Origin of the sequence: Egicoccus sp. AB-alg6-2 (genome assembly GCF_041821025.1) — a bacterium.
Taxonomy (GTDB): domain Bacteria; phylum Actinomycetota; class Nitriliruptoria; order Nitriliruptorales; family Nitriliruptoraceae; genus Egicoccus.
In genome coordinates, this window is the sequence record NZ_JBGUAY010000002.1 from 111,290 (window position 1) to 341,975 (window position 230,686).

The following is a 230,686-nucleotide window of genomic DNA, read 5'->3' on the forward strand; positions in this document are numbered from 1 at the left end:
CTGCTCACCGTGGTCATGCTCGTGCTGTGGCTCGCCGTGGGCGACACGCCGTGGACGGCGCTGGCGAACCTGGCCACGTTCTGGTGGACCGTGCCGGCCCTCGGGCTGATGCTCGTGGCGCTGCTGCGGCGCGACGGCCGAGCGTTGGCGCTGTTCGCGGTACCGGGCCTGTTGTGGCTGTGGGCCTACGGCAGCGCGTTCACCGGTGGACCGGTCGAGGCGGCGGCGGACCTGCGCGTGGCCAACTTCAACACGTTCGTCCACGCCGAGGGCGAACAGCACGTCCTGGACCTCGTCGAGGAGACCGATCCGGACGTGCTCGTGCTGCAGGAGGTGTTCCCGCCCCGTCAGCAGGCACTCGAGCTGGCACTGGCCGGGGACCTGCCCTACCACCACGTCGAGCAGAGCCCCGGCGTCGGTGGTGTCGGCGTGTGGTCGCGTCATCCCATCACCGACGTCCGTCTCGTCGACGAGGCGTCGCAGGTGTCGCGCACGACGTTCGTGGTCACGATCGACGTGGACGGCCGCCCGCTGCAGGTCGTGCCGGCCCATCTGATCTCGCCCTGCCCGACCTGTGGCGCGTCGATCCTCGAGCGGCTCGAGCTCGAGGGCGACGTGCGCCGGGCCGAGATCGGCAACGCGCTCGCGGCGTTGTCGCCCGGCACCCCGGTGGTGGTCGCGGGCGACCTCAACTCCAACGAGCGCTCGGTCGCCTACCGGCGCCTGACCGCGGCCGGCTTCCGCGACCCCCAGCGCGAAGTCGGCGAAGGGATGGGGTTCACCTGGCCGGCCGACCGTCGGGTCCCTGCGCTCGTGCGGATCGACTGGATACTGGTGCGCGACCTCGACCCGGTCGCAGCCTGGGTCGACGAGGCGCGCGGCTCGGACCATCGGCCGGTCGTCGTCGACCTCGCCTTCCCGACACAGGAGGGATGACACGGTGGACGTGCCGGCAGAGCTGCTCGACGAGCACTACTGCCTGCTGTCGACGCAGGGGCGGGTCACCGCCAGGCGGCACACGGCCGAGTTGTGGTTCGTGCCCGCCGAGGGCGGTGTGTACCTGATGTCGGGCTCGGGTGGGCTGACGCAGTGGTGCCTCAACCTGCAGCACGAGGAACAGGGTGTCCTGCGCATCGACGGGCAGGGCTGGCTCGGTCGCGCCTCGTTCCTGCCGCCCGACGACCCACGCCGCGAAGAGGCGCTGCGCGCCTTCCACGACAAGTACGACCCGCCCGGCAAGGACCGCGTCGAACCGTGGATGCGCAACGCCACGGTCGCGACGCTGGTGCTGACCCGGAAGCTGGAACCGTGATCGTCCCCACCTTCCTCGCGACGGCCGGGGTGGCCGGGCACCTCCTCGGCGACGACGCCGTCGCCCGCCGATGGCACGAGGACAGCGCCCTGACGGGCTACACGGTCGGTGGCCTGGCCGCCCACCTGTCGCGGGCGCTGCTGACGGTCGCGGTCTACCTCGACACCGCCACGACGGACGTACCGGCCTCCACCGATGCCGTCGGCTACTTCCTGGCCGTGCTCGGCGACCACGACCCGGTGGCGAGCGCGTTCCACCGCGCGGTCCGCGAGCGCGCCACCGCGTCGGCCGACGCCGGACCGCAGGCGGTGCACGCCGCGTTCACCGAGGCGCACCGGAGCCTGGCCGAGCGCCTGTCGCCGGAGACGGTGGCGGCCACGGTCACGGTGCTCGACGGCGTGACGCTGCAGGTCGGCGACTACCTGCGGACCCGCCTCGTCGAACTGGTCGTGCACCTCGACGACCTGGCGGTGAGCGTCGACCTCGAGCCGCCGGCCGTTGCCGAGGATGCCTACGAGGTCGTCGCCGCGACGCTGGCGCGCCTCGCGGCCCGTCGGCTCGGCGGGCTCGACGTCGTCCGCTCGTTGGCGCGTCGCGAACGACACCCCGACGCCGTCCGCGCCCTGTGACACCGCCCGACCGGCACGCCGCGGACGCGCCCCCGCTGCCGCCGGGCGGGCACCCCGACCCGCCGGACCGGCTCACCCCGTTCCAGCAGGCCGTCGTGGCCCTCGTGCGCGACCTGGCACCGGGCGAGGTCGTGACCTATGCCGACGTCGCCGCGGAGATCGGCCGACCCGGGAGCGCGCAGGCCGTCGCCAACGTCCTGCGACGGGTTCCCGGCCTGCCGTGGTGGCGCGTGATCCCCTCGACCGGGCGGGTCTACCGCACGCATGCCGACGTGCAGATACCACTGCTGCGCGCCGAGGGGGTCGAGGTCGACGACGGCCGCCACGTCGCGCCGACCCTCCGGTAGGCCAAGCACGCCCCGGTGCGGTTTCCGTCAGTGGCCGACGTCGACGGGCTCGGGTGGCAGGCCCTCGGCGCGCAGGGCGACCAGGTGCTCGGGCAGCGCCGACGGGGCGAGCAGTTCGCGGGTCGTCGACAGCTCCTCGAGGGTCCACCAGCGGGCCTCGACGGCGCCGAGGTCGTCCAGCGGCGCGGCGGCCACGTCCACCTCGGCCCGGGCCAGGAACCACCGTTCGTCCTGGTCGAGCCACACGCCCCGGAACGGGAACTGCACCCGTCGGCGCCAGATCCAGGGTCCGAGTTCGGGCATGAGTCCGAGTTCTTCGCGTAGTTCGCGCACGGCCGCCTCCTCGTGGGTCTCACCGGGCGTCAGCCCGCCCCCGGGAGCGGTCCACACGCGGCGGGTCGAGGACGGCGCGTGCGCGACCAGCAGCACACGCTCGAGCGGGTCGAGCAGCACGACCCGAGCCGCCCGGCGGACCAGGGGCCGCTCCTGCGTCCCGACCCCCTCCGGTTCGGGCGGCAGTCGCGGATGCGGCGGCACGACGCGCGAGGCCACCACCGCCGTCGCGTCGACGACCACGAGCTGACCATCGCGGTCGACGAGCAGCAGGACGTCGTCGTCCATCACCAGCAGCCGTCCCACGACGTCGGTCGGCGTCGGGCCCCGGTCGGGATCGGGCACCAGGTGACGGACGGAGACACGCGAGCCCACGTCGTCGGGGGTCACGCGCCGGACGTAGTGGGCGCGCAGGCCGGATCGGGGGCGGGGTGGATCGGTCATGCCCCGACCGTAACGCAGGGCTCACACGAGTTCGTCGCCGGTCTCGGCGTCGACGAGCCGGATGTCGCGGTCGTACACCCGCCGGAACCACCCCGCGCGGCGCTCCACGTCGGACGCGGCCAGGTGGGGGTCGCCGGCCACGGCGACGGTCACGCGTCGCCCGTCGTCGTCGGCGTGCACGTCGTGGACCGCCTGGTCGCGCGCCGCGTCGAGCACGTCGGCGAGCTGCAGCAACGTCAACAGCCGCTCGACGCGTCCACGGCGCGCCGGGTCCAGGCCGGCGGCCGGCGGGAACTTGCCGTCGAGGCCGCGCGCGCCGTGGAAGCGCACCATCGTGGTGAGGGCCGCCACCTCGGCCGGCGCGAAGCCCCGCAGCTCGGCGTGCTCCAGCAGGTAGGCCCCGTGACGGTGCGAGCGGCGGAGCGCCAGCGCCTCGCCGATGGTGTGCAGGCGTGCGGCGTGCTGCAGCAGCTCGCGGTCGTCGTCGCCCAGCGCGTGCAGGTCGACGAGTTCGTCGAAGAGCAGCCCCGCCAGGGTGGCGACGTGTTCGGGGTGGGCGTCGTCGGCGGCGAGGAAGGTGGTCGCGACCCGCTCGATCTCGCGCTCGCGCAACCGGGAGGCAGAGACGACCTCGGCCGCGGCGGCGTCGAGGAGGATGCCCTCGCGCAGCCCCGCGTCGGCGACCGTCGCCTGCGTGATCCCGAGCCGATCGAACACCTCGACCAGGACCACCGCGGCGACGTGGATGTGGTCGGCGCGGCTGTCCTTCATCGCGGGCACGTCCAGTCGTCCGGCATCGTCGAGTTCGAGCAGCCGGTCACGCATGCGGCGCAGGGCGTCGACCGCCATGGTGAACTGGTTGGTCACCGTGTCGGCGGGCAGCCAGCGACCGTCGTCCGCGGCGAGCACCCGTGCCAACGCCCGGACGGTGCCGCCCACCGCGACCACCCCGGCTGGTGCGTGTGCGGCGACCTCGGCGACGAGGGGGTCCAGCGCGTCGGCGACGGCCGCCCGCAGGTGCCGCAGGTCGGCGTCACGGGGTGGGTCGTGCTCGAGCAGCGCGCTCAGGCGGCTCGCGCCGAGGGGCGTCGACGCCGACCAGCCGACCTCGGCGCCCCGGCCGACCGCCAGCTCCAGCGAACCGCCGCCGAGGTCGAGGACCAGCAGCGGCTCGGCGTCGACGGCGACCGCCGAACGCACCCCGAGGTAGGACAGCCTCGCCTCCTCGAGGCCGGGCAGGACCTGCACCGCCACCCCGGTGGCCGCCTCCATCGCGCGCAGGACCTCGGCCCCGTTGCCGGCATCGCGGATCGCCGCCGTCGCCACCGCGGTCAGCTGCTCGGCACCGCTGCGGTGCGCGAGGTCGGCGAGGTGGCCGGCGGTGGCGGCCGCCGTGGCCAGGGCGTCGGCGGGGACGTCGCCGTGCCTCGCCACCACCGCGCCGAGGTGGAGCATCTCGCGCTGTCGCATGACGGGGACGACCCGGCCGTCGGCGACGTCGGCGACCAGCACGTGGAAGGAGTTGCTGCCGAGGTCGAGGACGGCGGCGCGCATCGCTACGCCGGGGGTGGCAGGTAGCGGACGGCGGGGGTTCGGAGGTCGCCCTCGAGCACCCACGTGCTGCCCTTCTGCCACCGCGGGCCGCCCGCGCCGTCGACGTCGACCCCGCGCACCTGCAGGTCCTGTACCAGCGCGCCGATCACGTCCCCGTGCGAGCACAGCACGACGTCGCGACCCTCGAGGCGCCGCAGCAGACCGTGCACGACGTCGAGCGGCGTGCCCTCCGCCAGAGCCTCCTCCTCCTCGACGTCGAGTCCGCGTGCCGCCGCGAGCGGCGAGACGCTGTCGACACAGCGGGTGTAGGGACTCGACAGGACCCGTTCGACGGGCAGCCCGGCATAGGCGTCGATCAGCGCGGCGGCCTGGCGGCTCCCGCGCTCGGAGACGGGACGTCGCCGGTCGTCGCCGGTGTAGTCGCCGCGCTCGCCCGCGTCGACGTGGCGGAGCAGGAGCAGGGGCACGCACAGGCCTTTCGGTTCCGGGACGTTTCTACCGCAGCCGGCTGCGGGCGCGCTGCTGGAGCACCTCGTGGGTGTCCACCCCGGCGGCCGGCGCCACCCGTTCCCAGGCGCTGTCGGGCCGCAGCCGCCAGGCGAGCCGGTCGTCGTCCAGGCAGGTCTGCAGGATCTCCTCGAGGCGCTCCTGCAGCGCCGGGTCCTCGATCGGCACCAGCGCTTCGACGCGGCGATCGAGGTTGCGGGGCATCCAGTCGCCGGAACCGATCACGTAGTCGAGGCCCCGGTCGGCGCTGCCGAACCGGAAGATGCGCGAATGCTCGAGGAACCGTCCGACGATCGAGCGGACGCGGACGTTGTCCGACATGCCCGGGACCTCCGGGCGCAGACAGCACACGCCGCGAACGATCAGGTCGATCCGTGTGCCGGCCTGTGAGGCGGCATACAGCGCCTCGATGATCCGGGAGTCCACCAGGCTGTTCATCTTGGCCACGACGTGGCCGTCCTCCGCCTGCGCCTCGCGTTCGATCAGTTCGAGCATCCGCTGCCGGTAGGTGGCGGGCGCCACGATCAGCTTGCGGTACTCGGCCTGGCGCGAATAGCCGGTCAGGACGTTGAACAGGTCGCTGAGGTCGGCGCCGATGTCGGGGTCCGCGGTCAGCAGGCCCAGATCCTCGTAGATCCGGGCCGTGCGGTCGTTGTAGTTGCCGGTGCCGATGTGGGCGTAGCGACGGACGCGGTCCCCCTCCTGGCGCACGACCAGGCAGATCTTGGTGTGCGTCTTGAGCCCGACCACGCCGTAGGCGACGTGCACGCCGGCTTCCTCCAGCGCGCGCGCCCACGCGATGTTGGCCTCCTCGTCGAAGCGTGCCTTGAGCTCGACGAGGGCGACGACCTGCTTGCCCGCCTCGGCGGCGTCGAGCAGGGCCCGCGAGATCGGGCTGTCGCGTCCGGAGGTGCGGTACAGCGTGATCTTGATCGCCAGCACCTGCGGATCGGTGGCTGCCGCCTCGAGGAAGGCCCGCACCGAGGTCGTGAACGAGTCGTAGGGATGCTGTACCAGCACGTCGCCCTCACGCAGGGCGGCGAACAGGTCCGGGTGCTCGCCGCCCGTCGCCGCCGCCAGGCGCGGCTGGGTGACCGACGCCAGCGTCGGATGCTTGAGGTCGGGGCGGTCGAGTGCGTACAAGGTGTCGAGGCCGGACAGGTCGAGCGGCCCCGGCAGGGCGATCATCTCGGCGGGGGTGATCTCGAGTTCGCGCAGCAGCAGGCGCTGGACGGCCTCGGACATGCCCGGTTCGACCTCGAGCCGCACCAGGCTGCCGAACCGGCGACGGGTCAGCTCGCTCTCGATCGCCAGCAGCAGGTCGTCGGCCTCGTCCTCCTCGATCTCGAAGTCGGCGTTGCGGGTGACGCGGAACACGTGGTGCTCGACGACCTCGAGTCCCGCGAAGAGCCGCCCGAGCTGCGACGCGATCAACTGCTCGAGCGGGACGAACCGTTCGCCGTCGGGGAGGGCGACGAAGCGGGGGAGCAGCGGCGGGACCTTGATGCGCGCGAACCGCTGCTCCCCGTGCTCGTGGTCCTGCACGATCACGGCGAGGTTGAGCGAAAGGTTGGACAGGTAGGGGAAGGGATGGGCCGGATCGACCGCCAGGGGCGTCAGCACGGGGAAGATCTGGTCATCGAAGACCTGCGCCAGGTGGCGTCGGTCGGCCGCGTCGAGGTCGTCGACGTCCAGGAACCGGATGCCCGCCTGGCGCAGCGCCGGCACCAGTTCGTCGCCGAACAGCGCGGCCGCGCGACGGGAGAGCGCCGTCGCCATCTCGGCGATCACCCGCAACTGCTCCGACGGGGGCATGCCGTCGGCGCCCGAGCCGGTCACGCCGGCCGCCACCTGCTCCTTCAGGCCCGCCACGCGCACCTGGTAGAACTCGTCGAGGTTCGCGGCGAAGATGGCAAGGAACTTGGCGCGCTCGAGCAGCGGCAGCGTCGGATCCTCCGCCAGCGCCAGGACGCGCTCGTCGAACTGCAGCCACGACAGCTCGCGGTTGAGGTGGCGCACCTCGTCGTCGGCCGGCGGGTGCGATGCCAGGATCGACATCGTCGGCGTACCGGGACGTGGGTCGGTCATGACACCTGCCGCCTCCGGTCGGTCCTGCGCCTGGTGGGTTCGGGGAACCTACGTCACCGAGGTGACGGGAAGGTGACCGTTCGCCTACCGAGGTGTCCGCTGGCCGTGTCGTGGTCGGCGGGTGCGGCGCACTAGGTTGTCGCCACTCGGTCGACCGGCCCCGCTGCGGCAGGGCGCGACCGGGAACCAGCGCCTACCGTGCGCCCCCGAGCACCCCAGGAGGTCCGCGTTGACGTACACCATCGCCGAGCCCTGCATCGACGTGAAGGACAAGGCCTGCGTCGAGGAGTGCCCCGTCGACTGCATCTACGAGGGTGAGCGGATGCTCTACATCCACCCCGAGGAGTGCATCGACTGCGGCGCCTGCGAGCCGGTCTGCCCCGTCGAGGCCATCTTCTACGAGGACGACGTCCCGGACGAGTGGCAGCTGTTCACCCCCGTGAACGCGGAGTTCTTCGCCGACAGCGTGACCGGACTGGGGTCACCCGGCGGTGCGGCGACCGTCGGCGCCGTCGACAAGGACCACCCGACGGTGGCCGGCTGGGACGCCTGAGCGCGCTCCATTGGCTCGATCCCGGGCGTGATCGTTAGACTCGTTCGGTGGCCCGACGAGGGGCCCGGGGTCGACCTCGCGAGGAGAGCCGCGTGACGTACGTCATCGCCGAACCGTGCATGGATGTCAAGGACACCGCCTGCGTGCAGGAGTGCCCGGTGGACTGCATCTACGAGGGTGACCGGATGCTCTACATCCACCCCACGGAGTGCATCGACTGCGGCGCGTGCGAGCCGGCATGTCCGGTCGAGGCCATCTTCTACGCCGACGACGTGCCCTCGGAGTGGCAGCAGTTCACGCCGATCAACGCCGAGTACTTCGAGCCCAGCGTCACCGGGCTCGGCTCGCCCGGCGGCGCCAGCAACGTCGGCGTCAGCAACGTCGACCACCCGAAGGTCTCGGCCTACGAGATCCCAGACGCGACCTGAGTCGCCGGTCGCGGTCCGTGCCCCGCTTTCTGCGCCGGCAGCCCCCGCCCGCCGATCCACGGGTTCTCGTCGAGGAGCACCTCGAGGCCGGGCGGCCGACCGGGTGGTTCGAGCCCCTCTACGCCCGCGCGCGGGGGGATGCCGGCGCGGTGCCCTGGGCCGAGCTGACCGCCCACCCCTACGTCGTCGACTGGCTCGACGACCCGGTCGTCGCGCCGCCCGGCCGCCGGGCGGTCGTGGTCGGCTGCGGTCTCGGTGACGACGCCGCCGAACTGGCTCGGCACGACTTCGAGGTGGTGGCGTTCGACGTCGCGCCCACCGCGGTCGCCTGGGCGCAGAAACGCTTCCGCCGGACGCCGGTCGAGTGGCGCGTCGCCGACCTGCTCGACCTGCCCGACGACCTCGTCGGCGGCTTCGACCTCGTCGTGGAGGTCCGTACGGTCCAGTCCCTGCCCGGGGTGGTGCGTGACGCGGCCATGCACGCGGTCGGCACGCTGTGCGCCCCGGGAGGCGTGGTCGTCGCCGTGACGCTGGTGGCCGGCTCGGACGCCGTGTCGCGGACGTGGCAGGGGCCACCCTGGGTCCAGTCGCCCAGCGAGCTGGCGGCCTACCGTGCCGCCGGGCTCGAGCGGGTCGCCCTCGAGCATCCCGACCCCGACGAGCGCGGGGTGATGGAGGTCCGCCTGACGATGCGGCGCCCCGGGCCCGCCTGAGGGTGGACAGCCCGTGGCTGCCGGTGGGGGCTCAGTGCGGGAGGTGGGCGGTCAGCGCGACGATGTCGGCGTCCAGGCCTGCCAGCACCGCGTCCGCGTCGGCCTGACGGAGCCGACGCTTGGTGCCCGCGTACGCGCGCGGTGGGAGTTGGGCCAGCTCCGCCGCACGTGAGCGCGCCACGGTCACCACGTCGTCGGCGGGTGCCAGTTCGTCGGCGAACCCGGCCTCCACCGCGGCGGCGGCGTCGATCCGCCGTCCGGGCAGCACCAGGTCCTCGAGTCGGTCGCCGCGCAGGTTGTGGCGCGCCAGGGCGATGCCGAACTCGGGGAGTTCGAAGTCGATCTGGGTCTCGGTCAACCCCCACCAGCCGCCCCCGGCCGCCACGGCGTGGTCGCAGGCCATCGCGAACATCGTCCCCGCCGCGATGGCGTGACCCGTCGCCGCGCACACCGTCGGACGTGGCTCGGTCCACAGGCGCATCAGGCAACGCCCGAACAGCACGAGCAACCGCTCGACGCCGGCGCCGCCGTTGGCCGCCATCCACTTCACGTCGAGGCCGGCGGTCAGGATCCCCTCGCGGCCCGCGAGCACGATCGCGCGCGCGTCGGCCGCCTCGTCGAGCGCCTCGATCAGGCCCTCGAACACCTCGGGGACGAGCGCGTTCTTGTTGCCGTCGTCGAGGGTGAGGGTCAGGACGCCCGCGTCGTCGAGGTCGGTGCCGATGTCCATACGTCTCCCGGTCGCCGGTGCGCGCTGATCCTAGGCCGCTCGCGACTCACACCAGCAGACGGGCCGGTGCACGCGAGGCGAGCGGCTCGTAGGCCTGCCACGCCGTCGCAAGCCGTCGCACGCCTTCGCGCAGGAGGGGTTCGGGACGGGCGAACACCAGCCGCAGGCAGCGCCGGTTGCCCTCGTCGACCGACAGGGCCGGACCGGGAACGACCGAGACCCCGTGCCGCAAGGCCAGTTCGGCGAACTCCTCGGCGTTGCCGGACGGCAGGGTCACCCACAGCGACAGACCGCCCGGAGGCCGGGTCCACTGCCACGACGGCAGGTGCTCGGCGAGCAGCGCGCACAGCAGGTCACGTGCCGGGACCAGCTCGGCCCGTCGCTCGGCCAGGATGTCGTCGGCGTGTTCGAGCAGCCGGACCGCGAGCAGTTGGCTCAGCAGCGGGGTGCCGAGGTCGGCGACCGTCTTGGTCGCCAGCATCCGCACCGCCCAGCTCGTCGGGGAACGGACCCAGCCGACGCGAACGCCGGCCCAGAACAGCTTCGCCGTCGAACCGAGCGTGTGGATGGCCCCCGCGCCGTTGGAGAAACCGGCGATCGGCGGCGGCAGGGTCGCGTCGTCGAGCGCGACGTCGCCCATCGCCAGGTCCTCGACGATGACGATCCCGGACGTGTCGGCGAGCTCGGCCAGGACCCGACGCCGGTCCTCGGGCAGCACCGCACCGGTCGGGTTGTGGAAGTTGGGGGAGAGGTAGACCAGCTTCGGTTCGGTCCGGGCCACCAGGTCGGCGATCACGTCGGTGCGCACGCCATGCTCGTCGACCGGCAACGGCACCATCCGCGCACCGAACCGGCGGAAGACGTCCAGCGCGCCGGGGAAGGTCGGGCTCTCCACGAGCACCGCGTCCCCGCGCTGCAGCGTCTGGCGGGCGACCAGCGAGATCGCCTGGTGTGCGCCGGTCGTGATCACGATCTGGTCGTCGGTCGAGGGCAGACCGGCGGCGGTGAACCGCGCCGCGACGATGTCGCGCAGGGCGCGCAGGCCGTGGGGCACGTAGCCGTGGTGGGCGACCAGCGAGCCGACGTCCTCGGGCGAAAGGGAGCTGAGGACGGCCACGACCCCGGGGGATCCGGTCACGGCGGCGACCGACAGCTCCACCACGTCCTCGTCCGACCGGGCCGGTTCCTCGCCCGGTCCGCTGCGCTGGTCGGCGCGGTCGTCCGAGAGGAACAACCGGGCCGTGGCCACCGCATCGACGCCCCCCCGCTCCTCGCCGGCCGGACGGCGGACCCAGGTCCCCGACCCCTGCCGGCTCTCGAGCCAACCCTCCGCCTTCAACCGGTCGTAGGCGGCCACCACCGTCGCGCGGCTGACCGTCAGCGACCGCGCCAGGATCCGCTCGGGAGGGAGCACGGTGCCGAGGGGGATCTCGCCCCGGTCGACCGCGCGCTTGAGCCCGTCCGCCAGCTGTCGGTACAGCGGTCCCTCGCCGCCCAGCGTGTCGGCGAGGATGCCAGCGAGATGCGGACCACTTTCGCGGATTGGCTCATCCAATAGCAGTCCAATACTGAGGGTCGTCCGGGTTGGACTGGAAGAACGGTCGTGGTACCGTACCTCGTACCAGGCCAAAGGGCACGGTTCGGCCTCCCACCGAATCGAGTACCGGGCCAACCGGAGACACACTTCGCGGCCCTCGGGCTCGGTCTTCGCCGAACCCACCGCGCGGCTCCGGACAACTTCATACGTACGCGAGGCGGCACGCTCCCTCTCCCAGCCACCTCGCGTCCCGCTCGAGCAACGACGGGTTCGCCACCTCTCCCCCCGGCGGCTCTCCCACCGCCCGGATGCTCTCCTCTCCCAAGTTCAGCGCATCCCGCGAACCCCGAGCTCGAGCCCACGACGTCCCCCCGGTTCTCCCACCGGGGGGACGCTTCGTTTCGCCGGTCCTTTTCAGGAGCGCTACCGCTCCGCTCGGGTCGCCGGCCCGCTCCCGCTCCGCGGCCCGGGGATCGCCTGCGCAGGGGGCGTTCCGCCCCGACCCACGCTCCACTCGTGAGCGTCGCTTCGCTCGCTCACAGCCCCTGCTCCGGCGATCCCCGGGCCGCTCCGCTCCGCTTGCCGTCGCTCTCCCGTCGCTCCGCCGCTCTCCGCGGACCGGGCTCTGCTTCTGCGGCGGGGGTCAGGTGAAGGGGAGGCTGGGGGTGCCTTCGTGGCCGTCGAGGAGGCGGACGCGGACGCTGCAGGCGCGGAGGAAGTCGCGGACGTCGTCCCAGCCGTCGTAGCGGCCGCCGGCGGCGACGACCTCGCCCAGGCCGGAGTTGGCGATCAGCTTGGCGCAACCGAAGCAGGGTGCGCCGGTGCAGTACAGCGTCGCGCCGCTGCGTTCGGCGGGGGAGGAGTACAGCAGCGCGTTCGCCTCGGCGTGGATGGCGATGCAGCGCTCGTAGTCGTGCCCCTGCGGCGCGTTGGAGGCGGCCCGCGGACATGCGCCCTCGTCGCAGTGTCCGAACCCGGACGGCCCGCCGTTGTAGCCCGTGGCCACGATCCGCCGGTCCTGGACGATCACCGCCCCGTGCTTGCGTCGCGCGCAGGTGGCCCGACTCGCCGTCGTCCGCGCCAACTCGAGGAAGTACTCATCCCAAGACGCCCGCTGCCCCACGACAACCTCCCACGACGCGCGGAGCCTACCCCGACGCGCCGTCCACCCGACGTGCGGTAGGAGAGCGGAGGCGGGGTGGTCGCCGGAGCATGGGCGGTGAGCGAGCGAAGCGACGCTCGCTCCTCGTCACTGCCGGGCTCGCCACGCACGTGCGGCCCGCAAGGTGATGGAGCCGACCTCACCGTCGTCGTCGACCCCGAGCGCACGCTGGAACGCCTTCGTCTCACCGACGGTGAGTTCCAGGAAGTTGCCCTTGGGGACGATGACCTGTGGGCCGCCGGCCTGCTTGCGCCACGGGACCAGGAAGTCGCGCTGCCACTCGAGCACGTCCTCGCCGTGCAGATGCGGCGTGCGCAGCTTGAGGAGGCGGTCCCCCAGCTTGCGTGGGGCCTCGACCTGATAGGCCGGTCGGGCGAAGCCGGCGATCTTCGTACGTCGATTCTTGCGCATCACGCGGCCACCGCTTCCGGAGCCGGCCGCGTTGGTGTTGCCCTCGATCGTCGTGACGACCCCGCCCTCCCCGACCTTCTCGACGAGGCCGACGTGGGCGATCCCGAGTGGCCGCTTCGGGCTGGGCTTCTCGAAGCTGAAGAGGACCAGGTCGCCGCTGCGGGGACTGGTGTGCCAGCGGCCCGCCGTGTTCGCCGCTGCGTAGATGCCCGGCGTCCACGCGGTGAAGGTCATGCCGTTGCGCGGGGCGCCGACCTGCGCGAAGCACCAGGACGTGAACATCGCGCACCACAGCTGACCGTTCAGGCCGTACCACTTGCCGTACTTGGTTCTGCGGCCGGGGGCCTCGACGACGCCGATCTCGGCTCGGGCGACCTCGAGGACGCTCGCCGCCGTGAAGCCGTTCACTTAGCCGTCACCGTCCGGATCCTGCGTGGGCTGCGGGCCGTCCTCGGGCCGTTCGGTGTTGTCCGTCGGCTCGAGCAGTTCGTTCTCGAGTTCGCGGACCCGGTCCCAGTCCTCGAGCTCGACCGCCCTGCGGTGTGCCGCGGCCGCCGGGTCGATGTCGCTCATCGCCGACCTCCTCTCCGCCCCGCCCCACACATCAATGTCCGCTCGGGTTCGGCGGTCGTCAAGGAACGCCGCCGGGAGCCCGACGAGTCGGTCGGAGCGGGTCAGAGGTTGCCGCGGCGGGCCTGGGCGCGTTCGATCGCTTCGAACAGCGCCTTGAAGTTGCCGGCGCCGAAGCCGCGCGAGCCGTGCCGCTGGATGATCTCGTAGAAGACCGTCGGCCGGTCCTGGACCGGCTCGGTGAAGATCTGCAGCAGGTAGCCCTCCTCGTCGCGGTCGACGAGGATGCCGAGGGCGGCGAGGTCGTCCCAGGACTCGCCGACGTCGCCGACGCGTTGCCTGGCGTCGAGGTAGTACTCGTCGGGCACGGGCAGGAACCCCACGCCCCGGCGCTGCATCGCCCGCACGGTGCCCACGATGTCGTCGGTGGTCAGCGCCAGGTGTTGGACGCCGGGGCCGTCGTAGGCGTCGAGGTACTCCTCGATCTGGGACCGCTTGCGTCCTTCGGCGGGCTCGTTGATCGGCATCTTGATGCGGCCGTCGCCGTCCCACAGCACCTTGGACATCAGGGCGGAGTACTCGGTCGAGATGTCGTCCTCGCCGAAGTGGCGCAGCTGCGAGAAGCCCAGGATGCGCTGGTAGAACTCGGCCCAGGTGTCCATCTCGCCGTAGGCGACGTTGCCGACCACGTGGTCGATGGTGGCGAGCCCGAGTTCTGCGGCGACGGGGTCGTGCGCGACCTCGCGGTAGCCGGGCAGGTGCACGCCCGAGTAGTCGTCACGTTGCACGAAGGTGTGGATGGTGTCGCCGTAGGTGCGGATGGCGGCGCGCTGCACCTTGCCGTGGTCGTCCTCGTCGACGCGTGGACGGGCGTGCGGGCGGGCTCCCCGCTCGACCGCGAGTTCGAACGCGTCGGCGGCGTCGGCCACGCGGAAGGCGACATCGCGGATGCCGTCGCCGTGGCGCGTGACGTGGCGGGCGATCTCGTGGTCGGCGCGCAGCGCCGAGGTGAACACGAACCGGATCGCGCCCTGCTGCAGCACATACGAAGCGCGGTCACGGACGCCGGTCTCGGGGCCGGCGTAGCCGACGAGGCGGAAACCGAAGGCCGAGCGGTAGAAGTGGGCCGCCTGCTTGGCGTTGCCGACCCAGTACTCGATGGCGTCGTAGCCGAGCAGCGGCAGGTCACGGTGGGTCACGTCGAGGCTCCCTCCTCTCGCGGACGACGGGTGACGTCGTGCGCGACTGTGGGACGGCACTGCACCGTGGCGCGGGTCACGCACCGGGGACGCTGCGATCAACGATCCGGACGAACCGGGCGTTTCGCCCGACCGGCGACGTTGACGTGCCGGAAGGCAGGGTACGGATTCCTCCCCCGGCGCCCGGCGTTCCGCGGTCGTACCGGCGGCCGGGGCGCGCTGATCGCAATACGGCGAGCGGTCGGCGGGCGGACGTGACCGCCGCGTTCAGGCGGGCGGGATCATGCCTGGCGGCAGGTCCGTGCGGCCCTGCAGGGGGGAGAGTTCGAACTCCTCCCGGCCGATGCGCAGGAACTCGACCGGCCGGTCGCCGGCGAGGTGTTCCTCGACGATCCGGGGGACGTCCTCGACGGTGACGCCGCCGTACCAGACGTCGTCGGGTGCCACGTAGACGGTGGGTCCGACCATGCACGGCTCGAGGCAGCCGGACGCCACCACCTTGATGTCGACCAGTCCCTGGCGCCCGGTCTCCTCGCGCATGGCCTCGAACAGCCCGGCGGCCCCGCGGCGGATGCACGACGGTCGGGGATGTTCCTCGGGACGCTCGTTGATGCACACGAAGACCCATTTCCTGGGCATGCCGACACGTGCCATCCGGGCATCCTCCCGTCGCGCTGGACCGTCGCGGTCACCGTAGCCTGTGGCGGCCGTCGAGCGAGGAGCCCCACCGCATGGCCCAGGACGCCGCCATCGAGACCCTGTTGCGCCGGACCCGCCGGATCGCCGTGGTGGGCGCTTCGGACCGCCCGGACCGGCCGAGTCATGGCGTCATCCGTCGACTTCTGCAGGCGGGCTACGAGGTGGTGCCGGTCAACCCGCGGGCCGACGAGGTGCTCGGGATCCCCACCGTGGACGCGCTGTCGGACATCGAGGGCCCGGTCGACCTCGTCGACGTCTTCCGCCGGTCCGAGCACCTGCCGCAGGTGGCCGAGGAGGCCGTGGACATCGGTGCGCCGGCGATCTGGTTGCAGAGCGGCCTGATATCCGACGCGGCGCGACAGGCGGCCCACGACGCCGGGATGACCTACGTCGAGGACCGTTGCCTGGCGGTCGAGGTGGCCGTGCGGGGCATCACCGCGCCCGCCGACGGCTCGAGCTAACCGGCGGCATCGACGTCGGGCCCCCGCCCGTCGGAGCGGTACAGGGCCGGGTCGAGGAACGCGTCGCGGTCGAGCACCGCATGCCCCCGGAGCACGTCGAGCACGTCGAGGAACTGCTTCGCCGCGGCCACGTCGTGCACGCGCGCGACGGTGTCGCGCACCTCGGTGAGCGGGACGAGTGCCGCGAGGGTCCCGGGGCCGCGATCGTGTGGCACGGCGCGGGCGATGGTGCCGATGAAGTCCTTGCGCGAGATCGCCACCAGCAACGTGTTGGCGAACCGCTCGCGCAACTGCGCGAGCCCGGCGAGCACCGCGACCGTCTGCGCCGGGGTCTTGGACAGGTCGATGCCTGGGTCGAGCACGACGCGGTCGGGATCGATCCCGCGTGCGGCGAACCGTTCCAGCCGACGCGCGAACCAGTCGCCGACCTCGACGACGACGTCGTCGTACAGGTCGGGGTCGGTGAGACGCTGCTTGACGGGCCCGATGTTGTGGGTGAGCACGAACCTGGCGTCGGTGCCGGCGACCGCATCCAGGATGGTGTCGTCGTCGGTGCCCGAGTAGTCGTTCACGATCGTCGCACCGGCCGCGACGACGCCGGCGGCGACCGCCGGCTTGTAGGTGTCGACGCTCACCGTGACCCCGGCGGCCACCAGGGCCGCCACGACCGGCTCGAGGGCGGCCAGTTCCTGCTCGGCGGGAACCACGGGCGTGCTCGGTGACGCGCTTTGGGCCCCGAGGTCGATCACCTCGGCGCCGTCGGCGACCAGGCGCAGGCCGTGCGCGATCGCCTCCTCCGGGCCGTCGCTCCCGGCGCCCGGTGTGCTCGAGAACGAGTCGGGGTTGAGGTTGACGATGCCCATCAGGCGGGGGTTCACGGCTGCTCCGGTGGCGAGGGCGCGGTCGGCCAGGGTGCCCGACCGCCGCCGGCGGCGTGCAGCGCGACGGCCAGGACGTCCCGGGCGACGACGGCGAGCTCGTCGACGTCCTTGTGCCGGTGCGCGATCGGGTCGAGGTCGACCTCGACGACGCTGCTCGCACCGTGGCGGGCCTCGAGCCCGAGCAGCATCGACAGCTCGAGCCCGTACCCGGGGTGCAGGACCAGCTCGCGCACGGCGTCCGTGCGGACCGCGACCTGGCCCGACAACGGGTCCCGGAGTCCGGCGAGCCCGCTGCCGAGCAGCTCCAGTGCCGGTCGCGCGACGAGTTCGCTCACCCGACCCGAACGCACGGTGCCGGTGGCCGGATCCAGGCGGCGGCACACGCCCTTCACGAGGGCGACTCCGTCCTGCAGGGCGTCGAGGAGGCGGCGCACGCTGGCGACGCCCAACCCTTCGACGTCGGCGTCGAGCAGCACGATCTGCTCGGCCTCGGTCGTCCGCAGCAGCTTGCCGACCGCGTCGCCCTTGCCGGTCACGGGGCGTCCGGCGAGTGCCGGCGCCGACACCACGTCGAGGTCGTGCTCGGCCGCGCGCTCGGCGGTGCCGTCGCCGGAACCCCCGTCGAGGAGGACGGCGCGGTCGACGACGCCGAGGTCGAGGAGCTGCGCCGTGAAGGCGGCGAGGCGCGGTACGTGTTCGGCCTCGTCGAGGGCGGGGAACGCCAACAGCCTCAACGCCTGGTCCTCTCGTGCCGGCCGACGGCGGGCCATACTGCCGGTCCGGGTCCGGCAGAGGAGCGACGGTGCTCACGTGGGTGGTGGTGGCGGTCACCGCGATCGTCGCCGTGGCGGTGCTGGCGTTGCTGGTGATCCGCGAACCGGTCGTGCCGCGGCGATCGGTGGCCGCGGTGACCGGCCCCGAGCAGGTGCGGCGCACGTTCCGCTACGTGTGGCCCGGCTACGACCCCGCCGAGGTCGACGCCCACCTCGCGGCGGCGGCGCAGGCCTGGGACGACGATCGGGGTGGTGGGCGGGATCGGCTGGGTGGGGCAACGAGCGAGCGGAGCGAGCGAGACGATCGGGGTGGCGGGCGGGAACAGTTACGTGAGGAACTCGAGGATGGCGGCGGCGACGGCGCCGGGGGACTCGACCGGTGACCAGTGCCCGACGTCGGGCAGCACCTTGACGCGGCTGACGGGGATCGACGACTTGAGCTCCTCGGCCATCGCCAGCGGCGTGGAGCGGTCGTGAGCGCCGGTGACGATCAGGGTCGGTTGCCCGATCTCGTCGCGGCGGATCTTGGGGGCGTCGGCGAGGGCGCGACACGACTTGGCGTAGCTCTGCGGCTCGTTGCGCAGGAACTGTTCCCGCAGGAGGCCCACCATGCCGCTGTGTGTGGCGTGGCTCTGCGGCGAGACGGCCCCGTCGAGCCAGGCGTCCACGAGCGGGTCGAGCCCGTCCTTCTCCACGAGGTCGGCGCGCTGGCGGTAGGCGTCGGCCGTCGGCGGTTGGAAGTAGGAGATCCCGCCGACGAGGACGAGTTGGTCGCAGGACTCGGGGCTGGTCTGGGCCAGGTGCTGGGCGACGAGCGTGCCGAGCGAGTGCCCGACCAGCGTGACCGCCGGCAGTTCGAGGTGGCGGATCAGCTTCTGGACGTCCTTGGCCCAGCCCTCGATCGAGAACTTCCCACGACCCTGGCTACGGCCGTGGCCGCGCAGGTCCAGTGCCACGCAGTGGTGGTGCTGCTTCATGGCCTGCATGACCCCGTGCCAGCTGTTCGCGCTGCCTCCCAGGGCATGGACGAAGACGACGGGCGGACCCTCGCCGTAGCTGACGTAGTGGAGGGTGTTGCCGTCGATGTCGGCGAACATGCGAAGTCCTTCGTCGTCACCCTGGTCGCCGCGACGTTGGCGCGCGCCCGAACGGGTGCTTGGCTGGCGCCCGGACCGTGCCGGGCGTGGCGCCTGGTCGGGCGCCGGTGGCGCGCCGAGCCTAGCTGCGGTGGGAGGGAACCGACGTGCGGCTCGAGGTGACCCAGCTGGTGGCGGCGACGCCGGAGCAGGTGTGGGCGGTGCTGACCACTTGGGAGCGGCAGCCGCAGTGGATGCTCGACGCCCGGGCGGTCGAGGTGCTCACGCCACAGCGCGAGGGCCTCGGCGTGACGGTGCGGTGTCCGACCAACCTGCTCGGCGCGACCGTGCAGGACGTGATGCGCGTCACCGGCTGGGATGTGCCTCGCCGTCTCGAGGTGACCCACCTCGGGTCGATCATCACGGGATCGGGAGCGTTCGAGCTCGAATCCGACGATGCCGGCACGCACGTGACGTGGTGGGAGGAGATCACCCCGCCGTTCGGGCGGCTGGGGGAGTTCGGCGCGTCACGCCTCGCCCTGCCCGTGCTGCGCCGGATCTTCGGTCGCAGCCTCGCCAACCTGGCCGCCCTGGTCGAACGCGACGTCGCGTCCGGGCGCGTCTGAGGCGTCCGGACGCCACGCGGGTCGAAAGCGTCAGCTCCGCGTCGGCGACGACTCGTGGGGGAGGTGGGTGAGGTCGACGACCTCGCGCACGCCCTCGACGTCGGCGACGTCACGCAGCAGGGCCTGCCGGCGCGTCTCCGTGTCGATCTGGCCGCGGATCTCGACGACACCTCCGTCCCGCACCGTCGTGACGACCTTGCTGGTGTCGACCTCGCTGCGGCCGATCGCCTGCGACCGCACCCGCTCGAGCAGGACGGCATCCGAGGGATCGGTGACCTCGGGCACGGCGTCGATGGCCGCACCGACCGACCGTTGTGCGACGTCGCGTCCGCTGTCGACGGCCTGCTCCTGCAGGTCGCGGCCACGGGCGGCGGCCCGCTGGGCCAGCTCGGCGCGACGGGCGTTGCCGCGGTCGGGATCGGCGAAGTAGGCCGCGACCGCACCGAGGAGGGTGCCGATGCCGAGCCACAGCAGGCGGCCCGCCCATCCGGCGCCACCGTCACGGTCGGTGTCGATCCCGAGGTCCTCGTCGGGGATGATCAGGGCGTGTTCGCGGTGGTGCATCGTCGGCGCTGTCCTCGTGTCGGAAGCAAGGGCGTGTGGGAACGAACCCACAGCGAAGCGGTCGCCCCCACCGGACGCCACCGACGAACGATCACACCGCCCGCGTTGGCGTCAGACGGCCGCCTGGGGCCGCGAGCGTCGGGCCGCGACGTCGGCGCGGAACGCGTCGAGTTCGACGACGCGCTGCTCCACGGACCCGCGCGCGACGATCGCGGCGCCGTGTCGCACCAGCACCTCGCAGACGAGCTTGGTCGGGCCGACGGTCGCGACCGTCGCGGTGAGCACGACGGTCTCGCCGATCGGCACGGGTGCGCGGTGGACGACGTCGAGTCCGGCGCCGACGCCCTCCTCGCCGGGTTCGAGGTGGGGCACGAGCATCGAGCGCGCCACCTGCTCCATGTGGCCGACGAGGGCCGCGGTGCCGTAGACCGGGTGGACCTGTTCCCCGTCGAAACTCGCGGCCATGTCCGGGGTCACGGTCACCTCGAGGGTGGCCGTGGCGCCGCGCGGGGGTCCGACTCGCATGTGGTCGTGGTCCTGTACTCGTGGGGCGGCTAGGTGTCGCCGAACAACCGGTGCAGCGTACGTCGCAGCGGACCCGTCCCGTCGCCGTCGTGGCGGACGGCCCGTGCATCGCGCGCCACGGGGGTCGCGGGCGGCTCGTCGCCGGGCGGTGCGCCGACGGCGACGACGATCAGCGGGTCCGGGGCGCGGTTGTCGATGCCGTGCACGACGCCGGCGGGCACGAGCATGGCGCCCATCGGATCGAGTCCGACCTCGCCCTCGTCGGTGACGAACCAGGACCGGCCGCCGACCACGGTGTAGGTGAGGTCGCGGTCGGGCTCGTGCAGCACCCCCGTGGCCTGGTGGGGCTCGATGCACCACAGGTCGAGGGCCAGCTGCGGCGACGCCAGCACCCGGACACGGGTGGCGGCACCCGCGGAGAAGTCGACGTAGTCGCGCAGGTCGACCGGGACGACGCCGGGGGCGCTGCTCGGCGGGGTGGGGGCGCCGTCACCGGAGCCGGGGGCACCCTGGTCGGATCGGGGCGGGGGGTCGTGGTCCATACCGCCATCGTAGGGCCGGCGTGCGGTCACTAGGCTCGGCGCTCACGATCCGCCTGCGCGGGTCGAACCATCCGTTGCTGCCAAGGAGTCCCCGTGCCCGTCGACGTCACCGCCGACCCCCTCGCCCGCAGCGAGGCCGCCATGCTCGCCGTCGCCGCCTACGCCGGCAACGGGGACGGCGACGCCGTCGCGCCCGTGCCGGCCGGTGGCGCCGCGGCACTCGGCGAGGCGCTGGGCATCGACCTGGCCGCCGAACTGCGGACGGTCGGCTTCTCCGGCAACGCCGGCGAGGTGGTTCGCATCCCGACGCGTGGAGCGGTTGCCGCATCCACCGTGGTCGTCGTCGGCCTGGGAGCCGCCGACCGGCTGACCACGGACGGGCTGCGGCGGGCCGCCGCTGCCGTCGCGGGCGCCGCGGAGCGGGTTCCGTCGCTGGCCACCGACCTGCCGGCCGCGCTCCCCGACGCGGACCCGGCCGATGCGGTTGCGGCCGTGGTCGAGGGCATCTCGCTCGGCAGCTACCGGTTCGGCACCTACCGCTCCGAGGCGCCGGTGCACGACCTCGAGACCACGACGCTTCACCTGGCCGAGGTCGACGGCGCCCGCGACGCGGTGGCCGTCGCCGAGGTGGCTGCCCGGGCCGCGCGGTACGCACGCGACCTGGTGAACACCCCGCCGCAGGACAAGCGCCCGCCGGCGTTGGCCCAACAGGTCGCCGAGGCCTTCGCCGGCACCGACGTGGCCGTGCGCATCCTCGACGAGGAGGCGTTGGAGGCCGGTGGCTACGGCGGCATCCTCGGGGTCGGTCGCGGCTCGTCCGAGCCGCCGCGCCTGGTCGAGCTCACCTACGCGCCGGAGGGTGCCGGCCGCCACGTCGCGCTGGTCGGCAAGGGCATCACCTTCGACACGGGCGGCATCTCGCTGAAGCCGTCCGAGTCGATGGAGACCATGAAGATGGACATGGCCGGCGCGGCGACCGTGGCCGCGGTCGTGCGGGCCGCGTCCGAGCTGGCCCTGCCGGTCAAGGTCACCGGTCTGCTCGCCCTGGCCGAGAACATGCCGTCGGGGACGGCGACCCGGGTCAGCGACGTGCTCACCATGAAGGGCGGGAAGACCGTCGAGGTGATCAACACCGACGCGGAAGGTCGCCTCGTGCTCGGCGACGCCCTCGTCCACGTCTGCGAACTGCAGCCGGACGCGATCGTCGACATCGCGACGCTGACGGGCGCCGCGGTCGTCGCACTGGGCGAGAAGATCGGGGTCCTGATGGCCTCCGACGACGATCTCGCGTCCCGGCTGCTCGACGCCGCGAAGCACACCGGCGAGCCGTTCTGGCAGTTGCCGCTGGCCACCGAACAGTACGGCGACCGTCTCGAGGGCTCCATCGCCGACCTGCGCAACTCGGGCAGTCGCGCGGCCGGCACGATCTTCGCGGGGCTGTTCCTCCACGAGTTCGTCGCGGACGGCATCCCGTGGGCGCACCTGGACATCGCCGGGGTCGCCTGGGCCAACGAGGCCGCCGGCTACCAGGGCAAGGGCGCCACGGGCGTGCCCGTCCGCACGCTCGTCCGCTGGCTGCAGGCCGGGTGAACGCCGCGCCGAACGCCGGTCACGTCCTCCTCGTCAACCATGCCGCGGGCAGCTCCGAGGACGCGGCGATCGCCGAGGCCGCCGCGGTGCTCGAGGAAGCCGGCAGCGCGGTCGAGCTGCGCACCTGTCACGACCCCGCCGACGTGGACGGCATCATCGAGGCGCTCGACGGGCGGACCCTGGTGGTCTGCGGCGGCGACGGCTCGCTGCACGTGGCGGTGAGCCGGCTGCATGCTGCCGACCGGTTGTCGTGCCCGGTCGGTCTGCTGCCGCTCGGCACCGGCAACGACTTCGCGCGCGCCGTCGGTCTGCCGCTGGACGACCCGGCCGCTGCCGCCCGTCACCTGGCTGCCGCGTCCCCCCGACCGATGGATCTGCTCGCCGAGGACGGTGGACGGATCTGCGTGAACGCGCTGCACCTCGGCCTCGGCGCGACGGCCGCCGCGAGGGCCGAGTCGATGAAGGCGTCGCTGTCCGACCTCGCCTACCCGGTCGGTGCGCTGCTGGCCGGCGTCACCGAGACGGGCACCGACGTGCGGGTCGAGGTCGACGGCGAGACGGTCAGCGACGGCCCGGCGCTGATGGTCGCGATCTGCAACGGGACCGGGTTCGGGGGCGGGGCGCGGATGGCGCCCGACGCCGACCCGGCGGACGGCCGCGTCGACGTCGTGGTCGTGTCCGCGACGGGCCCGTTGGAGCGGACCGCCTTCGGCCTGGCCCTACAGCGGGGCACCCACCTCGAGCGGGACGACGTACTGCTCCTCCGTGGGCGTCGGGTCCGTGTGCAGGGCGACGCGCTGCGCGACGACGTCGACGGCGAACTCGGTGAGCCGAGCGACGCGCCGAGGACCTGGCAGGTCGAGCCGGGCGCCTGGCGGTTCGTGGGCTGAGGATCGAACGTCCTACGCGGTAACGGGCGCTGCCTTCTGCAGGAAGCGTTCGCGGTCGACCAGCACCCGCCGGTGGCGGATCTTCGCGACCGTCTCGCCCTCGTCCTCGACGATGACGTTGAACTCGAGCCGCCGGCCGTGGTGGCCGATCAGCGTCGCGTGCGCGCACACGGTGCGTCCGACCGGCGTCGCCTTGAGGTGTTCGATCTCGGCCCATGCGCCGACCGAGGTCTGCCCCTCGGGCAGGTCCTCGCAGATGGCCTGGACACAGGCGCCCTCGGCCAGGGCCAGCAGGGCGGGCGTTCCCAGCAGGGGTACGTCGCCCGAGCCCACCTGTTCGGCGGTGTGTTCGGGACCGACGGTGAGGTGGCGGTTGACGCGCAACCCGGGGTCGCAGCGACCCATGGTCTTCGTCCTTCACATCGGAGATCCGGGCGGACGCCCGGACCTTTCGAGGGTAGCGAGCCGACCGCCGAGCGCGACCGGACCGGGTGGGCGGCGGCCACCGGCGTGGCCCCGCCGTCCGATCACCACCATCCGACGGGGGGCCGGGTGGTCGAGCGGACGGAGGAAACCGACTCCGGCGCTTCCGGCCGGGGCCGGTGCCCTTCCGACCCGTCGACCCGACCGGCACGATGTCAACGACCGCGGTCGGGGGGCGCGCGGTACCGCGCCGCGAACGCGGGCGGGAGAACGCTCGAGCCCTCTCTACGGAGGACACCATGACCACCCCACCAAACGACCCGAACCGCCCGCCGGAGCGCGAGCGTGAAGTCATCGTCACCAACGGTGATGGCGGTGGCGGTGCCGGCACCGCCATCGCGGTCATCGTGGGCATCATCGCGATCATCGTCCTGCTGTTCGTCCTGTTCGGCTCCAACCTGTTCGGCGGCGGCGGCGATGGTGGGGGCGGCGGCCTCGACGTCCCCGACGAGGTCGACGTCAACGTCGACGCCGACACCGGCGGCGGTGGTGGCGACGCCGGCGGTGGCGAGGAGGGCGGCGAAGGCTGACCCAAAGACGCACCCGTACGACGGCGCCCGCGTCGAGGTCCCCGACCTCCGGCGCGGGCGCCGTCGCGTGCGCCCGCGCAGCAGGCCGCCCGGAGCGGGTTGGGCTTTTCGGGGTCGCGACTGGCAGGCTTCGCGCCGCGGCCGGATCCGGCCGTTCTCGGCGGCGCCCGCTGGCACGACCGGCCGGGTGACCCGACCACTCGTCGTTCTGAGGAGACATCGCCCGTGGAGGCCCCTGCCGCCGTCCTCGCGCTCGTCCTGGCCATGACCGCCGTCGGTGGTGCCGCCCTGGTCTGGTTCTTCCCCACGTGGGGCGCGGTCCGCCACGGCTACGAGGTGCTCAGCGCGACGCTCGTCGCGCTGCTGGCCTGGGGTGCCTGGGGATCGCTGCGGGCGCCGGTGCGCACCCTTGAGGCTTCGGCGTCCGCCGCCGACGGCCGACTCGCCCTGCAGCTGCTGCTCGCGTTCACCGTGCTCAGCGCCCTGGCGGCGCTCGTCCTGGCCCTGCCGCTGCCCGCCGTCCTCGGCCGCGTGCTGGGCGTTCTCGGCACGCTGGCGGGACTGGGCGCCTTCGTGCCGCTCGCGGCCATCCGGGCGACACGGGGCGGGGCCGGGGGGTTGGCGCAGGGCATCGCCGAGCTGCTGCTCGGCTCGTTGCTGCTCGGCGGCATCTGGGCCGGCATGGTCCTCGGCCACTGGTACCTGGTCGAGCGACGGCTCTCGAACCGCTACATGGTCACGATGGCGTGGGCCAACGTCGCGGCCGTGGCGGCCGGTGTCGCGTCGGTGCTGCTCTCGGGCCGCAACCCCGCACCCTGCGAGGATCTCGCCGGCGCCGCCTTCGAGACCTGTGCCCGCACGTTCTCGCCGATCCTGCGCATCGGGTCGATGACGCTGGTGCTGGGGCTCGGGGTGCTGGCCCTGATCGCGCTGATCGCCGGGTTCAACGTCAAGCTCGCGCGCGAGGGCGGTCGCAGCATCCAGGCCTCGACGGGCATGTTCTACCTCGCGGTCATCCTGGCGCCGGCGGCAGAGTTCGCGGCGAAGGTCCGGTTCTACTGATTCGCACGCGCGGACGTTCGGCGTGCGGCGAGCGCGCCTGCGCTGGGGCCGTGCGCCGACGCGGTCGACAGGGCTGGTGGTGCCCGGCCGGTGCCGCCCGGCGCGTTATCCTCCGCGCGGCGTCCAGCCACCCCGCCCGACACCCCCGCCCGACCCGGAGCATCGTGCCCCAACGCTCGCTCGCACCCCACGTCCTGCTGCGGGACACCCCCACGGACACCCGTGGGGCGACGTCGACCCGCGAGGTCGACCTGTCGTACGTGCACGACGCCGCCGAGGCGCCGAGCTGGGACGAGATCGCCGAGCAGTACGGGGACATGGTCTACACCATGGCGTTCCGGCTGACGGGCGACCGTGACGAGGCCCGCGACCTGGCGCAGGACGTCTTCGTCCGCGTCTACCGCAACCTCGACCGCTACCGCCCCGGGACGTTCGAGGGCTGGCTGTACCGCATCACCAAGAACCTGTTCCTCGACCGGGTCCGGCGTCGCACCCGTGTGCGGCTCGAGCCGCTGCCCGACGAGGAGTGGAAGCAGCCGAGCGAGTCCGATCCGGGACCGGCCGAGACCATCGAGGCCGGCGTCCTGCGCAGCGACCTCGAGACCGCCCTCGACGACCTTCCGCCCTCCTTCCGCACCGCCGTCGTGCTGTGCGACGTGCAGGGGCTGAGCTACGAGGAGATCTCCGACGCACTCGGCTGGCCCATCGGCACCGTGCGCTCCCGCATCCACCGCGGCCGCAAGGCCCTGCGCTCCGCGCTCGAGAGCGGTGCGCACCATGGTTGAGCGCCACGTCACCGGCGACCGCATCTCGGCCTTCCTCGACGACGAGCTCGCCGAACCCGCCGCCATGGCCGTCACCCGGCACCTCGCCGACTGTCCCGCCTGCCTCGGCGAGCTCGAGGCGCTGCGCCGCACCCGCGACGCGCTCCGCAGCTGGGCCGCGACGCCCGCCCCGGTGGTCCCGGTCGGGGCGATCGCCCGGCCGGGCGTGGTGCACCAGGTGTCCCGGGGCCTGCGGCTGGCCTCGGCCGGCCTGCTTGCGACGTTCGCGCTGACCGGCCTGGCCTACCTCGTCGGCGAGGACCGCGGCGAGGTGGTGCCGCCCGCCGACCTGTTCCTGATCGACCACCTCGCACGTACCGGTGACGGTCCGCTGCCGGCACCCTACGGATTCAACGAGCAGTGATGCTCCGGGTGCTCACGGCGCTCCTCGCCGCCGCGCTGTTGCTCCCGACCATGCCAGCCCGGGGCGCCGAGGCCGAGACGGTCGACCCGCCCGCGGCCGACCGCGGTGACGGGATCGCGTGGCTCGAGCGAGCGCTGGCCGCCTCCCGTGACGTGCCGCACACGGGACGGCTGCTGGTCGTCTCGTTCAGCCGCGAGGGGCCGCAGCTGACCGAGGTCGAAGTCACCCGCGGCGTCGACGGCGGCCTGACCGTGGTCAAGGAAGGCGGGTGGGAGGTCGGGCGCGTCGGCGAGGAGGCCTTCCTGCGCTCGTCCGGGACGCTGTTGCGCCTGGGCGGGATCGAACGCGGCAGCTCCGTCGACCTCGACCGGCTGGCCGACAAGTACGCCGTCACCTCGGACGCCGAACCGGCCCGGCTCGACACCGGGCCCGCCCGGGTCCTGCGGCTGCGCGAGCACGGCGGCGAACACGACCGCGAGGTGCTCTACCTCGACGTCGACACCGACCTGATCGTGCGCCGCGAGACGTTCGGAATGGACGGCGAACCCATGCGTGTCGTGGCCTACACGGCCCTGGAGGTCGTCGACGCCCGGGTGGTCGCGCCCGATCCCGAGGGCCTGGAGGTCGAGGCCTTCTCGCTGACGGCGGGCGACCTGGCCGGCTTCCAGGCCCGCGGGTTCGTCGCCCCCGACGCCCTGCCGGCCGGGTACCGACTGCTCGGCGGGTTCGAGCGCCCCGAGGCCAGCGTCCCGACGATGCACCTGGTCTACGGCGACGGGCTCTACACCCTGTCGGTCTTCGAGCAGCAGGGACGCCTGTCGCCGGCGGCGCTGGAGGGCGCGTCCCTGCTGCCCTCGCCGACGGGCGGGGCCGTCTGGCGCCTGCCCGGCTCCGAACCCCGTCGGGTGATCTGGCGCGGCGATGGCCGGACGTTCACCGCGATCACCGATGCGCCGGTCGATGAGCTTCTGACCGTCGTCGCGGGTTTGCCCAACGACCCGGCGCCCAGCATGCTGGGTCGCCTCACCCGCGGCATCGGCCGTGTGGGCCGATGGCTGTGGCCGCTGGACCGGAGCGATACGTGAGCTACGACCGCGAGGAATGGCGGCGCCCCTGGCGCGGCGAGGACACCCCGCTGCCCCCGCAGGACGCGGCGCCCACGGCCTCGCCCGCGGCGCCGACGGCCTCACCGGCGGCCGGGTCGTCCGCCTTCGAGGGTCGTACCGTCACCCGACCCATCGCCCGCTACCCGCAGCCGCCCCCCTCGCAGTGGGACGAGGCCTCCTCGGGCCCCGGTTCGCCGGCCGGTTCGGTTCGCCCACCGGACACCACCGGGACGGTGGACGCCCCCGAGCGGCGTGGCCGGCGTGGCGGCACGCTGCTGGCGCTGCTGGCGGCCGTGCTCGGCGGCGTCATCGGCACGCTGGCGACGCTCGCCGTGATGCTGCCGGAAGCCGCGACCGGTGAGGGCCCGGTGTCCGCGCCCCCGATCGAGATCAACGGCGAGGCCGGGACGGTCGTGCCCGCGGTCGCCCAGGCCGTCACCCCCTCGGTGGTCAGCGTCGAGGTCCCCGGCGGCGCGGCGGCCATGGACCCCACCGGCGCCGGTGGGCTGGGCTCAGGGGTCATCTACCGCTCGGACGGCTACATCCTGACCAACCACCACGTCATCGATGGCGCCGGGACCGTCCGTGTCCGCCTCTCCAACGGTGACCTGCTCGAGGCCGAGGTCGTCGGCAGCGACGAACTCAACGACATCGCCGTCATCCGGGTCGAACGCACCGACCTGCCCCAGGTGAACCTGCGTCCCGACGACGAGCCGCTGCAGGTCGGCGAGACCGTCGTCGCCATCGGCTCGCCCTTCGGTCTCGCCGGATCGGTCACCGCCGGCATCGTCTCGGCGCTCAACCGCGAGCTGCGCGTCGACGGCGACGACGGCCCGCTGCTGATCCCGGCCGTCCTGCAGACCGACGCCGCGATCAACCCGGGCAACTCCGGCGGTGCGCTCGTCGACGCGCGCGGCCGGCTGATCGGCATCAACACCGCCATCCTCACCCGCACCGGCGCGAGCCAGGGGGTCGGGTTCGCCGTCTCCGCCGAGCAGGCGATCATGTCCGCGGACCAGCTCATCGAGCAGGGCTTCGTCGAGCACCCGCTGCTCGGCGTCTCCGGCCTCGACGTCTCACCCGAGGTCGCCGAGGAGTTCGGCCTGGACTCCTCGCGCGGCGCGATGGTCGACTCGGTCCAGGACGGCACCGGGGCGGCGGACGCCGGACTGCGTCCGGGCGACATCATCGTCGCCGTCGACGGCGAGGACCTCGCCACCATGTCCGAGCTCGTCGCCGAGGTGCGACGCCGCCAGCCGGGCGAGACGCTCACGCTGACGATCGTGCGGGACGGCGAGACCATCGAGGCCGAGGTCACCCTCGGCGTGCGTGAGTAGACGTGCTCCCCGGACCGCAGGAACTGCTCGTCATCGCCGTCGTCGCGTTGCTCGTCTTCGGCCCCGACAAGTTGCCCGAGCTCGCGCGCAACGGCGCCCGACTGCTGGCGCGTTTCCGGACCGAGACCCAGCGCGGGCTCGAGGAGTTCAAGCGCGCCGCCGACATCGAGGACCTCGACCGCGAGCTGCGCGGCATCAGCCGCGAGCTCGACGAGACCCGGCGTGCCGTCACACGCCCCTTCGAGGACGCCGTCGGCACGGCCCGCCGGCCCGCAGCACGTGCGGGCGCGGCGGGGCCGACGCCGCGCGCCGACGACGACCCGCCCCCGTTCGACCCCGAGGCGACCTGATGCCGCCGACCGCCCCCCTTCCGACCCCGCCGGTGGGACGCCGGACGCAGACGGCCGCGCTGGTCGTCATCGGGCTGTCCTACGCCGCCGTGACGTCCGGCCGGTCCGCCGTCCTGGACCGTCGCGCCGCGAAGGCGCTGGCCTACCCGCTCGGCCACCGCGTCGACCGGCTCGTCGCGGCCGGGACCGACCTCGGTTCGGTCTACGGCCTGGCAGGGGTCGCCGGCGTGCTCGCCGCGACCGGACGGCGCCGGGCCGCGACCGACGTCGCGCTGGCGGGCCTGGCCGCCTGGGGCGCCGCGCAGGGGACGAAGCCGCTGGTCGGACGGGAACGGCCGTACGTGGTCGAGGGCGCGGACCGGCTCGTCGCGGTTCCGGCGGGGTCGTCGTGGCCCAGCGGCCACATCGCGGTCGCCGCGGCGATGGCCAGCGCGCTGGTGCCCCACGTCGGGCGGGGACGGCGGCGCTGGCTCCACCTCGGTGCGGCCGCCGTCGCCGTGTCGCGCTGCTACGTCGGCGTGCACCACTTCACCGACGTGGTCGCCGGCTGGGGGGTCGGGGTGCTCGCCGAGGCCGCCACCCGTGGCACCAGGCGCGGCTGGGCGAGCCTGCGCCGTCGGGCTACGAGACGCTGAGCGGCAGGGATCGTCCGACGATCGAGTGCTTGCGGGCCGCGATCTGGCGCGCGACCTGCTGGATCGCAATGGACGCCGGCACGTCGGGGTTCGACAACACCAGCGGCAGGCCGGCGTCGCCACCCTCGCGCAGGCGCGGATCGATCGGGATGCGGCCGAGCAGCTCGGTGTCGAGCGCCTCGGCGAGCTCCTCGCCGCCACCGGCGCCGAACACGTCATGGCTCGAGCCGCAGTCGGGGCAGGTGAAGCTGGCCATGTTCTCGATCACGCCGGCCACCTTCATGCCGGTCTGCTCGGTCGCCTTGCCGGCTCGCAGCGCCACCTTCTGGGCCGCCTGCTGCGGCGTGGTCACCACCACCATGTCGGCGTTGGGCAGCATCTGCGCCAGCGAGATGGCGATGTCACCGGTCCCCGGCGGCAGGTCGCACAGCAGGAAGTCGAGCTCGCCCCAGTGCACGTCGCCGAGGAACTGCTGCAGCGCGCGGTGCAGCATCGGGCCGCGCCAGATCACCGAACGGTCGGGATCGGTGAAGAACCCGATCGAGATCACCTTGCAGCCGTGGGCCTGCAAGGGCATCACCATGCCCTCGAACGCGACCGGCTTGCCCGAGACGCCGAGCATCCGCGGGATCGAGTAGCCCCAGATGTCGGCGTCGAGCACGCCGACGTTGTGCCCCTGCTGGGCCAGCGCGACCGCGAGGTTGACCGTCACCGACGACTTGCCGACGCCGCCCTTGCCCGACGCGACCGCGATGACCTTGGTCGGCGAGTCGGCGGAGGCGAAGGCGATGTCCATCTGCGGGTTCGCGGCGCCGCGCTCCGCACGCAGGTTGGCCGACAGCTGCTGGCGCTCGTCGTCGGTCATGGACCCGAACGAGACCTGGACGTCGTCGACGTCGCGCAGTTGGCGCACGGCGTTGGTCACGTCGCGGGTGATGCGGTCCTTGAGCGGACATCCCGGCACCGTCAGCTTGATGCGCACGCCGACGTTGCGGCCCTCGATCACCACCTCCTCGACCATGCCGAGTTCGGTGATGGGCTTGTCGATCTCGGGGTCGTCGACGGTCGCGAGGACCTCGAGGACCTGCTCCTTGGTGGGCACGCCGGACCTTTGTCGTCGCTGGTGTCGTGGCTGGGATCGTCGGAGACGGGCCGCGCCGTGACGTGGTACCCGTCGCCGATCAGGGTACCGGCGCTCCCGCCCTCGCCGATCGAGCGCCCTGTGGCGCGCCGGTCGGCTCCGGGGTCACCCGCAGCACCTCGGCGAAGGTGATCTCGCCGCGCCACGCCCGTTGCAGGCCGTCCTCGCGCAGCGACCGCAGCCCCTCGCTGCGGGCGAGCCGGGCGATCTCGGACTCGTCGGCCGCGTGGCCGAGCAGCTGGCGCATCGCCGGGGTCATCGACAGCAGCTCGGTCACCGAGACGCGGCCGAGTTCGCCGCTGTACTCGCAGACCACGCAGCCGGCCCCCCGCAGCGGGGTCGAGCCACGCAGCGCCTCGCGGCTGACGCTGAGTCGCCGCAGGACCTCGTCGGTCGGCTCGTCGGGGACGGCGCACCCGGTGCAGACCTTGCGGGCGAGACGCTGACTCAACACCATCAGCAACGACGAGCACACCAGGAACCGGTCCGCCCCCAGGTCGATCAGGCGCGCGACGGAGCTGGCGGCGTCGTTGGTGTGCAACGTGGCGAGGACGAGGTGGCCGGTGGTCGCCGCCTCCACCGCGAGCTGGGCCGTCTCGTGGTCGCGGATCTCGCCGACGAGGACCACGTCGGGGTCCTGGCGCAGGATGTGGCGCAGCCCCTTCGCGAACGTGAAGCCGATGCGCGGCTCGACCTGCGTCTGGTTGACGCCGGGCAGCTCGTACTCGATCGGATCCTCGAGCGTGACCACGTTGCGGGTCTCGTCGGCGATGGCCGCCAGGCCGGCGTACAGCGTCGTCGTCTTGCCCGACCCCGTCGGGCCGGTGACCAGCACCAGCCCCTGGGGGCGCCACAACGCGTCGACGAAGTCCGCCCGCACGTCGGGCTGCATCCCGAGCTCGCCGATGGTCACCCGGTCGCTGCCGCGCGCGAGCAGGCGCAGCACGACCTTCTCGCCGTACATGGTCGGCATCGTGGCGATACGGACGTCCACGCCGCCGGCCGCCGAGTGCAGCATCGCGCGTCCGTCCTGGGGCAGGCGCCGCTCGGCGATGTCGAGCTGGGCCATGATCTTGATGCGCGAGACCACCTGCGCACGAAGCTGCTGGGGCACGCGGGTCACGTCGCGCAGCAGGCCGTCCACGCGCATCCGGACCCGCAGCCCGTCGGCGTCTGGCTCGAGGTGGAGGTCGCTGGCGCGGCTGATCACGGCGTCGGAGACGAGCGCCTCCACGAACTGCACGACCGGGCTGTCGTCGGCCGGCACGTCGTTTGCCAGGGCCGCCTCGCCCGGGCCGTCCGCCTGGTCGCGCAGCGAGGTCTCACCCCGGTAGGCGCGTCGCCGTGCGAGGCGTAGCGCCGTGGTCGGCGCGATGACGGCGCGGACGTGCCGTGCCCGGGTCAGGATGCGAAGGTCGTCGAGGCGGTCGAGGGCGGGGTCCGACGTCGCGACCGTCAGCAGGCCGTCCTCGATGGTCAGCGGCAGCAGCTCGAGCCGGTCGGCGAGCTCCACCGGCACCAGGTCCAGCGCCGCCTGGTCGGGGCGCGTCACGGCGATGTCGACCCGGGGCAGCCGCAGCCGGCGGGCCACGGCGTCGGCGACGTCCATCTCGCTGCAGAACCCGAGCCGGACCACGGTCTCGCCGAGCCGCTCGTTCGGTGCCTTGCGCTGCAGCGCCTCGTCGACCTCGCCGGGCGTCAGCGCGCCCGCCTCGACGAGCGCCTCACCGATGCGCAACGGGCGCGCCTGCGCGCCGTCGGTGCCCTCCACGGCGTCGGCCGTGTCGGCGCGCGGTGCGAGCGGCTGGTCGGCGAACATGCGACTCCCATCGAGGTCGATCTGCGCAGGGACCCGTCGGCCGTCCGCGGCGCCGATGAAGGGCCGGGCGCCCACGAGGACGCGACTACAGTGCGCCCGCTCACCTCCCGCCGAGCTCTGGTCGCTGCTTCCGTGTTCCCCGTCTCGTTCCTGGCGCGGCTGCGCCGGTCCTCCCTCCTCCCGGCCCTCGTCCCGGCGTTGCTCGCCCTCGTCCTGGGCGGCTGCCGCCTCGGGGTCACCGGCGAGATGGCCGTCGAACGCGACGGGTCCGGGACGGCCGCCCTGGAACTGTCGCTCGACGCCGACGCGGTCGCCCGCCTCGACGAACTGGCCCTCGACCCGTTCGCCGAGCTGTCCGCGGCGGCCGTCGGCGTGCCGGCGTGGACCGTGACGCGGGCCGCGGACGAGGACGAGGACGGCGGGATGCGCGTGCGGCTGGCCACGGAGGTCGCCGACCCCGACGCACTCACCGACGCCTTCCGTGACCTGGTCGCCGACCTCGCACCCGAGGACCCGGCGCTGCTGGTCGACCTCGATCTCGAGGTGGCGTCCGACGGTGGCGTCCGCCTCGACGGCACCGTCGGCCTACGGCCACCCGCGACCTCGGGAGCCGTGCAGGACGGCGAACCGATCGGCCCGGCGGGTGGCGAGCTCGCCGCACTGGTCGAGGAGGCGGTCCGAGCGCGGTTCGTCGTCACGCTCCCCGGCCCGCTCGCGAACCACGACGCCGACCGCGTCGAGGCCGGCGGTCTGCTCGGCGAGGTTCTCGCCGCCGGGCCGTCGACGCTCGAGTGGGAGGTCCCCGTCGGCGCCGAGCGCACCGTCACCGCGCGCTCGGACGCGCCGCCCCTGCTCGACCCGCTGCTGGTGGCGGGCCTGGCCGCGGCACTCGTCGTGGTCCTGCTCGCGACGGTGTGGTGGTGGCGTCGCCGACGCTGAATCCGCGCCCCGGGGAGGTGACGCGTCAGCCGCGTGGCGAGAGCTCCACGACCGTGCATTGCGCCCGCCAGCGTTCGAGGGCGGCCTCGCCGTCGGGCAGGTTCAACCGGGTGCCGAGCCCGAGGGCGGCGATCTTGTCGAACTCGTCCGCGTCGGTGACGACCCGCACGTCACAGGTCAGCTCGCCGATGGCGGCCTTGATGTCCTTCGACTTGACCACGACCGTGACCACGTCGTTGTCCTCGAGGTGGGGGAGCGCCTGCTCGGTCTCGCCCTTGACGACGAACAGCTTGCTGCCCTGCTGCACGTACCACGCCGGCCGCGACAGCGTGGTGCCGTCGGGCTGGGGGATACGGATCCAGCAGATCGAGCCCTTCTTGAGCGCCGTCTCGGCCGCCTCGAGCAGCACGCCGGCGCTGGTCACCGACTCGGGCGCGTCGATGAAGACGGGGACGCGGCCCGCGATCTGCCCGTCGAGGTAGAACACGAGCGTGTGCTCACCGTTGGAGGTGATCGGGATCCGCTCGTCCACCTGGCGCCGGAAGAGGTCCTCGAACATCGCGCCGCGCAGTTCGACGTAGCGCGGGTGCGACTCCCAGATGACGGTGCCGTCCGGGTCGACGAGGACCAGCACCTCCTCGTAGGTGCCCTGCGAGCCCTTGTACACCCGGTGGATGCCGAAGGGCTGCGAGGTGCCGGGCAGTTCGCCGAGCACCCGGATCACCGGATCGGCGAGGCCGGTGGACTCGTGCTTCTCGATGTCGTACGCCATGGCGGACATCAGCTGGACCCGAGCCATCTGCCCCTCTTCAGCGAATCTGCGGCACGTCGACGGTTTCGCCCGCAGGACGCGTTCGGTGCGCGCGTGCGAGGCGTGCGGATCATAGCCGTGCGCGACCCCGGTCCCCGAAGCGTGGGGTCGCCGAGGGCGTTCGCTCAGCTCTGGAAGGCCGCGAAGGCAACGCTGGCGAGCAGCAGCACCGTCGTGATGCCGATGACGAGACGGTCGGTGGCGCGGTGGCGCACGGTCGGTTCCTCTCGGGGGCGGTGGCGGGGGACGGCTCGGGTCAGGCCAGCTCGAAGCGCTCGACCTGGATCTGGGTCATCGGCACGCCCAGCGACTCGAGCGCCGCCTCGACCGCGTCGAGCATCGGCGGCGGCCCACACACGAAGTACTGGTAGCGGACCCGTTGCCGTTCGGGTGCCACCCGGTCGAGCAGGTCGGCGTCGGGCAGACCGGCCTCGCCGTCCCAGCCCTCGGGCGGATCCTCGAGCACCACGACCAGGTCGAGCTCGAGCTGCCGCTGGAGCGATTCGAGGCGTTCGAGCCCCGTGAGCTCGTCCAGGTTCGGTCCGGCGTAGACCAGCGTCACCGGGCGCCGGTCGCCACGCGCGGCGAGGGTCTCGAGGATGCCGATGAACGGCGTGATGCCCACGCCGCCCGCGACGAAGACGAAGCCGGGCGCCTCGTTGCGATCGGGGGAGAAGACCCCGTACGGGCCGTCGACGTACGCCCGTGTGCCGGGCTGGATGGACCCCGCCCGGCCACTCCAGTCGCCGAGCGCCTTGACGGTGAAACGGACGTGCCCGTCGTCGCGCTCGGTCGAGCTCGACAGCGAGAACGGATGTTCCTCGGCGGAGAACGGGCTGCCGTCGACGATCAGCCACGCGTACTGGCCCGGGAGCGCGGTGAGTCCGTCGTGGCCGACCGGACGCAACTCGATGGTCCACGCCTCGCCGCGTTCGGGTTCCACGCGCACGACCTCCCAGGGCCGCCGCAGCTGGCGGATGGGCTTGACGATGCGCACCCAGCCGAGCACCCCGACCAGTGCCGCCGACATCGCCACCCACAGCAGCTGTTTCCACACGGTGGAGACGTAGTAGCCCACCAGCTGCACGTGCACCAGCGCGGTGGCCACGATGACCACGGCGAGCACGCCGTGCGCGATCTTCCAGACCTCGTAGCTCAGTCGCAGCCGGGTGCGGTGGATGCTGGTGACCACCAGCGCGATCAGTGCGACCAGCGACGCGAGCCCGAACCGCGCCCGCCACGGAGCGTCCCAGAAGCGCAGCAGGGCGATCGTTGCCGGGTCGGTGACGAACAGCAGCAGCGGATGGGCCAGGACGAAGATGAACGCCACGAGCGAGATCAGGCGGTGGAACCGGATCACCACGTCCATGCCGTAGGGGGCCGCCACCGTCCCGAACCGGGCCGTGATGGCGAACTGCAGGCCCAGCATCGACAGGCCGACGAAGCCGAGGGCGACCGACAGCTCGGTGACGAAGTCCCGGCCCGGCGGCGTCTCGCCGAGCAGTGCGAACGCGAGCGGTGCGACCGACACCAGCACGTACAGCTGGATCCACAGGAACCCGCGCAGGAACTGCGGCACGACGGACCTTCCTTCGCCGGCCACGAGCCAACCCGTCCCCGTCGGCGGGTGCGCGGCCCGACGGCCGACCTTCGTCCCTGGCTTCGCTAGCGTCGCCCGCCGCTGGCCCGCCCGGAGGACCCCACGTGAGCACCGAACTCGACGCGCTGCGTCAGACCGTCCGCGACTTCTGCGACCGCGAGATCCGGCCGCAGGCCCGTGACCGCGACCGCAGCGAGGCCTATCCCGAGGAGCTGCTCCCGGGCCTCGCCGAGCTCGGCATCCTCGGCGCCGCCGTCCCCGAGGAGTTCGGCGGCGCGGGCCTCGACGCCGCCGGCTACCGGGTGGTCATCGAGGAACTCGGTGCGGCCGACTCCTCCATCCGCTCGCTGGTCAGCGTCAACGTCGGGCTGGTGGGCAAGTCGATCGTGCGCTGGGGCACCGACGAGCAGAAGCAGCGGTGGCTGCCCGGCCTGTGCGCCGGCGAGCTCGGCGCGTTCGGGCTCACCGAGCCAGGGGCGGGCTCCAACCCGTCGCAGATGACGACCCGCGCGGTCCGCAACGGCGACGACTGGGTCATCGACGGCAACAAGATCTTCATCACCAACGGCAGCCGCGGCGCCGTCACCAAGGTCTTCGCCCGCGCGATCGTCGAAGGCGAGGACCGCGGCATCACCTGCTTCCTGGTCCCGCAGGACGCCCCCGGCTACCAGGGTCGCGCGATCCACGGCAAGCTCGGGCTGCGGGCCGGCGACACGGCCGAGATCGTCCTCGAGGGCGTGCGTGTCGGCGACGATGCCGTGCTCGGCGAGGTCGGTGGGGGCATGAAGGTCGCCCTGTCCGCGCTCGACGACGGGCGGTTCTCGCTGGCGTCCGGCGCCGCCGGTCTGGCACGTGAAGCCCTCGAGGTGAGCCTGCGCTACGCCGAGGAACGGGAGCAGTTCGGCAGCCCCATCGCGTCCAAGCAGCTGGTGCAGGAACTGCTGGCCGCCATGCACGTCGACGTCCAGGCCGCCCGCGGGCTGCTGGACCAGGTCGTCGCCAAGCTGCTGGCCGGCGAGCGGGCCACCCTCGAGATCTCCACCGCGAAGCTGTTCTGCACCGAGGCGTCGGTCCGCTGCGCCGACCGGGCCGTGCAGGTCCACGGCGGCTACGGCTACATCGACGAGTACCCGGTGCAGCGGATGCTGCGCGACGCCCGGGTGACGACCCTGTACGAGGGCACCAGCCAGGTCCAGCACCTGATCATCGGACGGATGCTCACCGGCCACAACGCGTTCTGATCGCCGCGGCGACGCCTCGGTATCTTCGCGGCCCCCTCCGACGAGGACGCCTTCCGTGGCCGGGTTCGACCTGCACACGCACACGATCTTCTCCGACGGCACCACCACGCCGGCGGACAACGTCCGCGACGCGGTGGCGCTCGGACTCGAGGGACTCGGCGTCACCGACCACGACACGACCGCGCCGTTCGAGGCCGCCCGGGCCGCGTGCGAGGGCACCGGCCTGGAACTGGTCCTGGGAACCGAGTTCTCGGCCGAACTCGACGGCTACTCGGTCCACGTCCTCGGGTACTGGATCGATCCGTCGTACCCGCCGCTGGTCGAGGAGCTCGACCGGCTCCGCAACGAGCGTGAGCACCGGGCCCGCGCGATCGTCGACAAGTTCGTCGGGCTGGGCGTCGAGGTGACGTTCTCGCGGGTGCAGGAGCTGGCCGGCGCGGCACCGATCGGACGGCCCCACATCGCCCAGGCCGTGGTGGAGGCCGGCGCCGCGCCCGACACCCGCACCGTCTTCGACACCTGGCTCGCCGACGGCGGTCCCGCCTACGTCGAGAAGCACGCCGTCGCGCCCCGGCGGGCGGTCGAGTTGCTGGTCGCCGCCGGTGGCGTGGCGGTCCTCGCGCACCCCGGCCTCTACGGCACCGCGGGGGAGCCGGGTCGTGGTGGCGACGGTGACGGACGCGCGCTCGGGCCCGGGCTGCCCGCCGAGGCGATCGAGGAGATGGTCGCCGCCGGCCTGGCCGGTATCGAGGCCGACCACCCCGACCACCCCGACGAGCACCGCCGCCGCTACCGCGACCTCGCCGCCGCGCACGGGCTCGAGGTCACCGCCGGATCCGACTACCACGGCGCCGGCAAGGTCAACCCGCTCGGCAGTGCCACCACCCCACGCGAGGTGGTCGAACGCCTCCGCGGCTGGCGACACGCCTGACCGTTCCCCGCGTTCGGAGGCCTCGGCTTTCCTCTGCGCGCTCACCCTGTCAGACTGGTCGCACGGTGGGGGTCGTTCGTCCACTCCTTCGGGACGGGGCGGCCGGTGCCGTCCCCCCGTACGGCCGGCCAGACTGTCCATCGGCCCCCGGCCGAGCATCCGAGAACTGCGGAGGAACCCACGTGGAGCCCCAGGTCCAGAAGGCCCAGAAGATCGTTCCCGTCCCGACGTTGCACTTCGGTGAGGGTGCGTTGGCCGGGCGGGTGGTCCGACTCGACCGCGACGTCGCCACCATCGGTCGCCGCGAGGACAACGCCTACGTGATCCCCGACCCGCGGGTGTCGCGGCTGCACGCCGAGATCCGCAAGGAAGCCAGCGCCGTCATCGTGACCGACCTCGGCTCCAGTGCCGGGACCAAGGTCAACGGCGAGGAGATCCACGGCCCCGCCGTGATCCGCCACGGCGACCGTGTCAGCTTCGGCCCGGTCACCGCCATGTTCGAGGATCCCGCCGCCGCCTCCCAGGCCGAGGACGCCACCATGGTGTTCGAGGTCCCCAAGGTCGAGACCGGCCCGCACCTGTCGCCGCGACAGCAGCAGGTCCTCGAGCTCATGGCCGAGGGCATGACCAACGCCGAGATCGGCGAGCAGCTCGGCGTCACCGAGCGCACCGTCAAGGCCTACGCGCAGGAGCTGTACGACAAGCTCGGTGTCCGCAATCGCGCCGGTGCGGTTGCGGAGGCGGCCAAACTCGGGCTGCTGTAGGTCCGCCGACCGTCCTACATGTCGCCGTGCGACGACGGCGCCGGTCGGCGGGGCGTTGGTGCTCGGCCCCTTCGGGGCCTGCGCTCCGCCAGCCCCGCCGCCCGTCGCCACCGCCGCACGCTCCCCTGAGGGGTCTCGATGGAGCTGTCGCTCGATCTCGGGTTGGCGGTGCAGGGGTTCGTGACGCTGTTGGTGATCATGGATCCGTTGGGGAACGTGCCGGTGTTCCTGGCGCTGACGGCGACGGACACGGCGGCGCGGCGGCGGCGGACGGCGCGACACGCCATGACGGCGGCTGCGGTCATCGTGTACGTGTTCGCCTTCTTCGGGACGCAGATCCTCGGCAGCCTGTCGATCGGTCTGCCGGCGTTGCAGGCCGGTGGCGGGGTGGTGCTGTTCCTGACCGCCCTGGAGATGCTGAAGGGCGACATCCTGGTGCCGAACAAGGCCGAGGGGGTCAACGTGGCGGTGGTCCCGCTGGGCGTGCCGCTGCTGGCAGGACCGGGCGCCATCTCGGCCGCGATGGTGTTCATGTCCGGCCCGTCGACCGGCACGCTCGACGTCGGACGCCAGTTGACGGTCGCGCTCGCGATCGCGGCGGTGCTGGGCGTCGTCTACCTGACCATGCGCTACGCCGAGCTGCTGGAACGGCTGCTCAAGGACAACGGCATCCACCTGGTGACGCGCGTCATGGGCATGCTGCTGATCGCGATCTCGATCGAGCTGGTGGCCACGGCCGTGCAGGCCTATGTCGCCGGCGCCTCCGCGCTGCCCTGACCGGCCCACTGCCGAGCGCAGGGGCTCGTCGGCCGCGTCGGTAGCATCGCGCCGACGACCATCGAAAGCCGTGCCGTGCCTGCGACCGTGTACGCGTTCGCCAACCAGAAGGGGGGCGTGGGCAAGACCACGTCCTGTCTCAACGTCGCCGCCGCCATGGCGGAGCTCGGCCGTGCCGTGCTGGTCGTCGACCTCGACCCCCAGGCGTGCCTGACCTTCTCCCTCGGCTACGACCCCGACACCACCGAGCCGTCCCTCAACGACACCGTGGTCGGTCGGGTCCACCTCGCCGACACCATCGTGCAGCACGGCGAGGTGGACGTCGCACCCGCCAACATCGACCTCGCCGGCGCCGAGGTGACCCTGCTGTCGCGCACCGGCCGCGAATACCTGCTGCGCGGCGAGCTGACCGACCTCCTCGACAGCTACGACGCCGTGTTCATCGACTGCGCCCCCTCGCTCGGGGTCCTGACGATCAACGGTCTCACCGCCGCGGACGAGGTCGTCATCCCGGTCCAGTGCGAGACGCTGTCGCACCGCGGGGTGTCGCAGTTGCTCGACACCATCGGCGACGTCCGCCGCCTGACCAACCGCGGCCTGACCGTGCGTGGGCTGGTCGCCACCATGTTCGACCCGCGGACCCGCCACAGCCGCGAGGTGCTGCGGGACCTGCTGACCCGCTACGAACTGCCGCTGATCGGCCCGCCCGTGCGCAAGTCGGTCCGCTTCGCGGAGTCACCCAGCGAGGGGACCACCATGGTCGGGGCCGGCATGGACGTCCCGGGGGTCGCCGCCTACCGGGCCATCGCACGTGAACTGCTCGGGATCGAGGTCGACGACGACCTGCTCGAAGCCGCCGGCTGGACGCCCGAGCGGCGCGCCGACGTCCTCGGGCTCGACCTGGAGGACCAGGGTGCCTGAGTCGTCGTCGCCGTCGCCGTTCGATCGCGTCCGCAAGCCGGACCCGACCGCACCGCGGGCACGCGACGGCCTCGGCAAGGAGGCGCTGTACAGCACCGCGCCGACGGCCGCGCCGCCGCCACAGATCGAGGTCACCTGCGCCCGGTGCGGCGTGCTGCGTGGGCTCAGCGTCCTGGAGGCGATGCGCCTGCTCAAGCCCCCGGTGCTGTGGGTCCCGCTCCGCAGCCGCCTGTGGAGCCGCTGCCCGACGTGCGGACGCCGGGCCTGGCTGCACTTCGAGCTCGGGCAGGCGCTGCGGGTCCTGCGGCAACAGATCCCCGGCAGCAGCTGAACGCCGCCGGGGGCCTGCCGCGTCAGGGAAGGTGCTCGACCTTCACGCGCCGGGCGAGTTGCGGCTCGCCCTCACCGCGCGCGTCGGCGCCACGCCGGGCGTGCTGCACCCCGGGCACCTCGTCCGACGACGGGCGTTCGCTGCGATCGTCGCGTGACGACCGCTGTCCGCCGGACCGGCCGCCACCCGACTTCCCGCGCGACGAACCACCGGAACGGCCGCCGCCGGAACGCCCACCCCGGCCGCTCTCGGAGCGACCGCCCTCCGAGCGGTTGCTCTCGGAACGACCGCCCTCCGAGCGGCTGCCCTCCGAGCGGCTGCGGTCGGAGCGGCTGCCCTCGGCCCGGTCGCCCTTGGCGCGGTCGCCGTTCGTGCGGTCGCGTTGCGAGCTCCGGTCGCGGGTCGCGCCGCGGTCGGCGCCCTTCGGGTCCTGCTGCGCGCTGCGGGCACGGGCACCCGAGCGGGCCCGCGTCCGGCCGGTGGACGGCGAGGGAGCCGAGTCGTCCGAGGAAGTGGGTTCCGACGCGGTCGACGACGACGTGTCGGAGGTGTCTGCCTCGCTCCGCCCGCGGTCGCGGCTGCTGCCGCCGGCGCTGCCGCGATCGCGGGTGCGCGTGCGGGTGCGTTCCCGGCGGGCCGGGGAGGACGCCGGTGACGAGGTGTCCGCGTCCCGCTCGTCGGCCCGTGGACGGTCATCGCGTGACGCGTCGCGGCGTGCCTCGTCACGCCGTTGTGCGTCGCGGGGTGCCTCGTCGCGGGGTGCCTCGTCGCGGGGTGCCTCGTCGCGGGGTGCCTCGTCGCGGGGTGCCTCGTCGCGGCGTGGTTCGTCGCGGCGGCTGCGGCCACGGGATGCATCGCGGTCCCGTCCGGTGCCTTCGCTGCCGCGCTTGCTCTTCGGACGTCCGTCGGAGTTGCCCTTGCGTGGCGCGGGCCGTCGGTCGTCGCCCCGGCCGCCACCGCTGGACTTCTTCGACAGGTGGTCCCACGGCTTCTCGTCGGGCAGGTCGAACAACTCGGCCAGCAACGGCGAGGTCGAGAAGACCTGGTGGACCTCGGTGTCGGTCGCGCCGACCGCCTTGCGGATCACGTTGAGGCGGTCGGCCTCGTTGAACTCCGCGAAGGTGACGGCCACGCCCTCGTTGCCGGCGCGTGCCGTACGGCCGATGCGGTGCAGGTACATCTTCTGGTCGTCGGGGCAGTCGTAGTTGACGACGTGGGTCACGCCGGTGACGTCGATGCCGCGGGCGGCGACCTCGGTCGCGACCAGCACGTTGGCCTGGCCGGACCGGAACCGGTCGAGGTTCTTCTCACGGGTCTGCTGCCGCAGGTCACCGTGGATGGCGATCGCGGGGATCTGCAGTTCCTCGAGGTCGTTCACGAGCCGGTCGGCCATGTGCTTGGTCCGGACGAACACGTAGCAGCCGCCGCGTCCGGGCGACTGCAGGATCCGGGCCAGCACGCGCGGCTTGTCCATGCGGTGGACGCTGAAGAAGTGCTGCGCCACGTTCGGCGCGGTCTCGTGTTCCTCGGTGTCGGCACGGGTGAACGTCGGGTGGTGCAGGTAGCGGCGCGCCATCTTGACGATGACGGTCGGCATCGTGGCCGAGAACAGCATGGTGTGCCGGCCCTCGGCGGGGCAGGCCTCGATCAGCCGCTCGACGTCGGGCAGGAAGCCCATGTCGAGCATCTCGTCGGCCTCGTCGAGGACGAGCACCTTGACGTTGGACAGGTCGAGGTTGCCGCGCTTCAGGTGGTCGAGCAGGCGACCCGGCGTGCCGACGACGACGTGGACGCCGGACTGCAGGGCCGCGATCTGCTCGTCGAACCCGACGCCGCCGTACACGCTGATCGTGGTCAGCCCGCGCTTCTCGCCGATGGTGAGGTCGGAGTGCACCTGCACGCACAACTCGCGCGTGGGCACGATCACCAGTGCCTGCGTCGCGGCGAGGTCGGGGTCGATCTGCTGCAGCAGCGGCAGCCCGAACCCGAGCGTCTTGCCGGTGCCGGTGCGCGCCTGGGCGATCAGGTCGTTGCGACCGAGCGCCAGGGGGAGCGTGAGTTCCTGGATGGGGAACGGATGGATGATGCCTTGCGCCTCGAGCGCGTCGCACAGGGCGGCGTCGACACCGAGGTCGCGGAACGTCTTCGTCACGTGGGTCTCTCGTCCGGGCGATCCCGGCGCGTGGGCCTCACGTTCACCTGCGGATCGCATCTCGATCCGGCGGGACGTCGGCGTCCGCGACCGGGGGTGGCCCGCGCCGGGATCAGTCCCGGACCGCACGGTCGACACCGCCCCACCCTGGATCGGCAGCGATCGTCGCGATCGGCGTGACCGCGTCGGCGACGACCAGGGGGCACAGGCGGCCGTTGCAGGGCCTCCCGGAGGCTAGCGCACGACAGCCCGGTCGGACGGGCACGCGGCTGCGGCGCCGGGTCGCACTAGCGTCGAGGTGAACCGAGTCCCGAGGACGGCAGACGTGAGCGAGCACCTGGCGCGGGCCGGCGACCTGGTCGGCCGCTACCTCGACCACGTGCGCGACCACGCGCCGGTCGAGGCGACCCGGCTGGGCATCCGCGACCGCGACAGCGAACTGCCCGACCTCGGGGTCGCGGCGCTCGCGCAACGCAGCCGGGACCTCGCCGTCCTGGCCGCCGAGGTGCGCGTCGCCGTCGCCGATGTGCCGGTCGACGCCGGAGGCGACGTGCGCGAGGCACGCGGCGACCTGCGCCTGCTCGCCGACGAACTGGAGTACCGCCAGTTCCTGCACGACGTGCGGCCGCGCTACGTGCTCGACCCGCTGGCGGCGCTCGAGACCGTCTCCGCGGGCATCCACGAGCACCTGCGCCGGGTCGACCTGCCGGTGACCGAGCAACGTCGCCGACTCGGCGCGGCCGTCTCCCGGGCTCGCCGCGTCCCGGTGCTGATCGAGCAGGCCGGCACCCTGCTGCGGTCGTCACCGGCACCGCACCTCGACGTGGCGCTGCAGCGCCTGCCCGGCCTGATCAAGCTGGTGCGCGACGAACTGCCGCGCCGGGCCGAACAGGTCGGCGGGGACGTCACCCATGCCCGGGACGCCGGCGAGGTCGCGGCCGAGGGGCTCGAGGCCTACGCCGCCCTCCTGGACGAGATGCACGACGAGCCGCCGGCGCCGTGGCGGCTGGGCCCCGAGCAGCACGAGGTCACGCTCCGCGCGGCGCTCGGCACCGCGATGCCGCCGCAGGAGATCGAACGCCGGGCACGGCAGTGGCTCGAGGAGATCTGCGCCGAGCTGTCCGAGCTGGCCTCGGCCTCGTGGGAGCGTCGGTTCCCCGGCGAGCGGCGCCCGGCCGACGTCGACGAGCGCATCCGACGGGTGCTGGGTCAGGTCGCCGACCGCTCCGTGCACCGCCGCGACCTGGTGCCCGAGGCACGCCGCGCCGTCGACGAGGCCCGCGCGTTCGCGCTGGCGTCGGGGCTGACCGACGTCCCGCCGGCCGACCGCCTCACGGTCGCCGAGGTCCCCGAGTACCTGCGCGGGATCGCGGTCGCGTTCATCACCCAGGCACCGCCGCTGGAACCGGACACGGGCTGCACCTACTACCTCTCGCCGGTGCCCGAGACCTGGGACGACGACCTGGCCGAGTCGTTCCTGCGCGAGTACAACCCCGCCCAACTGCGGTCCCTCGCGATCCACGAGGGCTATCCCGGCCACTTCGTGCAGCTCGAGCACGCGTCGCAGCATCCGCGCGTCGCCCGCCGCCTGCTCGGCCGGCCCGCGTTCGCCGAGGGGTGGGCGGTCTACATCGAGCGCGAAGCGGTCGCGGCCGGCTTCGGGGACGGCGACACCTCGGCCGTCGACGGCGAGGACTACCGGCTGACGCAGCGCAAGCTCGAGCTGCGGATCGCCTCGAACGCGCTGCTCGACGTCGGGTTGCACGCGGGTGACCTCACCGACGCGGCGGCACTGGAGTTGCTGACCGACACCGCGTTCCAGGAGCGTGCCGAGGCCGAGGGCAAGCTCGTGCGCGCCAAGGTCACCTCCGGGCAGCTGTGCTCGTACTTCGTCGGCGGGGAGGAGCTCGGCGACCTGCGGCGCGAGTTCGAGGCGGCGGCGACCGGCACCTTCGACGTCCGCGCCTTCCACCAGGGTGTGCTCTCGCACGGCACGCCGACCGTGGACGTCGTGCGGGAGGCCCTGCGCGACGGGGCGCCGCCGCGCCGCCCGTTCGGAACCGACGCTTGACCACGAGCCTCTCCGACCGCGGGGCGCCGTCACCGGTCGACTACGGTCCGGGCGATTTCGACGTGCGTCCCAGGAGCGACCGTGGCCTTCGATCTCGCGTTGACCGAGGAACAGCAGCAGGCCCGTGCCTGGGCCCACGACTTCGCCCGCAAGGAGATGCGCGAGCGCGAGGTCGACGGCGTCCCCGTCCACCGCCACTACGACGAGGTCGAGGAGTTCCCCTGGCCGGTGGTGCAGAAAGCGGCCCAGATCGGGCTGTACGGGCTCGACTACTACTCGATGGTGGGGCAGGATCCGACCGGTCTGACCTCGGCACTCGTCCTCGAGGAGACGTTCTGGGGCTGCGCGGGCATCGGGCTGGCGATCTTCGGCTCCGGGCTCGCGCTGGCCGGTCTCGTCACCACCGGCACCGGCGAGCAGATCGGGACCTGGGCGCCGCGCATCTTCGGCACCCCCGACGACGTCAAGGTAGGCGCCTACGCGGTGTCGGAACCCGGTGCCGGCTCCGACGTGTCGAAGATCCGCACCCGTGCCACCCGGGTCCAGGGCGGCTGGCTGCTCGACGGCGAGAAGATCTGGATCACCAACGGCGGCATCGCCGACGTCCACGTCGTGGTGGCCACCGTCGACCCCGAGCTCGGTCACCGCGGCCAGGCGTCGTTCATCGTCACCGGCGACGCGGACGGTTTCACGCAGACCAAGAAGACCAAGAAGCTCGGGATCCGCGCCTCGCACACCGCGGAGCTGGCGCTGACGGACTGCTTCGTGCCCGACGACCAGCTCCTCGGCGGTCAGGACAAGCTCGACGCCAAGCTCGAACGCGCCCGCAACCCCGACCGGCAGAGCCGCTCCGGCGCCCTGTCGACCTTCGAGGCGACGCGACCGATCGTGGGGATCCAGGCCGTCGGCGTCGCCCGCGCCGCCTATGACGCGTCGGTGACCTACGCGCAACAGCGCGAGACCTTCGGCGTGCCGATCATCCGCCACCAGGCGATCGCCTTCAAGCTCGCCGACATGGCCACCGACATCGACGCCGCCCGCCTGCTGTGCTGGCGCGGGATCAACATGGGCACGACCCAGACGCCGTTCCGCAACGGCGAGGGGTCCATGGCCAAGCTGCATGCCGGCCGGGTCGCCGTGCGTGTCACCGACGAGGCGATCCAGATCCACGGCGGGTTCGGCTACAGCCGCGAGTTCGACGTCGAGAAGTTCCACCGCGACGCGAAGATCTACGAGATCTTCGAGGGCACCAAGGAGATCCAGCAGCTGGTGATCTCGCGCGCGATCACCCGCAACGCGTGACGGTCAGCTGGCCCGGGGCCGGGGGCGGGTCAGCACCTCGCGGCCGTCCGAGGCCAGCCGCACCGCCTGCGACGGGGTCAGCTCGACCGGCGGGCTCGGCGCCACCAGGTGTTCGGCGTGCACCCGGGTCGGCAGGGCCGGCGGTGCCACCGGCGGGACGAATGCGGCCGGCGTTTCGAGCTGCGGTGACTCGACCTGCGGTGTCGCCACGGCGGGCTGCTCGAAGGCCGGCTGCGCGACGACGGACTGCGCGACGACGGACTGCTGCCGTGTCGGCGGTTCGAGGGCCGGCTGGTCGGCGGCCGGTGGGGCGCCGGGTGGTGGCACCGTCGGCGCTGGGCTCGCCGTGCCGGTGACCTCGGGTCGTGGCAACTCGACGGTCGGCGAGGCGTCGTCGGGCGCCTGCGCTTGGGCCGGGAACAGCGGCTCCGGTGCGACGAGCGCCTCGTCGGCGGGCGCGGGCGCTTCGGGCGAAGGCGTGGGTTCGCCCAGAAACGCGGAATCCGGCGCGAAATGGGCCGTGAACAACAGCCGGGAGCTAGACTCGTGCGGCGTGGGGGGCGTTGCTGGGCCGGCCAGGCGGGATCGCCGCTTCCGGCCCACACGACGCTGGTGTGACGGGCGAGGCCGTGGTGTTCGGATCGCTCGGGGCACGGGAACTCCAGTGGGGCACAGCAGGGACCGCGAGTCACCATCCCTCATCGGATGGTCTCGGCAGCAGTGGCGGAAACGTGGAGCAGATGAGCGAGACGCGCACACCCGCGGACACGGGGGCGATCACGCGGGCGATCGCGTCGGTGCCGGGCGTGCTCAAGGCCCGGGTCGTGATCTCCGAGACGACCGGTCGCGCCCGTCTCGTCATCCGTGTCGCCCCCGGCGAGGACCACGAGGCGGTGTCCTGGGCGGTCGCGGCGACGCTGCGTGAACGCTTCGGGATCGCGCTCGACCCCGCCGAGATCCGTGCCCGTGACCTCGACGACACCGCTGAGGGTGGCGGGATCGACCTGTCGGGTGGGGCCGAGACGACGGAGGTCGACGAGCCGACCGCGGCCCGCGACGAAGCGGGCGCACCGGCTCCGGAGCCCGGGCCCGATCCCGCGCCGGAGCCCGATCCCGCGCCGGAGCCCGAGCCCGATCCCATCCAGGTGCTCGAGGACGTCATCGCGGCGCGCGCAGCCGCAGCGGCCGACGCACCCGAGGCGGCGACGCTCGCGCCCGTGACGACGCTGCACCGTGAGCGCTTCCGGGCCGCGATCGGCGACCTCGCCACCCGGCAGGGCAACGCCGCGCTGTCGGTGACGGCGACGCTGGAGCACAACGGCCGCCGCGCCCAGGCCGCCGTCGAGACGCTCGCGACGGGCCGGGGCAAGTGGCGGGCCGTCGCGGAGGCGACGGTCGGCGCACTGCACGATCTGACCGGCGGGCGCCTGCGGGCCGAGGTCGAGCGGGTGACGGTCACGTCGGGTGATCCGGCCGCGGCGGCCAGCGTCGTCCTGATCGTGCTGTCCGACCGGGGCGAGGAGACGCTGCTCGGCGCCTCGCTCGTGCGCGACGACCCCGAGCGTGCGGTGATGCGTGCGACGCTCGACGCCCTCAACCGGCGCGTCGAGCCCTGGCTGCGCGCCGCCGAGGCCGGCTGACGTCTGCGCTCAACCCGCCCCGGGCACGGGCAGGGGCTCGTCGCGTGCCAGGGCGGCGTCCTGCGCGCGGCGCTCGCCGGGTGCCTCGAGCAGGTCGAGTCCCTCGGCGGCGAACCGCTGGGCGACCGCGACCGCGCGTCCGTCGCCGTGGACGTCGAGGTCGTGCTGCGCCTGCGCCGCCAGCAGGGCCGCCTGCAGGGAGCGTCCGAGCGTCATCGCGAGGCGCCGGGCTCCGTGCTGGAGGGCGGCCTGCCCGGCGTCGGCGGCCTGGGTGACCCACATCGTGGCGTGGTCGGCGGCGTCGAGGGCCAGCTCGGCGACCGTCGCCGTCGCGGGGGAGGTGGCCGCCGCGGCCGCGCGACGCACCTCCTCGACGTAGGCGGCCAGGAGGTCGCCGTCGGCCAGTGCGCGCAGCACGTCCAGGGCGAGGACATTGGTCGTCCCCTCCCAGATCGGCAGCACCTGCGCGTCGCGCAGGAGCTGGGGCAGGTGGGTGTCCTCGATGTAGCCGGCGCCGCCGAACGCCTCCAGGGCCTCGGACGCGCCCGCCACCGCCTGCTTTCCGGTCGTCAGCTTGGTGATCGGCAGCAGCAGGCGCAGCACCTGCTGCTCGCGCTCGGTCGCGACGCCGGCCTCGTCACGTCCCAGCAGTTCCACGGCCCGGAACGCGAGCTGCAACGACGCCTCGTGCTGCACCCGCAGCCAGGCCAGCGTCGCCTGGTGCAGCGGCTGGTCGACGAGCGCGCCCTGGAACGCCTCGCGGCGGCGGGCGTAGTCGCGCGCCAGCGCGAGGCCACGCCGCAGACCGGAGGCCGCGGTGACGGCGTTCCACAGCCGGGTGACCGTCAGCATCGGCGTGATGTTGCGGGTGCCGTCCGCGGGCGGACCGACCAGGTGCGCCAGCGTCCCGTCCAGGGCGAGTTCGGCCGTGGGCATCTGCCGGGTGCCGAGCTTCGACTTCAGCCGCAGGACCCGCAGGTCGTTGAGGCGTCCGCCGTCGTCGCGCACCTCGACGTAGAACATGGCCAGGCCGCGACCGCCCGGGCCGTTGCCCTCGGGGCGGGCCAGCGTCAGCGCCATGTCGGCGGTGACGGCCGAGGTGAACCACTTCGTGCCCGTCAGCCGCCACAGCGGCCCCTCGGCGCGGGCGACGGTCTCCGAGCGGCCGACGTCGGAGCCGCCCGCGCGCTCGGTCATCCACTGCCCGGAGGTCCAGGCGGTGGCGGGGTCACGGCTGGTGAGCCGCGGGACGGCGCGCTCGACGAGGTCGCGCTCCCCGTGGACGAGCAGGGTCTTGGCGGCGCCGTCGGTCATCGCCAGCGGGCAGCTGTAGAGCGCGCTCGAGGGCGCGAACAGGTACGCGAGCGCGAACTGGTGCACCCGCGAGTACGCGCCGTTGGCACGCTCGTAGCCGGTGGCCACGACGCCGTGCTCGTGCGCGACGGCGGCGATGCGGCGCCAGTAGGGCGAGGTCTCGACCTCGTCGACGCGGTTGCCCCACGCGTCGAAGCCCCTCAGGCGCGGCTCCTCCGACGGCTGGTCCATCGCGTCCGACCAGGTCTTGAGGTCGGTGGCGGCGAGGTGCCCCATCTCGGCCAGCGACGGCACGACCGCCTCGTGGACGTCGGCGGGGAGGACGCGCTCGAGATAGCGCTGCAGGGCGAGGTCCTCGGCCCACTCGTCGTGCAGCCGCGGGGGGTCCTGGAAGAACCCGGTCTCCTCGACGGTGCCCATGCCCGCTCCTCGCCTCCGGGAACGATCGGCCTCGGAACGTTCCCCCGTCGGGACCGTACCCGCCCCGTCAGGCGTAGAGGACCACCGCGGCGGCCGTGGCGAGGTTGAGGCTCGACACGCCGGTGCGCATCGGAATGCGGACGACGAGGTCGGCCCGCTCCCGCAGCCGGGCGCCGAGCCCACCGCGTTCGGTCCCGAGCAGCACCGCCGCATCGGGCGGCAGGGCGCCGGGCCGCAGGTCCTCGCCGTCGGGGTCGAGGGCCACCAGCGGCCGACCGAGGTCGGGCAGCACCTCGACGCGGCCGCAGGCGCCCAGGGCGAACTGCAGGCCGGCACCGGCGCGCACCGCCGTCGGATGCCAGGGATCGGCGTCGCCGACCACCACCACGCCGGCCGCATCGGCGGCCGCCGCGACGCGCACCACGGCCCCGAGATTGCCGAGGTGGCGCGGGTGTTCGAGCACGACCACGCGGCCGGGCGCGTCGGTGCCGGGCACCGCCGGCACCGTCGGTCGGCGCGCGACGGCCAGCGACGGCGACGGCAGCTCGCGGCCGACCACGCTCCGCCAGGTGTCGTCGTCGACGGCGACCACGGGCACCGGCAGCTCGACGTCGGGGGCCAGCTCCTGCAGCAGCCGCCGCAGGGTCGCGACGTCGGGGCTCAGGACCACCTCGACGTCGGCGCCGAACCGCACCGCGTGCTTGAGCGCGTGCACCCCCTCCAACCTCACCCGGGTGGCATCACGTCGCGAGGAGCGTGCCAGCTCCACGGCGTACGCTGGATCCATGCCGCTGCTCCTCGTGCTCGCCTTCGTCGTCGTCCCGCTCGTCGAGCTGACCGTCATCCTCCAGGTCGGTCAGCTCATCGGGACCGCACCGACCGTGGTGCTGCTGGTGCTCGACAGCCTCCTCGGGGCCTGGCTGCTGAAGCGGGAGGGCCGCCGCGCGTGGCAGCAGTTCCGCGCCGCCCTCGACCAGTTGCGCTGGCCCGGCGACGAGGTCGCGCAGGGCGCGCTGATCCTCGTCGGGGGGACGTTGCTGCTGGCTCCCGGGTTCGTCACCGACGTCGTCGGCTTCCTGCTGCTGCTCCCGCCGAGCCGCCGCATCCTGGCACGCCAGCTCCGTCGCCGCCTCAACCCGCTGGGCACGGACGCCGGCCGCAGCGACCGCGCCGGCCGCAGCGACCGCGCCGGTCGCGGCGGCCGCGGCGGTCGTCGGCGCGATCCCGACGCGAAGCAGGTCCTCGACGTCGAGGTGGTCGAGATCCAACGCGACGAGCCCGGCCCCGACCGGCGCGACCTTCCGCCCTCGCCGCCCGCCGGCTGACGACGAGGCCGGGTGGGACCTCGGCGACCGGCGCCTCTTCGGTTGCCGGATCGACCGGCGGCCTCGCTAGCGTCTTGCCACCGGTGGTCGCGGAGGGCGGCCGGGAGCCCGGTGAGCGCGACGCACGAAAGAGGTGTCATGGAGGCGATCCGCCAGGCGATTGTGGACCACGCTCCGGGCGAGGAGCTCGCACGCATCCCGCTGCCCGAGACGATGCGGGCCGCGGTGGTACGCAAGTCGGAGATCGAGCTGTTCGCCGGTCTGCCGACGCAGGACAAGGACCCGCGCAAGTCACTGCACATCGACGAGGTCCCGATCCCGCCGCTCGGCCCGAACGAGGTCCTGATCGCGCCGATGGCCTCGGCGCTCAACTACAACACGGTCTGGACCTCGATCTTCGAGCCGGTGTCGACCTTCGGCTTCCTCGCCAAGCTCGGTCGGGAAGGCGAACTCGGCGCCCGGCACGACCTCGACTACCACGTCGTCGGCTCCGACGCGGCCGGCGTCGTGCTGCGCACCGGGCCCGGCGTCACCCAGTGGCGGCCCGGCGACCGCGTCACCGTGCACTGCAACTCGGTCGACCTCGAGGGTCCCGAGGGGCACGAGGACTCGATGCTGGACGCCAGCCAGCGCATCTGGGGCTTCGAGACCAACTTCGGGTCCCTGGCCGACGTCTCGCTGGTGAAGGCCAACCAGCTCATGCCGATGCCGACCCACCTCAGCTGGGAGGAGGCGGCATCGCTGGGGCTGGTCCTGGCCACCAGCTACCGGATGCTCGTCGGGGAGAACGCCGCCCGGATGAAGCAGGGCGACGTCGTGCTCATCTGGGGCGCGACCGGCGGGATCGGCGGATTCGCGACCCAGCTGGTGCTCAACGGCGGCGGCATCCCGGTGTGCGTGGTCTCGAGCGAGGAGAAGGCGCAGGTCCTGCGCGCCATCGGGGCCGAGCACGTCATCGACCGCAAGGCCGAGGGCTACCGGTTCACCGACGACGACGGCCGACCCGACTACGCCGAGATGCGGCGCTTCGGCAAGAAGATCCGCGAGCTGGTCGGCCGCGATCCCGACATCGTGTTCGAGCACCCCGGTCGCACGACGTTCGGCGCGTCGGTGTTCGTGGCCCGGCGCGGCGGGACCATCGTGACCTGCGCGTCCACCTCCGGCTACCTGCACGAGTACGACAACCGCTACCTGTGGATGCATCTCAAGCGGATCCTGGGGTCCCACTTCGCCAACTACCACGAGGCGTGGCAGGCGAACCGACTGGTCGACCTCGGCATGATCCACCCGATCCTGTCGAAGACCTACCCCCTCGAGCAGGCGGCCCAGGGCGCCTACGAGATGCACCACAACCTGCACGCCGGCAAGATCGGGGTGTTGGTCGGCGCCCCGGAGGAGGGGCTCGGCGTGCTCGACCACGCCAAGCGCGAGCGCCACGCCGAGCGGATCGCGGCGTTCCGCGCGTTCGAGTAGCGCCCGGCCCCCGGTGGTGCTGGCCAGGTGGTGCTGGCACCACCGGGGAGTCGGCTGAACGGCGGGGCGACAGGGTCGGCCCCCTCGTTTAGGGTTCGGAGAGCATCGAAGCGGTGGAACGCTTCCGTGGGGCTCGGGGGACGGGGTGATGTCCGAACACAGGTCGCATCGTGTGATGAGGCGGCGGGGCCGGGTCGGCCAGCCCCGGGTGTTCGCGACCCTCACGGCGATCGTCGGGAACCGGCGACGCGGCCGCTGGCCGTCGACGGGCGAGGACCGCGCCGTCGCCACCAGCACCGCAGCCGCCATCGACGCGCTGGATCGCCTGCAGCACCTGCGCGTGGAGCTCGGGGCGCCGTGGCCACAGCTGGTGGTCGGGCCGGCGGGGGTCAGCATCGTCGACGTCCACGCCCACCGCGGCCCGGTGCGCCTGACCAACAGCGGTCTGCACGGCGAGAGCGGCCTGTTCTGCGGCCCCTGCGAGGACGCCCGCCGGGTGGCGCGGGCGGCTCGTCGTCTCCTCTGGGACGTCGAGGGTGGCGGGGACGTTCCCGTCCGCGTGCTCGCCGTGGTGCCGCCCGGGACGCGGGTGGCGCGTGACCCGGGAGTGGGCGACCTCGTCGACGCCGTCCCGGCCGACCGTCTCGCCGACCGGCTCGTCCGCGGCCCGGTGCTGCCCATGGCGCTGGTGGACCGCGCCTTCACCCGCCTGTCGGTGCTGTCGGGCACCGCCGCCGTGCCGGCCCCCTGAGCGCCGGGTTTCAGCAGGCCGCGGCGAAGAACTCCATCGGCAGGGGACTGAGACAACTGGGCCACCAGTGCAGGGCGAGGAACAACGGGACGATCGCCCACGCCCGGTCGCGGGTCTCGAGCAGCACGGCGGCCACGACCGCGGTTCCGCCGGCCAGGGCCGCGGCGTAGAGGCCACTGAGCAGGTCGCCGCGGAACAGGCCGCCGAAGGCGAACACGTGCGCGGCGGCCAGCACGGCCACGGGTGTCAGCACCGCCGCCCGCGGCGCCGTGCGTCGCGACGCGACGACCCGGTCGGCGACCAGCACCAGGACGGCCAGCCCCGCGACCTGCAGCAGCGTGGGCAGCAGTTGGGCGGCACCGATCGCACGCAGCAGTCCCAGCACCAGGGCGATGCCACACGCACCGATGCCGAACGTGCGCAGCAGCTCGGTGAGCGGCACGTCGGGGGAGCGGAAGGCGTCGCGGCCGCGCGTCGCCAGGAAACCCGTGAGCAGCAGGGCCCCGGCGGCGGTCACGGCGAACGACAGCAGGCCCAGCAGCAGCGCGCCGACCGGCCCGACGCCGACGAAGCCGGCACCGCCGACCCGACCCAGCAGGGCCGTGTCGGACGCACCGACGGCGACGAACTGGCGCAGCACCCCCAGCAGCGCCACCGGGACCACGAGCACCAGGCCGGCGCGCCAGCCGCTGCGCGGCGCGTCGAGACCGAAGGCGCCCAGCCGGTCGCCGCGGTAGCGGGCGAGCAGCACGGGCACCAACCCCGTCAGGACGAAGATCCACAACAGGTCGAGCACGATCGCGGCGATCCCGCGCCGCGGCAGCAGCGGCAACGCCGACAGCAGGCCGATCACGATGCCTCCGAAGAGGGTGGTCGCGCCGGCCAGGATGACGTCGCTTCGGGCGTCCTCGCGGCTCATGTACACGGTGCCGGACGCTAGCAGGCGGGCGGGGTGCGGCTGCCCGGCTTGGGCGGTGCGACTGCCCGGCCGCGGGCGGTGCGACTGCCCGGCCGCGGGCGGTGCGACTGCCCGGCCCTGGGTAGGCTGCCGGCTCGCCGGCCGGCACGCCGGCCCGGCCGCCGACCGCTGCGGCCGCCAGCTGCGGTGGGGGATGTTCGTGCTCGAGGCCTCGATGGTGGTCATCGGCGACGAGATCCTGGGCGGCCACGTGATCGACGCCAACTCCGGGTGGTTCGCGTCCCGCCTGACGGCACACGGGGTGACGCTCAGCCGCGTGCAGGTCGTCCCCGACGAACACGACGCGATCGACGAGGCGCTGGTCGCCGAACTCGCCCGCGCGCGCCCGCGTCTGATCGTGACCTCCGGCGGCATCGGCTCGACCCCCGACGACATCACCTACGAGGCCGTTGCCGACAGCCTCGGCCGCGACCTCGTCGTCGACCCGGTGATCGCGCAGCGCCTCGACGGTGCCCTCGACTGGACCCGGCAACAGGGCGTCGAGGTCACCGACGCCTTCGCCGAGCACTTCCACCGGATGGCCCGCGTCCCGGAGGGCGCACGCCTGCTGCGCCGCAGCTCGGGCTGGGTCCCCGGCATCGCCGTCGACGTCGACGGCGGGTGCACGCAGCCCGGCGGCGCCACGATCGCGATCCTGCCGGGTGTGCCCGCGGAGTTCCGCGCCATCGTCACCGAGGCGCTCGAGCCCGACGTGCTCGCCGGCCGCAACCCGTTGCCCACCATCGTCGAGATCGAGCACCCCTTCCCCGAGTCGAGCCTCAACGTGCTGTTCGCGGCGCTCGTCGAGCGGTTCCCGCAGGTCCGGCTCGGCAGCTACCCGGGGCAGCGGATGCTGATCCGGCTCCAGGGCACCGACGCCGACGTCCGTGCCGCCGAGGCGTTCGTCCGGGCCGGCATCGACGACCTGCACCGATCACCGGGCGGCGCCCGGCTCGCGGCTTCCTGGGCCGCCCGCCGCTCGAAGGAGGACTCGTGAACCGCCGCATCCTGTTCGTCCACGCCCATCCCGACGACGAGTCGTCGAAGGGCGCCGCCACTGCCGCGCGCTACGTCGACGAGGGCGCCGAGGTCGTGCTCGTCACCCTGACCGGCGGTGAGGCCGGCGAGGTCCTCAACCCCAGCGCCGCCGCCGTCGCGCCCGAGGACATGGGCGCGACCCGTGCGCGTGAGTTGGCGGCCGCCGTCGCCGCGATCGGGTTCACCCGCACGTACGGGCTCGGCTACCGCGACTCGGGTTACCACGAGAACCCCGAGGACGTCCCCGAGGGCTCGTTCGCCCGCACGCCCCTGGACGAGCCGGCCCGCCGGCTGGCCGCGATCGTGCGCCACGAGCGTCCGCAGGTGGTGGTGACCTACCCCGAGGACGGCGGCTATCCGCACCCGGACCACATCATGTGCCACGCGGTCACCATGCGCGCCCTCGAGCTGGCCGAGGACCCCGCCGCCGACCTCGACGAGGACACGCCGGGCGCCGACGCCGCGCCCTGGCGGGTCGCGAAGGTCTACGCCAGCGGGGTCTTCCCGGCCCGCCGGGTGACCGCCCTGCACGAGGCGATGCTGGCGCACACCGGCGAGAGCCCGTTCGCCGAATGGCTCGAGAAGCGCTCCGACCGGCTCGCCGGCCCCGACCCCGACGCGCTGGTGGAATGCGGCGACTGGTTCGAGCGTCGCGACGCGGCCCTGCTGGCCCACGTGACCCAGATCGATCCGGACGGGTTCTGGTTCGGGGTCCCCCGCGACCTCGAACGCGAGGTGTTTCCCTACGAGGGCTTCCACGTGCTCCGCAGCGATGTCGAGGTCGTGCGTCCCGAGGCGGACCTGTTCGCCGGCATCGAGGACGACGACGGCCGGGCGGCCCCCGACCTCGGGCACGTGACCGAGCGCGCGGGCTGATCCGCACGGGCGGTCGCCCTGACGTCGTTTCGCGCGACGTCGTTTCGGCCGGCGTCGTCAGGCAGCGTCGTCAGGCGGCGACGTCGGGCCGGGGCAGCTCGGTGGCGAGGTAGAACAGGCAGTCCTTGCGGGCCGCCTCGACCGTCCGGGTCATCATCACCGGCGTCACCGGGGCCGTCACCACGACCGCACCGTCGACGACGTCGAAGTGCTCGGCGGTGACGTCGCGGCCGTCGGCGGCGCTCGCCCGGACCGGCAGCGTGCTACCCGGGTGGACGCGCCCGAGCACGTGCCCGGCCGGTACCTCGACGAAGTTGTGCACGTCGGCGTCGGCGGCGAGGACCAGGTCGGTTTCGCCGTCGAGGCTGCCGCCGAACCGGAACCGCACCTCGGGCCGCACCGTCACCTTGCGCAGCCCGCCCAGCAGGTCGAAGTCGCGGACGATGCGGTCGTGCTCGAGCGGCGGCGCGCCGAGGTAGCGGCGCAGCGCGTCGACGGCGAACGCGAGCGACTCCGGCCGCCCCGGGAGGCCGCACTCGACGGCGATCGCGGCGCAGGAGGCGTGCAGCGCCTCCATGAGCGTGTTCGCCTGCAGGTCCCAGCGCAGCAACGTCGTGGTGAACAGTGTCGCCAGGTTGACCACCTGGGCCTCGGGCCGGGTCACGATCGCGTAGAACGGGTTGTCGCCGGTGTTGTTGTGCACGTCGACGAGCGACTCGAGCCCTGCGGCCCGCAACTCCTCGAGGATGCCGTCCGCGGCGCGACGCTGGGCCGTCGTCGGCTCGTGCAGCCCCCAGACGCGGTTGAAGTCCTCCTGGTCGTCGAGGTAGCGGTGGGCGAAACCGGGCCCGTGCAGGGCCGCCTCGACGTTGCCGACCACGAGGTAGAGGTCGAACGGGTACCGGCGCCGCGGGTCGCGGGCCCGCAACACCCGCAGCATCGCCTGCAGGCCCGTCGACTCGTCGCCGTGCAGCAGGGTCACGACCGCGCGCGGTGCCTGTTGGCCCGTCCCGGGGATGCGGATCAGCGTCGGGCGGCCGAGGGCGCGCAGGAACGCGCGGTCCCCGAGCGCGAGCAGGTCGCGGGGGAGTCCGTCGGGAAAGCGGCGATGGGGGGTGTCCACGGGCAGGCAGGATAGGAACTCGGGCGCCCGGCAACCGACGGTGCGCGGTCGGGTGGCCGCCGCTCGCGCGCAGCGGCATGCTCGAACCGCCTCCACGGACAACCGCCGAGCCGTCGCCGCCGAACCAAGGGCACGACCCCTGGGCCGACACCACCGCGCCTGTCCGGCGCCCGCCGAGCCAGGAACATGACCGCCGACACCACCGCGCCCGTCCGGCGACCGCCGGATCACCCCGCTCCCGCACCCCGGTGGCTGGGGGCGGTCAGCGGCGCGCTGGCGGCGACGGCGGCGCTCGGCGCGGGGGAGCTGACCGCGGCACTGTCGTCGCGCTGGCCGTCGCCGGTGGTGGCGATCGCCGACCGTGTCGTGGTGTTGTCGCCGACGCCGGTGACCGCGTGGGCGATCCGCACGTTCGGCACGCTCGACAAGCCGCTGCTCGTCGGCGCCATCGTGGTGGTGTTGGCGGCCGCGGCCGCGGGGCTCGGCATGCGGGCGCGGCGGCGTCCACTGCTGGCCGCCGCCGGCGTCGCGGGGCTGGGTGGCGTGGCGGTGCTCGCCGGCCTGCTCGCGCCCGAGGTCGGGCCGTCGGCGGCCCTGCCCGGGGTCGTCGCGACCGTCGTCGGCGTCCTCGCCCTGCTCACGCTGGCGGCCGGGCTCGCCCGCTACCGGCCTCCGCTCGACGAGCGCCCGGGTCCGGCGGCCGATCGCGAGGAGGCGGCCGATCGCGGCGCGGCGGACGGCGGGCGTCGCCGGTTCCTGCTGCTGGCCGCGACCGTCGGCGCCGGTGCCGTGGCGATGGGCACCGCCTCGCGGTTCCTGCTCGCACGCTTCGAGGTCGATGCCGCCCGTGAGGCGCTTGCCCTGCCCCGGCCCACCGAGCGCCGTGACCTGCCTGCGCCGGCGGACGCGTCCCTCGACGTCGACGGGCTCAGCCCGCTGTTCACGCCGAACGACGCGTTCTACCGCATCGACACCGCCTTCTCGGTCCCGCGGATCGACCCCCGGACCCACCAGCTGCGCGTCACCGGCATGGTCGATCGACCGCTCACGGTCGACTACCAGGACCTGCTCGCGCGCGACCTCATCGAGCTGCCGATCACGCTGTCCTGCGTCAGCAACGAGATCGGCGGCGACCTGGTCGGCAACGCTGTCTGGCTCGGCTTTCCCCTACGCGACCTCCTCGACGAAGCCGGCGTCTCGGCGGACGCGGACCAGGTCGTCGGCCGCGCCGTCGACGGCTTCACGGCCGGGTTCCCGGTCGCCGCCGCCTACGACCGCGACGCCCTCGTCGTCGTCGGCATGAACGGCGCCCCCCTGCCACCCGAGCACGGCTTCCCGCTGCGCCTCGTCACCCCCGGGCTGTACGGCTACGTCAGCGCCACCAAGTGGCTGGCCGAGATCGAGCTGACCCGCTTCGACCGGTTCGACGCCTACTGGATCCCCCGCGGCTGGGCCGCGGAGGGGCCGGTGAAGACGATGTCGAGGATCGACGTGCCGGCAGGGCTCGACGAGCTGCGGCCGGGCACCGTCGCGGTCGCGGGCGTCGCCTGGGCCCCGACCCGGGGCGTCGAGCGGGTCGAGGTGCAGATCGACGACGGGCCGTGGCAGCCGGCCGAGCTCGCCGCCCCGGTCAACGACCTCACCTGGCGCCAGTGGGTGCTGCGGTGGGACGCCACGCCGGGGCGGCACCGCATCCGCTGTCGCGCCACCGACGGCACCGGCGCCACCCAGCCCGAGGAGCGGGTGCCCGTCCGGCCCGACGGCGCCACCGGCTGGCACACCATCACGGTCACCGTCGACGGCTGACCCGCGCCGACGCCCGCACGGGGCGCGGGGTCACTGCCAGGTGTGCACCGGCTCGTTGCTGCGCATGCCGGCCATGTAGCGCCGCGTCATCTCGATGATCGCGTCCGGCCGGCTCAGCCCCTCGTCGAGCAGCCGTCGGACGGTGCGCACCTGCCAGCCCGCCCCGGTCACCCGGCGCAGGCAGCGCTGTTCGATGATGCCGAGGTAGTGGTCGCGGTCGCGCCGGTCGACCTGCCAGCGGTCCAGACCCTGGTGGGCGAGCGGCAGCAGCGTGCGCAGCACCAGCTCGCTGGCGGGCACGGTGCCGACGCCGGGCCAGAACAGCTCGGACTCGATGCCGTGCTTGGCGGCGGCGAAGAAGTTGTCGCAGGCGGCCGCGAAGGACAGCTGACGCTCGATCGGCGGGTCGAGTTCGGCCAGGGCGCGGACCAGGCCGTAGTAGAACGCGGCGTTGGCGACGGTGTCGACCACCGACGGACCGGCCGGCAGCACCCGGTTCTCGACCCGCAGGTGCGGCTTGCCGCGCGCGACGGCGTAGACCGGGCGGTTCCAGCGGTACACGGTGCCGTTGTGCAGCACCAGCTCGGGCAGGTGCGGGATCCCGCCGGCCTCGAGCACCGCCTCGGGCTCCTCGTCGTCGAGCAGGGGCAGCAGGGACGGGAAGTAGCGCACGTTCTCGTCGAACAACTCCAGCAGCGACCCGATCCACTTCTCCCCGAACCACACCCGCGGGCGCACCCCCTGGGCGGCCAGCTCCTCGGTGCGGGTGTCGATCGACTGCTCGAACAGCGCGATCCGGGTCTCGCGCCACAGTTCCTTCCCGAGCAGGAACGGGGAGTTGGCGCCGACCGCGACCTGGGCGGCCGCGGCAGCCTGGGCGGCGTTCCAGGCCGTCGGAAACCCTTCCGGCGACACCTGCAGGTGCAGCTGGACCGAGGTGGCCGCAGCCTCCATCGTGATGGAGCTGACCCGCGTCATCAGCTTCTCGGGGCCCTCGATCTCGACCTGCAGGTCCTCGCCACGGGCCGCGAGCACCTGTTCGTTGAGCAGGTGGTAGCGCGGGCTCGCCGACAGGTTCTGGATCGTGATGTCCAGGTCGGTCAGCGTGGGCATGATGCCGATCATCACGACGTGGGCGTCGAGCTCCTGGGCCCGCCGGTGGGCGTGCAGGAACGAGGTCTCGAGCTCCTCCTCGATCTCGCGGAACACGGTGCCGACCAGCTTGTGCGGCGCGAGGTTGAACTCGATGTTGAACTGCGCGAGCTCGGTCTGGAAGTCCTCGGACTCGAGCCGCTCGAGCAGTTCGGCGTTGATCATCATCGGGGTGCCGTCGGTGTCGACGACGTAGAACTCCACCTCGACGCCCATGAGCTTGCGTTCGGTCTCGAAGGCGCCGACCTCGAGCATGCGGCGCAACACCTCGACGTCACGCTTCACCTTCTCGCGGTAGCGCTGACGGTCCTCGCGCGTGAACCGCACCTCGTCGATGTCGCGACCCATGACGGTCTCCCGCGCCGTTGATCTCGCCGGAGCGTAGGTGGGGACGACCGCGGGGGCGGCGCTAGCGTCACCCGGCATTCGACCGCCATCGCGACGAGGTCCCGCCATGGAGTTGCGCCCGCTCGTCGACGGCGACCTCGGGGACGTCCTGGCGCTCAACCAGTCCGAGGTGCCAAACGTCGGCCCGCTGACCTCGGACGGACTGGTCGCGCTCGTCGCGCGCTGCGACCTCGCTCTGGTCGCCAGCGATGAGGATGGGATCGCCGGCATGCTGCTCGCCCTGGCGCCCGGCACGGACTACGGCAGCCCCAACTACCGCTTCTTCGAGCAGCGGGGCACCGACCACCTCTACGTCGACCGCGTCGCCGTCGCGGCTCGTGCGCGTCGTCGTGGCCTGGCGTCCGCCCTCTACGACCAGGTCGAGCGCCACGCCCGCGCGTCGGGGCGCGCCGAGGTGACCTGCGAGGTCAACGTGCAACCGCCCAACGACGCGTCCCTGCGTTTTCACGCCGCGCGCGGGTTCGTCGAGGTGGGTCAGCAGCAGGTCGGCGACCACCGCGTGAGCCTGCTCGCCAAGCCCTTGCGCTGACGGGATCGGCGGCCGCCCGGGGGCCAGCGGCCCCGGATCTGCTTGAGCCGACGGGCCGGGGGCCGATCGGATCCACGAGGTGAGGGGCCTCGTCCACGGCAGCTCGACCGACGGCTTTTCGATGTCTCTCACCCGCACCCCCCGGCGCGCCCGCCAGGACCGCGGGCTGGTCGGCGACCTCCGCGTCACCTTCCACCTCGTGATGGCGGGGGTGGTCGCCGTGATCGTCGCGATGAGCGTGCTCGCCGGCGTGCTGCTGTTCGAACTGCACCCCGACCTGCGGCACGACACCGAGGTCACGCGCAGCATGCGTGTGGCGCACGACGGCATGGTCGCCCAGGAGTCGGGCTACTCGGGCTGGCTGGCCACGGGTGACGCCGACTACCTCCTGCTCGCCGAGCAGGGACATGCCACCGTCGAGGCGACGTCGAACGAGCTGGCCGACCTGCTCGGCCGCGAGCCCAGCATCGACCGCGCCATCCTGGACCTGCGGCTGGCACAGCAGGCGTGGATCGATCAGTGGGTCGCACGGGTGCGCGCCCTGCCCAGCCCGCCCTCCGACGAGGCCGTGCGTCAACGACTGCTGGACGACGGGGCCGCGCTGTTCCTGCGCTACCGGGACGTGCACCTGCGCGCCATCGATGTCGCCGTCGGCGAGCGTGACGCCGCCCTCGAACTGGAACGCCGTGCCCTGGTGACCGGCTTCGCCGCGGCCCTGGCCCTCGCCGGACTGGTCGCGTTGCTGGCCCGCCGATCGAGTCGCCGGCTCGCGGCCGCCGTCGCCGGCCCGATCGACGAACTGCTCGACGGCATGGAGCGGCTCGCCGCCGGACACGCGCCGGGCGTCAGCGGGATCGACGGGCCTTCGGAGCTGCGCGCCCTCGGACAGGGCCTCGAGAACGCCAGCATGCGCCTGCACCAGGATCGCGCCGCACTGTTGCTGGCCCAGGACCGAACCGAACGCTCCGCCATGATCCTGCGGTCCATCCTCGACGTCGCCCGCGAGATCGCCGGCAGCCTCAACGTGCGCTACGTCGCCGAGACCCTGGCCGAAGCGGCCAACCGGATCGCGGGCGTCAACCGGGTCGTGGTGTGGCTCAGCGACGGCTCGGCGCTCATCGCCCTGCACGACTCGTCGCGCCACCGCGGCGCGGCGCCCCAACTGGCGCCCATCACCATCGGCGACGGCGGTGTCGGCCTGGCCGCCCGCGACGCGCGTCCCGCACTGGTCAGCGGCGACCACCCCGGCTGGGCCTTCCCGCTCGTGGTCGGCGGCCGCGTCGTCGGCGTGCTCGAACTCACCGACGCGGCCAGCGACGACATCGAGGAGCTGATCGAGCCGCTCGAGACGCTGGCGATCCACGGCGGCGCCGCCCTCGAAGCCGCACGGCTGCACCACCAGTCGCAGGAGCTGGCCCAGGTCGACGCGCTGACGCAGCTGCTCAACCGGCGTCGGCTGGACGCCGACCTGCAGGTCGAGCTCGAACGCTCGAAGCGCTACGGCCGGCCGCTCGCGTTCGTGATGCTCGACATCGACCACTTCAAGCAGCTCAACGACAACTACGGCCACCTGCACGGCGACGAGGTCCTGCGCATGGTCGCCGAGTCGCTGGTCGAGATGGTCCGCGGCAGCGACACCGTCTACCGCTACGGCGGCGAGGAGTTCGCGGTGCTGGTCCGCGAGGGGGGCGAGGAGGACGCCGCCCTGCTCGCCGAGCGTCTGCGCGTCGGCCTCGAGCGCGTCTTCGCCGGCAGCCAGGGCTTCGCCAAGGTCACCGCGTCGTTCGGTGTCGCCGCCGTCCCCCTCGAGGGGTGCGCGGCCGAGGCGCTGGTCGGGACGGCCGACCGCGCCCTGTACGCCGCCAAACGGGGTGGCCGCAACCGTGTCGAGGTGGGCCGCATCGGCACGGCCACCGACGCCGACGCGACCGTCCCCATGGTCGGTGCCACCGCCCCCTGAGCCCGCATGCGCCGGTTACGGTCGGCGACGACGACGGGAAGGGTCGGCCGTGCCGTTCGTGCGGTTCATCGTGTACGGCGTGGCGAAGACCTTCAGCAAGGTGTTCGGACTGGCCACCATGGCCTTCTTCGGCCGGATGCCGTCCCGCGACGACGACAAGATGGCCGCCGTCGGGCTGCTCTCGATCACGTGGGTGCCGGTGGTCGCCGCCATCCCGTTCCCCGCCATCGGGGAGATGATCATCCCGTTCGCCCCTGACGACGAGTCGGTGGTGCGCATGATCGCGCTCGCCATCGCGATCGTGATTCCTCTGTGCGTCGGCGTCGCGGTCAACCGCATGCACAACAACCAGGGCAGCCGGTCACGCTCACTGCCACAGCACCTGCTGCACGGCTTCTGGTACACGCCGGTCGTCGGTCTGGCCGTCTGCGGCGTCATCCTCGTGGTGCCGTTCGTCAAGACCAGCTACATCCTCAAGCGCTTCACGGTCCAGCGCATGATGGTGATGATCCCCGAGGGGACCTACGACGCCGCGCTCGAGCACATCGTCGACGGGCTCCGGCGGCGCGGCCTCGACGTCGAGGTGACCGATCCGGAACGCTCGATCAAGCTGATGTTCCGGGTGCTCGGGTTCGTGCTCGGGCACATCTTCTGTCGTGACGTCGCCGACCGGATGAAGGCCATCCGCGGTCACGACGCCGACGGCGGCTGGTTCGAGGTGACCGTCCACGCCACCGACCTGTCGGTGATCGGCAAGCAGAAGCCGGCGTGCCGCGTTCTGGCCGTGATCGCCGAGGAACTCGACGAGCGGGTCGTGTACTTCACCTGGGACGACGCCTCGCAGCATCTCGAAGACCGCATGCGCGAGGTGCGCCGGCAGCTCGAGGACGGCGAGGATCCCGACCTCGACGAGGTGCGTCAGCTCGGCGAGGACCTTGCCGCCCTCGAGCTGGACAAGGAGGAGTGGAACAACGTGCGGCGCAACCTCTACCGGCTCGAACGCGACGCCTACGCGTACGCCGCCGGCCTGCCGGATCCCGCCGAGGAGACCGAACGCGTCCAGGAGCGGATGGCTGCCGGTCAGCAGGCAGACGCCAGTGGGGAGGACGCCGACCGGGAGGCGGGGACCGACGGGGAACCGGACGAGGATGCGGCAGAGGACGCCGGCCGGGAGGCGGACGCGGGCGCAAGAACGGTGTGAAAGTGCTTGAGGGCACGCGTGCGCGGCCGAGGGGCCTGTTGAAGTTCTCGCCCCGGACGCTCATGGAGGAGCCCCCGTGCACAATTGGTCGGTTCGCGCCCGGTTCCTCGGCGCCTTCGGGGTCACCATCCTCGTCTTCCTGGCCGTCGCCGGCTGGCGGGTCGTGGTCTCGGAGCGCATCGCCACCGAGACGGCCCAGGCCCGCGACGAGGCCGGCGCCAACGTGCTCGTGGCCAACGAACTGCGCGCCGCGCTGCTCGAGCGCGAGGGCCTGATCACCAAGCTGCTGCTGGCCGACTCGCCCACCAAGCGCAACGACCTGCTCGCTCGCCAGGCGGAACTGCAGGGCGCGACCCGCGGGTTGCTCGAGAACTTCGGTGACGACACCGGTGGCGTCGTCGCCGAGTTCGTCACCATCACCGACCAGCTCGACGCCCACGTCGAGATGCTCACGATGCGGCTGCGCGCCGGCGAGCTGTCGGCCGCCCGTGCGGTCTTCGAGGACGACATCGAGCCGCTGACCGCCCGCGCCGCCGGCATGAGCGCCGACTTCGCGTCGCAGCAGCAGAGCGCCGCCGACGCGGCCGGCCTCGCCGGTCGCGAGGCATCGGCCGCGAGTCGTGCCACGACGCTCGGCATCATCGGTGTGGTCGCCCTCGCCGCTGCGGCCTTCGCCTGGATGGTCGCGGGTTCGATCTCCCGCCGGCTGCGGGCGGCCGCCGGCATGCTCGACGGTCAGGCGGTCGGGCTCGGCCGGGTGAGCGCCGACCTCGCCGGCTCCGTCAACGCCGTCGCCGACCAGGCCGTAGTCGTGGCGACGGCGGGCGAGAAGGTCTCCGCCAACGTCGCGACCGTCGCGACCGCGGTCGAGGAGATGAACGCCAGCACGAGTGAGATCGCTGTCAGCGCCAGCCACGCGTCACAGGTCGCCGAGGAGGCGGTCGCCGTGGTCGAGGAGACGAACGCGACCGTGGTCCAGCTCGGACACGCCAGTGCCAGCATCGGCGAGGTGGTCGAGGTCATCGCCGCCATCGCCAACCAGACCAACATGCTCGCGTTGAACGCCACCATCGAGGCCGCGCGCGCCGGGGAGGCGGGCAAGGGCTTCGCGGTCGTCGCCGGCGAGGTGAAGAACCTGGCGTCGCAGACCGCCCAGGCGACCGAGGAGATCACCCGCCGCATCGAGGCGATCCAGGCCGAGGCCGTGGGCGCCGTCGAGTCCATCGACCGCATCAACGAGGTGATCGGGCGCGTCGCCCAGTTGCAGGCGACCATCGCCGCGGCCGTCGAGCAGCAGACCGCGGCGACCCACGAGATCGCCCGCAACGTCGCCGACGCGGCCAGTGGCAGTGCCCAGATCGCGGACAACGTGGCCGGCGTGGCCGATGCCTCCCGTGGTTCGGGTCAGGCGGCGGCCGCGACGCTCGCGGCCGCGGACCAGCTCGCTGCCCTGGCACGTGACCTGCAGCGCCTGGTCGACGGCGGTCAGGCCAGCCCGCCGGCGACGTCGGTGACGCCACCGACGGAGCGGCCAGCGGAGCTCACCCCCGCCTGAACCCGACCGCCGCCGTACCGGCACCCTGTCGCGGCTGCGCGTCGATGTCGCGGCTCCGCATCCATGTCGCGGCTCCGCATCCATGTCGCGGCTGCGCCGCACGGTTGACGATCTGGCGCGACACGGACGCGCAGCGGTGACATGGGGTCAGTTGTTCTCGGGCGCCGCGCTGATGTCGGCCAGTGCCGAGTCGGGATCCAGCGTCACGGCCAGGTCACCGATGGAGAGGACGCCGATCGCGTTGCCGTCCTCGACGACCGGGACGCGGCGCACGTGGTGCTCCCGCAGGACGTTGACGGCGTCGCCGAGGTCGTCGTCGGGGGACACGGTCACGAGGTCGCCGGAGCAGATCTCGCCGATGGTGATCTCGTCGCCGTCGGTGCCGTCGGCGACGACCCGCAGGGCGATGTCGCGGTCGGTCACGATGCCGCGCAACGTGCCGTCCTCCTCGACGAGGACGTCACCCACGTCGCTGTCGCGCATGCGCCTCGCTGCCTCGGCGGCCGTGGTCGAGGTGTCGCAGACGATGGGATCGGTGGTCATCAGGTCACGGATCTTGGTAGCCATGCGGTTGCTCCTTCGTGGTGCATCGGCAGGGCGTCTCCCCGCGACCGCAATGGTGGGCGCGGCAGGACGGTCCGCGTCGACCGTCCTGGCCACGATCGGTCATGGCTGTGTGGCGGGAGGCTGGACACCGTCCGGCACGCCTCGTCCCGAAGCCGGTTCCCACCGTTTGCACAGCCTGACCGGGGAACGCCGGCCCCGGCTCCGTAGCTTCTTCGACGGGTCGCGGCGAGGTCGTGCCCGCCGCATCCCGTGAGCGCGGGGTGCCGAGACGAGCAGGAGTCGGGCCATGCGGCGCGGATGGATCACGATGGCACTGGTTGGTGCCCTGACGTTGTCGACCGGTGTCGTCCCGGTCGGCGCCCAGCCCGCGGCCAGCGATGCGCCGTGCCCTCCCGACACGCCCCGCGCACCCTTCCTCGACGTCTCGCCCGCCAGCACCCACGCCGCGGGCATCGACTGCGCCTACGCGCTCGAGCTGGTGGCCGGCGTGACCGAGGACCGGTTCGCGCCGCAGCGGCCGGTGACGCGGGCACAGGCGGCGACGCTGGTGGCGCGAGCGCTCGACACGGCGGGGGTGACGCTGCCACCGGCGGCGTCGGGCACCGACTTCGCCGACGTCCCGGCCGCCCACCGCGACAACGTCCGCCGGCTCCAGGCTGCCGGTGTGGTCCAGGGCCGCGCCGACGGCACGTTCGGCGGTTCGGCCGACGTCTCGCGGGAGCAGTTCGCGAGCCTGATGGTGCGTGCGCTGTCCTACGCCCGTGGTCTGGACGTGCGCGCGGCGGCCCGTGGCGTCTTCTCCGACGTCACGTCCGAGGCGCACACGGCCAACGTCGAGGCCGCCGCCGAGCAGGGGCTGCTGCAGGGCCGCACCGACGGCACCTTCGGCCCGGCCGCGAGCACGCGGCGGGAACAGGCGGCCAGCGTGGCCGCCCGCCTGGTGAGCGAACTGCGGCGGGGCGGCGACTTCCAGACCGCCGGCGGGGAGGTGTGGGTGCTCGACCAGGGCACCGACCGGATCCACGTCTACGACGGTGACGACGGGTTCGAGGAACTGGTCACCATCGACGTGCGGCCCCAGACGCTGCGTGACCTCGGATTCGCCGACGCTCCCACGGGTGCGGTGACCGTGCCCCACATGATCGAGTTCGACTCCCAGCAGCGCTACGCGTTCGTGGCCGCGACCGCCGGTGGGGTCACCCTCGTGATTGACGCCCGCAGCAAGCAGGTCGTCGCGGTGCTCGCGACCGGTCCGGGCAGCCACATGGCCGCCGTGACCCCCGACGACCGCGCCGCCTGGGTCGCCGTGATCGGTACCGCCGGCCGGCACTCCACGCGGGCGAACCCGACCGATCCCGACGCCGACCCGATCCCGGCACAGCAGCGCAAGATGGTCGAGATCCCGCTGGACCTCGATGCCGCCGACCCGCAGTTCGCCATCGGACGCGAGCTCCAGCTCCAGGACCTGCTCGCGCCGCTGGAGGCGGCCAACGGGTGGGAGTACCCGTCGTACAGCCCGGTTTGCCACCAGTACGACGCCGACTCGACCGAGGCGTGGATCACGCTCGGGCCGGGGTGGAACCAGGGTGGGCTGGTCGTGCTCGACCTCGCCTCGGGGACGCTGGTCGAGGAGGCCGCGTTCGACCCGGCCGTCGTCAAGGCGAACTGCGGCGTCTCGGTGACCGAGGACCGCGTGATCGTCAACTGGAGCGGCCGGGTCGAGCCGGGCGCCGACACCAACGGCGAGTGGTACGTCATCGATCCCGAGACCTACGAGCTGCTGGCGACGCGCGACAGCGAGGGTTCCGACGCACACGGCGTGCGGGTCACGCCGGACGGGTCGAGCTACTGGCAGGTCAACCGCAACTCGGACAACGCGTTGATCATCGACGCCGAGACGCTCGAGGTCACCGGTCGGTTGCCCGCCATCGCGGACACGCCCGACATCCTCGACTTCAGCCCCGACGGTTCGCTGCTCTACGTGACCCAACGCGGCCCGACGCCGAGGTCGGGAGCGATCCACTCGGCCAGCGGCCAGCAGCCCGGCGTCGCGATCGTCGAGGTTGCCACGGGCCGACGCCTGGGCGTGCTCACGCAGGCGCCGGTGACCAACGCCGAAGGTCGGCTGGTCAACGACGTCCACGGCATCGGGGTCCGCGTCAAGAGCGCCGACGACACCGTGCCGCAGAACGCGACGGCGACCACGGCCAGCTTTGACGCCCGCGTCGTCGACCCGGCGCAGCTCGGCGCCCACTGCAGTCTGCCCGCGAGCGTCTGAACGCCGGCGCAGGAAAAGACCACGACGGGGAGGACGGGCTGAGCCGTCCTCCCCGTCAGGCGGCCAGCACGTGCGTCGGCAACGGTCGACCCTCACGACCGCCCGGTCCGGCCCGGCCAGCACGCACCGATCCGATGGCCCGGTCCCGGCCATTGCCCCACTTTCGGCTCCGGGCACGAAAGTGGGTGGGGGTGTGGCCCGGCGTCGTCCTGCGCCGTCCCACGTTCGGCTCCGGGCACGAAAGTGGACGCGGTTTCGGCCCCGCGCTGTCCTGCCCCGTCCCACTTTGGGCTCCGGGCACGAAAGTGGGCGCGGTTTCGGCCCCGCCCTGTCCTGCCCCGTCCCACTTTGGGCTCCGGGCACGAAAGTGGGCGCGGATGCGGCCCCCCGCTGGAGGGGGATACCTTCGGGGTCCGCGGAGCTGCACCGATCGCGGGAGTGGCTCGGGTCGCGGTACGGACCCACCACCGCCCGCACCGCAGGTCAGCAGGGTGCGATGTCGCGTGGGCGGCCGCGGACCTCGTTGGTCCTCCCGCGGCCCCACCGCGCCCGACTCGGTGGTGAGCCCGGGGCGGCCCCACGACGACGCGACCCCCCACGCACGGCTGGAAAGACACCCATGGATCCGCAACGGGAAGCGGCGCGACGGCGCACGTTCGCCATCATCTCGCACCCCGACGCCGGCAAGACCACGCTGACGGAGAAGTTCCTGCTCTACAGCGGCGCCATCCAGGAGGCGGGCGCCGTCAAGAGCCGCAAGGTCGAGCGCTCGACCGCGTCCGACTGGCTCGAGCTGGAGCAGAAGCGTGGCATCTCGGTGAGTTCGGCGGTCATGCGGTTCGAGCACGGTGGCAACGTCTTCAACCTCCTCGACACCCCGGGTCACCGCGACTTCTCCGAAGACACCTACCGGGTGCTGTCCGGGGTCGACGCCGCCGTGATGGTCATCGACGCCGTCAACGGGGTCGAGCCGCAGACCGAGAAGCTGTACGCGGTCTGCCGGCGCCGAGGCACCCCGATCATCACCTTCGTCAACAAGATGGACCGCCCGGCTCCGGACGCGCTCGAGATCCTCGACGACATCGAGGCAAAGCTCGAGCTGGACGCGCATCCGGTCACCTGGCCGGTCCTGCCCAACGGCCGGTTCGCCGGGGTCGTCGACCGGCGCGACCACCGCTTCCACCGCTTCGGCGACTCGGCGCACGGCACCCGCGCCGGCCAGGAGTCCGCGGAGGCGTGGCGCGACGAACTCGACGAAACCGGTGTCGCCGGCGAGGAGCTGGCTCTGCTCGACGAGCTCGGCAAGGACGTCGACGTCGACCGGTTCCTCGCAGGGGAGTCGACGCCGGTGTTCTTCGGCTCGGCGCTGGCCAACTTCGGCGTGCGCCTGCTGCTGGACGCGATCGCCGGGCTGGCGCCGCCTCCGGGTCCGCGTGCCACCCGCGACGGGGGCGAGCGCGCGATCGACGACGCGTTCTCCGGGTTCGTGTTCAAGGTCCAGGCCAACCTCGATCCGCGTCACCGTGACCGGCTGGCGTTCGTCCGGGTCTGCTCGGGCACGTTCGAGCGCGGCACCGCACTGACGTGCGCACGCAACGGCAAGCGGGTGGTTGCCAAGTACGCCCACCAGGTGTTCGGCCGCGAGCGCGAGACCGTGGACGTGGCCTACCCAGGTGACGTCATCGGCCTGGTCAACGCCACCGACCTGCGCATCGGTGACACCCTCTACGACGGCAAGAAGGTCGAGTTCCCGCCGCCGCCGACGTTCACCCCCGAGCAGTTCGCGGTCTGCAGCCCCGGCGACCGCAGCAAGGTGAAGCAGTTCCGCCGCGGTCTCGAACAGCTCGACCAGGAGGGCGTCGTCCAGGTGCTGCGGCACCCCGATCTCGGCGACCAGGAGCCGCTGCTCGCGGCGGTCGGGCAGCTGCAGTTCGACGTGGCGACCTGGCGGCTCGAGCACGAGTTCGGTGCACCCGTACGCCTGAGCCCGGCGTCCTACGACGCCGCACGCGCCACCGACGAGGCCTCGGTGTCCAAGCTGCGGACCCTGCGCGACGTGTCGGTCTACTACCGGTCCGACGGGGTTCCCATGGCGCTGTTCCGCAGCCGCTGGGTCGCCGAGCGGGTCGCGGTCGACCACCCCGAGCTGCGCCTGGACCAGGTCGTGTTCAGCTGATGTTGGCACCTATACCACCGCGTCCGGGGACGCGGTTCTCGGGGTGGCGCATCGTCGTGCTCGCGGCGATCGGCCTGGCGATGACCGCACCCGGGCAGACCCCCGGCGTGAGCGTCTTCGTCGACCACCTCATGGCCGGTCTCGACCTCACGCGATCCGAGGTGTCGCTGGCGTACCTGGTCGGGACGCTGGCCGGCGCGACCGCCATGCCCCGCGTGGGCCGGCTCATCGACGACCGCGGGACCCGTGTGGCGATGACGGTGGTCGGCGGGTTGTTCGGCCTCATGCTCGCCGCGATGTCGGGCGTCACCGGGATCATCACCCTCACGCTCGGCTTCGCCGGCATCCGCATGTTCGGCCAGGGTGGGCTCAGCCTGGTGTCGACCACGGCGGTCGCCCCCTGGTTCGAGCGCCGGCGGGGGTTCGCCATCGGCCTGTCCACGGCCCTCGGCGGCGCGCTGCTGTCGCTGATCCCGATTACGTCCGCATTCATCATCGAGCTCACCGGCTGGCGGACCGCGTGGCTGGTGCTCGCGGTCGCCGTGTGGCTGATCGTGCTGCCGATCGCGCTCGGCGGGTTGATCGACCGTCCCGCGGACGTGGGCCAGCAGGTCGACGGCACGCCGCTGCATACCGAGAACCCCCAGGGGCGCCCGACCACGGGCCCGGCCTTCACCCGGTCGCAGGCGCTTCGGACCCCCATGTTCTGGGCCGTCTGCGGCGCGGTCGCGACGACGGGCATGATCGGCACCGGTCTGGCCTTCCACCAGATCGACCTGCTCGGCGAGCAGGGGCTCACGCCGGTCCAGGCGGCCGCCAACTTCCTGCCCCAGACCGTGGCCTCGCTGACGGCGACGCTGCTGATCGGCAGCATGGTCGACCGGTTCGCGGCCCGCTGGGTGCTGCTGGTCTCCATGCTGGCCATGGCCGGTGCGATGGTGGCCGTGCCGTTCGTCTCGCCGGGGTGGTCGGCGATGGCGTACGGGATGCTGATCGGCGCGGCCGGGTCGTCGGCGCGGGCCCTGGAGGCCGCCTCCTTCCCCAAGCTGTTCGGCATCCCGCACCTGGGCTCCATCCGTGGCGTCGTCAGCGCCATCAGCGTCGCCTCGACCGCGTTCGGCCCGCTGGCGCTCTCGCTGGGCCGAGACCTCACCGGCTCGTACGTGCAGGTGCTGCTGGTGCTGTTGGTCATCCCGCTCGGCATCGCGGTCTTCGGCCTGTTCGCCCCGGCACCGCGGCACCCGGCCGCCGCGAACCGCCCAACGCAGCCAGGACCGCGTGATCCGCTGACGTAGAGCACGGGCCCGGTCGTCGGGCGGGGCTGACGCGATCGCGACGGGGACGACCCTCGTACGCTCGATTGCCCATCGACGACCGGAGTCGTTCGTGGCCAATCGGCTCGCGCAGGAGACCTCGCCCTATCTGCGGCAGCACGCCGACAACCCGGTGGACTGGTACGCGTGGGGGGACGAGGCCTTCGCCGCTGCGGCGGAACGCAACGTCCCGATCTTCCTCAGCGTCGGCTACTCCAGCTGCCACTGGTGCCACGTGATGGCGCACGAGAGCTTCGAGGACGACGACATCGCCGCGGTGCTCAACGAGCGGTTCGTCAACGTCAAGGTCGACCGCGAGGAACGTCCCGACGTCGACGCGGTCTACATGTCCGCGGTCACGGCGATGACCGGTCACGGCGGCTGGCCGATGAGCGTGTTCCTCACGCCCGAGGGGCGCCCCTTCTATGCCGGCACCTACTGGCCGAAACGTCCGACCCACGGCATGCCATCGTTCCCCCAGGTGGTCGAGGCCATCGGCGAGGCCTGGGACGAGCGCCGTAGCGAGGTCCTCGAGTCCGCCACCTCCATCGCCACGACCCTGGACCGGCACCGGGACACGTCGCTCGCGGACGCGTTCGATCCGACGGTGGTTGACGATGCGGCCCGCGTGGTGCTCGACAACGCCTGGGACCGGCAGCTCGGCGGCTTCGGTCGGGCGCCCAAGTTCCCGCAGGCGATGACGATCGAGTGGCTGCTCGCACGGCACGCACGGACCGGTGACCCCGATGCGCTCGCCGCCAGCGTCCAGGCCCTGGACGCCATGGCCCGCGGCGGGATCCACGACCAGCTGGCCGGCGGGTTCGCGCGCTATTCGACCGACGCCCGCTGGCTGGTGCCCCACTTCGAGAAGATGCTCTACGACAACGCGTTGCTGCTGGCGGCCTATGCCACGGCGGCGGCCGTCACGGGCAGCGAGGACCTCGCCCGGGTCGCCCACTCCACCGCCGGCTACCTGCTCGCCGAGCTGCGCACCGAGGGTGGCGCGTTCGTCTCCGCCACCGACGCCGATTCCGAGGGCGTCGAGGGACGCTACTTCGTCTGGTCCTACGACGAGGTGGTCGAGGTGGTGCGCGGGGTCGACGCCGACCCGCAGGTGTGGACCGACTACCTCGGCGTCACCGAGGGCGGCAACTGGGAGGGCACCAACGTCCTGCACGAACCGGTGCCGCGGGAGCAGTTCGCCTCGCAACGCGGCATCGATCCCGAGGAGTTCGCCGACACCTGGGAACGCGTCCGCCTGGCACTGCTCGAGCGCCGCGCCGGACGCGTGCCACCCGGCGTCGACGACAAGGTCCTGACCAGCTGGAACGCCTACGCCGTCCGGGGCCTCGCCCGGGCGGGGCGGCAGTTGGACGAACCGGGCTGGATCGCGGCCGCGGCCGCCGCCGCGACGTTCCTGCACGACCACCTCGTCGTGCCGCCCGTCCACGGCCCGGACGACCCCGGCGGGCAGCTGTTCCACTCGTGGAAGGACGGAAGCGTGGGCGCCCCCGCGTTCCTCGAGGACGTCGCCGGGCTCGCACTCGCCGACCTGGAGCTGTTCCAGGCCACCGGCGAGCAGGTCTGGTTCGCCCGGGCGCTCGCCCTGGCCCGCGACGCCGAGGAGCGTTTCCACGACGACGCCGAGAGCGGCTGGTTCCAGACCGCACACGACGCCGAGTCGTTGTTCACGCGCCCGAAGGACAGCTGGGACAACGCGACGCCGGCCGGGACCTCGGTGATGGTCGAGGTGTGCCGGCTGCTGGCCGGGCTGACCGGCGACCTGCACTGGCGTGAACGGGCCGAGGAGGGCCTGCGCCTGTTCCAGGACGGCGCCCGTCGCATGCCGACCGGCTACGGCTGGCTGCTGCGTCAGGCGGAGGCGTTGGTCGGCGGGCCCCGTGAGGTCGCCATCGTGGGCGAGCCCGGGCCGCAGCGCGACGCTCTCGCCCGCACGGTGAACGCCAGCGCCGACCCCGGCCTGGTGGTCGTCGTCGCCGATCCAAGGCACGGCGACGAGGTGCCGCTGCTGACCGGACGCGGGCCCGTGGACGGTGCCCCCGCCGCCTACGTCTGCCGCGACCTCGCCTGCGAGCGTCCGGTCACGACCCCCGACGAACTCGCCGCGCTGCTGCGCGCCTGACCACGAAGGGCCGACGACATGACCACCGAGGTGCTGCACGACTGGGGCCGGCGCAGCGAGCGCTGGGCCGGCGTGCGCAGCGAGGTGATCCGGGTCGGCGACACCGACGTGCACGTGCTGCGGGCCGACGGCCCCGACGGGGGTGATGGGTCCGGCGGTGGCGGTACGCCGCACCTGCTCGTCCACGGCCTCGGCGGCTCGGCGACCAACTGGATCGAGGTGATCGCGGGGCTGGCGAAGCACGGCCCCGTGGTCGCTCCCGACCTGCCCGGCTTCGGCAACACCGAGCCGCCCAACCCCCGGGCCAGCCGGATCCCCGCCAACGTCACCTTCCTCGAGGCACTGCTGCGCCGGCTCGGCTGGGACCGTGCCGTCGTCCACGGCAACTCGATGGGCGGCATGCTGGCGGTGCTGCTGACCGACCGTGCCCCCGAACGGGTCGAGCGGCTGGTGCTGGCGGCACCGGCACTGCCGGCGTCACGGCGCCGCATGCACGAGATCCACCCGCTGACCGCGATGCGGTTCCTGCCGTTCCTCGTGCCCGGCGTCGGCCGGATCGCCGTGCGGGCCATGCAGTCGCGGGTCAGCCCGGAACGCGAGTGGGCCCAGACGGCGCGGTTCCTCCACGGCGACGCGGAGCGGCTCTCGCCCGAACTGCAGGCCGTCGGGCTGGAGAACCTCGCGGCGGGACGCGAGGCCCCGTGGCGGCTGCCGGGCCTGGTCGGGGCGGCCGAGTCCCTGCTGTCGGCCCTGCTGCGCGGGCGCGGCCTGGTCAAGGCGATCGACGACATCGTCGTGCCGACCCTGGTGGTGTGGGGCGAGGCCGACCGGCTCGTCGGCCGCGCCGTGATCGACCACCTCGCCGACCGCCGGCCGGACTGGGAACTGACCTCGCTGCCGGCCGTCGGCCACGTGCCCATGGCGGAGGCGCCCGACGACTACCTCGCCGCCGTGGCCGGCTTCCTCAGCACCGACTGAACCGCCCGGGTGTCACCACGGTCGCGGCGGGCGGGGTCGTGGCGGGCGGGGTCGCCCGCGTCAGCGCGGGGCGTCGATCCGCTCGATCCAGTCGCGCACGGCCGCCGTCGCCCGCTCGGGCAGTTCGAACTGCGGCACGTGGCCGACGTCGTCCCACACGTCCACGGTCGCGGCGGGCAGGCTGTCGGCCACGCGGGCGGCGTAGCGGTGTCGGACGAGGCGGTCGCGGGCCCCGAACACCCAGAAACTGGGCGTGTCCATCGTGGCGAGCCGGGTCCAGAAGCAGCGACGGCCGCCGGAACGCTCGGCGCCGAGGTGGCGGGCGCAGGCCAGCAGCGCGAGGCGGTAGCCGGGGTCGCGGAGGTAGCGCATCGTGTCGTCCGCGGCGGCACGGAAGTTGGCCGCGGGCACGCGGGACGGGTCGCAGAACAGCTCGCGGATGCCGGCCTCGACCCAGGGACGTCGGACCGGGACGGGTGCGGCACCGAACCAGTGCGGGCGCGTGAACCGCAGCAACGGTCCGAAACGCTGGTATTCGTCGAACGCCACGGCGGCGCCGAGGCCGATCACGCTGCGCACCGACTCGGGGTGGCGGAGGGCCAGTTCGACGGCGATGCGGCCGCCCATCGAGTTGCCGACGACGTGGACGTCGCGGATCCGGTTGCGGACCAGGTAGCCGTGCACCATGTCGGCCATCCACGCCATCGTGTAGCGACGGCCGGTCGGCAGCGGCTTGTCCGACTTGCCGAACCCGGGCAGGTCGAGCGCATGGACCTCGTGCCGGTCGGCGAGGCCGTCGAGCAGCGGCAGGAACGACACCTTGTTGGCCCCGAGGCCGTGCAGCAGCAGCACCGGCGGGCCGTGGCCGGCGACCAGCGACTCCAGGCGGACGCCGCGGACCGGGGTCTCGACCGTGCGCAGCAGGCGGGTCGCTTCGGGCCCGGGCGCGAACATCGTCTCGAAGCGGGCGGCGAGGTTGAGGTCGCCTTCGATCTCGATCTGACCGGCGAGGAACGCGGCGACGCCGTCGCGGCGACCCGAGACGAGGTCGAGCCAGGTCGCGGCATCCGTGCGCAGGCGAGCGTCCGGCCCGTCGGCGGCACCGGGGGAGACCAGGATGCGGCCGCCGGCGACGTGGAAGGTGGTCGCTGCGGCAGCGTGGTCGGTGAGTTCGATGACCCACCGGGCGTCGAGGCCGCGCGCCTCCTCGGGCGAGAACCGCTCCGCGAGGTGCAGGAATGCGCCGCGCACGTCGTCGGTCGTGGACGCCCGCAGGACGAGCGGCGTGTCCTCGGGGCGCTTCGCGACCGTCATGGCTGTCCTCCTGCCGCGACAGCCTACGGGTCGTTGCAGGCCGAACGACGGTGGTTCGGCCAGTCCTTCAGTCCACAGATCCGAGGTCGCAGTCGATTGCACGAAGGAATCGCAGGCCGCGGCTGCCGGGGACACGGGTCACGACGCCGGCCTGGCACAGTCGTTCGACGGCGGTGCGGGTGGACACGAGGTCGTCGGCACCCAGCCGGTCGCGCGCCTCCGCGAGGGTGAACTCCGCGCCGAGCCCGTCGAGCGGGTCCGCCCCGATGCCCGGTCGACCGCCCGCTCGATCGAGGGACGCGCCCGCGATCCCGAGCGCGCGGGCGGAGCCGGCGAGCCCGTCCACCACCGCCTCGGCCCACCGCTCGAGCCAGATCGTGGCGTCGCGCCGGCGCAGCGTCCGCGCGACCTCCTCGTGGTAGCCGAGCGCGTCGGCAGCCAGCGCCACCTCGGCGGCGGCCAGCCCGGACGGATCGAGGCCGTTCCGGCGCAACCACAACCGCGAGGCGACCCGGGCGAGCCGGCCGTTGGCCGCGTCGAACGGGTGCAGGCGCAGCAGTTCGAGGTGGAGGATGCCCGCGGCGAGCAGCGGTGGCAGCTCGCCCGCCGGTCCCCGGAGCCAGTCGACCAGCGCCGCGAACCCCTCGGCCAGCTGGGCCGGCTCGACGGTGAAGTACAGGATGCGTCCGACGCTGGCGTCGTGGACCGCCTGCTCGCTGGTGCGCAGCCGGGCGGCCCGTTCGGGGGCGACGAGGCCGTAGGTCAGGCGCCGGTGCAGGTGGGCGAGCGCCGCCGCGGGGTCGGTCACCAGCTCGGCGGCGAGGTCGTCGGCCGCCATCGCGCTGCGGACCCCCAGCAGCTCGCGGGCCAGCAACACCTCGTCTGGCACGTCGAAGAGCCGCATCGCGTCGAACCAGCTCCCGCGCACGGCGGGATCGGCGCCGGCGCCGGCGTCGGCAGGAGCAGGGGCGGTGGCGGTGCCCGGGGCGGCGGAGTCGAGGTCGGCGCCCCCGTCGGCGTCGGCGAACTCGGCGTCGGCGAGGTCGGTGGCCAGCGTGGCGACCGTCATCAGGTCGTCGTCGGGCCACGCCTCGATCGGGGAGCCGTCCAGCCGCAGCGACGCCAGCATCGCCTCCCGACGCCGCGCCTCCGCGGCGGCCGACGCGCCGGCTGCGGACGCGCCGTCGGCGTCGGCGTCGGTGGCGTCGGTCAGGGCACTGGCGAGGTCGTCGGCTTCGGCCTGCAGGGTGTCGAGGTAGGGGCCGACCGTGTGGCCGGCGATCACGCCGCTCAGCGCCACGGGCGCAGCAGCCTCGCCGTCGCCGCCTCGGTGCTGATGCGGCCGTGCCGGCGGCCGAGCAGATAGGTCAGCGTCGCCGCGGCGGCCGAACCACCCGCCGCGGTCGTCACCTTCACGACCTGCTTGGTCTTGCGCGAGAAGATCACGATCGGCCAGCCGCGCTGGTGCGCGACCGATTCGAGCGGCCGGTCGGGGTTGACCGCGACCGGGTGGCCGACCATCTCCATCATCGGCAGGTCGGAGGCCGAGTCGCTGTAGCTGTAACACAGGCGCAGGTCGTAGCCGCGCTCGGCGGCCAGCTTCTCGATCGCTTCGGCCTTGCCCTGGCCGTACAGGAACGGGCCGTCGAGCCGCCCGGTGTAGTGGCCGTCGACGACCTCGGAGACGGTGCCGAGACCACCCTCCATGCCCAGCGCCTCGGCGAGCGGGGCGACGAGTTCGACGGGGGAGGCGGACAGGATGTAGCAGTCGCGTCCGGCCTCGTGGTGCATGTCGATGAGGCCGCGAGACTCGGGGCGGACCTGTTCGAGGATGCGGGGGATGAACTGCTCGTTGAGCGCGATCAGTTCCGCCTGTGCCGCGCCCTCGACGGCGTGCAGGATCCGGTCGCGGACGGCCTCGGAGCGCTCGTCGGTGGCGCCGAACAGCTTGTAGGTCGCGGCGTTGAGCGCGTCGCTGAGCAGGTCGCCGGTGGGGATCAGCTTGTTGCGCCAGGCGGCGATGCCGAAGTGGAAGGCGGACGAACCGCCGATCAGGGTCCGGTCGAGATCGAAGAATGCGGCGGCAGCTTCGGCCACGGTCGCTCCTGCGGTGGGGCGGGGGACGGGTCCCGGCACAGGGTAGTACCGCGGTCCCGGCCGCTGACACGGCGAAGTCCCCAGCCCGGTGCCGTCGCGACGCTCCCTTCCCCGTGGAGCGTCACGCCGGTCCGGAACTGGGGACCTCGCGGGCACCGTACGGCCGGCGGCAGGCGACTGTCGAGCGGCCCGTCCACAGGCCCTGGGGACGAAGTGGGGTCCACGTGTGGATCGCCTGTGGATGGCGCCGCGGGCCGTGCGCGCGGTCGTGCCACACTTCCCGCGTCGTCGCAGGTGGGACGGGGCGGGACGGCCCGTCACCGTCCACAGCCCGTCCACACCCTGTGGAACCGCCGGTCCGGGGCGGCCCGCTCCTGCTCGTGCGAGGCTCGCACGGCTCGGGCCGGGTCGTGCGTGGTGCGCAGCCGTGTGCTATCCGGGGCCCGCAGTCCGAAGGAATTCCCGTGCCCGTCGAACACCGCCCGGCCGCCGCCGGCCGTCCCGAGCTGCACATCCATCGCAGCCCGAAACGGCGCCGTTCGGCCTCCGCCGCACCCGAGGGCGGACGCATCGTGGTGCGGTTGCCCGCCGGCCTCGAACAGGCGGAGGAGGAGCGCCTGATCGACGACCTGGTCGACAAGGTGACGCGCCGCCGCTCACGCGATCGGCTCGGTGGCGACGCGGCGCTCGAGGCGCGGGCCCGGCGCCTGGCGCAGCGCCACCTCGACGGGGTGGCCTTCTCCTCGGTGCGCTGGTCGGCGCGGATGGGCCGTCGCCACGGCTCCTGCACGCCCGCGACGGGCGAGATCCGCATCAGCGACCGTCTCGCGCAGGCGCCGACCTGGGTGCTCGACGCCGTGCTCGTGCATGAGCTGGCGCACCTGCTCGCACCCGACCACGGGCCGGACTTCGCCGCGCTCGTGGCGCGCTACCCGCAGGCGGAGCGGGCCCGCGGCTGGCTCGAGGGCTTCGCCGCCGGCCAGCTCGCGTCCGCCACCCCGTCGGACGATCAGGGCGATCAGGCGGGGTCGTCGCCGGAGGGATCGTCGGACGAGCCCTCTCCGGAGTCGTCGCCCCGGTGACGACGGAGACGTTCCTCGGCGCTGTCCTCGACGGGAGCGTCGCCGAAGTCGCCGCCGAGCAGTTCGCTGAGGTCGTCGGGGACGTCGTGGTCGTCCGAGGTCCGGGCCAGCCAGGCCGCGGGGTCGGCGAGCTCCCTGGCGTCGGGCAGGTTCTCGGGATGGGCGAGCGCCCGGTGCAGGCCGACCGGGCCCAGCGCCGCCTCGACGGCGGTGACGAACGCGTCGCCGAGCGTCTCGTCGTCGGGCTTGAGGTCGAGACCCAGCAGGGCGGCCAGCAGCTCCTCGCCGTCGCCGCGGGTCGCCCGGCGGCGTCGCAGCACCTCCTCGACACGGCCACGTCCGGGGAGCCGGTCGCCGGCCACGCGTGCCGCCTCGTGGCGGGCCCAGGCACCGACGAGGCAGACCACGGCCTGCAGGCGTTCGAGCACCCGCAGCTGGTCCGCCGTCGGTTCCATCCGCAGGCCGGCGGCACGTTCCATGGCGGCCCGCAGCGAGTCGGGGTCGTCGGGGTCGACGCCCAGCATCAGCTCCTCGGAGACCTCCCGCATCCGCTCGGCGTCGATGGTCGTGCCCGCGGCGAAGCGCGCGACCAGGGACTGGATGTGGGCCTCGAGCCACGGAACCGCGTGGAACAGGCGGCGGTGGGCCGCCTCGGTCAGTGCCAGCACGACCGCGACCTCCATCGGGTCGAGGTCCCAGCCGTCGAACTCGGCGTGGACGTTGACGCCCAGCAGGTAGGCCTCGGCGCGTGGTGCGGTCGGGATGCCGAGGTCGTACTGGCCCAGCAGCTGCCGTGCCAGCTGACCGACCACCTGCCCGGCCTGCAGGCCCATCAGCGCGGCGCCGGCCGGACGCAGCATCGCGCCGAGGTCCATGCCGCCGAGGTTGGCGATGAAGTCGCCGAGGCCCGCCGGCAGACCCTCCATGCCCGGCAGCGCGGCCGGGCCCGCTTCGCCGAGCTCGCCCAGCTGCTCCTGCGCGAGCGAGACCATCGCGTCGGTCGAGGCACGGGCGACCGGCTCGACCATCGGGCGCAGGGCGGTCAGGGCGGCGTTGACCCACGTCTGGCGTGAGGCGACGACCAGCCGGCCGGCGTCGGGCGGGGCCGGCAGCGGGGAGTCGTCGAGCCAGTGCTCGGCCAGCTCCAGCGCCTGCCGTCCGCGGGTCTCCTCCTCGGGCGTCGGGCCGCGATCGCCGTCCGCGGCGATCTGCAGCGCGACGCGGCTGGCGAGGTTCCAGTCGACGGGTCCGGACTGGCCGAGCCCGCCGGCGAACAGCTGCGACAGCTGGGCGCCCATGGCGGCCAGGCCCTCGCTGCCGCCGATCTGTTCGAACATCGCGCTCAACTCGGGAGGCAGCGCGCCACCGAACAGGTCGTCGGGCTCCTCGTCGTCACCGGGACGGAACGGGTCGTCGCTCACTTCGGGTCCTGCCTCGTCGACGCTCGGATGGGCGGTTTCGGCGGAGGTGCGGTGCACCGGTCGGGACCGGACACCGGACCGTGCCCCCTCGCTACGGTACGCGTCGAGCGGCCGAGGAGGAGACCGTGACCACCGTCGCGATCACGGGAGCGGGCGGCTTCGTCGGCCGGGGGCTGGTGACCGCGCTGGAGGCGCAGGCCGACGTCGAACGGGTGCTCGGGCTCGACCTCGTCGCGCCGAAGGGCGTGGACGCCGCCAAGCTGGTGTTCCGGCGGGCGGACGTGCGCGACGCCGACCTCGCCGAGGTGTTCGGTCGGGCGGACACGGTGGTCCACCTCGCCTTCCGGGTCGACCCGATGCACGACGAGCCGACGATGCGCGAGATCAACGTCGACGGCACGAAACGGGTGTTCGAGGCGGCGGCCGCGTCCGGCGTCCGGCGCATCGTCTTCGTGTCGTCGGTGGCGGCGTACGGTGCCCACGCCGACAACGACGTACCGCTGACCGAGGACAGCCCGGTCCGCGGCACCCCCGACTTCAACTACGTCCAGCACCAGGCCGAGATCGAGCGCTGGCTGCAGACCTGGGTCCCCGAGCATCCCGAGCTGCGGGTCACGGTGCTGCGCTCGGCCGTCGTGCTGGGACCCGGCGCGCAGAACTTCCTCACCCGCGTGTTCGAGTCGCCCCGGATCACGCTGGTGCGCGGGCACAAGCCACCGCTGCAGTTCGTCCACCTCGACGACGTGGTCTCGGCCCTCGTCCACGTGCTCGAGCACGACCTCGACGGCGTCTACAACGTCACCGCCGAGGGCTGGCTGTCGATGGACGAGGTCACCGCCATCGTCGGCCGCCGCACCGCCGCGGTCCCCGAGGAGGTCGCGTTCTCCGTCACGGAGCGGATGTGGCGGCTCGGGATCGGCGACCAGCCGCCGGGGCTGGTGGCCCACTTCATGCATCCCTGGGTGGCCACGCCGGAGAAGCTGGTCGACACGGGGTGGCAGCCACAGCACAGCAACCGCGACGCCCTGGTCGCCATGGTGCGCGAGCACGGCCGTTACGTGGCCCTGGCCGGCATGCGGGCCGAGCGCCGGACGGTCCGCTCGGCGACGCTCGCCGCCATCGGCGTCCTCTCCATCGCGGCCGGCCGCGAGGTGCGACGCCGACAGCAACGCCAACGGCGCGCGGCGCGCTGAGCGCGCGACCACCGTCGCGGGCAGACGTCCGGGTCGTGTCGCAGTAGCGCTGCCGGCGTCCGCTCGTTGAGGTCCCCGATGCCGCGGACCGCGCGGCGCACGTCGGGAAGGCGGGTGTTTGCCCGGGTGGCGGGGTCGGCGCGTGGCGGGATGGCTCCCCGTCCTGCTGCTGTTCGCGCCCGCCGTGGCACTGGCCGCCGGCGACCCCTACCGCGGCGAGCAGTGGTCGCTGGACCGCATCGGCGTCGAGGACGCCTGGGCCGCCACGCCACGCGGTGAGGGGGTGGTGGTCGCGGTCGTGGACACCGGCGTCGACCTCGACCATCCCGACCTGCGGGAGCGGTTCGTCCGCGACGCCGACGGCGAGGTGGTCGGCCTCGACCTGGTCGGCGAAGGGCCGCCGCAGGACGAGCACGGGCACGGCACGCTGGTGGCCGGGGTCATCGCGGCGACGGCCGACAACGGCATCGGGGTCGCCGGCATCGCCCCCCGGGCCCGGCTGCTGCCGATCCGGGTGCTCGACGAGGTCGGTGCCGGCGAGGGCCGCGACGTGGACGCCGCCATCCGGTGGGCCGTCGACCACGGCGCCGACGTCATCAACCTGTCGCTGGAGAGCGTCAAGTCCTCCGACCGCGCCACGGTCGGCCCCGGCGCGCCGACCGACGCCGTCCGCTACGCCTGGGACCGCGGGGTCGTCGTCGTCGCGGCGGCCGGCAACGCGGCCGCCCCCCGCACCGAGTACCCCGAGGACTCCCCGGTCCTGCTCGTGGGCGCGGTGGACCGCGACGACCGGCGGGCCGCCTTCTCCTCGGGGGTGCGGGCCGACGCGGTGCTCGCGCCCGGCGTGGACATCGTCAGCACCTGGTGCCGTGACGCGGGCGCATCACGCTGCGAGCCGGGGATCCACACCTACGGCCTGGCGGAAGGCACCTCGTTCGCGGCGCCCCACGTCAGCGGGGCGCTCGCCCTGCTGCTGTCGGCCGGACACGGACCCGAGGAGGCGGTCGAGCGCCTGCGGGCGACCGCGGTGGACCTCGGACCTCCCGGCCCCGATCCCGACCACGGCCACGGCCGCATCGACGTCGGGGCGGCGGCCGCGACCGACCTCGAGGTGGCCGCGCTGCGCCCACCGGTGGATGCAGCCGCACCCGACGACGAGGCGGGTACGGGTCAGGCGGAGCCGCCCGCCGTCGCGGCCGAGCCGACGCCAGCTCCCGAGCCGGCGGCGCAACGCGGCCCGGAACCGCCCGCGGCACCCGACCCCGAGCCGCAGGTGGTCGCGCTGCCGACCGAACCGAGCCCGCCGTCGCCCGGACACGTCGCGCCCGACGGGGTCGTCCACCTCGTCGCGGCGGTGTGCCTCGGTGTCACGCTCGCGACCTGGTCGGCCGTGGCGAGACGGCACGTGTGAGGCGTCGGTACCCTCGGCTGGTCGGGGGCGAAACGGTGGAGGACACGTGCGTCGTTGGCTCGTGCTGCTCGCCGTCGTCGTCGCGTTCGCCGCGCTGTCCGCGGGCGGCGCCATCGCGCGCGGCGTCGTCCCGTGCGAGCTGCTGCGGGCCCAGCCGACCTGTTACGTGGCGCTGCGTCCGGGACCGGCCGAGGACGTGCTGCGTCTGGTCGAGGTGACGGGGGCGCGGGCCTACGGCTCGACGGGAGAGTTGCTGCTGACGACGGTGGCCGTCGACGAGGAGCTCGGCCTGGCCGAGTGGTTGCGCGCCAGCGTCTCGTCGGGGATCGAATCGGTGCCGCGCGACACCCTGTTCCCGCCGGGCAGCGACCGTGACGAGGTGGCCGAGTACAACGCCGCGCTGATGGCCGACAGCCAGCTGACGGCCACGCTGGCGGCGCTGGAGGAGCTCGGCTTCGACGTCACCGGTGAGGGGGCACTGGTGACCGCGGTGGTCGAGGACGCGGTGACCGACCAGCTCGAGGTCGGCGACGTCATCACCGCGGTGGACGGGGCGCCGGTCACCGACAACCGTGGGGTCGTCACGGCGGTGCAGTCGCGCGCTCCCGGTGACCGGTTGGCGCTGTTGGTGCGGCGTGGCGAGGGCGAGCGCGAGGTGGAAGTGGTGCTCGGTTCGGCCGCCGACGACGAGCTGCGTCCCTACGTCGGCGTGTTGCTGTCGACGGAGCTGGCGCTGCCCGTCGACGTGCGGATCGACGCCGGCGTCATCGGTGGGCCGTCGGCGGGGCTGATGTTCGCGCTCTCGATCATCGACGTGCTCGGACCGCAGGACCTCACCGGCGGGACGGTCGTGGCCGGGACCGGCACGCTCGCCCGAGACGGCGCTGTAGGTGCCATCGGCGGGATCCGCCAGAAGGTGCTCGGCGCCATCGACCGTGAGGACGGCGGCCGTGCCGCGAGCGTCTTCCTGGTTCCGAGCGCCAACCTCGACGAGGCACTGGGCACGCCGGTGGAGCGCGACGTCCTGCTCGCGCCCGTCGCCACCCTCGACGACGCCCTGGCGGCGTTGTCCGCCGTCCGTGCGGGGGAGCAGCCGGCGGGGGCCGTGCAGCTGCAGGGGTCGGGCACGCGGGCCGCGGTCGGCTGACGTCCCGCCGGGGCGGACCTGAGTGCGCTCATGGTCGTCAACTGGCCCCCGATGTGGGCGCTGGCTAGCCTCGTTCGTCCGCGGCCCGGCGCATCCGCGGACCTCGCCGTACCGAATTCTTCCCGGGGGTGAGTGCCTCTCCAGCGCCGTGAAGGGCCAGTCGTGGGCGATTTCGTACGGCGGCGTCTCGGCACCGTCGTGGTGCTCGGTGTGTTGCTCGTCCTGTTCAGCGCCAACCGCATCGCGGTGCTGCTGACCGACCTGTGGTGGTTCGACGCCCGCGGCTACCGCGACGTCTTCACCACGGTGCTCACGACCCGGATCGGGTTGGGACTGGGCTTCGGGCTGTTCCTCGCCGCCCTGATCGCCGTCAACCTGCTGGTCGCGCGACGACTCCGGCCGTTCTACATCCCGGCCACGCCGCAGCAGGCGCAGATCCAGCGCTACCGCGAGCTCGCCGACCCCTACCTGCCGTGGCTGATCGCGGGTGTGGCGGCCATCTTCGGGTTCACCTCCGGCGTCGCCGTCAGCGCCCAGTGGCAGAACTTCCTGCTGTGGCTCAACGGCGGCACCGTCGGCCGCTCCGACGCGCTGTTCGACGTCGACCTCGGCTTCTACCTGTTCGACCTGCCGTTCCTGTCGTTCATCCAGACCTGGCTGTTCACCTCGCTGATCCTGACGGCGATGCTGACGACCGGTGCGCACTACCTGCTCGGCGGCATCCGGCCCGAGTCCGAGGGCGAGAAGCTGCTGCCGTCGGTCAAGGTGCACCTGTCGGTGCTGCTGGCCGCGATCCTGCTGGTGCGCGCCTGGGGCTACTGGCTCGACCGCTACCAGCTGCTGTACTCGCCGCGCGGAACCGTCACCGGTGCCTCCTACACCGACGTCAACGCCGAGCTGCCGGCGCTGTACCTGCTGCTCGGGGTCAGCGCGATCGCCATCGTGCTGGTGCTCGTCTCCATGCGTCAGCGCGGGTTCCTGCTCCCGGGTGCCGCGGTCGGGTTGCTGGTCGTCGCCTCGATCATCCTGCAGGGCGCCTACCCGGCGGCGATCCAGCGTCTGCGCGTCGACCCGCAGGAGCTCGCCCGCGAGGAGACGTTCATCGAACGCAACCTCGCCGCGACCCGCGAGGCGTTCGCGCTCGAGGACGTCGAGCTGCGGCCGTTCGACATCGCCAACGACCTCGACGCCGACGACGTCATCGAGAACGACGTCACCCTGCGCAACGTGCGCCTGTGGGAGCCCGAGGTCCTCGAGACGACCTATCAGCAGCTGCAGGCGTTGCGGCCCTACTACCGCTTCAACGACGTGGCCATCGACCGCTACGAGATCGACGGTGAGCTGCGCCAGGTCATGCTCTCCACCCGTGACCTCGCCGAGCTGCCCGAGGACAACGACTCGTGGCAGAACCGCCACCTGACCTACACGCACGGGTTCGGTGTCGTCGCCTCGCAGGTCAACACCGCCAACGCGCAGGGCCAGCCGGTCTTCATCGCCTCCAACATCCCGCCGGCCGGTGCCGACGAGGTGCTGCCAAGCGAACAGCCCGGGGTCTACTACGGCACGTTCCGCAACCCCGCCTACAACCTGGTGCGCACCGACGCGGTCGAGCTCGACTTCGAGTCGCCCGACGGCGAGACGCAGGTCGCGACCGTCTACGACGGTGCCGGCGGGGTCGACATCGGCACGTTCACCCGGCGGCTCGCCTTCGCGCTGCGCTTCGGTGACTACAACCTGGTGCTGACCAACTTCATCACCGACGAGTCGCGCATCATCTTCAACCGGCAGGTCAGCGACCGCGTGCAGCAGATCGCACCGTTCCTCGAGCTCGACTCCTCGCCCTACCCGGTCGTCACCGACGGGCAGGTCAAGTGGATCGTCGACGCCTACACGACCGCGACCTCCTACCCGTACTCCGAGGTGTCGACGCTCACCCTCGGTCAGCGGCAACTGCCGGTCAACTACGTCCGCAACTCGGTCAAGGCGGTCGTGGACGGCTACGACGGCGACGTGACGCTGTACCGCGTCGAGGAGGACGACCCGGTCCTGGACGCCTGGGAGGGCGTGTTCCCCGGCATCGTGCAGCCCGCCGACGCCGCGCCCGAGGAACTGGTGGCTCACTTCCGCTACCCGCAGGACCTGTTCCGGCTGCAGTCGGACCTGTACCGCACGTACCACATCCCCGACGCGTCGGCGTTCTACAACCGGGCCGACGCGTGGTCGATCCCGCGCGACCCGGCCTTCGCCGCCAACCAGGGCACCGGCACCGCGGGTGACCTGACCGGGACACAGAACCAGCGCCTGATGCAGCCCTACTACCTGCTGATGCGTCTACCCGGCGAGGAGACCGAGGAGTTCGTCCTCATCCAGCCCTACCTGGCACGCGACCGCGAGAACATGGTCGCCTGGCTGGCAGGACGCTCCGACGGCGAGCACCTCAACGAGCTGTTCGCGGTCCGATTCCCGACCGACTCGCAGGTGCTGGGTCCGCTGCAGGCGCAGGCCCGCATCGAGCAGGACGACGACATCTCGGCCTACATCACCCTGCGTGACCGCGACGGGGTCCAGGTGCGACGCGGCAACCTGCAGGTGCTGCCGATCGCGGACTCGCTGCTGTACGTACAGCCGCTGTTCCTGCTCAACCCGCAGGCCGAGATCCCGGAGCTCGCCCGGGTCGTGCTGGTGATGGGGACCCAGACCGCGTTCGACACCACCTTCGCCGGTGCGCTGGGGCAGCTGCTCGGCATCGACGTCCCCGACTCGATCGCCGAGGAGGAAGGCCGCGACCCGGGCCTGGAGCCCGGCACCGACCCGCCCGCGACCGACCCGGACGACGACGGCGAGCCCACCGACGAGGTGCCGGTCCCCGAGGACCTGCTCCGCGACGCGCTGGCCGCCTTCGCCCGTGCCGAGCAGGCGCTGCGCGACGGCGACCTCGCCACCTACCAGGACGAGGTCGAGGCCGCGCGTGACCTGCTCCAGCAGGCTGCCGAGGCCCAGGGCATCACCGTGCAGGAACTGGTCGAGCCGGACGAGGACGAGCTCACCGACCAGGAACTGCTCGAGGAGGCCGGTGACGCCGGCGCCGGTGACGAGGCCGATGCCGAAGACGGCACCGGCGGCTGAGCCGCCTTGCAAGACCGACCGCGACCCGGGCTTCGGCCCGGGTCGCGTCATGTCCGCGTCGTGGCCTGAGTCGATTGGCGTTCCGGCGGGGGGAGCCGGTACGTTGTGCCCATCGACGCGGGGTGGAGCAGTTCGGTCAGCTCGCCGGGCTCATAACCCGGAGGTCGCAGGTTCAAATCCTGCCCCCGCTACCACGAAAAGGCCCTTCGGGGCCTTTTCGCATTTCATGGGTGCCGTATGGGTGCCATGGTTTTGTGAGGTGACGAACACGCTCCGTTACAGCCCGTTAGTGTGGGTCCGGTAGATGCTTGACACATTGGCTCCGGTGCTCGGGTGACAGGTCACGGACGCGGCTCCGGTAGCTGTGCGACAGTGGCTCCGGTAGCTGTGTGACACCTGGGTCCGGTTCGGCTCGGCTTGTTCGATCTCGTTCGAGGTCGAGGAGGCCGTCGTGCTGGTGGTGTTGGGTGTGGTCGAGCAGCGTCATGCGGCGGTGCTGGAGGTCTGGTCGACGGCGCGCCGGCGTCGGAGGTGGCCCGCCGGTATGGCGCGCGGCAGAACGCTGCATCGGTGGTTGCGCCGAGATGCAACGTCAGAGGTAGCGGGGTTGGTGGACCAGGCCTCGAGGCCGAGATCGTGTCCGCATCAGGTGCCCCCGCGGGTCGAGACGGCGAGTCGGGTTGCGGCGGGCGCATCCGGGGTCGGCTCCGGCATCTTCGTCGGTCGCTCGACACTAAGCCCAAAAGACTTCGTCGAAGCTAGGCTTGGGCCGACGGAGGACTGCGATCGAGGACCACGTTAACGTGACGGACGGTACTGAGCCCATGTTGCCGTCTGGAGCACGCGGGAGCGCCGTCAGCAGCCAAGAAGTCCGCACGGCGACACGGCGGGGTCTGTCGTCCAGTGCACTCATTGCGCGGCAAGCAGAGCTTGTCCGCAATTTTGGGACAGCGAGGCGGCTCTGCCCCGACTTGGTCCCAGTGGGAGTCTCAGCAGTCCGGGCAGTCGCGTCGCGCGCAGTTGGAGGCTCAAGGAGATGGGATGGCGCGCGAGATTCTCACTCCGCATGGCGTGCGGGTACGGCTCGGGGACTGACAGATTGCTGAGGCTACGGCGGAGGCTGACCCGATGATGGACTGGTTGCCGCAGGCTGACGAGCGGATTGTCGCGCGCGAGCAACTCGTGCTCGTCGTACGTGCTGATCGCCTCGGCGAGGATGCTGCTCAACTCTTCGTTCAGCTCCCGGATGGCTCACTCGACCGGGTGACGATGACCCGCGAGGAGGTGCTGGCCGGTCGTTCGGCCGTCGCTGGACGTTCGGCCGACCCTCAACGGACCCTTGCGGCTCTGCACGGACTGTGGATGCGCTCAGCTGCCGAGCAGATGCGTTCGGGGGCACTTGCGACCAAGCCGTTGCGACCGTTCGCCCACCAGGACGAAGCAGTTGACCGGATGTTGGCGCAGCCGCAACTGCGGTTCTTGCTGGGCGATGAACCGGGGACAGGCAAGACAATCATGTCGGGCCTCTACATCGTTGAGGCCCGGCGGAAGATGTTGCTGCAGGGCAGGGCGCTGATCGTGGTTCCAGCTCACCTCGTGCCGAAGTGGGAGCGTGAGATGCTGGCCTACTTCGGCATCGAGGTCGGGGTGGTGACCTCGGAGGTGGGACGCGACTTACGCCCGCTGCGTGGCGATGTGGACACGTGGCTGGTGTCGGTCGACCTCTTCACTTACAACATGGACGTTCGCGCGAAGCTGGCGGGTTCTCACGCCTCCTGGTCGCTCACGATCTTCGATGAGGCGCACCGGCTCACACCGACCTCGCAGTTGCTCGGCGCTGCCCAGCAGGTCGTGGGTCGTTCGCGGCATGTGCTGTTACTGACTGCCACGCCGCACCGCGGCAAGGAGGACTTCTTTCGCGAGCTGATGCACCTGCTGGACCCGGCGGTGTACGCGGTTGACACCGACCAGCCGTGCGTGCCGTCGTCTGCGCACTTCCTGCGGCGGATGAAGGAGGACCTCAAGGACGCCGAGGGCAACCCGCTGTTCCCCGAACGGCTATCGGAGACGGTGCCGACGACGTTGCGGGTAGACGAGGCTGCGCTGTACCGCGACGTAATGGGCTACGTCGAGGCGTACTACCCGCACGCGCTCACGATCGCGCGGATCATCTACGGCAAGCGCGCCGCGTCGTCCACGGCGGCCCTTCGCGCGACACTTGAGCGACGCCGCGAGTTCGTCAAAGGGTTGAAGGCCGCCCGCGGGCGGGGCACGTTCGACCCGAGGTTCGTAGCGGCTCTGACCGGGGAGCTGGCTGAGGTCGGGCTGGTCGAGGACGACGAGCGGTGGGCAGACGCCGAGCAGGTCCTTGTCGGTAGCGACACAACCGACAAGCAGGGTGAGCTGCAAGCCATCGACGGGCTGCTGACGAGCATCGACCGCGTCGAGGCGGCGGGGCCACCGACGAAGTGGCACCAGCTAGCCAACCGGGCCGAACAGCATGGTGTCAGGCCCGGCAACGACCAGCTACTGGTGTTCACCGAGTTCACAGACACTGCGACATGGCTCGTAGAGCAGTTTCACAACGCTGGATTCACCGCAGAGCTGCTATCCGGCGGCGTTGGGCACAAGGAACGCGACCTACTGCAACGGCGGTTCCTCGCCCGCGACTTCCAGGTGCTCGTATCCACCGACGCAGGCGGGGAAGGCATCGACCTCCAGAGCGCCAACGTGATGTTCAACTGGGATGTGCCGTGGTCGATGGTGCGTCTGGAGCAGCGCATGGGACGGCTGCACCGGATCGGCCAGCAGCGTCCAGTGTTCGTTTACCACCTAGTCTCGCCCGACACGGCCGAGGGTCGGGTCCAGGAGGTCATGCTGGACAACATCGCGGCAGCATCAACGTCGCTGTCCGGCCGGATGTACGACCTGATGGACGCGACCGCTGCAAGGCTCGGATTCGACCTTGCCGCCCTGTTGGTCCGCGCCGTGGAGGGCCGGGCCGATCGAGAGGACGTTCCCGACTCTGAGCATTGGGAACGTGCTGCTGCGGAGATCGCAGACAACGACCTGCGGCTCACCCAGCAGACCAACCTTGACCTCGCCCAGAGACGCCTTCAGGACGACGTGCTCGAGCAGATCAATCCGGTCCACGTCCGCAGGTTCCTGGAGACGGTCGCCGCATGGCAGGACTGGAAGGTGACCAACGGGCCGCACGACGGCATCTACGTCCTCGACGCGTCCCCACGCAGCCTCCCTGAGTTCATGGGCGGGAAGCAGATCAAGCTGGTCGCGACCCACGGCAAGCCTGTTGCCGACGCCATCTCCGCAGGGGCGGTCGGTCTGACCGACCAGGTCACGGTGTTCGGCCCCACGGAACCAGCACTCGCAGAGCTGTCCGAGATGGCAGTTGATGAGGGGATGCTGGACCTCACCTCGCCCGAACCCCCGGTGCTGGTCGACACCGAGTCCTACACCCCCTATGTGCTCGGGGTCTATGAGACGACCATCACGACCGAGACGGACACCGGCCGCACATCACGCAGGTTGCCGTTCCTCGTCAGGCTCTCGGGGCCCGGCGAGGCGGTCGTGCCGGACTGGCCGTCCGTACTGCGCCTCTCTGCCGCCGCACCGAGTAGCGACCCGGGCGAGCTCACGCCCGGTGGGAGGGTCGACCTGAACGACGCCGCCATGCGCCACGTCAAACACGTCGCGGAGGAGCGTAGGGCGCTGCGAGTAGCTTGGGCGCAGGAGACCCGCAACGCGATGGAGGACGGCTACCTGCGCTACCAGCAGGAGATCTCGAACCGTCCAGACGACAAGCGCGCCGAGCTGCTCGCCGCGTACCAGCGGCGCATGCAGACGCGCCACGCTGAACTCGATCGGATGCTGATCGTCGACGCGGCACCTCCTCAGCTGATTGGCGCTATCCGCGTCTCCGCTGGGATGACTGTGGACGACCCGGCGCTTCGCGAGAACGGCGAGAAGGTCGCCATCGGTGAAGCGATAAAGGAACTAGGCCGCAACGACTTCCAGGTCCACGACATGCAGACCGCAGGGGTCGGCTACGACCTCAAGGCAGTCAACCACCCCGTCCAGCCGCCCAGGTGTGTCGAGGTCAAGAGCCTGCTCGACGGCCTCGATGGCGTCACCTTGGAGCAGTCCGAGTGGACCCAGGCCCAACAACTCGGCGACGCCTATTGGCTGTACGTGGTCATTGGCTGCCGTTCCGGGTCAACACCCCAGATTGCGGTGCGGCTCCAGAACCCAGCTGCTGTGCTCGCCAACACGCCGGAGGGCCATCAGCGGTTCCGGATCAACGTTTCCCAACTCCGCCCCTTCGCAGAGAAGGCCTAACATGCACGACCGTGGCGTTCGCAAGATTGACCGATGGTTCCCCATCGACGCGGTCGACGAGGCTGTTGGGAACCCCGCCGGATCGGGACGCTCCGAGAAGGCGTTGACCACGTGGTTTGCGGCGAGGCCCATCGCGCAAGCCCGCGCCGCGACTCTCACTGCGCTCCTTCCGGACGTCAACGGTCAGACCCAGAGGCTCATCGACATCGTCGTGCGCGGCTACGACAAGGCTGCCAAGGATGGCGCAGCGACCGACCTCATCGAGTTCAAGGACGCGGTCAGCAGGCTGGCAAGCCTAATCGAAGGGCGCTACCCAGAGGGGCCGCCCGTCGTACTCGATCCCTTCTCCGGCCGTGGGATCTTGCCCCTCGAAGCCGCGCGGTTCGGTGCTCGGGCCATCGGCGTCGACCTGGCGCCACTGGCCGTACTCGCCAGCCGCCTGCTCGCTGACTACCCCTACCGTGACTGGTCTGGCGAACCCGACCTTCCAGCTGGGTGGTACCCAGATTCCAAGGGGATGTTCGACGACGATCGCCCCAAGCTCGTCCGTGACGTCGAAGCCTTCCTGCTCGAGGTCGGCCGGCGTCTCGAGGTCAAGGCAGAGCAGTACTACCCCCGGAATGCCGACGGGCGGTTCCCGTGGGGCTACGTCTGCGCGGTAACCATCGCCTGCGATGGCTGTCAACGCCGGTTCCCCATAGTCGGATCACTGGTCCTTCGGCACCCCTATACGAAGACCGGTGATCGCGGCCAGTGGATGAGGCTCGTCACAAGTGGCGACACCTTCCGCGCAGAGGTCGAAGACGGTACTCCTGAGCAGCAGCCCACCTTCACTGCTCCCCCTGGGAGCAGCAAGAAGACGGCCCGATGCCTGTTCTGCGGCCACGTGCACTCCCGCGACACCATCAAGCGGAAGGGCTTCGCCGGAGACTATGACGACATACCGCTAGTCGCTTCCGATGCGCAGCCGCGGCAGGGGGCCAAGGACTTTCGTTTCCTCCGCGACGATGAGATCAGGGCCTTCCTGGCGGCCCAGCATGCAAGCCTTGAGCCCGTCGGCGCGCTGTCCGTCGTACCGGACGAGCCGATCCCCGCAGGGAACAATGACACGGTCCGCGCCAGCGGGTACGGGTATCCGACCTATGGGTCGTTGATGAACCGTCGTCAGGCTGTGCAGTTCGCACTCAACGCAGAAGCAATCCGAGACCTCGCCGCGGACGCTAGGGGGGCGGGTGCATCGAGTGACTACGTCACGGCACTGGCCGGGTTCGCCGCAGCGACACTTGGCCGACGGGTTCGCCGTGCGACGCGTGGTGCCCGACTACTCACCCACGGCAAGTCGGACGGCTCGAAGCAGAACCGGGTCCAGACGTCCGACGTCTACGCGGACGAGTCGAAGGTCTCCGATGGGTTCGACTACATCGAGGCAGGCCCTGGGGAGGGACCTGGGACCTGGGACTCGATCGTAGATACCTCGGTGAATGCGCTAACACGGGTGCTGGAGTGGCCTTCGAGCGAGGCGCGCAATGGTCGCTTCCGTCAAGGGTCAGCCACGGCCCTGCCATTGAGGGACAACTCGGTGGATGCGTGCATCACCGATCCGCCATACCTGAACATGATCGACTACTCGGACGCATCCGATCTGCTTTACGTCTGGGTGCGCCGGACACTGCACGATGTGATGCCCGACGTGTTCGGTCCGGAAGCGCCGTCGCTGCAACCCAAGGATGAGGAAATCATCGTCAAGCGCGGCGGTGGCGCGGTGAACGATCACCGAACTGGCGACTGGTATCACCAACAACTCGCCGCCGCCTTCACCGAGATGCGGCGCGTACTCAAGGACGACGGCCATCTCACGGTCGTGTTCGGCCACCACGATCCTGATGCCTGGGTCCGCCTGCTCGGCGCGTTACATGAGGCACGGTTCGTCGTTACCTCGTCCTGGCCAGCGCGTACTGAGTCGGCCAACACCGGAGTCGCGTCGATCAAGGTCACGGTCACTATCGGGTGCCGGGTCGCTCCCGAACGACGTCCGGACGGGATGATGTCGCAGGTCGACCTTGAGGTTCGTCGGGAGGTCGCCGCCCGGGTCAAGCGCTGGCGGCAAGACGGTCTCGCGATGCCCGACCAGCTGATGGCGGCATATGGGCCGGCGATGGAGGTCTTCGGCCAGTACGCGAGTGTGCTCCAGCCCGATGGCGAGCACGCCAGTCTGGAGCGCTACCTGCTGCTGGCCCGCACCGTAGTAAAGGACGCAACAACGCTCGTGCTCGACTCGCTGCCACTTGAGACGTTCGATGCCGGCACTCGCCTCGCCGTCTACTGGCTGCAGGTCCACGGGCTGGGGGCTGTCGCCAAAGGTGAGGCACGGTTCATGGCGCAGGGCGACGCGATCCGGCTCGAAGAGGTCCGTGACCTGCTCAAGGAATCCAGCAAGGGTTTCACACTGCTGGTCGAGCCCGCAGATGCCGACCCGGATGAGCACACGCCGTTGTTCTTGCTCGCCCGAGCCATCTCCCACCGGTGGATCACCCAGGGCGCCGACGGGGTCGCTGATGTGCTCGCGCAAGCCGTTGTGTCAGGGTGCATAACTGGCCCCTCTGATGCGCACCTGTGGGCCGTCATCTCTGAGTTGGAACGCGTGCTCTCGCAGTCGCACCCGACAGCCAAAGCGCTCGCGGCTGTGCAGCGATCGCGTAATCAGATCGTGAACTTGACCGGGCAGGCCGCTGACCGCGTCTCGAGTGGCCGGAAACAGCAGGTGCTGGAAGTGGGGGATGCACGATGAGCGGGATGCCGAACTGGACCGAACGGCTGCAGTTGCGTGACGAGGTCATCGCCTCGGACGGATCCGTCGGCGAGCTTCAGATGAGCCTCGGCAAGGTCGTCTACCAGACAGCTGACGTCCCGTACCGGAAGGCGTCGTACTGGTGCGACATCACCGAGCCGACTGACACGATGGTCGGGGTGTTCGCATCGGTCGCACGGAGGCTGTGGTCGTCATCGAGCACGGATGCAACGGCCCTGTTCCAGTTCGCCCAGGGCATGGGCGGCGGGAAGTCGCACGCCCTGGTCGGCATGTGGCACATGGCCCGTGAACCGCAAACCTTCTTCACCTCCGAGGTCGGCCAGCGGGTCACCGCGACGGCCCAGGCAGGGGGCCGCACCCTCGACGTCGGCGAGGTGCACACGGTGGCGCTCTGCGCGGACCAGTTCTCGCCGGGCAAGTCCTCCCCTCTGTTCGGTCCCGCCGAAACGCTATTTGAACGGTTCCTGTGGAGCTTGTTCCCGAATGACCGCGAGACCTACGACCGGCTTCGCGCGCGGGGGGCGGACAAGGCCACGGTCGCGGAGGCGCTCCGGCTGGTTGGCAAGCCCGTGCTCGTCCTCATCGACGAACTCATGGACTACGTCGCCGCAGCGGCATCCAACGAGTACGTCAACCGGCTGCAGTCCGACGAGCACCAGTTCCTGAACTCCTTGTTCGATGCCTGCGATGACGTGGAGCATGTCGCCGTCCTGCTCGTGATGATCCGCTCAGATCTCGACCAGCACGGCTACCCACAGGTTGCGCAGGACTTCCGTGAGTTCCTGCAGTCACGGGTGAACCGCAACGGCAAGCCCGCTCCAGTGTCTGAGTCCAAGGACTTCCTGTCGATCATCCGACGGCGGTTGTTCGTCACTCCGCCTGACGAGGCGCTGGTGTCTGAGGCGGTCGACGCCTTCCAGTCGACGGTAGACGACACCTGGCGGGAGCAGGTGTTCGACCGGTTGCCGGGTGGACGGAACCTGACCACCGTCACCGATCGGCTCGCAGCGGCCTACCCGTTCCACCCCGACCTCGTCGCGCTCGTACAAGACGAGTGGTCGACGACGGTCGGATTCCAGCGGGTCCGCTCGACGGTCAGGATCTTCGCGGCCACCTTGCTGCATTGGTTTCAGGAACACAATGAGGGACGGTGGGTGCCGCCGGTCGTAAGCATCGGGGATCTACCTCTCAATGGCCACGATGTGCTCGACAACATCCTGAATTCGGGACTGCTCTTGGGCAACGAGGCGGCGATGCAGGGCTTCGCGAACCTCGCATCGACCGACGTGATTGCGCTGTCCGGTACGACCGGCCGTGCAGTCGACATAGATCAATCAATCCGCGACGCCGGGATCTCGTCGCAACAGCCCGCACCTGCCGTGCGTATGGCGACTGGCCTATTCAACCTCTCACTGGTCAATCGCGCGCAGGGGGCGAGGGGAGCGACCAAGGCCGAGCTGCATGCTGCCGTCTGGGTGCCCGGCATGGAGTTCTCGGCAGCGGACGAGGTGCTCCTGCGCCTGACCGATACGGAGGAGGGCCTCGGATCCCTCGAGGTTGACCAGCCCGACAACCACCGCAACCGCTACTGGCTGTCGATCAAGCGCACGCTGCAGGCGGTGCAGAAGGCCGCCCGCAACCAGGTCCAAGCGGCCGACGTTCGCGCCACCGTCCTCGACGAGATTCGCACAATCGCTAGTCGCCATCAGAGCCCGTTCGGCAAAGTGATCGTCCTCGAGGATCCCGGGGAGGGCGTCGCTGCCGACCAGGTCGTTCACCAGATTGATGAGGCCGATACTCGCCTGGTCGTACTTGACCCGTTCCGTTGGACATTGCTCAACGGACGTGACTCTCAGACTCGGACCGACATCAGCGTCCTGCTGGGTATGGGCGATCGCACTGTTGCCCATGCTGCCTCGTGCGTGATCGCAACGGTCAATACCCAGCAGCGGCGTTACGTCGAACAGGCAGGTGAGGACGTTGTTGCGTGGAAGCACGTTCAGCGCCAGCTCGCCGAGAGCGACGAGGACACTCTCAAGCAGGTCAAGTCCAGCCTGGCCGATGCAGAGAGGCTGCTACGCGCACGTATCCAGACCGCGTACCGCCACTATGCATTCGTTGCTCCGGGACACGACTCGGATATCGCAGCCGAGGTTCAGCACCGTAGGTTCGATGAGGACACCCAGACGTCACTGCGTGGTGACAACGTCTGGACTGAACTGGTCAACGCTGGACGTGCGTCGCAGCCTGGCCAGCTTTCACCGAAGATCCTCGAGATACTGCTTACCAACTTCGGCCGCCCGCTCACCCCAAGAGAGATCGTCGCAGCGTTCTACGGTGACCCGCGGTTCCCGCTGGTCACGTCTACCAGCGACATCACCGCTGCGTGGGACGGCCTGCTCGGCGTCGGTCTGAGCGCGCCCGGTGGCTGGCAGCTCGAAGGGAGTGATGGCACGGTCTTCGGTGTTGCAGGCCCCGGCCAGGTCGCCATAAACCGAATGGATGCCACGTTCGTTCCCGTTGGAGTCATGGAGAACGATGATGCGGACAAGGGCAACGAAACGGACAGTTCCGGTGAAGGGTCGGGAGGCGCCTCGGACGGGACGGCGCAGCCCTCGGGTGGCTCTGGCGGTACGACAGCGACGAAGGCGCCGCTGCGGGAGTACCAGATACATCTGCCGAGCGTCTCGCTCGGAAACATGCAGCACCAGCGGGAGGTGTGGGCCATCCTCACCACCCTTGCGAACAGGCTGGACACTGCGAGCCGAGCGACCAACGATCCGCAGGTCATCGATCTTCGCGTCACCGTCACGATGCGGGAGACCGATCTGAGCCGAATCCAGCACGCCATTGAGACCATTGGCAAGGGATCGGTAAAGGACGACGAACCTCTTGCGTAGGAGTCGGCTGTTGCGGTGCTTGCCTACCCAGCCGACTCACGCCTCCAGTGCATCGGAACGATGGAGAGTCCAGAGCCATGAATGTCACCGACCGACTTGAGACCGCCATCGTTAGCCTCGAGGAAGAGCTCAAGCGCCGTTACCCGCCCCCGGAGCACAAGAGGTTCGAGTTCAAGGATGCGGCGTCGGCGGCATACCGAGACGGTCACCTCAATGAGGTACAGCTCGCTGACTGTCGGAGTCTCTGGGAAATCCGGAATCTGCTCAGTCACCGCCGTTTTGGTGGCCGGCGCCCGGTTGTTGCCACCGCGGAGGGTGCAGTACTAGCGGAGGGCATACTCGAGGCATTGTCGGGTCGCGTCCCGCGCGTCGACATCTTCTCGGCGAGGCCGGGCAACGTCGCGACGGTACGACCGGACTCGACCGTACGCGACGCTCTGAAGCTCATGCAGAGCAACGACTACACCAGCCTGCCCGTCGTCGATCAGACGGTGAAGTTTCAAGGCTTGCTGTCGAGTCACGACCTCTTGGTGTGGATAGCCAGCGAGTTGGAGAGCATCGGTCTCGTCGAGGATGCCCCCGTGGGCCGTGTAGCTCGGACCGGCGGTGTGGACTACCGGTTCGTGCCTCGTGACCTGCCCCAGCGTGACGCGCGGCGGGCGTTCCACACGCACCCGGACGAGCACGGTCAACCGTTGGCGGCCCTACTCATCACGAAGACCGGCGCGATCCACGAAGATCTGCTTGGCATCCTCACTCCATGGGACCTCCCGACCCTCGCGAGCTAGATGGCAGCGGCAGAGCTCCCGCCTGATTGGCCTGTGGCCGCACAGGGTGACATGTGGGCACCGTCGTGTGCTCCGCAACCGCCAAGGCGGCGATATCTGGACGGCGTGCCGGCCCTCCCGTAGATGGAGCTTTCGACGCTGAAGCTCACGGCACACGCTTCACAATTGATCAAGTGTCGTCGGATGGCGGCCCCGCCTCTGCGTCGCCGAAGACGAGTTGGTCGAAGCGGCTGGCGGCAGCTTCGTCCATGCCTGGGATGACGTGCTGATAGGTGTCGGCGGTGAAGGAGTGGGAATGGTGGCCGAGCCGCTCCTGGACGACCTTGACGTTCACGCCACCCTCGCCGATCAGCAGCGTCGCGTGGGTGTGGCGTAGGTCCTGCATCGGCCGAATCCGCGGAAGGCCGCTGGAGGCCACGAGCTCCCGCAGCGTCGACGAGACGTGGTCGGGATGCCACGGTTTGCCGTCTTGGCGGCAGAACACCAGCGCCTCCTCGGGAGGGATCGTCCGAAGGAGAGCCTGCTCGGCCTGCAAGGCCCGCAGCGCTATGAGCAGCTGGGTCACGCGCGGCGGAATGCTGATAGTGCGGAATCCGTGCGCGGACTTGGGGGCGTCCTTGAACTGTGCTGTGCCGCCGACCTTGACCAGCACTCGGCGGACGGACAGCAGACGTCGTTCGAGGTCGAGGTCGATCCAGCGCAGACCGAGCAGCTCTGATCGTCGCAGTCCGGTCGAGGCTGCTAGCGCCCACAGCTCGTGAAGCTCGTGGCCTTCGATGAACACGGCGAAGGCATTGACCTCCGCGGCCGACCAGGTTCGGATCCGCTTGCGTCGCTCGTTGCGTGCCGCGGTTGCCGATGGCGCGGTTGCCCGGTCCGACGGGTTGGTTTCGAGGTACTCCCACCGGACCGCGTCCTCGAGTGCTCGGTGCAGGGTCACGTGGACCTCGCGTACGGACTTCAGCGAGAGTGGCCCGGTGCCGCGCGTGCGGCCGTTGTCGCGGATGTCGGCGTAGAGCCGGTTGATGACCGGCGGGGTGAGCGCACGCAGCGGCAGGTCACCGACCCGCGGGACGATGTAGCGCTCAATGTTGCCGCGGTAGCCCTCCAGCGTGGTCACCCCGATGCTCAGCCGCATTGCGGGCAGCCACTGGTCGACGAGGAACTCTTTCACCGTGACCGTGGTGGGCTGCACCAGCTGCCCGCGGTCGCGCTTGTTGAGCACCTCACGCAGTGCGGCCTCGGCTTCCCTGCGCGTGGCGAACCCACCACCTCGACGTCGTCGCCGCTTGCCGGTCGCGGGGTCGTCGCCGATGTCGACGACGAAACCCCACGTGTAGTCTGAGCTGCCGCAGGCCGGGCAGTGCCGATCCCCCGCGCCCAAGCGGGTGCGCTTCGGACAGCGGGTGCAGCGCTTGTAGACCTGTCGGGTCACGGGGCAACCTCCGCGGGTGTCACTGCTCGGGCTTCCGCTCGGAGTTCGTGTCGACGGCTTCACACCTCGAGAACGAAACCGACCCAGGTGACGGCCGGGTTGTAGCCGGCGCGGATCTTGTCGAGTACTCGCCAGGTGTGCTGCTGGTCGGGTGCCTCGTCGGCCTGGGCGTGGACCACGAAGTCGCGGTGGAGGTACAGCCCGGCGAGCGCGCTTTGGATAGCGCGGCGAGGTTCGGCCAGTCGTTCGCGTCGGCGCTGATGCAGGCGACGGTGGGGTAGTAGCCGAACTCCTGACGCTCGACATTCGTGAACAGATCGTCGTCGCCGTTCACGGTCTACCTCCACACATCGGATCCGACCACGATGCCGGGCGTCCCGAGGGTGTGCCCGCAGACGGGGCGCCGGCCTGTGGACGCCGGTGCCCTCAGCCGGTCGGGTCGGGAAGCCAGCCGAGCATGGCGTAGAGCTTGGCGGTGGGGACGAGCAGACGCCGCCCGATGCGGACCGAGGGGATCTCGTCGCGGGCCACGGCGCGGTAGGCGGCCGAGCGGCTGATGCTGAGCAGCTCGGCGGTCTCCGGGATGGTCATCGTCGCCGGCATGATTGTCTGGTCGGGGATCAGGGTCGCGGTCATGGCGGTGCTCCTCTCGTGGTCGGCTGTAGAAGGACTCCCCCCGACGCAACGTGGTTTGTGACATCGGTGGGTCCTTCGCACGCTTCGTGGTCGCGGTCCGCGCCGGTCAAGACCGCGCGGTGACGTGGTGTCGCGGGTGTGAAGGGAGTTGTCTTCGAGCCTGCCGCTGAGTGACATCCGTGCGACCGTCGCACAATCGACGAGTCCATCTGCGAGCTCTACAACGAGGAACACTGCGACACCCACCGAGACGTCGCAGGACGACCAGAGACCACTGAGACGAGATCCTGCGAATCTGGCCCGCTGTCGAAACTCGCTCAGAACCGTGATTGCGTGCGGGTGGTGTCGCCTCAGGCTGACGCCCATCACTCGCAACACTGGCAGGGTCAGATGCCTCTCTCCACTCGCAAGAACCACCCGCTCGCCCTAGGCCACGACCTCTCACGGCCCTGCTGAATCACGACCCGACGATTGCGTCATTTCAGCCTTCTTGCCCATAGAGTGATGACGGGTGCTGACTTGGACCGCTTCGGCACCAACCTCGCAGGGATGTGACCCATGTCGTCTCGGGAATTCACGGCTGAGGACCTCGGCTACTGGTACTTCCGGCTCAATGGGTTCCTCGCCATCCCGAACTTTGTCGTGCATCCAGACGAGGGAGTCAATCAGAGAACAGATGTCGACATTATCGGAGTTCGCTTTCCACATCGGAGCGAGGTCGTCGGGGAACCTCTCCGTGACCACGATGCGATCACGAGGTTCGACCAGCGAAAAATGGTGCTGGTGTTCGCGGAGATCAAGAAGAGTAAGTGTCGATTGAACGGTCCTTGGACCACTCCCTGCGCCGGGAACATGCAGCGTGTGCTCGGAGCGGTAGGACCCGTCCCCCCACGTCGGCAGGACGAAGTGGCTCAGTCGCTCTACGACTCAGGTAGCTGGTCGGATTCTCACCTCCTTGTCTCCCTGTTCTGCCTCGGTAGTACGTATAACCGGAAACTCGCACTAGATTATCCGAGCGTTCCACAGGTTCTTTGGCCCGACGTCCTCAGCTTTATCTTCAGCCGATTCCGGTCGTATCGGCTACAGAAGAGCCGGCACGATCAATGGCCCGAGTCTGGGAAGCGACTCTGGGACCAGGCCTGGGAGGTCGGGGATTCCGCGGATTTCATTGCCTCCGTTGAGATCGCTTGAAGCGGCTGACGCACTCGACGCGTTGGATACGCCGTCTGGATCGAGCTCCTCGATTGCCACACACTTGTCAGTCTGGTGGTCTCATGGGACGCCGCTTCGCGAGCCTCGGTTCCCCGCCGGTGCCGCTGTGGCGATCGTGCCCGAACGACTTGGCCAGAGGACTGGAGAGCGGTTTCAGGAGCCGCGCATCGCCGTGATGATGCGCGGTCGCGGTCACAGTGGCCTACGCCCATAGCTGCACATCACCGGTCCTCTGGAGAGGAGCTCACAGCCTCAGCGGTTCGATCTCTAGGAACCGCTAAGGTGCCCGGATGAGCGAACTTGACCCTCCGGAGCCAGACCGTCCCCAAGGTCAGGGGCTGCGGCCTACGACGGATGCTTCGCTACCTGCCGCCGACGAGCTACCCCCACAGGTCCAGCTCGCCGCAACGTTCCACAGTCGTTCCTGGAATCGGACCATTCGGATGAACTGCTTGCATCGTTGGTCACACCGGAGTCCCTCGCGGCCTGGGTACAACAACGTGATGCAGTGGCAGACGCACTCGCTGAGCTGAACCTGGCGACGGGCGTACAGTTCGCGCATGATGTCGAGCATGCACCTGTTGACGACGTGGCGTACGTCCGCTTCGTGCGCGTACCAAACCAAGACCAGAGCTACTACATCGATGCTGAAATTCTCGCGTCCGCTCAGGTGCTAACGCTGCAGCATCGCCCGGAACTTGGTCAGCCGTTCGATGGCTGGCGCATACACGCCGTCGGTGACTACGTGAAGCCGGAAGAGCTGCCCCGACCCTCGTAGTCTCATCCGTGCTGGTCTCGCTGCTATGCGACAACGCCCCTTGCAGCTCCGTGCACCGTGCATCTGGGTGGCGCGTTGGCGGATGCATAGCGCCCATCGAGACCACCACTAGTGGTCGCCGAGATCCAAACCACGCCTAACCGGTTGTTCGGGGAGCGTGCGCCCTCAACCTGTCACTCGCTACGGTGGACGTCAGGGAGGAAGGGGTGCCAGTGGGGCTTCGATCTATCCTCGGGGTGGAGAAACCAAAGCTGGGAACTTGCGAGCACTGCGAGCACCACCGGCAGTCGCGGTCGCCGACCGGCTCATCGAGGGCCAGCGCGATCCGAAGCATGGAGGGCGTGGCGATCTTCAAGCAGCTGTGCACGCGCTTCCGGGCTGCACGACAGTTTTGTGGGCAGTAGGGAGGTACGGAATCAGTACCGTCGACGAGCAGATACTGAGCGCCGCCGACGCGATCTCATCCAACATCGCGGCCCTCGGATACGACCGGACCCTTCTCGCCCAGAACATCCTGAGTCAACTGCGCAACTTGGTCGAGGGAGTCGCCGTGCGGCTACACACGGGCCGTGGCGATGGCGAGTTCCAGTACGCCATGGTCGGCTCGGCGATCTCCTATGTCTCCAGTCAGGGCAAACTCAACTTTGTCTCACGGTTCCACAAGCTGCTGCAGATCAGTGCATCGCACTACACGATGGGCGGAGACCCATCCGAGCGCCTCATGCTCAAGTACTACGACTACCTGTTACGGATCCGAGACCTGGCGAGCGCCCAGTTCGGGCTCAGTACCCTTGCAAATCTCGAGGATTTCCCGGTCGATCTCGACCCCTCGCTTCAGGAGTACCACCAGAAGATTGCCGAACGCATTGTGGTAGCACAGGCGACGCCACTAGAGAAGCCTCGCAGGGATCGCTATTACGTTCACGCCGTGCGACCCTTCTACACGGGCGGGCGTGTTCTCTACGAGGTGACCTTCTACAACGCGGTTAACCGAATCAGCAAGTTCGACCGCGTCATCGGGTTCACTGACATCGATATCACTGACAAGTACGCGGCAAACCTCGTCCTCGCAGCCGATTCGATCGAAGTGCTTGGGCAGACCATGCCCATCACGATTATCCGAGACTGGGAGGTATCGATTCGACCCTGCGAGTTCGACAACTTCGCTCGGATCTTCGATGAGCGCTTGAAGACCTCCACCGCTAGCACCGAGTACCGGAACCTGATGCGGTACCTGACGGCGACATCTTCGAACCTGCTTGACGTCGTCGACATGGGCGACGAGCAGTACAGCACCCTCAGAGCCTGGGTAACGAAGACGTCCCAGCAGCCGCGGATCTTGCCGGTCCTCGACAAGGCACGCGCGCTCGTGCGCAGAGAGTCGCCTGGGTCAAACGTCATCCGCTACCTGATGCTGCGAATGAACAACCAGATCATCAAGCTGCAGCACACCAACCGAGCCTGCGGCGTGCTGTCGGACCTCCACCTTGAGTACGGCTGCACGCCATTCGATCGAATGCCCTTCTGCACCTCGCTCGTCGGACACAACCCCCGCTTCGCAGACCTCGCCGAGGGCCTTGACTCCACGGGACGCGCCCACGAACTCCTCGCCCGCCGGGTCAAGACCAACGTTGAAAACCGCGGCATGCTCTACACGCCGGCCGGCGACGTCGAACGGCTGGGAAACGTCGATCAACTGATGGCCGCCTACAACGGCCATGTCTACTACAGGCACACTGGCCGCAAGATGGTGAAGGACAAGGGTCACCTCTTCCTCCGCGAGTACGAGGACGGCACGGTCGCCATCATCGAGAAGCTGCAGGAGTTCGCCGCGACCGGCCTCGCCGGCTACCGAAACGCGGTGAAGCAGTGGCTTGCGCAGACAACTCCTGCCCCGGACGACCCACTCAAGGTTCAGGCGCTCGAGGATCTGTTTGCTGACTCGCACGTCGCCCTGATCTATGGGGCGGCCGGGACCGGCAAGTCCACGATGGTCAGTCTCATCGCGAAGTGCTTCAACGGTAACGAGAAGCTCTTCCTCGCCCACACCAATCCGGCCGTCGACAACCTCAGGCGTCGTGTGAACGCCCAGAACTCGACCTTCCGTACGATCAGCAGCCAAATCAACCGAAACGATGCGATCGACTACGACGTGCTGGTGATCGATGAGTGCAGCACCGTCAGCAATTCTGACCTGCTCAAAGTGCTTGAGCGGACGTCCTTCAAGTTGCTCGTCCTTGTCGGTGACGTGTTCCAGATCGAATCCATCCAATTCGGGAACTGGTTCGGGTTGGCGCGCTCGTTCATCCCCGCTAGTGCGGTATTTGAGCTCAAGACACCGTTTAGGACGAAGAACGCCAATCTGCTCGACCTGTGGTCGGCCGTCCGCGACCTGAAGGACGACATCGCCGAGACACTGGCCCGGAACGGCTACTCCACGGTGCTCGACCAGAGTCTCTTTCAAGCCCAGCAGGACGACGAGATCATCCTGTGCCTCAGCTACGACGGTCTCTATGGAATCAACAACGTCAACCGCTTCCTCCAGAGCAGCAACCCCGGCGCGCCGACAACATGGGGCGCCTCGACCTACAAGGTGGGCGACCCGGTGCTCTTCAACGAGACCGACCGATTCCGGCCCCTCATCTACAATAACCTCAAAGGGCAGATCGTCGACATCCAGACGTTGCCTGGTCGGATTCAGTTCGACGTATCGCTCGACCGACCAGTGACTGAACTCGATGTCGATGGCTTCGAGCTCCGTTATGTGGAGGACTCCACTGTCAGGTTCGATGTCTACGAGCGGGGCAGTGGCGACGACGATGACGATTCCACAATTGGTTCAGTTCCGTTTCAGGTCGCCTATGCGGTCTCAATACACAAGGCGCAGGGCTTGGAGTACGACTCGGTGAAGGTGGTGATTACGGATGCCAACGAGGACGACATCACGCACAGCATCTTCTACACGGCAATCACCAGAGCACGTGAGAACCTGCGGATCTTCTGGACACCTGAAACAGAACACGCCGTCCTGAGCAGACTACGGCGCAGCGCCAACAATAAGGATGCTGCCCTGATGTCGGCTCGCCGTGGACTGACGCCGATGTGACGACTGCAGTTGTCCCGAAGGAGGCATGTCTCTGCGCACGGTGGGACTTCCGGCTGATGCACCAGCCTCCATGTCATGTTGGGTGACGCGGTCGGCCCCTGACGCTTCGGGCGCTCTCGAAGCCACAGTCGCCCTTGCGGAGTCGCTCGAAGCGGGGACTTCGGCGCGGGTCAGGAGGCCAGCGACTAACGCCCGTGATTGCTACCTCGGCGGGCCTCGAACCGTAGTGTTCATGAGGAGTAGCGGGTGCAGGCGAAGCTGGTTTGGCTGATCGCCCTCATGGTTTTCGAGACCAGTAGGTCGGTGGCCGGCGCGCGTGACGGCACAGGTCACTGCGATGCCGTCATCTCGCTAGGTGTTCGTCATGAGCTGGGAGAATGCAAGCTCTGTCTCGGTGGTGGGTGTGGTGATGATGCCTGCGAGTTCGTCGGCGTCATCGGCGTAGAGGCGGCGGAGCCGTCGCCAGAGGTGGGCGATGCGGTCGGCGCGCCCGCGAGCGTGCTCGATGCGTGCCCAGGTCACGTACAACGGTTCTGATGGGTCCCAGAGCCGTAGGCCTTGTTGGATGGCCCATGCGGCACGGTCGTGCTCGCCGGCGTTGCTGAGCGCGGTCGCGGCCGCGACGGCTGCGTCTTGGAGTTGGGCGATGGCACGCTGCTCGATGTCGACGCTCCAGGAAACCGTGAGGTCGGTGAACGGGCTGCCACGTACGAGCGAGAGTGCGGCGATCTGGTCGTCGAGTGCTTGCGCGTGGTCGTCGGTGCGGCGGGCGTTGGCGAGCAGTGCCAAGGCCTGGTCGAGGTCGGTCCCGACGTGGTCGGAGAGCCGTATCCGCTCCTTGACGCTCTCGCGGCGAGGGAGCAGTGGTTGGCCGTCGGGGCCGTCGCCGAGGCTGCGGCGCAGGCGGGTCAGCGCGGTGCGGGCCCGTTGCCCGGCGCGTGAGGGTGGACGGTCGGGCCAGATGGTGGCGTCGAGTTGCTCGAGGGTGACGCCGTCGCGGTGGGTGGCGAGGTAGGTGAGCAGTTGCCGGGCGATCGGTGTCAGCCCGTCGACGGGAGCGCCGTCGCAGGTCACGGTGATCGGCCCGAGAACGGCGACGTGGCAGTAGGGAGCGGCGATCTGCAGCAGGACCGCAGCTGAAGCCTCGTCGGGGGACTCGGAGGCCTCAGGGGCGAGGGCGTCGTCGGAACAGAGCTGGTCGAGTGCCTGGCCGATCACGGCAGGGTCGAGGTCGGGCAGTGTCAGCGGCTGCGCCGTCTTTCCTGGCGCGTGGAGCCAGCCGTGTTCGCCGTCGACGCGAAGCCCCCAACTGCCTTGCTCGATCACGCCGGCGGCAAGGAGTCCGCAGAACCGTGCGGCCGCTTCGGGCAGTGGGCTGTCGGTGGAGGCGTGGCAGATGACGGCGCGCGGCATCCGGTCGTCGTCGATGATGCCGGCGTCGGACTCCGCGATCGTGGCGTTGATCGCGTCGGACGGATCGTTGGCGGGGACGATCTGGTCGAGGTCAGCGAACTGGTCGTCGTCGCAGACGATTACTTCGAGCGGTCCGGCGGTGCGTGAGGTCGCGAGCTCGAGCGTCATCGCCCGCAGTCGTGTCCGGACCTGCTCTTCAGGCCCTTGGATGGTGAGTGCGGGGAGGGCGCCGAGGTTGGCGAGCACAGTGGAGCTGCCGGTGTGCCCGAGCGTGACAAGCAGCGGCAGGCCGATCGATCGGCGCGGGCCGCGGTCGCCAGTTCGTGCGCTCCACCGTGCCGGCTCGCCCGGAGAGGCGGGGTCGAGTTCCCACGGCGCCGGCAGTTTGATGTCGTGGTCGTCGACGATGAGGCTGACCGGGCCGCTGTCGTGGAGGATGACCAGCGGCGGGTTGCACTCGGGCGGGATGGTGGCCAGCAACGCGGTGAGGTCTTCGAGGACCGGGTCGTCGGGCGCAACGTGGGTCAGCGTGGCCAGGTGTTGTTCGACGTCTGGGGCCAGCGTTGGCAGCCGGTAGCCGGGCAGCCGTTGGTGCAGCAGGGTGCGACGACGCCGCTGTAGTAGCGCGACTATGCCGGCTGCGGCCAGGGCGGCGGCCGTGGCGGCGGGCGCTGCGCCACGTGGCACGCCCAGCGGGTGTTCGGCTACGTCGGAACCCACGCCGGACAGGCTGTCGTTGCCCTCGTCGGTGCGGTCGGTGGCCGCATCGGGCCCGGCGTCGGTGGTCGCATCCTCCTGAGTTGTCGGGTTCTCGGGCGTTGTTGTGTCGGTGGGCGGCCGGTGACGCCCGTTTGCTGATGGGCGCGCTTCCGGCTCGTCGGGTCGGTCCAGTTCTGCGGCGTGTGCGTCGGCGCTCGGATGCACTTCCTTGATCTCGCCCGTGGCCGCCTGGTCGGGCGCCTGTGGGTCGTGCGGCACGGCCGGGAGATGGAACTGTTGACCTGGGTGGATCAGGTCGGGGTCGTGTGGGGGCGCGAGACGGTCGCGGTTGGTCTCGACCAGGGTGCGCCAGTAGACACCGATCTCGTCGTCGGTGGGGGTGCGGTCCCAGGCGTGTTCGAGTGTGGTCTTGGCGATGTGCCAGAAGTGGTCGCCGGGCTCGACCTCCCACTGCTGCGACGGTGCCGATGTGCTGAAAGCGGCTTCGGGCGGTTTGGGCTGTGCTGGCTCGCGCGCCGGGGTGTGGGTGTCGGTGGGCACGAGCAGTGGCCAGCCGGGCTCGAGTTGGTCGGTGTCGGGCCGGATGGTGGTGCCGTCGGGCAGGGTGCGGTCGAGGTTGAGTTCGCGGATCTCGCGCCAGCGGCGTCCGTCGTCGAGGTGGGTTTCGGCGAGCGACCACCACGAGTCACGTTCGCCGACGGCCACGGTTTCGGTCGCCACCATCGTCGTCTCGACGGTCGGTGTGGTGGTCGGGGCGGCGGCCGGTTGGTAGATGGTTGCGGTGTCAGGGGTGGCGATGGCGGTTGCGGGGATCAGTTGCAGCGGCGCGGCGGCTACGGGGCGGGGCTGGACCATGCTGGCCAGCAGCAGGGTGGCGGCGACAAGTCGTGCGGCGAAGTGTTGGGTGCCGGGAAACAGCGGCAGGGTGCGGGCGGGGCGGTGCCGTAGCGCCGCGACGGTTTCGGCCACGATGGCGGTCGCGAGTTGGCCCCAGGCGATCCAGACGATGACGGCCAGCGTGGTGGTCACGAAGGTGTCGGTGACCCCGATGGTGGTAATGCCGCGGAGCGTGTCGAGGTCGGGCCAGCTGGTCGGGATGGGCGGGCCGACGAGGGTGGTGAGCAGCCACGGCGGGAGGGCCAACAGCAGCAGGCTGGTGGTGGTGGCGGCAAGGCCGACGGTGAGCTGGCGCATGCGGGTCATGAGTCTGCCTCGAGCACGTCGGAGGTGGTGGACGACACGGCGGCGACGGTGATGTGGCGGTCCGGCAGCGGCAGCAGCCGCATCGGTTGGATGAGCGTCACGGTCACGAACACGTCGGTTTCGGTGGCTCGGACGCTGCCGGTCGTGCCGGTGGCGGCCAGGAAGTCGGCGGCGGCCTGTTCTGCGGCTGCCGGGTCGAGCCAGGCACGGCCGGCGTGAACCTGGTCGGGGGCGAGCTGTTGGGCGCCGGCGCGGGCGGCGGCGCCGGCGAGATCGCGGGCGTGGGCTGTGGCTGCGATGATCTGTCCGCCGTCGTAGGCGAGCCCGGCGACTGCGATGAGCGCGACGGTCAGGACGGCAACGAACGCCGAGATCGTCCCTTCCTCACCCGAAGACGGCTCACTTGTGCTGGTAGGGGGTTGCATCAGCCGCCTCCCCGGTAGGTGTCGACGACCTGGGTCGCTGTCGCGGTCGACCAGCGGCGGCCGGGGATGGCGAGTAGTGCGAGGTCGGTGTTGGCCATTTCGCAGCCGATGTGCACGGTGACGGTGCCGCCGGCACGGATGTCGGCGACGACGTCGATGTCGGTCGTTGTGCAGGCGATCCCGGCCGTGGCCAGGTTGGCCAGTGCGATCTCGTCCGCGGCCTTCTGGGCGGCCGAGTTGTCGGCGGTGAGCGAGGCGGCGCGGGCGGCGCGGGCCGCGGTGGAGCGGACGTCGGCGTCGGCGGCCGCGGCTCGGCCGGCGTAGACCACGAGCAGCATCAACACGAGGAGCACGGGCGCGACGATGGCGGCCTCGACCGCCAGCGTGGCGTCCTGGTCGCGCCAACGTGCCATCAGCGTTGTCCTTGGGGGATGAACCGCTCTGGGGTCGCGGCGGCGGACGCGGCGACCGACCACCGGAAACCCGGGACGACCTGCGGGGCCACACCGGTCACGGTCGCGATGACCATCCCGGTGGCCGGGTCGGTGGCGAGGTCGATGCGGATGTTGGTGAGGTGGCCGGCCTGGGCGAGAAGCCCGGCGGCCGCGGTCCGTCCGGCGTCGAGAGTGGAGTCGGGTAGGGCGGCGGTGTAGGTGGCCTCGTCTGCGGCGGCGCGGGCGAGCTGGGTGGCGTGGGCCCACAGGCCGAACTGCACAGCGAGCATGAGCAGTGCGAGCAGCGCGGGCATGAGGATCGCCAGCTGCGAGGCGATCACCCCATCTTGCGCGTCTGCCCTGCTACTCATCCTGCGGGCGCTGCCGGGACGGGGATGTTGTTGGCGTTGCTTTGCGCTGCGGTGTAGATGATGCCCATCACCACGATCGCCGCGCCCACCAGAAGGAAGGTGACCACGGCGATCTCCGTGGTGGTCAGCCCATCCTCGTCGTCTCGCAACCGGACGGTGGAGTCGTGGAGGTAGGCGGCCAGTGTCGCGAGCGTGCAGTAGATCCGGATCATGAAGGCTCCTGTCCGTCCATTCGTCGTCTTCAGGGTTTGGCGGTGGGGGTGTGGCAGTCGGGGGTGCCGGGGATGCAGCCGGTGTGGTTGACGCCGGTGATGGCGGTCACGGCCGGGAACACGATGAAGATCAGAAACCCGAGCAGCAGCACGGCGGTGGGCAGGTTCATCCGCTCGGTGGTCGCCTCGGCCGCTGCTTCGGTTTCGGCGATCTGGCGCGAACGCAGCGTGTCGGCCTTGACCGCCAGCGAGGCACGGATGCGGGCGCCCTGGGCGCCGGCCAGCCCGATGGCGGAGGCGAGGTCGCGCAGCTCGGCGACGCCGAGCTCGGCGCCGAGATCGTCGAAGGCCGTCCACAACGGCTGGTTGATCCGCTGCGCCCGGTGCAACGCATGCCGCAGCTTGCCGAACGCCCACCCTTCGCCGGCGTCTGCGGCGGCGACCAGGGCGGTTTCGATCCCACCACCGCCGGCGAGGATGACGTTGACCAGGTCGAGGTAGGCCGACAGGGCGTACTGAAACGCCTTCCGCCGCTGCGCGACCTGCTCACGTAACCGCAGGTCGGGCAGGAAGAACCCGGCCGCTGTGCAGGCGAGCGCCGCGAGTCCGGCGGTCGGGGGTAGGCCGATCCCGAGCGTGGTGAGTGCGGCCCAGACCGCCAGGGGCACGGTAAGGCCGGCTGCGGCGCCGAGCAGCTTGTCCCGTGCCCAGGCCTGCGGGCTGATGCCGGCCAGTGCGAGCTGCTGCTCCCGCCTCGGCGTCCAGGCACCCAACGACGTCACCAGATCGAGTGCCCGGCCAGAGACCGGCACGGTGTCGGGGCCGGGTGGGCGGTGCAGGTCGGCGATGGCGCGGGCGAGTGGGACCGGCCGCGGCTTGAGTGCGGCGGCGACGATCCACAGGCCCATCCCGCAGGCCAGGCCGAGCAGCAGCGAGACGGTCATCGGCTCGCCTTCTGCGTGGTGCGGGGGACGAACCGTTCGGGCAGGTCGATGTCGGACATGCGGGCCATCAGCCACGATCCGCCGGCGAATACCCCGCCGACGACAGCGAGCACGGCCTGGCCGCCGGGGCTGTCGTAGGCGTCGAGGTAGCTGCGGTTGAGCACCATCAGCATGATGACGGTCGCGACGACCGAGCCGAGGATGATCTTGGCGGAGGTCCGAAGCCGTTGCCGGCCCACCTCGACCTTGACCCGCATGGTGGCGTCGTCGCGTATCGACTCCGCCAGCCGCGAAAGGAGGCTGCCGAGGTCGGCGGCCTCCATCCGCGCTGCGATCGTCAACGCCGCGACAACCAGATCCGAGGACGGATGGTCGAGCTCGTCACCGAACGCGGCCAGCGCGTCGGTGAGCCGCTGATGCCGCAGCCGCTCAGCCAGCCGACGCACCGCCGGTGCGATCGGTGCCGGTGGGGCGACCGCGGTCGCGGTCAGCGCTTCTTCGAGTCCGGCGGCGGCGGCCATGGTGTCGCGTACCGACTCCGCCCACGACGCGATCGCTTCGGTCTTGTCGATCGCGTCCTGCCGTGCCCGACCTCCACCGAGCAGGCGCGGTGCCAGTGCGGTGCCGAATCCGGCGAGCGCGGCGGCGACCGGCCAGCGCGTCACCACCAGCACGACCATCGCTACTAGTACCGCCAGTCCGGCCCGTGTCGCCGTCTGTTGCAGGCGGGCAGTGCTGGCGGCGAGCTGGGAGCGGTCGGGGAGCAGCTGCCAGCCGGCGAGCCCGCCGATGGCGAGCCAGATGCCGATGCCGACGATGATGCCGGCGAGCAGGGCGACAAGCGTGCTCATGTGGTCCACCACCCGTCACGGTTTGCGAGCAGCTGCGCCTCGAACCCGCACGCGATCAGCCGGTGCATGGTGTCGTCACGTGTCGGGGACCCTGGCACGGCACGCCCGTCTGGGCCGGGGGTGAAGATCTCGTTGGAGACGAGTCGGGCGCCGTCGACGTCGACGACCTCACGAACAGAGGTGACGGCACGACGGCTGTTGACCCAGCCGATGTGGACCACCAGGTGGACGGCGTTGGCGACCAGCAGGTTGGTGGTCTCGGCGTCGAGCCGTTCGGGGGTCATCGCGGCGTACATCTGGAACCGCTTGAACGTCTCTTTCGATGTCGAGGCGTGGATGGTGCAAAGCGACCCGTCGTTGCCCTGCGACATGGCCAGCAGCATCGGCAGAATCTCATCGCCGCGGACCTCGCCGACGATGACCCGGTCGGGCGACATGCGAAGGCCGGTGCGCACCAGCTGGGCGAGCGTGATCTGCCCGACCCCTTCGGTGTTGGCGGCGCGGGCGGTCAACGTCTCGTAGTCGGGGTGGCGGTCGGCAAAGCGTTCCAGGCCGATCTCGAGCGAGTCCTCGATCGTGATCAGACGCTCGCCCGGCTGGATCGCGTTGATCAGGCAGCGCAGCATCGTGGTCTTGCCCGAGTTCGTCCCGCCGGCGATCACGATGTTCAACCTGGCCAGCGTCGCGGCCGTGAGAAACGACTCGAGCGTGCGGTCGATCGCCCCCGCAGCCACCAGGTGGGAAAGCAGATGCAGGTCGAAGTTGTGCCGGCGGATGGTCACCCGTGGCCGTGACGCGGGCGGACTCAAGACGGCGTTGAGCCGGTCGCCATTGGGCAGCTGCATGTCCAGCTCCCAGTTCGCCGCATCGAAACGCTTCTCCGAGCGGTCGAGACGGCGGGCGGCGTTGGCGATGATGTCGACCAGCTCGGCCGGGCTGGACACGACCGGAGGGTGGATCTCTTTGCGGCCGTCGGCGTACTCGAGCCACACCGGATCGGCCCCAGGGATCGCGATGTTGGTTACGCCCTCGAGAGCGAGCAGTTCCTGCAACGGCCCCAGGCCGAACAGCCGGTCGATGACCTGGACCGCCACACGACGTTCGCTCGGCGCGTCCAGCGGGTCGCGGCCCTCACGCAACGCCTCGGTCGCCAACCGTTCCAGTTCGCGGCTGACCAGGGCCTGTGCAAGCTGCCGTTCATCCTCACCGGACAACCGCCCTTGCTCGCCGTCGTCGGACGAGCGGGCGGTCAGCTCATCACCGACCCGCCGCACCAGCCGGTCAACCAACCCCACATCGGTGACGGCCATCTCACGACCTTCCGTGCACCAGATCACGACCCCGCGGGTGGCCGTCGACCTGCGCCGACGTGCCGACGTCCGGCTGTGGTGCCGGACGGCTTGGGGCGACCCGGTCGACGATGCCGCTCGCCGTACGCAACAACGCGCTGCGACCGAGCCATCGGGCCGTGCCACAGGCCGCCAACGCGTCGGCCGCATCAGGGTCGGCGGCCAAGACCCCGAGCACCGGGGCCCCGATCGCGTCGGCAACCTCGGCCGGGCCGTAGGGCCGATCGCCGACCAACAGCACGTCCGGTGCCGGCCCGAGGGTCGACAGGTGTGCGAGTCGGTGGGCGAGTGCGGCCAATTCCTCCACCCGCGGTCGCACCACCAGCACCAGTCGGTCCGCCGACTCGATCAACGGCGCGACGAGCGGCGCAGCGGGCAGCCGCCCGGCATCGATGAGCACATCCGTCTCGGCCGACTCGAGCAGGCCGGCGAGCCGGCCGGCGCACGTGCGCAGCAGCGCCTGGGCCGGCTCCAACGCCGCCGGCCCCACGAGCGCCCCGATACGCCCGGTGCCCGGCAAGGGTCGGACATGCTCGTCGAGCAACCCCGCCGTGTCGCCACCGAGGGTGTGGCGCGATGCGGCAGCAAGCGTGGTCAGCCCGGGCTCGATGGGTAGCCCGAACCTCGCCGCCAGCGCGCCACCATCCTCCGATGCCTCGACCAGCAGCAGCCGGCCCGGCCACACCGAGGCGCACGCCAACACCGCCGTGGTCACCCCCGGCGATGACCGCGCCGACGCGAACACCACCCTCATGGCCGGCCCTCCACGTGATCGCGGGCAACCAGCACCAGGCGAACCTCGCCGGTCGCGGCCGCCTGCGCGACCGAGACGGCCTCCGTTTCGCCGGTGTGCAGCGAGATGAACTGGAGCCCTTGCGTGCCAACCGGCTCGATCCCGACCACCTCGGCCGCCTCCACCAACACCACGAGCCCGTCGGAGACCTCCACGACCGAGACCAGGTCCCCGATCGTCAGCCGTGGGGTCGGGTACTGCCCCGGCGCCAACGCCAGACCGACCACCCCCGCACCCGGCGTCAACGCCGAGCCGGCAGAGACGTGATCGGCCGTCAGCAACGTCCCCGCCGCCAGATCCGCCACGACCGCCTTGCCGACCAACACACCGGAGTCGGTGGCCGGGGTCATCGCCACGACATCGTCGGTACCGACATGCACGACCCGCAGATCGTCGACCTCGAGCACCTCGCCACGCGCGACATCGGCCGCCAGCACCAGCACCGCGGTGCGCTGCACCGACGCGGCGTTGAACAACACAAACCCCAACGCCGCCAACCCCGACAGCATCAGCCCCAACGCCAGCTGCGGGACCCGCATCCGGCGCACCGCAGGCTCAGGCGGATCCGGACGGCGTGGCGTGCGTGGCGGGGCTGGCGCTGTCGTGCTTGCCATCGACCATCCTTCCAACCGCACCGGCGTCAGCCGGTGATCACCGCCTGCACCTCACCCACGGTGAGCTCCCACGAGTCCGACACCTCGATCGACCCGAACACCCCGCGGTCCGCACCGTTGAGCGACCACGAAAACTCCCACCGGACCGTCACCGAGGCGTCGAACACCCCAGAGGGCCGGATCGAGGACGAATCGGTGAACGTGTACGTGCACGCCGGGTTCCCGGTCCCGCGGACCGACTCAGGCTGCAACTCGTAATCCGCCTGAGCCGGCTCCGACCACGGCACGCCCGGGCCCTCGCAGACGCGCACCCCCTCGTCGAGATCCCAGATCGCTTCGACAGGCCGCGCCTCGACCGACACCTCGATGCCGGTCGGCGTCGACGCTGTCGCTGACCGCGGCTGCCAGTACGACTCGTCCAACCACAACCAGGTCGCAAACCGTGTCACCGCCTGCTCCGGCGACACGGCAAAGTCCGGCGTCACCGGCTCCACACGAGCCCGCGCCTGGGCACGTGCAGCGAAGACGCCCTCGCTGTCATCCGCACTGCCCGGTTCCGGAGACGGCACCCACAACACATCACTGCGCAGATCGCCGTTGCAGTCGCGATACACACCCAGCACGTGGCCCTCGGGCGCATCCAGCCAGTTGTGCTGCTGCCGATCCCGATACGTCTCTGGAACATGCTCCGGCGGCAGAAACGAGACCCACCACGCATCCGGATCTGCCGCACGCTCCGCAGTGCACTGCGGAGCTTCTGCCTGCCCGCCCACCGGCTGCGGAGTGCTGCCGTCAGCATCGCCGCCAGGGCACGTCCCGACAGCTTCTCCGCCTCGGTCATCTATTGCTCCCGACCCTTGGCAAGGAGCCGCTGCGGCCGGGGTCGTACTCAAGATGACGAAGACGATCGCCAGCGTCCAAGTCGACGCGTTCCGCCGCCTACTGCACGACATATCGCGTACTTCCGGGTTCGCAGTTGGTGTCGCGCGTGCCCGCTTGATCGCTCACCCGCCAAACGCCGTCGTCACCACGGCGTAGTTCCACCGACTGAAGGTCGAGCTGGCCCTCTTGAACAGGCGGGATGAGATCGTCGAGGCGAGTGCCGGTCTCGAGGTCGAAGGCGCCACGCTCTGGGACCTGGCGCGCGCAGTCGGAGACTGTGGCAGCCCCGATGCCCACCTCGAACACGACGGCGTTGTCGGTCGGAGCCGGGTCGCGGATCACAATCCCGTCCCGTTGGTGCTCGGTGAGCAGATCGCGGATGAACTCGAGTTGCGCTCCGGTCATGGTGCGTTCGAGTTCCGGATGACCGGGATCGGGCGGGTCCCAGGCGGCGTCCTTCGCTGCTCGAAAGTCGCGGTAGGCAGCCAACAGTTGGTCGTTGAGTTCTTCGGCGATGCAGAACAGGTCTCGCTGCTGAGCGGTGTCGATCCGCCAGCCATCGTTGGTGGCGACGGCGGTGGCTTCCCAGCCGGTTGTGACGGTTGCGACGCTGTCGGGTTGTCCGTCGGGGTGCTGAGCGACGATGGCGCAATCGGTGATACTGGCCTGGTCGCCCGTGACCTGGAAGCGTGGCCAGAGCTCGGTGTCGCTGGTGACGAGTCGGCTGTCGCCGCGCTGGGCGACGAGCGCTTCGATGGCACGGTCGGGATCGACCGCAACTTCTTGGAACTCTGCAGGATCTGGGTCGTCGACCGATGCCTGCTCGACCCAGGCTGTGTGGAACGCTTCCCAGGTCGCCGCCAGTTCGTCCTCATCTGGGCGGCTGGGTTCGGCGGTCGGGGGGGCGTCGGGTGTCTCGGTTTCAACTGCGGCGGCGCTGTTGTCGGTGGCGTCCGGCTCGCGAACCGATGTCGACGTCGGGGCCCCGGTCGAACAGGCCGCCAGTACGGCCGCCAACGCGAACGGCACCGCGATGAATGCCAGGCGCGACGGGGTGTCGCCGTGATCCGCGACCGGCACCGTCGACACAGCTGTTGGATAGTCGAGGCCCCCCATGGCAGCCCCCGTGGCCACATGCGATGCGCATTCTGAGTGGTTCTGCATCGAGGGGAGTAGTCCATCTGGGCCCGTCAGGGTGACATGAATGCGCCTGTCGCTCCACATGGGGTGCGTGGCGCACGTCACGATCGGGGGCAGGGCGGGGCCGGTCTCGGTGGGAGCCCGGGGCATGAGGCCGCTCCTTGTTACCTGGTCCGACGCAGGACACGTTGGGCTTGCTGGCCGTGTTCGAGCCGCTGGGTGAGTGTGACGATTTCGCGGTCGAGTTCGGCCACGACCTTCTCCCAGGTTGTGGACAACTGGCTGGTGGCTCGTCGGCCGGAGCTGCCTTTGGGGAGCTCGTCCAGCCGGCGTTGCACGGCGCGGAGTGCGGCAGCGGCTTCTCGCCGGTCCGTGCGGGCCGCCGTGAGCCGCTGCTGCGGGGAGGGTTCGACCACGGGTCGGCGGGTCCCGGTCTGGTAGTGGCGTGCGGCGTAGAGCCGTTGCAGACCGGTGGCGCGCCAGCGGCCACCGACGGCTTCGAGTTGCAGGGTGAGCGCGCCCCAACGTTCGGCATCGGTGCGGGTGACCAGGTTCGCGATGGCTCGGCCGGTGTCGAGACGTTGGATGCGGGTGACGCCGACATCGGCGCGGCTGACGCCGCCACCGGTGAACGAGCCTGGCAGGCGGGTCTGCTGCCACCGTTGCCAGGCTTGCGGGGTCACGTAGGCGAGCAGCTGTTCGGGCTCGCGCAGACTGCGTTCGACCTCGAGGGTGGCGCGGGCGATGAAACGCGCGATGTCTTCGAGCTGGGCGTCGGTCGGGATCGGTCCCATGGCCCATCACCGGCTTCGCGCGGGTGGGCGGGCGACGGCTGCCGCTTGTTGGCGGGCGGCGTCGAGGGCCAGGTCGAGCCGGTCGGTTGGCAGCACGGTGGCGGTGACCTTGCCGACACGTTGGTGCAACGCCGTCAGCCGGTCGACGTCACCGTCGACCCAGCTGGCGATGTAGCCCGCCGCGTGGCCGGTGATGTCGAAGTTGAACCGGGCCGAGATCGCATGCGCGGCGGCCTCGGCGACCGCTTCACAGTCGGCCCGGTTGTGGGCGTAGTAGCGGCGGTCGCCTGCCGTGTGCGCGTCGCGCAGCTCAGGGTCGTGGCGGTGGGCGAGCTCGTGCGCGATGGTCGCCACCCGCTCACCGTCGCTGTTGGCAGCGGCGACCACAATCCGGTCGTGTTCGCGCTGGTAGTAGCCGTACAGATCAGCCGGTAGCTCGCGGGTCTCGAGCGTGACGCCGTGGTCGGCACACCAGCTGGTGAGGTGGTTGGCCAGCGCCTGCGGGGCCTGGTCGGGGGCGGGCCTGCCGAGCTCTGGGAGTGGGTCGCCGTCGGTCTGGGCGACGTCGAACACGTGCCCGACCCCGAAGCCGATGCGCTGTTCGTAGCGGGCACGCTCGCCCGCGGTGGCTGGCGGGCGGACCCGCTCACCGGTGGCGGGGTCGAGCCAGTAGGGCTTGGGATGGAAGACCATGATGCCGGTCTCGCCCTTGCGGACCTGCCGGCCGACCTGCTGCCAGGTCCGATACGACGCGACCTTGGTCGCCTGCGGTGCCTGCGCCACGATCCAGGCCGCGTTGGTAGGCGAGTAGCGGTGGAACGCGGCCATCTTGGTGAACCAGGCGGCGTACTCGCCCGAGTCGATGATCCGGCGCAGCTCGGCCTCGAGCTGTCCTTGCACTTGGGCGCGACGGTCCTCGACCGAGAGCCGGCCCGCCTTGGTCGGGGCGCTCATGAGACCGGCTCGGCGGTCAACTGCTGCGCGAACGCGGCCGCGAGCCGGTGGGGCGGCAAGCTTCGAAGCGCGGCCGGGATCGAGGGCAGCACCCAGGTCCGCCACGCCTTGCCCGACGAACTCGCCGTCGGCGGCAGGCCCTCGAGGGGCAGGCGAAGCTGACGCGGCCTACCCGGCGCACCTGGCTGCGAGTCCGGCGGCAACGCCGGCGCCGGTGTGTTCGGCGTAAGTGGATGCAGGTGCGGGTGGCCGACCCCGTCGTAGGCCAGCACCGCGCACAGCTGCTCGCGGCCTGCCTCGTCGAGGTCGCCGAGCACGGCGAGATGGACGGCCCGAATCTCGATGGTGCCCATCAGGCTGACCTGGCGAACTCGGCCAGCTGCGGTCGCAGCTGACGTCGCGCCCGCGCCATCCGCTGCTTGAGCGCGCTGTGGGTGAGTCCGTGATCGGCCGCTACCGGCGCCAGCGGGAGCCGGCACGCCGCCGCACGCAGCCCGGCGCTGGTGGGACGGTCGAGCTCGCTCAGCAGCTGCTCGAGCGCGGCGGTCAGTTCGGGGTGCGGCTCGATGTTGTTGGCCACCTCCACACGTGGCAGCCGTGCGGGATCGAAGGCCCGCTCGAGCTGGCGGCGAGCGAGTTCGCGCTCGACCAGGCGGCGCATGCGGTGGGTGATCTGCTGGGCGACCTGGCGTCGCAGCCAAGGCCCGCCCGATCCGGCATCGGCGCAGCGGGCCGCGGCCAGCAGAACCTCCAGGCTCGCGGCACCCCACTCGGCCGGGTCTTGTTCGAACAGCAGCCGGCCGCGCACCAGCAGCAGCGGACGGTGGGTGTCCGCCAGCCAGCCCAGCGCCACCGGGTCGCCGGCGAGTGCGGCGGTGAGCAGCCGGCGGTAGTGGTGGTGGCAGTCGGCGTCGGGGCGTTCGACACGTGCGTCGGTGAGCGCGACGCCGACGATGCGGCGGGACTGTTGGTCTTGCTCGTCAGGGTCGAGCGATCGCCAGCGTCGGGTGATCTGCCCGAACGGGTCTGCAGGGTGGCCATCCATCGGGGCTCCTCTGATCGGGGAGCACCACGCTGAAAGTGGGCCGCTTCAACCCCGTGACAGCGGCGTGGCCGAAACCGATACAGCCGAACGAAGTTGGCGGCGTCCGTCGTGAAGCGGCGTGAAGCGGCCCGTAGACGCCCGTGTTGCCGCTTCAATCGCGTGACACCTAGCTCCACCGACCCGCGGCATCACGGCCACGGTCGGCGCCGATGCCGCCTCGCTGCGCCCGCCCGACGGATGCTGACGACAACCTCGTTGGCGGCGGCCAGGTCGACCATGGACGTGGCGCGAGCGCGGGGCGACGGCGAGCGTCACTGAAGACGTGCCACCGGGATGTGCCGTCGCCTTCGTACCGGCGACCGGACGGAGGACGTGACCCAGCCGTCAACGTCTCGGCTCGCCCGACAGGCGGCCCCTTGCTCGTCGACGACCGTCTTGGTCGGCGTGCGGGTGGCTCCGTCAGCGCCCTCGCCGGCCGGTGCTACTGCGCCGGCCGCAAGCGGTCACGTGCGTCCCAGAGCGAGTCGGTGAACTGGTCCCAGTCGCAGAGTGGATCGTGCTGCTGGCGGACGACGTCGAGCACCTCGTGGGCCCGCTGCAGGCGGCCCTCGGTCCGTTCGCGCTGGACCTCGGCGGGCAGGTCGGACCAGATGGTGTCGAGCCCCCAGGCGGCGTTCAGCGCCGCGACGAGTTCGCTGCGGAAGCCGGGCCAGTCCGCCGGGTCGTCGAGCTCTCGCGCGAGCGTGACGTAGTAGACGAACTGATCGCGCTCGACGAACGCCGCCGACCCGAACACCGCCGCATCGTCGTGGTCGAGCTCAATCCAATCGGACGCCTCAGCCATCGCACCTCTCCGAACCGATCGCTGTCAACCATGGCAGCGATGTCTGGTCACTGCAGCTCGAGATACCGATCAGCTGTGGAAGACCAGCCACCTCCTCCCACAGCGATGCACAAGGAGCGCTCACCCATGACCGCCTACCGCATCCATGTCACTTTCCGACCTCCTCGAAGACAACTCCCTTCACGAACCGAAACGGAGACACACCAATGCATCACCAGATCCAGCTGGGCGGCCGGGGCGGCCGGGCGGGTGTGTGATGTTGAGCGTGAAGAAGATCCTGGCGGGCCGCGGGGCGGTCCACTATTACCTGGACCAGACCCGCCGCGGCCTTGCCGACTACTACCTGCCCGAACCCGACGGCGACGGTGCGGTGGGGGAGCGGCTGGCCGCGCCAGGCTCGGCGTGGTGGGGAGGCGGCGCCCAGGCGTTGGAGCTGGATGGGCCGGTGGAGCGGGCCCAGTTCGTGCCGCTGTACGCCAAGGGCGTCCGACCTGAAGGCGGCTATCTCGGCCGCAAGTTCCGCACCCAAGAAGACGCCGCCCAGACTCGCGCCGACCGGCTTGCTGCGACCGAGCAGACTCCCGATCCGTTCGAGCGGTGGCAGGCCCGCCAGCAGCTGGCACGGTCGGGACCTCAGGCGTCAGTGGCAGCGTGGGACGCGACATTCTCGCCGGTCAAGTCGGTGTCGTTGCTGTGGGCCGCAGGCGACCGCAACATCCAGCAGCAGACCTGGGCCGCACATCTCGCGGCGGTCGACGCCGGGCTCGGCTACCTGCAACAGCATGCGGCGTTCGTGCGTGCCGGCCGCAACGGCATCCGCGTGCTCGACACCGACGGGCTGGTCGTCGCCCGCATGAACGAGTGGACCTCCCGCGACGGGGACATGCAGCTGCACACCCACTGTCTGATCCTCAACCGCGCCCGCACCACCGAAGACGGCCGGTGGCGGGCGCTCGACGGTCGGGCGTTGCTGGCGGCGAAGGTCGGTGCGGCGGCGATCTATCACCGGGTGCTCGAAGCTGAGCTGAGCCGCCGGCTCGACGTCGCGTGGCGTGACCGGCCAGATGGGCTACGCGAGCTCGACGGCGTCTCGGACGAGCTCATCGAGGCGTTCTCCACCCGACGGCGGGCCATCACCACCGAGGTCGACCGGCTCGCAACTGCCTACCAGGACCGCTACGGCACCCCACCACCCGCGGCCGTGCGCCACCGCATGGCCCAAGACGCCACGCTCGCGACCCGCCGTTCCAAGCGCGATCCGACACCCGACGAAGCGCTCGACGCATGGGAGGCCACCGCCCGCCGACACGGCACCGACCTGGCCGCCCTGCCGCACCAGGTCGTCGGCCGCAGCGCACCGGGCGCCCACCACCAGTCGACGCGTGACGAACTGGGGCTCCTGCTCGAACGGCTCGCCGACACCGACCGCGCCAGCTTCACCCGCCACGACCTGCTCCGCGTTGCCCTCGACGTCGTGGAGGTCGGCACACAGCCCACCGCCGAACTCCGCGAGCACGCCGATCGCCTCGTAAACCGGCTGCTGGCCAGCGAGCTGGTCGTGGCGGTGCACGCCGACGATCCGCTCGAGGTCGGTGACAACTTCCGACGGGCGGATGGCAGCTCGGTGTTCACCCGTCACGCCCGCCAACGGTGGGCGTTGGCCACCACGCTCGACCGCGAGGCATGGCTGCTAAAGGTCGCCGGAGAACCTTGCCCCCTGAGCGTCGACGAGGGCACGGTCACCGACGCGGTGCGGCGGCACCGTCTCGGCGGCGACCAGGCCAGCGCGGTCCGTGAACTGCTCGAAGCGGAGCAGCGGATCGGGCTGCTGGTCGGTCCGGCCGGCGCTGGCAAGACCCGCACGTTGCGTGCCGTGGTCGACGCCTGGCAGGCAAGTGGCGGCAACGTGGTCGGGCTGAGCGTGTCGCAAGCCGCCGCTGAGGTGCTCGCCACCGAAGCGCAGGTCCGGGCGGAGAACACCGCGAAGTGGCTCTACGAGACACGCCGTGGACACTGGCAGACCCCCGCCCGTCCGCTGCTGTTGATCGACGAAGCGTCCATGATCTCCACCAACGACCTCGTGGCGCTCGTCGCCCAGACCCGGCAAGCCGGCGGAAAGGTCCTGCTCGTCGGCGACCCCGCCCAGCTGTCCGCCATCCGCATCGGCGGCGCGTTCGACCTGCTCGCCGAACGGCACGGTGCCGCACGGTTGCGCGAGATCCGCCGGTTCACCAACGCCTGGGAAGCCGAGGCGAGCCTGCTGCTGCGAAACCGTGACCCGCAAGCGATCGACGCCTACGCGATGCGCGGCCGGATCCACGGCGGCCGTCTCGACGAGATCGAGACCGCGCTGTTCGACGCGTGGAAGGCAGACGCGCTCGGCACCGACGAGCACGGGCAACGCGAGTCGGTGCTGATGATCGTGGCCACCAACGAACAGGCCGCCATGCTCGGCGAACGCGCCCGCCGCGCACTCATCGCCGCCGGTCACGTCGCCGACGGGCCGACCGTGACGTTGGCCGACAACCTGGCATCGGTCGGCGACCATCTTGTCACACGTCGAAACGACCGCCGGCTCACCTCCACTGACGGTGGTTGGGTCGTCAACGGCCAGACCTGGACCATCACCCACATCTATGCCCACGGTGACGCCGACGTGATCCGTCACAGCGACCGCGCCAGGCTGCGGCTGCCCGCTGACTATCTCGCCGTCCACGCCCACCTCGCCTACGCCACCACCGCGCATCGTGCTCAAGGCATGACCGTCGACCGGGCCCACGCCGCCGTCGATGCCGAGACCACCCACCAGCAGCTGTATGTGGCTGCCACCCGCGGTCGGCACAGCAACGAACTGTGGGTCGCGCTCGACTCCGACCGCGACCTCGTCGCCGACGACACTCACCTGCCCGACCCGCATCAGCTGCTCGCCCGCATGCTGGCGCGGCGCGATCCTGATCGGCTCTCTGCCCATCAGCTCGCCGACGACAGCCAGCGCGAGATGCACTCCCTTGCACGGCTTGGCGCCATCTTCGAAGACGCCGCACGGCGCATGACCGGCAGCTGGCTCGCCGCCCGGCTCGCCGACCGCGGGCTCGACCGCGCCGTCGATGAAGCCGAATGGGGCAGCCTGCTTGACCGTGTCCGCCACCTCGCTCTTCAAGGCCACGACCTCGACCAACTCTTCGACCAGGCGATCGCGATGCGTCCCCTCGACCAGGCCCACTCCGTCGCTGGGGTGCTCCACTGGCGGCTCGGACAACTCGCCGAGCAGACCCCGCCGACGCGTCGACCGGGCCCGCTGCGCTCGCTGCCCACCGTCGACCCCGCAGACGAACATGCCGCACTTGCGCGGACGGCAGGGGAGCTCATCCGTCACCGCTGGCAGCACATCCGTGCCCAGCTCGCCGACACCGACCAGCTGCCGGCCTTCGCCCGCACCCTCGGCCCTCGGCCCGCCGATCCGGCCGAGCGCCGCTCGTGGCTCAACGCCGCCACGACCATCGTCGCCTACCGCGAGCGCTACGACCTACCCGGCCACGTCGAGCTGCTCGGCCAGCGTCCCGGAGCACTGCGCCCCGACGCCCAAGCGGCCTACGACCACGCCCTCCACCAGCTCGACCTTCACCTCGTCCGCCCCTACCCCCGTCTCGATCCCACCGAACGCGACGTGCTCCGCCAGCAGCTCGACAGCGCCATCGACAACGTTCCCTTCAACCCTCAACAGTTGCAGGACGAACACTGCGCCGCAGCCGACAGCCGCCGTGCCTGGACCGCTGCCAGCGTGCCCGACCGTCCGCAGCGAAGAGCTGACTACGAGCAACATCTCGCTGCTGTCGACGCACTCGAAGCGGCCGCATCCGCCCACCAGCAGGCCCGACAGCAACGCGCCGACCGTGACGACCAGCGACGACGGTTCGGCATCGGCATCCGCCGTGCACAACGGAGCTGACAACCATCACAGATGGGCTCGCAATGGGCGTCTCGGCGCGGCGCCGCGGTAGGCGGATTGCCTAGGCTCCAAGTGATCCCCGTCGGCGGGGAGTATGTCGGTCGCGATCACGGAGGTGGACATGCCTGCCGGACGGCGCCCATGCGAGGTCGACGGCTGCGACCGCCCCCGCACCTCCCGTGGCTGGTGCTCGGCGCACTACGCACGCTGGCGAACCACTGGGGACGTGCAAGCGGACGTGCCCGTAAAGCAGTTTCGGATCGATCGGCGCTGCAGCATCGATGGCTGTGACCGCCCCGTACGGCTACGAGCAATGTGCTCGCTGCACTACACGCGCTGGCGCACCGGTCGGCCGCTCACCGCGCCGCCCGGCCCCAACGCAAAGTGACGATGGGGCCGGCCCGATGCCGGCCCCATCGTCGAGGGTCAACTCTCGCAGCCCACGCCGTCGCCGTCACGGTCCAGACGCGAGTGGTAGCCCGGGTCGCCCCGGTAGACCGGTGCTGCGCCGGCGTCGCGGGCTTCAGTGCAGTTCGCGAACGTGCCGTCAGGCATCGACCCCGGCCCGGACGGATCCGGCTCCGGTTCGGGCTCAGGTTCCGGTTCGGGCTCCGGTTGCGTGGGCATCGGCTGCGGTTCCGCCGGCGGGTAGTCCGCGTGACCCTCATCGACGAGCAGCGCCATGAACCGCGACAGGAAGGTCGCCATCTGCGCTCGCGTCACCGCGCCGGCCGGGTTGTAACCGGCGCCGGTTCCGCCGGTCAGCCCCGCGGCCGCCACGGCGTTGATGCTGGCCTCGTGCGTGTCACCGTTGTCGTCGGCGAAGTAATCCGCACCGGAGGGCAGCGGCTCGCCGGTGCGTGCTTCCCAGGCGCGTGCGAGGAACGTGGCCATCTGTGCGCGGTTGACGGTGCCGGCGGGGTTGTACCGGCCGCCGCCGACGCCCCCGATCACCTCGAGGTCGGCGAGTTGATTGATGCGCAGTTCGTGGGCGTTGCCGTTGTCGTCGTCGAACGCATTTGGCGGTGACGGCGGCAGAGTGGCGCCGGTCAGGTCGATCGCGCGTGCGACGAACGATGCCATCTGATCGCGGGTCACCGTGCCTGCCGGGGCGTAGGTCCCGTCACGGTTGCCGGCCGTGACCCCCCACCAACCGATGCATTCGATCGACCGCTCGTGCGTGATGCCGTCGATGTCGGGGAACCGGCCGGTCGTGGTGTCCTCACATGCCGGCTCGATCGACTGTGCATCGGGCGTCGCCACCGGCTCGGAGTCGGTCGAGGCGTAGGTGCGGCCGGTGTCGCCGGCGACAGTGAAGCTGCCATCCGTTTGGGCGGTCAGGAGGATGTCGCCGTCAGCGACGGACCCGTCGGCGTTGCCGGTACGGAACACGGTCGCGCCCGCGGTCTGCCAGTCATAGGTGACGTTCGCCGACGGGTGGCCATAGCTGTTGGCACCGACGGTGAAGATCGCGACCTGCGGATCCAAGGTGGCGATGTAGGTCGGTGAACTCGACGTGTCCGAGCCGTGGTGGGAGACCTTGACGGCTTCGACCTGACCGATGTCGTCGGCGGCCGCGGTCTCGACGTCGCCGTGCGCGTCGCCGCAGGAAGCGAGGTCGAACTGGCCGTACGAGATCGACAGGCAGACGGACCGGTCGTTCTCGTCCGACACGGCCACCTCGTCGGCTGCGGTTCCGTCGGTGCCTGCAGACACGACGTCGAACGTGACGGCGCCGCACAGGTCGAACTCGTCGCCAATGTCGACCGGCTGACGCAGACCGGACGTCGTGACCCACGCGTGGTAGTCGGCGTAGGCCTGCGAGCCGGCCGCGGTGGCGTCACCGCCACGGTCATAGACGACGTCGAGGTTTACGCCGGCGGCGGTGCCGATGTCCTCGACCGCTCCGAAGTGGTCGACGTGGTAGTGGGACACCGCGATCCACATGAGATCGTCACGGGCCTCCCACTCGTCGAGCAGTGCGAGGACCTCGTCGTCGGCGCCGCGGTTGGCGTCGACCAGGCCGACCTCGCCACAGGGGCCCCGGTACACCGCGGTGTCGCCGTTGCCAGTGTCGAGGTAGACGACTTCAAGGTGGTTGGTGGCGACCGCTGTGGTCGTCGGTACGAGTGCCGCGAGCATCGCGGTGATGAGCATGACGGAAAAACGGCGTCGCAAGAGTGCCCCTTATCCCCGGTAGTGAGTGTGCCCGAGACAATAGATCAGTGGGCGACACGCGGCTCCCCCAGCGCAGAGTCCCGATCCCTGTGTCGGCCCCGGTCGCCGAACCCTGCCACGTCAGAAGTGGTGGCGATACTCGGGGCCGTCCTCGACGAACACAACACGGGCATGGGAGTGGCAGGCAAGCGGTCCCCGATGACCTCTGGGTGCGCTGGCCAACGGTCGTAACGCCGCAGCAGGCGAATTGGCTGCCTGCCCACAGCCACGTGTAGGCAAGAGGCTTACGAGATCCCTCGTCTTCGGCTAGGCACGGTTCGGCATGCAGGTACTTGTCGCCGGTTGCCGATCGAACCGGTCTGCGGGCATCGAGCGAGATCCCTACCGACAGCGGTCCTGCGACTGCGACTTCTTGACGAACGCGCTCCTGTGGTGGCACTCGCCCGGCTGGCGTTCCAGCCCGCTGCATCCCACGTCCACGGACCTGCTCGATCCACGGATGTACCTTCCCGGCGATGCCCGGGGCTGGTGATGGCCAACTCCGCGGGAGCGCCTGGTGCCGAGGTGAGGGGCTACAACACAATAGCGCCATGCGCAAACAGCGCATTTGCCGCCCGGCAGCTGCTACGTCACGCATCGGGCTGCCAGCTCAGCGGCGCATTGCCCGCCGCCTCGGGCCTCCCTGTTCTTATGTTGACCGAGAACCGGTGAACGGAGCGCGCCTTTGCGCGCTTCGGATCCCAGAGCAACGCGTACGAGTCAGCCACATTGAAGTCTATACCAAGATGCGTTATGTAGGAGGTCTCGAGCTTCCTTATAAGCGATGGTAGGCCGTATCGCGGAAACTGCTTAAGCTTCGTATTCTCAACCGGCTGGAAGTACCTAATCAGGAGAGCCTCGACCGCATCGAGCGCGTTCTTTGGATCTTCCAATGCACCACCGAAGTTAGTCAGTAAATCCTCCGATGCAGTTGCTATTTGTTCCAAGGTTTTCGGTCCAATGCTGCCATGAACCTCGGCACCCGCAAGACGGAGGTCGGCGATCATTACGCCAACGTGCTGATCTGGGTGATAGTCGTGAACTTCGGCAAGAATCTTCTGCAGATGCTCGTGGCCTTGCTCAATCCTATCTATAGCTGAACGCCGTTTGTCCCGCCCGTAAGCCTGCCCTACATATACAATCGAGTAGGTGAAGAATTTCTTGATTGTATGTTCATACCAGAATCTCTCCCGCTCAGCCGCTGACGCAAAGTTGGCGCGAAGGAGAGCTCGGACCAGGCTAATTGCTGCGTACTTTTTTTCGATTCCCTCGGATGAGCGGTGAACAACGTGATCCTTCACGTGCCGCAACTCTCCTCCGCCGAGCAGTTGCCTCGGTACGCGTACTGTTCGAGGCTTCCAAAGTCCGCCGTTTTCGAACTCTGTCCTGACGATCCACGTGCCATCCGTGCCATCCGTGTCATCTACGGCGATTACGCGCACGCGGGGCCCCAAGGCAACCAAGTAGATGTGGTTGCCGCGCTCCAGCGCAACCTCTTTTAGCTCCTCTGAGTAGATCTCAGAAGACATGAGTGCGCGACTCGTATCGTTTCGAACCACTACCAACTTGGTCAGCATATTCCTCCAACTGCTCCTCGCCCCCTGCTGCCTCGTTCCGGCGAAGATTACCGCGGCCTCTGGCTGTGCGCCGCGGGGCGGCGGGCACTCGGCGACCACTTCAGGCTGTCCTATCGAGAAGTGCGGCGCGTGTTTGGTCCGCGAGTCCCTGATGAAGCTGCACCCCCATCGGCCCGTGTGTCGGCCCTTGCGCAGCGAACAAAGGGCTCGGGTTCTGATTCGAACAGTGGCGGGTTCGGTCCCTCAGGGCCCGCGGTTGCCGCAGTGGCCCGAGGAGTAGTTGTCGCAGTCGCGCTCGGTCTTCTTGATGAGCAGATTTCATCGCCTCAGCCCGCCTTGAGTAGCCGCCGTTAGGGGTGAAGCGAGAGCCTTGGCGTGCCATATCGCGGGCGTGCGAGTCAATGAAGACAGGCCGCACGTACGATGTCGTACCCAGTCGAAGAACGCTTCAAGCGACTCCTGATCATCGCCGACGAGCGACCCTACGGCGATGGTGTGCGCGACGACGCGGGCCGCTCGCCCATCAACCGGATTATCAACCCGGCTAGACACACAGCACAGCACTAAGCGTCACCTCACAGCGCTGAAGCTGGCGACAGGGTGCTATTGGTGTGGGCGCTGCCCACGGTGCAGTCGGTGTTGGCAGTGGGTTAGTCGCTCGGCGAAGTAGTCGAGCACGCGGTGTTGCAGGGCGTCGGTGCTGGCGCGGTGGGCGAGGATCGTTTGGAGGTGCTCGATCATCGCTGGGTTGGTGCGTGCTTGGTGGCTGAGTAGCTGCGTCAGTGACGTGGTGAGGCCGGAGGCCTGCGCTGGGGCGGCCATCTTATGCTCGACCCAGTTGGCGAGGTCGGTGAGGTCGGTAGTGGCGGGTGTGTCGATGTTGATGCGGCTGATCCGGTCGGCGAGTGCGGCGAGTTCGTCGAGGATCGGCCATCCGTCGCGGTTGACGACCTCGACATGCGCCCTGTCCGGCGTTGCGGGCGAAATGTTGACTTCAATGAGCGAGCGTCGTGCGTCGCCGTCTCGGCAGTGAAGCTGGTTGCCCTGCCGTCGTAGGTCGAGTTGCCCGTCGGGGGGCCAGGGGGTGCGGCCGAGTTGGGCTTCGAGCCGATCGAGGAGTTCGGCGGCGGTATCGAGGGTTGTGCCGGTGGGGAGTGCGAGCCTGAGGTGGCGGTCGGTGGGCGGGGCGATGGTCAGTGCCCAAGGGTGCCAGGCGTGGGGGCCGGCCAGCCGTGCGGGGTAGCTCTCGTCGGGGCGGAGCCGGGGGAGGATGTCGGCGGGTTCGGCGAATCCGACGCAGCGGCCGACCGCAGCAGACGGGGCGGTGTCGGAGGCCATCGGCCGCTCCTTCTAGGCGACTGCAGTTCCGGTGGCGGGGTGGGCGTGGCGGATGTCGACGGCGAGTTGGGGGAGGCAGGCTTCCCAACATGCGCGCAGCTGGTCGGTGAGGTCGAGGTGGGGCCACTCGGCATGTAGTTGCGGGAAGCTGAGGTGCTGCTCGATCGAGGTAGCAGGGCCAACTTCGAGCCAGATGGGCAGCACGGCACGGCGGATGTGCACGTCGGCGAGGTCGGCGTGTGTGTGGCCGACGATGTTCGCGACCCTGTCGGGTAGCCGCACTTCGCGCCACGCACCGGGGCGGAGCCTCAGCTGATCGGGGACGGCTTCGCTGCCCGGAAACCAGATTTCGCGGCTGTAGCCGTCCGTAGGCAGCACCGTGTCGCCGACCTCGCTGCCGGTTGGCCGGGCGGCCTCAGGGGAGGTCTGGTCTGCAGCCGGGCGCGCTGTGACCGCGGGCAGGCGGGCGGACCAGTTGGTGGCGTCGAGGATTTGGCGGGTGGTGGCGGCGGCGGGGCCGTGGATGCGTCGGTGCTGTTCGAGCACGTGGGTGGGGACGTGACGTCGCCAGCGGGGCTGCTGGTAGTAGGCGTGGGTGGTGATCAGTGCGGGCGGGTGGTTGCCGGTGAGCATGACGGCGTTGCCGTGGGGCAGGGTGCGCAAGAACGCGGGTGGGGCGACGTCGATGCGTTCGGACCCTTCCGAGACCGACAGACCGCCGTCTGGGGCGGCCGAGATGGTGGAGGAGGCGACCCACTGATCACCGATTAGGTCGGACAGCAGTTTGAGGGTGTCGAGATCTTGGGTTCCTGGGAGCCACACGGTGGTGGTGTGGTTGGCGATGACGGTGCGTTCGGCTTCGCCGTAGATGGCACGGATCTGGGCGCGGTCCTGCCAGATCGTCATCAGCGTGATGCCCTGCCCGGCGCCGGTGGACGCGATGGTCGGCAGGGTCTTGAGCGGGGCGATGTTGCCGGCTTCGTCGAGCATCATCAGCAGCGGCGGGCTCAACGGTGCGCCTTGCAAGATGTTGGCGGAGAGCTCGACGGCGGTGCGGTAGACGGCCTGGACGAGCGCGACGAACAGCGGCCGCAGCTCGGCCTGTTCGTACTCGGGCGCGACGAGGTAGAGGGTGCCGTTGTCTTTGAGCATCTCGCCGATCGACAGGGCATTGTCGATATCGCCCGGCGTTGCCGAGGTGGCTTGCTTGACGCGGGGGGAGCCGAATGCACGGAAGATGGCCATGGCGGTGCCGAACACCGATCCGCGCGTTTCGTTGGGAAGCCCACGGATCGCCTCCCACGAGGCGCGCGCATCTTCGTCCTCGAGCTGGGTCAGGATCTTGGCGACATCGTCGAAGGCGCCGCGATCGACCCAGTGCGACACATCCGACATGCGGCGGCCGGTCGTCGCGGCGGCGAACAGCATGGGGGCGAGCAGCTTGGTCGCCAGGGTCTCCCAGAACTTGGCGTTGTCGTGGTTGTCGGCGACCGCGGCGGCGTCGGCGAGCCACCCGGCGGTGCGGGTCGCATCCGCGAACGTGGTGGAGGTCAACAGCGGTGACCAGCGGATCGAGTCGAGCCCGGTCGCGCCGGTGGGGTCGAACAGGTAGGTCGGGCCGAGTTGGGTGCGGCGGTCGACGGTGAGGTCGTAGACGTCGCGTTTGACCGAGGTGACCAGGGCGGGGCCGTCCCAGCGCAGCAGATTTGGCACGACGAGTCGGCTGGTCTTGCCGGTACGGGTCGGTGCGATGGCCATCACCGATGTGCGTGCGGGGACGAGCACGTCGTGATGTTGATGGCTGCCGATGATCAGACGGCCGGCGGCGGCAGGTTCGTCATGGTTGCCGGCGGGTGGGGCGGCCAGCAGGTCGCCCAGGTCGCGGCGGCGGGCCCACACCCGAGAGCCGATCCGTTCGGCGTGGCGTTGCCGGTGCCGCCATCCGCTACGCCACTCGAACCAGGCACGCCCGGCCCGCATCGCCACCGCCAGTGTGGCGATGGTGAGCAGCATGGCGATGGCGGCGGGACGCCACCACACGTCCACGCTGTCGGCGAGTCTCGAGTCGGCGTGGTTGGCGGCCAGGTCGACAAGGGCGGCGGGCATGTCGAGCACACCGACCTCAAAGCGGCTGCCCGCGAACAGAGCTTCGATGTGCAGTGCGGTCCAGGCGATCGTGGAGACGGCCAGCACCGTGAGCGCGGCGGCCAGCGCGAGCATGGCCCACACGATCTCGAGCGCGTTGGGACCGCCTGCGGTGAGCTTGCCCGAGCGCGGTAGTGGCGGTATGGGGTTCACGGCCGCCCCCGCTCGTCCAGTGCGGCCGCCATTTGGGTGTCGGTGTCCACCAGGAGCTGCTCGGCGGGGGAGAGCAGGTGGTCGACGAGGTGGGTGGTGCGTTGCTCGCCGTTGACCACCCACAGGCCGCGGCCACGACCGAGCCGGGTGGCCAGCCGTGCCTGCAACGTGTTGAGCTGGAGCACGTCGCGTAGCAGCGGCTGTTCGCCGGAACTCTGGCGGTAGATGATCCAGGTGCCGGCGTCGGCGATGACCCCCTCGGCGAGCGCGCGGGTTGCCGTGTCGGCGTTGCCGGCGGCGGCGGTATCCGAGAGACGATGCAGGACGTTGACCACCGACAGCGACAGCGCGCGAGAAAGCTTGGCGTTGGTCTGCAGCCAGCGGGCGGACGCTTCGTCGGACAGCAGCGCCCAGGCTTCGTCGTTGACCTGGAACCGGCCGCGCCCGTCGGCGGTGTCGCCGGCCAGTTGCAGCCAGGCGGCCACGGCGATCATCACCAGCGGCAGCAAGGGGCGGTGGTGGCGGTAGATGTGGCGGATGTCGACCACCGTGAGCCGACCGAGCTGGTCGGTGTCGAGGGTGGTGGGTCCGGCGAACATGCCACCGAGATCGCCGTGGGGGTCAACGAGTCGGGCGGCCGCGAGGGCAAGTTCGCGTGACTCGTCGACGACCCGGGCCGGGTCCATGTTGAGCCGGCCGGCGACGTGGCTGTCGGGTGCGATCATCGCCTCGGCAACCATCGGCAACGTCACGGTCTGCCCACGACCGCCGACCCGCAAGTGGTCGTCGAGGTCGGTCAGTTCCAGTCCGGCAACCCGCGCCAGTGAGGCAGCAGCCAGGACCAGCTCCAGTTGCCGGCATGCCCGTCCGAGCACGGCTTCGAGCAGTGCACGCAGGGTGGCGAGGTTTCGGTGAAACAACTCGGTCGGGGCGAGCCGGGCACCGGCCGTGCCCGGGTCGAGCGGGTTCAGGACTACGTCGCCGCCCGGACGCAGATCGATCGGGACGGTGCCGGCGGCGTCGGCGAGTGGGCCGTACTCGCCTTTGGGGTCGATGATGTGGGCGCCGCGGCCGAACTCCAGCCCTCGCCATACGAGAGTCTTGACCAGCGATGACTTGCCCGCCCCGACGTCGCCGAGCACGAGGATGTTGGGGTTGGACAGCTTGCCTTGGGCGTAGCGGACCCACGGGTCGAAAGTGAACATCCCGCCGGTTGCTGACGGTCCGATCAGTATCCCGCCGGCGTTGGTGGCGGGTCGGGAGGCGACCTGGAATGGATAGACCGCTTCCAGGTGGCCGGTGGCCAGCTCAAGTGGCGGTACAGGGGTCTCGTACAGGATCCTTCCGGCGAACCGGCGTCGCTGACCACGGCGGCCGCCGAGCCCGCGGTAGCGGGCGGCGGTGGCCCGCTTCTGGGTGAGCTCGTCACGGCGTGCTGCGGCACGCTCGCGTTTGGCCGCTGCGGCGTCGGGCCGGCCGCCGGCAGGGGTACGGGCGGTGGTGGCGATCCGCCGTAGTCGTCGTGGCGGGCGGCGCATTAGCGGGCCCCCCGACACAGCGGCAGCGTGAACGACGCGGCCTGGCGTTGTGTGCCGACCAGACGGCGCAGCTCGAGCCCGCAGCGGCGGGCGGCCGTCTCGACCTGCCCGACCGCGATGTCGAGCTCGGAGATGGCCGGCGCGGTGATGGTGATGGTCCACACGAGCCGGAACACCGCCCGGCCATCGACCAGATCGGCTTCACGCTGCGCGGCGTCGCCGTGGCTGCGCCGGTGGCGGGCGGAGGCCGAAAACCCCCACCGCTGCCGCAGGGCCTGTTCGGATTCGGCGGTGACCTGTTGGGTCTGCGCCCGCCGTTCCGCCGTTTGTGGTGGGGTGGGGACGTACAGCAGCGACATGCGGCGTGTGGCCGGCACACCGATGAGTAGATGTTGGAGGAACTCGCCGGTGACCGGCCGTGATGGCGGACCGGTGACCTGGCAGGTGGCGGCCCAACCGGACTCGAGGCGCAGCGCCGTCCAGGACTCGACCATGGCCGCGGGCCCGGCCGCGGTCGCATCGCAGCCGGCCCCGGTGTTGACGTCGTCGCCGCGGGCGTCGAGCTCGCCGGCCGCGGCCGGGTCGAACCCGGCGCGGAGCACGGCGGCGAGCTGTCGGGCGGGCAGCCATCCGTGGACCTCGATCCCGGCGCCTGCCAGGGCCGGTTCGAGCTGTGCGCAACGGTCGAGCAGCACGGTGGCGGCGCCGTCACGGCCACCGCCGGCGTGGCGGATCTGCCTACGGGCGCCACGCCGGTCCAGCGCCACCGCAAGCAGTAGCCGGTGCTGCTGGCCGGCCGTCGCGGCCGTCTCGAGCAGCTGCCGATACGAGGCGGCGGTCGCGTCGTTGCCGTGGCCGCCGTGCTGGCCGTGCCAACCGGTGGTCGGTCCTGCAGTCGCTGGGGCGCACAGGTGCACCAGTTGCAGTCGGACCAGCTCGGGCATCGACTGGCCGATGTGGTCGAGCAGGCTGCCCCACCCGGCGAAGCGGGCCTGTTGCTCATCGCCGTCGAGAAACAGCAGATCGTGGCCCGACACCTCGCAGATGGCGACCAGCCGGTCGCGGTAGGTGTCGATCACGATGCCGTAGTCGGCGACGGTGGGGCTGGCGACACTCGCCCGCGGTTGCGTGGCGGTGTAGGCGTGCAGTTCGAGCCCGAACAGCTCGCCGGGTAGATCGAGCACGCCGGCGGGCAGCGGCGGGTTGGCGAGATCGCACGACGCGTAGAACTCGTTGTTGCGGGTCGCCTGCCGCCACACGAACCCGACCGCAACAGGCAACCACTCCACCAGCGCCCGGCCGGCAACCTTGACGGCGGCCGCCGCGATCAGGCCGACGATCAGAAGCCCACCCGCCACGACCGCGGCCGGCGACGGGCGCGCCACGACGACGATCAGGATCACGCCTGCGCCGCCGAGCGTGATCAATCGTGACAGCGACAGACCAAACAGCAGCCCGACCGCCGGGCGGGCAGGGAAGCGGTAGGTCGGCAGCTCAGTCACGACTGGCCCCCAGCTGGCTCGCGAGTGAACGCCCCGCCCCAGCCCTGCTCAGCCCTGCTCGGCGACGTCGACGGTCGCTGCCCTTGTGTCGGGGAGCCGGCCGACGACACGGCAGCGGACATCCGGCTCGACGAGCCAACCTCGGTGCGAGCCGTCGTCGGCGCCGCGGACGACCCGGACTGTGCAACCGCAGGACCGGATGCCGCGGTCGCGGACGAACCACCGCCCGTGCCGACGTCGGGCCCGCTGCCACCGGCCGAGCCCGCGCCCGCGCCGGGGCCCGGCCCGTCGCTTGCGGACCCTGTACCGCCTCCACCGCCACGGCCGCTGGCGGCTGCGGCCCCTGCGGCCGACGCGCCGGTGGCCGCGGCGAGCAGTGCGCCCTTGGCGGCCATGATCCCGGCCCCGGCAGCGACCACCCGGGAGCCGCGGGTCATCGACTGCACGGCCGTGTGTAGCTCTGGCAGGCCGATGATGCGGGCCAGCGCGGCCGGGGCGAGTGCGGCAAGCAGCAGTCCGAAGGTGCCAAAGATCAGCCGGTCGACCCCTTGAGGCTGGCCGATGACGGTGTTGGTGACCGCGAACATGGTCAGGATCGCCGCGTCGGCGAGCAGCACCGCCAATCCCAGCGCCCACGTACGGACCTCGACGCGCCGCATCGGCGTCCATACCCCCAGGGCGTGGGCGATAGGCAGGAACACGATCACCGCCGCAAGCAGCACCGGCCGCATCGCCAGGGTGAAATAGATCGCCAGGGAGGTGAACACGATCACCAGCCCGGCCAGGAACGCGATGAACAGCTCCGCGCCCGCCTCGCGCTGCTCGGCGGTGTCCATGAGCACTTCTTGCAGCGGCACAAGTGGCGCGTCCACTCCGGCGCCCGACGCATCCAGCGCGATGCGGCCAATTTCGGACAGGGCGCCGCCGATGGCCAGCAGCAGCCCGGCACCGATGGTGGCGAGCATGCCGGCGACGATCGCACGAATGACGGCCTGCACGATCCGGGTCGTATTGCCGGTCACGATCCCGGCGATGGTTTCGGCGATCAGCGTGGCGACCATCACCAGCGCGGCCAGTGCGTACAGCGGCAGTGCCGGCCCCTCGAGCACGGGCGTGTACCAGTCGGTCGTGGTCGGCGCCGTCGAGGCCTGCAGCGCCACCAGATCCAGCGCCCAAAAGGCCCCGCGCAGCACCCACGCGGTCAGCTCCCCGCCGGCCTGACCGAGAAGCATCTGCGACCACTCGCCGCCAGCCCACGCCGCGCCGAGCACCCCGCCCAGGGCGATGACCCCGACCACCACGAACGGGATCGCCCCCTGCTCGTCACGCAACCCGCGGCAGCTCACGAGGTCGGCTCCACGAGCGCGAAGTCGGGTAGCGGCAGTGGCAGCACCGGCGCGGCGTCACGGACCATGGCCCGGGTACGGCCTGGCGCGGACGGGCTGTCGTACACCATCGGCACCGGGCCCTCGACGGTGTCGAGCGTGGTGACTCGCCAGGTTCCGGTGGTGTCATCGGCGACAAGCTCGACGGTTGAGGTGGTGAACACCGCACCGCCGTTGTCGCCGACGCCGACCAGCGTCATCGCCCACACCTCAACGCTGGCGGTCAGCGCCTGCGGATCGAACGCCGTGACCCGTACCGCGAGTGGGGAGAGGTGATACATCCGTCGTGAGGCGGGCTGCTCTGCCCAGCCTGAAAGCTCGAAGTTGGTCCGGGCCGTCTCGACCTGCCGCGCCTGCAGCTCGGCCTCCGCCGGTGTGAACATCGCCTTCGCGATCTGGGTAAACCGTTCCGGGTCGAACGCGAACTCGGCCTGGCCGGTAACGCCCACGACTGCAAGTGCTGCGGATGCGGCCCCGGGGCGGTCCAACGCGAATCCCCAAGGCACCCCCTCGACCAGCTCAGCCACCTCAAACCCCGACCCGTCGGCCGTGGTGTTGGCGGGTGAGGTCTCGACCGGGGCGGCCGTGTCGGGTGTGCCGATGCCGCGCACGACCAGCCAGCCGCCGCCGACCGCCAGCACCGCCAGCAGCAGGCCGGCACCAACCAGCCACACGGTCTGCATCCGTGTCCGTGTTCCGTAGTCGTCTGCCATCGCTCTAGCTCCCCAACCGGAAACCGGTGTTGACGATCGCGACGGCCGCGCCGATCACGATCGCGCCGACAAATCCTCCGATGACCATGAACCGGCCCCAGGTCACCCCTTGGGTGTGGGCGCGGTTGGCGGCCAGCGCCCATGTCGCGCCCCCGACGACCACGACCCCGGCGGCGAACAGCAGCCCCGCCAAGGTCAGCCCGTTGAGCGCCGAGATGAGCTGGTCGTAGTTCGGAATCCACTGCGCTCCCCGTGACGGGTCGAGCCCAGGGACCGGGTTTGCCTGTGCAAGCACCGTCACCACGGCGCACCTCCTTGCTGCCGGCCGTCGACTGGTCGCCGGCTACGCAAGGGAGTTGTCTTCGAGGACGCCGAAAAGTGACATCCGTGCATCTGTCGCACGCTTGTCACCCGCGGACGGCGGTCGGAACAACTCCCTTCACACGGAGGGAGCCATGCGCCTACCTGTCGCCGTGCTCGCGGTCGCCACGTTTGCGGTGGCCGCCGGTTGCGCCCGCCCGCCGGCACCGTCGCCGCAACACGCCGACGCGGCCGGGGCCGCCGCATCGCACGCGGCGTTGGGCCCCGCACCCGCCGAAGAACGGAGCCGGCCGTCGTACGGCCACGGGCTCGATCGGCCCGGTATGTACCGCTCGGGTTGGTCCCGACCGGCTGACGGCGACGAACCCGGTCCGTCGGCAGTCGCGGCCAACGAGATCGTGCGACGCTTCGCGGACGAGCAGTTGACCGTCCTCGACCTGCAGGCAGATCCCGAACCGGCGACGTCACGGCAGGCCACCGTGTACGTCGCGGTCGTGTACGGCACGGGCCATGCCCACCCCGACCATGCCCGCTACCGGGTCCACCTCACCCGCTTCGACGATCGCTGGGTGGTCGTCGAGGTCGAGGCGACACCGTGATCCGCCGGACGGTCGCGGCCCTGATCGTCGGCACACTCGCCGCAGCGTTCGCCATGCTCGGCGCCAGCGCCGACACCGGCCCGCACACCGGCGGGTTCGATCCGACACGGCTCGCCGGGCACGTGCCCGAGCCGATGCTCGGCGCCTACCTCGACGCGGCCGAAACCTTCGACATCGACTGGGCCCTGCTGGCCGCCATCGGTCAGCTCGAATGCGACCATTTCCGCAACCGCATGGCCGGCTGCTGGCCGCCCGGGACCATCAACCATGCCGGCGCCCGCGGCCCCATGCAGTTTGTCGGATCGACCTGGCGCACCGACGCCGACCCCCACGACCTCGAAGTCGCCGGACCGCCCCCACCGGCCGGGCGCGGCTGGGGCACCGACGGTGACGGTGACGGGATCGCGGATCCGTGGTCGGTCTACGACGCCGTCCACGCCGCGGCCCGCTACCTGGTCGAACTCGGCGGCCGCGACGACCCCCGCACCGCCGCTAAGCACTACAACGCCGGCCCCGCCAACTCCGACCCCATCGCCGGCGAAGGCTACGCCACCCGCGTGGTCGAACTCATGGCCGAGCTGCACGCGCTCGCAGGCCACGGCGGCCCCGGAGCACCGAAGCTTGACCCGCCCTCCGGCGGCGCAGCCGGCTGCACCGTCGCGGACCCGACCGGCACCGGCGGCTGCGTCACACCAACAACCGCGGCACTGGTCGCCGGCATCCGGGCCGCCTCCCCCGACGCGCCGATCGCATGCTGGGCACCCCGACCTGCCAACCCCACCTCCGACCACCCCCACGGCCGCGCCTGCGACGTCACCTACGGCGCCATCGGCCGCTTTCCCACACCGTCAGAGCGGGCAGCCGGCTGGGCCCTCGCCGACTGGCTCGTCGCCAACGCCCAACAGCTCGACATCGCCTATGTCATCTGGGACGGCCGCATCTGGACCTCCAGTGGCTGGCGCACCTACACCGGCGGCGGGGTCTACAACCCCAGCCATGCCACCGGCGGCCACTACGACCACATCCACGTCTCGGTCCGCCGATGAACGCCGACCCGGCTCACGGCACAGAGACGCCATCGTGGCGACAACAGGCTGCATGCCTCGGCGAAGACCCGCGCCTGTTCACCGACCCACGACCCGACACCGACGACACCCGCGAAGCCCTAGGGATCTGCCACCGCTGCCCGGTCCAGGCGGCATGCCTGAGCGAAGCACTCGCTCGCCCCGCCAATGCCGACATCGGCATCTGGGGAGCCACCACCGAAGACGCCCGTTTCGCCATGCGCCGCCAGACCGACACCCCCGAGCGACCACCCGCACCAACGCCAGGAATGTTCCGCACGCTCGAGGGCGACCTCACCGACATCACCGGCCGAGGTCTCATCGTCGAGCTACCCACCCCGCCACGACTGCTATTGCTCATCGACCACAAGCCGCAGTTGCGCACCAACAACCTCGACCAAGCATCGCGCCACCTGATCGCCACCCTGCCTGAGCTGCAATCGGACGCGTTGGCGCCGTTCGCGCTCACCGCCAGCGGCGAGCTGACCGAACCAAGCCACCGGGTACTCATCACCCGGCTACCCGTCGCACCCCACCTCCTGCTCGTCCTCGACGGCCGCCCACACGTCCGCACCGACCGGCTCGAACACGCCCACCATCGCGCCCTGAACTGGCTGGCAATCCACCGTCACACCGAACCGACCGGCCCTCCGCAACGCGCGCCAGTCGTGCACATCGGTGACGACGACCACAGGCGCCGGCCGAACAAACGCGCCGCCGAAGGCGCATCCCTGCTGCCTATCGCGAGACGATGACCTGACAACCGAGAACAGCCGCTTCTCGGTAGCCGGCTGCTGTTCCAACCGGGCAGTCGCAAGATCTTCCTAGCGGTCGCCCTAGGGCGCGTCCCGCTGCCGGCCAGAACAGAAGGTGCGCGTGCAAGTGGAATCGGCCAGGTCAAAATGGAGCCGGAAGACTAACCGTGCGTTTGCGCACGGACTTGCGGATGCTCAAGATGGCTGTCCGACTGACCCATACCCGAGCTGCCGGTCGTCGACGCACGAGCCCGCGGACCGGACACCGATGCGATGAGTCCACTACGGCTGCATCCGTTCGGCCGCCCCCTCCGGCCAGGCCCCAGCGACGACGCCTCGTTCTGCAGCGGGCGGTCTATGACCTCGCCTGGTACCGCCCGCGGCTGCCGCTCCGAAAATGGCCCGCAATCTAGGCGCCCGCGATAATGTGAGCCCATGCGCAGATACCGACTGCTCGGCATCAGTTTCGACTCTCGCCCTTCCGTCCTTGGGACTGAGATCTCGTCAGATTGGGATCTGGAGGTACAAGCACAATGGAAGAAGAACCACCGAAGCTTGCGCGAAGACCTGCAGGCCTACTTGGGCTCTGCTGAGTGGGCAAGGAAGGAACAGGATTTTGTTGAACTCGGCCAGGCTCCCTGGATCGTCGTGTTCGACGGATCCGATGAGGTTCAGGAAGTGCGTAACACCTTCGCCAGCGGCAACTATCGAGCCGCGGCCGGTGCAGCCGGTGCCCTCGGCGAGCGATTCCTGAACATGCTCGTTCGAGATCTACGTGAAGAGTTCCCGCCGGCATCCGTTCAACTTGCGCGCAGATGGTCTTCCAAATGGCAGCCGCTAGTTCGAGCACTAGAGGACTGGGGGGTCTTCACCGAGGACCTCGCGGCTGCGGCCATGCGCCTGGCCGCGCTTCGCAATATGGCGCTCCATAGAGGATTCGCGAGCGACGGGCGGTCGGAGGCGATGGAGGCCCATGGCATTCTGCGTACATTGATGGAGGGAGTGCTTGGTGGGCTTCCTCCAACTCGATGGTTCATACAGCACCACGCGCATGAGCCGCTCATCGCGGAGGAGTATGAGGCGCATCCCGTAGTTCAGGTCTACTACGCCCCGCAGTCAGCTTATGTGGGTCCTTGGCACAAGCTTGACTTCGAGCCCGCGCCGGGAGGCATGCGTGTCGTTGTACATGATTCCCACGAGTACGCCGACGTGTCGATATCGGACGACGAATTCCTTGCGCTGCGACGGGAAGGGCCGCCGCTGTCGGACGCATAATCGTCAGCAGGGTGCCCGTGTCGCACGCGAAGATGCACGATCTGCGGACGACAGCTCGACCAGCGCTTAGTAAGACTCCCTGCTTGGACGTCGTAGATGGCGGTCAGACGTGCCGTTCGCGGTGCTTACGATCACGAAGTGCGGCAGGGCCCTCAGGGCTGCGCGACCTACTCGGAGAGTAGCGAGACACTTTGCCGTCACAGCGAAGCCGCGGGGGGCGTCCGCGAGGAGGCACAGCGCCTACATTGCCCCGTCGCCGCGCTTGTGGACACCCTTCTACGGGGCTTCTGCCTTGGGTCTTGCCCTTGGGCCGCTGTGGCCACGGCAAGTCAGTAGCCGTCATCCATCCGGCCACACGCAATGTGCTCTGTTGAGGTCGACCAGTTCGTTGAGAGGAGTCGCGCTTGAGCGTCCGGTTTGGTGGCTCCGCGACGGTGGCAGCCGTGCCCCGTCCGTCCGCCCGCCCGCCCGCCGTCCTTCGGCGAACGTGTTGCGGGGCGGCATGTCGCAGTAGTCGCCTACGGTGCCGCACGCCGACTGGGAGGCAACGGCATGGAATGGGAGCTGCAGCCGGGGGACACCATTCTCCGAAAGCACCTGCACGAGCAGTATGGCGGCAGCGGCCAGGGCGGGATCAATCCCACCAGGTCATCCGACAACGTGTTCGTGTTCACGGACCCTGAGACCGGACCGCAATACGGCTACCTCGACCGCTGGGAGGAGGGCATCTTCCACTACACGGGCGAGGGGCAGAAGGGTCCTCAGAGCATGAAGGCGGGGAACAAGCGGATCCGGGATCACACCCAAGACGGCAAGGCCCTGCGTGTCTTTGACGGGTCGCGAGGCGAGGTTCTATACATGGGCGAGTTTGCTCTGGACACGAGCAACCCGTGGTACTTCGCAAAGGCCCCCGAGTTTCAGAACCCCGACGTCCTGCGGCGAGTCATCATGTTCCGCATGGTGCCGGTCGGGTTGATCTCGACCCCGCAGGGCGTTGTCGTGGCAGGCCACCAGCCCATGGCCGAGGAGACCGAACTTGCCGCCACCGCGGTTGCCAAGCTCGCCGGAGATGGCGCCGGGTCCGGCCAAGGTTTCGCCAACAACGCGAAAGTCCGCCGTGCTGTCGAGTTGCGCGCGATGGCGTTGGCCGAGCAGCACTATCAGAGCCAGGGATGGTCGATCGACGACGTCTCAGCGAACCACAGCTACGACTTGCGAGCCACCCGGAACGGTGTCGAGTTGCACATCGAGGTCAAGGGTACGCAGTCGCGCGGCCAGGAAGTGCTCCTGACCCCGAACGAGGTCGCTCATGCCCGCGCGTATCCCGACGTGTCGCTCGTGGTCGTGCATTCGATCGCCGTGACCGAGACGAAGACACAGGTCGTGGCCGACGGGGGTGAGCTGGCGGTGTACGACCCGTGGTTGATCGACACGGGCGACCTCGCGGCCCTTGGGTATGCGTACACCGTTCCGGGCGTGCCTGACTCAGCATCTTGAGCGCTCAGATCCGCAGGGGCCTCTTCGACTGCCGCTCGGAGTGGCAGTCGGCATCGAGGCGGTCAAACCTGGTCGACAAGGGTTAGTTGAAGCATGGGTGCCGTATGGGTGCCATGCTACAAAGTATCTACAGATCACGCGCCGATACCGGGTGGGATGCAAGGCGGCATAACCGTCGGTCAGAGCCAGGTTTCCGGGATCGGGCGGGCGAGCCGAAATCGGGCGAAACGGGCGGACTCCGGCTCGGCACCCCCGGCGACGGTCTCGAGCACCTGCAATGCGGGAAGGCGGCCAGCAGCAGGCTGGTCTGGAAGCGGAAGTGGTGGAGCATGAATGCGCACCGACCGGGAGTCTCCGAGCCACGGAAGCGCCCGGTCGCCCATGGGTGCGGAGACCATTTCGCGGAGCGATACATGACGTCGCGCATCGCCGTGATTCTATGCTCACGGGCGTTGGGCCGCGAGTGCCCATAAGCGTACGGACCCATTTCGGTTCGCTCGTCGTCAGGAAGAGCGCTCTCTCGGGCGACAGGACAGCGCTACCGGACGAAGCTGGGCCCCGGGCCAACGACAATGTCCGGAAGACTCGGCATGGCGGATCGCCCTGCGAAGCGGAGTGCCAGGAATCACGCAGCCCCGGAGTCGTCCCCTTGCAGCTCATCCAGGAGGGCACGGCCGAATCCAGTGACGCCCCAATGAGTTGTGCTGCCGCCTAGCACTGAAAGGCTCGTGCTCCAGATGCAGCCGTGGCGCATCAAGGCGGCTTCAATCGGCGAGATCATTCCGGACGTGGAGGTCTCAATCATTCGCGCGGCCGCGTCCTGTCGGTCTGGCTCGGCGGCATCCGCTCTACGACGGAAGGCTTCTAACTCGCGCAGATGGGGAACATCGAGGTCGCTCAGGGCGGCGATGATCAGCTGACCCTCATCAACTCTTGCCGTGTCGAGCACCGCTCGTGAAACGGCGTCTGCCATGGCACGGCGCTTCTCACGCAGGGTCGTGCGGGCGCCAGACTCGACTGCCTGCGCGAAGAGCGCCGCTAGTCGCTGATCCTCTTCAAGTCGAGAGACGAGCTCACCGGCGTCGACGGACTCGGCCACGACGCTGGCGGTCTCCCGTGCTCGCTCCCTTCGACGATCCATCTCGTCACCAAAGACCGTGGCGAGCGCCCCGCCCACGAAGGGAACAAGCGAAAGGGCCGCCTTGAGTGCTGTCTCGTCCCTCGGACGGCCTTCCTCATGCCCCATCAACAACCTCTTTCGACCGGTTCAGCCGAACATACGGGCTGAGCGCCGCCCGCGGCGACGATGGCGTGCAGCAACAATGAACGTGAGAGAGCGTGGCAAGGGCCGGTGGTATCCATAGCCTCAACCGAGCCACGAAGCGAGGGAGACCCATCGTGAAGAGCCCGCGCGAAGTCCTGATCAACTTGGCTAACGAAGTGGATGCCGAGTTCGCGCGCCGACGCTCTCAGGCGTTCGTGACCTGGTCCTGGGTCGAACATGCCGCCGCCAGAGTCTGGGCGTCGCCCGACTCTGAGCAGAGGCGTGAGGCGGTCGTCGGCCTCCTCTGCGCTGTCGGGAACTTCAAGCGACAGACACCGATCTCACTGGGCTCGCAGGCTCGCGAGGTGACTTCGCCGCAGCGGTCGACCTCGCTTGAGTTGCCGGGCATCCTGGAAACTCCCGTGATCGTCGATGAGCACCCCCAATCGGTACGAGTGCTCACCCGGGGCGACGGGATTGGTACGGCCACGGCGACAGCCGTTCTCTCCGCTCTGTTCCCCGAGAACCACGCCATCATGGATGTGCGGTCCGCCCCTGTAGCCGCTGCATGGGCACGCGCACTCGCCGTTGCGGCCCCGGGTCCGCATCACGATGACTCCAGACCGGCCGTGGTCTCCGACGACGACTACGCGGGCTGGTACCACGGCGTGGTCCACAGCCTGGCGCTCGAAGCTGTCGTGGGTGTTCGCGCCATCGAACGGGTCTGCTTCTTGGCTCGGGTGAACACCTCGGGATATGAGTCGTGGGACGATTTCGCAGATGCCTTGGTCACCAAGGGACGAGACGGTTGGTCCCGCGGGCTCTGATCCCACGCGGAGCCGTGATGATGTGCGGCTCGTCGGAGCACCGCTGCCGCCCGTAGCGAACGGTGGTTTTGGCCCGAGATCTTGCATGCGGTCCTGCGGTCCCTGGACCGCAGTCACCCTTGGAGTCGCCGGTCGCTCGGACGGACGTGTTCGCCGGATGTTGCGGTCCCGGATGCTTCCGCGTGACAGGGGTTCCGGTGACGCTGTTCGGTTGTCGTCCGGATTACACAGCCGGGCTTGCCGGATTACGGTCTCGCATATTGAGGTTGCGCCGTCCGACGCGAAGCATCCTCAAGGGGGCGGAATGAACAACCCTGGACCGTTGCCGTCGTAGCGTCCGAGTGGCGCACCAGACTGCCTCGAGGAGCCGTCATGCCACGCATCGCTCCCTACGACGTTGGCGTCATCGAGCGCATCGCTAAGGTGATCGGCGACACGGATCAAGGTCTCAAGGGCGGCCAGATCGGCGACTTGCTGGCCAGCCAGGGACTCGCCGACCCTGGCGAGATCACCAAGTGGCGCCGCATCCAACAGGCGCTGCTCGTCGAGCAGCAGCACACTCGTTCCGGGAACTGCGTACTCGCTCTCGTTCAGGCGGCGATGAGCCCTGTCCGCTGGGAGAGCCACTCACACTTCGAGCGACTGCGCGCCGACCTCAACAGCGTGCTGCTCTTCGTTGGTGTCGAACTGCGCGAGGACGGGAACCTCATCCATGTCTCCGCGGCCACCACCCACGATGAGGTTGCCTTGCGGACACGGCGCCTGCGCAAGGAACTCGAGAGGCGCGGCTGCCACTCGGAGGTCTTTCAATACTGCACGCGGGAGCTGCTCGCCGAGGACTGCTTCACCGCCGTCTTCGAGGCGATCAAGGGGCTCGCCGAGCGAACACGGACTCTCGCCGGCGTCGACGAGGACGGCCACGCCCTGGTCGACGTTGCGCTGCTGGGCAGCTCACCGCGGATGGCGCTGAACAGCCTGAGGACCGAGACCGAGCGCAACGAGCAGCGCGGCCTGGCCAACATCATGAAGGGCGTCTTCAGCGCCTTCCGCAACCCGGCCGCTCACGAGACCCGGATTGTCTGGAGCATCAGCGAAGCTGACGCCCTGGACCTGTTCGCCACCCTGTCGCTCGTGCACCGGCGGCTGGACACCGCCGTCCGTGTCCCCCAGGCACCGTGAGTGGCAGTCCGCGGGCGGCGCTCGATGCGGAGACCCTATGTCTCCGATTCTGATCTGACTTGAGCATCACCCGGTTTCGCGCAAGTCGGTCCGCGTCCACTTGATGGGACGGCTGACGAGTGTGTGTCGCCGAGGGTCCCACTGCCAGCATCCGAGGTCTCGCCTCTGCGCCGTCCACGGCAGGACCGAAGTGGCGACGATCACCTGCAACGGGGACGGCAGCCCGACGTCGGGCTCGCCCGCGATGCCCTGTGCCGTCCTGACGTCCCGCGAGCTCGGGATCGCACTCCCCGCCGGGTGCGAGTGCCAAGAGCCGACGTAGCGCAACCGCCCGCCCGAACGGCGGTACTCGTCCACAAGGATGCGGTCGACGGCGGCGCTGTCCGGCTGGAAGGACCCGCGGCGCCGCGTGGCATTTTCGACCCCGGCAGCCCGGACGACGACGAAGTCGCGGTCGACGATGTAGCCGACGAGTGGGCCGCCGGTCTCCAACCATCGCCGGTGTCGTCGCAGCTCGTCGCGGATGTCGTCGCGGATGCGATGGTCGACCCAGATGCGTTCAGCCATGGCGGTGGCAGGCTTCGTGGACCTCGGCCTTTCCAGTGTGCTTCTTGTCGGTGTGAAGGTCATACACCGACCAGTTTTCCTCCAGCTGTTCCGGCTCTCCTCCACTGAGTTCCTGGATCGCCGTCCTTGTCACCAGCGCTGCGAGGTGCGTCGCGGAGAACCCAGGCCCAGGGAAAGCGGGCATCCTGCATGCCACTGGCGTGAGCGGGGTGGCAGGTGCTGCCGCCGGCGGTCGGGGAATCGCCCCGTCCTCCTGGTGCAGCTTAAAGCAGTCGAAGCACGGTCCCTCGCGGCGCTGCAGCAGCAGCTCGCCGCCGTGCACGCCGTAGGACAGCCCGGCGATCAGCAGGCCGCCGACGCTGCGGCGCAGGGCTGCGGCCGTGCGTGCCACGTCCGTGGAACCGGTGGTGTCAATCAAGAGGTCCGCTTCTCCCACTGCGGCGACGACGTCATCGGCGTCCCGGCAGGACGCTCCGAGCCGTGAGGTGATGCCTTTTGCTCGCACGTACGGGTTGTACTCGCGTGCGGCCGCGGCGACGCCGTCGGCCTTCAGGACGCCTGCGGCAGTGACCGGCAGGACGTGACGGACGGCGTTGCCGACGTCGTAATGGTCGTCGTCGATGATGGTCAGCAGGCCGATTCCGGCCTTGGCCAGTTCGATCGCGACGGGTGACCCGAGCGATCCTGCCCCGATGATGGCCACGTGCTTATGCGCCAGACTCTCGAGGCCGGGCAGACGGATCTGACGTGACGCGCGGCTGAGCTCCTGGCCTTGGCTCAGCGTGACAACCCGGTAGGTGCTGCTGGCCTCGCTGTGGATCTGGGTCAGCACCCAGGCGCGACGTTGTTGACCGCGGGCAGGTCCCTCCTCGAGGAAGGTGAAGAAGGCCGCCCGGGGGTTGCTCTTCACACGCCGAAACAGTGCCCGAAGACGTTGAAGCGGAACCACGTCCGCGAGGTTTGTGGCGAGCCCAGGCGGCGGGAGCGGATCGTCGATGGCGTACCACGGAAGACAGATGAGGTCGTCCGGTTCGGCGCCTCCAGCCAGACTCGCCAGTGCAGGATGGTCTTCCGGGACGAGCGGCCGGCCTGAGGCGGTGGTGGCCTTCCGGCTGATCCAGGCTCCGGAGCTGAGTGGCTGCATCCAGATGTTGCCGCGCTTGGTCGGCAGCGTCTCTTCCCACAGCGGGTCGGTAAGGATGAACGCCGGAGCGTTGTAGTAGTAGAACGCCGTGACAGGTTCGGCCCAGGGGACCTCTGAGTCGGCCACGGCCTCGCCCCCGTCCTGCAGGTCGCTGAGGAGCTTCCGCAGGCGAGGGATGAGGGTGTCGGCTGCGCTCCAGGCAGGTGACCAGTCCCCTCCTTCCGGATCAGGGAAGAGGCACAGGTTGCCGCCGGGCTCGTGATGACGTGGGAGGAGGCGGTCCCTCAGGTACGCCCGAGGCATCGCGTCCGGGTAGAACGCGGGGAAGATGATCTGGATGTCTTCCCAGCGGCCCGCTGCTCGGACACGCACCTTGACGACCATGGCATCGCCGTCGGGCTCGTGCTGCGGCTTCAAGCCGACCTGTCGGAACCGCTCCAGCTCCCACTGCAGGCGATCCGGGTCGCGTTCCCACCAGCGCTGCATGCCGTCAGCCGTAGCGTTCGTCACGTGGGGCACGCGGGCGCGAAGCGACGTGTCCGGGAGCGGGAGGGCTCGGCGGTGCGGCTGAGTTGCCTCCGTCGGGGAACGGAGGAAAGGCGTCCCCGAGCAGGTCGCGCCAGAGGTCGTGCGCGTCCTTGGAGGTGCCTGCTGCCAGAGCCTGCTCGGCGATCTCCGCGGCATCGGACAGGTGGTTCTTGAACAGCTCGAAGTCGTCGTCGGACCAGGTCTGGGTTAGGTCCTCGTCGGGCAGTGATGGGTTGCACAGCTCCGGAGGTGTGTCGTGCGGCGCGAGGCGCTCGTGCATGTTGGCCAGCGTGGTGGCGAGGGCTGTGGCATCGTCTGTCTCTCCGGCGGGCAGGGCCTCGGCGACTAGGACCTGAAGAACGATGGACTTGATGCCGCGCCGGTCGTCGTCCTCTGTCTCGTCGCGCCAGCGCTTGAGCATGCGGACGGTGCGGGCGAACTGCTCCGGCTGCTGCAGGCACCAGTCCTGGAACCCCTGCGGGTTGGTCTCCCGCCATCCCGTGTTCCGGATCGGGATCTCGAGATGGCCATCGGCGCATGGTCGGGCCGCGACGACGTCGACGTGGAACGATCCGTATTCGTCATCCTCATAGTTCAGTCGGACGCAGCGCGGCTTGCTGGTGTCCAGACGCTTGGCGTAGTCGTCGCTCTCGGAGAGGATCTCCTCGAGCCTGGTGAAGGCGGCGTCGGGGTCGTCGATGTCCGCTGCGATGATGGCGCAGGAGTCGACGTCGTAGCCGCCGCTGCTGTCGGCGGGACGCACAGCCGTGCCGTTCGGGTACGACCCCTGGAGGAACACGTCGTCGGGCGAGATTTCGGCGTGGCGGACGATGTGGTCCTTCAGCCGGTCCCAGGCGCTCTTGATGCGGTCCTCTGGCTGGGTCGGCAGGGCGATCTTGTCGAAGAACTCGTCGAAGGCGTCACTCGGCGGCATGGGTGGAACCTTCCGGTCGGTGTGGCGGTGTGGGCTGGCGGAGTCGGCGGTAGTGCCACCAGGGCCACAGGCGTGGCAGTAGCCACGGTGAGAGGTGTCGGCGGACGGCGGTTCGGAAGTCGGAGTCAGCGGTCTGCAGGTTGGGGTCGTTGGCGGGGTGAGTATCCTCCGGCCGGGTCCAGCCGCGGACCTCGCGGCGGGGCTGCTCCCATGCCACCTGGAGCGGCTCCTTGCAGGCAGCCTTGATGCACTCGATGAGCTCGTCGTAGGCCAGGGCCATCGTGGGGGATTCCGCTGCGATCCAGCCCCGGTAGTAGTCGACTTGTTCTTGTAGGTCGTGCAGGTGGTTGACGATCTGTCGCTGCGCTTCGGGACTGTCGTCACGACGACGTACGCGGTAGACGGCTTCGATCCAGCCGCGCGCGGCTTGATAGGCGGAACCGAATGTGTCGCGGCGGCGGTCGCGGACCTCCGCCAGGCGACCAGCGAGGTAGGTCAAGAACGTTGCGGTAGCGGCAACGAGAGCAGCCCACGGGATGATGTCCCACAGCGTGGCTGCGCTGTTGGTGGCGGCGTCGGTTGCGATCGTCAGGTCTAAGGCCTTTGCGGTGGTCAGTCCACTCTGCCAGTCGGGTGGGACAGCAAGCCGGAGATCGCACAGATGATGAACGGGCCGCTCGGGCACGTCGAGCGTCCACCGATTCGCCCGCCGGAAGTCCCAGGGCAACCGTGAGGGCTTAGTCCCGACCGAACCCGCGGGTGAACCCGTCGACATCGTTTCCTACGGCCGCCGAGCGCCAGACTAGGGGATGATTTCCCCGTTTCAGAGCAATTGTGGGAGTTCGGGACCACTTGATGGATCGGGTGGAATGGCGTGTTGCTGGGCGTGATCGTCCGATGGTCAGGACTGCCGACGGGGTGTTGGTGCAAGTGCCTCGCGCAGTCGGAGCGTCGCCGGCATCTGACTGCGAACTCGTTGCACTTTGGTGTGGCGACTAGTTCGGTGCGAATGCCCACTCAGAACCCTCTGTGTCAACGACTGGTCCTGTGGTCGAGCTCGCGAGGGCGTGGTGGGAGGACCCGGCGACATGTGTCGCGGGTGGGTGTAGCGTCGGTTGTGGGTCCGGGAGTGACTCGCCGCATCGACGGCCGTTCAGCTGGAATTGCTGACTGTCCTCCCGGGCCTGCTCATGCGGCGGCGTCCAGGGAGTACCGGCGGGCGTCGTTGAGCAGGTGCTGGTAGATCACGTTGGAGAGCTGCCGTTTGAGGGCACGCATCGCCTCGCGGCGGGTCTTGCCTTCGGCCATGCGGCGCTGCAGATAGGCCCGGCCGGCACTGTCGTGTGAGAGCTGGCTGAGTGCGACGAGGTGGATGGCGGCATTGAGCCGCCGATTGCCACGACGGGATAGCCGATGCACGGACCGGTCCGCAGACGAAGCTTCGATCGGGGCCGTGCCGGCGTAGCTGGCGAAGTGTCCTCGGGTCGGAAACCGGGTCATGTCGCCGGCGTGTCCGATGATCACCGCGGCCAGCACGGGCCCGACGCCGACGATGTCGGTCAGGGTCGTGTCCGACGCGGTGACGGCCTGGCGGATGCGGCCATCGATGTCGGCCAGCTGCCGATCGACACGGCGCAGGTCGGCGAGTAGCTCGCGAAGCAGGCCACGGCGATGCTGATCGACCACGCCATCGACGCGCAAGCCCTTGAGTAACCGTGCGACCTGATCTGCGGTCAGGTTGGTCTTGGCACCGCCAGCACGAAGGTGACGGAACTGGTTGTGGATCCGGCAGATGATCCGGTTGCGCTCGTGGGCGATGTGGTCACGGCGGTCTGCGAGCATGCGCAAGATCACCGTGGTGTCCTCGAGCGTCACCGGCCGCAGCCGTTTGCCGTGCAGCGCCGCGATTGCGGTCGAGCGGGCGTCGTGGCTGTCGGACTTGCGGGCCGATCCGCCCGAGAGCAGCCGCACCCGGGCCGACAGGGTTGCGGGCACGTCGATGACCGGCTCACCCGCGCGAACCAACTGTTGGGCCAGCAGCCGTCCGAGACCTGCGGCGCTCTCGACCGCCCAGCGGCGGTCGGGCCAGCGTTCGGCGAATGCCAGCAGCTGGTCGAGTTGGCGGCGGCCGGCGACGAGTCGGAGCTGGTCGAGGACCTGTTCGGTGGTGTCAATGGCCACCGCGGTGTGTGAGCTCTTGTGGGGATCGATGCCAATGATGACGTCCATGCCGTTCTCCTCATGTTGGTGAAGGAGCCACGGCGGACAGTCCTGATGCGAGTCGCCAGTCCTCTGTCGAGTCACGCCGAGGCCAGGCTCCGGCAGGCGCACCTCGTTTTCAAGTCAACCCATTGATGAGGGCGACAGGGGATTTCCGAGCGTTCTGCCGGAGCCCTACGACGCTGACACCAGCGCCAGCCTCGCGCCAGCAGCATCCCCATCAGAGGATTTCCGAGCGGCTTCCAGTTCATGGCCGGACGAGCGAGGCGCCTGCAGCGAGCCCCCTCGTCAGGGGATGCCGGCGACGCGGCACCGAGGGGGTCCGCCCTGGACGTGACAGCGCGGCAATCAGAGGGTTCCCATCCGGATCACCGCGCGTAGGGGCGTCTGTCACCTCCCCACCGAAGAACCCGCCTGGCCCACACGAGTGTCAAGGTACTCGTCCGGAGCTCAAGCTCACGGCGGACCTCGCTGGTTGGCTTGTGCCGAAACCCGCACGGGTTGGTGCCGACGACTTCCAGACCGGAACCTGCGTTCTGAGAACCGTCGATTCGCGGCGCTCAGGACGATAGGCACCCGCCCGCTTCCAAGCGGCTGAGGGCGACCCGCTCGACAATCCCCGCTTCGAGCGCTTCCGCGGAAGCGCCGAGGTCGTAGAGCCACACAAAGTTGGCGGTCACGACCCTGGCCTCGATCGAGGGGTCGCACCGCCAGCAGTCCCCGGGGCCGCGATCGCAGAGACTAGCGCCTATTCGCGAAGGGTGACCTCCACCATGAGCGAGTCTCCCCAATGTCTTGTTCGAGCCACGCCCGAGGGCTCGAGCGCTAGAGTTGCCAGCCCATCGAGAGCAGGCTTGGGTGACGCAGTGAAGTGGCGACCCGGCAGGCGCCGTCATCCAGAAGTCCCAATCCCGTCACCTCCTGACGGCCTTAACGAAGCGGCCAGGAAGGTGTTCGAGGAGCGCGTTCGCAAGTTCGCGGGCGACCTCTACGACGAGGCGGGGCGCCTTGAAGCGGCCCAGAACCCCGCCTCCGAGACGTTGGAGATCACAAGCACGATGATCACCGACGCTGATGTCCAAATTCGGCGCGCTTACAGACGGCAGCGAGTAGACACTATCGCACTACTAGCCGCAGTCGGTGCCAATACATTTGCGCTGCTTGTTGGCGTCGCACTAACCGCCATGGACAAGGGCTGGGGGCAGATACTCTTTGTGGTTGGTGTATCTGGAGCATTGATTCTCAATGCCGCTGCGGTGATTAGGGATCGTTGATATGGAACCGGACTCGTCCCTGGAAAGCCGTCTCTCTCCTGCGGCGCAACTAGCGCTGCAAGAACTCCTCGAGGATGTGCGCGCGGAGATTCTTGCCAGAGCGGGGAGCAAGGCAGCCGGCGCCGGGGAGATAACCGCGACGGATATCATTGCTTCCGCCGAGGCGACACAACGCCGACCGGAGCTTCGTCGGGAATCGATTATTGGGCGCATCCTCAGCCTCTATGCAGGCCTCGGAGTGGTCACCGCAGTGGCGGCACTCGCCTTCGGGTTCGCCGACAGTTTCACGATGCCAGTGACGCTTATCGCCACTACAGGACTGACACTAGCGCTTGTTGCGGCATTCGCTACGGCGTACATGCAGTTGAAGCGCAGCCGCCGGCTGCTGTGGTCTATCGAGCCATCCGGCAGAGAGTCTCCGTTTCTGGCTACCGCTCATTTCCTTAACGCTTGGAACGATCTGGAAGCGATGTCCCGTGAGAAAGTTGCTCTTAGCCTCGGTGAGTCGAAAGCAGGTGAACCCTTGTCCCGCATAGTGGCGTACCTGGCAAGCATGAAGGTACTGGCCGAAGAAGACACCGCCAGCTTCAAGTCACTACTTGAACTTCGGAACGCAATTGTCCACGGGAATCAGGAACCCGACCCGGCCCTTCTGATTGGTTCAATCAAGCGTATCGAGGATCTGCGCAACCGGCTGTCACGCTCTCTAGCGTAACCTGTAATCAGCCGCCGCTATCGCTGTCGGTTCCCGGTAAGTTGGAAGCCGTCTCGGTCGAGCGCCCGTCGGAGTGAAGTGCATCCGGCGCGGTGACGTCCGGGCTGCCCAATCCGAAGCAATTCGAAAAGAGCCGCCGTGCACTCTCTGGCCCTTCCTAGGCGGACCGCATCAGCGAAAACAGCATCGACCCGCTGCTACTTATAGGCCGACTGACGACCAAGCGCGCGGTCCTGCTCACGGGCAGGACCTGGAGCCGGGTCTGCCTGAACGCAGCCGTTCCGACGAAGGCGCTGTCAAGAGCGGCGTGAGAAGGCCCGATGCCGCCATGCCTGTAGCAGGCAAGAGCACCACCGACCTCACCGCTGATCTCGGGCACTGAACCGCCTCCTTGGCTGCTCGCAGTGTAGAGACTGCGCGAGCGTCGCAGTCGTCGCTGCCTCCGCCGAGGGGTGTTTCGGGCGGAGAGTGGCCATAGCGCGCCCGCCCATCATCACGGCGGTGGGTGTGCTCTACTGAAGGCCACTCGGCGTCTCGTCGTACACCTTCACGGACCATGGCACGGTGAAGTACCGCTGCTCGCGGCGACGCTGTAGCAGTACTCGAAGTGTCTCACCCCCTAGAACGCGTAGCGTGAAGCCAGCCGGATCACCCTGACGGACATTCTCGACCACGTAGATGAAGAACTGCGGGTTGCGGTCTGCTTCTTCGACCTGCCGCGGCTCCAGCCACAGGTCCTGTCCCCGCGCCGACCTGCCGTACGCCTTGACCTCGATGAGACGTGGCGGACTTGAGATGTCGGCGGCGGCGCCGGTGCCGCGAGTGTCGACGGCTTCTCGACCGGCCTCGCGCTCGATGCGGAGTACCCACGCAATTGCTGCTTCTTCGACGGCCCGGTTGTGGGTGAGTTCCACGTTCTTACTCCTCGCAGTCCGCCCTTGCGTGCCAACTACAGACAGGAACGCTATGCGTGGTTCGGAATCGAGGACGCCCACACGCGATCACGGTGACGAGCTACGCCCTGTTGAAGCGAACCCGCTCAGCAGTGAGGTTCACGTTCGCGACGCGCCAACCCGCGTCGAGCCACGCTCGGGCTTGAACGTGCCTCCCCTCGTGCTCGTTGGACCACCAGGCCGAGTAGCGCCGCGCTGAGGCCGGTAGGCCGCCAACGACGTCATCGATCTCACGGAACGCCATCTCGACTGAGGCGCCGGACGCGGCCTCCAGGTGGCGACGCAGCGCGCTGTACTTCGACACGACATCCTCCTCGCCCGTAGATCGCGATAGCGACCTTAGGGGTGCATGGAGCTTCGCGGCGAGGAGTTCACGATCACGGCTGTCGCGCGTCGGGCCGCCGTTGGTCGACGCGGTCGGTGCCATCCTGGCCGAAGTCGTCGGGGTGGTCGCCTGGACGGTGCCGATGCAGGTGCACATCCGTGTCGGCTCCCGCGACCGTCGTGCTCGAGCTGCGGCACCTCGGCTCGGGTCAAGCACACGATGCGGGGTCGGCTGGGATGCGGGCAACACCTCGACCTCACGCCCCCATGGCCGCGTGGTAGGCGGGTGTGACTCCGCCGCATGCGCGTGGCGCTGAACGGGTCGACCGCCCCTCGCTTCGAGGACCTTCGCCTTGAGGGCGTGCCCGGTCATCATCGTCGCCGGCCCCTCTCCAAAGGAGTGGACGACACGATGTGCTGCTCGGAGCCAGCGGTAGGTACCGATACGTGGGTGAGAAGCGAGTTGCCAACAATCTCGTGGGGATCGACGCGAGAGAGCGAGTGACGTGGGCGGGGTGACTTCGGCCTTTACACAGGTGTTGTCGGACGACGCCGTCTACGAGTACCGGGCCGACCGGTGGTGGGCAGAAGGCCCACGACTGGCGTTCGTGGGCTGCAATCCGAGCCTGATCACATGGCAGGCTGGCGCCCGCTTGGACCCGACCAGTGCCAACTGCGAGGCGATCGCCTGGCGCGACGGCTACGCCGGGGTAACCATGCTCAACCTTTGGGCGCTACGGAGCACGGACCCGCGGGAGTTGCGCGATCACCCCGATCCGATCGGCCCGGGGTGGGCTGCGGCGTTCGACGAGGCGGTGCGCGACCTGGACTTCGTAGTGGGCGCATGGGGGACCGCTCCCTTCGGCGCCGGCACACGCGTCGCCCGGCGCCGCATCGCTGAGGTAGTCGACCACCTGGTCGAACTCGGGTTGGAGGTGCGCTGCCTCGGCCAGACGGCGGACGGCGAACCGCGCCACCTGTCGCTGCGAGGTGTGTCGAGAGGTGCCCTGCCAGCACTGCAGCCGTTCGTCGGTCGCAGGACGAGGCCGTAGTCGTGCCGCGCAGAGCGGCCGCGGCCTCTGGGGTCGTTGTCGCCGACGGGCATCGCCGGGTAGCCCGGGCTAGCGACCATCAGTCGACCGCCCCGTGAACTTCCGAAGAATCCGATATCTCAAGTGCGCGCCGGCCCCACGGGGTGAGCAGGCGCGAATCCCACCATGTGGGTCGGCGACATGCGCTCGACGACGACCGATCCGGGATCACATCCACCGCAGAGGCTGAAGAGACGTGAGCAACCACCGGGCGACTATGCGCAGGCTGGTGGCTCGGGCAGCGCACCCGAAGTCAGCGCTCCTCAGGTGAAGTCGTTCGGGCATGATTGCCACAGCGGCACCGGCGGGGAACCGAGGTTCGGGAAGCGGCGTCCCGATGAGACCACCAGACTGACAGGTGTGTGGCAATCAGACGATCGTCTCCGGCCGCTCTCGTGCTTGACTTCGACACCGATGCCTACCACCGGTGGACCCCTGAGCTGAGGTGGAGCCGGCCACCTAACTCCCGTCGGTGGGCACACGTTGGGCCGGGTCGCCGACCACGAGGGAGAGGAGGGATGGGCCCGTTGTCGCGGTGAGATCGGGGCGAAAAGCCGTTAGTTGAAGCTTCATGGGTGCCATCTGGGTGCCATACTACAGAGTATCTACAGAAACGCCCCGATACCGAATGGGACACGAAACGACATAGCCGCAGGTCAGAGCCGGTTTTTCGCCATCGGGTGGGACGCGCGGAAATCGGGCGAAACGGGCGAACTCCGGCTCATAACCCGGAGGTCTGCTGCCACCTCGCGTACGGTCGGGGTGCGCGTGTTGAGACATTGGAGCGCGTGTGTGAATGAGGTCACTAGCCAGAGCTCGCCACTCGCGTTCGGGGAGAAGCTGCTCTCGTTGCTCGACACGGGCAGCTTCACCACGACCTACAAGTACGCGCTGTTGCTCTCGCTGCTCGACGCGACGGTGGAGGGCACCGACGCCGACGGACGGGCGCCAGCGACGCTGTCGGGCCGCGACCTCGGTCGGCGAGTTTTCGAGCTGTACTGGCGGCAGGCTCGACCCTTCAGCGAACACGGCCCGCTCCGACAGTCGCGCCAACGCGACCTCGTGGTCAAGATCGCCGAACTACGTACGCGGCTCGGCCTGTCAGAGCACGCATCGCTGGATGTCGCGCGGCGTGCTGACGAGTTGGCCGTGGCGCGCCTCGAACGCGAAGTCATCGCGACCGTCGTCCGCTATCCGATCCCGCTGCTCCAGCGGTTCGGATCCGGCTCAGGAGCGGTCGACGACCGGTTCATCTACGGCATCGGCTGGGTAGCCGGGATCACCCAGGGGCGGGTGTTCGCCGCCGACTTCGACGACCGGCTCCATCTGCGGCCGGGAGCCGGCGAGCACCTGGCTGCGCTCGCCGGATTGGTCCGGCCGGTGATCGAGCGCGAATGGCTGCGCTACGTCGCCCGACGAAACGACGACCTCGTCGACGAACTGCGCCTCGAGACGTTCCTGTTCGGCAGGGCACGCATCTCGCTCGCCAACGTTCGTACGCCGCTGCTCGAACTGCAGGACGGCCGCTGCTTCTACTGCGGTCGCGAGCGTGGCCCGTGGGAGGTCGACCACTTCCTGCCGTGGTCCCGGTGGCCGGACGACCGTCTCGACAACCTCGTCGTCGCCGATCGGGGCTGTAACGGCGACAAGCGCGCAGCGTTGGCCGCCCTGCCCCACCTGGAACGCTGGTGGCGACGGCTCACGCCGGGCACCGTGGAGCACGAGCATCTCGGTGCCATCGCGACGCGGACGTCGTGGCCCCGTCGTACGGGCCGAACGGCTGGCGGCGCCCGCGGCCTCTACCTCCATCAGCCCCATGGGGCGCTGCTGTGGGAGGCGCCGGGCGAGGTTCGCCCCCTCGATCTGCGGCGGCTGCAGTCGACCCTCGCGTCACGGCAGGCGGCCGCCGAGGATCCCGGCGACTACACGCCGTAGGTCGAGCGCGTTCGACCGGTCTGGTCAGGCAGCGGCGTGGGCTTCACGGAGTCTGCGGCCGATCTCGCCGTTGGTGTCGTCGACCTCGAGGTGCAACTCGCCGGTCGGCAGATCGAGGTAGCCGAGCCGCTCGCCGTTTGGTCCGTTCGCATACAGGCGGTCGTTGCCGAACCTCGTCCAGCGTCGGACCGAGATCGCGCCGCCGGGCGATGTCGGCGTTCCCGCTGCCGGGACGGACGCAGACGGTGCGGGCGCGGCCGGCCGTTGTGATCTCTGACGTGGATCCCAGGTGTCGGGGTCGCGAGCCAACCGTTCGAGGCGCAACACGTCCCCCTCGCTGAACACGCCGGTTGGGAGTCGCTCGAACCAGCCCGGTAGGTCGTGCTCGCGCAGGAGGGTCAGGTTGGCCAACGGCTTCTTGATCGTGATCTCGCAGCCGAGCACGACCAGGACGCTCCAGGCATGGACCGGCCGGCCCAGAGCGGTCGACAGACGGTCCTGCACTGTTCGAGCTTCGCGGAGTGCCGCCGGGACGAATGCCGTCTTGTGACCGTTCTGGAGCACGGCGTGGTCGTACACCGTGAGACATCCGGTCAGGTTCTTGGTATTGAGCACGAAGATGCCCGCAGGCCCCAGCACCAGGTGGTCGAGGTTCGCGCCGCGCCGCCCGACGGTGAGGTCGTGAACGACCGCCCAGGGCCGGGGGAGCCGCTCCAGCCTGCGAGCGACGACTTCCTCGCCCTCGGCGCCGCGCCGCCAGGATCGCTCGTCCGTTCTGGCGTCGAACACCCGCTCGATCAGTTGCTTCGCACGTGACTTGCCCGCCGCGAGCTCCCGCTCCTTCTCCCGTGCCCCCATACCCGCCTGGTTGTGCAGGTACTGCTTGTCGATCCTGATGTGGAACTCGTCCACGCTGCCCCCAAGCACGACGTGGCACTAGCCATCGGCACGCGCAGGTCGCACCTTGAACACCGGCTGGATGAATCCTCGCCGCGGGGAGCGCGGCGGCCCGATATGGTCGGGACCGAAGACGCCGAGGGAGCCCTCCGAACCGAGGGCTGAGAATGCGCCGGGCGGGCGCCCTACCTCGGAACCTGATCCGGGTAATGCCGGCGGAGGGAGCGCGTCGTGGTGGCTACATCTCTCAGTGTGCTGTTGCTGGGCACGGTGCTCGCGGCATTCGTGGTCATCGGCGTCCGTGCCGGCCGCGAGGTCCCACGCGCCGACCTCGACGACTTCACCGTCGCCCGCGGCAGCCAGGGGCCGCTCACCCTCGGCCTGTCGTTCCTCGCATCCGGCCTCGGCGCCTGGATCCTGTTCGCGCCGCCCGAGCTCGGCGCCATCCTCGGCATCGGCCCCGTCATCGGCTACGCGGTCGCCGCCGCCGGACCGTTCCTGGTGTTCGCGTTCGTCGGACCGCGGCTGCGTCGAATCGTGCCCTCCGGCCAGGGGCTGAGCGAGTTCCTGCGCGTGCGCTTCGGGCGTTCGGCGAGCCGCCTCGTCACCGCGGTCTCGCTGCTGTACATGGGCGTCTTCGTCGCGGCCGAGCTCGTCGCGATCGGCGGCCTGGTCGAACTGCTCGGCGGGATCCCACGCCAGCTCACCGTCGTCGCCGTGGTCGCGGCCACCCTCACCTACACCACGTACGGCGGCCTCCGGGCCTCACTGCGCACCGACCGGTGGCAGAGCTGGCTCGTGATCGTCCTGCTGACCGTCGCCGCCGTCGCCGCCGTGGTGGGAGTGGACGGGCCAGTCGCCAGCGTCCGCGACAGCGGCCTGCTCGGTATCGACCGGGTGGGTCTCAAGAGCGCCGCGACACTCATCCTCGCCGTCACCGCCGCGAACCTGTTCCACCACGGCTACTGGCAGCGGGTCTGGTCGGCCCGGGACGATCGGGCCCTGCGCCAGGGCGCCCTCGTCGGCGCCGCCGTCACGATCCCCTTGATGCTGATCGCCGGCGGGCTCGGTGTGCTGTCCGCCTCGGTCGGTCTCGCCGAAGTGCCGGCGCTGTCCATCTTCGTGCTCGCCGCCGAGCTCCCCGGCGTGGTCGTCGCGGTCGTCCTCGTGCTCGGCATCGCGCTCGTCGCGTCGTCGGTGGACACGCTCGAGAACGGCCTCGCCGCCCTGCTCGTCTCCGAACGTCCCTCTCTCCGTCTCGGGCACGCGCGCCTGCTGACCGTGGCCGTAATGCTGCCGGCGCTGGCCGTCGGGCTGGTTGCCACCTCCGTGCTGCAGCTGTTCCTCATCGCCGACCTGCTCGCCGCCGTTCTGCTCCTGCCGGCCCTGCTCGGCCTCTGGCGCCGCACCACCACGACGGCGGTCTGGTCCGGGATCGTCGCCGGCGCGGTCGGGGCGCTCGGTGCCGGCCTGCTCGCGGCGGGCAGCCTCGAGGGTGCGGTCGCCCGGGTCACCTTCCCCGACGCGGTCCCGACCCTGGCGCCGTTCGCCGGCGCACTGCTCGCCAGCGGCCTCGTCACCTTCCTCGTGTCGCTGGGCGGCCGTCCGACCGTCGAGCTGTCCGAGCTCGACGCACGCGTCCGGGAACGCGTCCCCGCCGCCGGCCCGCCGAGCGGAGCCTGACGTGCGCCGCCCCCTGCCACGACTTCACGTGCTGACCTCCGCGGCGCAACGCGTCGACGACCTGCGTGTCGTCGACGCCGCACTCGACGCCGGCGCCCCGGCCATCCAGATCCGCGTGAAGGACCGCACCGACCGCGACCACCTCGAGGTCGCCCGCGCGATCGTGGCGCGCTGCCGCACGACCGGCGCCATCAGCATCGTCAACGACCGCGTCGACCTCGCGCTCGCCGCCGGCGCCGATGCCGTCCACCTCGGCCTGACCGACCTGCCGATCGCCGCCGCACGCGAGCTCGCCGGCGACCGGCTCGTCATCGGTGGAACCGCGCGTGATCCCGACACGGCCCGTCGCCTCGTCGCGGAGGGGGCCGACTACCTCGGGGTCGGCCCCACCTACGCCACCGCCACCAAGGACGGACTGCCAGACCCGATCGGCCCGGGCACGGTCGCCGCGATCGTCGCAGCGGTCGAGGTCCCCGTCATCGCGATCTCCGGCATCACCGCAGCACGGGTGCCCGAGGTCCTGGCCACCGGCGCGCACGGGGTGGCCGTCGTCAGCGCCGTCGTCGACGCGCCCGACCCCGGTGCAGCCACCCGCGAACTGCTCGACCTGCTCGCCGACCAGGGGCAGGCGTCATGACGTCCGACGCGCTGTTCGTGGGTGGCGGCATCATCGGTCTCGCCAGCGCCTGGCGGGCGGCCCGGGCCGGCCTCGACGTCACCGTGTTCGACCCCGCCCCGGGTGCGGCCGCCTCCAACGTCGCCGCCGGCATGCTCGCCCCCGTCACCGAGGTGGAGTACGGCGAGGAGGACCGCCTCGCGCTCAACGTGGCCGCGGCACGTCGCTGGCCCGCGTTCGCCGACGAACTCGAGGCGGCCGCGGACGCCGACGTGGGTTACCGCGCGACCGGCACGTTGCTGGTCGGCTTCGACCGCGACGACGTCGCCGCGCTGTCCGACCTCCACGCGTTCCAGGCCGAACTCGGCCTCGAGGTCGAGCAGCTGCGCAGCCGCGAGGTCCGCGCCCGCGAACCGATGCTGAGTCCCCGCGTCCGGGTCGGCCTGCACGCCGCCGAGGACCACCGGGTCGAACCGCGGGCGTGCGTCGCCGCGCTCCTGCGCGCCTGCGCCGACGCCGGGGTCGTCCTCGACCACCGCGAGATCGCGCGGGTCGAGCAGCAGGGCGGCCACGTCACCGGCGTGCTGACCGCCGACGGCGAGCGGCACCACGCGGGCCAGGTCGTGCTCACCGCCGGCGCGTGGTCCGCCACGATCGAAGGGATCCCGGACGCGCACCGACCGGCCGTGCGGCCGGTGAAGGGGCAGCTGCTCCACCTGCGTGACCCGTCGGGGCGGCAGGTGCTGACCACCACCGTCCGCGGACTGGTCCGGCACCGCAGCGTCTACCTCGTCCCACGCGACGACGGCCGGCTCGTCGTCGGCGCCAGCCAGGAGGAGCGGGGCTTCGACACCACCGTGACCGCCGGCGCGGTCCGCGAGCTGCTCGACGACGCCGCCGCCATCGTGCCCGGCGTCGACGAGCTCGAACTCGTCGAGACGATCGCCGGCCTGCGGCCCACCACCCCGGACAACGCGCCGGTGATCGGTCCCGGCCCCATCGACGGGCTCGTCGTCGCGACGGGGCACCACCGCAACGGCGTGCTGCTGGCGCCGATCACCGCCGAGGCGGTCACCGCGATCCTCACCGGCGCCGAGGTCGACCCGGTCCTCGCCGTCGCCCACCCGGACCGAGCAGGAGCACCGACGTGAACCTCGAGCTCAACGGTCAGCCGCGCTCGTTCGACGGGCCCGTCACCGTCGGCGCGGTCGTCGACGGCGAGGTCGACGACCGCCGCGGCGTGGCGGTCGCCGTCGACGGCGAGGTGCTCCCACGTTCGAGCTGGGACACCACCACGCTCCACGACGGGGCGAAGGTCGAACTGGTCGGCGCCGTCCAGGGCGGCTGACCCCGTCCCGCTCCCGTCGGCCGCACGCGCCCACACATGCCCCTCCGCACCACCGACTCCGATGACAGGAGGCCCCATGGACGAGCCGCTCACGATCGGCGGCACGACGCTGCGTTCCCGGCTGGTGCTCGGCACGGGCGGCGCGAGCAGCCTCGACGTGCTCGAGCGCGCCATCGTCGCCTCCGGCACCGACGTCGTGACCGTCGCGTTGCGCCGGGTGACCGACCGCAGCTCCGGGTCGCTGCTCGACGTCATCGAGCGGACCGGGGTCCGCGTCCTGCCCAACACCGCCGGGTGCTACACCGCCGGCGAGGCCGTGCGGACGGCCCAACTCGGTCGCGAGGCGTTCGAGACGGACTGGGTCAAGCTCGAGGTCATCGGCGACGAGCGCACCCTTCTGCCCGACCCGGTCGAACTGCTCGACGCCGCCGAGCAGCTGGTCGACGCCGGTTTCACCGTGTGGCCCTACACCAACGACGACCCGATCGTGGCCACCCGGCTCGCCGACCTCGGCTGCGCCGCCGTCATGCCCCTGGGCTCACCGATCGGGTCGGGGATGGGGATCCGCAACCCGTACAACCTCGCGATCATCCGCGAACAGGTCGACGTCCCGGTCATCCTCGACGCCGGCATCGGGACGGCCTCGGACGCCGCCCTCGCGATGGAGCTCGGATGCGACGGGGTGTTGCTCGCCTCGGCGGTGACCCGGGCCCGGGACCCCGAAGCGATGGCCACGGCGATGCGTCACGCGGTCGAAGCGGGGTGGCTGGCGCGGCGCGCCGGTCGCATCCCGCGCCGGCTGTACGCCGAGGCATCCACCACCGACGAGGGTCGGCCGGACCTCCTCGGGCCGGACACCGACGGCTCGGCCGCATGACCCACGCGGTCCCGACCCTGGTCGTGATCACCGACCGGCACGCCGCGGCGGGCGCGGGCCGGCCGCTGCGCGACGTGGTCGCCGAGGCCGTGGACGCCGGCGCGCCGGCGGTGCTCCTCCGCGACAAGGACCTCGAGCCGACGGCACGGCGCTCCCTCGGCGAACAGATCGCCGCCGTGGTCAGGCGCGCCGGGGCGATGCTGCTGGTCGCCTCCGATCCCGACCTCGCCCGCCACCTCGACGCGGACGCGATCCACCTCGCCGCACACGATGCGCGTCCACGAGGGAACGCCGCCGGGATGCTGGTCGGGCGGTCCTGCCACGACGACGCCGAGGTGGTGGCCGCCGTCCGGGAGCACGCCGACCTGCTGCTCGTCTCGCCGGTCGCCCCGACCGCCTCGAAGCCCGGCTACGGGCCGGCGCTCGGACCCGATCGCCTCCGGCAGCTCGTCGGCCGCGCGGGCGGTGTGCCCGTCCTCGCACTCGGTGGCGTCACCCCCGAGAACGCGTCGAGGTGGCGTGACGCCGGCGCACACGGCGTCGCCGTGATGGGTGGCGTGATGTCCGCACCCGACCCCGCGGACGCCGTCCGCCGCCTCCTCGACACCCGGGAGCTGCCATGACCACGCCCCACGTCGCGCTCACCATCGCCGGCTCCGACTCCGGCGGTGGCGCCGGCATCCAGGCCGACCTGCGGTCCTTCGGGCAGTTCGACGTCTTCGGGGCCAGCGTGATCACCGCGGTCACCGCGCAGAACACCGTCGGCGTGACCGACGTCCACGTGGTCCCGGCCACGACCGTCACGGCGCAGATCGACGCCGTGCTGGACGACCTGCCGGTCGCAGCCGTCAAGACCGGGATGCTCGCCACGGCCGAACTCGTGGAACTCGTCGCCGCGCGCGCGGCCGCCGGCGAGCTGCCGAACCTCGTCGTCGACCCGGTGCTCGTGTCGGCGACCGGCCACCGGCTGCTCGAGGACAGCGCCCTGGCCGCCTACCGCGACCTGCTCCTGCCGCACGCGACGATCGCGACGCCGAACCTCGACGAGGCGACGGCGCTCCTTGGCCGCCCGCTCCGCACGCTCGACGACGCCCGCGCCGCGGCCCACGCGCTCGCCGAGCTCGGCACCCGGGTCGTCGTGGTGAAGGGCGGCCACCTCGAAGGCACACACGCCGTCGACGTCGTCGTCGTGGACGGCGATGACCACGAGCTCGGGGCCGACCGCATCGACACCCCGAACACCCACGGCACCGGCTGCACCTTCGCCGCCGCTGCGGCGGCAGGACTCGCCAACGGCCTCGATCCGCTCGACGCGCTGGCCGGCGCGAAACGCTACGTCACCGCAGCCATCGCCGGCGCCGCCGCCTGGCGCCTCGGTTCGGGCAACGGACCCCTCGACCACCTTGGCTTCGGCACTTCGTGGCGTGCACCGGGGTAAAGCTCCATCTCGACAAACTCCTCCACGCTCACCCTGCGCCGCCGGCTTGCGCGAATCGGCTCGTTGGCTTGGGCCAGCCGGCTCTTTGTCCGGAGGGGGACGGGCCGCCGCCGCGACGGGCCTCCGTGCAGCTCGTGCTTGACGGCGACGCCGCCTTGTCAAGATGGTGTCGCCATCACTTCCAGGACGCGGTTGGCGCGGATGGCGGCGACGAAGGCGAACAGGTCGAGCGCCCGGCGAGGATCTGCGCCGGTCAGGTCCCGGACACGCGCCAGGCGGTACAGCACGGTGTTCGGGTGCACGTAGAGCATCTCGGCCGTGCGACTGATGGACAGATCACACCGGGCGAGCGCTTCCACGGTCTCGGTCAGGTGCGGGCGCCCCGCAAGCGGACGCAGGTAGCGATCGACCAGCGCCGCGGCCGCTTCCTCGTCCGCTGTGGCCAGCACGTCGAGCAGGACGGCGTCGTAGGCGACCACGTGCTCGGAAGCTGCTGAACGCCGGACGGTCTGCATCGCGGCCAGCGCCTGACGGCACGACGCCCCCGCACTCGCCAGATCGGCGACGGACCGCCCGACCGTAAGGCGGGGCGCAAGCGGGGCGAACTCGTCGAGCAGCACGACGAGACGCCTGACCAGGTCGTCGGTCAACTCGCCGGGGATCAGCAACACGTCGCATCCCTCGGCCGAGCCGGACACGATGCGTCCGGCCCGGTCGGTGCCCAGCACCGCCAGGACGGCCCGCTGCAGCGCAACCACATCGGTGACGTCGGCGCCGGACTGGGTCGACAGGGCCAGGGCGCGGACGTCCTCGACGTCCTCGTCCCAGCCCAGCGACGTCGCGAGGTGGTTGATCTGCTCGCCGCGGAGCGCCCCCGCGATGAGACCGGTGACGAGGTCGCCGGCGAGGCGGTCGTAGTGCGCCGTCACCTCCTCCGTCGTCACGCGGTAGGCGTCGATCGATGCGGTCGCCAGGTCGTCGAAGGCGGCGGCGATCAGTCGCAGGCCGGCCGTCAGCTGGCTCGCGCTCAGCGTGGCTGCCGCATCGACGAACGCGTCGGTGATGACCCGCTCCGCGCTGCGGTAGGACAGGACCACCGCGTCGAGTGGCACGCCCTGCAGCGCGCGGTTGACGCCGATCTGCCGGGCCCGCTCCGTGTCCGCGTCGTCCAGCGGCAGTCCCGCGAGTCGGTCGACCACGGCACGCAGGTTGGGCGTGACCGCGGCCGCATACTCCTCGGCGCGCATGCGCGGCGGCTCGTAGCCAGGGATGTGCCCCCAGGCGAGGTCGAGAACCTGCGCCGCGAGGACGTCGAGCCTGATTCGGAGGGTGGCCGCGACTTGTGTCAGATCCACAAACACCACCCGGTCGGATTCGGATGATCCAACGCTAGCCGGGTGGCGCCATCATCGTGCATGCTTCCTCTTCGGGAGACTGACAGGCCGGGAGCCAGCGTCGCTGAGCGGTAGGAGAAGCTGTGAGCGAACACGCCGATGTTGTGCGGTCGTCACAAAGTGACGATCGGAGTGAGGCGCTGAAGCACGACCACGCCCTCGAAGCCGTACCGATGTCGGAGCGGCGGTCGACCTTCCAGATGGTCGCCGTCGCGTTCGGCTGGGCGGTCAGCGTGTCGGGGTTCCTGGTGGGCGGCACGCTCGGCGGCGGCCTGACCTTCGGGCAGGGCGTGTCGGCGATCGTGCTCGGCAACCTCGTCCTCGTCGTGGTGGCCAGCCTGATCGGACTCGTGGGCTACCGCACCGGCATGACCTCGTACCTGATCGCCAAGAACGTGTTCGGCCGCAGCGGGTCGGTGTTCGTCTCGATCATGCTCGGCATCCTCGCGATGGGATTCATCGGGGTGCTCATGGACGCCTTCGGCAACGCGTTCGTCGCGCTGGTCGACGGCGTGCCGTGGACGTTGGTCGTGCTGGTCTTCGCGGTCCTGGTGCTCTCGACCGCCCTCTTCGGCTTCACCGGCCTGTCCTGGATCAGCCGGGTCGCGTCCCCCGCGCTGGTGATCCTCTCCGTCCTCGGGCTGATCACGCTCGCGCGCTCCGAAGGCGGCTTCTCGACCGCGATCAACGCGGTACCCGAGTCGCCGATCGGCTTCGACGTCGGCATCACCGCCGTGTTCGCGACCTGGGTCACGGGTGCCGCGCTGACCAGCGACATCGCCCGCTACGCCCGCCGCGGACGCGACGTCGTCCTGGCCACCTTCTGCGGCTATGTGCTCGGCGCCGGCTTCTTCGAGTTCGTCGCCATGATCAGCTCGCACGAGGCAGGCACGTCCGACTTCGTGGCCGCGATGAGTTCGCTCGGGCTGCTCCTGCCGGCCGTCATCGTGCTGGTGCTCGCCCTGTGGACCACCACGGACAACAACCTGTACTCGTCGTCGCTCGCCTTCACCCACGCCAGCGAGGTCCTGGGACGAACCGTCGCCAAGCCGATCTGGGTCGTCATCGCCACGGCCATCGCTGTCGGTGTCGCCTTCCTCGGCTTCGCCTCGAACTTCCTGTCGTTCCTGCGGATCATCGGGCTGGTCACGCCGCCGTTCGCCGGTGTGGTCATCACCCACTACTGGGTGCTGGGCCACATCCGGCGCCCCGAGCTCACCAGCCCCGGCTTTCGCTGGCAGGCTCTGGTCGCCTGGCTCGGGACCTCGGTGGCCGCCTACTTCGTCGAGCTGCCAGCCGAACCGATCCTGATCCTCGTCATCGGCGGCGCCGTGTATGCCCTGCTGTCGATGGTGGGACGATCCGAACAGAGCGTCACCGAGCCAAAGGTCACCGCGTGAACCCTCGCTTCGGTCTCGGCGTCCCCACCGGTACCGAGGGGATGATGTACCCGGTGCCCTACGCCACCATCGACGAGGCGGTCGAACTCGCCGTCGCCGCCGAGGAGCTCGGCTACGACTCGGTGTGGGGCAACGACCACCTGACCACACAGGCGTACGTGCGCGAGGAGTTCGACCAGCCGCCGAACTTCTTCGATCCGCTGAGCTACCTCACGTTCGTCGCGGCCAGGACGCAACGGATCCGTCTGGCGACCTGCATCCTCGTGTTGCCGTTCCGCCATCCGGTCGTGGCCGCCAAGCAGCTCGCGACGATCGATCAGCTCAGCAGGGGACGGCTGGTCGTCGGTGTCGGCATCGGCGCCTACCGCGAGGAGTTCGAGGCGCTGCACCCCGGCGTCAAGCTGCACCGTGGCCGCTACGCCGAGGAGGCGCTGCGCTCGCTGCAGCTGCTGTTCACCGAGCGGCGCGCCAGCTTCGACGGCGAGTTCATCCGGTTCGCCGACGTCGAGAGCTACCCCAAGCCGGTCCAGCAGCCGCTGCCCCTGCTGTCGGGCGGCAACAGTCCCGGCTCCAAGGACCGTGCCGGCCGCCTGGTCGACGGCTGGCTCCCCGCCTGCCTCACCCCCGCCGAGGTCGAGTCCGGTCTGGCGGCGATCAAAGAGTCAGCGGACTCGGTGGACCGGCAGCTGCCAGACCACTTCGAGATGGCGCTGCAGCTCGGCATCTCCGTCGCGCCGACGCGCGAGGAAGCCGAGGAACGCTTCCGCTCGTCGCAGGTCTACAAGCACATGGAGTCGCTGGCGGGCTCCACCCTCAAGGATCAGCAGGACGGCGACCTGATGTCACGCAACCTGGTCGGCACTCCCGACGAGGTCGCCACACAGGTGCAGGCCTACCTCGACGTCGGCGTCGACACCTTCGCCGGGTCGCTGTTCGCCTGCGACACCGTCGGTGAGACGCTCAAGGCGATGGAGCTCTTCCGTGACGAGGTGATGGCGCGCTTCACGTCCTGACCTCCGCACCGCCCGCTTCGACCGACACGGGGAGACGACGACACCATGTCCGAAACGCGCTCCAGCCTCGCCGCCGCGCCGCCCGCCGGCCTGCTCGCCCAGCACCTCGACCGGCTACGCGCCGCCCTTGCGGAGGCGCCGTTCGACGTCTTCGTCGCCGGCTCGCCCGCCAACGTCGCGCACGCCACCGGCTACCGCAGCGTGGCGGGGGAGCTGTTCCGCGCTCACCAGATGGCGGCGGTCGTGACCCCCGACGACGTCGTGCTGGTCTGTCCCGTCGCCGACGCCGCCCCGGCCGCCGATGCCGGGATGGCCGCGGACACAATCGTGCACTACGGCCGATTCTTCTTCGAGGTCGCCGACGGATCAGGGCTGAGCGCACCGCCGGTCGACCAGCACGGCGATCTCGCCGCAGCACTGGCCACTGCACTCGGCCGGATCGGGGCGACGGCACGTCTCGGCCTCGACATCGAGGGGCTGGGCGCGAGCTGGCCCGCCGTCGAGGCAGCCCTTCCGCCTGGCAGCGTGGTCGTCGACGCCTCCGCATGGGCGAAGCAGGTGCGCGCCCGCAAGCTCCCCGCCGAGGTCGAGCTGCTGCGGCAGGCCGCCCGGCTGGCGGAGGAGGGCATCGACCGGGCCATCCTCAAGGCCGGCCCTGGGATCACCGAACGCGAACTGGCCGCCGAGGTGGCCCATGCCATGGTCGCAGGTGGCGGCTCGCCCCGGTTCGTGGTCGTGACCAGCGGACCGCGCAGTGCCCTGGCCGACGCGACGCCCACGGACCGTCAGCTGGCCGGCGGCGACCTGCTGCGGTTCGACGTCGGCTGCGTCCTGCACGGCTACTGGTCCGACATCGGCCGGACCGCGGTCGTCGGCGACCCGGACCAGCTCCAGCAGCGTCGCTACGAGGCGATCTACGCCGGCGAGCAGGCGCAGCTCGAGCTCGTAAGGCCGGGCGTCACGGCGCGCGAACTGTTCGACGTTGCGGTCGAGACCGTCGAGACGCACGGCCTGGCGCCCTACCGGCGCCACCACTGCGGCCACGGGATCGGCCGCGAGGTGTACGAACCGCCGATCATCGCGCCCAGCTACGACACCCCGCTCGAGCCGGGCATGACCTTCTGCTTCGAGACGCCGTTCTACGAGCTCGGCTGGGGCGGCATGATGGTCGAGGACACCCTGGTCGTGACCGAGGACGGCTGCCAGATGCTCAGCAGCTCCGACCGCTCCCTGCGCGTGGTGCCGTGGTGAGCGACTACACCGGCAGCCTCCGCTGCGTGCGCTGTGGCCACGACCTCGACGCCCGTTCGCCGTGGACCGGCTGCCCGAACTGCGCCGCCGACGACGTCCATGCCAACGCGCTGCCCACCTATGGGTCGGCCACCGCCGACAGCCTGGCGCCGGCCGCCGACCAGCCCGGGCTGTTCCGGTTCCGGCGCCGACTGCCGATCTCCGATGACGCCGTCCCCGTCAGCCTGGGGGAAGGCAACACGCCACTCGTTGGTGTCGAGTCGCTGGCCGATACCGCAGGCGTCGGCCAACTGTGGTTCAAGGACGAGACGCGCAACCCGACCTGGTCGTACAAGGACCGGCTCGCGGCGGTCGCGATCACCGAGGCGCGCGCCCGCGGCGCCGACACGGTGGCGTTGGCCACGACCGGCAACCACGGCGCCGCGACGGCGGCCTACGCCGCGGCTGCGGGGCTCCGCTGTGTCGCGCTGACGCTGACCTCGGTGCCCACCACCATGAAGGTGCTGATGCAGGCCTACGGCGCCGAGGTGCTGGCCCTGCGGACCGGCCCCGAACGATGGCAGCTGCTGCGCCAGGCCATCGACGCCTGGGGCTGGGTGCCGGTCTCCGGCTTTCTCGACCCGCCCATCGGATCGAACCCGTTCGGCGTCGACGGCTACAAGACGATCGCGTTCGAACTCCACGCCGACCTCGGTGACGTACCCGACGTCGTCGTCGTGCCGGCCGCGTACGCGGACGGGCTGGCCGGGATCCAGCGTGGCTTCGCCGACCTGGTCGAGGCCGGCCTGGCCGACCGACAACCCCAACTCGTCGCGGTCGATCCCTTCGGAGCGTATGCGGCCGCGCTCGGCGATCCTGCCCCGGTCCTGCCACGAGTCGGGTACGGGCCGAGCACCGCCTTCTCGATCGCAACGCCGACGGCGACGCACCAGGGCGTCGCGGCCCTCCAGGCCTGCGGAGGGCTGGCGGCGGGACCGTTCGACGACAAGCAGCTCGCGGACGCACAGCTGCGAATTGCACGCAGCAGTGGCCTGTACCTCGAAGCATCCTCAGCAATCACCTTGCTGGCGGTCGAGCAGCTCGCCGCCACCGGGCAAATCGCTCCCGATGGCCGCGTCGTCTGTCTCGCCACGTCGACGGGCCTCAAGGACATCGGCATGACCGCGGAACACCTCCCAGAGGTGCCGGTCATCGAACCGCAGCTCGACCAACTCGAGCGGCACCTGGACGGTGCCGGTCAACGAGCGGCCGCCGACACATGAGGCTCGGGTTCGCGATCTCGGGAAAGCGGTCGGCTCGCGAGGCGGTCGACGTGGCCCGTCAGGTCGAGGCCGCCGGGCTCGAAGAGGTCTGGATCACGGAGGACTACTTCGAGCGCGGTGCCTTCGCAGTGGCCGGCGCGGTCCTGACCGCCACCTCCCGTGTGAAGCTCGGGATCGGCGTCATCAACCCGTGGACGCGCCATCCCGTGCTGACGGCCATGGAGACCGCGGCGTTGAGCGAGCTCGCGCCTGGCCGACTGCTGCTCGGTCTCGGCGCATCCAACGAGCGTTGGATGCAGCAGCAGCTGGGAATCCCGTTCCAGAAGCCACTCCGTCGCCTGGAGGAAGCGGTCGAGATCCTTCGTCCCGCGCTTCGCGGGGAGGTCGTGCGGCACGAGGGTCTGGCCGGGGCGGTCGATGCCAAGCTGGCCTTCTCGGCCGGGGACGTGCCGATCATCCTCGGCGTGAAGGGGCCTCGCGCCCTGGACCTCGCCAGTCGGGTATCCGACGGGGTGCTGCTCTCGGTGCTGGCGGCGCCGGCGTACGTCGCATGGGCGGCACGGCGTCTGGGTGGCGACCTGCCCTACGGCATCGGCAGCTACATCGCCGTTCGATGCGAGGCCGATCGCGCCGCGGCGCGGGCCGCCCTGCGGCCGTTCGTGGCCTACTACCTCGGTGTGCACGGCGACCATGCCATCACGCGGGAGGCGGGTATCGACCCGGAGCTGGCCGCTCGCTTCCGCAGCGGGCTGCAGGACGGTCAGCCGCGCACGGACCTGGTGACCGAGGAACACCTCGACAGCTTCGTCGCCGCGGGCAATCGGGACGACATCGTCGCCGCGCTCGGCCGGTTCGCCGACGCCGGGCTCGACACCGCGGTCGTCTTCGATCAGACCGACCTGCCCCTCGAACGCGTGCTCAGCGACGTGATCCCGGCTGCCAAGGAGGCCGGGGCGACGTAGGTCCTCCAGACAGTCCGAACGTCGAGCGTCATGCCGCGTCAGCGTGCGAGCGTGCGGTCCAGGAAGGCGATGATGTCGGCGGTGACCTCGTCGCGGTTGGTCTCGTTGAGCACTTCGTGCCGTGCACCGGGATAGAGCTTCACCTCGACGTCGCTCAGGCCGGCCTGCCGGTACTGCTCGGCCAGCGCTTCGACCGTCGCGCCGCCCTGGGCGAGCGGGTCGTCCGAGCCGGACACGATGAGGATCGGCAGGTCGTCGCGAATGGCGGCGAGACGCTGCGGATCCGCCGCTGCAGCAAGGGTGTCGATCGCGGTCAGCGGAGGCGCCTCCCACCCGCAGGCCGGGTCGGCGACGTACGCATCGACCTCGGCGGTGTCACGGCTCAGCCACTCGAAGCCGGTGCGGTGTTCGAACGGTTCGTTGAAGACGCTGAGGTCGGCTGGCTCGTCGGCGGCCAGCACCGGCACGAGCCAGCTCACCTCGGTGCTGCCGGACAGCACGACGGCGTCGACCTCGTCGGCGTGGTGGAGCAGGTGCTGCTGGGCGGCGAACGACCCCATGCTGTGCCCGAACAGTCCGAGCGGCAGTCCGGGCTCGTCCTGCCGGATGCCGGCGGTCAGGCGGGCGACGTCGTCGACCCAGCCCGCCCAGCCGTCCGCGCCCCACGCGCCGTACCCGTTGGCGGCGCTCTGGCCGGAGCCGCGGGCGTCAGCGGCGTAGACGAGGTAGCCGGCGGCGGTCAGGGCCTCGGCGAAGCGGCGGTAGCGAGCGGCGTGCTCGGCGAGTCCGTGTTGCACCTGCACCACGGCCTTCGGCCGGGCATCAGGCGCCCAGCGGTAGACGTGCAACTGCTGTCCGTCACCGGTGGTGACCGTCGTCGTCGACTGCTCCACGTCCGTACTCCTCGCCCAGGTCGTGTCGGCTCAACCGTAGACCCTGGAGATTTGTGGTTCGTGGTGCTGCTCGCGGACGTGCTCGACCGGTAGGTCGAAACGACGCCTGCGGCGCTGGCGGGGTGCCTTGCCAAGCTCCGTGGGGCAACGTATCGTCAAGCCAGTTTTGGGAGTCAGAGTTTCATCTAGTGAAAGCATCCGGGGATCGTATGTCGAGTAAGAAGAGCCTTGCCGCCCAACTGCACTCGGATGCAGTGAGCTTCACACCGGGAGGCGTGCACTCCAACGTCCGCCTCGAACGGGCTACGGCTTTCTTCGCCCGCGGTAAGGGCGCGTGGCTCTGGGACGTCGAGGGCAACGACTACGTCGATTATCTGCTGGGGCAGGGCCCGAACTTCCTCGGGCATGCACCAGAGGCCGTCACCGAAGCGGTTGCCGATGCCTGCAGGCGGGGGATGGTCTACGGCGCCCAGCACGAGCTGGAAGTGGAAGCGGGCCGCTCCTTCCTCTCAGCGGTGGCATGGGCGGATCAGGTCCGGTTCGGCCTCTCAGGGACCGAGATGGTGCAGGCTGCGCTGCGGCTGGCCCGGGCCGTGACTGGCCGGAAGAAATTCATCCGATTCGAAGGCCACTATCACGGTTGGCTCGACAACGTGCTCCTCGCACCACAGGCGGACGGGACCCCGGGGCCGGCAAGTGCAGGTCAGTTGTCCAGCCACCTCGAGGACTGCGTGATCCTGCCGTGGAACGACGAGAACGCGCTCGCGCACGCCTTGGAAGAGCACGCGGGACAGGTCGCCGCGGTCATCACCGAGCCGTTCATGTGCAACAGCGGAGCGGTGTCGCCCCGTGACGGCTACCTGCAACGGATGCGCCAACTATGCGATGAGCACGAGGCCGTGCTGATCTTCGACGAGGTCATCACGGGTTTCCGGGTGGCGTTCGGAGGTGCAGCAGAACGTTTCGGCGTCACCCCCGATCTCGCGACCTACGGCAAGGCAATGGCCGGGGGATGGCCGGTGGCGGCCCTGGCGGGGCGCGCCGAACTCATGCAGCGGTTTGCGGACGACGTGAGCCACGCCGGCACCTTCAATGCGTCGGTCATGGCCTGCGCGGCGGTGGTCGCAACGCTCGAGGAACTGCGTTCCGACCCGCCATATGCCCGGGTCGAGGCGCACGGCGAAGAGGTCATGGCAGGTATCCGGAAGCTCGCGGACGACCACGAGGTGCCGTTGCGGGTGCAGGGACTCGGGATGTCCTTCCACGCCTCCTTCGGCCCGAAAGACCGCGTTTTCGACTTCCAAGGCCTTCAGGCACTCGACCTTCAGCGTTACAACGCACTGGCGCAGCGATTGACGGAGTTCGGGGTCTGGGTGGCCGGACGAGGCATCTGGTACGTGTCCGCCGCCCACGGCGACAGGGAGGCGACCGTGGTGCTCGAACGGCTGGATGCTGCGCTTCGAGCGTGGCACGGGTGAAGTCATTCGAGGCGCGGCGCCGACGACCACTTGACAAGCCGCACCAAGCCATGTTGAGTTTTTGAAATCACCTATTTTGGTAGGTGAAACCGGAGGGAGCCGGGTATGAGGGAGCAGTCACGACCTGCCGCCGTCGGCGCAGCGTTCTCGCGACGGACGTTCTTGCAGGGCAGTGCAGGACTGGGAGGCCTTCTGGCCACCGGTGGGCTCGCTGCAGTGCTCGCAGCCTGCGGGCGAGCCAACGAAGGTGCGCCGACCGGTGAGCCGGGTGAGAATTTCACCGGCGCGCTCGGTCTGCTTCTCGGATCGCACATGGGGCCGGTCCAAGAACTGGTGACCCAGTACGAGAGCGAGTATGGGGTCACGCCCGAAGTCCAGGAGATCACCACCCCTGATCTCCGCAGCGTCGTCTCCAGCGCCTTCCTGGCGCAGAGTTCGCCCTGGGATGCCATCTTCACGACCGCCGTCCTCGCGCAGGAACTCGGTGCCCGCAACTGGGTGCAGACGGTCGACGCCTTCCTGGACCAGAGCGTTCGTGCGCGAGGCGAGCTGATGGACCGCGGATTGGGTGCGATCAGCGCTGCCGACGGCTACCTCGCGGTGCCGTGGACCATGGGCGCTCCGCTGATGCACTGGAACCGGCAGTTGCTCGAGGATGCCGATCTCGACCCCGACGCCCCACTGAACTGGCACGCCGAACCCAATTCTTGGGACACCTTCGTCGAGTATGCCCAGGCGCTGACCTTCGAACGCGACGGCGTCCAGCACTACGGATTCACCGACGCGTGGGCCGATGACCACATCCTCTACACGTGGGGATCGCTGCTGCAGATGCACGGCGGACGTTTCCTCGACGACGAACACGAGCCGGTCTTCAACGACGACGCCGGCGTCGAAGCGACCATGAAGATGTACGAGCTGCTCAACACGCACAGGGTCGTGGATCCCGCCGTGAACACCTACACCTGGGTGTTCGATGCATCCCCGGGCTTCCTCAACGGAACGCGCGCCTTCTTCTTCACCTGGCCCTTCATCGCTGGGGTCGCCAACGACCCAGAAGGGTCCGAGATTGCTGGCAACAACGCGTTCGCGCCTCAGCCCGCCGTCGAGACCAGTGCGTCGGTCGACGGTTCGGAGTTCCTCGCCGTGCCGGTGTTCGCAGACAACGAGGACGAGGCCTGGCGCTTCCTCGAACTGGTGACCAGCCCGGAGGGGCAGCGCACCATCGCGCTCGGAGGCTGGGCCTCGATCTACCGCGATGTGAACCTCGATCCGGAGGTCCTCGAAGCGTTCCCGGTCAACGAGGCAGTCGTGCAGTCCTACGAGTACCCGGTCGACGGTGGCTACTCGGCTGATCGCGAGATCTGGGGGCCGATCCTCGGCAACCAGATCCAAGAGGTGTTTGCGGACAACAAGAGCGCCCAAGAAGCACTCGACGACGCCGTCAGGCTCATCCGCGCCGAGCGGGAAGGTTAGAAGTCATCGGGAACGTGACGGGGACTGAGACACACAGCCCCGCGAACTCAGCGCTCGCCGACGATCCAGATGGCTCGGCGCACAAGCGCACGTCGTGGCGGCGACAGGAGCGGCGGACCGCGCTGCTCCTGGTCGCTCCGGCGTTCCTCGTGGTCGCGGGTGTGTACCTCTATCCGGCCGTCGCGACACTCGTCTACAGCACGACGTCGATCGACATCGGTACCTACACGGTGGAACGGTTCGTCGGTCTGGGCAACTTCGAGACCGTGCTCCAGAGCGACACCTTCCAGACCGTGTTGCTACGCACCATCTACTTCGGTGTGATGGTTTCCGTCCTGACGGTGATTCCTGCCTTCTTCATCGCCCTGCTCCTCAATCAGCGGTTCCCGGGTCGAACCGTCCTCCGCGTCGTCGTGTTGCTGCCATGGGCAGTGCCGCCGGTTGTCGCTGGGGTGTTGTGGACCCAGATGTTCCAGTCCGAGTACGGGTTCGTGAACGCTGCCCTCCGCGAGTTGGGTTTCTCCGGACAGACCATCTGGCTCGGCGAGCCCAACCTGGCTCTGCATGCCCTCGTCATTGCCGAAGTATGGCGCTGGTTGCCGTTCGCAACCCTGTTCCTGCTGGCGGGGCTACAGACCATCCCCCGAGACGTCTACGAAGCCGCCGACGTGGATGGCGCCACCATCTGGCAGCGAATGACTCAGGTGACCCTCCCCTTGATGGGGCCGATGATCATCCCCGTGGTCATCTTCCTCTTCGTGTGGGCGATGAAGGCCTTCGACACGATCTTCGTCCTCACGCGCGGTGGCCCTCGGATGGGGACCACGACCTTGAACTATCTCGTCTACCAGCAGGGCTTCGAACAGTTCCGCTTCGGTCGTGCGGCCGCGACCGCCTACCTGCTGACGCTGCTCACACTCTTCGTGATCATGGCGCTCAGCCTCCTCCGTCGGTACGGCAAGAGGCGAGTCGCATGACGATGTCACGACGTTCCCGTCGCAGGCTGGGTCACGTTGGTCGATACTCAGCCGCCTTGGCGGTGTTCACCTTCGTGGCGTTCCCCTTATACGCGGTGTTGCTCACGAGTGTGCAGACCGAACGTGACGTCCGATCGCCGGACCTCTCGCTGATTCCGACCTACCTCGACTTCAGTCACTACCAGGCGGTGCTCACGCCCGGACACATCGTCCCGGTCGTCGAGGGGATGATGAACAGCCTCTTCGTCTCCCTCGTCGCCGCGATTATTGCGGTCGCTCTCGCCGCTCCCGCCGCCTACGCGCTGCACCGACTGCATGTTCCAGGTGGCAGGTACATCCTGGCAGCGATGGTGTCGGTGTACGTGTTGCCCACGCTGCTGTTCATCATCCCGCTCTACATCGCCTGGATCAGCGTCGGCCTCCACGACACGTACGCGGGGTTGATCATCCCGTACGTCGCGTTCCTTCTGCCGTTCACCGTCTGGATCCTCGGCTCCTTCGTCAAGGCGGTCCCCGCCGAGGTGGAGGAGGCTGCGCGGATCGATGGCGCCTCGCCACTGCAGATCCTGACCCGCATCGTCACCCCCTTGATCTTGCCGGGAGTGTTCGCCTGCCTGCTGCTGGGGTTCATCCTCTCCTGGGTCGAGTTCCTCACGCCACTGCTGTTCACCAGCGACATCACCATCCTCACCGTCGCGCTCGGGCTGTACCGCTCGACTTTCGACATCCAGATCGGGCAGTTGGCGGCATCAGCGGTCCTGACCGCGCTTCCCGTGATCGTCATCACTCTGATCTTCCAGAAGCGCCTCCAAGAGGTCATCGTGGTCGGAGCCGACAAGTGACGTCCGATCCTGCCCAGAAAGGCGCCGCCATGGACGTTCGACTGCACACCCGAACCTGGCTGGAAGTCCGTGAGCTGCTTGATGACGAGCCCGTCATCGTCATCCCGATCGGTGCGCTCGAACAGCACGGTCCGCATCTGCCGCTCGAGACCGACTTTCGGATGGCGGACACGGTCGCCGAGTTGGCCGCCCAACGAGCCACTGCGGACGGCACCCCAACCCTGGTCACGCCGCCGATCTGGAGCGGCTACTCGCCCCATCACATGGACTTCCAGGGCACCGTCACGCTCAGTTCCGCGACCCTTCAAGCCGTCATCCGCGACGTCGCGGTCAGCCTGTGGCGCCATGGGTTCCGCAAGATCTTGTTCCTCAATGGCCACGGTGGGAACGCGAACCTGCTCGGAGGCATGGTGCAAACGCTGCGGTTCGAAGAAGGGGTCAGGGTCGCAGCCGCGAGCTACTGGTCCTTCGTGGCCGACCGCATCGGCGAGTGGCGGCACTCCGGACCGGGCGGGATCGATCACGCCTGCGAGATGGAGATGTCGTTGATGTTGCACGTCCGCCCCGAGCATGCCCGAGCCGAGGTCGCGACCGACGGCACGTGGTTCCCCAACTCCCGCTTCCTGACCGGCGACCTTGCCATCGGTGCGCCGGTCTCGGTGTCGTGGAGCTTCAGTGAGCTGACCGAGAACGGGACGCTGGGCGACCCCGTGAAGGCGAGCGCCGAGCGCGGCGCCGAACTCCTCACCATGATCGTCGACGAGGTCGCCGCCTTCCTCACCGAGTTCCGCAACTGGAACTGGGACGAGCCGCGAGCAATCTGAAAGGACGCGCGATGACGACGCCCAACCTCATGTGGGCCTACCCCTGGGACCTGCTCGACGAGGGCATCGGCCCGGCGCTCGATCGGATGCAGACCCGGGCGAAGGTCACCGACGTCGCCGTGACCACGGTCTACCACGCCGGCAAGTTCCTCCACCCGAACAACCCACGGCGCAAGATCGTCTTCCCGGAGTCCGGAACGTTGTACTTCCCGCCGGATCGGTCATGGTACGGCCGCCAGCGGATCACCCCGCCGGTATGGCCGGAAGCGCAGACACACGATTTCTGGCCCGCGCTCCGCCACGAGACCGCCCTGCGCGGGATGGGGCTCACGGCCTGGGCACTGTGCCTGCACAACAGCGGCATTGGGAGTGAGCACCTCGACTGCACCGTGCAGAACGCCTTCGGTGACCGACTCCGCACCGATCTGTGTGCAGCACACCCGGACGTGGGCGACTACCTCACCGCCGTCATGCGCGACATCGCCGCGTCACGGCAGGTGGACCGCATCCTGCTCGAGTCCTTGGAATTCATGCCGTTCCAACACGGCTTCCATCACGAGGTCATCGGCGTTCCCGTCGGTCCGACGATGGGACTGTTGATGGCGTTGTGCTTTTGCGAGCACTGCCTGCGGGCGGCCCGACAAGACGGCGTCGACGGCTCAGCAGTCAGACGCTGGGTGGTTGACGAACTCGACGACCACTTCGCCGACCCGTTCGCGCACGATCCGCCCCACTGGAGCTGGGATGAGCTGCGCGCCGCAGCCAACGGTCAGCTGGGCCGGTTCCTCGACGTACGGGAGCGCCTCGTCAGCGACCTCACCCGGCGTGTGGTCACCGCGATCCGAGACGCATCGGACTGCACGATCGCGGCCCTCGACTTCGGACCGCTCTACCCCCACGGTCCCGACGAGACCCGGTGGGAGAGCGGGGCCGACGTCGCCGTCCTCGCCGAGCTCGTCGACGAGATCCACCCGACCTTCTACTTCACCGATCCCGAGATCCATGCCGAGAAGGTGCGGACCTACGTCGAGATGCTCGGTGGCCGGATGCCCATGCATCCCGCCATCCGGGCCATCCTGCCGCAAACGGATAGCCCCCAGGCGTTGGCAGCTCAGCTGGCGCCGCTCGCAGGACACGTCGAGGGCGTCTCCTTCTACAACTACGGCTTCATGGCCCGTCAGACCCTGGATTGGATCGGGAGCGCCATCGAGGGCATCGAACCGCAACGGCCGAAGGAGACGACATGACCCCGACGCTCGACATCCTGATCCAACCGGTGGTGCTGCGCTTCAGCATCCACCAGGACGAAATCGTCTACCACTTCGCTTCCAACGCCGACATGCAGCTCGACCGCATGGAACACCTCATGGGTATCGACCCGAACGAAACCATGCTCTTCGATTCCAACCTCGGCTTCCTGCCGATCGCGACCACGGTGCTCATTCGGGGTGAGCGCAACATCGTGATCGACCCGGGTAACCACCACACCGGTTTCTACGGGCAGCTGGGCTTGTCGCTACGCCGCTTCGGGCTGGAGTTCAGCGACATCGATGCCGTGGTCGCCAGCCACTGCCACCACGACCATTTCTCGAGTGTCTTCAAGTTCCCGGGCAGCGAACTGGTCATGGGCGAGGGCGAGCTCGACTTCGCCCGCTCCGTCTACGGCAAGGAGACGGTCGACGCGACCGTCGGCAAGCTCGGCACCCTCTCCGAGGTGCCGCTCGACGGGGTCGTCGACCTCTGTGAAGGCGTGCAAGTGGTGTCCACTCCGGGTCACACGCCCGGTCACGTCAGCGTGGCCGTGGAGATCGGCGACGAGCGCATTCTCATCACCGGCGACGCGTCGATGACCCGCTCCGAGTACGAGGACGGCGCATTCAGTCACTGGTACGAGGAGGACCAGCGGCGTGAGGTCGAACGCAGCGCCGAGCGCATGCGGTCGCTCGAGCCGACGCTCGTCCTGCCGGGTCACGATCGCGCTTTCCGACCGCAGGAGCGGCGATGACGCCTCTACGTGCTGGTGTGATCGGCGTCGGCATGATCGGGTCTCTCCACGCCCGGGTGTACGCGGACCACCCGAGCACGGATCTGGTCGGTGTGGTCGACGCGGACCTCGCTCGTGCAGAGAATGTCGCCTCGGACCTCGGCACGAGGGCCTACCGCGACCTCGACGGGCTCCTCGAGAAGGCGAACCTCGACATCCTCAGCGTCGCCGTTCCCGAGCAACACCGGACGTATCCCGCCGTCGCTGCAGCAGCGCAGGGCGTCCATCTCCTCCTCGAGAAGCCGTTGGCGCCCACCCTGGAGGAGGTCGACGAACTCCTCGACGCGCTCGAACCCGCCGGCGTCACGACGATGGTCAACTTCATCCTGCGTTCGGACCCCCGCTACCTGCAGGTTCGCGAAGCCGCTCAGGCTGGTGCCTTCGGGGAACTGCGCACGCTCACTGCGCGCCGGACCGGAACCGCGGCCGGAGCGGAGGTCTATGGGCCCTGGACGGATCTGCTCATCTCGACCGCTATCCACGACCTCGACATCATGACGTGGGTCGCTGGAGCGCCGGTCAGCCGGGTCTATGCAGAGGCGGTCGCTGGTCGATGCGCGGAGTGGGGGCACGAGGATGCCGTGCTCGCGACGCTGCGGTTCGCGAACGGCGTCATCGGTGCGGTGGAGACGAGTTGGGTGCTTCCGACCTCGCCCGCGCCACTGTCCTCGGGGCTGCGTGTCGTGGGCACAGCGGGCGGAGCCACCATCGAGGGGAACGATCATGGTCTCGCGTTGTTGGACGGCGACGGCCTGCACCTGCCTGACCTCGCCAACTGGCCCATGGGTCGTTCCGGCGTCGAGGGAAGCCTCCGAGCCAGCATCGATCACTTCATTGCCTGCGTGCGGACAGGCGCGGATCCCGTGATGGATCTGCAAGGTGCCAGAGCCGCCCAGGTCGTCGTCGCTGCCATCAAGGAATCGATCAATGCCGGCACGCCCGTCACCATCGACACCAGCCGAACCGGGAGCCAGATCCCTTGAGTGCCGCATCCTCCTCGCCGGACGAGCCCATGAACACCGAGGTCAGTGCCTACTCGATCCGCTCGGTCGAGCGCGTCGTCGACCTTCTGGAGCTTCTGGCTTCTGCGGATTCGCCCGTCTCACTCAGCCACCTGGCCGAGGCAGCCGACCTTCCCAGGAGCTCGGCATTCCGTTACCTGGCCACACTCGAGAGCCGCGGCTACGCGCTCCGCGACCCGGACGGATCCGGTTACCTGCTCGGACCAGCAGTGCCACGCTCCACCGACCGCAGTCTCGACGAGTTGGTGGAGATCGCCCATCCTCATCTCGAGCAGCTGGCGAAAGCGGCCGGAGAAACCGTCAATCTCGGGATCCTCAGTGGTAGCCGGGTCTGCTACCTCGACATCGTCGAGAGCCATCGACAGGTGCGCCTCGCGGCAAAGGTGGGGGATCGTGACCGTATCCACAGCACCGCTCTCGGGAAGGCGATCGCCTCGCGGCTGACCGAGGACGCCGTCCGCCACATCCTTCGTGTCGAGGGGATGCCGGTCCTGACCAAGCGCACCATCGACGACCCCGGCGCGTACCTCGATGCCCTGGCCGCGGTCCGTGAACAGGGCTACGCCGTCGACGACCGCGAGAACGAGAACGACGGTCGCTGTGTGGCGGTACCGCTCACGGTCTCGGGACTCCAGGCGGCGGTCAGCCTCAGCGCCCCTGCCAGCCGCTTCTCCGCCGAAGAAGTCCCTCACGTCGCAGAAGAACTCCGTGACCTGTGCGTCGCCATCGCGGAGGACTATCGGCGGCGGCTGGCGCAGACGCCGTGAGCTCCGACGGCGCCCGCCCCCGCATCGGCCTCGCCGGCTGCTTCCACGAGACGAACACCTTCGCGAGCACCGTCACCGACGTCGCCGCTTTCCGCGCCAGCCGCGGCTGGTACGTCGGAGCGGAGCTGCTCGACGCCTACGGCGGCACCCGCACGGTGATGGGCGGAATGATCGACGGCGCCAGGGAGCATGGGTTCGAGCTCGTCCCAGTGTTCGGCGCGTTCGCGACCCCAGCCGGCATCGTGACCAAGACCGCCTTCGAGGAAATCTCGGCGCGACTGATCGAAGGGCTCCGAGCGGCAAGCCATCTCGACGGGGTGCTCCTCGAGCTTCACGGCGCCATGGTGGTCGAAGGCGACCGCGACCCGGAAACGACCCTGCTCACCGCCATCCGCGAAACGATCGGTGACCTCCCGCTCGTTGCGGTCACCGACCTCCATGCGAACATGACCGCCGAGCGTGTGGCATTGCTGGACGCGCTCGTCGGCTACCGCACCAACCCGCACGTGGACACCTACGAATCGGGAGCCGACGCGGCCGGCCACCTCTCCCGCTTGCTCAACGACGGACTGGAGACGACGCTCCTCCACCGTGCCGTCCCGGTCATCGCCGCCCCGATTGCGCAACGGAGCGCCGACCTTCCGTTGCTCCGGCTGCTGGCAACCGCCCACGAACAGCAACGCCGACACCGCCTGCTCGATGTGACCGTGCACGCCGGTTACGCGTTCGCCGATGTGCCTCACGCGGGGGTGTCCTTCACCGTCACCGCGCCCATCGACCGGACGGCGCAGGCCGAAGAGGTTCTCGATCGGCTCGCCAGGCAGGCGTGGGAGCATCGCTCGGAGTTCGCCGTCGAGCTACCCGACGCTCGTGCAGCCGCCGAACAGGCGATCGCGCTCTACCGGCGGCACGGACGCCCGATCGCAGTCGCCGACACCGGCGACAACATCAACGGCGGTGGCCCGGGCGACGCGACCTGGCTGCTGCGTGCCGCACTCGAGGTGGCAGAGGCGCCCGTCGCCGGGACGCTCTGGGATCCCCGCGCCGTCGAGATCGCCAGGGCGGTGGGCGTCGGCGGCACGTTCGACGCCGAGCTCGGCGGCAGGGCGGAGACGCTCAGCGGTGAACCGCTGCGCGGCCCGGCCACGGTCCGCTGGCTCGGTGAGGGCGCCTTCGTCAACACCGGCCCCATGGCGTCGGGTGCGCGAGTCACGATGGGGCTGGCCGCCGTTGTCGAGATCGGCCGGGCACACGTCATTCTGCAGTCGCTGCCGGTCCAGCCGAACGATCCGGAGATGTTCCGGGCGGTAGGCCTGGATCCAGCGCAACAGGCGCTCGTCCTGCTGAAGGGTGCGGCCGCCATCCGCGCCGGGTGGGCGCCGATCGTGAGCGGCTTCGTGGATGCCGGCACCCCGGGCGTCACCGACTGCGACGTCCGACGACTGCCCTACCAGTCCCTGCACGGCGTGTGGCCGCTCGATTCCGGCGCCACGCTGCCTCCAACCACCACCGAGGAGATGACCAGATGAAGTTGTTGCGTATCGGACGCGCCGGTGCCGAGCGGCCCGCCGTGCTCACGGACGAGGGCACGCTCCACGACGTCAGCGCGGTGGCTACCGACGACTTCGGTCCGCGCTTCCTTGCTGGGGGCGGCATCGAGCGACTCGCCGACGCGCTGGCAACAAGGGAGCTGCCGGCGATGGATGCTGCCGGCCAACGCATCGGAGCGCCCATCACCCGTCCCGGCAAGGTGATCTGCATCGGGTTGAACTACGCCGACCACGCGGCGGAGTCGGGAATGGCGCTGCCACAGGAACCGGTCGTCTTCTTCAAGGCCTCCAACACCGTGGTCGGCCCCAACGACGACGTGCTCCTGCCGATCGGTGGCGAGAAGACCGACTGGGAGGTGGAACTGGGCGTCGTCATCGGGTCGCAGGCCCGATACCTCGAAGACGAGACTGCGGCCAGGGCGGTCATCGCCGGCTACTGCGTGTCGAACGACGTCTCTGAGCGCGCGTTCCAACTCGAACGCGGTGGACAGTGGGTGAAGGGCAAGTCATGCGAGACGTTCAACCCGCTCGGTCCCTGGCTCGTCACCCCCGACGAGGTCGGCGACCTCGACTCCCTCGGCCTGTGGCTCGACGTCAACGGGGAGCGGGTCCAGGACGGGACGACCAAGAACATGGTCTTCGACGTCCCGCACCTCGTCTGGTACCTCAGCCAGTTCATGGTGCTCGAACCTGGCGACCTCATCAACACGGGTACGCCGGCCGGTGTCGGGCTCGGCTTCGACCCGCCTCGCTACCTGCAAGAGGGCGATGTGATGGAGCTCTCCGTCGAGGGGCTCGGCACGCAGCGCCAGATCTGCCGTCGAGCGGCCCGCTGAGACGAGGAGGGATCACGATGCCGATCCAACACTTCGGAGCATCCCCCACGCGACCGCTCACGCCGGCGGTCCGGGCGGGTGAGTGGCTGTTCGTCTCCGGTCAGGCCTCGACCGATCCGACGACGGGTGAGGTGGTGTCCGGCACCTTCGCGGAGGAGTTCGATCGAGCCGTAGACAACCTGCGCGCCGTCTTGTCGTATGCGGGCGCTGACCTCAGTCAGGTCGTCAAAGTGGTCGCCTTCCTCAGCGATGAGGCCTGGCTGGCGGAGTACAACCACCGCTACCTCGATGCGTTCCCGCATCCCCGCCCGGCTCGAACCACCTTCGTCAGTCCGCTCGAACTCGTGAAGTTCGAACTGGAATGCCACGTGTACCTGGGGGACTGACGTGAGCGCGGACGTCGACGATGGCGCCTCGGAGGTCGTTTCCCTCCTGCGGGCGATCCTCGGCCACGATGGCGTGATCGAGGACGGCGACGTGCTGGTGGCCTACCAGCGGGACCAGGCGGGTTTCGTTTCCGCAGGGACACCTCTCGCGGCCGTCTTTCCCCGTTCCACAGCCGAGGTCGCTGCGGTGGTGAAGCTCGCCCACCAGCGCCGCATCCCGCTCGTCCCCCGTGGAGCTGGGTCGGGACTGGCGGGAGGCGCCAACGCCGTTGATGGTTGTCTCGTGCTCGTGCTCACCAGGATGAACGCGATCCTGGCCATCGACTCGGTCGAACACTCCGCGCGCGTCCAGCCGGGGGTGATCAACGCCGACCTCTCGCGCCGGGTGCGCGAGGAAGGCTTGTGGTATCCGCCGGACCCCGCAAGTTGGGAGTTCTCCACCATCGGCGGAAACCTGGCCACCAACGCAGGTGGCCTGTGCTGCGTGAAGTACGGCGTGACCCGCGACTGGGTGCAGAATCTCGAGGTCGTGCTCGGAGACGGCAGGACCGTCACCGTCGGCCGGCAGACCGTCAAGGGCGTCGCCGGGTACGACCTCGTCGGGTTGTTCGTGGGCTCAGAAGGCACCCTGGGCATCATCACCGAAGCCACGCTGCGGCTTCGTCCCATCCCTCCCGCCCGCACCACGATCGTCGCGACCTTCGCGACCCTGGGCGCGGCAAGCGAGGCCATCGCAAGCGTACTGGCCGTGTCCTCGCCGGCACTGCTCGAGATCATCGACGCCACGACCATCGCGGCGATCGAACGCTGGAAACGGATGGGGCTCGATACCGACGCGGCTGCGCTGCTGCTCGTGCAGTCGGACCTTCCGGGCGAACTGGTCGCTGCCGAGGCCACCCGCATCGAGCGAGCCTGTTCGGACGCAGGGGCCGATCTCGTCGTCTCGAGCACCGACCCCGAGGAAGCGGAGATGCTCCTCGCTGCCCGCCGGTTCGCCTTCCCAGCACTGGAGCAGCTCGGCGACACGCTGCTCGACGACATCGCCGTACCTCGCGGCCGCCTCACCGCGATGATCGAGGCCGTTGGCGACATCGCGAGCCGATACGGGCTGACCATCGGCACATTCGGTCATGCCGGTGACGGCAACCTGCATCCCACGATCGTTTACGACCGCGCTGACCCCGCTCAGGTCGAGCGCGCCGCGGCGGCATTCGACGACATCGTCCAGGCGGCGCTTTCGCTGGGCGGCACGGTCACCGGGGAACACGGTGTCGGACTGTTGAAGCGCGACCACCTGGTCCAGGAACTCGGACCGGTCGGAGTCAGTCTGCAACGGTCGATCAAGGCCGCACTCGACCCCCACCACATCCTCAACCCGGGCAAGGTCTTTGAGGGCCAGGACTCTCCATGAAGGTGGTCATCACCGCCACCGATTTCCCCGACGCCGACATCGAGCGCGCGATCCTCGAGGATGCGGGACACGAGGTAGTGGTCACCGACGTTTCCGCCCCGCACCGGATCGCCAACGAGGCCGCCGACGCCGACGCGTTGCTGGTGCAGTTCGCCATCATCGACCGTGACACCATCAGCCAGCTACCGAAGCTGCAGTTCATCAGCCGCTATGGGGTCGGCGTCGACAACATCGACCTCGAAGCGGCCTTCGAGCGGAACATCCGCGTCGCGAACGTCCCCTCGTACGGCGGAGATGAGGTCGCCCTTCACGCGACGAGCCTGATTCTCGCCCTGATACGTCACCTACCTGGTTTCGACCGCTGCGTTCGAGCGGGGCAGTGGAACTACCGCGACACCGGACCGGTGGCTGCGTCAGCGGACATGACCCTTGGCCTGCTCGGGCTCGGTCGGATTGGGCGAACCGTCGCGGAACGGGCCGGCGTCTGGTTCAGGCAGGTCATCGCCCACGACCCCCACGTCATAGACGAGGGAGCAGTTGACCTCGTCGGCCTCGACGAGCTCTTCGCACGTGCCGACGTCGTCTCGGTCCATGTGCCCCTCACCTCCGAGACCGCCGGATCGGTCGACCGCCGACGGATGCGCCTGCTCGGCCCTGGCGGCTACCTGGTGAATACCGCTCGCGGGGCGGTCGTCCGGCTCGATGATCTCCTCGAAGCCCTCGACGCGGGGGAATTGCGCGCGGCAGCGCTCGACGTCCAGCCCCACGAGCCGCCGCCGCCGAGTCACCCGATCCTGAGGCACCCTGCCGTCTTGCTGACCCCGCATGTCGCCTGGTACTCGGAGTCAGCCGAAGCCGACCTGCGCCGACAGGCCGCGAGGAACGTCGTGGCATGGCAGCGCGGAAAGCCGGAGAACCTCTGCCGATAGTGAGCGATACGACCGTCCCCGCGCTGCAGGTAGTTGCAGAAGCAAGTACGATCGGGCTAGCCATAGCGGAGGTCATGATGCGTACCGATGGCGTCGTCCTGCAGCAGGTGGAGCTCGGCCGGGTGTGGCAGACGGTCGACCCGTTCCTCTTCTGCGTCCACCACGACGACGACTACCCCGAGGGCGACGACGAGCTGGGGCCCTGCGCCCCGCTCGTCGGCCGCGACCTCGGCATGGACTTCTCGGGCCGCGACGGCTGGTCGATGTACCACGGCTCGCTCGTACCGGGCTTCCCCCAGCACCCCCACCGCGGTTTCGAGACGATCTCGTTCCTGCGCAAGGGCTTCATGGACCACGCCGACTCGCTCGGTGCGGCGGCGCGGTTCGGTCGCGGCGACGTGCAGTGGATGACGGCCGGCTCGGGGATCGTGCACGCCGAGATGTTCCCCCTGCTCAACCGGGACGCGCACAACGAGACCGAGCTGTTCCAGATCTGGATCAACCTGCCGTCCACGGACAAGATGGTCCCGCCCCACTTCTCCATGTTGTGGAGCCACCAGATCCCTCGTCACACCTTCCTCGACGGTGCCGGTCGCCCGACCGAGGTCACCGTCGTCGCCGGCGAACTGGTCGCGGGCGAGCGGGCCCCCGAGCCGCCGCCGCACTCCTGGGCGTCGCGTCCGGACACCGACGTCGGCATCTACCACGCCGCGATCTCGCCCGAGGGCTCGTGGCGTCTCGGCCCGGCCGCACACCGCGAGACCATGCGCACCGTGTACGTCTTCCGGGGCGGCTCGGTACGCATCGGGGCGAGCGAGGTGACCGGCGGACATGCCGCGGTGGTGCGTCCCGACGTGCCGATCACGCTGACCGACACGGGTGACGGCGCCGAGGTGCTGGTGCTGCAGGGCCGCCCCATCGGCGAACCGATCGTGCAGTACGGGCCCTTCGTGATGAACACCAAGGCCGAGATTCAGAAGGCCTACCACGACTACCACGAGACCCACTTCGGTGGCTGGCCGTGGCCGGTGGACGACCCCAACCACGGCGCGGACCTGCGCCGGTTCGCCCGCCACGCCGACGGCCGCACCGAGGAACTGGCCGCCGCCAGCTGACCCCGACGGATCGGCTGCTCATCGCCTTTCCCCCGGTGCCGAGTCATGGGCTCCGCAGGCGTGGGGAGGCGAGCGGCGTCGACGCGCAGCGGTAGAAGGTGCGACCACCGATGGTGAGCGTGTGGACCGGCGCCTGGTGCAGGGTGCAACGTTCACGTCGGTAGACGGTCTTCGGGATCTCTCCGGCTTCGGCGCTGCGCCGCATCAGGTCGACGAGTGCCTGCCACAGTCCCTCGGCATCGGCGTCCGACAGCGCCGACGCGGGTCGTTCGCCGTCGATCCCGACCAGGTGGAGCACCTCCGCCCGCAGGACGTTGCCGATGCCGCTGATGCGCGACTGGTCCAGCAGCGCCGCACCGATCGGGCTGGTGGTCGCTCGCAGCGCCGACAGCGCGACGGTCGCATCGGCGTCGGCTCGGAGTGGGTCCGGCCCGAGGCCCGCGACGACCGCCTCTTGGCCGGCTTCGTCGACGACCTCGCAGAGCAGCGGTGCAATGAGGTCGCTCGCGAGCCGCGGACCGACCACACGCATCCGGACCTGGGGCCGCGGAGCCGGCGGCGGGATGTCGTGGTGCACGAACAGACCCTGCTTGCCGAGGTGGACGTGCACGACCATCCCGTCGCTCCAGCCGTGGAACAGATGCTTGCCGTGGGCCTCGACGCCCTCCAGCACGCCGGTGATCGCAGCCGCGTCGAAACGGCCCTGCGGCGAGCTCACCTCGCGCGCCCCGAGCAGCCCGTCGCGGTGCTGGCGGGCGAGGTGATGGAGAAGATGTCCTTCGGGCACGCCGCGACCGTACGGGGCGGCCGCCTTCACGGCCCGTACGATCGGTGGGATGCAGACGTTCCTGCCCTTTCCGAGCTTCGCGGGGTCCGCGGAGGTGCTCGACGACCGGCGGCTCGGCAAGCAGCGCGTCGAGACCCTGCAGATCCTGCGGGCACTGCACTTCGAGGGCTACGGCTGGCGCCACCACCCGGCCGTCACGATGTGGCGCGGCTACACCGACGCGCTCGTGACCTACGGCGTGACCATGGTCGACGGCTGGGTCGAGCGCGGCCACCGCGACACCACCCGTGCCCAGATCGCGGAGTTCGTCCACCCGGAGGACCCGCGCGACGAACCTGCGCTGGCCGCGGCCGGGCGGCTGCCGCCGTGGATGGGGTGGGAGCCGCTGCACCGCTCCCACCGTGCCGCGCTGCTCCGCAAGGATCCGGCGCACTACGCCCCGCTGTTACCCGACACCCCCGTAGAGCTGGACTACGTCTGGCCCGAACCGCCTGCCCCCGAGCCGGAACCCGGCCCGAGGACCGCGTGGGTCGTCCGCGGAACGGTCGCCGATGGCCTGGTTGCGGTGCCGGCTGCCCCCGGCGAGGAGCCGGCTGCGTGGGCGCCGGTCGCCCGCCGTGAACGCAAGCGTGACCGGCAGGTGCGGCGGCTCACCGACGGCATCGCGCCCGGCGACCGCGTCGTCGTGCCCGGCGACGACGCGACGTTGCGCATCGGCATCGTGGCCGGCCCGTACCGCTACGACGAGGACCGAGGCGCGCACGTCCGGCCGGTGCAGTGGCTGGGTGAGCTCCCACGGCGTGCGCTCGACTTCCCGGCAGCGCTGCAGGACCCGCAGGCGGTGTTCGCGCTCCACGGAGAACCTGTCGTCGCGGCACTCGCGCCGTCGAGGTAGCCGCGCCCGGATCGCTGCCCCACGCAGCCGCCAGCGGGATCGGGGATCCGGTGTACGTGGGGTGGTCGTCGAACGCGCCGCGCCGCGGTGGGCCGAACGTCACCACCCCAGTTGACGGTCGCCTCTGGAGTGGTGACGCGACGGGAGGTTCGCTGGGCTGTCGACGTCATCGAGGTCCGCCGTGCCCGCCGTTGCAACGCTCCCGCCCCGTCAGACCGGCGCCCGCCGAGTCCGGCGCACACGCCGGCGGACCGGTCGGAGCCTGCGGTACGTCGCCGGCGAGTTGAGCGTGTTGGCCGCGGTGGGCTGGTTCGGCCTCCGCGTCCAGCCGGACCCGTTGCTCCAACCCGCGGTCACGCCCGGCGACGTGCCGATGGCGTCCCTGCCCGCGGATCTGCCCGAACCCGTCGAGCGCTTCTACCGCACCCTGTACGGCGATCGGATCCCGGTCGTCGACAGCGCCGTGATCTCCGGGCGGGGCACCATGCGGATCGCCGGCATCACCTTCCCGGCCCGGTTCCGATTCAGCCACCTCATCGGGGACGCGTACCGGCACTACATCGAGCTGACGTTCTTCGGACGCCCGGTCGTCACCGTCGACGAGTGGTTCCTCGACGGACACGCCAGGCTCGAGTTGCCCTTCGGCGTCAGCGAGGGACCCAACGTCGACCAGGGCGCGAACCTCGCCCTGTGGGCCGAGGCGGTGTGGATGCCGTCGGTCTGGGTCACCGATCCCCGCGTTCGCTGGGAGGCCGGCGACGACACCTCGGCGCGGCTGACGGTGCCATTCGGTGACGACCTCGAGACCTTCGAAGTGCACTTCGACGCCGACACCGGTCGGCTCGAGCGCATGGAGTCGTTGCGGTTCAAGGGGGCCACCAACGAGGCCAGGACCCGCTGGGTCAACGAGGCCTTCGACTGGAACGCCGACGGCCTCCCGGTTCCCGCACGGGCCGCCGTCACCTGGGCCGACGAGTCCGGTCCCTGGGCCGACCTCCGCACCGAGTCGGTGATCTACAACGCCGACCTGCGCGAGTACGTCCGCCAGCAAGGGCCCTGACGCCCACGCGGTGTGCCTGCAGGGTCCGTCCTCGAGATGGGGCCTTCCACGTTGGAGGTCGACGTGCCAGGATCGTCGCGTGGATCGACCGGAGGGCAACCCGATGGCGGATGCCGTCGACACGTTCTTCCAGCGTTGGCTCGAGGCCTCGAATGCCGGTGACTGGGACCGCCTTGGCGACATGATGCGGCCCGAGGTGGTGCTGACCGACCCGATGGCGGCCGAGCCGGCCGTCGGTCGTGACGCCGTCCTGGCCCGCGCACGGGCGCAGTACGCCCCGTTCCCGGACGGGGTCGTGACGATGGTCGGCGAGCCGTTGACGTCCGTCGACCGGCGCTCCATCGCCTACCGCTGGCACTTCACGGGCCGGCAGGACCGCGAGGTGAAGCCGCCGGGGTTCGCCGCGACCGGGCGGCGCGTCGAGCTGGACGGCGCTTCGTTCATCGAACTGGTCGAGGGCCGGGCCAGCCGCATCAGCATGTTCTACGACAGCACGACCGTGGCACGCCAACTGCTCGCGGCGCCTTCCGCCGGCAGCCCACTGGAACGGCTCGTCGTGGTCGCGCAACGAGCCCGCGTCGCGGTCGAGCGTGCCCGCGTCGCGGTCGGGCGCGCCCGGGCCGGGCGGCGCCGCTCGTGACGGGCTCAGCGCACCACGAGGTGGTCGTGGTCGGCGCCGGGCCGGCCGGCCTGGCGACGGCCGCCTGCCTGGCCCGTCGCGGCATCGGCGGGGTCGTGGTCGACAAGGCGTCGTCGGTGGGCGCGGCCTGGCGATCCCGCTACGACCGCCTGCACCTGCACACCCCCCGCGTGCAGTCCGCACTGCCCGGCATGCGGATCCCACGCTCGGCCGGACGGTGGGTGTCACGTGACGACTTCGTCGCCTACCTCGAGGCGTATGCGGAGCGCCACCACATCCGCCCGTGGTTCGACGTCGAGGTGGAGCGTCTCGAGCGGGCCGGTGACCACTGGGAGGTGACCACGTCGGCGGGCACGTTCGAGGCCGAGGTGGTCGTGCTGGCCACGGGCTACAACGGCGCGCCGTTCGTCCCCTCGTGGCCGGGTCGCGAGACGTTCACCGGCACGCTCGTGCACGCCTCCACCTACCGGACCGGGGCGGCGTTCGCCGGGCGTGACGTGCTCGTCGTCGGTTCGGGCAACACCGGCGCGGAGATCGCCGTCGACCTCGTCGAACAGGGTGCGGGACGCGTCCTACTCGCCATCCGGTCGGCACCGCACGTGGTGCCCCGCACCGTGGCCGGCGTCCCGACCACCCTGCTCGGCATACCCAATCAGTTCGCCCCGCCGGCGCTCGCCGACCCCGTCAACCGTGCCCTGCAACGGCTCACCGTCGGCGACCTGACGCCTTACGGCCTGCCGTCGCCCGAGGACGGTCTCGTGACCCGGTTCCGGGCCAGCGACGTGGTCCCGATCATCGACGTCGGCCTCGTCGCGCAGCTCAGGGCCGGACGGATCGAGCCGGTCGCCGCGGTCGCAGGTTTCGAGCCCGACGCGGTGCTGCTGGAAAACGGCACCCGCGTCGAGGTCGACGCCGTCGTTGCGGCCACCGGCTATCGCACCGGACTCGCACCCCTGGTCGGCCACCTCGGCATCCTCGACACACGCGGGCGGCCGACGTTCCGTTCGGGGACCACCCATCCAGCCGCGCCGGACCTGCACTTGGTCGGCTTGCGGAACCCGCTCATCGGGCTCCTCAACGCCATTCGCCGCGACGCCGAACGCGTCGCACGCGCCGTCGCGGACTCACGGCACGAGGGACGTCCCGGCCGCACGCACCGTCGATGGGGGAGCAGGCGTCAGTCGGCCGAGCCCTGAGCGACGAGGGGTCGCACCATCCGGACCTCGTCGAACGTTGCGCCAGCCACCTCCTCACGCTGCGTCGCGCCGTCCAGCACCCAACCGTGGTGGGCGTAGAACCCGATCGAGCGCTCGTTCCCCGCCGCCAGCCACAGCATGGCGCCGGCGTGTCCGTCGACCGCGAGCAGCTCGTGGACACGGCGCAGCAGGGCGCCGCCGTGACCCCGGTCCCAGCGCGGGGGTCGGCGTAGAGCACGTAGAGCTGGCCCGTCAGGTCGTTGCTCGGCGCGATGGCGGGTCCGCACACGGCGACCGCGCGCGGCGGTCCGTCGACGCCGTCGGTCGAGACGAGTTGATGGACCCCCTCGCGGCCCGGCCCGCTGAGCTGATCGGTCCATCGCGGGAGCCACGCGTCCTCGGCGAGGCCGTCGAGGAAGGCGTCCGGCACGATGTCGCGGTAGGCCGCCCGCCACGAGCGCACCTGCAGCGCCGCGATGGCCGCAGCGTCGCCTGCCGCGGCCGGGCGTACGACCGGACGGTCGCGGTCCATGGGCCGGTCTCCGATGTCGGAGATCGACACTGCCCCCGAGCCGACCGGGAGGCAACTACCTCCGCACCGACGGTGGGCCCGGGCCAGTGCCGGGATGTGTGCGGATCAGGACGGAGAATTGCGTCCCAGGACGCACGGATCGGCGCGGGCGGGTGCCCGCGGCCGGTACGCCCGGCACTACGCTCGAAGGTGGTCGAGGGACCGACTTCTGTGCCGCCTGGCCCCCGGACCGCCCCGTTCGCCATGGAGGTGTCGTGGATCTGCGTGACCGGAAGCGGGACGTGGTGCGTCGAGCGATCCTCGAGTCCGCGTACTCGCTGTTCGTCGAGCACGGGTTCGACGACACCACCGTGGAGATGGTCGCGGCGCGCGCCGGCGTCTCGGGGCGGACGGTGTACCGCTACTTCGAGTCGAAGGAGGCGATCGTCTTCGAGGAGCTCGCCGGCGAGATCGACGAGCTCGCAGCGGCCGTGCGACTGCACTGCTCGGACCGCGTGCAGATGTCGCAGCTGGTGACCGCGTTCGCGGAATGGCTCGGCCGCCGATCGCGCGACCCGCTGTTCGCCACCCTCGCCAAGCTGATGCGCGACAACGACGCCCTGATGAGCCAGGCCGACTCGTGGCGCCGCGCCCTCGCCGAGCGGATCGCCACCGAGATCGCGCAGCTCGAGGGGTCGCGCGAGCCGCGCCTGGTCGACCATGCGCGGGCCGCGGCGGTGATCTGGGTCTCGACGGCTGCCATCTCGACGTGGGTGCGAGGCGGGTCCACGGAGGACCTCGAGGCCCTCGCCCACGAGGCGGGTGCCGTGCTGCTCCAAGACCTGGACAGCTGACCGTCCGTGGTCGGACGCACACCGAGCGAGAAGATGTCATAGGCTGACACCGCTGTCGGCAAACGACAACTGATCGTAGGCGCCGTTGCTCCACGCGAATCCGAGGCCGGAGCGAGCACGACGCCGCGGGGGCGGGGGCATGGACGCATGACGAGGTGGAGCAAACCGGGGGCCGGTCCGCGAGGCCGCGGCGGGAACAGCCCGAGCACGCAGGTCCGCGTGTCGGGGTTCGCGGAGTCCGCGCACCAGGCCGCGAGCATCCCCGCCGTGATGGCGTCACTCGCCGTCGCCGCGGGCGTCTACCTGATCGCGCGCGGCTGGTGGAGTGAGCCCGGCGCGGCCTCCCGCGTCGTACCGGTGTTCTACGCGCTCGTCGTGGTGGGTGCGGCCATCTGCTGCGCGCTGCTGCTGGCAAGGGCGCGTCTGCTCGACGACGCCCGCTCGCGGTGGATGGCCACCGGGATCACGCTGGCGGGCCTGGCCGCGTTGGCGCAGATCAGCGCGATCATCGATCTGGCCGACGCGCCGCTCCGGGTCGAAACCGCCGGCCTGGCGGCGCTGTACCTGATCTGGCACGCCGCCCTCGTCGTCTTCGCCGTCGGGGCGATCGTGACGCCGGCTGCGGCGAGCCTGCGGCGTTGGTCGACACTGGCCTTCGTGGTCGTCATCGCGGTCGCCGTGCTCGACCGCTCCGGGGCGTTGATGCCGAACCTCGTCGCCGCGGACGGTTCGTTCTCGCCGCTCTACCGGCAGCTGCAACTCGGCTTGACGGTCGCGTCGGTGATCGCGGCCGCGGTCTGGATCGCGGGCTGCGGTCGGCGCCCCTCGCGCCCGGAGGTGTGGCTCGGCGTCGGCCTGGCGCTGGCGGCACTGGACATGACCGCTGCGGCAGGCGCCGAGCGACTGTTCGAGTCGATCTGGTGGTCGAGTGCGGCGTTGCGAGCGGCGCAGTTCCTGGTGCCAGCCGCCGGGTTGCTGGCCGACGCGGTGCGTCTGATGGGTCTGCTCCACCGCCACGAGTCCAGCCTCCAGGAGCGACTCGAGCAGCAGCGCGCCGCCGCGGCGCGACTGCTGGAGGTCCGGACCAGCCATGACGCCGAGCAACTCCGGCGGGTCGAGTCGGTGCTGCGCGAGCGGTCCTTCCATCCGGTGTTCCAGCCGATCTACTCGCTCGAGACCGGCGCGCTGCTCGCGGTCGAAGCGCTCACACGGTTCACCAGCGAGCCCCGGCAGGGTCCCGACCGCTGGTTCGCCGAGGCAGAGCAGTGCGGCCGTGGGCCCGAGCTCGAGCTCGCCGCCCTCGATGAAGCGCTGCGGGCGGCATCCTCGCTCCCCGACGGCGTCCGGGTCGCCGTGAACCTCTCACCCGCCGTCGTGAGCGATCGGCGCTTCCCGGCGTGCCTCGCCGCGGCGCCAGCCGGCAGGGTGATCGTGGAGATCACCGAACATGCACCGGTCGACGACTACCAGCAGCTCACCGGCGTCCTCGCCGACCTGCGATCCGCGCACGACGTCCTCGTCGCGATCGACGACGCGGGAGCCGGCTTCTCGAGCCTGCGCCACATCGTCCAACTCGGTCCCGACCTGATCAAGCTGGACATGAGCCTGACCCGGGACATCCACCTCGATCCGGTCCGGCGTGCACTGGCCGACTCGCTGGTCGGCTTCGCCACCAGCGCGGGCATCCGGTTGGTCGCCGAGGGGGTCGAGACCATGGAGGAGCTGCACGAGCTGCACGAACTGCACGTGCACGCCGCCCAGGGCTACCTGCTGGGCCGGCCGGGCAGCCTCCTGGAGATCCGTCCGACGATGTCGCTTCCGAGTCCCAGGCCGACGGCCATCACCGGGTCCGCCGCCCGCGCCCGTGCCGCCAGCGCCGCGGATCGGCTGGTCTCGTGAGCGCATTCCTGGACGTCCGGGCGGCCGGAGGCGGTCGCTGTGGCTGACAGCCCGCTCAAGCGCGTGGTCATCGTCGACGACTCCGTCGAGTTCCGACTCCTGCTGGCCCTGCACCTCGACGCGCTGGACATCCGCGTGGTCGCCGAGGCCGACGAAGGTCGCTCCGGTCTGGCCGCGGTCCTCGAGGCAGAACCGGACCTGGTGGTGACGGACCTGCAGATGCCCGGCGAAGACGGGATCTGGCTCACCCGGCGCCTCGGCGAGGAACGACCGGACCTGACCGTGGTCATGGCCACCTCAACGGAGGCGGACTCCATCCTCGTCGGTCAGGCCATCGAGGCCGGCGCCACGCGGATCGTCTGCAAGCTCGACGGCCCCGCCTCCGTGGCCGCCGTCGTGCACCAGACGCTGACCGCCTCCCAGGACGGCCCCGAACCCCCGGTTGCTTAACACCTGGCCCCGTCGGGGGCGGAAGCGGTGCCGTCGAGCACGATGTGTGCACTTTGGGCCCGGCGATTGCGTGTGAGGACGCACGGATCGGTGGCCGGATGCTTGCCGCGGGTCGTGAACGGCCGACAGGGCACGCATGCGACGCGAATCGTTCGGGCTCACCGTGACCTGGGGCCGGCTGCCGGCAGCCGCCCGGCTCCTGCTGTTCGGCGCCGTCGTGGTCAGCCTGGGGATGTTGTCGGCCGAGTGGTTCCGGCCCGTCGACAGCCCGCTCGCCGTGTGGTGGCCGGTCGCTGGCGTGGGAACGGCGGCCCTGCTGCTCGCGACGCGTCGCCAGTGGATCTACGTCCTCGGCGTGCACCTGCTCGGCACGGCGATCGCGAACGTGCACAACGGGCTCCCGTGGCGGGTCGCCGCGCTGCTTGGCGTGGCGAATGCCCTGGAGATCCTGGTCGTCGCCAGCGTCCTCGGTCTGCGCCGACCCGACCCCCGCCGGCTCCACGACGCCGGCGACCTGATGCGGCTCGTGGCCGCGGTCACCGCCGGCGCCGCAACCATCGCGGCCCTCGCCGCCGCCATCACCGGCTGGTTGGTGGGCGCGAACCCGCTCGGCGTCGCCGCCTCGCTGTGGCCGTCGCACGTCTCCGCGCTGCTGCTGGTCACGCTGATCGTCATGCGCGGCGTGCCGACCGGGGCTGAGGCGCGCCGCCCCGAGCAGGTGGCGCAACTCCTCGCGGTCACGGCGGTCGCGGCGACCGTGTTCGCCCCGGGGCAGCGGCTCCCGCTGGCCATCCTGCTGTTCCCCGTCCTGCTGTGGACGTCGCTGCGCTCGGGCGTGCGTTCGCTGGGCGTCCAACTCGTGGCCGTCCTCACCTACGTCGCGGTGGCCAGCCTGCAGGGGTGGGGTCCCTACGCGGCGCCGGCGACCACCGGAGTCGACACGATCCAGGGCACGATCGGGCTCGTGCAACTGCTCGCCGCCACGCTGACGCTGGTGACCGTGACGGTCCTCATGACCGTCTCCAGCCGCCGGCACGCGGCCGCCCGCGAAGCCGAGCAGACCCGGTGGATGCAGCAGGTCTTCGAGCAGTCGCTGGTCGGGATCGCGTTGCTGTGCCCCACCGACGACCGCCTGCCAATCGTCGAGGCCAACCCCACGCTGGCGCAGACGCTCGGGTGCGGCAGCGACGACCTCGTCGGCCGCTCCTGGCTGTCGCTGTTCGACGGCAACGACGCCGAGCGCATCTCCATGGGCGTGCGCGCGGTCGCGGCCGGCCGCGCCCAGAGCTGGCAGGCGGAGCTGCCCATCACCGTGCACGAGAAGATGTGCTGGATCCAGGTCATGGTCTCCGCCGCGACGGGCTACGGCCCGGAGCAGACCCTGCTGATGGCGCAGATGCTGGACGTCACCGCCCAACGGGACGTCGAGCTGCACCTGACCGACCTCGCCATGCACGACCCGCTGACCGGCCTCGCCAACCGGTTGCTGTTCGACGACCGGCTCCACCAGACGGCCGCCCTGGCGCGCCGCACGGGGGAGCCCTACGGCCTGCTCGTCCTCGACCTCGACGGGTTCAAGCGCGTCAACGACCGCTTCGGGCACGCGGTCGGCGACCGGGTGCTGGTCACGATCGCCGAGCGGCTGCGGGGCATCACCCGCGACGTCGACACCGTCGCCCGGCTCGGCGGCGACGAGTTCGTCGTGCTGTGCCCCGACGGTGGCGACCGGGCCGGCCTCGATGCGCTGGCCCGCCGCATGCAGGACGCCATCTCGCAACCGATCGTCGTCGGTGACGAGCGCATCATGGTCGGGGTGAGCGTCGGCATCGAGCAGGGCGCGCCCGAACGCGACCCCCACGAACTCCTGCAGCGCGCCGACGCCGACATGTACGTGAACAAGCGCGCCGCCGCGTGCGCACGGACGGACTCCCGGGCCTGAGCCCGCGTCGCGTCAGGACGGGCGGCGCGGGGAGTCGGGACGCCGCATGCGCCGATCAGGCGACGCGCGGATCGCCGCCGCCGTCGGCGACGAACGGCAGGCCGTCACGCGACCACGCCTGCATGCCCCCGTCGAGGTTCTCGACCTCGTAGCCGGCCCGCTTCATGGCCTCGGTGACCGCGCCGCTGCGGTTGCCCGAGCGGCACACCGCCACGAACTCGCGCTCGGCGTCGAGTTCGTCGATGCGCTGGTTGAGCTGGCCCATCGGGATGTGCAGGGCGCCCTCGATGTGGCCGGCCTGCCACTCGTCCGGCTCGCGGACGTCGAGGAACACCACGTCGTCGCGGCGTGCGTATGCGGTCTTGGGATCCACGCAGGGCTCCTGGGCGGTGTCGCCGTCGCGGGCGTCGTCGGGGAGGAGTGGTACCGCGCCACCGGCCCGCGCGTCAATGCGGCGGCGGGCCGGGGGAGCGGTGCCGCGCCCGGCGCAATGCTCGGTGGTCAGCGGCCGTCAGCCGCCGTCAACGGCCGAAGCGCCGCAGCCGCAACGAGTTGGTGACGACCGACACGCTGGAGAAGGCCATCGCGGCCCCGGCGATCATCGGGTTGAGCAGCCCGAGCGCCGCGACCGGGATCGCCGCGGTGTTGTACGCGAACGCCCAGAACAGGTTCTGCCTGATGGTGCGGTGGGTGCGGCGGGACAGGGCGATCGCGGTCGCGACCCCGTCGAGGTCGCCGCGCATCAGGGTGAGGTCGCTCGATTCGATGGCGACGTCGGTGCCGGTCCCGATCGCGATCCCGAGGTCGGCCTGGACGAGCGCGGGCGCGTCGTTGACACCGTCGCCGACCATCGCGACCGCATGCCCTTCGGCCTGCAGCCGGGCGACCTCGGCCTGCTTGTCCTCGGGCAGCACCTCGGCCAGGACCCGGTCGATGCCGACCTGGTCCGCGATCGACTGCGCCGTGCGGTGGTTGTCGCCGGTGATCATCGCCACCTGCAGTCCCAGCGCGTGCAGCCGCGCCACGGCGGCCGCCGCGCCGTCCTTGAGCGTGTCCGCGACTGCCAGCACACCGCGTACCTCGCCGTCCCAGCCGGCGAGGACCGCGGTCCTGCCCGCCGACTCCAGCCGGGTTGCCTCGTCCTCGAGGTGGTTCGGGACGCGCAGTCCCGCGTCGGCCATCAGCTTGCGGCGGCCGACCGCGACGTCGACGCCGTCCACGCGGCCGCGCACCCCGTGGCCGGCGATGGCCGCGAACGCCGTCGCGGCCGGCAGCTCGCTCCCGGTCCGCTCGCGGGCACCGGCCGCGATGGCCTGGCCGACCGGATGCTCGGAGTCGGCCTCGACCGCGCCCGCCAGCCGCAGCAGTGTCGGCTCGTCGGTCTGCCCCGCCACCACGTCGGTCAGCGTCATCTGCCCGTGGGTGAGGGTGCCGGTCTTGTCGAACACGATCGTGGAGACGTCGCGGGTCCGCTCGAGCACCTCCATCGACTTGATCAGGATGCCGAGCTGGGCGCCGCGTCCCGTCCCCGTCATGGTCGCCATCGGCGTGGCCAGCCCGAGCGCGCACGGGCAGGCGATGATGAGCACGGCGACGGCGGCCAGCATCGCGCGGCCGGTGTCGCCGGTGGCCAGGGTCCATCCGAGGAACGTCGTCAGCGCGATCGCGATGACGGTGGGTACGAAGATCGCCGAGACCCGGTCCGCGAGCCGCTGCAGGTCGGACTTGCCGGCCTGGGCGTCCTCGACCAGGCGCACGATCTGCGCCAGTGCGCTGTCGGCGCCGACGGCGGTGGCGGCGACGGTCAGCACGCCCGAGGCGTTGACGGTCGCGCCGGCGACTCGGCTGCCGACCGCCTTCTCGACCGGGACGGACTCGCCGGTGAGCATCGACTCGTCCACGGCGGAGGCGCCCTCGACGACCTCGCCGTCGACCGGGATCTTCTCGCCGGGACGGACCTTCACGAGGTCACCGACGACGACCTCCTCGACGTCGACCAGCTGCTCGACGCCGTCGCGGACGACCCGGGCCTGCTTGGCCCCCAGCTCGAGCAGCGAGCGGATGGCGCGGCCGGCGTTGCCCTTGGCGCGCGCCTCGAGGTAGCGGCCCAGGACGATGAAGGCGATGATCACGACCTGTGCCTCGTAGTACAGGTCGTGCCCGCCGGTGACCAGCTCCCAGGTGGAGAACAGGTAGGCCGCCAGCGTGCCCATGGCGATGAGGGTGTCCATGTTGGCGCTGAGGTGGCGGGCCCGGCGCCCGGCCTCGCGCAGGAACGGCCAGCCGATGTAGAACTGGACCGGGGTGGCGACGAGGAACATCGCCAGCCGCATGCCCGGGTTCATCACGGCGAAGTCGTGGTAGAGCATCGTCGAGAGCAGGAACAGCGCCGGGCCGGTGACCAGCACGAGCCGGCGTCCCCACAGGCGACGGTGGGCGGCTTCCTCGCGGTCGGCCCGCTCGGCCCGCTCGGCCGCCGTGGGACCGGCGTGGGCCGGGGACGCCGAGGCCGCCGAGGTGGTATCCGCCCCGGCGTCGCCGGTCGGGGTGCTGGTCTCGACGCCGTAGCCGGCCGCCTCGATCGCCGCCCGCCAGCCCGCCGGGTCGGCGTCGCCGTCGGCGGTGACCCTCGCCACACCGGTGGCGAAGTTGACCTCGGCCGCCGTGACACCCGGTTGCTGCTCGAGTGCCCGCTGCACGCGGGCGGAGCACGACCCGCAGGTCATGCCGGTGACCTGCAGGCGGTGCACGGCGGGCGTCGCCGGCGCGGGTTCGGGCAGGACGAGCGTGTACCCCGTCTTGTCGACCGCCGCGCGCAGCGCATCGAGGTCGGCGTCGGGCTCGAGCTGCACGCGGGCGCTGCCCGTGGCGAAGTTCACCTCGGCGTCGGCGACGCCGGGCTGCCGGGCGAGCGTGCGCTGGACCCGTGCGGCACACGACCCACAGGTCATGCCCTCGACGGGAAGGTCGAGCGAACGCGTCGGCGCCTCGGTGCTCATGGCGGCAGCTCCTGTCGTCAGGACTTGACGAGTCGTTCGATGGCCTTGGTGGCCTCGGTGACCATCGCGCGGGCCTTGTCGGCGTCGCCCTCGGCGGCCGCGTTGGCGACACAGTGGCCGACGTGTTCGTCGAGCAGGCCGATGGCGACGTTCTGCAGCGCGCCGCTGACGGCGGCGATCTGCTGGAGGACGTCGATGCAGTACACGTCCTCGTCGATCATGCGCTGGAGGCCGCGTACCTGGCCCTCGATGCGCCGCAGCCGCCCGAGGTACTGGTCCTTCGTCATGGTGTAGCCGCGCAACGTGTCGCCTCGCTGTCGGGGACGCTCAAAGGTCATGGACGTCACATGGATACCGTACGGGGGTATGGCATCAGGCGCAAGACCGCTGCGATCCGCGGCGTGGTGACGACCGTCGGCCGGTTGGCACTTCCGGCCCGCGCCGCGTCGGCCTACGGTTGGTCGCCACCACGGACCGAAGGAACCTCGTGCCAACGCGGGCCGACACCACCACCATCGCCGGACTCACGGTCGACCGGGACCTGCAGCGCTTCGTCGACGAGGAGCTGCTGCCGGACTCCGGCGTCGACACCGAGGGGTTCTGGCCCGGCCTGGCCGAACTGATCGCGAGGTTCACGCCCCGCAACCGCGAGCTGTTGGCGCACCGCGCCGACCTGCAGGCGCGGATCGACCAGTGGCACCGCGACGAGGGGGACGGCCTCGCCGATCCCGCCGCCTACCGGCGGATGCTCGACGAGATCGGATATCTGCGCCCGGACCCGGACGATCCGCGCATCTCGGGTGACGTGCCGGTGGACCCCGAGATCGGCGAGATCGCCGGGCCGCAGCTGGTGGTCCCCGTCACCAATGCCCGGTACGCGGTCAATGCGGCCAACGCCCGGTGGGGTTCGCTCTACGACGCGCTCTACGGCACCGACGCCCTGGGCGACCTGCCGCCGGCGGGTGCCTACGACCCGGCGCGCGGTGCCCGCGTCGTCGCCTGGGCGGCCGACTTCCTCGACACGGCGGTTCCGCTGCGCGACGCCTCGCACGCCGACGCGACCGGCTACGTCGTCCGTGACGGCGCCCTGCGGGCGGAGATCGCCGACGGCAGCACCGGCCTGCTCGACCCCGGCGCGTTCGCCGGTCACCTCGGCGACGCGGACGCGCCCGAGTCGGTGCTGCTCGAGCACCACGGCCTCGGCGTCCAGCTGCTGTTCGATCGCGACCACCCGGTCGGCGCCGAGCATCCGGCCGGCCTGGCCGACGTGCTGCTCGAGGCCGCGGTGACCGTCATCATGGACCTCGAGGACTCGGTCGCCGCCGTCGACGCCGCCGACAAGGTGCTCGGCTACCGCAACTGGCTCGGGTTGATGCGCGGCGACCTCAGCGCCGACGTCGACAAGGACGGCCGCAGCTTCGTCCGCCGGCTCGAACCCGACCCGGTGTTCACCGCACCCGACGGCTCGGCGCGTCGTCGCCGCCGGCGTTCGCTGCTGCTCGTGCGCAACGTCGGCCTGCTGATGACCACACCGGCGATCCTCGACGGCGACGGCGACGAGGTCTTCGAGGGCCTGCTCGACAGTGTCTTCACCGTGCTCGCCGCCTGTCACGACCGGCGGCGCGACACGGCCGACCGCAACTCCGCCGTCGGCGCGGTCTACGTCGTCAAGCCCAAGCTGCACGGCCCCGACGAGGTCGCCTTCACCTGCGAGGTCTTCGCCGCGGTCGAGGAACTGCTGGGCCTGCCGGCCAACACGATCCGGCTCGGGCTGATGGACGAGGAACGACGCACCTCGGCCAACCTGCCCGCCTGTGTCGCGGTGGCGGGGGCGCGGCTGGCGTTCATCAACACCGGCTTCCTCGACCGCACCGGCGACGAGATGCACACCGCGATGGAGGCCGGCGCCATGGTGCGCAAGGCCGACATGAAGTCGCAGCCGTGGTTGCAGGCGTACGAGGACCGCAACGTCGACGTCGGTCTCGCGGCCGGCCTGCGGGGCCGGGCCCAGATCGGCAAGGGCATGTGGGCCGCGCCCGACCGGATGCAGGCGATGCTCGAGGAGAAGATCGGCCATCCGAAGGCGGGTGCCAACTGCGCCTGGGTGCCCTCGCCGACGGCCGCCACGCTGCACGCGACCCACTACCACCTGGTCGACGTCCACGAACGCCAGGCCGAACTGCTCGACCGCAGTCCCGCGTCGCTGGACGACCTGCTGACCCTGCCGCTCGCCGACGGCCAGCCGTGGTCGGCGGAGGAGCGCCGGGCGGAGGTCGACAACAACGTGCAGGGCATCCTCGGCTACGTCGTGCGCTGGGTCGACCAGGGCATCGGCGTGTCGAAGGTGCCCGACCTGTCCGGCACGGCACTCATGGAGGACCGGGCGACGTGCCGCATCTCGTCGCAGCACGTCGCCAACTGGCTCCGCCACGGCGTGGTCACCGAGGACGAGGTGATGGCGTCGTTCCGGCGCATGGCCGCCGTCGTCGACGAGCAGAACGCGGGCGATCCCGCCTACCGGCCGATGGCACCCGGGTTCGACGGGCCCGCGTTCCAGGCCGCGGTCGACCTCGTGTTCGAGGGCCGCGAGCAGCCGTCGGGCTACACCGAACCGATCCTGCACCGCCGGCGCCAGGAGGTGAAGCAGGCAGCGCAGGACTGACGCGGCGGCTCCGTGGCCCGGTCCGGTGCCGGAGGCCGGTCATCATCCGGTCACCAGGAGGTCACCAGGAGGTGCGTTCGCAGTCGTCGCAGGCCGCGTGGTCGGCGGGTTCGACCTGCACGGTCGCATGCCCGACGCCGTGGTGGCGGAGCAGGCGGCGGGCGCCGTCGAGGGCGGCGTGGCCGTCCGAGCCGGGGGACAACCGCAGGTGCACGGACCCGACGTCCATGCCCGACGTGAGCGTCCACAGGTGCAGGTCGTGGACCGAGGCGACGCCGTCGAGCTCGCCGAGCTGCTGTTCGACGGCCGCCACATCGAGGTGGGGCGGCGCCGACTGCAGCAGCACCCGCAACGCCTTGCGTCCGAGGCGCCAGGCCCGGGGCAGCACGAACCCACCGATCGCGAGCGCGAACAGCGGATCGGCCCGGGTGAACCCCGTCGTCAGGCTCACGACGGCGGAGGCGACGACCCCGACGGACGCGAGCATGTCGGCGAGTACCTCGAGGTAGGCGCCCTCGACGTTGAGCGAGGCCGCCGCGCCGGCGCGCAGCAGCAGGAAGGCCGCGAGGTTGACCAGCAGGCCCACCGCCCCGATCAGCAGCATCGGCAGGGCCAGCACCTCCGGCGGTGCGCTCAACCGGCGCACGGCCTCGACGATGATGAAGAGCGCGACGGCGGCGAGCAGCAGGGCGTTGGCGAGCGCGGCCAGGATCTCCAGGCGGTAGAGCCCGAAGCTGCGCTGGGGAGCGTGCCCGCCCCGACCGGCGACCTGGATGGCCGCGAGCGCCATGGAGATGCCCAGGACGTCGGTGAACATGTGACCGGCGTCCGACAGCAGCGCGAGCGAGTTGGTGAGCAGACCGCCGACGAGTTCGACGACGAAGAAGCCGCCGATGAGGAGCAGTGCCGCCACCAGCCGGCGCTTGTAGGCGGCGCCGGCGTGGAGCGCGACCGCCGCGGACCCGTGGTCGTGGGCGTCACCCATGGCCGCGCTCGGCGGTCGCCGCGCCGTGACGCAGGTGTTCGCGTGACAGGTCCAGCAGCAGGCGGACGTGGGCGTCGTCCAGGCGGTAGTGCACGTGCCGGCCCTCGCGTCGGCTGCGGACCACGCCGGCGGTCCGAAGCAGACGCAGGGCCTGCGAGACCGAGGTCTCGGAGGCCTCGACCAGCTCGGCCAGGTCACCGACGCACAACTCGCCGGCCTCGACGAGTGCGTACAGGATGCGCGCGCGGGACGGTTCACCGAGCAGCCGGAACAGCTCGGCCAGCTGTTCGGCCTCGGCCCGCGACACCAGCGAGGCCCGGACGATGGCGGTCCGCGCCGACGAGGACGTGGCGTCGCACTGCTCGGCGACCGTGACGGTCGAATCGGACACCGAAGCCCTCCCCGGCGGCGACGGACGGGACACCTGCACACCTGTGCAGATGTTCCGGCGTGGGCATGTCGGCGTCAACCCGGCGACCTGCCATCATGCGCGCTCGACCCGCCGCCGCCACGGGAGCAGGACCAGGTGAGTACCGCACTGCAGGGCCTCCGCGTCGTCGAACTCGGCGGGATCGGTCCCGGACCCCACGCCGCGATGGTGCTGGCCGACCTCGGCGCCGACGTCGTCCGCATCGAGCGGCCCGCCGGGGGACTGCAGCTGGGCGACCCGACCCGCGACCCGGTCCTGCGCGGCCGCCGATCGGTCCATGCCGACCTGCGCGACGCGGACGACCTCGAGGCCGTCCTGACGCTGCTCGACCACGCCGACGTCCTCGTCGACGGGTTCCGCCCGGGCGTCACCGACCGGCTCGGCCTGGGGCCCGAGGCGCTGGCGCGGCGCAACCCCCGCCTGATCTACGGCCGCATCACCGGCTGGGGCGCCGAGGGACCGCTCAGCCAGCGGGCGGGACACGACCTCAACTACCTCTCGCTGACCGGCGTGCTGCACGCGATCGGGCCACGCGAGCGCCCGAGCGTCCCGCTCAACCTGGTCGGGGACTACGGCGGTGGCTCGCTCTACCTCGTCATCGGCATCCTTGCGGCGCTCGCCGAGCGGGAGCGCTCGGGCCTCGGGCAGGTCGTGGACGCCGCCATCGTGGACGGGGTGGCGAACGTCGCCCAACTGGTCTGGGGCATGCGTGGCCAGGGACTGTGGAACGACGAGCGTGGCACCAACCTGCTGGACGGCGGCGCACCGTTCTACGACACCTACGCCTGCGCGGACGGACGCCATGTCGCCGTCGGCGCCCTCGAGCCGGCGTTCTACGCCCAGCTGCTGGTCGGGCTCGGGCTGGACGGGCAGGACCTGCCGGCGCAGTACGACGTCGCCGGCTGGCCGCAGCTTCGCCGACGGTTCACCGAGGTGTTCGCGACCCGTCCCCGCGACGCGTGGGCCGCGGTGTTCGCCGACACCGACGCGTGCGTGACCCCCGTGCTGGGTTTCGACGAGGCGCCAGAACACCCCCACCTCGCGGCGCGCGGCACGATCACCGAGGTCGACGGCGTCCCCCAGGCCGCCCCCGCGCCACGCCTGTCGCGCACGCCCGCCGTGGCACCCACGCGGGCGCCGGCGCCGGGCAGCACCGGACTCGCGGAGGCCGTGGCCGACTGGCGCGGCTGACCGGCCCGTCGTTCAACTCGCCCGCCGCTCAACTCGCCCGTCGGTCAACCGGGCCCGTCGGTCAACCGGCGCCGTCGATGTCCGCGACCAGGGCGTCGGCGTCGGCATCGTCATGGTCGAGCACCGCGTCGATCGCGGGCAGGTACCGGTCGAACGCCGCGAGGTTGTGCTCGATCAGGGCCGCAAGCAGGGCGCCGCTCAGTCGGTCGGTGCCGTGGTCGAGGCTGGTCTTGAACCGCAGTTCGCCGTCGCCGAGATCCAGCTCGAAGTTGCCGATGACGAGTCCGTAGTTGGCCTGCGTCACCAGGCGCATCATCCGGTCGCGACGCTCGACGGGCACCTCGCGCGGATGCAGCGAGTACACCGTCACCTGCGGCTGGGGGTCGTGCGAATGACAGAAGACCTCCCAGTGGCCGTGCTCGCCGGTGTGCTCGAAGGCGACCGTGGCGAGCTCGGCGCGGGCGACGACGTCGCGTCCGGATGCTTCCAGGGTGTCGCGCAGGAAGGCGAAGCCGCCGCCGGCGCGCAGCCCGCTCATCGCGGTGGCAGGACGCGCAGGTCCTGCAGCACGTCCTCGAACACCGGCAGGTCCTGGGCGGCGCGTTCCCGGCGCGTGGCCGCGTTGACCACGTACAGCCGATCGGCGTCCGCGGCGATCAGGGCCTGCAACTGCGTGAAGGCCAGCCCCGGCCGTGGCGTCGAGGCATAGGTCGTGACCGCGACCTCGGCGAGGCTCGAGTTGGTCCACCGCCGGGTCCCGAGCAGCTCGAACCCCGCAGCCTCGGCGAGCCGGGTACGGGAACTGGCGACGAAGTCCTCGAACCAGGACGGCCCCGTGCCGTCCGGCTCGCCCGCCACGAACCCCATCGTCGGGCGATAGTCGTCGAGTTCGGCCACCGGCCGGGCGTAGAAGCGGATCTGGTTCGGTCCGAGCTGCTCGACGTCCCAGTCGTCGGGAACGAGCAGCGACAGCAGCAACCCGGCGTGGGCGAAGCTGGTCTTCGCGGGGACCATGGGGGCTCCGGCAGCGGTGTCGGCGGCGAGCACGGTCATACCAACACCAACCGTGCGGTCGAGAACGCCTGCTCGAACACGGGCACGTACCGGTCGGCGGCGTGTGTGGGGGCGAGCCCGGTGAGCGAGAAGACCGTGGCACCGGTCGGCACGTACGCCTCGAGTCGCACCACCTCGACGTCGAGGTCCTCCTGGCGGTAGCGCAGCAGTTGCAGCACGGCGTCGCGGCCGTCGACCTCGATCTCGCGGCGCCACTCGAGCGCGCGTCCCGGCAGCTCCGCGGAGACGTCGGCGAGGTCGCCGGCGGCCTCCTCGTCGCCGGGTGGCACCGGCACCGCCTTGACCAGGATCCGGCCGCCGAGCGGCGCGTCGGCGTCGAGGTCGTCGGCGTACACGGCCGCGTTGATCTCCGGGGCCTCGTCCGCCTGCACGAAACCGACCGGGAGCTCGAGCGAGACCCGGGTGGCCCACGAGAAGACGTGGACGCGACTCGGCGTACGGACGCTCACGACTCCAGCCCCTGCCTCCGTTGCCGTCCGGAGGCGGTGCCAACGCTACTACGGCGCGCACACGATCGCGGGACCTCGCGCACCATCGTCGGCACGCGGCAGCGTTTCTGAAGCGGTCTCGCCGGGAATGGTCGGATTCCATCCGGCGGGGCCACCTGCGGGGGGCTCGTCACGGCTCCCCGCGGGGGGACGCGATGGCCGCGCCGGGTGGTCCTGACCAAATCGCCCCGGGAACGCGGCAGTCGCGTGCCGGCCACGTCACGATTGTGCGCGCGCGGGAGCCATGCCCGCGGCCGGGGGGATCGTGGGCGACAGGACGGGGATGCGGGCGACGCAAATCGACGCCCTCGTGGCCGCGGTCGTGCTCACGGGGGTCGGGGTCTTCGCGGCGAGCGTGGTCCTGACGCGGCCGGCACCGCCGACCGGCGTGGCCCTGGGCGGCCTCGTCGTCTTCGGCGTGCTCTTCCTCCTGGCCGAGTGCTTCCCCATCCGGCTGTTCAACGGCCGCGACGTCGGCGAGTTCTGCTCGTCGCCGGCGTTCGCGTACGCGCTGCTGCTCACCCTGCCGTTCCCCTACGCGATCGGCGTGATCGGCGTGGGGACCCTGCTGGCGGAATGCCGCCCCACGGTGCGCCGGCCCTGGCGGAAGGCCGCGTTCAACGTCGGGCAGTCGGTGCTCGTGTTCGCCGCCGGTGCCGCCGTGCTGAAGGCCTTCGGGATCCCGGCCGCCCCCGACGGCGTGCTGGCCGATGCCGTCGTCCTCGCCCTGCTGCCCTCGGGCCTCGCGCTGTACGGCACCAACCTCGCGCTGCTCGGGCTCGCCGTCGCGGTGGACCGTGGCCAGCGGGTCCGGACGGTGTTGCGCGGTGCGCTGTCGGGTCGCGACCTCGTGGCCCAGTACCTGCTGATCGGCCTCGCGCCGGTCATGGTCCTGCTGTGGCGCGAGAACCGGCTGCTCCTGCCGTTCCTGCTGCTGACGGTGGGCGCGACGATCCAGGCGACCGGGGCCGCGATCCGCCGACGGCACGAGGCGTACCACGACCCGCTCACCGGGCTCGCGAACCGCCGGCTGCTCGACGAGCGCCTCGCAGCGCTGACGACGAGGGGGCGGCGCGGGTTCGCGGCGATGCTCATGGACCTCGACGACTTCAAGCGCGTCAACGACGAGCTCGGCCATCACGTCGGCGACCAGCTGCTGGTCCAGGCCGGACGACGGCTCCGTCGGATCGCGGGCATCGACACCATCGCCCGCGCCGGGGGCGACGAGTTCGCCTTCGTCCTCCGCCGCAGCGATGCGGTGCGGGCGCGCCGCATCGCCGGCGAGATCGTGGCCGCCGTCACCGCGCCGTATGACATCGGCGGCGGGTCCGTGCGGATCGGCGCCAGCCTCGGCATCGCCTTGTTCCCGGACCACGGTGACGACGCCTCGAGCCTGATGCGGCAGGCCGACGCCGCCATGTACCGCGCCAAGCGTCTCGACGGCACCGACCGGCCCGCCAGCCCGCGCATCGCGTTCGCGGCGGACGAGCCGGTGGCGGCCGGCGGGACGGCTACGCCGTGAACTCGGTCAGGATGCGGTTGAAGGTCGCGCTGGGCCGCATCGCCGCCGTGACGGCGTCGCGGTCGACCCAGTAGTAGCCACCGATGTCGACCGGGTCACCCTGCGCGGCGTTGAGTTCGTCGACGATGGTCGCCTCCTTGGCACCGAGTGCCTCGGCGAGCGGCGCGAACGTGGCGGCGAGCTCGGGGTCGGTGTTCTGGCCCGCCAGCTCACGGGCCCAGTACAGCGCGAGGTAGAAGTGGCTGCCCCGGTTGTCGAGCTCGCCGACCTTGCGCGAGGGTGACCGGCCTTCCTCGAGCAGGGTGCCGACGGCCCGGTCGAGCGTGTCGGCGAGCACCTGGGCGCCGGCGTTGTCGAACTGCTGGGCGAGGTGCTCGAAGGACACGGTCAGCGCCAGGAACTCGCCGAGCGAGTCCCACCGCAGGTGGTTCTCCTTGACGAACTGCTGCACGTGCTTGGGCGCGGACCCGCCGGCGCCGGTCTCGAACAGTCCGCCACCGTTCATCAGCGGGACGATCGAGAGCATCTTCGCGCTCGTGCCCAGCTCGAGGATCGGGAACAGGTCGGTGAGGTAGTCGCGCAGCACGTTGCCGGTCACCGAGATCGTGTTCTCGCCGGCGCGGGCCCGCTCGAGGGTGAACCGCGTCGCCTCCGCGACCGGCATGATCTCGATCTGCAGCCCGTCGGTGTCGTGCTGTTCGAGCTCGGTCTCGACCTTGGCGAGCACCTCGGCGTCGTGCGGGCGGTCACGGTCGAGCCAGAACACCGCCGGCCAGCCCGTGGCGCGGGCGCGGTTGACGGCCAGCTTGACCCAGTCGCGGATCGGGGCGTCCTTGGTCTGGCACATGCGCCAGATGTCGCCCTCGGCGACCTCGTGCTCGAGCAGCGTGTCGCCGTCGGCGGACACGACCCGGACGGTGCCGGCGGCCGGGATCTCGAAGGTCTTGTCGTGCGAGCCGTACTCCTCGGCCTTCTGCGCCATCAATCCGACGTTGGGCACGGTGCCCATGGTCGAGGGGTCGAACGCGCCGTGCTGGCGGCAGTGCTCGATCGTCTCCTGGTACAGCGACGCGTAGCTCGAGTCGGGGATGACGGCCTTGGCGTCCTGCTGCTCGTCGTCGGCGTTCCACATCTGCCCGGAGGTCCGGATCATCGCCGGCATCGACGCGTCGACGATCACGTCGGAGGGCACGTGCAGGTTGGTGATGCCGCGGGTGGAGTCGACCTGGGCCAGGTCGGGGCCACGCTCGTAGGCGGCCTGGATGTCGGCCTCGATCTGCGCGCGCTCCTCCTCGGACAGCTCCGCCAGCGCCGCCTCGAGGCTGGCCATGCCGTCGTTGGCGCTGACGCCGAGCCGCTCGAACGTCGCCGCGTGCTTGTCGAACAGCTCGCCGTAGTAGGCGCGGACCGCGTGGCCGAAGATGATGGGGTCGGACACCTTCATCATGGTGGCCTTGAGGTGCACGCTGAACAGCACCCCCCGCTCACGCGCGTCGTCGACCTGCGCCTCCAGGAAGCGGACCAGTTCCGCTTTGCGCATCACCGCGGCGTCGATCACCTCGCCTGAGAGCAGCGGGGTCGACTCCTTCAACACCGTGGTCTGGCCGTCGGCTGCCACGAGCTCGATCCGCACGTCGGTGGCGTCGGCGACGGTGACCGAGCGCTCCGACGAGCGAAAGTCGCCCTCGCCCATCGTGGCCACGTGCGACTTCGAGTCCGACGACCAGGCGCCCATCGAGTGGGGGTGCTTGCGGGCGAACTCCTTCACGGCGGCGGGTGCGCGGCGGTCGGAGTTGCCCTCGCGCAGCACCGGGTTGACGGCGCTGCCCTTGACCGCGTCGTAGCGGGCGCGTGCGTCCCGCTCGTCGTCGTCGGCGGGGGACTCGGGGTAGTCGGGCAGGGCATAGCCGGCCGCCTGCAACTCGCGGACCGCCGCCTTCAGCTGGGGGATGGAGGCGCTGATGTTGGGCAGCTTGATGATGTTGGCCTCGGGCGTCTTCGCCAACTCACCGAGCTCGCCCAGGGCATCGGGGACGCGCTGGTCCTCGGGCAGACGGTCGGCGAACGCCGCCAGGATGCGACCGGCCAGCGAGATGTCGCGCGTCTCGACCGAGACGCCGGCGGCTCCCGCGAAGGCCTCGACGACCGGCAGCAGCGAGTGGGTCGCCAGCGCCGGTGCCTCGTCGGTGTAGGTGTAGATGATCTTGGTCATGTCCGGGCCCGTTCACGTCGTCGAAGGTGGCGGCGGCATCGCGTCGAGAGGGCAGCCGGCCGCGGTTCTCGGTGGCGACGACAACCTACTCGCTGCCGAGGAAGCGGCTCCAGCCCGGCACTCGTCCGTCGGCGCGGGACATCTGTGCCCGTCCGACCGGGCCTTGTGGCGCGACCCCGGCTGCGCTACCTTCCCGACCGAACGTTCGGTTTGACCGACCCGGCGAGCGGGAGCCAAGCGATGACGGTCGAGGACCAGCGCACCGAGGAGTTCGTGGCGTACCTGCACGCCGGCGGCAAGGTCGAGGCCACCGGCTGGGTGGGCCCCGGGTGGGACGAGGCCTGGATGCCCGACACCTACCGGCAGCTCAACCTCAAGTTCATCGAGATGCACGCCAACTCCGAGATCATGGGCGCGCTGCCGGAGCGCGAGTGGATCGCGCGGGCGCCGAGCCTGCGCCGCAAGCGCTCGCTGGCCGCCAAGGTCCAGGACGAGGTCGGGCACGCCCACCTGATCTACCGGGTCGCGGAGACCCTGGGTCGGCCACGCCAGCAGATGTACGACGACCTCGTCGCCGGGCGCGGCAAGTTCCACAACGTCTTCCACTACCCGACCTCCTCGTGGGGCGACGTCGCCTGCATCGGCTTCCTCGTCGACGGCGCCGCGATCGTCACGCAGCGCGCGCTGCTGGACACCTCCTACCTGCCCTACGTGCGGGTGATGCGGCGCGTGGTCGCCGAGGAGTCGCTGCACTACCGCCACGGCGAGGACATCATGCTCGCGCTGGCCAGCGGCACCGACGAACAGTTCGAGATGCTGCAGGAGGCCGTCAACCGCTGGTGGGAGCCGATCATGCACTTCTTCGGCACCGACGTGGCCGCCGAGGACGACCCGATGATCCACTGGCGCGTGAAGAGCCGCACCAACGAGCAGTCGCGCCAGGAGTGGATCAACCAGTACGTGCCCAAGATGTGGGACATGGGCATCGAGACGCCCGACCCGGCCCTCCGCTACGACGAGGACGCGGGGCGGTGGCACTACACCGAGCCCGACTGGGACAAGCTCAAGCAGATCGTCAAGGGCGAGCCGACCGAGGCGACCGCCACGAGGCTGTACTGGCGCCAGCTCCTGGCTCACAACCACGAGTGGGTGCGTCAGATCGTCACCGGCGACCGCCCGCCGGCCGTCGCCGCCTGAACGCCCCGCTTCGGCACCAGGAGATCGCCATGCCCACCTTCGAGGTGTTCGGCCGCCGCAAGGCCGACGATCCGCTCGAGCACGTCGGGGCCGTGCATGCCGCCGATCCGCAGACGGCACTGCTGCTGGTGCGCGAGACCCACTTCCGTCACAACGAGGGCGTCGACTACGCCGTGGTCCCGGCCGACCAGCTCTTCCGGCTCGACGACCCGAGCCTGCTCGAGCGGCGCGTCGACATGGACTACCGGCTCCAGGCCGGCTACTCCGGGTTCCGCGAGAAGCGCCAGGCCGCCCGCGAAGCCGCCGAGCAGCGCGGCCGCTCGCACCTGCGTGAGCGACCGGTGCCCGGCGGACGGGCCGGAAAGGTGCAGGCATGACCCCCGCCACCGTCACCCTTCCCGACCTGACGACCGCCCGGGCGCGGCTGCTGCTCGTGCTCGCCGACGACGAACTGATCAGCGGCCACCGGGCCTCACACTGGACCGGCGTCGCGCCCTCGCTCGAGGAGGACCTCGCGTTCTCCACGATCGCCCAGGACGAGATCAACCACGCCGACGTCTGGTACCAGCTCCTGCTCGGCGAGGACCACGCGGACGTGCGCGCCGGGGTGGACGCCCTCGGGCTCGGCCGCGCACCGCAGGACTACCTCCACGCCATCGTGTGCGAGCGCCCGCCGGGGGACTTCGCCTACACGCTGGCGCGGCACTGGGCCTACGACCGCTTCGACGTCGTGCGGCTGGCCGCGCTGGCCGACTCGTCGGATGCCGACGTCGCGGCCGTGGCGGTCAAGCTGCTGCACGAGGAGCGCTACCACCTCGAGCACGCCGACCACTGGTTCGCACGGCTGGCCGCCGGTGGTGACGAGCCCCGCCGGCGGCTGCGCGACGCCCTGGCGATCGTGCTGCCCGAGACGCTCGGGCTGTTCGAGCCGTTCGCCGGCGAGGACGAGGCGGTCGAACAGGGGCTGCTGCCCGTCGACCATGCCACCCTGCGGGCGCGGTGGAGCGAGATCGTCGGCGCCATGCTCGACGAGGCCGGGTTCGGCGCGCTGCTGCCGGCCCCGGACGCGGCCACGCCCGAGGCGGCCAGCGGCGGCCGTCAGGGGCGGCACTCCCCGGACTTCACCGACGACGTCTGGCCCGAGATGACGGCCCTGTACCGCGCCCATCCCGGAGCCAGGTGGTGACCGGCACCCGGACCGCCGCCGACCCGACCGAGGTGCGCCGGGCCGTCGAAGGCGTCGCCGACCCGGAGCTCCCGCCGGTCACGATCGGCATGCTCGGCATGGTGCACGACGTCGAGGTGGACGACGACGGCACCGTCCGCGTCGAGCTGCTGCCCACCTTCTCGGGCTGCCCGGCCACCGAGATGATCGAGCGCGACGTCGTCGCCGCCGTCCGCGCCGTCGAGGGGGTCGACGAGGTCCGCGTCCGCTTCCGCTACGACCCGCCCTGGACCCCCGACCGCATCGACACGACCGGGCGCGAACGGCTGCGCGAGTTCGGCATCGCCCCACCGGGTGGCGCCGTCGCGTCGCCGCGCCCGGAAGGGCGTCCCACCCTGCCGCTCGCCATCGGACCCGCCTCCGATCCACGGCCGTGTCCCTACTGCGGCTCGGACACCACCGTCCGCGAGTCGAACTTCGGCCCCACGCCGTGCCGTGACCTACGGTTCTGCGAGCGGTGCCAGCAACCGTTCGAGGCGTTCAAGTCGTTCTGAGGTGCCCGGCGGCGCCCGCGGGAACGGGTCGCCGCCGCGGCACCTCCGTCTGTTTCGTGAGGAGAGCACGATGGCACGCACCCTGCAGAGCTACGTCCTCGGCGCGTGGGTGACCCCCGACGGTGACGGCGAACCCGTCGTGGACGCCGTCACCGGCGAGCAGGTGGCGGTGGCGACCGCCGCCGGCATCGACTTCGCCGCCGTGGTCCGCCATGCGCGCGACGTCGGGGGACCGGCGCTGCGCGAGCTGACCTTCCACGAGCGTGCGGCGAAGCTGAAGGAGCTGGTCGGCGTCATCGCCGAACACAAGGACGAGCTGTACGCCCTGTCCGCCCAGGGAGGCGCGACGAAGAAGGACGCCTGGGTCGACGTCGACGGCGGCATGGGCGTCCTGGCCACCTACGCGTCCAAGGCCCGCAAGGAGCTGCCGAACGCCAAGGTCGCCGTCGACGGTCCGCCGGAACCGCTGTCGCGCGACGGCAGCTTCCTCGGCCAGCACGTGTGGACGCCCAAGCAGGGCGTCGCCGTGCAGATCAACGCCTACAACTTCCCGTGCTGGGGGTCGCTCGAGAAGCTCGCGCCCGCCCTGGTCGCCGGCATGCCGGTGATCGTCAAGCCGGCGCCGCAGACGGCCCAGGTCGCCGAGGCGCTCTACCGGCACGTCGTCGACTCGGGCGTGTTCCCCGAGGGCGCGATCCAGTTCGTCGCCGGCCACCCCGGTGACCTGCTCGACCACCTCGACGGCCGCGACGTGGTCGGGTTCACCGGCTCCGCCGCCACCGCCGAGGTCATCCGTGGCCACCGCGCCTTCACCGCCCGCGCCGCCACGCTGATCACCGAGACCGACTCGCTCAACGCGGCGGTCCTGCTGCCGGGTGCGGCCGACGACGAGGCCCACGTCGACCGGTTCGTCAAGGAGATCAAGAAGGAGCTGCTGACCAAGGCCGGGCAGCGCTGCACCGCCATCCGGCGCGCCCTGGTGCCCGAAACGGCCGTGGACACGGTCGTCGCGAAGCTGCAGCAGGCCCTCGAGGGCGTGACGCTGGGTGACCCCACCCGCGAGGACGTGCGCATGGGGGCGCTCGTCAGCGCCTCGCAGAAGCAGGACGTCGTCCGCACGGTCGAGAAGTTGCTGGCCGGCTGTCGCACGGTCGTCGGCGACGACGCCCCCGAACTGCTCGGCGACGTGGACCCGGGCGCGTTCATGGCGCCGACCGTGCTCCTGCTCGAGGACCCCGGGTTCGACGCGGTGCACGAACTGGAGCCGTTCGGTCCCGTCGCGACGCTGGTGCCCTACCGCGACGCCGACGAGGCGGTGGCGCTCGTGCAGCGTGGCGGGGGAAGCCTGGTCACCTCGGTGTTCGGTTCCGCAGCCGACCCTGACGCCGCGACGGTGTTCACCGGAATCGCCGCGCACCACGGCCGGTTGCTGTTCGTCGACGACGTCTCGGCCGAGACCCAGACCGGTCACGGCACGCCGCTGCCGCACCTGGTCCACGGTGGTCCCGGTCGGGCCGGTGGCGGCGAGGAGATGGGCGGGGTCCGCGGGATCCACCACTACCTGCAGCGGACCGCGCTGACCGGCTCGCCCGAGCTGATCACGCGCATGACCGGCCGGTACGCGCCCGGGGCGCCGCGCCGCCTCGACGTCGAGCACCCGTTCAAGCTGACCTACGACCAGCTGCAGATCGGGGACGCGCTCGAGACCGAGGAGCGCGAGATCACGCTCGCCGACATCGAGCGCTTCGCCGAGCTGTCCGGCGACACCTTCTACGCCCACATGGACGAGGAGGCGGCCAAGGCCAGCCCGATCTTCGAGGGTCGCGTCGCCCACGGCTACTTCCTCGTCTCGGCCGCCGCCGGGCTGTTCGTCTGGCCCGACCCCGGCCCGGTGCTCGCCAACTTCGGGCTCGAGAACCTGCGGTTCCTCGCGCCGGTCTACCCCGGTGACCGCATCAAGCTGTTCCTGACCTGCAAGGACAAGGTGACCCGCCGCGAGCCCGACCAGGGCACCGTGACCTGGGACGTCGAGGTGCTCAACCAGCACGGCGAGGTGGTCGCCGCCTACGACGTGCTCACCATCGTCCGGCGCGAGGTGCCGGCGTGAGCATCGACCGGGTCGGGGTCGCCGGCGGCGGCACCATGGGCGCAGGCGTCGCCCACCGTCTGCTGGTCAACGGCATCGAGGTCGTGCTCGTCGAACGCGACGACATCGAGGCCGCCAACGCCCGCGAGCGGGTGATCGGAGGGCTGGAGCGCGCCCACGAGCGCGGCTACCTCGCCGACGAGGTCGAGGGGGTCGCCGGGCGCCTCACGGTCGCCGGCTCCCTCGACGCCTTCGCCGGCCTCGGGTTCGTCATCGAGGCCGTGCCCGAGCAGCCCGAGCTCAAGCGCGACCTGCTGGGGCGCATCGAACCGTTGCTGGCCGACAACGCCGTGCTCGCGACCAACACCTCGTCGCTGTCGATCGACGGCATCGCCGCCTCGCTCCAGCGGCCGGGACGCTTCTGCGGCATGCACTTCTTCAACCCGGTTCCGGCCTCCGACCTGCTCGAGATCGTGCGTGGCACCGCCAGCGAACCGGGCGCGGTCGAGGCGGCGCGTGAACTGGGCGAGCGTCTCGGGCTGACCACCATCGAGGTCGACGACGCGCCCGGGTTCGCGACCTCGCGGCTGGGCGTCGCGCTCGGGCTCGAGGCCATCCGCATGGTCGAGGACGGGGTCGCGTCGGCCGAGGACATCGACACCGCGATGCGCCTCGGTTACAAGCACCCGATCGGCCCGTTGCGGCTGGGGGACCTGGTGGGGCTCGACGTCCGCCTCGGCATCGCCGAGTACCTCGCGGCCGAGCTCGGACCCCGCTTCGAACCGCCGAAGCTCCTGCGCGACATGGTCGCCGAGGGCAAGCTCGGCAAGAAGAGCGGCGAGGGCTTCTTCTCCTGGGAGTGACCGGCATGCGCGACCTGACCCCGCCCCGCGACACGCTCGACCCGATCGAGGTCGCGTCGATCGACGAGTTGCGCGGCCTGCAGCTCGAACGCCTGCGCTGGTCGCTTCGCCACGCCTACGACCGGGTGCCGCACTACCGGCGCAGCTTCGACGACGCCGGCGTCCATCCCGACGACCTGCGCTCGCTGGAGGACCTGGCACGGTTCCCGTTCACGACGAAGCAGGACCTGCGCGACCAGTACCCGTTCGGCATGCTCGCCGTGCCGCAGGAGCAGGTGTCGCGGGTCCATGCCTCGTCCGGCACGACCGGCAAGCCCACGGTGGTCGCCTACACGAAGTCCGACCTCGACGTGTGGGCCGACGTCGTGGCCCGGTCCATGCGGGCCTCCGGCGTCCGGCCCGGCATGAAGGTCCACGTCGCCTACGGCTACGGGCTCTTCACCGGCGGTCTGGGCGCCCACTACGGCGCCGAGCGGCTCGGCTGCACCGTCATCCCGGTCTCGGGCGGCATGAGCGAGCGGCAGGTGCAGCTCATCGTCGACTTCGCGCCCGAGGTCATCATGGTGACCCCGAGCTACATGCTGGCGCTCCTCGACGAGATGCGGGTCCAGGGCGTCGACCCCGCGGCGACGTCGCTGCAGGTCGGCATCTTCGGCGCCGAGCCGTGGACCGACGCCGTCCGTCGTGAGGTCGAGGAGACCCTCGACATGCACGCGGTCGACATCTACGGGCTGTCGGAGGTCATCGGTCCGGGGGTCGCCAACGAGTGTGTCGAGACCAAGGACGGCCTGCACGTCTGGGAGGACCACTTCTATCCCGAGGTGATCGACCCGCAGACCGGCGAGGTGCTGCCCGACGGCGAGGAGGGCGAGCTGGTCTTCACCTCCCTGACCAAGGAAGCCATGCCGATCGTCCGCTACCGGACGCGGGACCTGACCCGTCTGCTGCCCGGAACGGCACGCACCATGCGGCGGATCGAGAAGATCACCGGCCGCACCGACGACATGATCATCCTGCGCGGGGTCAACCTGTTCCCGTCCCAGGTCGAGGAACTGCTGCTGGACGTCCCCGGCCTCGCGCCGCACTTCGAGTGCGTGCTCACCCGCCCCGATCGCATGGACCAGCTGACGGTGCGCGTCGAGGCACGCGACGGCGAGCTCGGCTCGTCCGACGAGCGGGAACGCGCCGCCGCCACGCTGCGTCAGCGCGTCAAGGCACGCATCGGCGTCAGCGTCGACGTCGAGGTGGTCGACCCCGCCGCGGTCACCCGCTCGATCGGCAAGGCCAAGCGCGTCCGCGACCTGCGCGAGCCGCGCTGACGACGCCGCACCACGGGCGTGGTCCCGTCACCCGACGGCGACCGCTTCGGCGAGGGTCGACGGCTGCGTCACGCCTGCTGCCGGCGCTCGACGAGCATGCTGCCGGCGTGCGGGACGAAGATCGAGGTGTGCCCGTCGTCCCACTCCACCTCGACGCGCAGTGGATCCTCCTGCAGCACCCGCCGGACCACGCCGTGCCGATCGACCTGGGCGACCTTGTTGGAGCGGACCTGGATGGGGTCACCCTCCCGCAACTGCATGGCAGCCTCCCCGCACGAGCCGACACCTCGAGTGTGCACCGAAACGCACGGGGCGTCGACAGGACCTGCGATTCGTGCACCCGCTGTCGCGCTCACGGGACGGTGACGACCACCTTGCCGAGGGCGTGGCCGTCCTTGACGTAGCGGAGCGCCTCGGCGCTGCGGTCGAGCGGGAAGGTGCGGTCAAGGACCGGGCTCAGCGTTCCGTCCGCGACCGCCGCGGCCAACTCCTGCAGGTCCTCCGGACCGGTCGTCGCCACGATCCAGCGCAACTGCTGACGGACGAGCGGGGTGGTGAGGGAGGCGCGCAGGTTGCGTCCGAGCCCGCCCAGCCACGCGCCGCCACCCTCGCCCCCGACGATGACCAGCGTTCCCGTGGGCGTGAGCGCGCGGCGCAGGTGGGGGAGCGGACGGAGGCCCGCGATGTCGATGATCACGTCGTAGCGCCGGTCACCCGAGAGCGGGTCGGTGCGGTGGTAGTCGATGACCTCGCTCGCACCCAGCGAACGCACCAGGTCGGCCTTGCCATCGCTGCAGACGGCGGTGACCCGGGCGCCGTCGGCCACGGCCACCTGCACGGCGAACGTGCCGACACCGCCACCGGCGCCCAGGACGAGGACATCGTGCCCGGCCTGGACACGTCCGCTGCGACGGACCGCCTGCAGTGCCGTGGTCGCCGACACCGGTAACGCGGCGGCCTGCTCGACCGTCACGGTTTCGGGCCGGTGGAGGCAGCGGTCGGCGCGTGCGACGGTGAACTCGGCCAGCACGCCCCGGCCGACACCGAAGACCTCGTCACCGGGCTGCGACGAGGTGACGCCTTCGCCCACGGCCACGACCGTGCCGGCGACGTCCAGGCCCGGCACCAGTCGCCGGGGACGCCGCAGCCCGGCCGCGAGGCGCACGATGCGTGGATCGCCGGCGAGCAGGTGCCAGATGCTCGGGTCGATGCCCGCCGCGGCCACGCGTACCAGCACCTCGCCGGCCGCGGGGACGGGGCGCGGCAGGTCCGCCGCCCGCAGCGCCTCGGGTGGCCCGTAGACGGGCTGGGTGATGGCGCGCATGGTCGCCACGGCATCCGGCGCGGCCGGAACTGACGCTGCGGCACTGCTCATGAGGTGATCCGTGTCGTCCGGGGCCGGGCGGGATGCCGCGACGCTGCACCGGAAAGCACCTAACCATACGTTGTAAGGTTGGTCAAGGGAGATGGCTCGGGCACGAGCATCCGCCGTGTGGGCGGGAGGTTTTCAGCCGCGCTCGAGGCGACGGGCCAGACCGTCGAGGAGGACGTCGAGGCCGAACTCGAACTCCGCCTGGTCGTCGCACCAGCCCAGCGTCGTGCCGGGGTCGTCGTGGGTGACCTCGGCCAGCATCTGCGCCAGGTGGGGCACCTGGGCCGCGAACCGCTCGAGCTCGGCCATCGTGGCCGTGTCGGCGTCGACGTCGTCGGGCGCGAACAGTTCCTGGGTGAAGCCCATGGCGCGGCTGCCGAGCGCGTGCAGGGCGTGGTGGGCCAGGTCCCAGGAGAAGCCGCCGGCGCGCAGCAGGGCCAGCACGCCGTCGAAGTAGCGCATGACCGCCGGGCTGATGGTGGAGCGGGTCGCGATCAGCTGCGGGGCCCACGGATGGCGCAGCAGCACCTCACGCGCGGCCAGGACCCGCGCGCGCAGGGCCGCGTGCCACCCGTCGGCCCCCGTGTCGTCGACCGGGGGGACGGCGGCATTGATCTCGTCGACGACGACCTCGACGAGACCGTCGAGCAGCGCCTCCTTGCCGGGCACGTGGTGGTACAGCGACATGGCCTCGACGCCGAGCGACTGGGCGAGGTTGCGCATCGTGACCGTCGCCAGGCCGTGCTCGTCCGCGAGTGCCGCGGCCGTCCGCAACACGCGGTCGCGGCTCAGCGGGCGACGGCGCGTCGACTTCTCCGGTGACGCGCCCATGGGACCGACCCTCCGCTGGCCTGCTGCTGCCGTTGCGCGGGCCAGCGTAGGGCGGTGCCATGGCGGCGACGGTTTCATGGCGGCCGACGGCGTGATGACACGGCGCGGTGGTGCGCTCACGGCGAGGAGGACCTCTGGCTGAGCGCACGACCGCGCGCCGGCATCACGCGGTGTCCGGCGCGTCAGCGTTCGAGGCCGCGGAGGGTCATCTCCACCAGGGCGTCGGCGACCTCGTCCGCGCTCGCGCCCCGGCCGGGGCGGTACCACTCGACGAGCGAGTTGACGGTGCCGAACAGCAGCCGCGTGACGAGCGACGGATCGAGGTCGGCGCGCAGGTCGCCGTCGTCGACGGCCTGCGCCACCAGTTCCGCGACACGCCGGTCGAACTCGCGCCGTCGCTCCAGCGCGTCCTGCTCGGTGGGGGTGTTGCCCCGCACCCGCAGCAGCAGCGTGACGAAGGGCAGCTCCGCGTCGAGGACGGCGACGCTGCGCCGCACGACGTGCTCGAGGCGGTCCCGTGCGCGGCCGGTGGTCGACGCCGGCTCGTCGAGGACGGCGAACAGCGCCGAGAGGGCACGGTCGAGCGCCAACCCCAGCAGGGCGTCCTTGCCGGCGACGTGGTGGTAGATGCTCGACTTCGTGATGCCGAGCGCCGCGGCGAGGTCGCCCATCGACGTGCCGTCGTAGCCGCGTTCGTTGAACACGCGCACCGCCACGTCGAGCAGCGACGCGGCGGTGTAGTTGGGGCGGGGCGAGGCGGACACGGGTGCAGTCTGGCACACCGCAGCGGCGTCTCCGCGGCGGTCAGGCCGTGGCGCGACGCGTGTCGGCGAAACAGCGTCGATAGGCCGACGGCGTGGTCCGCAACTCGCGCCGGAAGTGCTCGCGCAGGTTGGCAGCCGTGCCGAAACCGGCCCGGAATGCGACGTGGTCGACGTCGAGGTCGGACGTCTCGAGCAACTCCTGCGCCCGCTGGAGGCGTTGCGTGAGCAGCCAGCGGAACGGCGTGGTGCCGGTGGCCTCCTTGAACCGGCGCGCGAAGGTGCGCTCGCTCATGTTCGCATGCGCCGCGAGCGTCGCCACGGTGAGGTCGTCGTCGAGGCGGCCCTGCGCCCACTCGAGCACGCCGGCGAGGCCGTCCGGCCGGATCCGCGCCTCAGGGGCGCCGTCGATGAACTGGGCCTGGCCGCCGTCGCGGTGGGGTGGCACCACCATGCGTCGCGCCACCACGCGTGCCGCCTCCGCCCCGAGGTCGTGGCGTACCACGTGCAGGGCGAGGTCGATCCCGGCGGCGGTGCCGGCCGAGGTCATCACGTCGCCCTCGTCGACGAACAGCACGTTGGGGTCGAGCCGGACGCGGGGGAAGCGGCGCCGGAACTCCTCGCTGTGCTTCCAGTGCGTCGTCGCCCGGCGACCGTCGAGCAGTCCCGCCTCGGCGAGCAGAAAGGCGCCGGTGCAGAACGAGATGATCCGGGACCCTCGCGCATGCGCGGCGGCGACGGCCGCGACCACGTCGGGATCGTTCGCGCGGCCGGCCTCGCCGCTCGGAACCACGACCGTGTCGGCACCGACCACGGCATCGAGGTCGGCACCGGTGTGCAGAACGCCGGCGCCCGCGAGACGGACGCGTCGGCCGGGTGCGGCGAGCGTGAACGCGTAGTCCCATCCCGGGATCTCGGGCCGGTCGATCCCGAAGACTTCGGCGGCCACCGCGAACTCGAACGGATTGGCGTCGTCGATGACGACGGCCGTGACCGTATGCGACATGCCGCGCTCCCCGGTTGGCAGGATCCTTGTGCACATCGTCACTCCTGCCAATCGCGGTTGTCAAGCGCCCGGCGCACCGTGGGGGCTACCCAAGGAGGCACCCATGAACCCCACCGCACTGGCGAGTCCGGACGTCCGGGCGCAACTGCACGAACTCGCGGCACGCGTCGCCGACGACCTCGACCGGGGCGCCGTGGCCCGGGCGTGGGCACGCACCCGGGAACTCGAACGCGCGGCCGACCCCCGCGGCGTGCCCGCCCCGGCGACGCCCGTCCCCCCGGCGCCGGTGGTCGGTCGTCGGTTCGCGGCCGCACACCGGCGCCTGCTCGGCGGCCGGGCGGATGGCGAGGTGTGCCGCGACCCCGCCGCCTGACCGCTCGCCGGTGGTGGGCGACCGCCGCGTTGCGCCTAGCGTCTCCCGCACTGCAGTCGCTGGCCGGGACGAGGCGTGGGACGACCACCTGAGGCGGAGGAGACGTCGCCGGCGACGGGTGGGCGCAAGCGCCGCTTGCTCGGCATCGCCGTCGTGGTCGTGGTCTACGCCGTCGGCCTGGCGTTCACCAACCTGCGCGACGGGTTGGAGGCACTGCGCGAGGCGATCTGGTGGCCGCTCGCGCTGGCGTTCCTCCTCGAGGCGCTCACCGTCGCGACCCTCGCGCAGGTGCACCGCAGCAGCGCCGCCGCGGTGCGTGGCCGGATCCGCAACCGTGAGGCGCTCAACGTCTCCATGAGCGCCTTCACCGTCAGCCAGACCGTGCCGGGCGGCGGCGCCGTCGCGGGCGCCCTGATCGTCAGCCGGCTCCAGCGCTTCGGTCTCAGCGCGCCGCAGGCGACGGCCAGCATGGTGCTCACGGCCAGTCTCGCCACCGTCACCATCGCGCTGATCGCGGCCGGCGGCATCGTCCCGGAAGTCCTCGACGCGGAACTGCCGGGCATCGCGTTGGCCGGCGTCGCCGCCCTGGTCGTCGTCCTGGTGGGGGTGGTCGCCGCCGTGGTCGCGGTGCTGCGGTCACCGCGGCTGGCTGACCGCCTGTTGGAGCGGGCCGGCCGCCTGCACGACGTGGTCGCCCGCCGCGTCGACGACTGGCGCGAGTCGCTGCGCGTCGTCCACGACGACCCGCCGACGCTCGCCCGGCTGCTGCGCATCGTGGCGTGGTCGTTGGTGAACTGGAGTGCCGACATCGCGGCACTCGGCATGGTCTTCCTCGCGTTCGGTGCCCCCGTGTCGCTGACCGTGCTCCTGGTCGGGTTCGGCGTGTCGCAGGTGGGTGCGGCGGTGCCGCTCACCCCGGGCGGGGTCGGCTTCGTCGAGAGTGGGATGGTGGCGGCCTTCGTGGCCCTGGGCACCCCGGTGTCGCTCGCCACCACCGTCGTGGTGGCCTACCGGGTCCTGGCGACGTGGCTGCCGGCACTGGCCGGCACCTACATGCTGGTCCAGCCGGTCGGGGACGCGCCGGACGGCGATGACCGCGAGGGACCGGTACGACGGGCCGACCGCTAGCCGGACAGGTGGCGGCCGGCGTCGGCGACGGCGCCCTCGAGGTCCTCCTGCGGCACGGGATGGGCGAGCAGGAAGCCGCTCGCCGCGTCGCAGCCCATCCGCCGCAGCGCCGCGAGCTGGTCGGCCGACTCGACCCCCTCGGCGACGACCCGCGTGCCGAGGGCGTGTGCGAGGTCGATGATGGCCGCCACCGTGGCCGCCCCGGCGGGGACGTGCAGGTCGGCCACGAAGCTGCGGTCGACCTTGAGGACGTCGAACGGGAGCCGCCGGATCCGCGCGAGGGAGCTGTAGCCGGTCCCGAAGTCGTCGATCGCGAGCTGGATGCCCGCGGAGGCGAGCTCCGACAGTTCTGCGACCGTCTGGCCCGTGTCGTCGCTGAGCACCGACTCGGTCATCTCGAGGCCGAGCCGCGACGCCGGCAGACCGCTGTCGGCCAGCACGTCGAGCACGTGCCGGGCGAAGCCGGGGCGGGCCAACTGGCGCAGGGACACGTTCACCCAGCCGGTCCAGTCGAGTCCCGCGTCGGCCCACGACGCCACGGTCCGGCAGGCGCTGGACAGGCACCAGTCGCCGAGCGGTTCGATCAGTCCGGTGTCCTCGGCCAGCCCGATGAAGACGCCGGGCGCCACCAGCCCACGTTGGGGATGGCGCCAGCGGACCAGCGCCTCGACACCCTGCACCTCGCCCGTCCGCAGATCGAACGCGGGCTGGTGGTGCAGGACGAACTCCTCGCGCTCGACCGCCTGTCGCAGGTCGCCCTCGAGCTGGAGCCGCGCGACGACCTGGCGGTGCGCCCGTTGGTCGTAGCGGGCGTAGCAGTCCCGTCCGGCGTCCTTGGCGCGGTAGAGCGCGACGTCGGCCGCGCGCAGGATCTCGTCCGCCGCGTCCGTGGCGTCCATGAGCGCGATACCGATGCTGACGGTGGTGTACAGCCGATGTCCGACGACCTCGAACGGCACACGCAGGCGTTGCAGGATCCGGTCGGCGATGGTCTGGGCCAGCGGCAGGTCGGCGCCCGGGAGCAGCACCACGAACTCGTCGCCGCCCATGCGCGCGACGGTGTCCTCGGGCCGGACCGACGCCCGCAGTCGCTCGGCGGCCTCGATGAGCAGGGCGTCACCGATGGCGTGTCCCAGCGAGTCGTTGATCTGCTTGAAGCGGTCGATGTCGAGGAAGAGCACAGCCCCCTCGAGGTCGTGCGCGCCCAACAGCTCGGCGACCTGCCGCCGGTTGGCGAGGCCGGTCAGGGCGTCGTGGGTGGCCTGGTGCGCCAGTGAGCGCTGGGCCTGCTGGGCCTGCTCGCGGGCGGCCCGTTCGGCCTGCAGCAGGCGCTCGCGTTCCTCGTCGTTGCGGCGGCGTTGCCCGATGTCGCGGAAGTACACCGCGATTCCGCCCGCGGGGAGCGGATAGGCCCGGATCTCGGACCACAGGTCGAGCAGCGCGTAGTAGGACTCGAAGACCGCGGGCTCGCGACGCTCGGCGACCCGGCGGTAGACCTGCTCGAAGTCGAGGTCGCTCGGGAACTCGGCCCACAGCTGGCGCCCGAGGAGCCGTTCCCGCGGTGCGCCGAGGATGCGCTCGGCCTCGCGGTTGACGTAGGTGAACCGCCAGTCGGCGTCCAACGCGTAGTAGGCGTCGGTCATCGCCTCCAGTGTCTCGACCAGGTCGTCGCTGGCGCGCTGCTGTGCGGTGACGTCGATCACCGTGCCCACCGCGCGCGTCGGGTCGTCGGGGACGAGCCGGCCACGGACCAGGACCTTGCGCCAGGTCCCGTCGCCGGCCCGGATCCGGTAGGCGGCGTCGGCCATGGTGGGATCACCCGCGAGGGTCGCGACGGCGAGGTCGCGGTCGTCGGGGTGGACCAGTTCGAGCCAGGTCGGCAGGGAGGCGGGGAACGCGGCGTCGACGCCGACCAGCCGCCGAAGGGTCTCGTTCCAGCGCGCCCTGCCCGATTCCCGGTCGAATTCCCAGACGCCGACCCCGCCGGCCTCGCACGCCATCCGCAGCAGGTCCCCGAGTTCGGCCATCCGCTCGTGCGCCGGTGGGAGACCGAGTCGACGGCGCGGCACACGCCCGCCCGACCCGGCCATCCCGGTCCCTCCCGCCGACGATGTCGCAGCCGGGAACTGTATCCCCGTGGCCGGCGGCTCCGTCGGGAGCGCGGTGCTGCTCAGACGACGGCGACGGTGAGCAGCCCCTCGAGGACGTCGCGCATGGAGACCACGCCGACGGTCGTGCCATGGCGGGTCACCAGCAGGTGGCGGATCCCCGCCTCGTGCATGACGCGTGCGGCCTCGCCGAGCGTCGCGGTCTCGGCGACGCCGAGGACGTCGGTGACGGCGTGGTCGGCGACCCGTTCGACGCCGAGGTCGTAGCCCTCGGCGACCGCGTTGACCAGGTCACGTTCGGAGAGCACGCCACGCACGCCCTGGGGGCCGAGCACGACGAGGAGCCCCAGTTCGTCGGCGGCGAGCCGTCTCGCCGCCTGTTCGAGGGTGGCACTGGGGGCGATGGACGCGATCGGGCTGCGGACGACGGACGCGACGGTGATGGTCTCGGTCCTCACGGTTCGACCTCCTGGGCGTTTCCGGGAGATCACCGTCGCCGACGGCAGCGGCCTCGGGGCAGGGCCACAGGTCCCGATGCGATGGGACCTCGGAGCGGCCGTGACCCAGGGACGCGATCGCCGCGCGCGCGACGGGCGTCAGCGTCCGAGCAGGCGACGCTTCTGCGCCTCGAACTCCTCGTCGGTCAGGTGTCCCCGCTCACGCAGGTCGGCCAGGCGTTCGAGCGCGCTCACCGGATCCAGGCCCGGCCCGCCGGAGCGCTGGTGGAGCATGCGCAACTCCCGGGCCGCATAGACCTCGTGCTGGAAGCCCTCCGGGTCGGGGATGTCGTGCAGTTCGCTACGGCCCTGGCTGCCCGCCGCCTCGAGCACGACGTCGCCGTAGCGCAGCAGCCGTTCGAGCACCGACTGGCTGAACAGGACGTTGGTGACCTGCTCGAGCGGGATCTCGACGCCGGTCCGGGCGATCATGCCGCGACGGACCACGATGCGCTCGGTCGTCAGCACGTACGAGGTGAACCACCAGTCGAGCACCGAGCGGGCCGCCAGCAACAGCCACAGCAGCGCCGCGACACCGGCGGCCACCCACTGCGACGGCGGGTCGAGCGCAGCGAAGGCGGCGCCGCCGAGCGCCGCCAACAGCATCGCCCACGCCAGCGCCGGGAGCAGCACCTTCCAGTGGGGACGGAACAGCAGCAGGACGTCCTCGTCCTCGGACAACAACCGCTCCGGGTAGCGCACCGCGAACGGCCCCTTTCGTGACGTTGTCCGCATGCTAAGTCCCCGACGGGACGCAGGGGCTTTGGACCGTGCCGACGTGGGACCTGACCCCCTGTTCGGTGAGTGCCCCGCGGCGCAGGCTGCAAGGGCGGATCGGTCGGTTCGCCGTCGCAGGAGGAGACCACCATGGACACCATCGTCGTCGGCATCGATGCCTCCGACCACGCCGTACGTGCCCTCCGCTGGGCGTTCGACGAGGCGGCCCTGCGCGGTGCGGAGCTCGAGCTCGTCCATGCCTACGTCCGTCCCGAGGCCTTCTCCTACCCGGGCATCCTGCTCGACGACCTGCCCAGCGACGCCGAGCTCGAGGCGGCGGCACGCCAGGTCGTCGAGGACACCGTCGCCAAGGTCGAACCGCGCCACGACGTCGCGTTCACCGTGACCGTCGCGGCCGGCGGTGCCGCCGGCGTGCTGTGCGATCGCGCCGCCGACGCGGAGCTGTTGGTCGTCGGCGCCCGCGGGCTCGGAGGCTTCCGCGGGCTCCTGCTCGGCTCGGTGAGCCAGCAGGTGGTCGTCCACAGCCCGTGCCCCGTCGTCATCGTTCCGCCGGAACGGCGCCAGCGCCACTGAACGGGCCGTCCCGGGTGGTGCCGACGCTCGCGTCGGCACCACCCGCACCGGCGCGCTCCGTGCCCGCGCGGGTCGAGGACGGCTAGGTTGCGGCCTGGCACCGCGCCCCCGACCGAGGAGCACGCCGCGTGCTGGGCCCTGACGCGGCCGCTTCGCTTCGACACCGTGGCATCCGGCGCCATCCGTCCGTGCTCGACGGCACCGGCGCGTACGACCCGACCGAAGGCGAAGCGTGACCTCGCAACGCGTGCAACTGCCGGTCGTCGACACCAAGGTCGATCACGTCACGGCCGCCCTGCACCTGCCGGACGAGGTGACCGGCCCGCCGGTCCTGCTCACCCACGGCGCCGGCGGCGACCTCGACGGTGACGGCCTGGTCGCGCTGGCCGACGTCGTCGCCGCCAGCGGATCCGTGGTCGTGCGCAGCAACCTCGCCTACCGCGAGGAAGGTCGCCGCGCCGCCCCGCGCGCCGAGTCGTCGGTCGCGCCGTTCGTGTCGCTGTGGCAGGCGGCCGACCGGCTCCTCCGCGAGCAGGGGTTGCTCTCCGACGAGCCGGGCTGGGTCCTCGGCGGCAAGTCGTACGGTGGGCGCGTCGCGTCGCTGGCGGTCGCCCCCGACCCAGACACGCCAGCGGACGCCGGGCGCCCGGCCGCGAGCGGGTTGCTGTTCTACGGCTACCCGCTGCATCCCCCGGGGAAGCCGGACAAGCTGCGCGTGGCGCACTGGCCCCACGTCGGTGTGCCGTGCCTGTTCCTGCAGGGCGACCGCGACCCGTTCTGCGACCTCGCGCTGCTCGAGCAGCACATCCGCAAGCTGCCGCGCCGGGCGACCCTCGAGGTCGTGCGCGGCGGCGACCACTCCCTCAAGGTCAGCGGCGCGGCCAGTCCCGATGGCACGCCGCGAAACGCCGTCCGCGTCCTGCACGACCTCACGGACGTGGTCGCCCGATGGCTGGTCTCCGTCACGCGGTGACCGCCGTCCGAACGCGCAGGAGCGTCGGTCATGGTCCACGAGTTCCGGGAGTTCATCAACCGCGGCAACTTCGTCGATCTCGCGGTCGGGTTCGTGATGGGCGTCGCCGTCACGGGCGTGGTCACGGCGATCGTCGAGCGGCTGATCATGCCGCTGGTCGCCGTCCTGGTCGGCCAACCCAACTTCGACAGCGTGGGACAGTTCGCCTGCGGCGCCGAGGGTTGCGCCGGCTCCGTTGGTGCCGTGCTGACCGCCC

The 230,686-nt window shown here is 70.7% G+C and carries 210 protein-coding genes, 1 tRNA gene and 1 riboswitch (2 of these 212 cut by a window edge); of the genes, 119 read left to right on the top strand and 92 right to left on the bottom strand.

From position 1 onward, the window contains the following. The 4 genes in view from ACERMF_RS03145 to ACERMF_RS03160 are tightly spaced (at most 4 nt apart) and all read left to right on the top strand, a layout consistent with a single transcriptional unit that may run on beyond the window. Window positions 1–936: the 3' portion of an endonuclease/exonuclease/phosphatase family protein gene (locus tag ACERMF_RS03145; RefSeq protein WP_373667565.1), read on the top strand. It extends 27 nt beyond the left edge of the window; only the last 936 of its 963 coding nucleotides appear in the window; the start codon falls outside the window, past its left edge; the stop codon is at window positions 934–936. A 4-nt stretch (window positions 937–940) separates the two neighbouring features. Next, window positions 941–1,312, top strand: coding sequence for a nitroreductase/quinone reductase family protein (locus tag ACERMF_RS03150; protein WP_373667566.1), 372 nt, complete (start codon window positions 941–943; stop codon window positions 1,310–1,312). After that, a complete protein-coding gene (locus ACERMF_RS03155; protein ID WP_373667567.1) occupies window positions 1,309–1,941 on the top strand; it encodes a maleylpyruvate isomerase N-terminal domain-containing protein in 633 nt (210 codons plus the stop codon). Before ACERMF_RS03150 ends, ACERMF_RS03155 begins: the two co-directional genes overlap by 4 nt. Continuing rightward, window positions 1,938–2,288: an MGMT family protein gene (locus tag ACERMF_RS03160; RefSeq protein ID WP_373667568.1), complete on the top strand. Its 351-nt coding sequence runs from the start codon at window positions 1,938–1,940 to the stop codon at window positions 2,286–2,288. The genes ACERMF_RS03155 and ACERMF_RS03160 overlap by 4 nt, the downstream gene beginning before the upstream one ends. A gap of 27 nt (window positions 2,289–2,315) precedes the next feature. Here ACERMF_RS03160 and ACERMF_RS03165 read toward each other — a convergent pair whose 3' ends face one another. The 4 genes from ACERMF_RS03165 to ACERMF_RS03180 are packed head-to-tail and all read right to left on the bottom strand — an operon-like array spanning window position 2,316 to window position 7,214. Beyond that, window positions 2,316–3,065: an NUDIX hydrolase gene (locus ACERMF_RS03165; RefSeq protein WP_373667569.1), complete on the bottom strand. Its 750-nt coding sequence runs from the start codon at window positions 3,063–3,065 to the stop codon at window positions 2,316–2,318. 21 nt (window positions 3,066–3,086) lie between these two features. Next, entirely contained in the window at window positions 3,087–4,619 is a 1,533-nt protein-coding gene (locus tag ACERMF_RS03170) for a Ppx/GppA phosphatase family protein (protein ID WP_373667570.1), read from the bottom strand. Window positions 4,620–4,621: 2 nt separating this feature from the next. Further along, window positions 4,622–5,086: a histidine phosphatase family protein gene (locus ACERMF_RS03175; protein ID WP_373667571.1), complete on the bottom strand. Its 465-nt coding sequence runs from the start codon at window positions 5,084–5,086 to the stop codon at window positions 4,622–4,624. Window positions 5,087–5,114: 28 nt separating this feature from the next. Beyond that, on the bottom strand, window positions 5,115–7,214 hold the full coding sequence (locus ACERMF_RS03180; RefSeq protein WP_373667572.1) for an RNA degradosome polyphosphate kinase: 2,100 nt from the start codon (window positions 7,212–7,214) through the stop codon (window positions 5,115–5,117). 229 nt (window positions 7,215–7,443) lie between these two features. On the opposite strand from ACERMF_RS03180, the gene fdxA (ACERMF_RS03185) reads away from it, so the two are divergent. The 3 genes from fdxA (ACERMF_RS03185) (at window position 7,444) to ACERMF_RS03195 (ending at window position 8,908) form a co-directional block, all read left to right on the top strand. Continuing rightward, on the top strand, window positions 7,444–7,767 hold the full coding sequence (fdxA, locus tag ACERMF_RS03185) for a ferredoxin (RefSeq protein ID WP_373667573.1): 324 nt from the start codon (window positions 7,444–7,446) through the stop codon (window positions 7,765–7,767). Window positions 7,768–7,859: 92 nt separating this feature from the next. Next, on the top strand, window positions 7,860–8,195 hold the full coding sequence (fdxA, locus tag ACERMF_RS03190; protein ID WP_373667574.1) for a ferredoxin: 336 nt from the start codon (window positions 7,860–7,862) through the stop codon (window positions 8,193–8,195). Window positions 8,196–8,212: 17 nt separating this feature from the next. Further along, window positions 8,213–8,908: a class I SAM-dependent methyltransferase gene (locus ACERMF_RS03195; RefSeq protein WP_373667575.1), complete on the top strand. Its 696-nt coding sequence runs from the start codon at window positions 8,213–8,215 to the stop codon at window positions 8,906–8,908. A gap of 31 nt (window positions 8,909–8,939) precedes the next feature. On the opposite strand, the gene ACERMF_RS03200 is transcribed toward ACERMF_RS03195, so the two are convergent. From ACERMF_RS03200 to ACERMF_RS03230, 7 genes are all read right to left on the bottom strand, one after another. Continuing rightward, window positions 8,940–9,638: an enoyl-CoA hydratase-related protein gene (locus tag ACERMF_RS03200; RefSeq protein WP_373667576.1), complete on the bottom strand. Its 699-nt coding sequence runs from the start codon at window positions 9,636–9,638 to the stop codon at window positions 8,940–8,942. 46 nt (window positions 9,639–9,684) lie between these two features. Then, window positions 9,685–11,193 carry a PLP-dependent aminotransferase family protein gene (locus tag ACERMF_RS03205; RefSeq protein WP_373667577.1) on the bottom strand — a complete coding sequence of 503 codons (1,509 nt, stop codon included), beginning with the start codon at window positions 11,191–11,193 and terminating at the stop codon, window positions 9,685–9,687. Between the two features lie 625 nt (window positions 11,194–11,818). After that, window positions 11,819–12,298: a cytidine/deoxycytidylate deaminase family protein gene (locus tag ACERMF_RS03210; RefSeq protein WP_373667578.1), complete on the bottom strand. Its 480-nt coding sequence runs from the start codon at window positions 12,296–12,298 to the stop codon at window positions 11,819–11,821. A 126-nt stretch (window positions 12,299–12,424) separates the two neighbouring features. Next, entirely contained in the window at window positions 12,425–13,156 is a 732-nt protein-coding gene (locus ACERMF_RS03215) for a CHAP domain-containing protein (RefSeq protein ID WP_373667579.1), read from the bottom strand. Further along, window positions 13,157–13,321, bottom strand: coding sequence for a hypothetical protein (locus tag ACERMF_RS03220; RefSeq protein ID WP_373667580.1), 165 nt, complete (start codon window positions 13,319–13,321; stop codon window positions 13,157–13,159). Between the two features lie 101 nt (window positions 13,322–13,422). Further along, window positions 13,423–14,517, bottom strand: a complete 1,095-nt coding sequence (hppD, locus tag ACERMF_RS03225) for a 4-hydroxyphenylpyruvate dioxygenase (RefSeq protein ID WP_373667581.1) — start codon at window positions 14,515–14,517, stop codon at window positions 13,423–13,425. A 267-nt stretch (window positions 14,518–14,784) separates the two neighbouring features. After that, window positions 14,785–15,171: a ferredoxin gene (locus ACERMF_RS03230; protein ID WP_373667582.1), complete on the bottom strand. Its 387-nt coding sequence runs from the start codon at window positions 15,169–15,171 to the stop codon at window positions 14,785–14,787. A 77-nt stretch (window positions 15,172–15,248) separates the two neighbouring features. Between ACERMF_RS03230 and ACERMF_RS03235 the strand changes: the two genes are divergently transcribed. Then, window positions 15,249–15,677 (top strand): CoA-binding protein, encoded by a 429-nt coding sequence (locus ACERMF_RS03235; RefSeq protein WP_373667583.1) that lies wholly within the window; start codon window positions 15,249–15,251, stop codon window positions 15,675–15,677. Here ACERMF_RS03235 and folP read toward each other — a convergent pair. Together folP and ACERMF_RS03245 are read right to left on the bottom strand one after the other, a co-directional pair. Further along, entirely contained in the window at window positions 15,674–16,555 is an 882-nt protein-coding gene (gene folP, locus ACERMF_RS03240; RefSeq protein WP_373667584.1) for a dihydropteroate synthase, read from the bottom strand. The two genes, ACERMF_RS03235 and folP, sit on opposite strands and share 4 nt — an antisense overlap. Continuing rightward, entirely contained in the window at window positions 16,552–17,292 is a 741-nt protein-coding gene (locus ACERMF_RS03245; protein ID WP_373667585.1) for a hypothetical protein, read from the bottom strand. Before ACERMF_RS03245 ends, folP begins: the two co-directional genes overlap by 4 nt. A gap of 68 nt (window positions 17,293–17,360) precedes the next feature. Between ACERMF_RS03245 and ACERMF_RS03250 the strand changes: the two genes are divergently transcribed. Further along, on the top strand, window positions 17,361–17,714 hold the full coding sequence (locus ACERMF_RS03250) for a hypothetical protein (RefSeq protein ID WP_373667586.1): 354 nt from the start codon (window positions 17,361–17,363) through the stop codon (window positions 17,712–17,714). Here ACERMF_RS03250 and ACERMF_RS03255 read toward each other — a convergent pair. Continuing rightward, window positions 17,658–18,428: an alpha/beta fold hydrolase gene (locus ACERMF_RS03255; protein WP_373667587.1), complete on the bottom strand. Its 771-nt coding sequence runs from the start codon at window positions 18,426–18,428 to the stop codon at window positions 17,658–17,660. The two genes, ACERMF_RS03250 and ACERMF_RS03255, sit on opposite strands and share 57 nt — an antisense overlap. Window positions 18,429–18,574: 146 nt before the next feature. Here ACERMF_RS03255 and ACERMF_RS03260 point away from each other — a divergent pair, with 146 nt between their 5' ends. Then, a complete protein-coding gene (locus tag ACERMF_RS03260) occupies window positions 18,575–19,033 on the top strand; it encodes an SRPBCC family protein (RefSeq protein WP_373667588.1) in 459 nt (152 codons plus the stop codon). Window positions 19,034–19,063: 30 nt separating this feature from the next. Here the strand turns inward: ACERMF_RS03260 and ACERMF_RS03265 are convergent, their stop codons facing one another. The 3 genes from ACERMF_RS03265 to ACERMF_RS03275 all read right to left on the bottom strand — a co-directional run bounded on the left by ACERMF_RS03265 (window position 19,064) and on the right by ACERMF_RS03275 (window position 20,664). Next, the gene (locus ACERMF_RS03265; protein WP_373667589.1) at window positions 19,064–19,597 is read right to left on the bottom strand and encodes a hypothetical protein; all 534 of its coding nucleotides are present in this window, start codon (window positions 19,595–19,597) and stop codon (window positions 19,064–19,066) included. A gap of 111 nt (window positions 19,598–19,708) precedes the next feature. Beyond that, a complete protein-coding gene (locus ACERMF_RS03270; protein WP_373667590.1) occupies window positions 19,709–20,122 on the bottom strand; it encodes a thioesterase family protein in 414 nt (137 codons plus the stop codon). 29 nt (window positions 20,123–20,151) lie between these two features. After that, on the bottom strand, window positions 20,152–20,664 hold the full coding sequence (locus ACERMF_RS03275; RefSeq protein ID WP_373667591.1) for a hypothetical protein: 513 nt from the start codon (window positions 20,662–20,664) through the stop codon (window positions 20,152–20,154). A 93-nt stretch (window positions 20,665–20,757) separates the two neighbouring features. On the opposite strand from ACERMF_RS03275, the gene ACERMF_RS03280 reads away from it, so the two are divergent. Continuing rightward, complete coding sequence (locus ACERMF_RS03280; protein ID WP_373667592.1) at window positions 20,758–22,254, top strand: leucyl aminopeptidase; 1,497 nt, start codon at window positions 20,758–20,760, stop codon at window positions 22,252–22,254. Next, window positions 22,251–23,144 carry a diacylglycerol kinase family protein gene (locus ACERMF_RS03285; RefSeq protein ID WP_373667593.1) on the top strand — a complete coding sequence of 298 codons (894 nt, stop codon included), beginning with the start codon at window positions 22,251–22,253 and terminating at the stop codon, window positions 23,142–23,144. The genes ACERMF_RS03280 and ACERMF_RS03285 overlap by 4 nt, the downstream gene beginning before the upstream one ends. 12 nt (window positions 23,145–23,156) lie before the next feature. Here ACERMF_RS03285 and ACERMF_RS03290 read toward each other — a convergent pair whose 3' ends face one another. After that, window positions 23,157–23,549, bottom strand: a complete 393-nt coding sequence (locus ACERMF_RS03290) for a thioesterase family protein (RefSeq protein ID WP_373667594.1) — start codon at window positions 23,547–23,549, stop codon at window positions 23,157–23,159. 317 nt (window positions 23,550–23,866) lie between these two features. On the opposite strand from ACERMF_RS03290, the gene ACERMF_RS03295 reads away from it, so the two are divergent. The 8 genes from ACERMF_RS03295 to ACERMF_RS03330 all read left to right on the top strand — a co-directional run bounded on the left by ACERMF_RS03295 (window position 23,867) and on the right by ACERMF_RS03330 (window position 29,835). Then, window positions 23,867–24,157 carry a hypothetical protein gene (locus ACERMF_RS03295; RefSeq protein WP_373667595.1) on the top strand — a complete coding sequence of 97 codons (291 nt, stop codon included), beginning with the start codon at window positions 23,867–23,869 and terminating at the stop codon, window positions 24,155–24,157. A gap of 225 nt (window positions 24,158–24,382) precedes the next feature. Next, the gene (locus ACERMF_RS03300; RefSeq protein ID WP_373667596.1) at window positions 24,383–25,219 is read left to right on the top strand and encodes a hypothetical protein; all 837 of its coding nucleotides are present in this window, start codon (window positions 24,383–24,385) and stop codon (window positions 25,217–25,219) included. A gap of 251 nt (window positions 25,220–25,470) precedes the next feature. Continuing rightward, a complete protein-coding gene (locus ACERMF_RS03305) occupies window positions 25,471–26,004 on the top strand; it encodes a sigma-70 family RNA polymerase sigma factor (protein ID WP_373667903.1) in 534 nt (177 codons plus the stop codon). Continuing rightward, window positions 25,997–26,407 carry an anti-sigma factor gene (locus ACERMF_RS03310; RefSeq protein WP_373667597.1) on the top strand — a complete coding sequence of 137 codons (411 nt, stop codon included), beginning with the start codon at window positions 25,997–25,999 and terminating at the stop codon, window positions 26,405–26,407. The genes ACERMF_RS03305 and ACERMF_RS03310 overlap by 8 nt, the downstream gene beginning before the upstream one ends. Continuing rightward, the gene (locus ACERMF_RS03315) at window positions 26,407–27,492 is read left to right on the top strand and encodes a hypothetical protein (RefSeq protein ID WP_373667598.1); all 1,086 of its coding nucleotides are present in this window, start codon (window positions 26,407–26,409) and stop codon (window positions 27,490–27,492) included. Before ACERMF_RS03310 ends, ACERMF_RS03315 begins: the two co-directional genes overlap by 1 nt. Beyond that, window positions 27,489–28,850 (top strand): S1C family serine protease, encoded by a 1,362-nt coding sequence (locus ACERMF_RS03320; protein WP_373667599.1) that lies wholly within the window; start codon window positions 27,489–27,491, stop codon window positions 28,848–28,850. Before ACERMF_RS03315 ends, ACERMF_RS03320 begins: the two co-directional genes overlap by 4 nt. Window positions 28,851–28,852: 2 nt before the next feature. Further along, window positions 28,853–29,200 (top strand): twin-arginine translocase TatA/TatE family subunit, encoded by a 348-nt coding sequence (locus tag ACERMF_RS03325; protein ID WP_373667600.1) that lies wholly within the window; start codon window positions 28,853–28,855, stop codon window positions 29,198–29,200. After that, the gene (locus ACERMF_RS03330) at window positions 29,200–29,835 is read left to right on the top strand and encodes a phosphatase PAP2 family protein (protein WP_373667601.1); all 636 of its coding nucleotides are present in this window, start codon (window positions 29,200–29,202) and stop codon (window positions 29,833–29,835) included. The genes ACERMF_RS03325 and ACERMF_RS03330 overlap by 1 nt, the downstream gene beginning before the upstream one ends. Here ACERMF_RS03330 and ACERMF_RS03335 read toward each other — a convergent pair. Next, complete coding sequence (locus tag ACERMF_RS03335) at window positions 29,822–30,937, bottom strand: Mrp/NBP35 family ATP-binding protein (protein ID WP_373667602.1); 1,116 nt, start codon at window positions 30,935–30,937, stop codon at window positions 29,822–29,824. The genes ACERMF_RS03330 and ACERMF_RS03335 overlap by 14 nt on opposite strands. Before the next feature lie 79 nt (window positions 30,938–31,016). Next, complete coding sequence (locus ACERMF_RS03340; protein ID WP_373667603.1) at window positions 31,017–32,795, bottom strand: GspE/PulE family protein; 1,779 nt, start codon at window positions 32,793–32,795, stop codon at window positions 31,017–31,019. Window positions 32,796–32,927: 132 nt separating this feature from the next. Between ACERMF_RS03340 and ACERMF_RS03345 the strand changes: the two genes are divergently transcribed. Next, the gene (locus ACERMF_RS03345) at window positions 32,928–33,734 is read left to right on the top strand and encodes a hypothetical protein (protein WP_373667604.1); all 807 of its coding nucleotides are present in this window, start codon (window positions 32,928–32,930) and stop codon (window positions 33,732–33,734) included. 25 nt (window positions 33,735–33,759) lie between these two features. Here the strand turns inward: ACERMF_RS03345 and ACERMF_RS03350 are convergent, their stop codons facing one another. Beyond that, the gene (locus ACERMF_RS03350) at window positions 33,760–34,533 is read right to left on the bottom strand and encodes a hypothetical protein (protein ID WP_373667605.1); all 774 of its coding nucleotides are present in this window, start codon (window positions 34,531–34,533) and stop codon (window positions 33,760–33,762) included. Window positions 34,534–34,801: 268 nt separating this feature from the next. After that, window positions 34,802–36,124: a ferric reductase-like transmembrane domain-containing protein gene (locus ACERMF_RS03355; protein WP_373667606.1), complete on the bottom strand. Its 1,323-nt coding sequence runs from the start codon at window positions 36,122–36,124 to the stop codon at window positions 34,802–34,804. 125 nt (window positions 36,125–36,249) lie between these two features. Between ACERMF_RS03355 and ACERMF_RS03360 the strand changes: the two genes are divergently transcribed. From ACERMF_RS03360 to ACERMF_RS03385, 6 genes are all read left to right on the top strand, one after another. Beyond that, entirely contained in the window at window positions 36,250–37,386 is a 1,137-nt protein-coding gene (locus ACERMF_RS03360) for an acyl-CoA dehydrogenase family protein (RefSeq protein ID WP_373667607.1), read from the top strand. 55 nt (window positions 37,387–37,441) lie between these two features. Continuing rightward, on the top strand, window positions 37,442–38,317 hold the full coding sequence (locus tag ACERMF_RS03365) for a PHP domain-containing protein (protein WP_373667608.1): 876 nt from the start codon (window positions 37,442–37,444) through the stop codon (window positions 38,315–38,317). Between the two features lie 182 nt (window positions 38,318–38,499). Then, window positions 38,500–39,081 carry an FHA domain-containing protein gene (locus ACERMF_RS03370; RefSeq protein WP_373667609.1) on the top strand — a complete coding sequence of 194 codons (582 nt, stop codon included), beginning with the start codon at window positions 38,500–38,502 and terminating at the stop codon, window positions 39,079–39,081. A gap of 138 nt (window positions 39,082–39,219) precedes the next feature. Then, on the top strand, window positions 39,220–39,858 hold the full coding sequence (locus ACERMF_RS03375) for a MarC family protein (protein ID WP_373667610.1): 639 nt from the start codon (window positions 39,220–39,222) through the stop codon (window positions 39,856–39,858). A 75-nt stretch (window positions 39,859–39,933) separates the two neighbouring features. Next, window positions 39,934–40,779: a ParA family protein gene (locus ACERMF_RS03380; RefSeq protein WP_373667611.1), complete on the top strand. Its 846-nt coding sequence runs from the start codon at window positions 39,934–39,936 to the stop codon at window positions 40,777–40,779. Further along, window positions 40,772–41,110: a hypothetical protein gene (locus ACERMF_RS03385; protein ID WP_373667612.1), complete on the top strand. Its 339-nt coding sequence runs from the start codon at window positions 40,772–40,774 to the stop codon at window positions 41,108–41,110. The genes ACERMF_RS03380 and ACERMF_RS03385 overlap by 8 nt, the downstream gene beginning before the upstream one ends. Before the next feature lie 22 nt (window positions 41,111–41,132). Here the strand turns inward: ACERMF_RS03385 and ACERMF_RS03390 are convergent, their stop codons facing one another. After that, entirely contained in the window at window positions 41,133–43,262 is a 2,130-nt protein-coding gene (locus tag ACERMF_RS03390; protein ID WP_373667613.1) for a DEAD/DEAH box helicase, read from the bottom strand. A 325-nt stretch (window positions 43,263–43,587) separates the two neighbouring features. On the opposite strand from ACERMF_RS03390, the gene ACERMF_RS03395 reads away from it, so the two are divergent. Then, window positions 43,588–45,333, top strand: a complete 1,746-nt coding sequence (locus ACERMF_RS03395; protein WP_373667614.1) for a DUF885 domain-containing protein — start codon at window positions 43,588–43,590, stop codon at window positions 45,331–45,333. Window positions 45,334–45,414: 81 nt separating this feature from the next. Further along, complete coding sequence (locus ACERMF_RS03400; RefSeq protein ID WP_373667615.1) at window positions 45,415–46,635, top strand: acyl-CoA dehydrogenase family protein; 1,221 nt, start codon at window positions 45,415–45,417, stop codon at window positions 46,633–46,635. Between the two features lie 3 nt (window positions 46,636–46,638). Here ACERMF_RS03400 and ACERMF_RS03405 read toward each other — a convergent pair whose 3' ends face one another. Further along, window positions 46,639–47,163, bottom strand: a complete 525-nt coding sequence (locus ACERMF_RS03405) for a hypothetical protein (protein WP_373667616.1) — start codon at window positions 47,161–47,163, stop codon at window positions 46,639–46,641. A gap of 212 nt (window positions 47,164–47,375) precedes the next feature. Between ACERMF_RS03405 and ACERMF_RS03410 the strand changes: the two genes are divergently transcribed. Beyond that, on the top strand, window positions 47,376–48,275 hold the full coding sequence (locus tag ACERMF_RS03410; RefSeq protein ID WP_373667617.1) for a hypothetical protein: 900 nt from the start codon (window positions 47,376–47,378) through the stop codon (window positions 48,273–48,275). Between the two features lie 9 nt (window positions 48,276–48,284). Here the strand turns inward: ACERMF_RS03410 and ACERMF_RS03415 are convergent, their stop codons facing one another. Both ACERMF_RS03415 and ACERMF_RS03420 read right to left on the bottom strand, forming a co-directional pair. Continuing rightward, window positions 48,285–50,009 (bottom strand): acyl-CoA dehydrogenase family protein, encoded by a 1,725-nt coding sequence (locus ACERMF_RS03415; protein ID WP_373667618.1) that lies wholly within the window; start codon window positions 50,007–50,009, stop codon window positions 48,285–48,287. 67 nt (window positions 50,010–50,076) lie between these two features. Continuing rightward, the gene (locus ACERMF_RS03420; RefSeq protein WP_373667619.1) at window positions 50,077–50,796 is read right to left on the bottom strand and encodes a TrmH family RNA methyltransferase; all 720 of its coding nucleotides are present in this window, start codon (window positions 50,794–50,796) and stop codon (window positions 50,077–50,079) included. Between ACERMF_RS03420 and ACERMF_RS03425 the strand changes: the two genes are divergently transcribed. The 3 genes from ACERMF_RS03425 to ACERMF_RS03435 all read left to right on the top strand — a co-directional run bounded on the left by ACERMF_RS03425 (window position 50,795) and on the right by ACERMF_RS03435 (window position 53,558). Continuing rightward, on the top strand, window positions 50,795–51,334 hold the full coding sequence (locus ACERMF_RS03425; protein ID WP_373667620.1) for an FxsA family protein: 540 nt from the start codon (window positions 50,795–50,797) through the stop codon (window positions 51,332–51,334). The genes ACERMF_RS03420 and ACERMF_RS03425 overlap by 2 nt on opposite strands. Window positions 51,335–51,472: 138 nt before the next feature. Continuing rightward, a complete protein-coding gene (ccrA, locus tag ACERMF_RS03430; protein ID WP_373667621.1) occupies window positions 51,473–52,807 on the top strand; it encodes a crotonyl-CoA carboxylase/reductase in 1,335 nt (444 codons plus the stop codon). A 172-nt stretch (window positions 52,808–52,979) separates the two neighbouring features. Next, a complete protein-coding gene (locus tag ACERMF_RS03435) occupies window positions 52,980–53,558 on the top strand; it encodes a hypothetical protein (RefSeq protein WP_373667622.1) in 579 nt (192 codons plus the stop codon). Between the two features lie 10 nt (window positions 53,559–53,568). Here ACERMF_RS03435 and ACERMF_RS03440 read toward each other — a convergent pair whose 3' ends face one another. Continuing rightward, window positions 53,569–54,477, bottom strand: coding sequence for a hypothetical protein (locus ACERMF_RS03440; RefSeq protein ID WP_373667623.1), 909 nt, complete (start codon window positions 54,475–54,477; stop codon window positions 53,569–53,571). A 193-nt stretch (window positions 54,478–54,670) separates the two neighbouring features. Here ACERMF_RS03440 and ACERMF_RS03445 point away from each other — a divergent pair, with 193 nt between their 5' ends. Both ACERMF_RS03445 and mca read left to right on the top strand, forming a co-directional pair. Continuing rightward, on the top strand, window positions 54,671–55,513 hold the full coding sequence (locus ACERMF_RS03445; protein ID WP_373667624.1) for a competence/damage-inducible protein A: 843 nt from the start codon (window positions 54,671–54,673) through the stop codon (window positions 55,511–55,513). Next, complete coding sequence (gene mca, locus ACERMF_RS03450; RefSeq protein ID WP_373667625.1) at window positions 55,510–56,430, top strand: mycothiol conjugate amidase Mca; 921 nt, start codon at window positions 55,510–55,512, stop codon at window positions 56,428–56,430. Before ACERMF_RS03445 ends, mca begins: the two co-directional genes overlap by 4 nt. A gap of 70 nt (window positions 56,431–56,500) precedes the next feature. Here the strand turns inward: mca and ACERMF_RS03455 are convergent, their stop codons facing one another. Then, window positions 56,501–57,553 (bottom strand): hypothetical protein, encoded by a 1,053-nt coding sequence (locus ACERMF_RS03455; RefSeq protein WP_373667626.1) that lies wholly within the window; start codon window positions 57,551–57,553, stop codon window positions 56,501–56,503. Between the two features lie 186 nt (window positions 57,554–57,739). Here ACERMF_RS03455 and ACERMF_RS03460 point away from each other — a divergent pair, with 186 nt between their 5' ends. Further along, entirely contained in the window at window positions 57,740–59,359 is a 1,620-nt protein-coding gene (locus ACERMF_RS03460; RefSeq protein WP_373667627.1) for a molybdopterin-dependent oxidoreductase, read from the top strand. Window positions 59,360–59,389: 30 nt separating this feature from the next. On the opposite strand, the gene ACERMF_RS03465 is transcribed toward ACERMF_RS03460, so the two are convergent. Continuing rightward, complete coding sequence (locus tag ACERMF_RS03465; RefSeq protein ID WP_373667628.1) at window positions 59,390–60,859, bottom strand: glutamate--cysteine ligase; 1,470 nt, start codon at window positions 60,857–60,859, stop codon at window positions 59,390–59,392. A gap of 106 nt (window positions 60,860–60,965) precedes the next feature. Between ACERMF_RS03465 and ACERMF_RS03470 the strand changes: the two genes are divergently transcribed. The 4 genes from ACERMF_RS03470 (at window position 60,966) to ACERMF_RS03485 (ending at window position 66,164) form a co-directional block, all read left to right on the top strand. Further along, complete coding sequence (locus ACERMF_RS03470) at window positions 60,966–61,448, top strand: GNAT family N-acetyltransferase (RefSeq protein WP_373667629.1); 483 nt, start codon at window positions 60,966–60,968, stop codon at window positions 61,446–61,448. Window positions 61,449–61,569: 121 nt separating this feature from the next. After that, the gene (locus ACERMF_RS03475) at window positions 61,570–63,408 is read left to right on the top strand and encodes a diguanylate cyclase (RefSeq protein ID WP_373667630.1); all 1,839 of its coding nucleotides are present in this window, start codon (window positions 61,570–61,572) and stop codon (window positions 63,406–63,408) included. A gap of 49 nt (window positions 63,409–63,457) precedes the next feature. Beyond that, the gene (locus ACERMF_RS03480; protein WP_373667631.1) at window positions 63,458–64,609 is read left to right on the top strand and encodes a hypothetical protein; all 1,152 of its coding nucleotides are present in this window, start codon (window positions 63,458–63,460) and stop codon (window positions 64,607–64,609) included. A gap of 76 nt (window positions 64,610–64,685) precedes the next feature. Next, window positions 64,686–66,164: a methyl-accepting chemotaxis protein gene (locus tag ACERMF_RS03485; RefSeq protein WP_373667632.1), complete on the top strand. Its 1,479-nt coding sequence runs from the start codon at window positions 64,686–64,688 to the stop codon at window positions 66,162–66,164. Between the two features lie 147 nt (window positions 66,165–66,311). Here ACERMF_RS03485 and ACERMF_RS03490 read toward each other — a convergent pair whose 3' ends face one another. Then, the gene (locus ACERMF_RS03490; RefSeq protein WP_373667633.1) at window positions 66,312–66,731 is read right to left on the bottom strand and encodes a CBS domain-containing protein; all 420 of its coding nucleotides are present in this window, start codon (window positions 66,729–66,731) and stop codon (window positions 66,312–66,314) included. 286 nt (window positions 66,732–67,017) lie between these two features. Here ACERMF_RS03490 and ACERMF_RS03495 point away from each other — a divergent pair, with 286 nt between their 5' ends. The 5 genes from ACERMF_RS03495 (at window position 67,018) to ACERMF_RS03515 (ending at window position 75,619) form a co-directional block, all read left to right on the top strand. Continuing rightward, window positions 67,018–69,009 (top strand): S-layer homology domain-containing protein, encoded by a 1,992-nt coding sequence (locus ACERMF_RS03495; protein ID WP_373667634.1) that lies wholly within the window; start codon window positions 67,018–67,020, stop codon window positions 69,007–69,009. 619 nt (window positions 69,010–69,628) lie between these two features. Further along, window positions 69,629–71,185: a peptide chain release factor 3 gene (locus tag ACERMF_RS03500; protein WP_373667635.1), complete on the top strand. Its 1,557-nt coding sequence runs from the start codon at window positions 69,629–69,631 to the stop codon at window positions 71,183–71,185. Further along, complete coding sequence (locus ACERMF_RS03505) at window positions 71,185–72,480, top strand: MFS transporter (protein WP_373667636.1); 1,296 nt, start codon at window positions 71,185–71,187, stop codon at window positions 72,478–72,480. The genes ACERMF_RS03500 and ACERMF_RS03505 overlap by 1 nt, the downstream gene beginning before the upstream one ends. 91 nt (window positions 72,481–72,571) lie before the next feature. Next, window positions 72,572–74,641: a thioredoxin domain-containing protein gene (locus ACERMF_RS03510; RefSeq protein WP_373667637.1), complete on the top strand. Its 2,070-nt coding sequence runs from the start codon at window positions 72,572–72,574 to the stop codon at window positions 74,639–74,641. An 18-nt stretch (window positions 74,642–74,659) separates the two neighbouring features. Next, window positions 74,660–75,619, top strand: coding sequence for an alpha/beta fold hydrolase (locus ACERMF_RS03515; RefSeq protein ID WP_373667638.1), 960 nt, complete (start codon window positions 74,660–74,662; stop codon window positions 75,617–75,619). A 60-nt stretch (window positions 75,620–75,679) separates the two neighbouring features. Here the strand turns inward: ACERMF_RS03515 and ACERMF_RS03520 are convergent, their stop codons facing one another. The 3 genes from ACERMF_RS03520 to ACERMF_RS03530 all read right to left on the bottom strand — a co-directional run bounded on the left by ACERMF_RS03520 (window position 75,680) and on the right by ACERMF_RS03530 (window position 79,030). After that, on the bottom strand, window positions 75,680–76,933 hold the full coding sequence (locus ACERMF_RS03520; RefSeq protein ID WP_373667639.1) for an alpha/beta fold hydrolase: 1,254 nt from the start codon (window positions 76,931–76,933) through the stop codon (window positions 75,680–75,682). A 67-nt stretch (window positions 76,934–77,000) separates the two neighbouring features. Further along, window positions 77,001–78,233, bottom strand: a complete 1,233-nt coding sequence (locus ACERMF_RS03525) for a Fic family protein (protein WP_373667640.1) — start codon at window positions 78,231–78,233, stop codon at window positions 77,001–77,003. Next, window positions 78,224–79,030, bottom strand: a complete 807-nt coding sequence (locus tag ACERMF_RS03530; RefSeq protein WP_373667641.1) for an HAD family hydrolase — start codon at window positions 79,028–79,030, stop codon at window positions 78,224–78,226. The genes ACERMF_RS03525 and ACERMF_RS03530 overlap by 10 nt, the downstream gene beginning before the upstream one ends. A gap of 464 nt (window positions 79,031–79,494) precedes the next feature. Between ACERMF_RS03530 and ACERMF_RS03535 the strand changes: the two genes are divergently transcribed. Next, a complete protein-coding gene (locus tag ACERMF_RS03535) occupies window positions 79,495–80,112 on the top strand; it encodes a M48 family metallopeptidase (RefSeq protein WP_373667642.1) in 618 nt (205 codons plus the stop codon). Here ACERMF_RS03535 and ACERMF_RS03540 read toward each other — a convergent pair. Next, complete coding sequence (locus ACERMF_RS03540) at window positions 80,049–81,533, bottom strand: zinc-dependent metalloprotease (RefSeq protein ID WP_373667643.1); 1,485 nt, start codon at window positions 81,531–81,533, stop codon at window positions 80,049–80,051. The two genes, ACERMF_RS03535 and ACERMF_RS03540, sit on opposite strands and share 64 nt — an antisense overlap. A gap of 125 nt (window positions 81,534–81,658) precedes the next feature. Between ACERMF_RS03540 and ACERMF_RS03545 the strand changes: the two genes are divergently transcribed. The 9 genes from ACERMF_RS03545 (at window position 81,659) to ACERMF_RS03585 (ending at window position 99,263) form a co-directional block, all read left to right on the top strand. Then, window positions 81,659–82,726: an NAD-dependent epimerase/dehydratase family protein gene (locus ACERMF_RS03545; protein ID WP_373667644.1), complete on the top strand. Its 1,068-nt coding sequence runs from the start codon at window positions 81,659–81,661 to the stop codon at window positions 82,724–82,726. A 142-nt stretch (window positions 82,727–82,868) separates the two neighbouring features. Continuing rightward, a complete protein-coding gene (locus ACERMF_RS03550; RefSeq protein WP_373667645.1) occupies window positions 82,869–84,137 on the top strand; it encodes a S8 family serine peptidase in 1,269 nt (422 codons plus the stop codon). Between the two features lie 46 nt (window positions 84,138–84,183). Further along, window positions 84,184–85,284, top strand: coding sequence for a PDZ domain-containing protein (locus ACERMF_RS03555; RefSeq protein ID WP_373667646.1), 1,101 nt, complete (start codon window positions 84,184–84,186; stop codon window positions 85,282–85,284). Between the two features lie 162 nt (window positions 85,285–85,446). Then, entirely contained in the window at window positions 85,447–88,410 is a 2,964-nt protein-coding gene (locus tag ACERMF_RS03560; protein WP_373667647.1) for a UPF0182 family protein, read from the top strand. Between the two features lie 116 nt (window positions 88,411–88,526). Further along, window positions 88,527–88,604 (top strand) — tRNA-Met (locus ACERMF_RS03565). Between the two features lie 934 nt (window positions 88,605–89,538). After that, entirely contained in the window at window positions 89,539–92,766 is a 3,228-nt protein-coding gene (locus tag ACERMF_RS03570) for a helicase-related protein (protein ID WP_373667648.1), read from the top strand. 1 nt (window position 92,767) lies between these two features. After that, window positions 92,768–95,554: a hypothetical protein gene (locus tag ACERMF_RS03575; RefSeq protein ID WP_373667649.1), complete on the top strand. Its 2,787-nt coding sequence runs from the start codon at window positions 92,768–92,770 to the stop codon at window positions 95,552–95,554. Further along, the gene (locus tag ACERMF_RS03580) at window positions 95,551–98,475 is read left to right on the top strand and encodes a DUF499 domain-containing protein (RefSeq protein WP_373667650.1); all 2,925 of its coding nucleotides are present in this window, start codon (window positions 95,551–95,553) and stop codon (window positions 98,473–98,475) included. The genes ACERMF_RS03575 and ACERMF_RS03580 overlap by 4 nt, the downstream gene beginning before the upstream one ends. A gap of 77 nt (window positions 98,476–98,552) precedes the next feature. Next, complete coding sequence (locus tag ACERMF_RS03585; RefSeq protein WP_373667651.1) at window positions 98,553–99,263, top strand: CBS domain-containing protein; 711 nt, start codon at window positions 98,553–98,555, stop codon at window positions 99,261–99,263. 169 nt (window positions 99,264–99,432) lie between these two features. Here the strand turns inward: ACERMF_RS03585 and ACERMF_RS03590 are convergent, their stop codons facing one another. Together ACERMF_RS03590 and ACERMF_RS03595 are read right to left on the bottom strand one after the other, a co-directional pair. After that, window positions 99,433–100,698 carry a tyrosine-type recombinase/integrase gene (locus ACERMF_RS03590; RefSeq protein WP_373667652.1) on the bottom strand — a complete coding sequence of 422 codons (1,266 nt, stop codon included), beginning with the start codon at window positions 100,696–100,698 and terminating at the stop codon, window positions 99,433–99,435. Between the two features lie 426 nt (window positions 100,699–101,124). Continuing rightward, complete coding sequence (locus ACERMF_RS03595) at window positions 101,125–101,334, bottom strand: helix-turn-helix domain-containing protein (RefSeq protein ID WP_373667653.1); 210 nt, start codon at window positions 101,332–101,334, stop codon at window positions 101,125–101,127. 1,720 nt (window positions 101,335–103,054) lie between these two features. On the opposite strand from ACERMF_RS03595, the gene ACERMF_RS03600 reads away from it, so the two are divergent. Next, a complete protein-coding gene (locus ACERMF_RS03600; RefSeq protein ID WP_373667654.1) occupies window positions 103,055–103,324 on the top strand; it encodes a hypothetical protein in 270 nt (89 codons plus the stop codon). A gap of 415 nt (window positions 103,325–103,739) precedes the next feature. Further along, the gene (locus ACERMF_RS03605) at window positions 103,740–106,430 is read left to right on the top strand and encodes an ATP-dependent RecD-like DNA helicase (protein WP_373667904.1); all 2,691 of its coding nucleotides are present in this window, start codon (window positions 103,740–103,742) and stop codon (window positions 106,428–106,430) included. Between the two features lie 351 nt (window positions 106,431–106,781). Here the strand turns inward: ACERMF_RS03605 and ACERMF_RS03610 are convergent, their stop codons facing one another. From ACERMF_RS03610 to ACERMF_RS03690, 17 genes are all read right to left on the bottom strand, one after another. Then, a complete protein-coding gene (locus ACERMF_RS03610) occupies window positions 106,782–109,766 on the bottom strand; it encodes a hypothetical protein (protein WP_373667655.1) in 2,985 nt (994 codons plus the stop codon). Continuing rightward, window positions 109,763–110,191 carry a pilus assembly protein TadG-related protein gene (locus tag ACERMF_RS03615; protein ID WP_373667656.1) on the bottom strand — a complete coding sequence of 143 codons (429 nt, stop codon included), beginning with the start codon at window positions 110,189–110,191 and terminating at the stop codon, window positions 109,763–109,765. Before ACERMF_RS03615 ends, ACERMF_RS03610 begins: the two co-directional genes overlap by 4 nt. After that, a complete protein-coding gene (locus tag ACERMF_RS03620; protein ID WP_373667657.1) occupies window positions 110,191–110,604 on the bottom strand; it encodes a TadE/TadG family type IV pilus assembly protein in 414 nt (137 codons plus the stop codon). The genes ACERMF_RS03615 and ACERMF_RS03620 overlap by 1 nt, the downstream gene beginning before the upstream one ends. Further along, window positions 110,604–110,996, bottom strand: a complete 393-nt coding sequence (locus ACERMF_RS03625) for a TadE/TadG family type IV pilus assembly protein (RefSeq protein ID WP_373667658.1) — start codon at window positions 110,994–110,996, stop codon at window positions 110,604–110,606. Before ACERMF_RS03625 ends, ACERMF_RS03620 begins: the two co-directional genes overlap by 1 nt. Further along, the gene (locus ACERMF_RS03630) at window positions 110,993–111,208 is read right to left on the bottom strand and encodes a hypothetical protein (protein ID WP_373667659.1); all 216 of its coding nucleotides are present in this window, start codon (window positions 111,206–111,208) and stop codon (window positions 110,993–110,995) included. Before ACERMF_RS03630 ends, ACERMF_RS03625 begins: the two co-directional genes overlap by 4 nt. Before the next feature lie 29 nt (window positions 111,209–111,237). After that, window positions 111,238–112,152, bottom strand: coding sequence for a type II secretion system F family protein (locus ACERMF_RS03635; protein WP_373667660.1), 915 nt, complete (start codon window positions 112,150–112,152; stop codon window positions 111,238–111,240). Further along, window positions 112,149–113,003, bottom strand: coding sequence for a type II secretion system F family protein (locus tag ACERMF_RS03640; protein ID WP_373667661.1), 855 nt, complete (start codon window positions 113,001–113,003; stop codon window positions 112,149–112,151). Before ACERMF_RS03640 ends, ACERMF_RS03635 begins: the two co-directional genes overlap by 4 nt. Continuing rightward, window positions 113,000–114,313: a CpaF family protein gene (locus ACERMF_RS03645; RefSeq protein WP_373667662.1), complete on the bottom strand. Its 1,314-nt coding sequence runs from the start codon at window positions 114,311–114,313 to the stop codon at window positions 113,000–113,002. Before ACERMF_RS03645 ends, ACERMF_RS03640 begins: the two co-directional genes overlap by 4 nt. A 1-nt stretch (window position 114,314) precedes the next feature. Then, window positions 114,315–115,106, bottom strand: a complete 792-nt coding sequence (locus ACERMF_RS03650) for a chromosome partitioning protein (protein WP_373667663.1) — start codon at window positions 115,104–115,106, stop codon at window positions 114,315–114,317. Further along, window positions 115,103–115,684: an SAF domain-containing protein gene (locus ACERMF_RS03655; protein ID WP_373667664.1), complete on the bottom strand. Its 582-nt coding sequence runs from the start codon at window positions 115,682–115,684 to the stop codon at window positions 115,103–115,105. The genes ACERMF_RS03650 and ACERMF_RS03655 overlap by 4 nt, the downstream gene beginning before the upstream one ends. 101 nt (window positions 115,685–115,785) lie before the next feature. After that, window positions 115,786–116,532 (bottom strand): hypothetical protein, encoded by a 747-nt coding sequence (locus tag ACERMF_RS03660; protein ID WP_373667665.1) that lies wholly within the window; start codon window positions 116,530–116,532, stop codon window positions 115,786–115,788. Window positions 116,533–116,698: 166 nt separating this feature from the next. Next, complete coding sequence (locus ACERMF_RS03665) at window positions 116,699–117,757, bottom strand: hypothetical protein (RefSeq protein WP_373667666.1); 1,059 nt, start codon at window positions 117,755–117,757, stop codon at window positions 116,699–116,701. A gap of 188 nt (window positions 117,758–117,945) precedes the next feature. After that, entirely contained in the window at window positions 117,946–118,575 is a 630-nt protein-coding gene (locus ACERMF_RS03670) for an Rv3235 family protein (RefSeq protein ID WP_373667667.1), read from the bottom strand. A gap of 6 nt (window positions 118,576–118,581) precedes the next feature. Further along, on the bottom strand, window positions 118,582–119,529 hold the full coding sequence (locus tag ACERMF_RS03675; RefSeq protein WP_373667668.1) for an ArdC-like ssDNA-binding domain-containing protein: 948 nt from the start codon (window positions 119,527–119,529) through the stop codon (window positions 118,582–118,584). Further along, window positions 119,526–119,882 carry a hypothetical protein gene (locus ACERMF_RS03680; RefSeq protein WP_373667669.1) on the bottom strand — a complete coding sequence of 119 codons (357 nt, stop codon included), beginning with the start codon at window positions 119,880–119,882 and terminating at the stop codon, window positions 119,526–119,528. The genes ACERMF_RS03675 and ACERMF_RS03680 overlap by 4 nt, the downstream gene beginning before the upstream one ends. Then, complete coding sequence (locus ACERMF_RS03685; protein WP_373667670.1) at window positions 119,882–120,574, bottom strand: hypothetical protein; 693 nt, start codon at window positions 120,572–120,574, stop codon at window positions 119,882–119,884. Before ACERMF_RS03685 ends, ACERMF_RS03680 begins: the two co-directional genes overlap by 1 nt. Before the next feature lie 481 nt (window positions 120,575–121,055). Further along, window positions 121,056–121,418 carry a hypothetical protein gene (locus tag ACERMF_RS03690; protein ID WP_373667671.1) on the bottom strand — a complete coding sequence of 121 codons (363 nt, stop codon included), beginning with the start codon at window positions 121,416–121,418 and terminating at the stop codon, window positions 121,056–121,058. Between the two features lie 256 nt (window positions 121,419–121,674). Between ACERMF_RS03690 and mobF the strand changes: the two genes are divergently transcribed. Next, the gene (gene mobF, locus ACERMF_RS03695) at window positions 121,675–125,367 is read left to right on the top strand and encodes a MobF family relaxase (RefSeq protein ID WP_373667672.1); all 3,693 of its coding nucleotides are present in this window, start codon (window positions 121,675–121,677) and stop codon (window positions 125,365–125,367) included. A 426-nt stretch (window positions 125,368–125,793) separates the two neighbouring features. Here the strand turns inward: mobF and ACERMF_RS03700 are convergent, their stop codons facing one another. The 9 genes from ACERMF_RS03700 to ACERMF_RS03740 form a co-directional block, all read right to left on the bottom strand. After that, window positions 125,794–127,545, bottom strand: a complete 1,752-nt coding sequence (locus ACERMF_RS03700) for an excalibur calcium-binding domain-containing protein (RefSeq protein ID WP_373667673.1) — start codon at window positions 127,543–127,545, stop codon at window positions 125,794–125,796. A gap of 629 nt (window positions 127,546–128,174) precedes the next feature. Further along, a complete protein-coding gene (locus ACERMF_RS03705; RefSeq protein WP_373667674.1) occupies window positions 128,175–129,260 on the bottom strand; it encodes a hypothetical protein in 1,086 nt (361 codons plus the stop codon). A 504-nt stretch (window positions 129,261–129,764) separates the two neighbouring features. Next, window positions 129,765–130,499 (bottom strand): hypothetical protein, encoded by a 735-nt coding sequence (locus ACERMF_RS03710; RefSeq protein WP_373667675.1) that lies wholly within the window; start codon window positions 130,497–130,499, stop codon window positions 129,765–129,767. Window positions 130,500–130,511: 12 nt separating this feature from the next. Next, window positions 130,512–132,797 (bottom strand): type IV secretory system conjugative DNA transfer family protein, encoded by a 2,286-nt coding sequence (locus ACERMF_RS03715; RefSeq protein ID WP_373667676.1) that lies wholly within the window; start codon window positions 132,795–132,797, stop codon window positions 130,512–130,514. Next, the gene (locus ACERMF_RS03720; protein ID WP_373667677.1) at window positions 132,794–134,335 is read right to left on the bottom strand and encodes a helicase HerA domain-containing protein; all 1,542 of its coding nucleotides are present in this window, start codon (window positions 134,333–134,335) and stop codon (window positions 132,794–132,796) included. Before ACERMF_RS03720 ends, ACERMF_RS03715 begins: the two co-directional genes overlap by 4 nt. Beyond that, window positions 134,335–135,837 (bottom strand): SCO6880 family protein, encoded by a 1,503-nt coding sequence (locus tag ACERMF_RS03725; RefSeq protein WP_373667678.1) that lies wholly within the window; start codon window positions 135,835–135,837, stop codon window positions 134,335–134,337. Before ACERMF_RS03725 ends, ACERMF_RS03720 begins: the two co-directional genes overlap by 1 nt. Then, the gene (locus ACERMF_RS03730) at window positions 135,834–137,108 is read right to left on the bottom strand and encodes a hypothetical protein (RefSeq protein ID WP_373667679.1); all 1,275 of its coding nucleotides are present in this window, start codon (window positions 137,106–137,108) and stop codon (window positions 135,834–135,836) included. The genes ACERMF_RS03725 and ACERMF_RS03730 overlap by 4 nt, the downstream gene beginning before the upstream one ends. Before the next feature lie 71 nt (window positions 137,109–137,179). Beyond that, complete coding sequence (locus ACERMF_RS03735; RefSeq protein WP_373667680.1) at window positions 137,180–137,905, bottom strand: hypothetical protein; 726 nt, start codon at window positions 137,903–137,905, stop codon at window positions 137,180–137,182. Between the two features lie 34 nt (window positions 137,906–137,939). Then, a complete protein-coding gene (locus ACERMF_RS03740; protein WP_373667681.1) occupies window positions 137,940–138,239 on the bottom strand; it encodes a hypothetical protein in 300 nt (99 codons plus the stop codon). 415 nt (window positions 138,240–138,654) lie between these two features. On the opposite strand from ACERMF_RS03740, the gene ACERMF_RS03745 reads away from it, so the two are divergent. From ACERMF_RS03745 to ACERMF_RS03765, 5 genes are all read left to right on the top strand, one after another. Continuing rightward, window positions 138,655–138,855 carry a hypothetical protein gene (locus ACERMF_RS03745; protein ID WP_373667682.1) on the top strand — a complete coding sequence of 67 codons (201 nt, stop codon included), beginning with the start codon at window positions 138,655–138,657 and terminating at the stop codon, window positions 138,853–138,855. Further along, entirely contained in the window at window positions 138,852–139,901 is a 1,050-nt protein-coding gene (locus tag ACERMF_RS03750; RefSeq protein ID WP_373667683.1) for a hypothetical protein, read from the top strand. The genes ACERMF_RS03745 and ACERMF_RS03750 overlap by 4 nt, the downstream gene beginning before the upstream one ends. After that, the gene (locus ACERMF_RS03755; protein ID WP_373667684.1) at window positions 139,898–140,674 is read left to right on the top strand and encodes a WhiB family transcriptional regulator; all 777 of its coding nucleotides are present in this window, start codon (window positions 139,898–139,900) and stop codon (window positions 140,672–140,674) included. The genes ACERMF_RS03750 and ACERMF_RS03755 overlap by 4 nt, the downstream gene beginning before the upstream one ends. 555 nt (window positions 140,675–141,229) lie before the next feature. Then, complete coding sequence (locus ACERMF_RS03760; RefSeq protein ID WP_373667685.1) at window positions 141,230–141,949, top strand: hypothetical protein; 720 nt, start codon at window positions 141,230–141,232, stop codon at window positions 141,947–141,949. A gap of 552 nt (window positions 141,950–142,501) precedes the next feature. Then, window positions 142,502–143,446, top strand: a complete 945-nt coding sequence (locus ACERMF_RS03765; protein WP_373667686.1) for a DUF3883 domain-containing protein — start codon at window positions 142,502–142,504, stop codon at window positions 143,444–143,446. Window positions 143,447–144,071: 625 nt separating this feature from the next. Here ACERMF_RS03765 and ACERMF_RS03770 read toward each other — a convergent pair. Then, a complete protein-coding gene (locus tag ACERMF_RS03770; RefSeq protein WP_373667687.1) occupies window positions 144,072–144,692 on the bottom strand; it encodes a hypothetical protein in 621 nt (206 codons plus the stop codon). A gap of 152 nt (window positions 144,693–144,844) precedes the next feature. Here ACERMF_RS03770 and ACERMF_RS03775 point away from each other — a divergent pair, with 152 nt between their 5' ends. Both ACERMF_RS03775 and ACERMF_RS03780 read left to right on the top strand, forming a co-directional pair. After that, entirely contained in the window at window positions 144,845–145,537 is a 693-nt protein-coding gene (locus tag ACERMF_RS03775; RefSeq protein WP_373667688.1) for a hypothetical protein, read from the top strand. A 372-nt stretch (window positions 145,538–145,909) separates the two neighbouring features. Next, a complete protein-coding gene (locus ACERMF_RS03780) occupies window positions 145,910–146,716 on the top strand; it encodes a TIGR02391 family protein (RefSeq protein ID WP_373667689.1) in 807 nt (268 codons plus the stop codon). A 66-nt stretch (window positions 146,717–146,782) separates the two neighbouring features. Here ACERMF_RS03780 and ACERMF_RS03785 read toward each other — a convergent pair whose 3' ends face one another. From ACERMF_RS03785 to ACERMF_RS03805, 5 genes are all read right to left on the bottom strand, one after another. Then, window positions 146,783–147,283, bottom strand: a complete 501-nt coding sequence (locus ACERMF_RS03785; RefSeq protein WP_373667690.1) for a Mov34/MPN/PAD-1 family protein — start codon at window positions 147,281–147,283, stop codon at window positions 146,783–146,785. Then, entirely contained in the window at window positions 147,276–148,913 is a 1,638-nt protein-coding gene (locus ACERMF_RS03790; protein ID WP_373667691.1) for a ThiF family adenylyltransferase, read from the bottom strand. The genes ACERMF_RS03785 and ACERMF_RS03790 overlap by 8 nt, the downstream gene beginning before the upstream one ends. A 4-nt stretch (window positions 148,914–148,917) precedes the next feature. After that, on the bottom strand, window positions 148,918–149,889 hold the full coding sequence (locus tag ACERMF_RS03795) for a nucleotidyltransferase (RefSeq protein WP_373667692.1): 972 nt from the start codon (window positions 149,887–149,889) through the stop codon (window positions 148,918–148,920). After that, on the bottom strand, window positions 149,876–150,574 hold the full coding sequence (locus ACERMF_RS03800) for a hypothetical protein (RefSeq protein ID WP_373667693.1): 699 nt from the start codon (window positions 150,572–150,574) through the stop codon (window positions 149,876–149,878). The genes ACERMF_RS03795 and ACERMF_RS03800 overlap by 14 nt, the downstream gene beginning before the upstream one ends. Before the next feature lie 503 nt (window positions 150,575–151,077). Beyond that, window positions 151,078–152,220, bottom strand: a complete 1,143-nt coding sequence (locus ACERMF_RS03805) for an IS110 family transposase (protein WP_373667694.1) — start codon at window positions 152,218–152,220, stop codon at window positions 151,078–151,080. 839 nt (window positions 152,221–153,059) lie between these two features. Between ACERMF_RS03805 and ACERMF_RS03810 the strand changes: the two genes are divergently transcribed. Both ACERMF_RS03810 and ACERMF_RS03815 read left to right on the top strand, forming a co-directional pair. Beyond that, window positions 153,060–153,383, top strand: coding sequence for a hypothetical protein (locus ACERMF_RS03810; RefSeq protein WP_373667695.1), 324 nt, complete (start codon window positions 153,060–153,062; stop codon window positions 153,381–153,383). A gap of 1 nt (window position 153,384) precedes the next feature. Further along, a complete protein-coding gene (locus ACERMF_RS03815; protein WP_373667696.1) occupies window positions 153,385–154,098 on the top strand; it encodes a hypothetical protein in 714 nt (237 codons plus the stop codon). 512 nt (window positions 154,099–154,610) lie between these two features. On the opposite strand, the gene ACERMF_RS03820 is transcribed toward ACERMF_RS03815, so the two are convergent. Further along, window positions 154,611–155,012: a protein NO VEIN domain-containing protein gene (locus tag ACERMF_RS03820; RefSeq protein WP_373667697.1), complete on the bottom strand. Its 402-nt coding sequence runs from the start codon at window positions 155,010–155,012 to the stop codon at window positions 154,611–154,613. Between the two features lie 100 nt (window positions 155,013–155,112). Continuing rightward, window positions 155,113–155,355, bottom strand: a complete 243-nt coding sequence (locus ACERMF_RS03825; protein WP_373667698.1) for a hypothetical protein — start codon at window positions 155,353–155,355, stop codon at window positions 155,113–155,115. Window positions 155,356–155,890: 535 nt separating this feature from the next. On the opposite strand from ACERMF_RS03825, the gene ACERMF_RS03830 reads away from it, so the two are divergent. Both ACERMF_RS03830 and ACERMF_RS03835 read left to right on the top strand, forming a co-directional pair. Then, window positions 155,891–156,427, top strand: coding sequence for a DUF1643 domain-containing protein (locus tag ACERMF_RS03830; RefSeq protein ID WP_373667699.1), 537 nt, complete (start codon window positions 155,891–155,893; stop codon window positions 156,425–156,427). Between the two features lie 831 nt (window positions 156,428–157,258). Continuing rightward, window positions 157,259–158,401: an HNH endonuclease gene (locus ACERMF_RS03835; RefSeq protein WP_373667700.1), complete on the top strand. Its 1,143-nt coding sequence runs from the start codon at window positions 157,259–157,261 to the stop codon at window positions 158,399–158,401. Window positions 158,402–158,425: 24 nt separating this feature from the next. Here ACERMF_RS03835 and ACERMF_RS03840 read toward each other — a convergent pair whose 3' ends face one another. Beyond that, complete coding sequence (locus ACERMF_RS03840) at window positions 158,426–159,313, bottom strand: NERD domain-containing protein (RefSeq protein ID WP_373667701.1); 888 nt, start codon at window positions 159,311–159,313, stop codon at window positions 158,426–158,428. Between the two features lie 113 nt (window positions 159,314–159,426). Beyond that, window positions 159,427–159,540: riboswitch (TPP riboswitch) on the top strand. Between ACERMF_RS03840 and ACERMF_RS03845 the strand changes: the two genes are divergently transcribed. From ACERMF_RS03845 to thiD, 7 genes are all read left to right on the top strand, one after another. Then, window positions 159,530–160,981 carry a sodium:solute symporter gene (locus tag ACERMF_RS03845; protein ID WP_373667702.1) on the top strand — a complete coding sequence of 484 codons (1,452 nt, stop codon included), beginning with the start codon at window positions 159,530–159,532 and terminating at the stop codon, window positions 160,979–160,981. It overlaps the preceding riboswitch by 11 nt. Window position 160,982: 1 nt before the next feature. Then, window positions 160,983–161,618 carry a thiamine phosphate synthase gene (gene thiE / locus ACERMF_RS03850; RefSeq protein WP_373667703.1) on the top strand — a complete coding sequence of 212 codons (636 nt, stop codon included), beginning with the start codon at window positions 160,983–160,985 and terminating at the stop codon, window positions 161,616–161,618. Continuing rightward, on the top strand, window positions 161,615–162,748 hold the full coding sequence (gene thiO / locus ACERMF_RS03855; protein WP_373667704.1) for a glycine oxidase ThiO: 1,134 nt from the start codon (window positions 161,615–161,617) through the stop codon (window positions 162,746–162,748). The genes thiE and thiO overlap by 4 nt, the downstream gene beginning before the upstream one ends. Beyond that, window positions 162,745–162,945: a sulfur carrier protein ThiS gene (gene thiS, locus ACERMF_RS03860; protein WP_373667705.1), complete on the top strand. Its 201-nt coding sequence runs from the start codon at window positions 162,745–162,747 to the stop codon at window positions 162,943–162,945. The genes thiO and thiS overlap by 4 nt, the downstream gene beginning before the upstream one ends. Before the next feature lie 76 nt (window positions 162,946–163,021). Next, window positions 163,022–163,822 carry a thiazole synthase gene (locus ACERMF_RS03865; RefSeq protein WP_373667706.1) on the top strand — a complete coding sequence of 267 codons (801 nt, stop codon included), beginning with the start codon at window positions 163,022–163,024 and terminating at the stop codon, window positions 163,820–163,822. Next, entirely contained in the window at window positions 163,819–164,445 is a 627-nt protein-coding gene (locus tag ACERMF_RS03870; protein WP_373667707.1) for a thiamine phosphate synthase, read from the top strand. The genes ACERMF_RS03865 and ACERMF_RS03870 overlap by 4 nt, the downstream gene beginning before the upstream one ends. After that, window positions 164,442–165,260 (top strand): bifunctional hydroxymethylpyrimidine kinase/phosphomethylpyrimidine kinase, encoded by an 819-nt coding sequence (thiD, locus tag ACERMF_RS03875; protein ID WP_373667708.1) that lies wholly within the window; start codon window positions 164,442–164,444, stop codon window positions 165,258–165,260. The genes ACERMF_RS03870 and thiD overlap by 4 nt, the downstream gene beginning before the upstream one ends. 158 nt (window positions 165,261–165,418) lie before the next feature. Here the strand turns inward: thiD and ACERMF_RS03880 are convergent, their stop codons facing one another. Next, window positions 165,419–166,615, bottom strand: a complete 1,197-nt coding sequence (locus ACERMF_RS03880) for a PucR family transcriptional regulator (RefSeq protein ID WP_373667709.1) — start codon at window positions 166,613–166,615, stop codon at window positions 165,419–165,421. A 212-nt stretch (window positions 166,616–166,827) separates the two neighbouring features. Between ACERMF_RS03880 and ACERMF_RS03885 the strand changes: the two genes are divergently transcribed. The 5 genes from ACERMF_RS03885 to ACERMF_RS03905 are packed head-to-tail and all read left to right on the top strand — an operon-like array spanning window position 166,828 to window position 172,542. Then, a complete protein-coding gene (locus ACERMF_RS03885; protein WP_373667710.1) occupies window positions 166,828–168,054 on the top strand; it encodes a cytosine permease in 1,227 nt (408 codons plus the stop codon). Further along, on the top strand, window positions 168,051–169,067 hold the full coding sequence (locus tag ACERMF_RS03890) for an LLM class flavin-dependent oxidoreductase (RefSeq protein ID WP_373667711.1): 1,017 nt from the start codon (window positions 168,051–168,053) through the stop codon (window positions 169,065–169,067). The genes ACERMF_RS03885 and ACERMF_RS03890 overlap by 4 nt, the downstream gene beginning before the upstream one ends. A gap of 45 nt (window positions 169,068–169,112) precedes the next feature. Continuing rightward, window positions 169,113–170,318, top strand: coding sequence for a M24 family metallopeptidase (locus ACERMF_RS03895; protein WP_373667712.1), 1,206 nt, complete (start codon window positions 169,113–169,115; stop codon window positions 170,316–170,318). After that, entirely contained in the window at window positions 170,315–171,580 is a 1,266-nt protein-coding gene (locus tag ACERMF_RS03900) for a pyridoxal-phosphate dependent enzyme (protein WP_373667713.1), read from the top strand. Before ACERMF_RS03895 ends, ACERMF_RS03900 begins: the two co-directional genes overlap by 4 nt. After that, window positions 171,577–172,542, top strand: a complete 966-nt coding sequence (locus ACERMF_RS03905) for an LLM class flavin-dependent oxidoreductase (protein WP_373667714.1) — start codon at window positions 171,577–171,579, stop codon at window positions 172,540–172,542. Before ACERMF_RS03900 ends, ACERMF_RS03905 begins: the two co-directional genes overlap by 4 nt. Before the next feature lie 38 nt (window positions 172,543–172,580). Here the strand turns inward: ACERMF_RS03905 and ACERMF_RS03910 are convergent, their stop codons facing one another. Further along, window positions 172,581–173,435 (bottom strand): alpha/beta fold hydrolase, encoded by an 855-nt coding sequence (locus ACERMF_RS03910; protein ID WP_373667715.1) that lies wholly within the window; start codon window positions 173,433–173,435, stop codon window positions 172,581–172,583. Between the two features lie 209 nt (window positions 173,436–173,644). Between ACERMF_RS03910 and ACERMF_RS03915 the strand changes: the two genes are divergently transcribed. The 15 genes from ACERMF_RS03915 (at window position 173,645) to ACERMF_RS03985 (ending at window position 189,092) form a co-directional block, all read left to right on the top strand. Beyond that, complete coding sequence (locus ACERMF_RS03915; RefSeq protein WP_373667716.1) at window positions 173,645–174,913, top strand: aspartate aminotransferase family protein; 1,269 nt, start codon at window positions 173,645–173,647, stop codon at window positions 174,911–174,913. Between the two features lie 312 nt (window positions 174,914–175,225). Then, a complete protein-coding gene (locus ACERMF_RS03920; protein WP_373667717.1) occupies window positions 175,226–176,389 on the top strand; it encodes an ABC transporter substrate-binding protein in 1,164 nt (387 codons plus the stop codon). A gap of 14 nt (window positions 176,390–176,403) precedes the next feature. Beyond that, window positions 176,404–177,366 (top strand): carbohydrate ABC transporter permease, encoded by a 963-nt coding sequence (locus ACERMF_RS03925; RefSeq protein ID WP_373667718.1) that lies wholly within the window; start codon window positions 176,404–176,406, stop codon window positions 177,364–177,366. 62 nt (window positions 177,367–177,428) lie between these two features. Further along, the gene (locus ACERMF_RS03930) at window positions 177,429–178,208 is read left to right on the top strand and encodes a carbohydrate ABC transporter permease (protein WP_373667905.1); all 780 of its coding nucleotides are present in this window, start codon (window positions 177,429–177,431) and stop codon (window positions 178,206–178,208) included. Between the two features lie 29 nt (window positions 178,209–178,237). Continuing rightward, window positions 178,238–179,032 (top strand): creatininase family protein, encoded by a 795-nt coding sequence (locus ACERMF_RS03935; protein ID WP_373667719.1) that lies wholly within the window; start codon window positions 178,238–178,240, stop codon window positions 179,030–179,032. Between the two features lie 11 nt (window positions 179,033–179,043). After that, window positions 179,044–180,279 carry a hypothetical protein gene (locus ACERMF_RS03940; protein WP_373667720.1) on the top strand — a complete coding sequence of 412 codons (1,236 nt, stop codon included), beginning with the start codon at window positions 179,044–179,046 and terminating at the stop codon, window positions 180,277–180,279. Continuing rightward, window positions 180,276–181,037: an MBL fold metallo-hydrolase gene (locus ACERMF_RS03945; protein ID WP_373667721.1), complete on the top strand. Its 762-nt coding sequence runs from the start codon at window positions 180,276–180,278 to the stop codon at window positions 181,035–181,037. Before ACERMF_RS03940 ends, ACERMF_RS03945 begins: the two co-directional genes overlap by 4 nt. Before the next feature lie 32 nt (window positions 181,038–181,069). Beyond that, window positions 181,070–182,059, top strand: a complete 990-nt coding sequence (locus ACERMF_RS03950) for a Gfo/Idh/MocA family protein (RefSeq protein ID WP_373667906.1) — start codon at window positions 181,070–181,072, stop codon at window positions 182,057–182,059. A gap of 29 nt (window positions 182,060–182,088) precedes the next feature. Continuing rightward, entirely contained in the window at window positions 182,089–182,865 is a 777-nt protein-coding gene (locus ACERMF_RS03955; RefSeq protein WP_373667722.1) for an IclR family transcriptional regulator, read from the top strand. Beyond that, window positions 182,862–184,394 carry a M81 family metallopeptidase gene (locus ACERMF_RS03960; RefSeq protein ID WP_373667723.1) on the top strand — a complete coding sequence of 511 codons (1,533 nt, stop codon included), beginning with the start codon at window positions 182,862–182,864 and terminating at the stop codon, window positions 184,392–184,394. The genes ACERMF_RS03955 and ACERMF_RS03960 overlap by 4 nt, the downstream gene beginning before the upstream one ends. After that, window positions 184,391–185,251: a fumarylacetoacetate hydrolase family protein gene (locus ACERMF_RS03965; RefSeq protein ID WP_373667724.1), complete on the top strand. Its 861-nt coding sequence runs from the start codon at window positions 184,391–184,393 to the stop codon at window positions 185,249–185,251. The genes ACERMF_RS03960 and ACERMF_RS03965 overlap by 4 nt, the downstream gene beginning before the upstream one ends. Before the next feature lie 17 nt (window positions 185,252–185,268). Then, window positions 185,269–185,637, top strand: coding sequence for a RidA family protein (locus ACERMF_RS03970; RefSeq protein ID WP_373667725.1), 369 nt, complete (start codon window positions 185,269–185,271; stop codon window positions 185,635–185,637). Window position 185,638: 1 nt separating this feature from the next. After that, on the top strand, window positions 185,639–187,048 hold the full coding sequence (locus tag ACERMF_RS03975; protein ID WP_373667726.1) for an FAD-binding oxidoreductase: 1,410 nt from the start codon (window positions 185,639–185,641) through the stop codon (window positions 187,046–187,048). Continuing rightward, window positions 187,045–187,977, top strand: a complete 933-nt coding sequence (locus tag ACERMF_RS03980) for a C-terminal binding protein (RefSeq protein WP_373667727.1) — start codon at window positions 187,045–187,047, stop codon at window positions 187,975–187,977. The genes ACERMF_RS03975 and ACERMF_RS03980 overlap by 4 nt, the downstream gene beginning before the upstream one ends. A gap of 74 nt (window positions 187,978–188,051) precedes the next feature. Then, complete coding sequence (locus ACERMF_RS03985; RefSeq protein ID WP_373667728.1) at window positions 188,052–189,092, top strand: pirin family protein; 1,041 nt, start codon at window positions 188,052–188,054, stop codon at window positions 189,090–189,092. 43 nt (window positions 189,093–189,135) lie between these two features. Here ACERMF_RS03985 and ACERMF_RS03990 read toward each other — a convergent pair whose 3' ends face one another. After that, window positions 189,136–189,879 (bottom strand): Fpg/Nei family DNA glycosylase, encoded by a 744-nt coding sequence (locus tag ACERMF_RS03990; protein ID WP_373667729.1) that lies wholly within the window; start codon window positions 189,877–189,879, stop codon window positions 189,136–189,138. 49 nt (window positions 189,880–189,928) lie between these two features. Between ACERMF_RS03990 and ACERMF_RS03995 the strand changes: the two genes are divergently transcribed. The 4 genes from ACERMF_RS03995 to ACERMF_RS04010 all read left to right on the top strand — a co-directional run bounded on the left by ACERMF_RS03995 (window position 189,929) and on the right by ACERMF_RS04010 (window position 193,670). Continuing rightward, window positions 189,929–190,774 carry an MSMEG_6728 family protein gene (locus tag ACERMF_RS03995; RefSeq protein ID WP_373667730.1) on the top strand — a complete coding sequence of 282 codons (846 nt, stop codon included), beginning with the start codon at window positions 189,929–189,931 and terminating at the stop codon, window positions 190,772–190,774. Window positions 190,775–191,063: 289 nt separating this feature from the next. After that, window positions 191,064–191,834, top strand: coding sequence for a DUF6544 family protein (locus ACERMF_RS04000; protein WP_373667731.1), 771 nt, complete (start codon window positions 191,064–191,066; stop codon window positions 191,832–191,834). 79 nt (window positions 191,835–191,913) lie between these two features. After that, window positions 191,914–192,474 (top strand): ester cyclase, encoded by a 561-nt coding sequence (locus tag ACERMF_RS04005; RefSeq protein ID WP_373667732.1) that lies wholly within the window; start codon window positions 191,914–191,916, stop codon window positions 192,472–192,474. Further along, window positions 192,471–193,670 (top strand): flavin-containing monooxygenase, encoded by a 1,200-nt coding sequence (locus tag ACERMF_RS04010; protein ID WP_373667733.1) that lies wholly within the window; start codon window positions 192,471–192,473, stop codon window positions 193,668–193,670. Before ACERMF_RS04005 ends, ACERMF_RS04010 begins: the two co-directional genes overlap by 4 nt. On the opposite strand, the gene ACERMF_RS04015 is transcribed toward ACERMF_RS04010, so the two are convergent. Beyond that, complete coding sequence (locus tag ACERMF_RS04015; protein WP_373667734.1) at window positions 193,652–193,957, bottom strand: N-acetyltransferase family protein; 306 nt, start codon at window positions 193,955–193,957, stop codon at window positions 193,652–193,654. The two genes, ACERMF_RS04010 and ACERMF_RS04015, sit on opposite strands and share 19 nt — an antisense overlap. 499 nt (window positions 193,958–194,456) lie before the next feature. Between ACERMF_RS04015 and ACERMF_RS04020 the strand changes: the two genes are divergently transcribed. From ACERMF_RS04020 to ACERMF_RS04035, 4 genes are all read left to right on the top strand, one after another. After that, window positions 194,457–195,035, top strand: coding sequence for a TetR family transcriptional regulator (locus tag ACERMF_RS04020; RefSeq protein ID WP_373667735.1), 579 nt, complete (start codon window positions 194,457–194,459; stop codon window positions 195,033–195,035). Window positions 195,036–195,254: 219 nt separating this feature from the next. Further along, window positions 195,255–196,934, top strand: a complete 1,680-nt coding sequence (locus ACERMF_RS04025) for an EAL domain-containing protein (protein WP_373667736.1) — start codon at window positions 195,255–195,257, stop codon at window positions 196,932–196,934. Between the two features lie 39 nt (window positions 196,935–196,973). Further along, entirely contained in the window at window positions 196,974–197,384 is a 411-nt protein-coding gene (locus tag ACERMF_RS04030) for a response regulator transcription factor (RefSeq protein ID WP_373667737.1), read from the top strand. 136 nt (window positions 197,385–197,520) lie between these two features. Next, window positions 197,521–199,323 (top strand): diguanylate cyclase domain-containing protein, encoded by a 1,803-nt coding sequence (locus ACERMF_RS04035; protein WP_373667738.1) that lies wholly within the window; start codon window positions 197,521–197,523, stop codon window positions 199,321–199,323. 55 nt (window positions 199,324–199,378) lie between these two features. Here ACERMF_RS04035 and ACERMF_RS04040 read toward each other — a convergent pair whose 3' ends face one another. The 3 genes from ACERMF_RS04040 to ACERMF_RS04050 all read right to left on the bottom strand — a co-directional run bounded on the left by ACERMF_RS04040 (window position 199,379) and on the right by ACERMF_RS04050 (window position 202,660). Further along, window positions 199,379–199,696 carry a rhodanese-like domain-containing protein gene (locus ACERMF_RS04040; protein WP_373667739.1) on the bottom strand — a complete coding sequence of 106 codons (318 nt, stop codon included), beginning with the start codon at window positions 199,694–199,696 and terminating at the stop codon, window positions 199,379–199,381. Window positions 199,697–199,844: 148 nt separating this feature from the next. Beyond that, window positions 199,845–202,322: a heavy metal translocating P-type ATPase gene (locus tag ACERMF_RS04045; protein ID WP_373667740.1), complete on the bottom strand. Its 2,478-nt coding sequence runs from the start codon at window positions 202,320–202,322 to the stop codon at window positions 199,845–199,847. Between the two features lie 17 nt (window positions 202,323–202,339). Beyond that, on the bottom strand, window positions 202,340–202,660 hold the full coding sequence (locus ACERMF_RS04050; protein ID WP_373667741.1) for a metal-sensitive transcriptional regulator: 321 nt from the start codon (window positions 202,658–202,660) through the stop codon (window positions 202,340–202,342). 149 nt (window positions 202,661–202,809) lie between these two features. Here ACERMF_RS04050 and ACERMF_RS04055 point away from each other — a divergent pair, with 149 nt between their 5' ends. Then, a complete protein-coding gene (locus ACERMF_RS04055) occupies window positions 202,810–204,984 on the top strand; it encodes a malate synthase G (RefSeq protein ID WP_373667742.1) in 2,175 nt (724 codons plus the stop codon). 61 nt (window positions 204,985–205,045) lie between these two features. Here the strand turns inward: ACERMF_RS04055 and ACERMF_RS04060 are convergent, their stop codons facing one another. Further along, entirely contained in the window at window positions 205,046–205,969 is a 924-nt protein-coding gene (locus tag ACERMF_RS04060; RefSeq protein WP_373667743.1) for a cation diffusion facilitator family transporter, read from the bottom strand. Beyond that, a complete protein-coding gene (locus ACERMF_RS04065) occupies window positions 205,962–206,294 on the bottom strand; it encodes an ArsR/SmtB family transcription factor (RefSeq protein ID WP_373667907.1) in 333 nt (110 codons plus the stop codon). The genes ACERMF_RS04060 and ACERMF_RS04065 overlap by 8 nt, the downstream gene beginning before the upstream one ends. Before the next feature lie 201 nt (window positions 206,295–206,495). Between ACERMF_RS04065 and ACERMF_RS04070 the strand changes: the two genes are divergently transcribed. Then, window positions 206,496–207,590 (top strand): CaiB/BaiF CoA transferase family protein, encoded by a 1,095-nt coding sequence (locus ACERMF_RS04070; protein ID WP_373667744.1) that lies wholly within the window; start codon window positions 206,496–206,498, stop codon window positions 207,588–207,590. Window positions 207,591–207,651: 61 nt separating this feature from the next. Here the strand turns inward: ACERMF_RS04070 and ACERMF_RS04075 are convergent, their stop codons facing one another. Genes ACERMF_RS04075 through ACERMF_RS04085 form a run of 3 tightly spaced genes read right to left on the bottom strand, consistent with a single transcriptional unit; the run spans window position 207,652 to window position 209,113 of the window. After that, a complete protein-coding gene (locus ACERMF_RS04075; RefSeq protein WP_373667745.1) occupies window positions 207,652–208,128 on the bottom strand; it encodes a YbjN domain-containing protein in 477 nt (158 codons plus the stop codon). Continuing rightward, window positions 208,125–208,643: a hypothetical protein gene (locus ACERMF_RS04080; protein ID WP_373667746.1), complete on the bottom strand. Its 519-nt coding sequence runs from the start codon at window positions 208,641–208,643 to the stop codon at window positions 208,125–208,127. Before ACERMF_RS04080 ends, ACERMF_RS04075 begins: the two co-directional genes overlap by 4 nt. After that, on the bottom strand, window positions 208,640–209,113 hold the full coding sequence (locus tag ACERMF_RS04085; RefSeq protein WP_373667747.1) for a hypothetical protein: 474 nt from the start codon (window positions 209,111–209,113) through the stop codon (window positions 208,640–208,642). The genes ACERMF_RS04080 and ACERMF_RS04085 overlap by 4 nt, the downstream gene beginning before the upstream one ends. Before the next feature lie 322 nt (window positions 209,114–209,435). Here ACERMF_RS04085 and ACERMF_RS04090 point away from each other — a divergent pair, with 322 nt between their 5' ends. Beyond that, window positions 209,436–210,674 (top strand): diguanylate cyclase domain-containing protein, encoded by a 1,239-nt coding sequence (locus ACERMF_RS04090; RefSeq protein ID WP_373667748.1) that lies wholly within the window; start codon window positions 209,436–209,438, stop codon window positions 210,672–210,674. Here the strand turns inward: ACERMF_RS04090 and ACERMF_RS04095 are convergent. Next, a complete protein-coding gene (locus ACERMF_RS04095) occupies window positions 210,664–212,886 on the bottom strand; it encodes an NADP-dependent isocitrate dehydrogenase (protein ID WP_373667749.1) in 2,223 nt (740 codons plus the stop codon). The genes ACERMF_RS04090 and ACERMF_RS04095 overlap by 11 nt on opposite strands. Before the next feature lie 240 nt (window positions 212,887–213,126). On the opposite strand from ACERMF_RS04095, the gene paaA reads away from it, so the two are divergent. The 7 genes from paaA to paaK all read left to right on the top strand — a co-directional run bounded on the left by paaA (window position 213,127) and on the right by paaK (window position 220,070). After that, complete coding sequence (paaA, locus tag ACERMF_RS04100; RefSeq protein ID WP_373667750.1) at window positions 213,127–214,083, top strand: 1,2-phenylacetyl-CoA epoxidase subunit PaaA; 957 nt, start codon at window positions 213,127–213,129, stop codon at window positions 214,081–214,083. Between the two features lie 29 nt (window positions 214,084–214,112). After that, the gene (locus ACERMF_RS04105) at window positions 214,113–214,460 is read left to right on the top strand and encodes a hypothetical protein (RefSeq protein ID WP_373667751.1); all 348 of its coding nucleotides are present in this window, start codon (window positions 214,113–214,115) and stop codon (window positions 214,458–214,460) included. Beyond that, window positions 214,457–215,269, top strand: coding sequence for a 1,2-phenylacetyl-CoA epoxidase subunit PaaC (gene paaC, locus ACERMF_RS04110; RefSeq protein WP_373667752.1), 813 nt, complete (start codon window positions 214,457–214,459; stop codon window positions 215,267–215,269). Before ACERMF_RS04105 ends, paaC begins: the two co-directional genes overlap by 4 nt. Then, window positions 215,266–215,802 carry a 1,2-phenylacetyl-CoA epoxidase subunit PaaD gene (gene paaD, locus ACERMF_RS04115; protein WP_373667753.1) on the top strand — a complete coding sequence of 179 codons (537 nt, stop codon included), beginning with the start codon at window positions 215,266–215,268 and terminating at the stop codon, window positions 215,800–215,802. Before paaC ends, paaD begins: the two co-directional genes overlap by 4 nt. A gap of 70 nt (window positions 215,803–215,872) precedes the next feature. Then, entirely contained in the window at window positions 215,873–217,909 is a 2,037-nt protein-coding gene (gene paaZ / locus ACERMF_RS04120; protein ID WP_373667754.1) for a phenylacetic acid degradation bifunctional protein PaaZ, read from the top strand. Next, on the top strand, window positions 217,906–218,751 hold the full coding sequence (locus ACERMF_RS04125) for a 3-hydroxyacyl-CoA dehydrogenase family protein (protein ID WP_373667755.1): 846 nt from the start codon (window positions 217,906–217,908) through the stop codon (window positions 218,749–218,751). Before paaZ ends, ACERMF_RS04125 begins: the two co-directional genes overlap by 4 nt. A 5-nt stretch (window positions 218,752–218,756) precedes the next feature. Then, window positions 218,757–220,070, top strand: coding sequence for a phenylacetate--CoA ligase PaaK (paaK, locus tag ACERMF_RS04130; RefSeq protein WP_373667756.1), 1,314 nt, complete (start codon window positions 218,757–218,759; stop codon window positions 220,068–220,070). Between the two features lie 68 nt (window positions 220,071–220,138). On the opposite strand, the gene ACERMF_RS04135 is transcribed toward paaK, so the two are convergent. The 5 genes from ACERMF_RS04135 to ACERMF_RS04155 form a co-directional block, all read right to left on the bottom strand. Continuing rightward, window positions 220,139–220,330 carry a DUF1918 domain-containing protein gene (locus ACERMF_RS04135; RefSeq protein WP_373667757.1) on the bottom strand — a complete coding sequence of 64 codons (192 nt, stop codon included), beginning with the start codon at window positions 220,328–220,330 and terminating at the stop codon, window positions 220,139–220,141. Between the two features lie 92 nt (window positions 220,331–220,422). Beyond that, entirely contained in the window at window positions 220,423–221,445 is a 1,023-nt protein-coding gene (locus ACERMF_RS04140; protein ID WP_373667758.1) for an NAD(P)-dependent alcohol dehydrogenase, read from the bottom strand. Between the two features lie 132 nt (window positions 221,446–221,577). Further along, window positions 221,578–222,273 (bottom strand): TetR/AcrR family transcriptional regulator, encoded by a 696-nt coding sequence (locus tag ACERMF_RS04145; protein WP_373667759.1) that lies wholly within the window; start codon window positions 222,271–222,273, stop codon window positions 221,578–221,580. A gap of 182 nt (window positions 222,274–222,455) precedes the next feature. Then, the gene (locus ACERMF_RS04150; protein WP_373667760.1) at window positions 222,456–223,037 is read right to left on the bottom strand and encodes a TetR/AcrR family transcriptional regulator; all 582 of its coding nucleotides are present in this window, start codon (window positions 223,035–223,037) and stop codon (window positions 222,456–222,458) included. Window positions 223,038–223,077: 40 nt separating this feature from the next. Next, on the bottom strand, window positions 223,078–224,040 hold the full coding sequence (locus ACERMF_RS04155) for a GlxA family transcriptional regulator (protein ID WP_373667761.1): 963 nt from the start codon (window positions 224,038–224,040) through the stop codon (window positions 223,078–223,080). Window positions 224,041–224,143: 103 nt separating this feature from the next. Here ACERMF_RS04155 and ACERMF_RS04160 point away from each other — a divergent pair, with 103 nt between their 5' ends. Further along, window positions 224,144–224,413 (top strand): hypothetical protein, encoded by a 270-nt coding sequence (locus ACERMF_RS04160; protein ID WP_373667762.1) that lies wholly within the window; start codon window positions 224,144–224,146, stop codon window positions 224,411–224,413. A gap of 75 nt (window positions 224,414–224,488) precedes the next feature. Further along, on the top strand, window positions 224,489–225,541 hold the full coding sequence (locus tag ACERMF_RS04165; RefSeq protein WP_373667763.1) for a YbhN family protein: 1,053 nt from the start codon (window positions 224,489–224,491) through the stop codon (window positions 225,539–225,541). Here the strand turns inward: ACERMF_RS04165 and ACERMF_RS04170 are convergent. The 3 genes from ACERMF_RS04170 to ACERMF_RS04180 all read right to left on the bottom strand — a co-directional run bounded on the left by ACERMF_RS04170 (window position 225,538) and on the right by ACERMF_RS04180 (window position 228,881). Further along, complete coding sequence (locus tag ACERMF_RS04170) at window positions 225,538–227,568, bottom strand: putative bifunctional diguanylate cyclase/phosphodiesterase (RefSeq protein WP_373667764.1); 2,031 nt, start codon at window positions 227,566–227,568, stop codon at window positions 225,538–225,540. The genes ACERMF_RS04165 and ACERMF_RS04170 overlap by 4 nt on opposite strands. Window positions 227,569–227,711: 143 nt before the next feature. Beyond that, window positions 227,712–228,107, bottom strand: a complete 396-nt coding sequence (locus ACERMF_RS04175; RefSeq protein ID WP_373667765.1) for a CBS domain-containing protein — start codon at window positions 228,105–228,107, stop codon at window positions 227,712–227,714. A gap of 138 nt (window positions 228,108–228,245) precedes the next feature. Beyond that, window positions 228,246–228,881, bottom strand: coding sequence for a PH domain-containing protein (locus ACERMF_RS04180; RefSeq protein WP_373667766.1), 636 nt, complete (start codon window positions 228,879–228,881; stop codon window positions 228,246–228,248). A 132-nt stretch (window positions 228,882–229,013) separates the two neighbouring features. Here ACERMF_RS04180 and ACERMF_RS04185 point away from each other — a divergent pair, with 132 nt between their 5' ends. The 3 genes from ACERMF_RS04185 to mscL form a co-directional block, all read left to right on the top strand. Further along, the gene (locus ACERMF_RS04185; protein ID WP_373667767.1) at window positions 229,014–229,457 is read left to right on the top strand and encodes a universal stress protein; all 444 of its coding nucleotides are present in this window, start codon (window positions 229,014–229,016) and stop codon (window positions 229,455–229,457) included. Between the two features lie 232 nt (window positions 229,458–229,689). Next, window positions 229,690–230,430, top strand: a complete 741-nt coding sequence (locus ACERMF_RS04190) for an alpha/beta family hydrolase (protein WP_373667768.1) — start codon at window positions 229,690–229,692, stop codon at window positions 230,428–230,430. A gap of 30 nt (window positions 230,431–230,460) precedes the next feature. Beyond that, window positions 230,461–230,686 carry the 5' portion of a large conductance mechanosensitive channel protein MscL gene (gene mscL / locus ACERMF_RS04195; RefSeq protein ID WP_373667769.1) on the top strand. Its footprint extends 164 nt past the window's final position, so 226 of the gene's 390 nt are visible here — the first part of the coding sequence; it begins with the start codon at window positions 230,461–230,463; the stop codon falls past the right edge of the window.

Coding starts and splice junctions, on each gene's coding strand:
- ACERMF_RS04090 (WP_373667748.1), top strand. CDS start 209,436: ATGCGGGCGACGCAAATCGACGCCCTCGTGGCCGCGGTCGTGCTCACG.
- paaZ (WP_373667754.1), top strand. CDS start 215,873: ATGGCACGCACCCTGCAGAGCTACGTCCTCGGCGCGTGGGTGACCCCC.
- ACERMF_RS03475 (WP_373667630.1), top strand. CDS start 61,570: ATGTCTCTCACCCGCACCCCCCGGCGCGCCCGCCAGGACCGCGGGCTG.
- ACERMF_RS03235 (WP_373667583.1), top strand. CDS start 15,249: ATGGCCCAGGACGCCGCCATCGAGACCCTGTTGCGCCGGACCCGCCGG.
- paaK (WP_373667756.1), top strand. CDS start 218,757: ATGCGCGACCTGACCCCGCCCCGCGACACGCTCGACCCGATCGAGGTC.
- ACERMF_RS03795 (WP_373667692.1), bottom strand. CDS start 149,889: ATGCCGCCGAGTGACGCCTTCGACGAGTTCTTCGACAAGATCGCCCTG.
- ACERMF_RS03295 (WP_373667595.1), top strand. CDS start 23,867: ATGACCACCCCACCAAACGACCCGAACCGCCCGCCGGAGCGCGAGCGT.
- ACERMF_RS03505 (WP_373667636.1), top strand. CDS start 71,185: ATGTTGGCACCTATACCACCGCGTCCGGGGACGCGGTTCTCGGGGTGG.
- ACERMF_RS03895 (WP_373667712.1), top strand. CDS start 169,113: ATGTCCGAAACGCGCTCCAGCCTCGCCGCCGCGCCGCCCGCCGGCCTG.
- ACERMF_RS04060 (WP_373667743.1), bottom strand. CDS start 205,969: ATGGGTGACGCCCACGACCACGGGTCCGCGGCGGTCGCGCTCCACGCC.
- ACERMF_RS03630 (WP_373667659.1), bottom strand. CDS start 111,208: ATGATCCGGATCTACTGCACGCTCGCGACACTGGCCGCCTACCTCCAC.
- ACERMF_RS03310 (WP_373667597.1), top strand. CDS start 25,997: ATGGTTGAGCGCCACGTCACCGGCGACCGCATCTCGGCCTTCCTCGAC.
- ACERMF_RS04160 (WP_373667762.1), top strand. CDS start 224,144: ATGAACCCCACCGCACTGGCGAGTCCGGACGTCCGGGCGCAACTGCAC.
- ACERMF_RS04155 (WP_373667761.1), bottom strand. CDS start 224,040: ATGTCGCATACGGTCACGGCCGTCGTCATCGACGACGCCAATCCGTTC.
- mobF (WP_373667672.1), top strand. CDS start 121,675: ATGTTGAGCGTGAAGAAGATCCTGGCGGGCCGCGGGGCGGTCCACTAT.
- ACERMF_RS03440 (WP_373667623.1), bottom strand. CDS start 54,477: ATGAGCCGCGAGGACGCCCGAAGCGACGTCATCCTGGCCGGCGCGACC.
- ACERMF_RS03180 (WP_373667572.1), bottom strand. CDS start 7,214: ATGACCGACCCACGTCCCGGTACGCCGACGATGTCGATCCTGGCATCG.
- ACERMF_RS03415 (WP_373667618.1), bottom strand. CDS start 50,009: ATGGGCACCGTCGAGGAGACCGGGTTCTTCCAGGACCCCCCGCGGCTG.
- ACERMF_RS03165 (WP_373667569.1), bottom strand. CDS start 3,065: ATGACCGATCCACCCCGCCCCCGATCCGGCCTGCGCGCCCACTACGTC.
- thiO (WP_373667704.1), top strand. CDS start 161,615: ATGACGTCCGACGCGCTGTTCGTGGGTGGCGGCATCATCGGTCTCGCC.
- ACERMF_RS03765 (WP_373667686.1), top strand. CDS start 142,502: ATGGAATGGGAGCTGCAGCCGGGGGACACCATTCTCCGAAAGCACCTG.
- ACERMF_RS03790 (WP_373667691.1), bottom strand. CDS start 148,913: ATGCAGCGCTGGTGGGAACGCGACCCGGATCGCCTGCAGTGGGAGCTG.
- ACERMF_RS04095 (WP_373667749.1), bottom strand. CDS start 212,886: ATGACCAAGATCATCTACACCTACACCGACGAGGCACCGGCGCTGGCG.
- ACERMF_RS03495 (WP_373667634.1), top strand. CDS start 67,018: ATGCGGCGCGGATGGATCACGATGGCACTGGTTGGTGCCCTGACGTTG.
- ACERMF_RS03755 (WP_373667684.1), top strand. CDS start 139,898: ATGAACGCCGACCCGGCTCACGGCACAGAGACGCCATCGTGGCGACAA.
- ACERMF_RS03770 (WP_373667687.1), bottom strand. CDS start 144,692: ATGGGGCATGAGGAAGGCCGTCCGAGGGACGAGACAGCACTCAAGGCG.
- ACERMF_RS03265 (WP_373667589.1), bottom strand. CDS start 19,597: ATGCACCACCGCGAACACGCCCTGATCATCCCCGACGAGGACCTCGGG.
- ACERMF_RS03940 (WP_373667720.1), top strand. CDS start 179,044: ATGACGACGCCCAACCTCATGTGGGCCTACCCCTGGGACCTGCTCGAC.
- ACERMF_RS03610 (WP_373667655.1), bottom strand. CDS start 109,766: ATGACCCGCATGCGCCAGCTCACCGTCGGCCTTGCCGCCACCACCACC.
- ACERMF_RS03290 (WP_373667594.1), bottom strand. CDS start 23,549: ATGGGTCGCTGCGACCCCGGGTTGCGCGTCAACCGCCACCTCACCGTC.
- ACERMF_RS04180 (WP_373667766.1), bottom strand. CDS start 228,881: ATGCGGACAACGTCACGAAAGGGGCCGTTCGCGGTGCGCTACCCGGAG.
- ACERMF_RS03515 (WP_373667638.1), top strand. CDS start 74,660: ATGACCACCGAGGTGCTGCACGACTGGGGCCGGCGCAGCGAGCGCTGG.
- ACERMF_RS03275 (WP_373667591.1), bottom strand. CDS start 20,664: ATGGACCACGACCCCCCGCCCCGATCCGACCAGGGTGCCCCCGGCTCC.
- ACERMF_RS03640 (WP_373667661.1), bottom strand. CDS start 113,003: ATGAGCACGCTTGTCGCCCTGCTCGCCGGCATCATCGTCGGCATCGGC.
- ACERMF_RS03255 (WP_373667587.1), bottom strand. CDS start 18,428: ATGTTCGCCGACATCGACGGCAACACCCTCCACTACGTCAGCTACGGC.
- ACERMF_RS03955 (WP_373667722.1), top strand. CDS start 182,089: ATGAACACCGAGGTCAGTGCCTACTCGATCCGCTCGGTCGAGCGCGTC.
- ACERMF_RS03420 (WP_373667619.1), bottom strand. CDS start 50,796: ATGGATCCAGCGTACGCCGTGGAGCTGGCACGCTCCTCGCGACGTGAT.
- ACERMF_RS03950 (WP_373667906.1), top strand. CDS start 181,070: ATGATCGGGTCTCTCCACGCCCGGGTGTACGCGGACCACCCGAGCACG.
- ACERMF_RS03920 (WP_373667717.1), top strand. CDS start 175,226: ATGGGGCCGGTCCAAGAACTGGTGACCCAGTACGAGAGCGAGTATGGG.
- ACERMF_RS03615 (WP_373667656.1), bottom strand. CDS start 110,191: ATGCAACCCCCTACCAGCACAAGTGAGCCGTCTTCGGGTGAGGAAGGG.
- ACERMF_RS03915 (WP_373667716.1), top strand. CDS start 173,645: ATGTCGAGTAAGAAGAGCCTTGCCGCCCAACTGCACTCGGATGCAGTG.
- ACERMF_RS03635 (WP_373667660.1), bottom strand. CDS start 112,152: ATGACCGTCTCGCTGCTGCTCGGCCTGGCCTGCGGGATGGGCCTGTGG.
- ACERMF_RS04135 (WP_373667757.1), bottom strand. CDS start 220,330: ATGCAGTTGCGGGAGGGTGACCCCATCCAGGTCCGCTCCAACAAGGTC.
- ACERMF_RS04105 (WP_373667751.1), top strand. CDS start 214,113: ATGCCCACCTTCGAGGTGTTCGGCCGCCGCAAGGCCGACGATCCGCTC.
- ACERMF_RS03885 (WP_373667710.1), top strand. CDS start 166,828: ATGTCGGAGCGGCGGTCGACCTTCCAGATGGTCGCCGTCGCGTTCGGC.
- ACERMF_RS03490 (WP_373667633.1), bottom strand. CDS start 66,731: ATGGCTACCAAGATCCGTGACCTGATGACCACCGATCCCATCGTCTGC.
- ACERMF_RS03665 (WP_373667666.1), bottom strand. CDS start 117,757: ATGGGGGGCCTCGACTATCCAACAGCTGTGTCGACGGTGCCGGTCGCG.
- ACERMF_RS03585 (WP_373667651.1), top strand. CDS start 98,553: ATGAATGTCACCGACCGACTTGAGACCGCCATCGTTAGCCTCGAGGAA.
- ACERMF_RS04185 (WP_373667767.1), top strand. CDS start 229,014: ATGGACACCATCGTCGTCGGCATCGATGCCTCCGACCACGCCGTACGT.
- ACERMF_RS04050 (WP_373667741.1), bottom strand. CDS start 202,660: ATGACCTTTGAGCGTCCCCGACAGCGAGGCGACACGTTGCGCGGCTAC.
- ACERMF_RS03460 (WP_373667627.1), top strand. CDS start 57,740: ATGACCGCCGACACCACCGCGCCCGTCCGGCGACCGCCGGATCACCCC.
- ACERMF_RS03570 (WP_373667648.1), top strand. CDS start 89,539: ATGATGGACTGGTTGCCGCAGGCTGACGAGCGGATTGTCGCGCGCGAG.
- ACERMF_RS03675 (WP_373667668.1), bottom strand. CDS start 119,529: ATGAGCGCCCCGACCAAGGCGGGCCGGCTCTCGGTCGAGGACCGTCGC.
- ACERMF_RS03230 (WP_373667582.1), bottom strand. CDS start 15,171: ATGGCACGTGTCGGCATGCCCAGGAAATGGGTCTTCGTGTGCATCAAC.
- ACERMF_RS03980 (WP_373667727.1), top strand. CDS start 187,045: ATGAAGGTGGTCATCACCGCCACCGATTTCCCCGACGCCGACATCGAG.
- ACERMF_RS03680 (WP_373667669.1), bottom strand. CDS start 119,882: ATGGGCACCATCGAGATTCGGGCCGTCCATCTCGCCGTGCTCGGCGAC.
- ACERMF_RS03200 (WP_373667576.1), bottom strand. CDS start 9,638: ATGGACATCGGCACCGACCTCGACGACGCGGGCGTCCTGACCCTCACC.
- ACERMF_RS03410 (WP_373667617.1), top strand. CDS start 47,376: ATGAGCGAGACGCGCACACCCGCGGACACGGGGGCGATCACGCGGGCG.
- ACERMF_RS03905 (WP_373667714.1), top strand. CDS start 171,577: ATGAGGCTCGGGTTCGCGATCTCGGGAAAGCGGTCGGCTCGCGAGGCG.
- ACERMF_RS03865 (WP_373667706.1), top strand. CDS start 163,022: ATGGACGAGCCGCTCACGATCGGCGGCACGACGCTGCGTTCCCGGCTG.
- paaA (WP_373667750.1), top strand. CDS start 213,127: ATGACGGTCGAGGACCAGCGCACCGAGGAGTTCGTGGCGTACCTGCAC.
- ACERMF_RS03470 (WP_373667629.1), top strand. CDS start 60,966: ATGGAGTTGCGCCCGCTCGTCGACGGCGACCTCGGGGACGTCCTGGCG.
- ACERMF_RS03220 (WP_373667580.1), bottom strand. CDS start 13,321: ATGAGCGACATCGACCCGGCGGCCGCGGCACACCGCAGGGCGGTCGAG.
- ACERMF_RS03315 (WP_373667598.1), top strand. CDS start 26,407: ATGCTCCGGGTGCTCACGGCGCTCCTCGCCGCCGCGCTGTTGCTCCCG.
- ACERMF_RS03625 (WP_373667658.1), bottom strand. CDS start 110,996: ATGAGTAGCAGGGCAGACGCGCAAGATGGGGTGATCGCCTCGCAGCTG.
- ACERMF_RS04035 (WP_373667738.1), top strand. CDS start 197,521: ATGCGACGCGAATCGTTCGGGCTCACCGTGACCTGGGGCCGGCTGCCG.
- ACERMF_RS03985 (WP_373667728.1), top strand. CDS start 188,052: ATGATGCGTACCGATGGCGTCGTCCTGCAGCAGGTGGAGCTCGGCCGG.
- ACERMF_RS04075 (WP_373667745.1), bottom strand. CDS start 208,128: ATGAGCGGGCTGCGCGCCGGCGGCGGCTTCGCCTTCCTGCGCGACACC.
- ACERMF_RS03445 (WP_373667624.1), top strand. CDS start 54,671: ATGTTCGTGCTCGAGGCCTCGATGGTGGTCATCGGCGACGAGATCCTG.
- ACERMF_RS03945 (WP_373667721.1), top strand. CDS start 180,276: ATGACCCCGACGCTCGACATCCTGATCCAACCGGTGGTGCTGCGCTTC.
- ACERMF_RS04170 (WP_373667764.1), bottom strand. CDS start 227,568: ATGGCCGAACTCGGGGACCTGCTGCGGATGGCGTGCGAGGCCGGCGGG.
- ACERMF_RS04145 (WP_373667759.1), bottom strand. CDS start 222,273: ATGGGCGCGTCACCGGAGAAGTCGACGCGCCGTCGCCCGCTGAGCCGC.
- ACERMF_RS03270 (WP_373667590.1), bottom strand. CDS start 20,122: ATGCGAGTCGGACCCCCGCGCGGCGCCACGGCCACCCTCGAGGTGACC.
- ACERMF_RS03465 (WP_373667628.1), bottom strand. CDS start 60,859: ATGGGTCGCGACATCGACGAGGTGCGGTTCACGCGCGAGGACCGTCAG.
- ACERMF_RS03595 (WP_373667653.1), bottom strand. CDS start 101,334: ATGACCGCGACCCTGATCCCCGACCAGACAATCATGCCGGCGACGATG.
- ACERMF_RS03340 (WP_373667603.1), bottom strand. CDS start 32,795: ATGTTCGCCGACCAGCCGCTCGCACCGCGCGCCGACACGGCCGACGCC.
- ACERMF_RS03965 (WP_373667724.1), top strand. CDS start 184,391: ATGAAGTTGTTGCGTATCGGACGCGCCGGTGCCGAGCGGCCCGCCGTG.
- ACERMF_RS04080 (WP_373667746.1), bottom strand. CDS start 208,643: ATGACCGTGCTCGCCGCCGACACCGCTGCCGGAGCCCCCATGGTCCCC.
- ACERMF_RS03575 (WP_373667649.1), top strand. CDS start 92,768: ATGCACGACCGTGGCGTTCGCAAGATTGACCGATGGTTCCCCATCGAC.
- ACERMF_RS03425 (WP_373667620.1), top strand. CDS start 50,795: ATGCCGCTGCTCCTCGTGCTCGCCTTCGTCGTCGTCCCGCTCGTCGAG.
- ACERMF_RS03685 (WP_373667670.1), bottom strand. CDS start 120,574: ATGGATGGCCACCCTGCAGACCCGTTCGGGCAGATCACCCGACGCTGG.
- ACERMF_RS03970 (WP_373667725.1), top strand. CDS start 185,269: ATGCCGATCCAACACTTCGGAGCATCCCCCACGCGACCGCTCACGCCG.
- ACERMF_RS03350 (WP_373667605.1), bottom strand. CDS start 34,533: ATGGCTCGGGTCCAGCTGATGTCCGCCATGGCGTACGACATCGAGAAG.
- ACERMF_RS03690 (WP_373667671.1), bottom strand. CDS start 121,418: ATGGCTGAGGCGTCCGATTGGATTGAGCTCGACCACGACGATGCGGCG.
- thiD (WP_373667708.1), top strand. CDS start 164,442: ATGACCACGCCCCACGTCGCGCTCACCATCGCCGGCTCCGACTCCGGC.
- ACERMF_RS03655 (WP_373667664.1), bottom strand. CDS start 115,684: ATGCGGGTCCCGCAGCTGGCGTTGGGGCTGATGCTGTCGGGGTTGGCG.
- ACERMF_RS04045 (WP_373667740.1), bottom strand. CDS start 202,322: ATGAGCACCGAGGCGCCGACGCGTTCGCTCGACCTTCCCGTCGAGGGC.
- ACERMF_RS03995 (WP_373667730.1), top strand. CDS start 189,929: ATGCAGACGTTCCTGCCCTTTCCGAGCTTCGCGGGGTCCGCGGAGGTG.
- ACERMF_RS03375 (WP_373667610.1), top strand. CDS start 39,220: ATGGAGCTGTCGCTCGATCTCGGGTTGGCGGTGCAGGGGTTCGTGACG.
- ACERMF_RS03870 (WP_373667707.1), top strand. CDS start 163,819: ATGACCCACGCGGTCCCGACCCTGGTCGTGATCACCGACCGGCACGCC.
- ACERMF_RS03720 (WP_373667677.1), bottom strand. CDS start 134,335: ATGCGCCGCCCGCCACGACGACTACGGCGGATCGCCACCACCGCCCGT.
- ACERMF_RS03580 (WP_373667650.1), top strand. CDS start 95,551: ATGAGCGGGATGCCGAACTGGACCGAACGGCTGCAGTTGCGTGACGAG.
- ACERMF_RS03520 (WP_373667639.1), bottom strand. CDS start 76,933: ATGACGGTCGCGAAGCGCCCCGAGGACACGCCGCTCGTCCTGCGGGCG.
- ACERMF_RS03500 (WP_373667635.1), top strand. CDS start 69,629: ATGGATCCGCAACGGGAAGCGGCGCGACGGCGCACGTTCGCCATCATC.
- ACERMF_RS03620 (WP_373667657.1), bottom strand. CDS start 110,604: ATGGCACGTTGGCGCGACCAGGACGCCACGCTGGCGGTCGAGGCCGCC.
- paaC (WP_373667752.1), top strand. CDS start 214,457: ATGACCCCCGCCACCGTCACCCTTCCCGACCTGACGACCGCCCGGGCG.
- ACERMF_RS03645 (WP_373667662.1), bottom strand. CDS start 114,313: ATGGCCGTCACCGATGTGGGGTTGGTTGACCGGCTGGTGCGGCGGGTC.
- ACERMF_RS04140 (WP_373667758.1), bottom strand. CDS start 221,445: ATGAGCAGTGCCGCAGCGTCAGTTCCGGCCGCGCCGGATGCCGTGGCG.
- ACERMF_RS03780 (WP_373667689.1), top strand. CDS start 145,910: ATGCCACGCATCGCTCCCTACGACGTTGGCGTCATCGAGCGCATCGCT.
- ACERMF_RS03735 (WP_373667680.1), bottom strand. CDS start 137,905: ATGCAGACCGTGTGGCTGGTTGGTGCCGGCCTGCTGCTGGCGGTGCTG.
- ACERMF_RS03815 (WP_373667696.1), top strand. CDS start 153,385: ATGGAACCGGACTCGTCCCTGGAAAGCCGTCTCTCTCCTGCGGCGCAA.
- ACERMF_RS03330 (WP_373667601.1), top strand. CDS start 29,200: ATGCCGCCGACCGCCCCCCTTCCGACCCCGCCGGTGGGACGCCGGACG.
- ACERMF_RS03935 (WP_373667719.1), top strand. CDS start 178,238: ATGGACGTTCGACTGCACACCCGAACCTGGCTGGAAGTCCGTGAGCTG.
- ccrA (WP_373667621.1), top strand. CDS start 51,473: ATGGAGGCGATCCGCCAGGCGATTGTGGACCACGCTCCGGGCGAGGAG.
- ACERMF_RS03785 (WP_373667690.1), bottom strand. CDS start 147,283: ATGGCTGAACGCATCTGGGTCGACCATCGCATCCGCGACGACATCCGC.
- ACERMF_RS03670 (WP_373667667.1), bottom strand. CDS start 118,575: ATGGGACCGATCCCGACCGACGCCCAGCTCGAAGACATCGCGCGTTTC.
- ACERMF_RS03710 (WP_373667675.1), bottom strand. CDS start 130,499: ATGGCCTCCGACACCGCCCCGTCTGCTGCGGTCGGCCGCTGCGTCGGA.
- ACERMF_RS03170 (WP_373667570.1), bottom strand. CDS start 4,619: ATGCGCGCCGCCGTCCTCGACCTCGGCAGCAACTCCTTCCACGTGCTG.
- ACERMF_RS03650 (WP_373667663.1), bottom strand. CDS start 115,106: ATGAGGGTGGTGTTCGCGTCGGCGCGGTCATCGCCGGGGGTGACCACG.